General features: G+C 64.4%; 184 protein-coding genes, 1 tRNA gene and 3 rRNA genes (2 of these 188 cut by a window edge). 108 read left to right on the forward strand and 80 right to left on the reverse strand.

The window, feature by feature from the left end:
- From AB1Z25_RS22530 to AB1Z25_RS22555, 6 genes are all read left to right on the forward strand, one after another.
- A protein-coding gene (locus tag AB1Z25_RS22530; RefSeq protein WP_486636207.1) for an Lcl C-terminal domain-containing protein crosses the window boundary here: on the forward strand, positions 1-1,172 show its 3' portion. Its footprint begins 10 nt before the window's first position; only the last 1,172 of its 1,182 coding nucleotides appear in the window; the start codon falls outside the window, past its left edge; it ends in the stop codon at positions 1,170-1,172.
- A gap of 204 nt (positions 1,173-1,376) precedes the next feature.
- On the forward strand, positions 1,377-4,034 hold the full coding sequence (locus tag AB1Z25_RS22535) for a cytochrome c peroxidase (protein ID WP_486636208.1): 2,658 nt from the start codon (positions 1,377-1,379) through the stop codon (positions 4,032-4,034).
- Between the two features lie 189 nt (positions 4,035-4,223).
- On the forward strand, positions 4,224-4,847 hold the full coding sequence (locus AB1Z25_RS22540) for a hypothetical protein (protein ID WP_227105966.1): 624 nt from the start codon (positions 4,224-4,226) through the stop codon (positions 4,845-4,847).
- 117 nt (positions 4,848-4,964) lie between these two features.
- Positions 4,965-6,515, forward strand: coding sequence for a type III secretion system effector BopA family protein (locus AB1Z25_RS22545; protein WP_486636209.1), 1,551 nt, complete (start codon positions 4,965-4,967; stop codon positions 6,513-6,515).
- A 40-nt stretch (positions 6,516-6,555) separates the two neighbouring features.
- Positions 6,556-6,975 (forward strand): chaperone SicP, encoded by a 420-nt coding sequence (sicP, locus tag AB1Z25_RS22550; RefSeq protein ID WP_486636210.1) that lies wholly within the window; start codon positions 6,556-6,558, stop codon positions 6,973-6,975.
- A 30-nt stretch (positions 6,976-7,005) separates the two neighbouring features.
- The gene (locus tag AB1Z25_RS22555) at positions 7,006-7,203 is read left to right on the forward strand and encodes a hypothetical protein (RefSeq protein WP_253314785.1); all 198 of its coding nucleotides are present in this window, start codon (positions 7,006-7,008) and stop codon (positions 7,201-7,203) included.
- A 56-nt stretch (positions 7,204-7,259) separates the two neighbouring features.
- Here the strand turns inward: AB1Z25_RS22555 and AB1Z25_RS22560 are convergent, their stop codons facing one another.
- Complete coding sequence (locus tag AB1Z25_RS22560; protein WP_253314786.1) at positions 7,260-7,886, reverse strand: glutathione S-transferase family protein; 627 nt, start codon at positions 7,884-7,886, stop codon at positions 7,260-7,262.
- Between the two features lie 163 nt (positions 7,887-8,049).
- On the opposite strand from AB1Z25_RS22560, the gene AB1Z25_RS22565 reads away from it, so the two are divergent.
- Positions 8,050-8,125, forward strand: a tRNA-Ala gene (locus tag AB1Z25_RS22565).
- Positions 8,126-8,461: 336 nt separating this feature from the next.
- On the opposite strand, the gene AB1Z25_RS22570 is transcribed toward AB1Z25_RS22565, so the two are convergent.
- Positions 8,462-10,168 (reverse strand): amidase, encoded by a 1,707-nt coding sequence (locus AB1Z25_RS22570; protein WP_486636211.1) that lies wholly within the window; start codon positions 10,166-10,168, stop codon positions 8,462-8,464.
- A 172-nt stretch (positions 10,169-10,340) separates the two neighbouring features.
- A complete protein-coding gene (locus AB1Z25_RS22575; RefSeq protein ID WP_199225962.1) occupies positions 10,341-11,348 on the reverse strand; it encodes a LysR family transcriptional regulator in 1,008 nt (335 codons plus the stop codon).
- A 165-nt stretch (positions 11,349-11,513) separates the two neighbouring features.
- Here AB1Z25_RS22575 and aguA point away from each other — a divergent pair, with 165 nt between their 5' ends.
- Positions 11,514-12,650, forward strand: a complete 1,137-nt coding sequence (aguA, locus tag AB1Z25_RS22580) for an agmatine deiminase (RefSeq protein ID WP_486636212.1) — start codon at positions 11,514-11,516, stop codon at positions 12,648-12,650.
- A gap of 246 nt (positions 12,651-12,896) precedes the next feature.
- Here the strand turns inward: aguA and AB1Z25_RS22585 are convergent, their stop codons facing one another.
- Positions 12,897-13,850, reverse strand: a complete 954-nt coding sequence (locus AB1Z25_RS22585) for an amidohydrolase family protein (RefSeq protein WP_486636213.1) — start codon at positions 13,848-13,850, stop codon at positions 12,897-12,899.
- 122 nt (positions 13,851-13,972) lie between these two features.
- Here AB1Z25_RS22585 and AB1Z25_RS22590 point away from each other — a divergent pair, with 122 nt between their 5' ends.
- Positions 13,973-14,848 (forward strand): LysR family transcriptional regulator, encoded by an 876-nt coding sequence (locus tag AB1Z25_RS22590; RefSeq protein WP_235085488.1) that lies wholly within the window; start codon positions 13,973-13,975, stop codon positions 14,846-14,848.
- A gap of 104 nt (positions 14,849-14,952) precedes the next feature.
- On the opposite strand, the gene AB1Z25_RS22595 is transcribed toward AB1Z25_RS22590, so the two are convergent.
- The 3 genes from AB1Z25_RS22595 to AB1Z25_RS22605 form a co-directional block, all read right to left on the reverse strand.
- Positions 14,953-15,477 (reverse strand): GNAT family N-acetyltransferase, encoded by a 525-nt coding sequence (locus AB1Z25_RS22595; protein ID WP_486636214.1) that lies wholly within the window; start codon positions 15,475-15,477, stop codon positions 14,953-14,955.
- 103 nt (positions 15,478-15,580) lie between these two features.
- Entirely contained in the window at positions 15,581-16,585 is a 1,005-nt protein-coding gene (locus AB1Z25_RS22600; RefSeq protein ID WP_486636215.1) for a hypothetical protein, read from the reverse strand.
- Between the two features lie 76 nt (positions 16,586-16,661).
- Positions 16,662-17,486 (reverse strand): AraC family transcriptional regulator, encoded by an 825-nt coding sequence (locus tag AB1Z25_RS22605; protein ID WP_486636216.1) that lies wholly within the window; start codon positions 17,484-17,486, stop codon positions 16,662-16,664.
- A 136-nt stretch (positions 17,487-17,622) separates the two neighbouring features.
- Between AB1Z25_RS22605 and AB1Z25_RS22610 the strand changes: the two genes are divergently transcribed.
- Positions 17,623-18,822 carry an FAD-dependent oxidoreductase gene (locus AB1Z25_RS22610; RefSeq protein WP_486636217.1) on the forward strand — a complete coding sequence of 400 codons (1,200 nt, stop codon included), beginning with the start codon at positions 17,623-17,625 and terminating at the stop codon, positions 18,820-18,822.
- 36 nt (positions 18,823-18,858) lie between these two features.
- Here AB1Z25_RS22610 and AB1Z25_RS22615 read toward each other — a convergent pair whose 3' ends face one another.
- The 4 genes from AB1Z25_RS22615 to AB1Z25_RS22630 all read right to left on the reverse strand — a co-directional run bounded on the left by AB1Z25_RS22615 (position 18,859) and on the right by AB1Z25_RS22630 (position 22,509).
- Positions 18,859-20,532 (reverse strand): GMC oxidoreductase, encoded by a 1,674-nt coding sequence (locus tag AB1Z25_RS22615; protein WP_486636218.1) that lies wholly within the window; start codon positions 20,530-20,532, stop codon positions 18,859-18,861.
- 379 nt (positions 20,533-20,911) lie between these two features.
- Positions 20,912-21,418 (reverse strand): GNAT family N-acetyltransferase, encoded by a 507-nt coding sequence (locus AB1Z25_RS22620; protein WP_486636219.1) that lies wholly within the window; start codon positions 21,416-21,418, stop codon positions 20,912-20,914.
- Positions 21,419-21,478: 60 nt separating this feature from the next.
- The gene (locus AB1Z25_RS22625) at positions 21,479-21,736 is read right to left on the reverse strand and encodes a YjhX family toxin (RefSeq protein ID WP_107801397.1); all 258 of its coding nucleotides are present in this window, start codon (positions 21,734-21,736) and stop codon (positions 21,479-21,481) included.
- A 203-nt stretch (positions 21,737-21,939) separates the two neighbouring features.
- Positions 21,940-22,509, reverse strand: a complete 570-nt coding sequence (locus AB1Z25_RS22630) for a GNAT family N-acetyltransferase (RefSeq protein ID WP_486636220.1) — start codon at positions 22,507-22,509, stop codon at positions 21,940-21,942.
- 568 nt (positions 22,510-23,077) lie between these two features.
- Here AB1Z25_RS22630 and AB1Z25_RS22635 point away from each other — a divergent pair.
- Both AB1Z25_RS22635 and AB1Z25_RS22640 read left to right on the forward strand, forming a co-directional pair.
- Positions 23,078-24,742 (forward strand): YadA family autotransporter adhesin, encoded by a 1,665-nt coding sequence (locus tag AB1Z25_RS22635; protein WP_486636221.1) that lies wholly within the window; start codon positions 23,078-23,080, stop codon positions 24,740-24,742.
- A 43-nt stretch (positions 24,743-24,785) separates the two neighbouring features.
- Positions 24,786-25,214, forward strand: a complete 429-nt coding sequence (locus AB1Z25_RS22640; RefSeq protein WP_235085466.1) for an outer membrane protein assembly factor BamE — start codon at positions 24,786-24,788, stop codon at positions 25,212-25,214.
- A 141-nt stretch (positions 25,215-25,355) separates the two neighbouring features.
- On the opposite strand, the gene katG is transcribed toward AB1Z25_RS22640, so the two are convergent.
- The 5 genes from katG to AB1Z25_RS22665 all read right to left on the reverse strand — a co-directional run bounded on the left by katG (position 25,356) and on the right by AB1Z25_RS22665 (position 30,374).
- Complete coding sequence (katG, locus tag AB1Z25_RS22645; protein ID WP_486636222.1) at positions 25,356-27,566, reverse strand: catalase/peroxidase HPI; 2,211 nt, start codon at positions 27,564-27,566, stop codon at positions 25,356-25,358.
- A 407-nt stretch (positions 27,567-27,973) separates the two neighbouring features.
- Positions 27,974-28,522 carry a methylated-DNA--[protein]-cysteine S-methyltransferase gene (locus AB1Z25_RS22650; RefSeq protein WP_227105991.1) on the reverse strand — a complete coding sequence of 183 codons (549 nt, stop codon included), beginning with the start codon at positions 28,520-28,522 and terminating at the stop codon, positions 27,974-27,976.
- Between the two features lie 12 nt (positions 28,523-28,534).
- On the reverse strand, positions 28,535-28,768 hold the full coding sequence (locus AB1Z25_RS22655; protein ID WP_107801404.1) for a helix-turn-helix domain-containing protein: 234 nt from the start codon (positions 28,766-28,768) through the stop codon (positions 28,535-28,537).
- A 9-nt stretch (positions 28,769-28,777) separates the two neighbouring features.
- Positions 28,778-29,338 (reverse strand): DUF2975 domain-containing protein, encoded by a 561-nt coding sequence (locus AB1Z25_RS22660; protein ID WP_048415378.1) that lies wholly within the window; start codon positions 29,336-29,338, stop codon positions 28,778-28,780.
- Positions 29,339-29,948: 610 nt separating this feature from the next.
- The gene (locus tag AB1Z25_RS22665) at positions 29,949-30,374 is read right to left on the reverse strand and encodes an Lrp/AsnC family transcriptional regulator (RefSeq protein WP_486636223.1); all 426 of its coding nucleotides are present in this window, start codon (positions 30,372-30,374) and stop codon (positions 29,949-29,951) included.
- Between the two features lie 149 nt (positions 30,375-30,523).
- Between AB1Z25_RS22665 and AB1Z25_RS22670 the strand changes: the two genes are divergently transcribed.
- Entirely contained in the window at positions 30,524-32,125 is a 1,602-nt protein-coding gene (locus AB1Z25_RS22670) for a phytoene desaturase family protein (RefSeq protein ID WP_486636224.1), read from the forward strand.
- Positions 32,126-32,187: 62 nt separating this feature from the next.
- On the opposite strand, the gene AB1Z25_RS22675 is transcribed toward AB1Z25_RS22670, so the two are convergent.
- Positions 32,188-34,227, reverse strand: coding sequence for a TonB-dependent receptor (locus AB1Z25_RS22675; protein WP_486636225.1), 2,040 nt, complete (start codon positions 34,225-34,227; stop codon positions 32,188-32,190).
- Between the two features lie 240 nt (positions 34,228-34,467).
- Here AB1Z25_RS22675 and fes point away from each other — a divergent pair, with 240 nt between their 5' ends.
- On the forward strand, positions 34,468-35,805 hold the full coding sequence (gene fes, locus AB1Z25_RS22680; protein ID WP_486636226.1) for an enterochelin esterase: 1,338 nt from the start codon (positions 34,468-34,470) through the stop codon (positions 35,803-35,805).
- A gap of 29 nt (positions 35,806-35,834) precedes the next feature.
- On the opposite strand, the gene AB1Z25_RS22685 is transcribed toward fes, so the two are convergent.
- Genes AB1Z25_RS22685 through fepD form a run of 3 tightly spaced genes read right to left on the reverse strand, consistent with a single transcriptional unit; the run spans position 35,835 to position 38,739 of the window.
- A complete protein-coding gene (locus tag AB1Z25_RS22685; protein ID WP_227106000.1) occupies positions 35,835-36,665 on the reverse strand; it encodes an ABC transporter ATP-binding protein in 831 nt (276 codons plus the stop codon).
- Entirely contained in the window at positions 36,662-37,705 is a 1,044-nt protein-coding gene (gene fepG / locus AB1Z25_RS22690; protein WP_227106002.1) for an iron-enterobactin ABC transporter permease, read from the reverse strand. Before fepG ends, AB1Z25_RS22685 begins: the two co-directional genes overlap by 4 nt.
- A complete protein-coding gene (gene fepD, locus AB1Z25_RS22695; protein ID WP_107802099.1) occupies positions 37,702-38,739 on the reverse strand; it encodes a Fe(3+)-siderophore ABC transporter permease in 1,038 nt (345 codons plus the stop codon). Before fepD ends, fepG begins: the two co-directional genes overlap by 4 nt.
- A gap of 164 nt (positions 38,740-38,903) precedes the next feature.
- Between fepD and entS the strand changes: the two genes are divergently transcribed.
- Entirely contained in the window at positions 38,904-40,184 is a 1,281-nt protein-coding gene (entS, locus tag AB1Z25_RS22700) for an enterobactin transporter EntS (protein ID WP_107801410.1), read from the forward strand.
- Between the two features lie 1,131 nt (positions 40,185-41,315).
- Positions 41,316-41,765, forward strand: a complete 450-nt coding sequence (locus AB1Z25_RS22705) for a hypothetical protein (RefSeq protein ID WP_107801411.1) — start codon at positions 41,316-41,318, stop codon at positions 41,763-41,765.
- Between the two features lie 235 nt (positions 41,766-42,000).
- Here the strand turns inward: AB1Z25_RS22705 and AB1Z25_RS22710 are convergent, their stop codons facing one another.
- From AB1Z25_RS22710 to AB1Z25_RS22745, 8 genes are all read right to left on the reverse strand, one after another.
- On the reverse strand, positions 42,001-43,434 hold the full coding sequence (locus AB1Z25_RS22710) for a methyl-accepting chemotaxis protein (RefSeq protein ID WP_486636227.1): 1,434 nt from the start codon (positions 43,432-43,434) through the stop codon (positions 42,001-42,003).
- The gene (locus AB1Z25_RS22715) at positions 43,431-43,988 is read right to left on the reverse strand and encodes a PAS domain-containing protein (protein WP_107801413.1); all 558 of its coding nucleotides are present in this window, start codon (positions 43,986-43,988) and stop codon (positions 43,431-43,433) included. Before AB1Z25_RS22715 ends, AB1Z25_RS22710 begins: the two co-directional genes overlap by 4 nt.
- Before the next feature lie 249 nt (positions 43,989-44,237).
- Positions 44,238-46,079: a DUF3857 domain-containing transglutaminase family protein gene (locus AB1Z25_RS22720; RefSeq protein ID WP_486636228.1), complete on the reverse strand. Its 1,842-nt coding sequence runs from the start codon at positions 46,077-46,079 to the stop codon at positions 44,238-44,240.
- Between the two features lie 212 nt (positions 46,080-46,291).
- Positions 46,292-46,972, reverse strand: a complete 681-nt coding sequence (locus AB1Z25_RS22725; protein ID WP_107801415.1) for a Fe2+-dependent dioxygenase — start codon at positions 46,970-46,972, stop codon at positions 46,292-46,294.
- Between the two features lie 201 nt (positions 46,973-47,173).
- The gene (locus tag AB1Z25_RS22730) at positions 47,174-49,429 is read right to left on the reverse strand and encodes a TonB-dependent receptor (protein ID WP_486636229.1); all 2,256 of its coding nucleotides are present in this window, start codon (positions 49,427-49,429) and stop codon (positions 47,174-47,176) included.
- A 498-nt stretch (positions 49,430-49,927) separates the two neighbouring features.
- Positions 49,928-50,338, reverse strand: coding sequence for an ExbD/TolR family protein (locus tag AB1Z25_RS22735; protein WP_048415369.1), 411 nt, complete (start codon positions 50,336-50,338; stop codon positions 49,928-49,930).
- The gene (locus AB1Z25_RS22740) at positions 50,325-51,002 is read right to left on the reverse strand and encodes a MotA/TolQ/ExbB proton channel family protein (protein WP_107801417.1); all 678 of its coding nucleotides are present in this window, start codon (positions 51,000-51,002) and stop codon (positions 50,325-50,327) included. Before AB1Z25_RS22740 ends, AB1Z25_RS22735 begins: the two co-directional genes overlap by 14 nt.
- On the reverse strand, positions 50,999-51,706 hold the full coding sequence (locus AB1Z25_RS22745) for an energy transducer TonB (RefSeq protein WP_107801418.1): 708 nt from the start codon (positions 51,704-51,706) through the stop codon (positions 50,999-51,001). Before AB1Z25_RS22745 ends, AB1Z25_RS22740 begins: the two co-directional genes overlap by 4 nt.
- Before the next feature lie 225 nt (positions 51,707-51,931).
- On the opposite strand from AB1Z25_RS22745, the gene hslV reads away from it, so the two are divergent.
- Both hslV and hslU read left to right on the forward strand, forming a co-directional pair.
- Positions 51,932-52,507, forward strand: a complete 576-nt coding sequence (gene hslV / locus AB1Z25_RS22750) for an ATP-dependent protease subunit HslV (RefSeq protein ID WP_107801419.1) — start codon at positions 51,932-51,934, stop codon at positions 52,505-52,507.
- 56 nt (positions 52,508-52,563) lie between these two features.
- Complete coding sequence (gene hslU, locus AB1Z25_RS22755) at positions 52,564-53,907, forward strand: ATP-dependent protease ATPase subunit HslU (protein WP_486636230.1); 1,344 nt, start codon at positions 52,564-52,566, stop codon at positions 53,905-53,907.
- Between the two features lie 60 nt (positions 53,908-53,967).
- On the opposite strand, the gene AB1Z25_RS22760 is transcribed toward hslU, so the two are convergent.
- The gene (locus tag AB1Z25_RS22760) at positions 53,968-55,290 is read right to left on the reverse strand and encodes an MFS transporter (protein WP_486636231.1); all 1,323 of its coding nucleotides are present in this window, start codon (positions 55,288-55,290) and stop codon (positions 53,968-53,970) included.
- Between the two features lie 487 nt (positions 55,291-55,777).
- Between AB1Z25_RS22760 and AB1Z25_RS22765 the strand changes: the two genes are divergently transcribed.
- The 3 genes from AB1Z25_RS22765 (at position 55,778) to rrf (ending at position 60,744) form a co-directional block, all read left to right on the forward strand.
- A 16S ribosomal RNA gene (locus AB1Z25_RS22765) occupies positions 55,778-57,313 on the forward strand.
- A 304-nt stretch (positions 57,314-57,617) separates the two neighbouring features.
- A 23S ribosomal RNA gene (locus tag AB1Z25_RS22770) occupies positions 57,618-60,506 on the forward strand.
- A gap of 123 nt (positions 60,507-60,629) precedes the next feature.
- Positions 60,630-60,744: ribosomal RNA gene (gene rrf / locus AB1Z25_RS22775) — 5S ribosomal RNA — on the forward strand.
- The 16S, 23S and 5S rRNA genes sit together here, the layout of an rRNA operon.
- Before the next feature lie 104 nt (positions 60,745-60,848).
- Here the strand turns inward: rrf and AB1Z25_RS22780 are convergent.
- Together AB1Z25_RS22780 and AB1Z25_RS22785 are read right to left on the reverse strand one after the other, a co-directional pair.
- Positions 60,849-61,217 (reverse strand): hypothetical protein, encoded by a 369-nt coding sequence (locus AB1Z25_RS22780; RefSeq protein WP_253315574.1) that lies wholly within the window; start codon positions 61,215-61,217, stop codon positions 60,849-60,851.
- 257 nt (positions 61,218-61,474) lie between these two features.
- Entirely contained in the window at positions 61,475-61,822 is a 348-nt protein-coding gene (locus AB1Z25_RS22785) for a Mor transcription activator family protein (RefSeq protein WP_107801535.1), read from the reverse strand.
- Positions 61,823-62,053: 231 nt separating this feature from the next.
- Between AB1Z25_RS22785 and AB1Z25_RS22790 the strand changes: the two genes are divergently transcribed.
- From AB1Z25_RS22790 to AB1Z25_RS22840, 11 genes are all read left to right on the forward strand, one after another.
- A complete protein-coding gene (locus AB1Z25_RS22790) occupies positions 62,054-62,515 on the forward strand; it encodes a Gp37 family protein (RefSeq protein ID WP_158274406.1) in 462 nt (153 codons plus the stop codon).
- Complete coding sequence (locus AB1Z25_RS22795; protein ID WP_486636232.1) at positions 62,512-62,706, forward strand: hypothetical protein; 195 nt, start codon at positions 62,512-62,514, stop codon at positions 62,704-62,706. Before AB1Z25_RS22790 ends, AB1Z25_RS22795 begins: the two co-directional genes overlap by 4 nt.
- Before the next feature lie 2 nt (positions 62,707-62,708).
- Positions 62,709-64,145, forward strand: coding sequence for a phage tail sheath subtilisin-like domain-containing protein (locus tag AB1Z25_RS22800; RefSeq protein ID WP_486636233.1), 1,437 nt, complete (start codon positions 62,709-62,711; stop codon positions 64,143-64,145).
- Between the two features lie 2 nt (positions 64,146-64,147).
- The gene (locus AB1Z25_RS22805) at positions 64,148-64,672 is read left to right on the forward strand and encodes a phage major tail tube protein (protein WP_043592621.1); all 525 of its coding nucleotides are present in this window, start codon (positions 64,148-64,150) and stop codon (positions 64,670-64,672) included.
- 199 nt (positions 64,673-64,871) lie between these two features.
- On the forward strand, positions 64,872-65,126 hold the full coding sequence (locus AB1Z25_RS22810; RefSeq protein ID WP_107801531.1) for a phage tail assembly protein: 255 nt from the start codon (positions 64,872-64,874) through the stop codon (positions 65,124-65,126).
- 25 nt (positions 65,127-65,151) lie between these two features.
- The gene (locus tag AB1Z25_RS22815; RefSeq protein ID WP_191186169.1) at positions 65,152-65,280 is read left to right on the forward strand and encodes a GpE family phage tail protein; all 129 of its coding nucleotides are present in this window, start codon (positions 65,152-65,154) and stop codon (positions 65,278-65,280) included.
- A 124-nt stretch (positions 65,281-65,404) separates the two neighbouring features.
- Positions 65,405-68,134 (forward strand): hypothetical protein, encoded by a 2,730-nt coding sequence (locus tag AB1Z25_RS22820; RefSeq protein ID WP_486636234.1) that lies wholly within the window; start codon positions 65,405-65,407, stop codon positions 68,132-68,134.
- 191 nt (positions 68,135-68,325) lie between these two features.
- The gene (locus AB1Z25_RS22825; protein WP_227106019.1) at positions 68,326-69,237 is read left to right on the forward strand and encodes a phage tail protein; all 912 of its coding nucleotides are present in this window, start codon (positions 68,326-68,328) and stop codon (positions 69,235-69,237) included.
- Positions 69,238-69,241: 4 nt separating this feature from the next.
- Positions 69,242-69,457, forward strand: coding sequence for a tail protein X (locus AB1Z25_RS22830; RefSeq protein WP_107801528.1), 216 nt, complete (start codon positions 69,242-69,244; stop codon positions 69,455-69,457).
- Positions 69,454-70,518: a phage late control D family protein gene (locus tag AB1Z25_RS22835; protein WP_253315578.1), complete on the forward strand. Its 1,065-nt coding sequence runs from the start codon at positions 69,454-69,456 to the stop codon at positions 70,516-70,518. The genes AB1Z25_RS22830 and AB1Z25_RS22835 overlap by 4 nt, the downstream gene beginning before the upstream one ends.
- A complete protein-coding gene (locus tag AB1Z25_RS22840) occupies positions 70,515-71,168 on the forward strand; it encodes a phage baseplate assembly protein V (RefSeq protein ID WP_227106023.1) in 654 nt (217 codons plus the stop codon). The genes AB1Z25_RS22835 and AB1Z25_RS22840 overlap by 4 nt, the downstream gene beginning before the upstream one ends.
- A gap of 88 nt (positions 71,169-71,256) precedes the next feature.
- Here the strand turns inward: AB1Z25_RS22840 and AB1Z25_RS22845 are convergent, their stop codons facing one another.
- Entirely contained in the window at positions 71,257-71,595 is a 339-nt protein-coding gene (locus tag AB1Z25_RS22845; RefSeq protein WP_107801526.1) for a hypothetical protein, read from the reverse strand.
- A gap of 433 nt (positions 71,596-72,028) precedes the next feature.
- Between AB1Z25_RS22845 and AB1Z25_RS22850 the strand changes: the two genes are divergently transcribed.
- From AB1Z25_RS22850 to AB1Z25_RS22895, 10 genes are all read left to right on the forward strand, one after another.
- Positions 72,029-73,054 (forward strand): hypothetical protein, encoded by a 1,026-nt coding sequence (locus AB1Z25_RS22850; RefSeq protein ID WP_107801525.1) that lies wholly within the window; start codon positions 72,029-72,031, stop codon positions 73,052-73,054.
- A 10-nt stretch (positions 73,055-73,064) separates the two neighbouring features.
- Positions 73,065-75,053 (forward strand): hypothetical protein, encoded by a 1,989-nt coding sequence (locus tag AB1Z25_RS22855; RefSeq protein ID WP_235085440.1) that lies wholly within the window; start codon positions 73,065-73,067, stop codon positions 75,051-75,053.
- Between the two features lie 13 nt (positions 75,054-75,066).
- Complete coding sequence (locus AB1Z25_RS22860) at positions 75,067-76,128, forward strand: ferritin-like domain-containing protein (RefSeq protein WP_227106029.1); 1,062 nt, start codon at positions 75,067-75,069, stop codon at positions 76,126-76,128.
- 140 nt (positions 76,129-76,268) lie between these two features.
- A complete protein-coding gene (locus AB1Z25_RS22865; protein WP_486636235.1) occupies positions 76,269-77,501 on the forward strand; it encodes a 3-dehydroquinate synthase in 1,233 nt (410 codons plus the stop codon).
- Complete coding sequence (gene eboE / locus AB1Z25_RS22870; RefSeq protein ID WP_158274405.1) at positions 77,488-78,723, forward strand: metabolite traffic protein EboE; 1,236 nt, start codon at positions 77,488-77,490, stop codon at positions 78,721-78,723. Before AB1Z25_RS22865 ends, eboE begins: the two co-directional genes overlap by 14 nt.
- Positions 78,720-79,661, forward strand: coding sequence for a UbiA family prenyltransferase (locus AB1Z25_RS22875; RefSeq protein WP_227106030.1), 942 nt, complete (start codon positions 78,720-78,722; stop codon positions 79,659-79,661). The genes eboE and AB1Z25_RS22875 overlap by 4 nt, the downstream gene beginning before the upstream one ends.
- Positions 79,662-79,677: 16 nt before the next feature.
- Positions 79,678-80,376, forward strand: coding sequence for an EboA domain-containing protein (locus AB1Z25_RS22880; RefSeq protein WP_107801522.1), 699 nt, complete (start codon positions 79,678-79,680; stop codon positions 80,374-80,376).
- Positions 80,363-81,253 (forward strand): TatD family hydrolase, encoded by an 891-nt coding sequence (locus AB1Z25_RS22885; protein WP_199225975.1) that lies wholly within the window; start codon positions 80,363-80,365, stop codon positions 81,251-81,253. The genes AB1Z25_RS22880 and AB1Z25_RS22885 overlap by 14 nt, the downstream gene beginning before the upstream one ends.
- 4 nt (positions 81,254-81,257) lie before the next feature.
- A complete protein-coding gene (locus AB1Z25_RS22890) occupies positions 81,258-82,673 on the forward strand; it encodes an alkaline phosphatase family protein (RefSeq protein ID WP_107801520.1) in 1,416 nt (471 codons plus the stop codon).
- Positions 82,674-83,692: 1,019 nt separating this feature from the next.
- On the forward strand, positions 83,693-84,142 hold the full coding sequence (locus AB1Z25_RS22895; protein ID WP_227106031.1) for a hypothetical protein: 450 nt from the start codon (positions 83,693-83,695) through the stop codon (positions 84,140-84,142).
- A 553-nt stretch (positions 84,143-84,695) separates the two neighbouring features.
- On the opposite strand, the gene AB1Z25_RS22900 is transcribed toward AB1Z25_RS22895, so the two are convergent.
- The 3 genes from AB1Z25_RS22900 to AB1Z25_RS22910 form a co-directional block, all read right to left on the reverse strand.
- Positions 84,696-86,228, reverse strand: coding sequence for a catalase (locus AB1Z25_RS22900; RefSeq protein WP_486636236.1), 1,533 nt, complete (start codon positions 86,226-86,228; stop codon positions 84,696-84,698).
- 125 nt (positions 86,229-86,353) lie between these two features.
- Entirely contained in the window at positions 86,354-86,932 is a 579-nt protein-coding gene (locus AB1Z25_RS22905) for a TMEM175 family protein (protein WP_107801517.1), read from the reverse strand.
- A 145-nt stretch (positions 86,933-87,077) separates the two neighbouring features.
- The gene (locus tag AB1Z25_RS22910) at positions 87,078-88,070 is read right to left on the reverse strand and encodes a sensor histidine kinase (RefSeq protein ID WP_107801516.1); all 993 of its coding nucleotides are present in this window, start codon (positions 88,068-88,070) and stop codon (positions 87,078-87,080) included.
- Between the two features lie 159 nt (positions 88,071-88,229).
- Here AB1Z25_RS22910 and argH point away from each other — a divergent pair, with 159 nt between their 5' ends.
- From argH to AB1Z25_RS22925, 3 genes are all read left to right on the forward strand, one after another.
- Positions 88,230-89,615 (forward strand): argininosuccinate lyase, encoded by a 1,386-nt coding sequence (gene argH, locus AB1Z25_RS22915; protein ID WP_107801515.1) that lies wholly within the window; start codon positions 88,230-88,232, stop codon positions 89,613-89,615.
- 653 nt (positions 89,616-90,268) lie between these two features.
- Complete coding sequence (locus AB1Z25_RS22920; RefSeq protein ID WP_158274404.1) at positions 90,269-91,873, forward strand: EAL domain-containing protein; 1,605 nt, start codon at positions 90,269-90,271, stop codon at positions 91,871-91,873.
- A 120-nt stretch (positions 91,874-91,993) separates the two neighbouring features.
- Positions 91,994-92,761, forward strand: coding sequence for a DeoR/GlpR family DNA-binding transcription regulator (locus tag AB1Z25_RS22925; protein ID WP_019103455.1), 768 nt, complete (start codon positions 91,994-91,996; stop codon positions 92,759-92,761).
- Positions 92,762-92,927: 166 nt separating this feature from the next.
- Here AB1Z25_RS22925 and AB1Z25_RS22930 read toward each other — a convergent pair whose 3' ends face one another.
- Entirely contained in the window at positions 92,928-94,517 is a 1,590-nt protein-coding gene (locus AB1Z25_RS22930; RefSeq protein ID WP_486636237.1) for a GGDEF domain-containing protein, read from the reverse strand.
- 113 nt (positions 94,518-94,630) lie between these two features.
- Between AB1Z25_RS22930 and AB1Z25_RS22935 the strand changes: the two genes are divergently transcribed.
- A complete protein-coding gene (locus AB1Z25_RS22935) occupies positions 94,631-96,544 on the forward strand; it encodes a ribonuclease catalytic domain-containing protein (RefSeq protein ID WP_227106037.1) in 1,914 nt (637 codons plus the stop codon).
- Positions 96,545-96,753: 209 nt separating this feature from the next.
- Here AB1Z25_RS22935 and AB1Z25_RS22940 read toward each other — a convergent pair whose 3' ends face one another.
- The 3 genes from AB1Z25_RS22940 to edd form a co-directional block, all read right to left on the reverse strand.
- A complete protein-coding gene (locus AB1Z25_RS22940; RefSeq protein ID WP_107801512.1) occupies positions 96,754-97,575 on the reverse strand; it encodes an HDOD domain-containing protein in 822 nt (273 codons plus the stop codon).
- A 184-nt stretch (positions 97,576-97,759) separates the two neighbouring features.
- On the reverse strand, positions 97,760-98,386 hold the full coding sequence (locus AB1Z25_RS22945) for a bifunctional 4-hydroxy-2-oxoglutarate aldolase/2-dehydro-3-deoxy-phosphogluconate aldolase (RefSeq protein ID WP_048408066.1): 627 nt from the start codon (positions 98,384-98,386) through the stop codon (positions 97,760-97,762).
- 2 nt (positions 98,387-98,388) lie between these two features.
- Positions 98,389-100,239, reverse strand: a complete 1,851-nt coding sequence (gene edd / locus AB1Z25_RS22950; protein ID WP_486636238.1) for a phosphogluconate dehydratase — start codon at positions 100,237-100,239, stop codon at positions 98,389-98,391.
- A gap of 254 nt (positions 100,240-100,493) precedes the next feature.
- Between edd and zwf the strand changes: the two genes are divergently transcribed.
- From zwf to pgi, 5 genes are all read left to right on the forward strand, one after another.
- Complete coding sequence (gene zwf, locus AB1Z25_RS22955) at positions 100,494-101,972, forward strand: glucose-6-phosphate dehydrogenase (RefSeq protein WP_107801510.1); 1,479 nt, start codon at positions 100,494-100,496, stop codon at positions 101,970-101,972.
- 369 nt (positions 101,973-102,341) lie between these two features.
- Entirely contained in the window at positions 102,342-103,019 is a 678-nt protein-coding gene (pgl, locus tag AB1Z25_RS22960; protein WP_486636239.1) for a 6-phosphogluconolactonase, read from the forward strand.
- Positions 103,000-104,025, forward strand: a complete 1,026-nt coding sequence (locus AB1Z25_RS22965) for a glucokinase (RefSeq protein WP_227106040.1) — start codon at positions 103,000-103,002, stop codon at positions 104,023-104,025. Before pgl ends, AB1Z25_RS22965 begins: the two co-directional genes overlap by 20 nt.
- A gap of 4 nt (positions 104,026-104,029) precedes the next feature.
- Entirely contained in the window at positions 104,030-104,881 is an 852-nt protein-coding gene (gene hexR, locus AB1Z25_RS22970) for a transcriptional regulator HexR (protein ID WP_048415130.1), read from the forward strand.
- Between the two features lie 5 nt (positions 104,882-104,886).
- Entirely contained in the window at positions 104,887-106,545 is a 1,659-nt protein-coding gene (gene pgi / locus AB1Z25_RS22975; RefSeq protein WP_107801507.1) for a glucose-6-phosphate isomerase, read from the forward strand.
- Positions 106,546-106,739: 194 nt separating this feature from the next.
- On the opposite strand, the gene AB1Z25_RS22980 is transcribed toward pgi, so the two are convergent.
- From AB1Z25_RS22980 to AB1Z25_RS23005, 6 genes are all read right to left on the reverse strand, one after another.
- Entirely contained in the window at positions 106,740-107,417 is a 678-nt protein-coding gene (locus AB1Z25_RS22980) for an META and DUF4377 domain-containing protein (RefSeq protein ID WP_227106041.1), read from the reverse strand.
- Positions 107,418-107,482: 65 nt separating this feature from the next.
- Complete coding sequence (locus AB1Z25_RS22985; protein ID WP_227106042.1) at positions 107,483-108,157, reverse strand: META and DUF4377 domain-containing protein; 675 nt, start codon at positions 108,155-108,157, stop codon at positions 107,483-107,485.
- Positions 108,158-108,331: 174 nt separating this feature from the next.
- A complete protein-coding gene (locus AB1Z25_RS22990) occupies positions 108,332-109,708 on the reverse strand; it encodes an NAD(P)(+) transhydrogenase (Re/Si-specific) subunit beta (protein ID WP_486636240.1) in 1,377 nt (458 codons plus the stop codon).
- 9 nt (positions 109,709-109,717) lie between these two features.
- Entirely contained in the window at positions 109,718-110,014 is a 297-nt protein-coding gene (locus AB1Z25_RS22995) for a proton-translocating transhydrogenase family protein (protein WP_019101645.1), read from the reverse strand.
- 10 nt (positions 110,015-110,024) lie between these two features.
- Positions 110,025-111,146 carry a Re/Si-specific NAD(P)(+) transhydrogenase subunit alpha gene (locus tag AB1Z25_RS23000; protein ID WP_107801503.1) on the reverse strand — a complete coding sequence of 374 codons (1,122 nt, stop codon included), beginning with the start codon at positions 111,144-111,146 and terminating at the stop codon, positions 110,025-110,027.
- 463 nt (positions 111,147-111,609) lie between these two features.
- Entirely contained in the window at positions 111,610-112,335 is a 726-nt protein-coding gene (locus tag AB1Z25_RS23005) for a substrate-binding periplasmic protein (RefSeq protein WP_227106043.1), read from the reverse strand.
- A 327-nt stretch (positions 112,336-112,662) separates the two neighbouring features.
- Between AB1Z25_RS23005 and AB1Z25_RS23010 the strand changes: the two genes are divergently transcribed.
- Complete coding sequence (locus AB1Z25_RS23010; protein WP_486636241.1) at positions 112,663-113,598, forward strand: GlxA family transcriptional regulator; 936 nt, start codon at positions 112,663-112,665, stop codon at positions 113,596-113,598.
- Positions 113,599-113,606: 8 nt separating this feature from the next.
- Here AB1Z25_RS23010 and AB1Z25_RS23015 read toward each other — a convergent pair whose 3' ends face one another.
- From AB1Z25_RS23015 to AB1Z25_RS23040, 6 genes are all read right to left on the reverse strand, one after another.
- Complete coding sequence (locus AB1Z25_RS23015) at positions 113,607-114,077, reverse strand: thioesterase family protein (RefSeq protein WP_486636242.1); 471 nt, start codon at positions 114,075-114,077, stop codon at positions 113,607-113,609.
- Entirely contained in the window at positions 114,070-115,032 is a 963-nt protein-coding gene (locus AB1Z25_RS23020; protein WP_486636243.1) for an L-carnitine dehydrogenase, read from the reverse strand. Before AB1Z25_RS23020 ends, AB1Z25_RS23015 begins: the two co-directional genes overlap by 8 nt.
- 1 nt (position 115,033) lies before the next feature.
- Complete coding sequence (cdhC, locus tag AB1Z25_RS23025; protein ID WP_107801498.1) at positions 115,034-115,936, reverse strand: 3-dehydrocarnitine:acetyl-CoA trimethylamine transferase CdhC; 903 nt, start codon at positions 115,934-115,936, stop codon at positions 115,034-115,036.
- Positions 115,933-116,889 (reverse strand): choline ABC transporter substrate-binding protein, encoded by a 957-nt coding sequence (choX, locus tag AB1Z25_RS23030; RefSeq protein ID WP_486636244.1) that lies wholly within the window; start codon positions 116,887-116,889, stop codon positions 115,933-115,935. The genes cdhC and choX overlap by 4 nt, the downstream gene beginning before the upstream one ends.
- Positions 116,890-117,119: 230 nt before the next feature.
- Complete coding sequence (locus AB1Z25_RS23035) at positions 117,120-119,192, reverse strand: M60 family metallopeptidase (protein WP_486636245.1); 2,073 nt, start codon at positions 119,190-119,192, stop codon at positions 117,120-117,122.
- Positions 119,193-119,762: 570 nt separating this feature from the next.
- Positions 119,763-120,248 (reverse strand): putative pterin-binding protein, encoded by a 486-nt coding sequence (locus AB1Z25_RS23040; protein ID WP_107801495.1) that lies wholly within the window; start codon positions 120,246-120,248, stop codon positions 119,763-119,765.
- Between the two features lie 567 nt (positions 120,249-120,815).
- Between AB1Z25_RS23040 and AB1Z25_RS23045 the strand changes: the two genes are divergently transcribed.
- The 8 genes from AB1Z25_RS23045 to AB1Z25_RS23080 all read left to right on the forward strand — a co-directional run bounded on the left by AB1Z25_RS23045 (position 120,816) and on the right by AB1Z25_RS23080 (position 130,006).
- A complete protein-coding gene (locus AB1Z25_RS23045) occupies positions 120,816-122,006 on the forward strand; it encodes an MFS transporter (RefSeq protein WP_486636246.1) in 1,191 nt (396 codons plus the stop codon).
- Between the two features lie 29 nt (positions 122,007-122,035).
- Entirely contained in the window at positions 122,036-123,160 is a 1,125-nt protein-coding gene (locus tag AB1Z25_RS23050; protein WP_486636247.1) for a LuxE/PaaK family acyltransferase, read from the forward strand.
- A 1-nt stretch (position 123,161) separates the two neighbouring features.
- Positions 123,162-125,585 (forward strand): acyl-CoA reductase, encoded by a 2,424-nt coding sequence (locus AB1Z25_RS23055; protein WP_486636248.1) that lies wholly within the window; start codon positions 123,162-123,164, stop codon positions 125,583-125,585.
- Positions 125,582-126,856, forward strand: coding sequence for a phenylacetate--CoA ligase family protein (locus AB1Z25_RS23060; RefSeq protein ID WP_486636249.1), 1,275 nt, complete (start codon positions 125,582-125,584; stop codon positions 126,854-126,856). Before AB1Z25_RS23055 ends, AB1Z25_RS23060 begins: the two co-directional genes overlap by 4 nt.
- Positions 126,853-127,764, forward strand: a complete 912-nt coding sequence (locus tag AB1Z25_RS23065; RefSeq protein WP_486636250.1) for a GNAT family N-acetyltransferase — start codon at positions 126,853-126,855, stop codon at positions 127,762-127,764. The genes AB1Z25_RS23060 and AB1Z25_RS23065 overlap by 4 nt, the downstream gene beginning before the upstream one ends.
- A 298-nt stretch (positions 127,765-128,062) precedes the next feature.
- A complete protein-coding gene (locus tag AB1Z25_RS23070; RefSeq protein WP_486636251.1) occupies positions 128,063-128,443 on the forward strand; it encodes a hypothetical protein in 381 nt (126 codons plus the stop codon).
- A gap of 18 nt (positions 128,444-128,461) precedes the next feature.
- Positions 128,462-128,842 carry a hypothetical protein gene (locus AB1Z25_RS23075; RefSeq protein WP_486636252.1) on the forward strand — a complete coding sequence of 127 codons (381 nt, stop codon included), beginning with the start codon at positions 128,462-128,464 and terminating at the stop codon, positions 128,840-128,842.
- Positions 128,843-129,082: 240 nt separating this feature from the next.
- On the forward strand, positions 129,083-130,006 hold the full coding sequence (locus AB1Z25_RS23080) for a LysR family transcriptional regulator (RefSeq protein ID WP_486636253.1): 924 nt from the start codon (positions 129,083-129,085) through the stop codon (positions 130,004-130,006).
- 22 nt (positions 130,007-130,028) lie between these two features.
- Here AB1Z25_RS23080 and mnmE read toward each other — a convergent pair whose 3' ends face one another.
- The 5 genes from mnmE to rpmH all read right to left on the reverse strand — a co-directional run bounded on the left by mnmE (position 130,029) and on the right by rpmH (position 133,869).
- Positions 130,029-131,381, reverse strand: coding sequence for a tRNA uridine-5-carboxymethylaminomethyl(34) synthesis GTPase MnmE (gene mnmE / locus AB1Z25_RS23085; RefSeq protein WP_019102217.1), 1,353 nt, complete (start codon positions 131,379-131,381; stop codon positions 130,029-130,031).
- Between the two features lie 124 nt (positions 131,382-131,505).
- Positions 131,506-133,158 carry a membrane protein insertase YidC gene (gene yidC, locus AB1Z25_RS23090; RefSeq protein ID WP_227106074.1) on the reverse strand — a complete coding sequence of 551 codons (1,653 nt, stop codon included), beginning with the start codon at positions 133,156-133,158 and terminating at the stop codon, positions 131,506-131,508.
- A 21-nt stretch (positions 133,159-133,179) separates the two neighbouring features.
- Positions 133,180-133,389 (reverse strand): membrane protein insertion efficiency factor YidD, encoded by a 210-nt coding sequence (gene yidD / locus AB1Z25_RS23095; protein WP_107801093.1) that lies wholly within the window; start codon positions 133,387-133,389, stop codon positions 133,180-133,182.
- Positions 133,365-133,730: a ribonuclease P protein component gene (rnpA, locus tag AB1Z25_RS23100; protein ID WP_039753648.1), complete on the reverse strand. Its 366-nt coding sequence runs from the start codon at positions 133,728-133,730 to the stop codon at positions 133,365-133,367. Before rnpA ends, yidD begins: the two co-directional genes overlap by 25 nt.
- Before the next feature lie 4 nt (positions 133,731-133,734).
- Positions 133,735-133,869: a 50S ribosomal protein L34 gene (gene rpmH / locus AB1Z25_RS23105; protein ID WP_048408088.1), complete on the reverse strand. Its 135-nt coding sequence runs from the start codon at positions 133,867-133,869 to the stop codon at positions 133,735-133,737.
- A gap of 457 nt (positions 133,870-134,326) precedes the next feature.
- On the opposite strand from rpmH, the gene dnaA reads away from it, so the two are divergent.
- The 4 genes from dnaA (at position 134,327) to AB1Z25_RS23125 (ending at position 141,070) form a co-directional block, all read left to right on the forward strand.
- Positions 134,327-135,721, forward strand: coding sequence for a chromosomal replication initiator protein DnaA (gene dnaA / locus AB1Z25_RS23110; RefSeq protein WP_486636254.1), 1,395 nt, complete (start codon positions 134,327-134,329; stop codon positions 135,719-135,721).
- Between the two features lie 54 nt (positions 135,722-135,775).
- Entirely contained in the window at positions 135,776-136,885 is a 1,110-nt protein-coding gene (gene dnaN / locus AB1Z25_RS23115; protein ID WP_048408090.1) for a DNA polymerase III subunit beta, read from the forward strand.
- 149 nt (positions 136,886-137,034) lie between these two features.
- Entirely contained in the window at positions 137,035-139,425 is a 2,391-nt protein-coding gene (gyrB, locus tag AB1Z25_RS23120; protein ID WP_486636255.1) for a DNA topoisomerase (ATP-hydrolyzing) subunit B, read from the forward strand.
- Positions 139,426-139,762: 337 nt separating this feature from the next.
- A complete protein-coding gene (locus AB1Z25_RS23125; RefSeq protein WP_486636256.1) occupies positions 139,763-141,070 on the forward strand; it encodes a hypothetical protein in 1,308 nt (435 codons plus the stop codon).
- Between the two features lie 20 nt (positions 141,071-141,090).
- Here AB1Z25_RS23125 and AB1Z25_RS23130 read toward each other — a convergent pair whose 3' ends face one another.
- Genes AB1Z25_RS23130 through AB1Z25_RS23140 form a run of 3 tightly spaced genes read right to left on the reverse strand, consistent with a single transcriptional unit; the run spans position 141,091 to position 144,843 of the window.
- A complete protein-coding gene (locus AB1Z25_RS23130; protein WP_486636257.1) occupies positions 141,091-142,161 on the reverse strand; it encodes a hypothetical protein in 1,071 nt (356 codons plus the stop codon).
- A complete protein-coding gene (locus AB1Z25_RS23135; protein ID WP_486636258.1) occupies positions 142,154-142,810 on the reverse strand; it encodes a hypothetical protein in 657 nt (218 codons plus the stop codon). The genes AB1Z25_RS23130 and AB1Z25_RS23135 overlap by 8 nt, the downstream gene beginning before the upstream one ends.
- On the reverse strand, positions 142,807-144,843 hold the full coding sequence (locus AB1Z25_RS23140; protein ID WP_486636259.1) for a hypothetical protein: 2,037 nt from the start codon (positions 144,841-144,843) through the stop codon (positions 142,807-142,809). The genes AB1Z25_RS23135 and AB1Z25_RS23140 overlap by 4 nt, the downstream gene beginning before the upstream one ends.
- Positions 144,844-145,670: 827 nt before the next feature.
- Between AB1Z25_RS23140 and AB1Z25_RS23145 the strand changes: the two genes are divergently transcribed.
- The 8 genes from AB1Z25_RS23145 to AB1Z25_RS23180 all read left to right on the forward strand — a co-directional run bounded on the left by AB1Z25_RS23145 (position 145,671) and on the right by AB1Z25_RS23180 (position 156,614).
- Positions 145,671-146,078, forward strand: coding sequence for an HIT family protein (locus tag AB1Z25_RS23145; protein ID WP_486636260.1), 408 nt, complete (start codon positions 145,671-145,673; stop codon positions 146,076-146,078).
- Positions 146,075-147,139, forward strand: coding sequence for an HNH endonuclease (locus AB1Z25_RS23150; protein ID WP_486636261.1), 1,065 nt, complete (start codon positions 146,075-146,077; stop codon positions 147,137-147,139). Before AB1Z25_RS23145 ends, AB1Z25_RS23150 begins: the two co-directional genes overlap by 4 nt.
- 23 nt (positions 147,140-147,162) lie before the next feature.
- Positions 147,163-147,897 carry a hypothetical protein gene (locus AB1Z25_RS23155; protein ID WP_486636262.1) on the forward strand — a complete coding sequence of 245 codons (735 nt, stop codon included), beginning with the start codon at positions 147,163-147,165 and terminating at the stop codon, positions 147,895-147,897.
- A gap of 304 nt (positions 147,898-148,201) precedes the next feature.
- A complete protein-coding gene (locus AB1Z25_RS23160) occupies positions 148,202-151,045 on the forward strand; it encodes a type VI secretion system Vgr family protein (RefSeq protein WP_486636263.1) in 2,844 nt (947 codons plus the stop codon).
- A 5-nt stretch (positions 151,046-151,050) separates the two neighbouring features.
- Positions 151,051-152,283 carry a VRR-NUC domain-containing protein gene (locus AB1Z25_RS23165; protein ID WP_486636264.1) on the forward strand — a complete coding sequence of 411 codons (1,233 nt, stop codon included), beginning with the start codon at positions 151,051-151,053 and terminating at the stop codon, positions 152,281-152,283.
- Positions 152,284-152,305: 22 nt separating this feature from the next.
- A complete protein-coding gene (locus AB1Z25_RS23170; protein WP_486636265.1) occupies positions 152,306-153,499 on the forward strand; it encodes a type VI immunity family protein in 1,194 nt (397 codons plus the stop codon).
- 93 nt (positions 153,500-153,592) lie between these two features.
- The gene (locus AB1Z25_RS23175) at positions 153,593-156,007 is read left to right on the forward strand and encodes a type VI immunity family protein (protein ID WP_486636266.1); all 2,415 of its coding nucleotides are present in this window, start codon (positions 153,593-153,595) and stop codon (positions 156,005-156,007) included.
- A 130-nt stretch (positions 156,008-156,137) separates the two neighbouring features.
- Positions 156,138-156,614 (forward strand): hypothetical protein, encoded by a 477-nt coding sequence (locus AB1Z25_RS23180; protein ID WP_146176754.1) that lies wholly within the window; start codon positions 156,138-156,140, stop codon positions 156,612-156,614.
- A 61-nt stretch (positions 156,615-156,675) separates the two neighbouring features.
- Here the strand turns inward: AB1Z25_RS23180 and AB1Z25_RS23185 are convergent, their stop codons facing one another.
- From AB1Z25_RS23185 to AB1Z25_RS23195, 3 genes are all read right to left on the reverse strand, one after another.
- Complete coding sequence (locus AB1Z25_RS23185; protein WP_235085300.1) at positions 156,676-157,002, reverse strand: hypothetical protein; 327 nt, start codon at positions 157,000-157,002, stop codon at positions 156,676-156,678.
- A 583-nt stretch (positions 157,003-157,585) separates the two neighbouring features.
- Positions 157,586-158,749: a histidine decarboxylase gene (locus AB1Z25_RS23190; RefSeq protein ID WP_486636267.1), complete on the reverse strand. Its 1,164-nt coding sequence runs from the start codon at positions 158,747-158,749 to the stop codon at positions 157,586-157,588.
- Between the two features lie 304 nt (positions 158,750-159,053).
- Positions 159,054-159,350 (reverse strand): phosphopantetheine-binding protein, encoded by a 297-nt coding sequence (locus AB1Z25_RS23195; RefSeq protein WP_486636268.1) that lies wholly within the window; start codon positions 159,348-159,350, stop codon positions 159,054-159,056.
- A gap of 124 nt (positions 159,351-159,474) precedes the next feature.
- Between AB1Z25_RS23195 and AB1Z25_RS23200 the strand changes: the two genes are divergently transcribed.
- Entirely contained in the window at positions 159,475-163,857 is a 4,383-nt protein-coding gene (locus tag AB1Z25_RS23200) for an amino acid adenylation domain-containing protein (RefSeq protein WP_486636269.1), read from the forward strand.
- A gap of 463 nt (positions 163,858-164,320) precedes the next feature.
- Positions 164,321-165,637: a putative histamine N-monooxygenase gene (gene basC, locus AB1Z25_RS23205; protein WP_486636270.1), complete on the forward strand. Its 1,317-nt coding sequence runs from the start codon at positions 164,321-164,323 to the stop codon at positions 165,635-165,637.
- Positions 165,638-166,366: 729 nt separating this feature from the next.
- Here the strand turns inward: basC and AB1Z25_RS23210 are convergent.
- Positions 166,367-168,523, reverse strand: a complete 2,157-nt coding sequence (locus tag AB1Z25_RS23210; RefSeq protein ID WP_486636271.1) for a condensation domain-containing protein — start codon at positions 168,521-168,523, stop codon at positions 166,367-166,369.
- Positions 168,524-168,884: 361 nt separating this feature from the next.
- Here AB1Z25_RS23210 and AB1Z25_RS23215 point away from each other — a divergent pair, with 361 nt between their 5' ends.
- The 8 genes from AB1Z25_RS23215 to AB1Z25_RS23250 all read left to right on the forward strand — a co-directional run bounded on the left by AB1Z25_RS23215 (position 168,885) and on the right by AB1Z25_RS23250 (position 179,364).
- A complete protein-coding gene (locus AB1Z25_RS23215; RefSeq protein WP_486636272.1) occupies positions 168,885-169,454 on the forward strand; it encodes a sigma factor-like helix-turn-helix DNA-binding protein in 570 nt (189 codons plus the stop codon).
- On the forward strand, positions 169,451-171,250 hold the full coding sequence (locus tag AB1Z25_RS23220) for an ABC transporter ATP-binding protein (RefSeq protein WP_486636273.1): 1,800 nt from the start codon (positions 169,451-169,453) through the stop codon (positions 171,248-171,250). Before AB1Z25_RS23215 ends, AB1Z25_RS23220 begins: the two co-directional genes overlap by 4 nt.
- Positions 171,244-173,013: an ABC transporter ATP-binding protein gene (locus AB1Z25_RS23225; RefSeq protein ID WP_486636274.1), complete on the forward strand. Its 1,770-nt coding sequence runs from the start codon at positions 171,244-171,246 to the stop codon at positions 173,011-173,013. Before AB1Z25_RS23220 ends, AB1Z25_RS23225 begins: the two co-directional genes overlap by 7 nt.
- Positions 173,010-173,954 carry an ABC transporter permease gene (locus AB1Z25_RS23230; RefSeq protein ID WP_304502822.1) on the forward strand — a complete coding sequence of 315 codons (945 nt, stop codon included), beginning with the start codon at positions 173,010-173,012 and terminating at the stop codon, positions 173,952-173,954. The genes AB1Z25_RS23225 and AB1Z25_RS23230 overlap by 4 nt, the downstream gene beginning before the upstream one ends.
- Positions 173,951-174,901 (forward strand): iron chelate uptake ABC transporter family permease subunit, encoded by a 951-nt coding sequence (locus AB1Z25_RS23235; RefSeq protein ID WP_486636275.1) that lies wholly within the window; start codon positions 173,951-173,953, stop codon positions 174,899-174,901. Before AB1Z25_RS23230 ends, AB1Z25_RS23235 begins: the two co-directional genes overlap by 4 nt.
- Positions 174,898-175,680 (forward strand): iron ABC transporter ATP-binding protein, encoded by a 783-nt coding sequence (locus AB1Z25_RS23240; RefSeq protein ID WP_486636276.1) that lies wholly within the window; start codon positions 174,898-174,900, stop codon positions 175,678-175,680. The genes AB1Z25_RS23235 and AB1Z25_RS23240 overlap by 4 nt, the downstream gene beginning before the upstream one ends.
- Positions 175,677-176,669, forward strand: coding sequence for a siderophore ABC transporter substrate-binding protein (locus AB1Z25_RS23245; protein ID WP_486636277.1), 993 nt, complete (start codon positions 175,677-175,679; stop codon positions 176,667-176,669). The genes AB1Z25_RS23240 and AB1Z25_RS23245 overlap by 4 nt, the downstream gene beginning before the upstream one ends.
- A 460-nt stretch (positions 176,670-177,129) precedes the next feature.
- The gene (locus AB1Z25_RS23250; protein ID WP_486636278.1) at positions 177,130-179,364 is read left to right on the forward strand and encodes a TonB-dependent receptor; all 2,235 of its coding nucleotides are present in this window, start codon (positions 177,130-177,132) and stop codon (positions 179,362-179,364) included.
- An 89-nt stretch (positions 179,365-179,453) separates the two neighbouring features.
- Here the strand turns inward: AB1Z25_RS23250 and AB1Z25_RS23255 are convergent, their stop codons facing one another.
- Both AB1Z25_RS23255 and AB1Z25_RS23260 read right to left on the reverse strand, forming a co-directional pair.
- On the reverse strand, positions 179,454-179,768 hold the full coding sequence (locus AB1Z25_RS23255) for a hypothetical protein (RefSeq protein ID WP_107801069.1): 315 nt from the start codon (positions 179,766-179,768) through the stop codon (positions 179,454-179,456).
- A gap of 225 nt (positions 179,769-179,993) precedes the next feature.
- Positions 179,994-180,692 carry an NUDIX hydrolase gene (locus AB1Z25_RS23260; RefSeq protein ID WP_486636279.1) on the reverse strand — a complete coding sequence of 233 codons (699 nt, stop codon included), beginning with the start codon at positions 180,690-180,692 and terminating at the stop codon, positions 179,994-179,996.
- A 134-nt stretch (positions 180,693-180,826) separates the two neighbouring features.
- Here AB1Z25_RS23260 and AB1Z25_RS23265 point away from each other — a divergent pair, with 134 nt between their 5' ends.
- Both AB1Z25_RS23265 and AB1Z25_RS23270 read left to right on the forward strand, forming a co-directional pair.
- Positions 180,827-181,639: a ribose-phosphate pyrophosphokinase-like domain-containing protein gene (locus tag AB1Z25_RS23265; RefSeq protein ID WP_227106195.1), complete on the forward strand. Its 813-nt coding sequence runs from the start codon at positions 180,827-180,829 to the stop codon at positions 181,637-181,639.
- 28 nt (positions 181,640-181,667) lie between these two features.
- Positions 181,668-183,386 (forward strand): nicotinate phosphoribosyltransferase, encoded by a 1,719-nt coding sequence (locus tag AB1Z25_RS23270; RefSeq protein ID WP_486636280.1) that lies wholly within the window; start codon positions 181,668-181,670, stop codon positions 183,384-183,386.
- Between the two features lie 213 nt (positions 183,387-183,599).
- On the opposite strand, the gene AB1Z25_RS23275 is transcribed toward AB1Z25_RS23270, so the two are convergent.
- From AB1Z25_RS23275 to AB1Z25_RS23290, 4 genes are all read right to left on the reverse strand, one after another.
- Positions 183,600-184,592 carry a fimbrial protein gene (locus AB1Z25_RS23275; protein WP_486636281.1) on the reverse strand — a complete coding sequence of 331 codons (993 nt, stop codon included), beginning with the start codon at positions 184,590-184,592 and terminating at the stop codon, positions 183,600-183,602.
- A 33-nt stretch (positions 184,593-184,625) separates the two neighbouring features.
- Entirely contained in the window at positions 184,626-187,040 is a 2,415-nt protein-coding gene (locus AB1Z25_RS23280; RefSeq protein WP_486636282.1) for a fimbria/pilus outer membrane usher protein, read from the reverse strand.
- A 23-nt stretch (positions 187,041-187,063) separates the two neighbouring features.
- The gene (locus AB1Z25_RS23285; protein WP_486636283.1) at positions 187,064-187,795 is read right to left on the reverse strand and encodes a fimbrial biogenesis chaperone; all 732 of its coding nucleotides are present in this window, start codon (positions 187,793-187,795) and stop codon (positions 187,064-187,066) included.
- 64 nt (positions 187,796-187,859) lie between these two features.
- The gene (locus AB1Z25_RS23290) at positions 187,860-188,435 is read right to left on the reverse strand and encodes a fimbrial protein (RefSeq protein WP_486636284.1); all 576 of its coding nucleotides are present in this window, start codon (positions 188,433-188,435) and stop codon (positions 187,860-187,862) included.
- 424 nt (positions 188,436-188,859) lie between these two features.
- Between AB1Z25_RS23290 and AB1Z25_RS23295 the strand changes: the two genes are divergently transcribed.
- From AB1Z25_RS23295 to AB1Z25_RS23320, 6 genes are all read left to right on the forward strand, one after another.
- Positions 188,860-191,796 carry a type VI secretion system Vgr family protein gene (locus AB1Z25_RS23295; protein ID WP_486636285.1) on the forward strand — a complete coding sequence of 979 codons (2,937 nt, stop codon included), beginning with the start codon at positions 188,860-188,862 and terminating at the stop codon, positions 191,794-191,796.
- A 3-nt stretch (positions 191,797-191,799) separates the two neighbouring features.
- On the forward strand, positions 191,800-193,812 hold the full coding sequence (locus tag AB1Z25_RS23300) for a phospholipase D-like domain-containing protein (RefSeq protein ID WP_486636286.1): 2,013 nt from the start codon (positions 191,800-191,802) through the stop codon (positions 193,810-193,812).
- On the forward strand, positions 193,718-194,854 hold the full coding sequence (locus tag AB1Z25_RS23305; RefSeq protein WP_486636287.1) for an SEL1-like repeat protein: 1,137 nt from the start codon (positions 193,718-193,720) through the stop codon (positions 194,852-194,854). The genes AB1Z25_RS23300 and AB1Z25_RS23305 overlap by 95 nt, the downstream gene beginning before the upstream one ends.
- On the forward strand, positions 194,847-195,893 hold the full coding sequence (locus tag AB1Z25_RS23310) for an SEL1-like repeat protein (RefSeq protein ID WP_486636288.1): 1,047 nt from the start codon (positions 194,847-194,849) through the stop codon (positions 195,891-195,893). Before AB1Z25_RS23305 ends, AB1Z25_RS23310 begins: the two co-directional genes overlap by 8 nt.
- Positions 195,886-196,929 (forward strand): SEL1-like repeat protein, encoded by a 1,044-nt coding sequence (locus tag AB1Z25_RS23315; RefSeq protein WP_486636289.1) that lies wholly within the window; start codon positions 195,886-195,888, stop codon positions 196,927-196,929. The genes AB1Z25_RS23310 and AB1Z25_RS23315 overlap by 8 nt, the downstream gene beginning before the upstream one ends.
- A gap of 148 nt (positions 196,930-197,077) precedes the next feature.
- Complete coding sequence (locus AB1Z25_RS23320) at positions 197,078-197,872, forward strand: N-acetylmuramoyl-L-alanine amidase (protein WP_486636290.1); 795 nt, start codon at positions 197,078-197,080, stop codon at positions 197,870-197,872.
- 330 nt (positions 197,873-198,202) lie between these two features.
- On the opposite strand, the gene AB1Z25_RS23325 is transcribed toward AB1Z25_RS23320, so the two are convergent.
- Both AB1Z25_RS23325 and AB1Z25_RS23330 read right to left on the reverse strand, forming a co-directional pair.
- Positions 198,203-198,958, reverse strand: a complete 756-nt coding sequence (locus AB1Z25_RS23325) for a glycoside hydrolase family 16 protein (RefSeq protein ID WP_486636291.1) — start codon at positions 198,956-198,958, stop codon at positions 198,203-198,205.
- Between the two features lie 231 nt (positions 198,959-199,189).
- Positions 199,190-199,384 (reverse strand): hypothetical protein, encoded by a 195-nt coding sequence (locus tag AB1Z25_RS23330; RefSeq protein WP_486636292.1) that lies wholly within the window; start codon positions 199,382-199,384, stop codon positions 199,190-199,192.
- A gap of 109 nt (positions 199,385-199,493) precedes the next feature.
- Here AB1Z25_RS23330 and AB1Z25_RS23335 point away from each other — a divergent pair, with 109 nt between their 5' ends.
- From AB1Z25_RS23335 to AB1Z25_RS23405, 15 genes are all read left to right on the forward strand, one after another.
- Entirely contained in the window at positions 199,494-199,934 is a 441-nt protein-coding gene (locus AB1Z25_RS23335) for a MauE/DoxX family redox-associated membrane protein (protein ID WP_227106219.1), read from the forward strand.
- Positions 199,935-199,998: 64 nt separating this feature from the next.
- Positions 199,999-200,430: a carboxymuconolactone decarboxylase family protein gene (locus AB1Z25_RS23340; protein WP_019104277.1), complete on the forward strand. Its 432-nt coding sequence runs from the start codon at positions 199,999-200,001 to the stop codon at positions 200,428-200,430.
- Between the two features lie 111 nt (positions 200,431-200,541).
- Positions 200,542-202,284 (forward strand): class I adenylate-forming enzyme family protein, encoded by a 1,743-nt coding sequence (locus tag AB1Z25_RS23345; protein WP_486636293.1) that lies wholly within the window; start codon positions 200,542-200,544, stop codon positions 202,282-202,284.
- A 3-nt stretch (positions 202,285-202,287) separates the two neighbouring features.
- Positions 202,288-203,250: a 1,2-phenylacetyl-CoA epoxidase subunit PaaA gene (paaA, locus tag AB1Z25_RS23350; RefSeq protein ID WP_474455283.1), complete on the forward strand. Its 963-nt coding sequence runs from the start codon at positions 202,288-202,290 to the stop codon at positions 203,248-203,250.
- On the forward strand, positions 203,243-203,524 hold the full coding sequence (gene paaB, locus AB1Z25_RS23355; protein WP_019104274.1) for a 1,2-phenylacetyl-CoA epoxidase subunit PaaB: 282 nt from the start codon (positions 203,243-203,245) through the stop codon (positions 203,522-203,524). Before paaA ends, paaB begins: the two co-directional genes overlap by 8 nt.
- Positions 203,521-204,291 carry a 1,2-phenylacetyl-CoA epoxidase subunit PaaC gene (gene paaC / locus AB1Z25_RS23360; protein WP_253314708.1) on the forward strand — a complete coding sequence of 257 codons (771 nt, stop codon included), beginning with the start codon at positions 203,521-203,523 and terminating at the stop codon, positions 204,289-204,291. Before paaB ends, paaC begins: the two co-directional genes overlap by 4 nt.
- Positions 204,288-204,809 carry a 1,2-phenylacetyl-CoA epoxidase subunit PaaD gene (paaD, locus tag AB1Z25_RS23365; protein ID WP_227106221.1) on the forward strand — a complete coding sequence of 174 codons (522 nt, stop codon included), beginning with the start codon at positions 204,288-204,290 and terminating at the stop codon, positions 204,807-204,809. The genes paaC and paaD overlap by 4 nt, the downstream gene beginning before the upstream one ends.
- Before the next feature lie 10 nt (positions 204,810-204,819).
- Positions 204,820-205,887, forward strand: coding sequence for a 2Fe-2S iron-sulfur cluster-binding protein (locus AB1Z25_RS23370; RefSeq protein ID WP_486636294.1), 1,068 nt, complete (start codon positions 204,820-204,822; stop codon positions 205,885-205,887).
- 22 nt (positions 205,888-205,909) lie between these two features.
- Complete coding sequence (locus AB1Z25_RS23375; protein ID WP_235085234.1) at positions 205,910-207,091, forward strand: MFS transporter; 1,182 nt, start codon at positions 205,910-205,912, stop codon at positions 207,089-207,091.
- 76 nt (positions 207,092-207,167) lie between these two features.
- Positions 207,168-208,367: an iron-containing redox enzyme family protein gene (locus tag AB1Z25_RS23380; protein ID WP_199225966.1), complete on the forward strand. Its 1,200-nt coding sequence runs from the start codon at positions 207,168-207,170 to the stop codon at positions 208,365-208,367.
- Between the two features lie 114 nt (positions 208,368-208,481).
- The gene (locus AB1Z25_RS23385) at positions 208,482-211,247 is read left to right on the forward strand and encodes a 3-deoxy-7-phosphoheptulonate synthase (protein WP_486636295.1); all 2,766 of its coding nucleotides are present in this window, start codon (positions 208,482-208,484) and stop codon (positions 211,245-211,247) included.
- Positions 211,241-212,758 carry an anthranilate synthase component I family protein gene (locus AB1Z25_RS23390; RefSeq protein WP_107801435.1) on the forward strand — a complete coding sequence of 506 codons (1,518 nt, stop codon included), beginning with the start codon at positions 211,241-211,243 and terminating at the stop codon, positions 212,756-212,758. The genes AB1Z25_RS23385 and AB1Z25_RS23390 overlap by 7 nt, the downstream gene beginning before the upstream one ends.
- Complete coding sequence (locus AB1Z25_RS23395) at positions 212,749-213,357, forward strand: anthranilate synthase component II (RefSeq protein WP_486636296.1); 609 nt, start codon at positions 212,749-212,751, stop codon at positions 213,355-213,357. The genes AB1Z25_RS23390 and AB1Z25_RS23395 overlap by 10 nt, the downstream gene beginning before the upstream one ends.
- 47 nt (positions 213,358-213,404) lie before the next feature.
- Positions 213,405-213,833, forward strand: coding sequence for an acyl-CoA thioesterase (locus AB1Z25_RS23400; RefSeq protein ID WP_107801437.1), 429 nt, complete (start codon positions 213,405-213,407; stop codon positions 213,831-213,833).
- Positions 213,830-214,222 (forward strand): RidA family protein, encoded by a 393-nt coding sequence (locus AB1Z25_RS23405; RefSeq protein ID WP_474455289.1) that lies wholly within the window; start codon positions 213,830-213,832, stop codon positions 214,220-214,222. Before AB1Z25_RS23400 ends, AB1Z25_RS23405 begins: the two co-directional genes overlap by 4 nt.
- 97 nt (positions 214,223-214,319) lie before the next feature.
- Here AB1Z25_RS23405 and pdxR read toward each other — a convergent pair whose 3' ends face one another.
- Positions 214,320-215,777 carry a MocR-like pyridoxine biosynthesis transcription factor PdxR gene (gene pdxR / locus AB1Z25_RS23410; RefSeq protein WP_199225968.1) on the reverse strand — a complete coding sequence of 486 codons (1,458 nt, stop codon included), beginning with the start codon at positions 215,775-215,777 and terminating at the stop codon, positions 214,320-214,322.
- Positions 215,778-216,049: 272 nt separating this feature from the next.
- Between pdxR and AB1Z25_RS23415 the strand changes: the two genes are divergently transcribed.
- Entirely contained in the window at positions 216,050-216,670 is a 621-nt protein-coding gene (locus AB1Z25_RS23415; protein WP_486637357.1) for a VTT domain-containing protein, read from the forward strand.
- Between the two features lie 9 nt (positions 216,671-216,679).
- On the opposite strand, the gene AB1Z25_RS23420 is transcribed toward AB1Z25_RS23415, so the two are convergent.
- The 5 genes from AB1Z25_RS23420 to dsbD all read right to left on the reverse strand — a co-directional run bounded on the left by AB1Z25_RS23420 (position 216,680) and on the right by dsbD (position 224,018).
- Complete coding sequence (locus tag AB1Z25_RS23420; protein ID WP_486636297.1) at positions 216,680-216,877, reverse strand: hypothetical protein; 198 nt, start codon at positions 216,875-216,877, stop codon at positions 216,680-216,682.
- 21 nt (positions 216,878-216,898) lie between these two features.
- A complete protein-coding gene (locus tag AB1Z25_RS23425; protein WP_486636298.1) occupies positions 216,899-219,991 on the reverse strand; it encodes a hypothetical protein in 3,093 nt (1,030 codons plus the stop codon).
- A 600-nt stretch (positions 219,992-220,591) separates the two neighbouring features.
- Positions 220,592-221,341, reverse strand: a complete 750-nt coding sequence (dsbG, locus tag AB1Z25_RS23430) for a thiol:disulfide interchange protein DsbG (RefSeq protein ID WP_107801439.1) — start codon at positions 221,339-221,341, stop codon at positions 220,592-220,594.
- A 2-nt stretch (positions 221,342-221,343) separates the two neighbouring features.
- A complete protein-coding gene (locus tag AB1Z25_RS23435; protein ID WP_486636299.1) occupies positions 221,344-222,165 on the reverse strand; it encodes a TlpA family protein disulfide reductase in 822 nt (273 codons plus the stop codon).
- Between the two features lie 83 nt (positions 222,166-222,248).
- Positions 222,249-224,018 (reverse strand): protein-disulfide reductase DsbD, encoded by a 1,770-nt coding sequence (gene dsbD, locus AB1Z25_RS23440; protein WP_486636300.1) that lies wholly within the window; start codon positions 224,016-224,018, stop codon positions 222,249-222,251.
- A gap of 109 nt (positions 224,019-224,127) precedes the next feature.
- On the opposite strand from dsbD, the gene AB1Z25_RS23445 reads away from it, so the two are divergent.
- Both AB1Z25_RS23445 and AB1Z25_RS23450 read left to right on the forward strand, forming a co-directional pair.
- On the forward strand, positions 224,128-224,793 hold the full coding sequence (locus tag AB1Z25_RS23445) for a response regulator (protein WP_107801442.1): 666 nt from the start codon (positions 224,128-224,130) through the stop codon (positions 224,791-224,793).
- The gene (locus AB1Z25_RS23450; RefSeq protein ID WP_486636301.1) at positions 224,790-226,097 is read left to right on the forward strand and encodes an ATP-binding protein; all 1,308 of its coding nucleotides are present in this window, start codon (positions 224,790-224,792) and stop codon (positions 226,095-226,097) included. The genes AB1Z25_RS23445 and AB1Z25_RS23450 overlap by 4 nt, the downstream gene beginning before the upstream one ends.
- Positions 226,098-226,217: 120 nt before the next feature.
- Here AB1Z25_RS23450 and AB1Z25_RS23455 read toward each other — a convergent pair whose 3' ends face one another.
- The 3 genes from AB1Z25_RS23455 to AB1Z25_RS23465 form a co-directional block, all read right to left on the reverse strand.
- On the reverse strand, positions 226,218-227,315 hold the full coding sequence (locus tag AB1Z25_RS23455; RefSeq protein ID WP_107801444.1) for a ferritin-like domain-containing protein: 1,098 nt from the start codon (positions 227,313-227,315) through the stop codon (positions 226,218-226,220).
- Between the two features lie 49 nt (positions 227,316-227,364).
- The gene (locus AB1Z25_RS23460) at positions 227,365-229,320 is read right to left on the reverse strand and encodes a hypothetical protein (RefSeq protein WP_107801445.1); all 1,956 of its coding nucleotides are present in this window, start codon (positions 229,318-229,320) and stop codon (positions 227,365-227,367) included.
- Between the two features lie 190 nt (positions 229,321-229,510).
- On the reverse strand, positions 229,511-230,686 hold the 3' portion of the coding sequence (locus tag AB1Z25_RS23465; protein ID WP_486636302.1) for an FAD-binding oxidoreductase. The gene runs 429 nt beyond the window's last position; 1,176 of the gene's 1,605 nt are visible here — the last part of the coding sequence; its start codon lies beyond the right edge, outside the window — the gene reads right to left on this strand; its stop codon occupies positions 229,511-229,513.

Raw genomic sequence — 230,686 nt, forward strand, 5'->3', positions numbered from 1 at the left:
ATTTCCAGTTTCCCCTCCTTGTTGCGGCCTGCCTGGCGGTAGCCGCGTGTTCCGGCGGCCCCGCCACTCAGCCGGTGCGTACCGGCGTGTTTGTCGATAGCCCGGTAGCCGGCTTGGACTACGACAGCGGCAGCCACGCCGGTAAAACCACCGCCACCGGTGAATTCCACTATCTGGATGGCGAAACCGTCGCCTTTAGCATTGGCAAGTTGCAGTTGGGTCGCGGTCTGGGCGCACCCCATCTCAGCCCGCTGCAATTGGCCGGCAGGTCGGACGCGGCGGACCCTAAGGTGCTGCGTCAGGTACAACTGCTGTTGACCCTGGACCAGGACGGCAATCCCGACAATGGCATTCAGATCGCGGCGGAGACCGCCGCCCTCTTTAACCACAGCCAAAATCTGGAACAGGTTGGCGATCTGCAAACCTTGCTAGATCAGGCCGGCATTGCCCGCCGCCTGATCAGCGCTGATCGCGCCGCCTATCATTTCCAGCTCAGCCTGGCTGCTTTGCTCACTCAGCCTTCCACTCCGCGCTTCATCCCCTTGGCCGAAGCCGATGGCGTGCCGTTGGATGGGACCACGCAGCGCGCCGGCTGTGTGCAGGACAAGCAGACCGGCCTGATCTGGGAGGTGAAAGCTGAACAAGGCCTGCGCAGCCAGTTCCATAGCTACTACGCCAGCACCGGCGGCATCCTCCCGCGGCCGGCCCAATGCGAATCCGATCAGTCGGATTGCCTGGTCGCCACTTATGTCCAGTCTGTCAGACAGCAGAAGCTTTGTGGTTTCAACGATGAGACGGCGGGTGGTGATCGTGGCTGGAGGCTGCCAACAGAACGGGAGCTGAAGACGCTGTTGGATTGGAGCCAGCGGGACAAAGCCCTTGGTTTGCCGGCCTTGGATCGCTACGCATTTCCGGATGCGGCGGCCACCTTCTATTGGACCGACACTAGCTATTCAGAGGAGAGGACGGTGGTGGTTGCCTTCGATGATACTCACCGCAGCCTAGCCAGTATCAGTCTGGGCAAGGATCAAGCGGCAAGGGTGCGTCTGGTGCGAGGTCCCAAGCTGGCCGACGAGCCGCCGCCGCATGGCATGGCCAAGTCCACGCTGGGTTATGCCTCGGTTCGTTCCGAGAATCCCTCCCCCCTCCGCGGCTTGGGCCGTCCGCTCTGATTACTGGCTGTTCGCAATCCCTTTAATGCCGCGTCGCGAAAGACGCGGCATTCAGTCTCTCCTGATCTAGAACCACAAGCCCACCCTTGTGACCGCGAGTGAGCAAGGCGCGACTCCGGCTTGCCTATCCTCGACATGCTTCTTGTACGAACAACTCTACAAACGCATAATCTGCCGTTTTGAAAATAATTCTCAATTACAAAAATGCACTCGCGCCTTGCACTCTCCCTCATTCTGGCGGGCAGCCTGGCCGTGGCCGCCTGCTCCGGCGGCCCCGCCGCTCAGCCGGTCCGCACCGGCGTCTTTGTCGATAGCCCGGTAGCGGGCCTGGACTACGATAGCGGCAGCCATGCCGGCAAGACCACCGCCAACGGCGAATTCCGCTATCTGGACGGTGAAACCGTTGTCTTCCGTATCGGCCAGCTGGAACTGGGCCGCAGCCTGGGCGCGCCCCAGCTGACTCCGCTGCAACTGGCCGGCAGCCAGAACCCGGCGGATCCCAAAGTGCTGCGCCAAGTGCAGCTGCTGCTGACGCTGGACGAAGACGACAACCCCAACAACGGCATCCAGATCAGCGCCGACACCGCCGCCCGCTTCCGGCGCAGCATGCGCTTGGAACAGGCCGGCGATCTGCAAATCCTGCTGGACAGCGCCGGCATCGCCCGCAGCGTGGTGGCCGCGGACTACGCGGCCAGCCACTTCCGCCTGAGCCTGGCCGCGCTGCGCGAACAGCCGCCCGGCCCGCGCTTCACCGCACTGGCCGAAGCGGACGGCGCACCGCTGACCGACGCCGGCGAACGCGCCGGCTGCGTGAAAGACAAGCAGACCGGCCTGATCTGGGAAGTGAAATCCGTGCAAGGCCTGCGTAGCCAATTCCACAGCTATTACGCCAGCGCCAGCCGCAATCCGGAACGCCCGGCCCAATGCGAACCCGGTCAGGAAGACTGCCTGGCCGTCACCTACACCGAAGCCGTGAGCAAGCAAAAACTATGCGGCTTCGAAGACAGCGAAGAAGACATCGCCGCGGAACGCGGCTGGCGGCTGCCCACCGAGCGCGAACTGAAAACCCTGCTGGACTGGAGCCAGTACGACCGCTCGCGCGGCCTGCCGGCCATGGACCGCCACGTCTTCCCGGACGCCGAAGCCGCCTTCTACTGGACCGCCACCAGCCGCCGCGGCGAAGGTTCGCTGGCGGTGGCCTTCGACGACACCCACCGCACCCTGCCCAGCGTCAGCCTCAGCCTGGGCCAGCCGGCGCGGCTGCGCCTGGTGCGCGGCCCCAAACTGGCCGACGATCCCAATCCGGAACAAAATCAGACGAAGCCGCCGGCCTACATCCCGGTCAGCGCCGACGGCCAACTGGCCGCACCGGCCCAGGCCGCCTGCGTCGACGACAACCAGCATCCGGACGGCTGGCGCGACGTCATCCTGTGGCAGGCCCGGCCGCGGCCGGCCGGCGCGGCCAGCCTCAACCCGGCGCTGGCCGCGCTGCAACAGCAGCGGCTGTGCCAGCAGGACAACTGGCGGCTGCCCACGGTGGCCGAGGCCATCCGCTGGCTGCAACTGCAACAGGACCCGGACTATCCCGCCGCCAATACCGCCGCGCGGGTATGGGCGCGCGACGCCGGCGGCGAACTCTACGGCCTGGACCGCGACGGCGGGAAACAGAGTGCCGCCCGGCTCGCTGCTGAGGCCGAGCAGCCGCTGCTGGTCGCCCTCTCCATCCGTCCGGCCAAACCGCCGCTGCCGGATAGCGACGGCAAGGCGCCGGACGCCGCCCAGCTGGCGCAATGGCGGACCAGTTACAGCCAATACCAGCCCGGCGCGGAGCGCCAGGCGGCTTGGCCCGCGCCCACGCTGGACGCGTCGGCGCAAGCCGGCTTCCGAGATCTGGGCCTGCTGCCCGCGGCGCCGTTTCCGGCCGACAACCCCTATAGCGCCGCAAAAGTGGTGCTGGGCGACAAACTATTCCGCGATCCCCGGCTGTCCCGCAATAACCGCATCGCCTGTATCAGCTGCCACGCGCCGGAACACGGCTGGAGCGATCCGCGTCCGGTGTCCCAAGGCCACATCGGCCAATTGGGCGGCCGCAACGCCATGACCCTGCTCAACACCGCCTACGTCGGCGCGCTGTTCTGGGACGGCCGCGCCGCCAGCCTGGAAGAGCAAGCCAAGGGCCCGGTGGTCAACCCGCTGGAAATGCATCAGCCGCTGGGCCAGGCCGTGGCCAAGATCGCCGCCGCGCCGGAATATGCGCCGCTATTCGCCGCCGCCTACGGCGACAGCCGGGTGGATCTGGACCGCATGGCCAAGGCCATCGCCACCTTCGAGCGAACCCTGATCAGCCAGGACAGCGCCTTTGACCGCTTCCTCAAGGGCGAGCGCGCCGCGCTGGACGACCAGGCGCTGTGGGGCCTGCATCTGTTCCGCACCAAGGCGCGCTGCATCAACTGCCACAACAGCCCGCTGCTGTCCGACAACCAGTTCCACAACACCGGTCTCAACTACATCGGCCGCAATAAGGAAGACCTGGGCCGCGGCGGCGTCACCGGCTTGCGCGCCGATCTGGGCAAATTCCGCACCCCCACCCTGCGCGATCTGCTCTACACCGGCGACTACATGCACACCGGCGACATGCCGCTGGATGAAGACGGCGCCGGCGTGATCGAGTTCTACAACAGCGGCGGCAATCTGGTGGAAGTGGTGGGCGTGGAAAAATACACCCTGCCCAAGCCCTCGCCGCTGCTCAAGCCGCTGGGCCTCAGCGCCGCGGAAAAGCAGGCGCTGCACGCCTTCCTGCAAGCGTTGTCCGGCCCGCTGCGGCTGCAGCCGGCGAGCGAAGCTGAGCTGTTCCGGCGCTGAGAACCTGTTTACGATCTGCTGACGCGTCGTCAGCATGGCATTGAATCTCCATGGCCCGGCCTCGCCGCCGGGCCGCGTTCGCGCTGGAATCCACTGGCGCAAACGCCGTTTACGGTTTATTTCAAAATATCGCGGCATGACATGCGCGTGTTTTACAAGCGGAAACCGTGAACAACAAGGGGAGATGCGATGGCGTGGTCTTTGCAAAGAGCTTTCAATAACGCCGGGAACGGCGCCAACGCCGCCGGGGTGTGCGAGGCCGCGGTCTGCCTGTGGCTCAAGCACATCCAGGACCGTGTGGGCAAACGCAACTGGGGCAGCAGCGCCGGCGACTACCTGCCCACCACCCAACAGGCGGACGCGCTTTACCAGCAGTTCGACAACGGCGCCTATCTGTTCCGCTTCGCCTCCTACCTGGAGCGGCAGGTCTATCCCTCGGTGGCCGCCCACAATCGGGTGGGAGACGCCAATCACGCTGAAACCTTCGGCCTCACCTTCTGCCACTACTGCAACAACGCCCACGGCGCCAGCGCCCAAGCCTGGCAAGACATCATCGAAAATCGGATGGTGCGCGGCGACGCGCTGTTCCTCAACCTGATGCATAACGGTGGCGCTTCCGGCCACGCCGTCGGCGTCTACAAGGGCAGCGACTACATCTGGGTGTTCGATCCCAATAGCGGGCTCTATCGCGGCAATGTCAGCGCCGGCTGCTGCAGCGCGGCGGACTTGTTCCGCGCGGCGCAATACCTGGCCGGGCTGACTACCGGCTACTGGAACGAGACGGTTTACTACGGGCTGCATATGCGGGCCTGAGCCGAGCGCCGCGTAAGGCCGCGGCGCGCGGGCGGGTGAGCGAAATTTGATAGCAGGGAAACAGGGGTTTACTCACTATCGAAACCATTCGCTTCATCATCCCGCTCGTTTCAGCCCATGACCACACTCAATCTCAATACTTTCGTCCAGGCGGCTAGGCTTGGCGGCAGAGTCGTCGTCAATGAAAAGACGCCTGAACCCACGGTGACCGTCGCCAGCCAAGGCTTCAAGGGTCGGCTCTATGCCTGCCTGTCCCAACTACCGCTGCTGAAAAACCTGGAAGCCGTCAAAAGCTATAGCCAGCGCGTACAGGCTGAAAACCAAACTGCTCTGGGCGTCTTCATCAACACGCTGTCCCGGCGTTATGGCCAGGAAAGCGCCCAAGCGGCGCTGGACAGCATGGGCCGGCTCCAGGGCGCGCCGCTCAAGCAGCGGGTGGTGGAGCAACTGATTGCCGTGGCCGAACGCTTTCATGGCCAGGGCGACGCCAAGCCCTTGGCGCGGCAAGTCGTATTCCGCTCTTGGGAATGCAAGGGCATGGATCATCCCGGCCACGCCTCCGTCACCATCAAGAACAAAATCGATGTGAACGCCAATAAGCATGTGCAGGAGCACATCAGCTGGTGGCCGTTTAGCGACGCCCAGGGCGGGCAAATCGGCCGTCTGTTTGGCCAGCGGCAGGGAGGTTCCCTGGGCAGCTATCGGGAGGACAAGCAAGAAGAGGTTTCCAGCCGAACCGCGCAGAAACTCAGCGACGGCGAAGACGCGCGTCAGCAACTGGGTACCGCGGGTTATAAAGCCGCCAGCCAGGACCTGATGGCCAAAGCCCAGTACTACCCCCGCGCGGAACAAAAACGCACGCGGGACGGCGGCTGGGGCGTCAGCGCCCGCAAAGTCTATCTGCCGATGATGGGACGCAATAAAGAAGTGGCCGCCAGCGGCAAAACCGCCAAATTCGTATTGTTCGGCCTCAATGAAAAAGCCATCCTCCACGAGGCTCGCCACGTCAAGCAAGAAGCCGCCGAAGGCCGGATTGGCTATACCCTGGCCAGCACTGAGGAAAACTGTGCCTCCATGGCGCTGCGCATGCTACGCGCCGGCGGCGCGGAAAACTTCGTGCCGTTCAGTGCCAGCTGGGTCACCGAAGACCCCAACAAGGCCCATGCCTATGCCGAGCGCCTGCAAGCCAGGATGGACAGCCTCAACCGCCAGGTCGCCGACATCGGCGAGCGTTGCAGCGGCATGCTGCAACAGCCCGGCGTCAAAGCGGAATGGGACGTTTTCCTCAATCAGGGCCGCATGGGCGAACTCAAGAGAGAAATCAGCCAGCTCAAGCAGCAAATCAACAAGGAAAGAAGACCGGAAGCCCAAGCCGTGCAACGCCAAGCGTTGAAGGAGCGCAATGCTCAGCAAGTCTTTCGCATCGGCACCCACTTCGAACAATTGGCCGTCGGCAGAGCTGACGCCCTGGCGCTGGTCAAGGCCATGCGTGAAGGCGCCCCCAATATCGACGACGACGCGGCCGCCCTCACCCGTAAAACCGCCGGTCTGGTGGAGGCGTTGCACCACTATCTGGAGAGTCATCCCCAAGGCGCGGAGCAACTGAACCTGGCCGCCCACGCCATGATCAAACGCAGCGAAGAGCTGATAGGCCTCGCCATTCAATGAGCGCCACGAACCGTTGCCGGTCCGCTCACAAGGTATCTCCATGGACAAAAACGCAGAACTTCTAGACAGCCTGGGCCGCGCCATCGGCATGGAACTTACGCTGGATTCGCACGGGCAATGTTTCCTGTTGCTGGACCAGCGGTTGATGCTCTCTATTCGTAGCCTGCCCGACAGTCTCATCCTGTACGGCATGCTGGGTGAATTCAGCGCCAACGGCAGTGCCGGGTTCTGGCAACAAGCGCTGGCCCTTAATCTGACGCTGGCCGAGGCCGGCGAGGGCAGCTTGGGGTTTGACGACAGCACCGGAGCCGTCATGCTGGTCAAACACTTGCCCAGCGATACGCTATCGTCCCATGACTTCATCGAAGCCGTGGACCGATTCGCCGCTCGCTTGGAACAGCTGATCGCCTCGTTGGGAGAGATGGAAAGCTTCGATGCGCCCACCGGCTTGCGTTGCTGATTGAGGACGCCTACACCCGGGCTACTTCCCGTGGTTTCAAGCCTGCTCGGCCGCATCGCCCGCAACATCGCCAACGCGCAGCAGCGCGGCGTGTGGGTGGTCTTCTTCAACCTGCTGGACCGGGTGCTGACGCTGGGCCTTTGCAGCCTGGACGTGCTCGCCCATATTGATGGCCAGCGCGACTGCCTCCGGGCGCTGGAAGCGAAAAGCAAGGTGAGGAAGGTTTAAGTCAGTCTGAGAAGTAAAAAGCCCGGCGTTGCCGGGCTTTTTCAATGAGGCGTTGGTTAAGCCACGCCGATGCTTCCATGCGTCACAAACCCCGGCCGTTGAATCAGCCGCTGATAATAGGCGTGCGCATGCGGCAGTTCCGGCTTGTCGAAAGGCGTCAGCTGCCAGCGGTGGATGGACAGGCCGAGCACGATGTCGGCCAGGGTGAAATCGTCGCCGCAGATATAGGGCGTCTCCTGCGAAGCCAGCTGGCGATCCAGAATGGCCATATAGTGGCCCCATTGCTGGATGCTGGCCTGGATCCGCGCCGGGTCCTGGTGTTCCGGGCTGTGGCGGCTGAGGCCGTGGAAGGCGTAGCCCCAGGAGCCGTTCAGCTCGGTGGCCTGCCAGTCCATCCATTTTTCCACCTGGGCGCGGCTGCGCGGATCGGCGGGCAGCAAGTGGCTGGCCCGGCGCGAGTCGGCCAGGTAGCGGCAGATGGTGTTGGATTCCCACAGCACCAGGCCGTCGTCCACCACTGTCGGAATCAGCGCATTGGGGTTGAGCGCCAGGAATTCCGGGCTGCTGGCGGACTGGAAGCCGCGGCCCCAGTCTTCGCGTTGGTAGTCGATGCCGATTTCATGACAGGTCCACAGCACTTTGCGGACGTTGATGGAACTGGTGCGGCCCAGGATGCGCAGCATGGGAATCTCCGGCGAGGATGGATGGACCGGAGCAGTGTAGTCTCGCCGGGCGCGGGCATGCCATTTAAATGCTGGACTGTGGCGGGGATGCGCCAGCCTGACGCCGCGCCAGCGGCGGGCCTTGGCAAAGCCCAGCCGCTTGGCATATGATGGCGTTCACTTTGGGCCGATAGCTCAGCTGGGAGAGCGCTGCGTTCGCAATGCAGAGGTCGGGAGTTCGATCCTCCTTCGGTCCACCAATTCCCCCCTTCTTGTTTTTTCCTGCGGTGAAACTAGAGAGCATTTTTTGCAGCTGCTGCAAAGATAGGCGATCGGGCCTTACACGAGAGAGTTCGTAAGCATTGGCATTGGCCCGTGCACATAACACTGAACTGTGCATCACTATCCCAGCAAACTCGCCTAACGGCGGGTTTGTCGTTGCTATTGTGTGCTTATTCAGCTGAAGTCGTCGTCCAGCGCCACTACCTATGGATGCAGTTTCGGCCAGAGCGGGAATCCCCCTCAAGGCAAGCAATGATGGCTTCCAAGCCACTGCTACCGGCTGAACACCCGTCCTGGTCTGCCCTCGCCGGTGCTCATGGAGCTAGCGGTGGCGTGCGCGGCGGGATCATGCGCTTGTTGCCGGTGGCTTCAAATGCGGCGGCGAAGCGCAGCAGCGCGTTGTCATCATAGGCGCGCCCGGCAAAAGTCAGCCCCACCGGCATGCCGATATCAGCCATCACTCCCATCGGCACGGTAACAGTGGGGACGCCAAGATGGCGGATGGCGAGGTTGCCATTGGCTACCCAGACGCCGTTGCTCCAGGCGATGTCGGCTGAGCGCGGATTGACGTCCGCATCTGCGGGGCCGACGTCGGCCACGGTGGGGAACAGCACGGCGTCCAGCTTTAGCTCATCCATCCAGTCTTCCAGATCCAGCTTGCGGGTCTTTTCCAGGCCACGCAGACCATCCGGTACGCTTTCAATCCGGTCATAGGACTTGAGGCCCCGTTTGGCCATGTTGACGTACTCGTCCATGCCGGCGGCCAGGTCCCCTTCGCGGTTGGGCAAGGTGCCCGGATCGTGCGGGAAGATCTTCGGACCATCCGCGTCAGCCAGTTGCTTGAGCTTGGGGTCGCCGTTGGCGCGCAGGAACTCATCGAAGGCCCAACCGGACAGCTCCCACAGCTCGTCATTGAGGAACTCAGCTGAGACGATGCCGCGGTTGAATACGGTGGGCGCGCCGGGACGATCGCCTTCGCAGTTGGAAACCAGCGGAAAATCCACTTCGATGACTTCCGCTCCGGCGGCTTCCAGCGCCTGACGCGCCGCTTCCCAGAGATCGATCACCGATGCGCGGGTATGGATGCGCTGTCCGGTCGGGCCGCCGATGCCAGGCGTCTCGCTGGTGCCGGCCAGTTCGTCCTTGTTGATGTACATGCGTGGTATGCCAAAGCGCTTGCCTTTGAGTGTGTCGGGCTGAGCCAGCAGGCCGGAATAGGAATCTGGCCGGACCGCCGAGGCTTTGGGAATCTCCACCCAGGGCTGCAGGCGCCATAGGTCGCCACGGCTGATCGGGTCGTCCGCGACGATGACGTCGAGCACTTCGAGCAAGTCCGCCATGGTGCGGGCGTACGGCACGACAACGTCCATGGTCGGCGTCAATGGCCAGTTGCCGCGTACCGAGATGACCCCGCGGGACGGCGTATAGGCGCACAGACCATTGTTCGAGGCCGGGCCGCGGCCGCTTGACCAGGTCTCCTCGGCCATGCCGAAGGCGGCGAAGCTGGCGGCCGTTGCGGTGCCGGCGCCATTGGAAGAGCCGGAGGCGAACGGCGCCGTCAGGTAGTTGGCGTTATAGGGGCTTTCGGCACGGCCGTAGCAGCCGCGCTGCATGCCGCCATTGGCCATTGGCGGCATATTGGTCTTGCCCAGGCAGATGGCGCCGGCTGCGCGCAGGCGCGCGATGGTGAAGGCATCGTGTTGGGCTAGCAGATCCTTGAACGCCGGGCTGCCTGAAGCGGCGGTCAGCCCCTGCACCAGATAGCTGTCCTTGGCGGTATAGGGGACGCCGTCCAGCGGGCTCAGCGTTTCACCACGGGCGCGACGGGCATCGGATGCCTCGGCTTCCTTGATCGCGTCCGGATTACGCACCACCACCGCATTGAGCCTGGTCTCGGTCGCGGGGCCATCGTAGGCCTCTATCCGCGCCAGATAGGCCTTGACCAGTTCAACCGCAGTCGAACGCCCGGATTCGAGCGCTGCGCGCAGCTCGGCAATGGATAGCTCGGTAACCTCGATCATGCTACTACCTCCACTAAGAAGACGGATTTCATTCCCATCGTGGTGACTGTTTCCTGCAGGCGCAGGCGGGTCATGCCGCACGGCAGCCGGCGCACGCATGGGCTGTTCTGCAATATGGCGGCTAATCTACAAGAGATAGCGTTATGCGGGAAAATGATTCATTTTGATGCACTTATTCATGCGGCGAATACCGGGGCAGTGCCGCATCATCGGATTCGATGAGGCTGCGCATCAAATCGCGCAGCCAGTGCAGCGCAGGATTACTATCCTGTACAGGGTGCCAGATGCAGTTAAGGTGGTAGCCTGGCAACTCTTCCGGCAATGCAACCATCTTCAACGGCCAGTAGCCCGCCATCATCGCCGCTACTTTCTTAGGCAGGATAAACAAATGATCGGTGTTGCTGACGATGGCGGCTGCAGCCATATAGCTTTGGCTGTGCACCGAAATCTTGCGTTGCAAGCCGCGCTCGGCAAGAAAACCATCCATTGGCGATCCCAGATTGCCCAGCGGCGCGTGGAAGACATGCGGCAAGGCAATCAGATCCGATAGTGTCAGCCTATCATTCTGGAGCGGGTGATCATGGCGCAAGATGCCGATCAGCGGCTCGTTCAGCCAGGTTTCCCGGCATAGATAGCTGGGGATGGACATGTATTCGTCAAAACCCAGCAGGAAGTCGATTTCACCGTCGGCCAGCGCCAGTTCCGGAATGTCTTCCCTCAGGATGGTGATGTCGATATGAACGTTGGACGCTTCCTCCGCCAGTTTTTTCACCAGAGGCGGAATCAGCACGCACTCTACATAATCCGTGGTGCACAGGGTGAAGCGGCGCGCCGATGTTGCCGGGTCAAAGGCCTCCGGCTGGCTGAAATGGCTTTGCAGCAGGCTGAGCGCCTGATGGACGCCCTGTTGCAGATAGAGTGCTTTTTGCGTCGGCAGCATGCCATGCGGCGAGCGCACCAGCAGCGGGTCGTCGAAGAATGTCCGTAAGCGGTTGAGCGAGTGGCTCATCGCCGGCTGGCTGACAAACAGTTTCTCTGCCGCCCGTGTGACACTGCGCAGGCTGATCAGGGCATCCAGTGCCAGCAGCAGGTTCAGGTCCAGTTGATGCAGCTTCACACCATTCACCGTATTTATGAAAGTATTCGTATTGTTCATTTGCTGAATAGTTTGGCTCTCCATAGACTACGCCTGTCAATCACTTCGTCGTTCATTGCAGAGGAAATCTGCAGTTCCAGAACGCTGATCCGCCCGGCGAATGTGTATTGGTCGAGCCCCCGCATCGCGCAGATCGGGAGACGTGCCGAGTCTGTCATCCGCAAATGCACGATCTATTGAATACTTCTGATGGCATTTATCAAGTCGATGGTGATCAAAATGAACAATAAAACGCACAATGGCCTACCTGCCGCCGACGGTTTTCACATGCCGGCCGAGTGGGCGGAGCATCAGGCGGTATGGATGATCTGGCCGCAGCGCCCGGATAACTGGCGCCATGCCGGACGCGAGGCGCAACAGGCCTTTGCTGCCATCGCCAAAGCCATTTCGGCGGCCACGCCTGTGTTCATGGCCGTGCCAGAACCGTTCATGTCGCAGGCGCGCGCAGTCATGCCGTCTGAAGTCACCCTGGTTGCAATGAATAGCGATGACTGCTGGATGCGCGACAGCGGACCGACCATGGTGATCGATCCGGCGGGCCATCTGCGTGGCGTGGACTGGCAGTTCAATGCCTGGGGCGGCTTCAATGGCGGGCTGTACCATCCTTGGGATCAGGATAGTGAAGTTGCGGGCCAGGTGTTGGCCCACCATGGCTTTGATCGCTACCTAGCCCCGCTGGTGCTGGAAGGAGGCTCGATTCATGTCGATGGTGAAGGTACGCTGCTCACCACCGCGGAATGTCTGCTCAATCCCAATCGCAATCCGGATTTGTCCAAAGCCCAGATTGAGGCTCTGCTTGCCGAGCACCTGGACGTGACGCACTTCATCTGGCTGCCAGAAGGCGTGTTTATGGATGAAACCGACGGTCACATCGACAATATGTGCTGCTTTGCCCGTCCAGGGGAGGTTGTGCTGCACTGGGTCGACGATGAACAGGATCCGCAGTATCCGCGTTCGCAGGCCGCCTACGAAGTGCTGTCGAAAGCGCGCGACGCCAAGGGCCGCCAGCTCAAGATCCACAAGATGCTGGCCCCGGGCCCCTTGTTCTATGAGCAGGATGAAACGGTTGGAGTGGTGGCTAGCGGGCAGGCCGTGCCGCGTGAGGTTGGCGAACGCATGGCCGCGTCTTATGTCAATTTCCTGATCAGCAACGGACAGATTATTTTCCCGCTGCTGGATGAGCGTACCGATGCCGCGGCCGCCAGCCGCTTGCAGGAGATCTTCCCGGAGTACCGAATTGTCGGCGTTCCGGCGCGCGAGGTACTGCTTGGTGGCGGCAATATCCACTGCATCACCCAGCAGATTCCGGCGGGCAAGGCTAGCTGAGGCGCTATCGTACACGGCGGGTGAATGCCCGCCGTTTCTGTCCGCCATGAGCCTAGCTTGGGCAGTGTGCGATCAACTTATGGTTCCCAAGTGCGGCCAGCCGATACTTCCGGTTTCACGTTTCTGGCCTTTCTAAACTCTCCCGCCGCCATTTCGTTTTCTTCCCGCCACATCCCTTGAATGCATTGCTCGGCAGGCTGCGTTGATGTGCCGCGCTGTGCTAGGCCCCGGCCCGTTTCATCAGGCTTAGCCGCTCATTCTGGCCAGCCGTGGGAACAGGGCCAGGGCGTTGTTGCGCCTGATCGCGGCATGTTCTTGCGGAGACAGCCCGGTGTAGGCATCCAGCTGGGCGGTGAATGAGGCCCCGACGGCTGCCGGCGCATAGGGATAGTCGCTGCCGTACAGGATGTGGCCGACGCTGGCGAAGGCGGTCAGGCTGGGAAGGGCCACCGGACCTGAGGTCAGCGCGGTGTCGAAATAGAAGCGCTGGAACAGGCGCAGCAAGTCTTCGGTCGCCGGGACATCATGGCGTACGCCTGGAGCCAGTTCGGCGAAGCGATGGGAGGCGTACGGCAGAAAACCGCCGGCATGGGACAGAATGATGTTCACGTCCGGATGGCGTGCCAGCGTGCCGTTCAGCACCATCTGCACCGCGGTGCGGGTGGTGTCGAAGGGGTAGTCCACCAGCGGTCCGGGCATGCCGGCGATGGCGTCGATGCCGGGTTTGCCCGGGTGGATGAACACGGTGGCGCGCCGCCGGTTGAGTTCGGCCCAAACCGGCTCGAATGCCGGATCGCCCAGATATTGACCGTGATAGTTGCTGAGCAGCACCACGCCGTCCGCTTTCAGCGCGTCAAAGGCAAATTCGATCTCCCGCAGCGAACCTTCTATGTCCGGCAGCGGCACGGTGGCGAAGTTGCCGAAGCGATCTGGGCGCTGCTCCACCAAGCCGGCGGTGTATTCATTGACGCGGCGGGCCATGTCCAGCTTGGCTTGGCCGGACCAGCCTTGCACGCCGGGGGCGGTCAGCGATAGCAGGCCGGTGGCGATGCCCTGGCTGTCCATGAAGTCGATGGCGCTTTGCGGGCTCCACGCCGGGCTTTTCCAGCCGGAAGGGTCGCCGCCGTGAGCGGGCAAGGCTTCAGCCCAGAACGGGGGGACGACATGTTGGTGAACATCGATGCGTTGACTGATCGTCATTATTTTTCTCCTGATGATGACGTCGCGAAGCGGCGTCTGCTGCAAAGCGTAGGCGTGCTTGAAAAATCACTCCAATAGATTAAATTTCGGTATTGATCATTTTGAATGATGAATAAGACCCGATGGAGCTACGTCATTTACGCTATTTCCTGGCGGTGGCCGACGAGGGCCATTTCGGCCGCGCCGCCGAGAAGCTGCACATCGTCCAGCCCGCCTTGAGCGCCCAAATCCGCTCGCTGGAAGAGGAGCTGGGCGTGACCTTGTTTGTACGCAGCACGCGCAAGGTGGAGCTGTCCGATGCCGGACGGATCCTGTTGATCGAGGCGAGGCGGACGGTGGAGCAGGCCGAGCGCGCCAAGAGCGTGATGCGCCGCGCCGCGCGCGGCGAAACAGGAGTGGTGAGGATAGGTTTTGTCGGCAATGCCGTCGCGGCGGGCCGGCTGTCGGATGATTTGCTGGCATTCCACGCCGCCTGGCCGGATGTGGCGGTGGAGTTGCATGAAATGGCCTCGGCGGCGCAGATGGAGGCGATTCTCGCCGGGCGGCTGGATGTCGGCTATTGCCCGCAATTGGGCCGTCCGCTTCCCGCCGGCTTGCAGGCGAGGCCGGCGGGAAGCTGGCATTGGGAGGTGGCGATGGGGGCGCGGCATCCCCTGGCCGCGCGCCGCTCATTGCGCGTGTCTGATTTGCTGGAGCAGCCGTTTATCGTTTACGCCGGCGATGGTGACGAGGGGCAATTGCCGATGCTGTGCCAGCTATTGGGCGGCGAACCCCGCATCGCTTATAAAGTGGGGAGCACGATGTCGGTTCTGGCCTTGGCCGCTGCCGGCCTGGGCTTGGCCTTGGTGCCCACGCCGCTGCGCAAGCTGGCGCTGCCCAATCTGGTTTATCGCAGGCTGGCGGAACGCTCGCCACTGGTATCGGAATTGGCGGCGATCAGCCGGGCTGGCGACGAGTGGGGCGCGGTGCGGCGCTATCTGGACCTGCTGGATGGCTGAGGATGTGCGATGCAGCGCGCCTGGCCTTGTCCTTTGCAATCACTGATCCCTGGGCAAGCCGGCTCACGGAGGCTGGGGCCGGCCGCCACGCAGATCGTGCATCGTCACACGTCGCGTCCCAAGAGCTGGCAGGGCCAGCCGTCAATGTCCAGGGCGGCAATTCGCTCGTAGCCGCAGGATTCATAAAAGCGCACCAAGGCGCCGGAGCCGCCGCCATAGCAATCGACCCGCATGCGTTTCACGCCCGCCAGCCTGGCCTGATCCTCCGCGAAAGCCATCAAGCGCCGGCCAATGCCGCGTGCGCTGGAGTGGCGCGAGGCGACCAGCAAGCGCACATATATTTCCGGTGCCGTCGCGGCCGGAACATAGGGCATGGCCTCGCCCAGCACCAAGGCCGCGCGGATAGGGCCGCCGCGCTGTTCCGCTACCCAGGCGCCGGGCAGCGAGCAGGCTTCGACCACCCTCGTCACTTGTCGCGGCTGGCTGGACCAAGGCTCCGCCCCCCATTGTCCCGGATTTTGTATTTCGGCAAACCAGGCGATGATTTCATCGAAAATGCTCAACACCGCGGGGGCATCGGCGGCGCTGGCGCGCCGGATGATCAAGCTGTCTGACTCTGTGTTCGCCATGTGAAATCTTCCACTCATTACTCGTCTAGAGGGTGCGGCCTATCCGCCTTGCATCCCATGGTTCGCGGCCAGGGGCTGGGTCATTTTACTCGATTGACATCCTTCAGGCCGGTGGCGGTTCCAATTTGTCCAGCAGGAAGCGACCGCGCGCGGCGATGGATGGACAGGCGTCTGCGGCCAGTTGCCGTACCAGGCGCAATGGGGCTTGGCCGGTTTTTTCCCAGTCGCGGATCAGCATTTCGCCGGCAACCCGTCTGACGATGGGAGAGCGGTCCTCGGCCGCTTGCCACGCCATGTCCGGGAAGGCAGCCTGGATGCTGAGCGCGCGGGTGCCATGTATCGGCTTGAGGTGCTTCTGGACCCTGCGTATATCCGTCCATTCCCATTCGCGGCCAGCCAGCCAGGTCATTCTGCCCTCCAGTAGGCAGCGATAGGCCTTGGCGCGCAAGGAGGGCTGGATGGCCCGCTTGGCGATGTCCTGCAAATACGCATCCAGCGTGTCCTTGCGGCCAAGTTGCGCCAGCACGGCGACCATGGGGCCGGAGGGGCTGGCTATCAAGCTGTCCTTGAGCGCGCGCTTCACTTCGTCCTGCGCGGAGATGGCCATCAGCGTTTCCTGTTCCGTGGCCTCCAGGCGCCCCCAGGATGTCCAGTTAGGCAGGAGCGCGCACAAGGCCGCGGCGACGTGTTGCGGCGCGGTATGGCTGGCGATGTCCGGCAGGGCTTCGCGCGCCGCGGCTCGGACTTGCGGCACCCAATCGTTCAGCCGGCGCAGGGCGAGGGCGAAGAAGAAAGCGTTGGGCGCGCCGTGCTTCAGCGCGCGCAGCGTTTTTTCCCGCAGGTAGCCGTCTTCGCTGCACAGGTCCAGCCAGGTCGGCCCCGGCTTTTGCCGGAACAACAGCGTCCATTTGCTGGGCGCGGCGAGCTGCCATGCCCGGTAGCGTTCCCAAGACAGAAAGCGCTCCCAGTGCTCCAGGTTTTTCAAGGGCAGGGCGGCCGTCGCGGCCGCCAGGGGCGCCATATCGGGTTCGCGGCCAGCGCGGACCAATTGGACGAACTGCCGGATCGCGGCGAAAAGATTGGTTTCATGAATGTGTTGTTGCGACATCTGAATTTCCCACTCCAAAGCGTTATTGAGCGCCAGCGCCTCGCCGGCATGGTTAGCGTGCCCAAACCCCAATCCGCTAGGCTGGCCCTTGCCGCGCGAAAAACCGCGCCGGCGAATCGCCGAAAGCGCGTCGGAACATCGCGATGAAGTTGCTGGGCGAGGCATAGCCCAAGTCGTCGGCCACCACGGCCACGGCGACGCCGCGCGCCAGCATTTCCATGCCGCGTATCAGCAGCGCTTGTTGCCGCCATTGTCCAAAACTCATGCCGGTCTGCGCCTGAATGTGGCGGCGCAGGGTGCGCGGCGACATCGCCGCCGCGTCCGCGCAGTCGGCCAGCGTGTGTTTGCCGGCCGGCTCGGTTAGCAGGCGGCGGGCTAGCTCCGCGATGCGCGGATGCTCCGGTATCGGCAGGCAGAGCGCCTGCTGCGGCGCTTGCCGCAACTCGTCCAGCAGCACTGCGGCGATGCGTTCCTGCTCCGGCCGCCATTGCGCGTAATCCGTCCAGGTCACCGCGCGGCGCACCGCGGCGCGCATCAGTTCGGTGATCGCCAGCACCTGCGGCTGCGGATTCAGCGTCCGGCTCCAGTCCGGGCTCAGCAGCAGGCTCCAGCCGGTCAGTGCGCCGCTGACGCGCACCCGGTGCGGGACGCCGGGCGGAATCCAGCCGGCGCGGTGCGGCGGCAGGACCCAGGCGCCGCGCGGGGTGCGGATCTGGATCAGGCCGGTTTCCACGCATAGCAGCTGTCCGCGCGCATGGCTGTGCCAGTCGTATTCGCGGCTGCCCAGCTGGTAATCGCTGTCTTCCCGGTCGTTGCCGGGGACGGCGATCAGCGGCGGGCCGCCGGTCCATTCGCTGAGGTCCGGCGCGTCTTCCGGCGGCGTGACGTCGATCTTGGCCATTTTTCACCATTTGTTGGCAAAACAGCGTTATAGCAGCTTTGGCGGAGGCGCGCACAATCGTCGGCAAGGGTCGGGATGGCCGCCGGCGCGGCGGCGGTCCTGACCGGGTTTCCTCCTGATGAGCAAAGGACAAGCTATGCAATCTCTACGCATTGGCATCGTCGGCGCCGGCCTGGGCGGGCTGTGCCTGGCCCAGGGCCTGGCGCGCGCCGGCGTCGCCGCCACGCTGTTTGAACGTGACCAGGCCGCCGACAGCCGCTGGCAGGGTTATCGGCTGCGCATCGACGGCGATGGTCAGCAGGCCTTGCGGCAGGTCTTGACGCCGCGGTTGTTCGAGTTGTTCCGGCAAAGCTGTTCGCTGGGCGGCGACGATTGTTTCGTCGATCCGCAACTGCGCGCCTGGTCGGAACGCAAGCCGGCGCACTGGCGGCCGTCGGCGCAGGACGAGGACGCGGCGGAGCGCGATCTCAGCGCCAACCGCCAGACGCTGCGGGAAATCCTGAGCAGCGGCCTGGAGGACCGGATTCGCTGGGGGCACGCGCTGCGCGGTTTCAGGGAGACGTCCGGCGGCTTCTTGCTGGATTTCCAGGACCGGCCTGAGTTCGAGATGGATGTGCTGATTGCCGCGGACGGGGTGGCGTCGACGGTGCGCCGGCAGTTGGCGCCGGACGGAGATCCGGCGGACGAGGGCGCGGTGGTGCTTTACGGCCTTACGCCGCGGGACGCGCTGCCGTCCGAGGCGTTGACGCCGGAGTTGGGTCAGGGCGTGTGCGTGGTGTTCGGCGACGGTCTGACTGCGGTCATCGAGGCGATGCGTTTTCGCGCGCCCTTGCCGGAGTTGGCGCGGCGGCTGGCGCCGGAGGCGGCGCTGAGCCCGATGCCGGATTACTGGTATTGGGCCTGCGTGGCGCGGGCCGAGGATTTGGGCGGGGCTTTGCCGGCGGAGCGTTTGAGCGGCGATGCGCTGCGGGCGAGGGTGTTGCGGGCGACGCGCGGCTGGCACCCGCGTTTGCAGGCCGTTTTCGTCCATGGCGATCCGCAGTGCCTGGGCGCGCGCGCCATCCGCATGGCGGCCGAGGTGCCGGCCTGGCGGTGCGAGCGGGTGGCCTTGCTGGGCGACGCGGCGCACGCGATGAGCCCGGCCGGCGGGCTGGGCGCCAATACCGCGCTCTGCGACGGCGCGGAACTGGCGCGGGCTTTGGCGCCGACGGGCACGGCGGCCGAGGCGGCGGCGGCGCTGCGCGTTTGGGAGTGGGACATGCGGCGTCGAGCCGAGCGCGCGCTGCGGGCCTCGCGCGAGGGCAGCGCGCGCTTGCTGCAAAGAATGGCCTTGTGAGACGCGGCCGCCGCCATGGCTTGGCGGCGGCGGGCCTTACTTGCCGTTTTTGATGATGTGCTCGATATTGCGCTCGGCCAACGCTGAGATGGTCAAGGAGGGATTGACCGCGCCGGCGCTGCCGGGGAGCAGCGCGCCGTCCATCACGTACAGGCCGGGATGGCCGATGACGCGGCCCCAGGCGTCGGTGGCCTTGCCTATCACCGCGCCGCCCAGCGGATGCGCGGTCCAGTTCATGCCGGTGACGCCGGCTATGATTCCTGGAAAGCCCGGGACGGTGCGGGTGGCCGCGGCGATTTTATCGTTCACCGTCTTGGCCGCGGCCACGCTGTCGCGGTTGCCGTTCTTCGGCCAGTTCAGCTCCACGCGGTCGGTGGTCGGGTTATAGCTGAAATGCCCGCGATTGCTTTGATCGAAGGCCATGCCCAGCGAACCGATCACCGTGGTCAGGTCCAGCGGCAAGCCCGGCACGTACCAGTTTTCCAGGGTGAGCGGCAGCCCGCTGTTCGAGTCGTGGATGCGGGAGGCGCTGGGCGTGCCTTGGGTGGCCAGCGATATCGTGCTGAAGCTGCGCGTGACGATGGTGTCGCCGTTGCTGCCCCAGCCTTGGCCTATGTGTTCGTTGAGATTGCGCAAAGTGCCCTGCGCCCGCGCCTTGACCAGCAGTTCCGAGCTGCCGATGGAGCCGGCGGCGAGAAAGAGCCGGTCGCAGTTGAGCCGGTAGCGGTCCAGTTGCCGGCCGTCGGGCGCGCGTTTGACCACGTCGACCTCGTAGCGGCTGCCGTCCCAGGCGATGCTGAGCACCTCGTGGCCGGGATAGATCGCGGCTCGGCCGGTGGCCTGCGCCTGGGCCAGGTAGTTCTGGTTGAGGTCGAATTTGGCGCCGTTGGAGTTGCCGTGGTTGGACAAGCCCATGGTGGCGGAGGGCCAGGATTGCGTGCGCAGTTCTTGGCGGATCACGTCCCAGTTGAAGATGGAGTCGTTGGCCGTGGTGGTGTAGCCGGCCTTGCGCACCTGGGCGTCCCAGACGCGGGAATGGTGGAAGGGGATGCTGTTGTAGATGTCCGTCGGCATGGCGTCCAAGCGCAGCATTTGCCGGACTCTGGGGTAGTAGGTCTGGTTCATTTCCGCATAGCTGACCCAATGGCCGAACAGGGCTTCGAAATAACGCTGTTCCGGCTGAATCATCACCCCGGTGAACACCACCGATCCGCCGCCGACGCAGGCGCCGTGCCAGACGTTCATATTCGGGTAATCGGTTGAATCCAGCACTCCGCCGAAGGAGTCGAAAGACTTTTCCACGCCTATCAGCATCTTGGCCTGGCTGCGATGCCAGAACGCGCGTCCGTCCGGGAAGGTGTCGTTGGAGAAGATGTCGCGTTTCGGGCCCTTGGGCCAGCGGTGACCGCGTTCCAGCACCGTGACCTGCTGACCGGCCAGGGCTAGACGCAGCGCTGAGATGGCGCCGCCAAAGCCGGAGCCTATCACCAGATTGGGGGTGTAGGCGGGCGGACGCGGCACGGGCTGGAACAGTTCGGGAATCAGCCGCTGGTATTTGGCCAGCTGGAAAGCGCTTGAGCCGAGGAAGGCGGAGGCGGGCGCCGGCAGCATCAGGCCGGCGGCGCCCGCGCTCGCGCCCAGCAAGAGCTGGCGTCGGTTCAGCTGCGCGGCGAGCGGGGAGGAGTGTTCATTGTCCGGGAGGTAAGCCATGGAATCGCCCTTTCTTGTGGAAGAGCCTATTCAAAGCCCGCTGTGCGTCGTGAGGCGTTGCACGGCGAGTCGCGCTTCTCACTCCGCCGTTTTCATCTTGTCTCGCCCTTGCTCGCTAGGTTTTGACCGGGCTCTAAGCAGCCATTTCGGCTAAACAATTTGCTTATTAAGTAAGCGGGTAGATTCTTGTCTAGCCATGAGAGTGGGCGATACTGTCATTTATGACAATTATTTAATTGACATTAAATCATTTTTGAAACAATTAAGTTGATAATAAGCCATCAAGCCGCAGTGTCGGGCTTGGTTTCAGAACCCTGCGGCGGGCGCGGTCCCAGCCAGCCCGGCCGCCGCAGCGGCGCGGACCGGCTCGCCAAACCGTTTAGGCCGTGGCTTCAAACGCCGGAGGGTAGCTGACGCTGCCGGAAGGCAGCGGCGCGCCCAAGCTCTGCGCCATGAAGTATTCGGCCGGCACGCCCGGCAAAATCAGGCCTGGCCGCGTTTGGAAGCCGAAGCGCGCGTAGTAGCCGGGATCGCCCAACACCACGCAGCCCGACGCGCCCAGCTCGCGCAGCGCGGCCAGCGCCTGTTTCATCAGCAGGCTGCCTATGCCCTGGCCCTGTCGCTCCGGATGCACGGACAGCGGGCCGATGCCGTGCCAGCCGGCGGTGCCGGAGGAGACGAGCACCGGCGAGGCGGCGATGTGGCCCAGCAGACGTTCGCCGTCCAGCGCCACGATGGAAAGCGTGAGCTGGCCGCTGCGGCGCAGCGCGTTGACGATGAAGTGCTCGGTGTGGCTGGAGTGTTCTTCGGCGAGGAAGGCGGCCCGGGTCAGTTCGAAAATGGCGTCGATGTCGCGGTCTTGTTCGTTTCTCAGCATGAGAGTCATAGCGTTCTCCTGGCGCGCCAGCGCGGCCGCCGCTTTTGCGCGGCTGCGCGGCGGCGGTGGTCATTGGTTGTCGAGTTGGCCGCGCACGGCGCGCAGGCCGGCCTTATTGATTTGGTAAGGCTGGCCGTTCTTGGAGCTGATCAGGCGTTTGGTCCTGAGCTTCTGGAACACGAGCAGGGTGCAGTCGGACAGCAGATACCCTTCACGGGTATAGCATTCCACGGTGAAGATACGGCCCGCGTCGTCGCGCAGGTGCGCGATGCGGCCGCCTTTGGCCAGGACGTGCAACGTCCTTTGCTCCGGCTTGGAGATATTCATATTGGATGATCGTTCGGCAATCAAATGCGAAAACGGGCAGCCGCCGCGATGCGGGCGCTACCAGCTCAGGGGCATTTTGATAACGGCCAGCCGGGAAACCGGGCGGCGTTATCGGATTGCTGCAATCTCCAACATGCAAAGCCTTTGCGAGGATAAAGAAGGGCGCTCATCAAGATGAGCAGGTCAAAATTCTAAGCGGATAGCTAAGTAAAATCAACAGTCTGTGCGCTCAGCGCCAATTCCAGCTGACAATCGAAAGGCTCCAGCGCCAGTTGCGGCGCGTACAGCCAGCGAGCGGGCGCGCAGCCGCAGGCTTCGTAGAAGTCTACGGTTTCAACGGCGGAGTGCGAGGAGATGTAGAGCGTGTCCGCGCCCAGCGCCCGGCCGGCGGCGGCTGCCGCCGCCAGCAACGCCCGCCCCAGCCCTCGGCCGCGCCAGCGGCGGTCCACTTGCAGTTCTTTCAATTGCCGGTAGCCGCCGTCCGGGCCCAGCGCTTGCGGGTCGATGGCGGCGAAGCCGGCCAGGCCGCCGTCCATGTCCAGCGCCAACACCGCGCCGTCGGCGGCGATGCGCGCCAGTTCCCGCGTCAGCTCGCGTCGTTCCGCCGGGGACCAGTCGTCGATGAAGGGCTCGGCCACGCACTGCCGGCCATCGGCTCCAGCGCGATAGACCAGATCAACATCCTGACGGCGCTGGAAGGCGTCCAGCCAGTTGGCGGGGATGTCGCGCGGGCTCAGCCGGCGGATGGGCGGTGCAGACGGGCGGATGGACATGGCGCGGATGAGGGTGGCAAGAACGGAATTATCTCAGAAGCTGTTCAAAGTCCGCTGCGCTTTGTGAGACGCGGCGCGGCGCGCGCGCTGGGGCCGGATGGTTTTGGCGCCGGCTCCGGAAACGCGGCGTGTAAGCCGCTGATATTCTATTTGAATTTTATCTATCAATTATGCGTATTGATAGATAAAACGAATTAATCGATTCAATTATTTCAATTTTCACAGATATTAACAGAATGTTAGGATTCATAAAAATCAAAGGCATAGCGTAGACCAGCCGCGCCGAATAAGGGTTTGCAAGAGCTTGCCCTGTTCGAGCGCGGCGTGTCGCGAGCGGAGTGCCTGAATGCAGCGACAAGCCAGCGCCGCCGGCGGAGCCGCGTCGCGCCCCTGGACCGAACCGCGGCCGGCCATGGGTTTTCGGCGGGAATGCGCGTCTTCGCGTTTATCCCGCCTTAAGCCTGGAGCCGGCGGCGGGCTTGCCTGCAAAGACTTGCCTTACGTGAATTCCATCAATCTGAAGAATGTGGTCTGTGAAATGAGTAATAAAGCATCTGAAGCAAAGCGTTTGTCCTCGCCCTCCCTGGCCTTGAGCGCATTGAGCCTGGCCGTGGCCTGTTCCTGGTCCGCCTTGGCGAGCGCCGACACGATCTCCAGCGTCGGCAGCAATAATGTTTACGGCGCGGGTTCGGTGGACCCGGCGGTGGCGAGCAACAGCAATAACTCCATCTATGGCGTGGGCGCCGGCAGCAATATGAACGGCACCAACAACTCGGCCTTTGGCGCCGCTGCCGGCGTGAATGTGACGGGGAGTTACAACTCCTCGATCGGTCAGAACGCGGGCACCAATGTGCAGGGCAACAATAACGCTTTCATGGGCAACGACTCCGGCTACAACGTGACCGGCGACGCCAACGTGGGCACCGGCATCAACACCATCCGCAACGTCACCGGCACCGGCAACACCGGCAGCGGGGCCAATGCGGCCCAAGACATCCAGGGCGATTTCAACGCCGGCCTGGGCAACAACTCCAACCGCAACGTCACCGGCAGCTACAACACCAGCAGCGGCACCTTCTCCGGCTGGAACATCAAGGGCAGCAACAATACCGCCAACGGCGCGAATGCCGGCAGCAATGTCACGGGGGACAACAATACCGCGGTGGGCAGCTATGCCGGGCGCGGCGTGACCGGCAGCGGCAATTTCGCCGCCGGCAACCAGGCCGGCCAGAATGTGTCCGGCAGCAATAATGTGGCCATCGGCAATCATGCCGGCTCCAACACCAATGCCAGCAATGCGGTGGCGGTGGGCGACAATGCCGCCGCCAACGCCAACAATGCGCTGGCGCTGGGCAGCAACGCCCAGGCCAGCAACGTCAACGACGTCGCCTTGGGCGCCAACAGCCGGACCGCGGCGGCCAATCCCACCGCCAGCGGCGTGGTGGACGGCGTAACCTACAGCTACGCCGGCGCGGCCCCTTCCAGCGTGGTGAGCGTGGGCAGCGCGGGCAATGAGCGTCAAATCAGCAATGTCGCCGCCGGCCGGGTGAGCGGGACCAGCACCGACGCGGTGAACGGCAGCCAGCTGAACGCGACCAACCAGGCGGTGCAGCGGGTGAGCGCCAAGGTGGACAACGCCGGCGCCGGAACCGCGGCGGCCTTGGGCGGCGGCGCGTCCTACAACGCTCAGACCGGCGCGGTGAACGGTCCGAACTACACCGTTTACGGCAATACCGTGAACAATGTCGGCGATGCGATCGACCGGCTGCAGAAAAGCGGGCCGGTGCAGTATTCCGATCCCAGCGGCCGGACGACGACGACAAGCGCCGGCAACGACGTCACCCTAGTGGGCGGGGACGGCGGCAGGCCGGTGACCATCCACAATGTGGCGGCGGGCGCGCAGGGCACGGACGCGGTGAACGTGGACCAGCTGAATGCGGCCAACTTCAACAATCAGCAGCAATTCAAGCAGCTCAGGTCCGATCTGTCCGATACGCGCCGCGACGCGCTGGGCGCGGCGGCCGGCGCGATGGCGATGGCCGGCCTGCCGCAGGCATTCCTGCCCGGCAAGAGCATGTTGGCCGTGGCCACGGCTACCACCGGCGGCGAGTCCGCCATCGCGGTGGGCTTGTCCTCGCTGTCCGACAACGGCCGCTGGGTGGTGAAGTTCTCCGGCTCCACCAATACCCGCGGTCAGGGCGGCGCCAGCCTGGGCGCGGGCTTTCAGTGGTAAGCGGCAGGCAAGATCAATCAGCTGATAGTGAATGAGATAGATGATGAAACAAGCGATATTCGGCGGCGCTTTCCGCTGCCTGCTGCTGGCGGCCGCCGGCGCGGCTTTGATGGGTTGCGGCAGCAGCCGCCTGAGCAAGATCACCGACGACGGCCATCTGGCCGAACAGGCCAGTCCGGTCTGGCCCGGCATTGAAGACAACCGCTGGCAGCCGGAAGGCAGCGTGCCCAATCCGGACAATCTGGCCAAGGTGCAGCCGGGCCTGAGCAAGGAACAGGTTTACGGCCTGATCGGCCGCCCGCATTTCGCCGAAGGGATGATCGATGTGCGGGAGTGGGATTATGTGCTGAACCTGAGCCCCAAGGACGGCGGGCAAGCCCGGGCTTGTCAGTACAAGCTGCTGTTCGACAAGCGGATGAAGCTGGCTTCGGTGATCTGGCGGCAGGAAGCCTGCGCCAAGATCGCATCCTAAAGTCGGATCCGACGCCGGAACCACGAAACGAAGCGCCTTGACCGGCGTTTCGTTTTTTTTTTGCGCACAGTCCTTGCTGAGCGCGGCGCAAAAAAACGCGCGGCCCAGAGGCCGCGCGTTGTTTGCAGGAACGAACCGCGCTTATTTCAGATCGAAGCGGTCCAGATTCATCACCTTGTTCCAGGCGGCGACGAAGTCGCGGACAAACTTCTGCTGCGCATCGTTTTGAGCGTAGACCTCGGCCAGCGCCCGCAGCTGCGAGTTGGAGCCGAACACCAGGTCCACCCGGCTGCCGGTCCACTTGAGCGCGCCGGTTTTGCGGTCGCGGCCTTCGTACAGCTCATTGGCGCTGGAAGCCGGCTGCCAGGCCACGTTCATATCGAGCAGGTTGACGAAGAAGTCGTTGCTCAATACGCCCGGACGAGCGGTGAACACGCCGTGCGGCGCCTGATCCGCATTGGCGCCCAGCACGCGCAGGCCGCCCACCAGCACGGTCATTTCCGGCGCGCTCAGCGTCAGCAGCTGGGCTTTGTCCACCAGCAGCGCCTCCGCGGGCAAGGAATAAGCCTGTTTCTGATAATTGCGGAAACCGTCCGCCTGCGGCTCCAGCACGCTGAAGGATTCCACGTCGGTCTGTTCCTGGCTGGCGTCGGTCCGGCCCGGCGCAAACGGCACGCTGACCTTGTGGCCGCCGGCCTGGGCGGCCGCTTCCACCGCCGCGCCGCCGGCCAGTACGATCAGGTCGGCCAGCGACACTTGCTTGCCGCCGCTCTGCGCGGCGTTGAAGTCCTGGCGGATGGCCTCCAGCGCTTTCAGCACGCGGGCCAATTGCGCCGGCTGGTTCACCGCCCAGTCTTTTTGCGGGGCCAGGCGGATGCGGGCGCCGTTGGCGCCGCCGCGCTTGTCCGATCCGCGGAAGCTGGAGGCGGAGGCCCAGGCGGTGGCCACCAGTTCGCTGACCGACAGGCCGGAGGCCAACACCTTGGCCTTGAGCGCGGCGATGTCCGCGTCGTTGATCAGCGGTTGACAGGCCGCCGGCAGCGGGTCTTGCCAGATCAGGTCTTCGGCCGGCACTTCCGGCCCCAGGTAGCGGGCCTTGGGCCCCATATCGCGGTGGGTCAGCTTGAACCAGGCGCGGGCGAAGGCGTCGGCGAAGGCGGCCGGGTTTTGATGGAAGCGGCGGGCGATGGGCTCGTAGATCGGGTCGAAGCGCAGCGACAGATCGGCGGTGGTCATCATCGGCGGGTGTTTCTTCGCCGGGTTGTGAGCGTCCGGGATCAGGTGTTCCGGTTTGACGTTCTTGGCCACCCACTGATGGGCGCCGGCCGGGCTCTTGGTCAGCTCCCAGTCGTAGCCGAACAAGGTGTCGAAATAGCCGTTGTCCCACTGCGTCGGATTGGGTTTCCACGCGCCCTCGATGCCGCTGGTGGTGGTGTGTTCGCCCTTGCCGTCGCCCAAGCGGTTGATCCAGCCCAGGCCTTGCGCTTCCAGCGGCGCGGCCTCCGGCTCCGGGCCCACCAAGGCCGGATCGCCGGCGCCGTGGGCTTTGCCGAAGGTATGGCCGCCGGCCACCAGGGCCACGGTTTCTTCATCGTTCATCGCCATGCGGGCGAAGGTTTCGCGCACGTCGCGGCCGGAAGCCAGCGGATCCGGATTGCCGTCCGGGCCTTCCGGGTTCACGTAGATCAAGCCCATCTGCACCGCAGCCAGCGGGTTGTCCAGCTGGCGGTCGCCGGAGTAGCGGCTGTTGGCCTCGGCGCTGGTGGCCAGCCATTTGGTTTCCGCGCCCCAGTAAACGTCTTCTTCCGGCTGCCAGATGTCCTGACGGCCGCCGCCGAAACCAAAGGTTTTGAAGCCCATGGATTCCAGCGCCACGTTGCCGGCCAGGATCATCAGGTCGGCCCAGGAAATCTGCTTGCCGTATTTTTGCTTGATCGGCCACAGCAGACGGCGCGCCTTGTCCAGGTTGCCGTTGTCCGGCCAGCTGTTGAGCGGAGCGAAGCGCTGATTGCCGGTGCCGGCGCCGCCGCGGCCGTCGGCGGTGCGGTAGGTGCCGGCGTCGTGCCAGGCCATGCGGATGAACAGGCCGCCGTAATGGCCCCAGTCGGCCGGCCACCAGTCCTGAGAGGTGGTCATCAGCGCCTTGAGGTCGTTTTTCAGCGTGGGGTAGTCCAGCTGTTGGAAGGCGGCGGGGTAGTCGAAGTCCGGGTCCAGCGGATTGGAGGCCGGGGCGTGCTGGTGCAGGATGTTGAGGTTGAGCTGGTTGGGCCACCAGTCGCGGTTGGATTGGGCGTTGACCACGGCCGGATTGCCGGTGGCGTGATGGAACGGGCACTTGGACGCGCTGCTCATGACAGACTCCTTAGGTCAAGGTGTTCAATGACTTGCTGGGATCAGCTTAGTGAAGCTTGCCGCGGGAAGCCATTGAGCAATTTCAATCAGCTCTATGGCTTCCGTCAATCAATCATGCTTTGGCGATAGTTAGTTCATTGGGCGCGCCGCATAGTTCCTGGGCTTGGGAATTAAGGCGCGGCTTCAACGCCCTTGTCTACAATCCCGCGGAAGTACAGCGGACCATGAGCAGGCTCTCCGAGCCTGTTTAAAGTCTCGCGAGCAAGGGCGAGACAAGGCGAAAACAGCTGAGGAAGCGGAATGTACGCGTGGTACATGAGCATTTCGAAGGTGTTTTCAACGTCGAATCGCTGAAGCGCAGCAGACTTTGAACAGGTTCTAAGGGTGTGAAAGGCGTGGGCGGATGGTTAGAGGACGCGCTCGCGCTCATGCGCCAGGAGCCAGGCCTTGCGCTCCAGCCCCCCGCCGTAGCCGGTGAGCGCGCCGTCTTTGCCCAGCACGCGGTGGCAGGGGACGATGATGGAGAGGCGGTTGGCGCCGTTGGCGGCGGCCACGGCGCGGACGGATTGCGGGCGGCCCAGCCTTGCGGCCTGTTCCTGATAGCTGCGGGTGCGGCCGTAGGGCACGCTCAGCAGCAATCGCCAGACCGCCTGCTGGAAGGCGGTGCCGGGCAGGTGCAGCGCCACGTCGAAATCGCGGCGCGAGCCGGCGAAGTACTCGCCGATCTCGCGTTCGGCCTGGCGCAATAGCGGGCTGTCGCCGTCGGCGATCTCGGCGGACAGCAGGCGGCGCAGCGCCGCCAGCTCCGCGTCCACGATGGGCCGGTCGGTGAACTCCAGCAGGCACAGGCCATCCTGGCTGGCGCAGGCGATCATGGCGCCGAGCGGGGTGTCGAAGCGGCGCAAGAGCAGCGGCCCGGCCTGGCGGGCGGCATGGACGTGAATCGCTTGGGGCATGGTTAAGCCGGCTTACTCGCCGTTGCCGGCCGCGTCCGGCTCGGCCGGCACCAGCTGCAGCAAGTCGCCCGGCTGGCAGTCCAGATACAGACAGATCGCCTCCAGGGTGGAGAGCCGGAAGCCCTTGACCTTGCCTTGCTTCAGCAGCGACAGGTTTTGCTCGGTGATGCCGATGGCCTGGGCCAGGTCCTTGGATTTGACCTTGCGCTGGACGAGCAGCATGTCCAGATGGATTTTGATGGGCATGTGTCGCTTTCAGATGAATTGCTTATTTTCGCACGCCAGCGCAATGCCTTCTCGCTGAATGCGCGCAATGATCATGACCACCGCGGCAATGAACAGGCTTTCCAGGTTTTCGGTGTGGAAGCTGACGGCGATCAGCCGCTGTCCCTCCGGCCGCATCATGGTCAGCCAGGCGCTGATCATCGGTTGGGAGACGAGGTCCGCCAGCACCCAGAGCGCCACGCTGGAACCCACCTTGGATAATAAGGACGCGGAGCGTTCCGTAAAGTATTCCCTGCGCGCATAGAGCTTGAACAAGCGGTGCAAGGCATACAGGCCTTGGGCCAGGATCAGCAGCGGGATGCAAGACAGGACCGCGCCGCCGGCGCGTTGCCACAGCGGCAAGCTAGGGAGATCGAACTCGCTTGAGCCGTAAAACCCTCTGACGGTGTCAACCGTGACGGTCAAGCCGGCGTCGATGATGGACTTGGGAAAGAGCCAGAACAGGATGTCCAGCAGCAGCATGGCGCCAATGCCCAAGACGGTGATGTAGGCCATGGCGGCGCAATAGCGGCTCAATCGCGTGGAGTTCATGAGGGTTCCTTGTGACGGGTTGGAAAGACAATGAGGCCGGAATTACTAAAGTATCGCAAAACAATTATTTTTTATTGTAAAACGATCATTTTTTGCTGTGCAAGTTTGATTTGCATGCTGTTGCGGCAAGCACACGGCTCGGGCCCGCCGCCGTGCGGCGCGCGGTGAGCCCTCAAGCCTGGCTGGGCGCGGCTTTTGGATTGTTTGGAGGCGTGTTGCGTAGAAGATACATATGGAACGACAAATTATTATCGTTTAACAATAATTAGTTTATGTAATACAGTCATCGTCTTTTGCGCGGAGGCGGACCGCCCTCGCGCGCTGTCTCAAACCCTGCCCAGCGTGTTTAGGCGCCGGAGCAAAGAAAGAGCCTGGACGATGAGCGATGCAAATCAAGCGAGCGGCGCGCCGGAGCCCCCGCCTGGGCGGGCGGCCGCATGGCCGGCGCCGGCCCGTGTTTAAGACCTTGGGCCGCGGCCGGCGCGCGCGCCTGCTGTGCGTCTTGCTGGTGTGGGGGCTGGCGGCCTGCAGAGGAGAGGGCGCCGGCTTGAGAGCGGCGATGTCGCGGCCGTTTCAGGCCTTGACCGCGCTGGCGCGCGGTCCGGCGGGTTCAGCGGTCTATCCGCGTGGTCATCAGGATGGCGGTGCTGGTGCGCTCCACGCCGTCCAGCGCGCCGATGCGGTCGATCAGCCCGTCCAGCTCGGCCACGCCGGCGGCCTCCACGCCGGCGATGAAGTCGTAGACGCCGCTGACCGAGTGCAGGGTGCGGACCTGGGGCAGCCGGCGCAAGGCGCTTTCAATCGACGGGCTCAGCCGCGGCTCGGCGGCGATCATCACCAGCGCGCGCACTTGGGCGGCGTCGTGGGCGGCGCTGGTGCGCACGCTGTAGCCCAGGATCACGCCGCCGCGCTCCAGTCTTTCGATGCGGCTTTGCACCGTGGTGCGGGACAGGCCCAGCCGGCGCGCCAGTTCCGCGGTGGGCGCGCGGGCGTTTTCGCGCAGCAGCGCGAGCAATTGCTGATCGGTGGCGTCCATGGCGGCTCCGTGCGGGGTGGGCGATTTGGCGCTATGCCGGACTTTTCGTCAATCCGATCAATAATATCCGACAGTTCGTCGCTATGCGCGCTGCAATTTGCCGAACTTGATTCGAGAATGAGGCTTCCCCTGAGACGAGGAGCGAAGCGATGCGGGATGCGATCATTGTGGGCGGCGGCCACAACGGCCTGGTGTGCGCCCATTACCTGGCGCGGGCCGGGCTGAAGGTGACAGTGCTGGAACGGCGCGGCGTGGTGGGCGGCGCGGCAGTGACCGAGGAATTCCATCCCGGCTTCCGCAACTCGGTGGCCGCCTACACGGTGTCGCTGCTCAATCCCAAGGTGAGCCGCGACATGGAGCTGGCGCGTCACGGCCTGAAGGTGGTGGAGCGGCCCTTGTCCAACTTCCTGCCGCTGGACGACGGGGGCTATCTGAAAGTGGGGCCGGGCCGCACCGCGGCCGAAGTGGCGCGTTTTTCGCACCGCGACGCCGAGCGGTTGGACGATTACGCGCGGCATCTGGACGCCGCCGCCGAGCTGCTGCGCGAGCTGGTGCTGCAAACGCCGCCCAATGCGGTGGCGGGCGGCTGGCTGAACGCCTTGCCGGAGCTGCTCAAGGCCGGCCGGCTGGGGCGGCGGCTGGGCAAGCTGGAACGGGCGCAGCAACGCGAATTGCTGGACCTGTTCACCAAGTCCGCCGGCGATTATCTGGACGGCTGGTTCGACAGCGATCCGATCAAGGCGGTTTACGGCTTCGACAGCGTGGTGGGCAACTACGCCAGCCCGTACGCGCCGGGTTCGGCCTATGTCCTGCTGCACCATGTGTTCGGCGAGGTCAACGGCCGCAAAGGCGCGTGGGGCCACGCGCTGGGCGGCATGGGCGCCATCACCCAGGCCATGGCCCGCTCGGCGCGCGAGCGCGGCGCGGAGATCCGCATCGACAGCGCGGTGCGCGAAGTGCTGCTGGACAAGGGCCGGGCGGTGGGCGTGGTGACGGACCGCGGCGAGCGGCTGGACGCGCGCGTGGTGGTGTCCAATCTCAATCCGCGGCTGCTCTATACCCAGTTGCTGGACCCGGCGGCGCTGCCGGCGGATTTCCTGCGTAGGATGCAGAGCTGGCGCTGCGGCTCCGGCACCTTCCGCATGAACGTGGCCCTGTCCGAGCTGCCGGATTTCAGCTGTCTGCCGGGCAAGGCGCAGGCGGAGCACCACGGCAGCGGCATCATCATCGCGCCCAGCCTGGCCTATATGGAGCGCGCTTATCACGACGCGCGCGAACGCGGCTGGTCCGGCCGGCCCATCGTGGAAGTGCTGATCCCGTCCACGCTGGACCCGTCCTTGGCGCCGCCGGGCCAACACGTGGCCAGCCTGTTTTGCCAGCACGTGGCGCCGCAATTGCCGGACGGCGCCAGCTGGGACGATCACCGCGAAGAAGTGGCGGACCTGATGATAGACACCGTCGCCCGCTACGCGCCCAATTTCAAGGGCGCGGTGCTGGGGCGGCAGATCATGAGCCCGCTGGATCTGGAGCGCACCTTCGGCCTGGTGGGCGGCGACATTTTCCACGGCGCGCTGGGCCTGGATCAGCTGTTCTCGGCGCGGCCCATGCTGGGTCACGCCGATTACCGCGGCCCCATTCCCGGCCTGTACACCTGCGGCGCCGGCGCTCACCCCGGCGGCGGCGTCACCGGCGCGCCCGGCCACAACGCGGCGCGCGAGGTGCTGCGCGATCTGGGGCGCCGCATGGCCTGAGCGCCAGGCAAAAAAAAAGCCCGCGGCGCGAGCCGACGGGCCAAAGGGCTATCAAGAGGGAATCAGTAGAAGCGGTAATCCAGGGTCAGGCCGACGGTGCGCGGCGCGCCGACCACGCCCAGATTGTTGCCGCGCGCCGGCAGCTGCGCGTACAGCACGCCCTGGTTGCCCAGATTGTTGATGTAGCCGCGCACCGTCCAGGCGGCGCTTTCGTAGCCGGCGTTGAGGTTGGCCACGGTGTAGTCGCCGGCGGTGCGGCTGCGTTCATTGTTGATGTCGGAGTAGTAAGACCCCACGCGGTTCAGGCTGCCGCCGACGAACAGGCCGTGATCCAGCCGCTGTTTGAAGCCCAGGTTCACCGTCAGATGGGGCGCGTAGTTGAATTGATTGCCCTGGATGCCGGGGTTGGCGGCGTCGCTCTGAGTCACCTTGGTGTTCAGCAGACCCAGGCCGGCGCTCAGCGTCAGCCGCGGCGTGGCCCGCGCCTTGGTTTCCAGCTCTAGGCCGTAGCTTTCGCCCTTGGGAATATTGGTGAAGCGCGAGCCCAGGATGGCCTGGTAGCCGGTGTACTGGTTGAAGAAGGCGTTGACGTTGAGGCTGAGACGCTGCTCCAGGAAGCTGGAGCGGCTGCTGGCCTCGTAGGCGGTGACTTCTTCCTTGTTGTAGGTGTAGTACTCGTTGTTGTTGTCCAGGCCGGAGCCGCCGGCGTTGTAGCCTTTGCGCACCGAGAAGCCCAGCGTGGTGTCCGGGCTGTATTTGTAGCTGAGGCCGGCCTTGGGCAGGAACAGCGTTTCGCCGATATCGAAGTCGGCGCGGGCCTGCTTGGGCATGCCCGGCTGCAGCGTGGTGTTGCGGCGCTGCGTCTCCCGCTCCACGCGGCTGCCCAGATTGAGGCTCCAGCGTTCGTTCAGCGCCAGCGTGGCCTCGCCGTAGACGGCCAGGGTTTTCAGCTTGTCCTTGGCCGCCACGCGCGGCGCCGCGTTCATGTCCTGATCCCTATCGTAGTAATACGCGCCCACCACGCCGCTGAGCGCGCCGTTTTGCGGCGCATAGCTCAGCCGCGCCTCGGCGGTATTGCTCTTCTCATCCAGCCGCATGCGGAAATCGCTGCTGTCCACGAAGGCGCTGACGTTGTCGGCGTGGCCCAGCAACAACTGGGCGCTCCAGGCGTCGTTGAACTGGTATTGCAGATCGGTGCTGACGGTGTTGTTGAAGGAGTCCTGATAACGCGCCTCGGTGGACAGGCGGTGGTATTGGTAATCGAAGTAATTGCCGTCCACATAGTTCAGGTATTCGCCCTTGTTCTTGCGGTGCGACACCGTCAGCTTGGCGCTGAAGCCGGGCAGGGCGCCGGGCTTCCACAGCAGTTTGCCGCGCGCGCTGCTGTGCTTGAGGTCGGACGGGTCCCACGGCGTGTTGCCGCCCGGATAATTGACGTAGCTGTGGCCGTTCAGGCCTTCGGCGGCGATGCGGAAGGCCAGCTCCTCGGTGATCGGCCCGGACACCATGCCGGCCAGCGTGGCCTTGCCGTTCTTGTTTTCGTAGCCGGCACGCAGCGCGCCCTCCCAATCGAAGCTGGGGTCCTTGGTGTTGATCACCACGGCGCCGGCCAGCGTATTGCGGCCCTGAGTGGTGGACTGCGGGCCGCGCAGCACTTCTATCTGTTCCACGTCCCAGGGGCTGGCGTCCACGTAACGCTGGCCGTTCCAGCTTTCCGGCATGCCGTCCACCGTGGTGCTGACCCGCGGGCGGGAGCCGGAAACCAGGGTGTTGTAGCCGGTGCCGGGGCCGGTGCCTTCCACGCCGCGGATATTGACGATGCCGGCGCCGTTGCTGCTGGCGTTGGGCGTGGCGGCCACGCTGTCGTACACCGATTTGTCGCCGCCGTGATCCATGTCGCGGATCACCGTCACCGCGGTGCTGGTGTCCTTCAGCGAGCGTTTGAGCTTTTCACCGGTGACGGTGACCGTAGGCAGCGCGGTTTGCTGGTCCTGAGCGTCGGGCGCCGCCAGCGCCGCGTGCGAGAGCGTCAGGCCGCCGATGCCGGCCAGCGCCAGCCGGGCGGACAGGGCAAGGGGAAGGCGTTTCAGATTGTGTTCCATCGTGCTGCGATTCCTGTTTTTTTTGTGCGTGACTCGAGATCGGCGCGCTTCTGAAGTTCGGCGGCGTCGTCTGGCTGGCGAGGAATCGTTGGCTACTGCGGCGAGGGGAACGAGGAGCGCGGACGGCCCTTGCGGGTCGTTGCGATCACCAGGGGCAAATGATAGTATTTCTCATTCGCATTATGCAAATAAGGTGCGAACATTCTTGCTCAAGCACCGCGGAAAACGCCAGGAAACAAGATGCAGACAATGGAAGAAACGGCGTGGAATCAACACGCTGCGCGCAGTGCGGCTTGCTTGCAACACCCCGAGGCGGGCCAGCCGGCCTGGTGGGAGCGTCTGGCCACCGTGGGCGCGCCGCTCACCGAACGCCTGCCGGACGGCAGCGTATGCGTGACCTTCCTCTGGCGGGACCCCAACGGACCCGCCGCCCGTTCTCCGCTGGCCCGCGTCTACGTGGACGTCAATTCCGTCACCGATCACCATCGCGCCCAGCCGCAGTCGCTGGCGCGGCTGGGCGACACCGACGTCTGGTGGTGGCAGACCGAGCTGCCGGCCAACTGGCGCGGCAGCTACGCCTATATTCCGGTCACCGCCGAGCAGGCCCCGCCGGCGCCGGACGCCGACGCGCGCGCCAGCCGGCTGCGCCACCGCCAATGGTGGCTGGACATCATGAGCCGGGCGGCGGCGGACCCGCTCAACCCCCGCGCCGGCTATGTCAGCAGCTGGGGCGCGCCCTTGTCCGCGCTGCACCTGGACGCGGCGCCGGACCAGCATGCCTGGCAAGCCTGGGATCTGCGCCGCCAGGGCGCGGACCCGGCGCGGCTGAGCGTGATCCAGTGGGACAGCGCGCGGCTGGGCAAGACGCGCAGGGTCTGGCTGTACCAAACCGGCGCGCTGCTGGCCAAGGAGCGCGGCGAGCGGCCGCTGGCCATTTTGCTGGACGGCCAGCATTGGGCCGAGCGCATGCCGGTGTTCGCCGCGCTGGACGCGGACACCCGGCGCGGCCGGCTGCCGCCGGCGGTTTATCTCTTGGTGGACGTTATCGACAACCGGCATCGGGAGCAGGACCTGCCCTGCAACGCCGATTTCTGGCTGGCGCTGCAACAGGAACTGCTGCCGCAGGCGGAGCGCGTCGCGCCGTTCTGCGCGCGGCCGGAACGCACGGTGGTGGCGGGGCAGAGCTACGGCGGCCTGGCGGCGATGTTCGCCGGCCTGCGCTGGCCGGAGCGCTTCGGCTGCGTGCTCAGCCAGTCCGGCTCCTTCTGGTGGCCTTACGTGGAACTGCACGAACGCGCCCGCGCCGTCAGCGAACGACGGCTGCCCGGCAGCCGCGGCCGGCTGACGGAACAACTGGAGGCCGGCGAACTGCCGCCGGGACGGCTGCGGGTTTATCAGGAAGTGGGCAGCCGCGAAGAAGTGATGCTGGACGTCAACGCCAGCCAGCGCGCGGCGCTGGAGCGCGCTGGCCATTGCGTGCGCTACCAGGCGTTCGAAGGCGGCCACGACTGGCTGTGCTGGCGCGGCGGCCTGCTGGACGGACTGGCCTGGCTGTGGCGGGAGCCGGCGGAAGGTTGAGCCGGCGGGAGGGGGCTGAACTCCGGTTCTCAAGCCCCGCGCGGAATCACCATCGGCGTATGGCTGACCGGATCGTCGATGATTAGGCAGCGCAGGCCGAACACCTGTTCGATCAAATCCGCGGTGACGATGTCGCGCGGCGCGCCCTCGGCCACGATGCGGCCGTCGCGCATCGCGATCAGATGGCTGGCGTAGCGACAGGCGTGGTTGATGTCGTGCAGCACCGCCACCAGTGTGCGGCCGCCGTCGCGGTTCAAGCGGCGGAACAACTCCAACAGCTCGATCTGATGCGCGATGTCCAGATAGGTGGTCGGCTCGTCCAGCAGCAGCAGCGGCGTTTGCTGCGCCAGCGCCATCGCCACCCACACCCGCTGGCGCTGGCCGCCGGACAATTCGTCCACCAGCCGGTCCGCCAGCGCGTCGGTGCCGGTGGCCGCCAGCGCCAGGCTCACCGCCTCCTCATCCTCCCGGCTCCATTGCCGCAACAGGCTCTGATGCGGGTAGCGCCCGCGCGCCACCAGGTCCGCCACGGCGATGCCGTCCGGCGCCACCGCGCTTTGCGGCAGCAAGCCCAGCTGCCGCGCCACCGTCTTGGCCGGGAAACTGTGGATGTCGCGGCCGTCCAGGCACACCTGGCCGGACAGCGGCTTCAACAGCCGGCTCAGGCTGCGCAGCAAGGTGGATTTGCCGCAGCCGTTGGGGCCGATGATCACGCTGAAGGAGCCGTCGGGGATCCGCACGTCCAACTGCTCGCAAATGGTGCGCTGGCGGTAGCCCAGCCGCAGGCGCTCGCCGCGCAGCCGCGGCAGGTCCGCGCCGGCCGCCGGCGCGGCGTCCAGTTTCAAATTCAGGGAAGTCACGGTTTTCGGGCTCCGGTTTGACGCAGCAACAGCCACAGCAGATACAGGCCGCCAATGCAGATGGTGACGACGCCCACCGGCAGCTGACGAGGATAGAAGAACTGCTGGGCGCCGTAATCCGCGGCCAGCAGCAAGAGCGCGCCGGTCCAGGCCGCGGTCAGCGGGCTGGTGGCCTGGGTGCGGCGCAGGCGCAGCGCGATTTGCGGCGCGGCCAGCGCGATGAAGGAAATCGGCCCGGCCGCGGCGGTGGCGGAAGCGATCAGCGCCACCCCCAGGCCCATCAGCCACAGCCGGGTGCGTTCCGCCGGCACGCCCAGCGCGCTGGCGCAGTCGTCGCCCATCTCCAGCAGGCGCATGCGCCGTTGCAGCGTCAGCGCCGCCGCCATCGCCAGCAGGCAGCACAGCGCGGAGGGCAGGCCCTTGTTCCAGGTCATGCCGTTGAGCGTGCCCGCCCCCCAGGTGGCCGCGCTCATCGCCGCCTCCAGGCTGGCGTTGATCAGCAGCCAGTGATTGAGCGCGCTCAGCATGGCGCTGACGGCGATGCCGACGATGATTAGGCGGAAGCCGTGCGCGCCTTGCCGCCAGGCCAGCAGATACACCAGGCCGGCGGACAGCAGGCCGCCGGCCAGCGCGCCGCCGGCGATCTGGAAATGGCCGCCGTTGAACAGGGTGATCACCACCAGCGCGCCGGTATAGGCGCCGGTGTTGAAGCCCACCACGTCCGGGCTGCCCAGCGGGTTGCGGATCAAGGACTGGAAAATCGCGCCGCTCATGCCCAGCGCCGCGCCCACCACCAAGGCCATCAATACCCGCGGCAGCCGCCATTGCTGCACCACCGCCACCTCCAGCCGGCCGCCCTGGCCCTGCAAGGCCTGCCACACTTGTTCCAGGCTCATGGGCAAGGCGCCGGCGCGCAAGCTCATCGCCGCCAGCGCCGCGCAGGCGGCGGCCAACAGCAAACAGGTCCACAGCCCGCCCAGCGCCAGCCGGCCGTTGCAGCGGCCGTCCGGGCTGCCCCAGCTCAACACCGCCGGCTTCACGAGCGGCCTCCGGGCGCGGCGTGGCGGCGCGCCAGCCAGATCAAGGCCGGCGCGCCGATGAAGGCGGTGACGATGGAGACCCGCAGCTCGCCCGGCGTCAGCAGGCGGCCGACGATGTCCGAGCTCAACAGCAGAATGGGGGCCAGCAGCAAGGTGAAGGGCAGGGTCCAGCGCAGATCGGCGCCGCCCAGCCAGCGGGCCAGATGGGGAATCATCAGGCCGATGAAGGCGATGGGGCCGGCCACGGCGGTGCTGGCGCCGCACAGCAGGGTGATGGCCAGCACCGCGCCGGCCTGGATCAGCAGCGGCCGGCCGCCCAGGCTCACCGCCAGATCGCTGCCCATGCCCAAAGTGTTCAAGGGCCGCGCCAGCAGCAGCGCCAGCAGGCCGCCAGCGGCGATGACCGGAGCCACCAGCGCCACCGGGGTCATGCTGCGCACGTCCAGCGTGCCGGCGTTCCAGTAGCGCAGCTGATTGAAGGCCAGCGGGTCCAGCAGGGTGATGGCGGTGGACAAGCCCATCAGCACCGCGCTGACGGCCACGCCGGCCAGCACGAAGCGCAGCGGGTCCATGCGGCGCCCGCGCGCGCCCACCGCGTACACCAGCAAGGTGGCGCCCAGCGCTCCGGCGGCGGCGCAGCCCAGATAGCCCAGCTGGCTGTCCACGCCCCAGGCCGCCACGCCCAGCACCATGGCGAAGCTGGCGCCGGCGTTGACGCCCAGCACGCCGGGGTCCGCCAGCGGATTGCGCGACAGCGCCTGGATCAGCGCGCCGGACAGGCCCAGCGCCGCGCCGGCCAGCAGGCCCAGCAGGGTGCGGGGCAAGCGGCCTTGCAGCACGATCACGCTGTCCGGATCGCCGCCGCCGTGCAGCAGGCTGCGCCATACGACGGAGGCCGGAATCGATTTGGCGCCCAGCATCAGGCTTAACAGGGCAATGGCCGCCAGCGCGGCCAGGCAGCACAGCAACAGAGTCAGGCGGCGGCTTGGCGGCGCCGTGGGCGCGAGCAGGGCCGAGGCGGGACGGATTGACATGATCAAATGCAAATGATTCCTAATACAGACTGCTGATGTTACCATGCGGCATCCATAACGGAACACCATCTTGCCGGGCGCGCGCGGGAAGCAAACCACGCCGTCCGCCGGGCGCGCCGGCGCATGCCAAGCGGCCTCCACCCCTGTCGAGATAAAACTTTGTCATGAAAAAGTCGCCTATCTTCGTTGATTTCAGCCTGCTCAGGCTCAACCCGCATTTCCGCTCCATCTTCATCGCCCGCATGATCTCGGTGTTCGCCTTCGGCATCCTGATGGTGGCGGTGCCGGTGCAAATCCACCAGCTCACCGGCTCCACGCTGCAAGTGGGCGCGGCGATGGCGCTGGACGGCGTCGGCATGTTCGCCGGCCTGATGTGCGGCGGCGTGCTGGCGGACCGCATGGACCGCCGCCGGCTGATCCTGCTGGGCCGCTCGCTGTGCGGTCTGGGCTTTCTGGCGCTGGCGCTCAACGGCTTCATGACCAATCCCTCGGTGCTGGCGCTCTACGTGGTGTCGGCCTGGGACGGTTTTTTCAGCGGCATCGGCATCACCTCGCTGATGGCGTCCATCCCGGTGCTGGTCGGCCGTGAAAACCTGCCGGCCGCCGGCGCGCTGAGCATGCTGACCATGCGCATCGGCGGCGTGCTGTCGCCCTTGTTGGGCGGTTTGATCATCGCCGCCGTCGGGGTCAACTGGAACTATCTGCTGGCCGGCGTCGGCACCCTGGCCACCCTGATCCCGCTGACGCGTTTGCCGTCCTTGAAGCCGCAGGGCGGGGAGCCGGCGCACCCGCTGCGTTCCTTGCTGGAGGGTTTCCAGTTCCTGTGGCAGAACAAGGTGGTGGGCGCGGTGGTGGCGGTGGGCACGCTGCAAACCCTGCTCAGCGCGGTGCGGGTGTTGTATCCCTCGCTGGCGGAGGACGGTTACGGCGGCGGCGCTTTCGAGGTGGGCCTGATGTATTCGGCGGTGCCGCTGGGCGCGATGATAGGCGCGTTCACCAGCGGTTGGGTGGGCGGTTTGAGCCGCCCCGGCGCGGTGATGTTGAGCTGCGTGCTGGCTTCGTCGCTGAGCATCGCCTCCTTGGGTCTGGTCCATCATCTGGCTTACGGCCTGCTGGCCTTGGCCTTGCTGGGTTATTTCGGTTCCATCGCGTCCTTGTTGCAGTTCACCTTGGTGCAGGGCAATACGCCGGATCATTTGCTGGGCCGGGTGAACAGCCTGTGGAACGCGCAGGATGTGGTGGGCGACGGTCTGGGCGCTTTGGGGCTGGGCGCGTTGGCGCGGGCTTTGGCGCCGTTGACGGCGGTGGGCTGGTTCGGCGCGGCGGCCGCGGCGGCCAGCCTGGCGATGTGCGGGGCTTTTGGGTCTTTGCGGCGTTTGGCCGGCGGCGCGGCCGCCGAGGCGGAGGCGGCCGGGGGGGCGGCGCGGCAGGGGGCGGGGTCTTAGAGTCTGTTTACGATCTGCTGCGCGTCGGCGATACGGCGTTGAAAACGCCTTCGAAATGCTCATGTACCGTATGTACATTCCGCTTTCTCAGCCGTTTTCGCCTTGTCTCGCTCTAGCTCGCGAGATCGTAAACACACTCTTAGCTGTTAGGGTTTGTTGGCGCGGATGTTGTTGCAGGGCGGAAACCTCGGTTGGGGTTTTCGCCCTTTTTGCATTTGTTGTGGGGGCGGGGGCTTCCTTCCGGAACCTGTTAGGAGAGGTAAGCCATCTGTAGGTGAAATGAGGGTTTTGAATCCGCTGCGCGGATGATGGTTTTGATTGCCGGGGCTGCCCGGCAGGCAGGAAGGGGAATTTGCTCGGCCAAATTCCCTCTCACTGAGCGAATCAAAGATTCGCACGTAGACACCCCAAAGGCCGCCCTGCAAGCCTGGCCTGCGGCTTCCCGCCGGGTCCCGTCAGGCCCGAGGCGCGGCTGAACTCTCTACGTGCGAATCTCTGATTCGCTCAGTGATGGCGCGCTAACGTCGCGCTGCTCGAACAAGCAGCCGCTTAAAACCTCGGGCCTGCCACCCGACGGCAGGCTTGAAGGGACCTGGGGCGCGTCGGATACATGCTTTCTTTTAGGAAACAAGACTTATCCACAGATAAGAGCAATGGGCCAAGTTACCCACAAGAATGGCCCACTTCGCTAAACCACCCCTCTTCATTCAAAAAAGACCACCTCGTGTAGCGCCCAGGTGTCCCCTCGCGACGCTACGCTTGCCTCGCTCGGTTAGCGCGGAAAGCGGCACCAAAATCATTATCCGCGCAGCGGATTCAAAGCCAGATCACTCAACAAGTCAGCCACGCACAATCAAAGCAACCACCCCACCTTGACCCCAAGCGCCCCCTCGGCAACAATCCCCCCGTTGCCGCCCACATGCGGCACACGGGATTGGCGTCCCGTTCGTGTGTATCACCAGCCTACGCAGCATACTGCGCGGGCTGCTTTACCATGGCCGCGCCATTTGGCAGGCGCATGGTGGACGATAAGTCGGCACTGACAACGATTTGATTGATTTAGACGCCAATCCTGTTCCCTCTTAACTTGGGATCAGGTGCTTCATCTTGTGTCATTACAGGAGAAACACCATGCAACAGCCTCAAAACTTTCCCCCGCGCCGCCGCTACAAACTGAACGCCCTGGAACAACAGAGCGCACTGCTGCCCTTCGTCCGCTTCTGCCCCGGCCGCACCTACCCGCATTACTGGCAAATGCCTACGCCCAGCAAGGATCTCCTCGCCGACCACGCCTACGGCCGCGAATGCGCGGCTCACCTGTTGCAATGGCTGAAGGACAATCGGGAATACGTCGGTAAAGGCCTGCTCAGCCGCGTGGCGCGCGACATCGATTTTGACGACCGCGCCGGCCGCGGCCAGTGGATGGGTTTCTTCAACTATCTGGAAATCATGATGCTGCTGGGCGCCGACCGGGTCCGGGTTTACCGCCATGTCGATAGCCAGCACCAGATCTACCTGGCGCTGGGACAGCGCTTCAGCCTGGAAGCGCGCTTCCGCCGCATCCGCCTGCGAAACCGCTAAGCGTCTTGCGGTGGGTATCGCTGCGCTCCACCCACCCTACGGCGGATGGTTTGGTCGGGGGTATTTGTAGGGCGGGTGGAGCCGCTAGGCGATACCCACCGACACCGTTTGCCGCCGAGCCGGCGCACGCAAAAAAGCGGGGCAGCCCAAAGTGGCCCCGCTTGATTCCTGCTTGCTTGAATGTCCGCCGAGGCTCCAATGCTTCATGCCGATGTGGCAGACACTGTCGCGCGGCTTACTGGCCGTGCTTCTCCTCGCCCAGCTTGTCCAGATAGCGCAGGATGCGGCCGCTGTCCTGCTCCAGCTTCTGCATCCGCTCGACGATCTCCTGCTCGTCCAGCGGGCCTTCCTGGCCAAACACCGCCAGCGCGGCGCCGATGTGCTGGCTGGCCTGCTGCTCGGTGGCCGCCAGCTCGCTCCAGGAGCGGGTCTGGCCAAAAGACTGCTGGCCTTGCAGTTGCAGCCAGCCTTGCAGCTCGCTGCCCTGCTCCAGCGGCTTGGCCTCCTCTATCGAGTGATAGGCGGTCTGCTTGAAGATCACGTGGCCCACCTTTTGCAGGCTGAGCTGGGATTTGTCGTGCACGCGGTTCACCTGCGCCATCACTTGCTGCGACTGCTCCACCTGGCTGCTGAAGCGCTGGCGGAAGGTTTCCACCGAGTCCTTGACCTGGCTGGCCACATTGCCGGCGGCGCTGGCCTGGGTCTGCATATTGCCGATGCGCAGCGACAGGTTTTCCAGCACGTCCTGCACATTGTTGGCGGTGCTCTTGCTGCGTTCGGCCAGCTTGCGCACTTCATCGGCCACCACGGCGAAGCCGCGGCCGGTTTCGCCGGCGCGGGCGGCTTCAATGGCGGCGTTCAGCGCCAGCAGATTGGTTTGATCGGCGATGGCGGAGATGTCGGCCAGCGAGGTTTCTATGCCCTGCCATTCCTGGGCCAGCGCGGTGCTGGCGGTGTCCATGCTGCTGACGCTGTCGGCGATGGTGTCCAGGTGGCCGGACAGGTGCTGGGCGGTTTCCAGGCTGACGCGCGCGCCGTCCGCGGTGTCCTGGGTGATGGCGGCTACGTCGGCCATGGCCTGGCTGATGTCTTCCAGATCGCTCTGATTGCTGGCCAGGTCCTTGCGCAGATGCGGGTTGTTGAGCGCGGCCAGCTGCGAGGACAGGCGGTTGCGGCGGATGTAGCCGTCGTTGTCGGCCATGGTCTGGATCGCGCGGTTGACGCTGCCCAGCGAGCTGGCCAGGATGCCCGGCAGGCCCTGGCTCAGCGGGCGGCGGCTGTAGTCGCCGGCGCTGATGGCCTTGAAGCAGGTGTTGATTTCCTTGAAATAGGTTTCGATCAGGTCGAGGAAATCGTTGAGCTGCCAGGCGAGCTTGCCCACTTCGCCCAGGTTGCGGGTGCCGGTGGCGCGGTGGTGCAGTTCGCCGGAGCTGGCGTAGCCCAGTTGTTCATGCAGGGTGTTGAGCAGACCGAAGATGCGGCCACTGTGGCGCCACAGCAGCAGGGACAGGGCGATGGAGACGGCCAGCAGCAGCGCGTCCACGATGTGGCCGACGATTTCCGGGAACAGGAAGCCGTCCAGCAGCGAGAAGGCGACCAGCAGGTTGAAGCTGATGATGCACCAGCCCAGCTGGGTGCGCAGGAAGGGCGGTTTTTTGTCGTGGTTCATGCGGCGACTCCCGGCGCTTGCAGCACCTGGGCGTTGAGGGACAGGATGAAGTCCTGATAGCTGACGCCTTTTTCCGCCAGCACTTGCAGCAGCCAGGCCACGGAGGCGTCAGGCGCGGTGGCCTTGTTGTGGCTGGCTTCGATCTGGCGCATCTGGGCGTAGACGGGTTCTATGGCCTTGATCGCTTCCTGGCTGGGCGGCCGGCGCACGGAGTAATAGCCTTGCAGTTGGCCGCGCAGATCGTAGTCCGGGGTGACGTTGGCCAGCACCCAGTAGTAGTCGCCGTTTTTGCTGTGGTTTTTCACCACGGCGAAGAATTCCTGGCCCTGTTGCAGGGTTTTCCACATCAGCCGGTAGGCGCCGCGCGGCATGTCGGGATGGCGGATCAGATTATGCGGTTTGCCCAGCAGTTCGTGCTCGGCGTAGCCGGCGATGCGCATGAACACGCGGTTGGCGTAGGTGATGTGGCCGGTGGGGTCGGTCTTGGTGATGATCAGTTCATGAGGAGCGAGCCGGATTTCCTTGCTGGCCGGGCCGGCGGCGGGGTGCGTCATGGTCTGTTTCTCTCTTATTTGTCGATTGCATAACCTCTAAATGTTCATTTTCGGCCACTGGCCCAGTAGGGGCAAGCGTTTATTTATTTGTACTGCCCATGCTTGACAGGGTGCTGCTTAAATTGCTTCTTAATAATCCAGTTCTTACAAAAACAAAAGGATGCCTTCGGCATCCTTTGCGGCGCGGGTGGGCAGGGCGTCAGAGCCGGTTCAACATCTTGGGGCGCGTCGCTGGCATGGAAGCGGTTTTCAGAGTTTGACGATCTGGCGGATCTGGGACACGCAGGCGCGGGCATCGTCTATCAGCTTGGCGAATTCCGGGCTGTTGATCTCGGCGTGGCTGAGCCAGCGCACCTTATTGCTGATCCGGTACTGGACGCGGATGCCGGCCGGGGTTTGCTGCTGCTTGGCGTTCACCTCGTACCAGGGGGAGCTGACCTTGCACTCGAAGGCCGGCTGGATGGCCTTGGCGCCCTTGAGCAGCACGTCGGACTGCATGGCGCTGGCGTCGCCCAGGTAGACGTCGGCCAGGTTGCCGTTGCGCTTGTAGCTGTCGAAGCTGTCCCACACGCCCTTGAAGTGGGAGTCGTAGAGAAACAGGCCGGAGATCTTCTCCAGCATGCGCGGGTCGCGCACGCTCATGCGCAACGGGTAGACGGACGGCACCATGAAGGAGGTCTTGTCGCGCTGGACCTTGCAGCCTTCCGGCTGATTGCTCAGCCGGTTGCACAGGCTTTGGTCGGTGGCGCTGATGCCCTGGTAGCGGTCTTGCAGAATGGTGTCGATCAGGGTGGAGTTGCCTAGTTCGATATCGGCGCGGACGTCGGCGCTGCCGTCGGCCTGCAGCGCGTTTTCGCGTTTGATGTTCAGATCGGTGCGCGCCGGCTCCATCGGCACCTGGGTCTGGCTGACCACGCCGTCCTTGCCGATGATGAAGGCCCAGCGGTCTTGCAGGTCAGACATGATGCGGCCGGGCTGGAAAAAGGGGTTGGTCGGGTCCAGCCACCAGGTCTGGCCGGCGATGTCGGCGCGGACGATCATGTGGTTGGGCGCGCCGATGCCGGGCAGTAGCAGCGGCGGGGCGAACTTGCCGCGGTAGATCAGCGCCGGCTCGGCGGCGACGCCGGAGCGGCGCAGCATGGCGGTCAGCAGGGTGGAGAGGTCTTTGCAGTCGCCGTAGCCGTGCTTTTCGATTTCCGCCAGCGTGAACGGCACCAGGCCGCGTTCCGCCAGACGGGTGTCGTTGAGGTAGCGGTAGTTGCGGTTGATGTGCTGCATGAAGGCAGCCGCCTGCTCCGCGGCCGGCTTGCCCTGGTTGGCGGCCACCACGGCGGCGGCGGCCGGCGGCAGCGGCGCGGCCAGGATTTCGTTGTAGCGGCGGGCGTGAGCGCCGAAGTGGTCTTGCGGCTGGTCCGAGGTGGCGATCACCAGCTGCGGCCATTCGCGCAGCGCGCTGTTGTTCCATTCGTTGATGTAGTTGAGGTAGCGCGGCCGGCGCAGCGAGACCTTGACGCGTTTGCGGTCCGCGCTGGCGTCCACCGCGTAATCGTCCAGCATCATGCCGCGCCAGATCAGCGGACGCGTGGACTGGATGTCGAAGTTGAAGCTGTCTTCGCGCGCTTTTTGCGGGCCCAGGTCCAGTTGGTAGCGCAGCTGGCGCACCAAGGGCTGCGCCACGCTGTGGGTCTTGATGCGGTAGGACACGGTGCTGCCCACCGACAATTCCGGGAAGGCCATCCAGGTTTGCATGTCGCGGCTGACGCCGGCGTCCGGATTGGGCGCGGCGCGGGTTTCGATCTGGGATTTGCCCAGTTTGATCACTTTGCCGTTGGGCTGGATCACTTCGGCCTGTTCCACCCGCAGGCGGTCTTCGGCCGGGTAGGTGAAGTCGATGCGGGACAGCTGTTCGCGGCCGGAGGGGTGCAGGATGGTGAATTGCTTGCTGGTGACGCAGTCCAGGCTGTTGTCTTTATTGTGCTGGCAGCTGACGGCGGTTTTGACCGCCAGCGGCGCTTCGCTGACCGGTTGCAGCGCGGCGGCGCTGAAGCTGCTGTAGAGGCCGGCGGCCAGCCCGAGAGTGAGTGTACGCATAGTGGAATCGAAAAGTGTGATGTTGCGGTGATGATTATACGGCGCGAGGGCGGAGAAAACGCGCATCCGGCGTCCGCGCCGCCGGATGGGGTCAAGCGTTCCATATTCGCATATTAGCGCTTGCGAATGTGTGTGCTTTTTGTGTCGCTGTTGAGCCTGTCCGCGATCCCGCGCGCAAGTGCGGGACAAGATGGCGGATGGTCAACGGGCGTTCACGGCGCGGCCCACATCCGCAGCAGGTTATGGTAGTTGGCGGTCAGCGCCACCAGGGCTTCGTTGTCGCCCAATTGCTGGCGCAGGCTGGAGATCGCCGCGTCCATGTCGAACAGCAGCCGGCGCTTGCCGTCGTCGCCGATCATGCTTTGCACCCAGAAGAAGGAAGCCAGCCGCGCGCCGGCGGTGACCGGTTCCACCCGGTGCAGGCTGGTGGACGGATAGAGCACCATGTCGCCGGCGTCCAGCTTGACGCTATGGCTGCCGTAAGTGTCTTCAATCACCAGTTCGCCGCCTTCGTATTCGTCCGGGCGGCTGAAGAACAGGGTGCAGGATACGTCGGTGCGCACCCAGCCGTTGTCGAAGGGGTGGCGGCGCACGGCGTTGTCCACGTGGTTGCCGAAGTCCATGCCGGCCTGGTAGCAGTTGAACAGCGGCGGGAAGATTTTGGCCGGCAGCGCGGCGGAGAAGAACAGGCCGTTGCGTTGCAGCGCGCCTTCCACCATGGCCTGCAGTTGTTGGGCTTCCGGCAGTTGCTGCGGCAGCTGCAGATTGCGTTTGACCTGGGCGGACTGGCTGCCGGCGGTGATGCGGCCGTCCGCCCAGTCGGCGCGGGCCAGCAGTTCGCGGCCCAGCGCCAGTTCTTCGGCGCTCAGCACCGCGGGGATGTGCAATAACATGGGGTCTCCGTAATGGGGCCAAGCCCCCGGCGAACCGGGGGCCGGAGCCGGCTTGCAAGCGGTTTACGATCTGCTGCGCGCCGGTAGGGACATTGTGCGATGAGCGCCGGCTTCGAAGCGCTCATGCGCCATCGGCGCAGGCCGCTTTCTCAGCCGCTTGCGCCTGGTCTCGTTCTGGCTCGCGAGATCGTAATCACCTGCTTAGTACTTGAAGCTGACCGTCAGTTGCGCTTCGCGCGGGGTGCCCAGCGTGGCGTGCGCCGGGTAGCCGCCGTCGAAGTAGGTCTTGTTGGCCAGGTTGTTCACATTCAGCTGCACCTTGTACTTGCGGGTCTCGTAAGCCAGCATCGCGTTGGCCACGGTGTAGGCCGGCAGGTAGTTGGTGTTGGCTTCATGCGCGTAGCGCTTGCCCACATGGGTCAGGCCGAAACCGCCGATCACTTCTTCGGTGAACTTGTAGGTGGTCCACAGGTTGGCGGTGACCTTGGGCGTGTAACGCGGCATATTGCCTTCGGTGCCGGAGGCGCCCAAGGCCGGCGGCGCGGCCTTGTCGATGCGGGATTTCATCAGGGTGAGGCCGGCGAAGACGTCCCAGCGTTCGCTCAGCCGCCCGGCACCCTCCACTTCCACGCCGTCGGTGTGGCGCTTGCCGGACAGCAGCACGGTGTTCTGGTCCAGCGGATCGGTGTTGCGTTCGTTGGTCTTCTCGATGCGGAACAGCGCCGCGCGCAGGCTGGCGTCGCCTTCGAACAGATCCCACTTGGCGCCCAGTTCGATATTGCGGTTCTTTTCCGGATCCACCTTGGCGGTGGCCTTGTCCAGCGCATAGGCTTCGCCCGACGGGTTGAACGAGGTGCCGTAGCTCAGATAGTAGGACTGGGCGGTGCTGGGCTGCCAGATCAGGCCGCCGCGCCAGCTCCACACATTGTCGGTGCGGCTGACGTCGTAGCTGCTGCTGGGGTCTTGATTGACGGAGCCGTCGCGCTTGCCGGCGCGGATCTTGTAGTCGCCGCTGAAGCGGTCGAAGCGCGCGCCCACCACGGCCTTCCATTGCGGGTTCAGCTCCAGCGTGTCCATCGCGTACAGGCCGATATTGCTGGCGTCGAACTGGGTGTTGCTGCTGCGGTAGCGGCTGAGGTCGGTGGGCGATCCCGGATTGGGATTGTCCCGGTCGGTGGGAGCAACTAGGCCAAGCGTGGCGTAGCGGTTGGTGTCGGATTTTTCCTTGCTCAGCTCCAAGCCGGCCAGCAGCGTATGGCGCACGCTGCCGGTATCGAACTTGCTGACCAGATCGGTCTGGTTGTTCCACGACCAATCGATGCCGTCGCGCATCGGCTTGCTGCGGCACATCGCGGAGTTGGGGTCGACGACTTGGCCGCTAACCGCGTCGCCGCAAACATAGCGTCCGGTCCAGGTTCCGCCTTGGTTGGCTGGTTTATTCAGTTGTTTTGATGGATTGCGCGGCGCGGTCGGCGACACATCGCGCCAGAAGCGGTTGAAACGCAATTGGTTGCTCAGCACCAAGTCGTCGCTGAAGCGGTGGGTGAGCTTGGCGGTGAGGATGTCGGTCTGGGTTTTCTCGAAGTCGCTGTTCAGGCCGTAGAAGCGGTCGCGCGGCACGTCGATGGGCTGCTGGGTGTTGGCGTTGAACGGGATGCCGTAGTCCGGAACATTGTCTTCCTTCTGGTGGAAGTAGGACAGCACCAGGGTGGTGGGTTCGCCCAGGCCGAAGGCCAGGGACGGCGCGACGCCGAAGCGCTGGTTCTTCACCGGGCCTCGGTCGCTGCCGTCGTCGGTGGCCATCAGGTTGACGCGCATCGCGGCGCTGTCGCTGAACGCCTGGTTGATGTCGAAGGTGGAGCGAGTGAAGCGATTGCTGCCGACGCTCATTTCACCCGCCACCAGAGAGCCGGCGAACGGCGTCTTGCTGGCCTGGTTGACCACGCCGCCGGTGGAGCCGCGGCCAAACAGCATGGAGCTGGCGCCCTTCAGCACTTCCACTTTTTCCAGGTTGAAGGTGTCGCGGTTGTACTGGCCGATGTCGCGCATGCCGTCCAGATAGGTGTCGGTGAAGGCGGAAAAACCGCGAATCACCACCTGGTCGCCGGTACGGCCGCCTTCGCCGGCGGCGAAGGTGATGCCGGGCACGTTGCGCAGCGCGTCCTTCAAATTGGAGACGGCCTGGTCTTCCAGCAATTGCTTGCTGAGCACGGTGACTGATTGCGGGATGTCCTTCAGCTTCTGGTTCAGCTTGCCGATGGCGCTGGATTCGGTCTTCAGGCTGCCGCGCACCGGCGTTTCGCCTTCCACGCGCACGGTTTCCAGTTTGGTGGGCGCGTCGGCGGCCAGGGCCAGTCCGGGGGAGAGGGCGGCGGCGAGCATGCCGGCGCCGATTTTCGCGGGCAACTTGCGCGCGACGATGCCGCTGCCGCGGCTTGGGGTGGGCAGATGTTCCATCAGGGTTCTCATTTTGTTTGTGTCGTTATAATCGCCGGCCGGCTAAGGCCGGCTCTGCTCTTCTTTGCCTGACTGCGCGCTTCTCCGGCCTGGTCCGGGCAAGGAGCGGACGAAGGCCCTCCTGGTCTGCGCGGCGGCAGTCCGTGGAGTGGGTGGAGAGGGATGAGGAACCGGCGCGAAATAGCGGCTGGATAAGCGGCTGCGCGCTGGCGGGTATGGGACGCGGATCTCGCGTCTACTGCGGCTCAGGCTCTTAGAACCTGTTTACGATCTGCTGCGCGTCGGCGACACAGCGTTAAAAACGGTTTCGAAATGCTCATGTACCACGCGTACATTCCGCTTTCTCAGCCACAACGCCTTGTCTCGCCTTAGCTCGCGAGATCGTAAACACGTTCTTAGGGGCCGGCTGGCAGAGTCCTCAAGCAAACCAATGGCGTGGGCTTGCGTGACGGCTCTGCGCGAGCGGCCGGCGGGCGCCGGCCTGCTCGCAGGCGGTCTTTACGGCGCTTCGGTGGCGAAGCCGATCTTGCTGATGCCGCCTTGTTGGGCGCTGGCCAGGGTTTTGGCCACGGTTTCGTAACGCACGCTCTTGTCGGCGAACAAGTGCAGCTCCACTTGCGGGTTGTCGCGGGCGGCGGCGGCGAAACGGGCGTCCAGCTCGCCTTCCGGCACTTTGACGTCGTTCCAGAACACCGCGCCGGCGGCGTCTATGGCCAGGCGGATTTCCTTGGGCTGGCTCTGCTGCGCGGCGGCGCTGGCCTGCGGCAGATCCAGCTTGACGGTATTGGTCAGCAGCGGGGTGGTGATGATGAACACCACCAGCAGCACCAACATCACATCCACCAGCGGGGTGGTGTTGATGTCGGCCATCGGGGCGGAGCCGCCCTTGTCGAAACTACCGAAGGCCATCGATCTCTCCGGACTGAGTCAGCAGCTGGGCGTGCAGATCGTGGGCGAAGTAGTCCATGTCCTGAGCCATGATGCGCTGCATGCGGGTCAGGGCGTTGTAGGCCAGCACCGCGGGGATGGCGGCGGCCAGGCCGGCGGCGGTGGCCACCAGGGCCTCGCCGATGGGGCCGGCCACCGCGGCGATGGTGACCTGGCCGGCCGCGCCGATGTTCACCAGCGCGTGGTAAATGCCCCATACCGTGCCGAACAGGCCGATGAAGGGCGCGGTGGAGCCCACCGAGGCCAGCACGGTCATGCCGGTTTCCTGCTTGCCGTTTTCCTGGGCCAGGCCCTTGCGGATGGCGCGGGTCAGGAATTCGTCCAGATCGCAGCTCTGGCCCAGCGGGCGCTCAGCCTGGCTGCGGTAGTGGCGCAGCGCGGCCAGGCCCTGGCGGGTGAGGTTGGCGAAGGGCGCGCGGGAATCCTGCAGCTGGGTTTCCGCCTGTTTCCAGTTGGGGGCGTCCCACAGCGCGGCCTCGGCCTGCTTGTTGGCGCGGCGGATATGCCAGGTGCTGACGCCGCGAACCAGGATCAGGTACCAGGTCAGCACCGACATCAGGACCAGGATCATGAACACCGCGACCAGCACGGCGTCCCCTTGTTGGAATACAGTCATTAGATTCATGATTTGGCAGACTTCAAAGAAAATTCAACGGGAACGATAAAGGTGTAGGCGATGGCTTCATTGCCGCGTTTGGCCGGGGTGAAGGTCCATTTCTTCACCGCCGCCAGGGCGGCGCGGTCCAAGCGCGGGAAGCCGCTGGTGTTGGCCAGCGCCACGTCCAGCGGCTGGCCTTGGGCGGATACGTGCACCCGCAGCTGCACGGTGCCGGTTTCGCCTTCCTCGATGGACAGCGCCGGGTAGGCCGGCTTGGGATTGTTCAGATAGCCGCCCCGGTACATCGGCTCGGTGATCGAGGGCTTGGCGTCGGCGGACTGGCCGCGCGAGCTGCCGCCCTCGGCGGAGCTGGTGGCCGCGCTGGGCTTGCTTTCCGCCGCGGGGGCGGCGGTGGGCACGCTGATGGCCTTGGCGCTGGGCGCGGCCGGCGTGGGCGTGGCCATTACCTTGGGTTTGACCGGAGTCGGCTTCGGCGTCGGGGTGGGCTTGACCTGCGGCGTCGGCTTTTTCTCGGGCTTGGGCTGCTGCTTGGGCGCAGCCGGCGCGGCGGCCTTGCTGGGCGCGGCCAGGCTGATCATTTCCATGCTGGCGACGCGCGGCAGCGTGATCGGCGCCTGCATCGCCACTGCGCCGCCCATCAGCACGAAGACCAGGGCATGCAGGCCCACGGTGCTGGAGAGCGCCGAGTATTGAAGAATTCGCTGGTTCATGACGGTGATGATAATACAAACTATTCTCATTATCCAAGCTGGAAAACGCGTATATCCTCACGTCATTGATATGGGTAAATAAATGACGGGAAAAGGATTTTGCCAAGCGTCGCGTCCGCCGGCGCGCCGGAGCGGCCCGGCGCTTGCAATCCATGGTTTTGCCTGCATATTTTGCAGCATTGGCCACGGCGGAGTGCCGGTGGCGACATTATTGGAATACAAAACATGCAACAGTTCGACGGAACCACCATCGTGTCCATTCGCCGCGGCAATCGCGTGGCGCTGGGCGGGGATGGCCAGGTCACCCTGGGCAACATCGTGATCAAGGCCTCGGCGCGCAAGGTGCGCAAGCTGCACGGCGGCAAGGTGCTGGCGGGCTTTGCCGGCGGCACCGCCGACGCCTTTACCCTGATCGAGCGTTTTGAAGCCAAGCTGCAAAAACATCAGGGCAATCTGCTGGTGTCGGCGGTGGAACTGGCCAAGGACTGGCGCACCGACCGCATGCTGCGCCGGCTGGAGGCGATGCTGATCGTCGCCGACAAGAACAGCACCCTGATCATCACCGGCAACGGCGACGTGCTGGAACCGGAGCAAGGCATCGCCGCCATCGGCTCCGGCGGCGCCTACGCCCAGTCCGCGGCGCGCGCGCTGTTTGAAAACACCGATCTGGCGCCGGAAGTGGTAGTGAAGAAATCGCTGGAGATCGCCGGCGACATCTGCATCTACACCAACCACAACCATGTGATCGAGCTGCTGGACGACGCAGAAGAGCCGGAAGGCAAAGAGCCGGCAGCCAACTGAGCCGCCCGATTCAAGAATCAAATCGCCGGGAGCGCCGCTTCCGGCTGGAGAACGTCATGACGCAAATGACCCCGCAGGAAATCGTCCACGAGCTGGACCAACACATCATCGGCCAGAACGCCGCCAAGCGCGCGGTGGCGGTGGCCTTGCGCAACCGCTGGCGCCGTCAGCAGGTGGCCGAGCCGCTGCGCAGCGAAATCACCCCCAAGAACATCCTGATGATAGGCCCCACCGGCGTGGGCAAGACCGAGATCGCCCGCCGCCTGGCCAAGCTGTCCGGCGCGCCCTTCATCAAGATAGAAGCCACCAAGTTCACCGAGGTGGGCTATGTCGGCCGCGATGTGGACACCATCATCCGCGACCTGGTGGAAGTGGCGATCAAGGACACCCGCGACGCCGCCATCAAGCGCAACCGTCCGCGCGCGGAAGATGCGGCCGAAGACCGCATCCTGGACGTGCTGCTGCCGCGCCCGCGCCAGCAGGCCGGTTTCTTCGGCGGCGAGCCGGAAGCGGAGGCCAAGCCGGAAGACGGCTCCACCCGCCAGAAATTCCGCAAGATGCTGCGCGAAGGCGCGCTGGACGATAAAGAGATCGAAATCGAAATCGCCGCGCCGGCGGCGCAGATGAATGTGATGGCCCCGCCGGGGATGGAGGATTTCGCCAGCCAGCTGCAAGGCATGTTCCAGGGCATGGGCTCCGGCAAGAAACAGACGGCCAAGATGAAGGTGACGGAGGCGCGCAAGCAGTTGATCGACGAGGAAGCCGCCAAGCTGGTCAACGACGAGGAACTGCGCGCCGAAGCGCTGAAGAACGTCGAGCAGAACGGCATCGTGTTCCTGGACGAGATCGACAAGGTCACCAGCCGCAGCGAAGGCCAGGGCGGCGCCGACGTCTCGCGCGCCGGCGTGCAGCGCGACCTGCTGCCGCTGGTGGAAGGCACCACTGTGTCCACCAAGTACGGCATGGTCAAGACCGACCACATCCTGTTCATCGCCTCCGGCGCCTTCCAGCTGTCCAAGCCGTCGGACCTGATCCCGGAACTGCAAGGCCGTCTGCCCATCCGCGTTGAACTCTCCTCGCTGACCGTGGACGACTTCAAGGCCATCCTCACCAGCACCAACGCCTGCCTGACCCGTCAGTACCAGGCGTTGATGGCCACCGAGGGCGTGGAACTGGAGTTTGCCGAATCCGGCATCCAGCGTCTGGCCGAGATCGCCTGGCGGGTCAACGAAAAAACCGAGAACATCGGCGCGCGCCGTCTCTACACCGTGATGGAAAAGCTGCTGGAAGAAGTGGCGTTCGACGCCAAGGCCGGCCGCTGCGAGATCGACGCCGCCTATGTCGACAGCAAGCTGGAGCAGGTGGCCGAGCGAGAAGATCTGGCGCGTTACGTGCTCTGATCCACTCCTTATATATTGAAACGCGAACGGCGGCCGATGGCCGCCGTTTTTGCATCCGCCTCAGCGCGTCTCACAGGCCGGCTTGGCGGCGGCTGGCATGGCCGCCAAATCGCGGAACGCCTCCGGGTGATGCCGCCAATACCAATCCTTCACCTCCTCGTGGTCCAGCTCCAGGAAAGCCTTCAAGCCCGGCAACAGCAGCATGGGCAGCACGGTGGCCAAATGCAGCAACGCGAAGATCAGATAAACCCGGTCCAGCGGCAGCACATGCAGCAGCGCTCCGGCCAGCGCCGGCCCCAGCATCGAGCCTATCTTCACCAGCATCACATTGATGGCGGAAAAGCGCGCGCGGTAATTCTCCGGCACCGCCAGCGTGCGGTGGGTCTGGCCGATCAGCTGGTTCAGCGCGAACATCAGCCCCATCACCGCGAAACAGGCCAGGATCAGCCAAGGGTTGTCGCTGAGCGCCACCACCAGCATCAATACACCGCAGACCAGCATGCCGAGGGTGCGCGCCTGGTAACGGCTGAAGCGGCGCAGCAGCACATGGGTGAACCATAGCGAACCCAGCAGCATGCCGGCGCTGATCGCCGCCTCGCAACCGCCCAGCCAGGCGGCGGACAAACCCAGCGCATGCAGCTTGACCGGCAGCAAGGTGGTCACCAGCGGCATGAAGGCCACCAGGGTGATGAATACCGCCAAGGTCCAATAGCGTTCCAGCGGAATGCGCCAGCGCGCGTACAAGCCGCTGCAGATATCTTCCAGCCAGGGGCTGCGGACGGCGCCTGCCGCGCGCGGCGGCACGCGCACATATAAGGAGGCCGCGGCGGCCACCACCAGCAAGAAGGCATAGGCCAGCAGGGTCAGGGTGGGCGAGGTCGCCGCCATCAGGCCGCCGCCCAAGACCGGGCCGATCAGATTGCCCGCCGACTGCGAGCTTTTCTGCAAGGACAGCGCATCGCCCAGTCTGGCCGCCGGCACCATCTCGGCGGCGATGCTCAGCATGGACGGCAGCACGATGGACCAGGCCAGCATGGCCAGCGACTCCACCGCAATCACCCAGCCGATGCGATACCAGCCCATGGCCGCCATCAGCGCCAACAGCAGGGCGCTCAACATCGCCAACAGCATGCCGCCGCCTATCAGCCGGTTCTTGGGCAGGCGGTCGCCCAAGGGCGCGGTCAGCGGCAGCGACAGCAACATCACCAGCGCGGTGATCGAGCCGAACCACGCCATATCGCGCGCGCCGCCGGATTGCACCACCCACCAGCTGATGGCGACGTAACCGGCGCCCATCGCCAGCCCGCTCAGCACGTCGCTCAGCATCAAGGCGTAAAACGGCGCGGGCAGGCCCTCCAATCGTTGACGCAAGGTTTGCTGCATGAGGAGGGCTCCTGGGCGGTGGGGATGCGCTTAGCTTAACAATTAATGACTAAGGCATAAAGTCTGCGTCGAATAATTTGCCGAAAAGCGGGTTTTTCGGAAAAAATGGGGAAAATCTGCCCGCTTTCGCAGCTTATCTGCCGACGACAACAAGCTGGGAAGCCTTGTTTTCCGGCTTGCCCAAAAGTTCTTGTAAAATCCTTTATGGAGAATATTCATTTAAATCATTGACTTAGGTTGTGATATCTTAAAAATCCTCTCTTTTTTCAAAATAGGTGTTGACGGAGCGGGGGCTGTAACGTATATTTCACCTCCTCAGCAGACAACGCAGCGGCGGAAACGAAACGCAGCGACCTGCACCGATCTTTAACAGAACGAATAACCGATAGGTGTAAGTGCTCGGTCGATGACCAAACACTTGCACTGCAAGACGAGAAATGTCTCGATGTTTCTTTGATCTTGCGTGCCAGAAAATTTGCTTGGAATTGAACTGAAGAGTTTGATCCTGGCTCAGATTGAACGCTGGCGGCATGCTTTACACATGCAAGTCGAACGGTAACAGGGTGCTTGCACCGCTGACGAGTGGCGAACGGGTGAGTAATGCATCGGAATGTACCGTGTAATGGGGGATAGCTCGGCGAAAGCCGGATTAATACCGCATACGCCCTGAGGGGGAAAGTGGGGGACCGAAAGGCCTCACGTTATACGAGCAGCCGATGTCTGATTAGCTAGTTGGTGAGGTAAAGGCTCACCAAGGCGTCGATCAGTAGCGGGTCTGAGAGGATGATCCGCCACACTGGGACTGAGACACGGCCCAGACTCCTACGGGAGGCAGCAGTGGGGAATTTTGGACAATGGGCGCAAGCCTGATCCAGCCATGCCGCGTGTCTGAAGAAGGCCTTCGGGTTGTAAAGGACTTTTGTCCGGGAGCAAATCCTAGTGGTTAATAACCGCTGGGTCTGAGAGTACCGGAAGAATAAGCACCGGCTAACTACGTGCCAGCAGCCGCGGTAATACGTAGGGTGCAAGCGTTAATCGGAATTACTGGGCGTAAAGCGTGCGCAGGCGGTTGTGCAAGTCTGATGTGAAAGCCCCGGGCTTAACCTGGGAACGGCATTGGAGACTGCACGACTAGAGTGCGTCAGAGGGGGGTAGAATTCCGCGTGTAGCAGTGAAATGCGTAGAGATGCGGAGGAATACCGATGGCGAAGGCAGCCCCCTGGGATGACACTGACGCTCATGCACGAAAGCGTGGGGAGCAAACAGGATTAGATACCCTGGTAGTCCACGCCCTAAACGATGTCAACTAGCTGTTGGGGGTTTGAATCCTTGGTAGCGTAGCTAACGCGAGAAGTTGACCGCCTGGGGAGTACGGCCGCAAGGTTAAAACTCAAAGGAATTGACGGGGACCCGCACAAGCGGTGGATGATGTGGATTAATTCGATGCAACGCGAAAAACCTTACCTGGTCTTGACATGTAACGAACGCCGCAGAGATGTGGCGGTGCCCGAAAGGGAGCGTTAACACAGGTGCTGCATGGCTGTCGTCAGCTCGTGTCGTGAGATGTTGGGTTAAGTCCCGCAACGAGCGCAACCCTTGCCATTAGTTGCCATCATTAAGTTGGGCACTCTAATGGGACTGCCGGTGACAAACCGGAGGAAGGTGGGGATGACGTCAAGTCCTCATGGCCCTTATGACCAGGGCTTCACACGTCATACAATGGTCGGTACAGAGGGTCGCGAAGCCGCGAGGTGGAGCCAATCTCATAAAACCGATCGTAGTCCGGATCGCACTCTGCAACTCGAGTGCGTGAAGTCGGAATCGCTAGTAATCGCAGATCAGCATGCTGCGGTGAATACGTTCCCGGGTCTTGTACACACCGCCCGTCACACCATGGGAGTGAGTTTCACCAGAAGTGGGTAGGCTAACCGTAAGGAGGCCGCTTACCACGGTGGGATTCATGACTGGGGTGAAGTCGTAACAAGGTAGCCGTAGGGGAACCTGCGGCTGGATCACCTCCTTTCTAGAGAAGGTTGTTGATCGAGTACTTACAGCCTATCGGTTATTCGCGAGTTTGAGTCTCGCGATCAGAGTGCTTGGATGAGTACTGTGATCGCGTTGTTTGAACGCACTGATCTTTAACAAACTGAAGAAGCCGAATATATAAAGACGGCGAGAAGGAAACGTAGAGTTAACTCTTTACGTGGACGGATCGTCATCTTGGGTATTTGATTGTATCTAGGCTACGTCGCCATATCAAAAGGGGCGGTGTAGTCGTCGCACAAACACACTTGTTGTTTTGGTGATCTAGGTTACTGAAATGATAGGGTCAAGCGACTAAGTGCATCTGGTGGATGCCTTGGCGATCATAGGCGAAGAAGGACGTGTAAGCCTGCGAAAAGCGCGGGGGAGCTGGCAATAGAGCTTTGATCCCGCGATGTCCGAATGGGGAAACCCCTCCGCAAGGAGATCCCAGACTGAATCCATAGGTCTGAGGAGGCGAACGCAGCGAACTGAAACATCTAAGTAGCTGCAGGAAAAGAAATCAACCGAGATTCCGTTAGTAGTGGCGAGCGAACGCGGAAGAGCCTGTACGTGTTATGGATTGTGTTAGTGGAAGGTTCATGGAAAGGACCGCCATAGTGGGTGATAGCCCCGTACACGAAAACGCATTCCAAGGACTAGGCGTACGATAAGTAGGGCGGGACACGAGAAATCCTGTCTGAAGATGGGGGGACCATCCTCCAAGGCTAAATACTCATGATCGACCGATAGTGAACCAGTACCGTGAGGGAAAGGCGAAAAGAACCCCGGGAGGGGAGTGAAATAGAACCTGAAACCGGATGCATACAAACAGTGGGAGCGGACTTGTTCCGTGACTGCGTACCTTTTGTATAATGGGTCAGCGACTTACGTTCAGTAGCGAGCTTAACCGAATAGGGGAGGCGTAGGGAAACCGAGTCCGAATAGGGCGATTTAGTTGCTGGGCGTAGACCCGAAACCGAGTGATCTATCCATGGCCAGGATGAAGGTGCGGTAACACGCACTGGAGGTCCGAACCCACTAGTGTTGCAAAACTAGGGGATGAGCTGTGGATAGGGGTGAAAGGCTAAACAAACTCGGAGATAGCTGGTTCTCCCCGAAAACTATTTAGGTAGTGCCTCATGTATCACTTCCGGGGGTAAAGCACTGTTATGGCTAGGGGGTCATTGCGATTTACCAAACCATGGCAAACTCTGAATACCGGAAAGTGCGAGCATGGGAGACAGACGGTGGGTGCTAACGTCCATCGTCAAGAGGGAAACAACCCAGACCGCCAGCTAAGGTCCCAAATGATCAGTTAAGTGGTAAACGAGGTGGGAAGGCATAGACAGCCAGGATGTTGGCTTAGAAGCAGCCATCATTTAAAGAAAGCGTAATAGCTCACTGGTCGAGTCGTCCTGCGCGGAAGATGTAACGGGGCTCAAACTGATAACCGAAGCTGCGGATTTGCACGTAAGTGCAGATGGTAGGGGAGCGTTCTGTAGGTCTGTGAAGGTGTCTCGTAAGGGATGCTGGAGATATCAGAAGTGCGAATGCTGACATGAGTAGCGATAAAGCGGGTGAAAAGCCCGCTCGCCGAAAGCCCAAGGTTTCCTACGCAACGTTCATCGGCGTAGGGTGAGTCGGCCCCTAAGGCGAGGCTGAAAAGCGTAGTCGATGGGAAACGGGTTAAAATTCCCGTACTTTTATGCAGTGCGATGTGGGGACGGAGAAGGTTAGGTCATCAGACTGTTGGAATAGTCTGTTTAAGCCGGTAGGCTGGGGTGGTAGGCAAATCCGCCGCCCCTTAAGGCCGAGACGTGATGACGAGGGTCTACGGACCTGAAGTGACTGATACCACGCTTCCAGGAAAAGCCACTAAGCTTCAGCTGCATAAGAACCGTACCGCAAACCGACACAGGTGGGCAGGATGAGAATTCTAAGGCGCTTGAGAGAACTCAGGAGAAGGAACTCGGCAAATTGATACCGTAACTTCGGGAGAAGGTATGCCTCTTAGAGTGAATCCCCTGCGGGAGGAGCTTTGAGAGGTCGCAGAGAATCGGTGGCTGCGACTGTTTAACAAAAACACAGCACTGTGCCAACACGAAAGTGGACGTATACGGTGTGACGCCTGCCCGGTGCTGGAAGGTTAAGTGATGGGGTGCAAGCTCTTGATCGAAGCCCCAGTAAACGGCGGCCGTAACTATAACGGTCCTAAGGTAGCGAAATTCCTTGTCGGGTAAGTTCCGACCCGCACGAATGGCGTAACGATGGCCACACTGTCTCCTCCTGAGACTCAGCGAAGTTGAAGTGTTTGTGAAGATGCAATCTCCCCGCTGCTAGACGGAAAGACCCCGTGAACCTTTACTGTAGCTTTGCATTGGACTTTGAACAGACTTGTGTAGGATAGGTGGGAGGCTATGAAGTGGGAACGCTAGTTCTCATGGAGCCGTCCTTGAAATACCACCCTGGTGTGTTTGAGGTTCTAACCTTGGTCCGTGATCCGGATTGGGGACAGTGCATGGTAGGCAGTTTGACTGGGGCGGTCTCCTCCCAAAGTGTAACGGAGGAGTTCGAAGGTTACCTAGGTACGGTCGGAAATCGTGCTGATAGTGCAATGGCAAAAGGTAGCTTAACTGCGAGACCGACAAGTCGAGCAGGTGCGAAAGCAGGACATAGTGATCCGGTGGTTCTGAATGGAAGGGCCATCGCTCAACGGATAAAAGGTACTCCGGGGATAACAGGCTGATACCGCCCAAGAGTTCACATCGACGGCGGTGTTTGGCACCTCGATGTCGGCTCATCACATCCTGGGGCTGTAGCCGGTCCCAAGGGTATGGCTGTTCGCCATTTAAAGTGGTACGTGAGCTGGGTTCAAAACGTCGTGAGACAGTTTGGTCCCTATCTGCAGTGGGCGTTGGAAGTTTGACGGGGGCTGCTCCTAGTACGAGAGGACCGGAGTGGACGCACCTCTGGTGTACCGGTTGTGACGCCAGTCGCATTGCCGGGTAGCTAAGTGCGGAAGAGATAACCGCTGAAAGCATCTAAGCGGGAAACTCGCCTGAAGATGAGACTTCCCTGAGGGCTTGACCCTCCTGAAGAGTCGTTCGAGACCAGGACGTTGATAGGTCGGGTGTGGAAGCGCTGTGAGGCGTTAAGCTAACCGATACTAATTGCTCGTGAGGCTTGATCCTATCATTTGAGTGGCTTGGGAAACCGAGTGACGAGATAGTGGTTGTGCGACACAATTGAATACCGAATATATGTGGGTTGATCGAGTATCGACCTAGGCTTCTTCAAGTTTGTACCAGTTTATGTCTGGTGGCCATAGCGAGGTGGTCCCACGCCTTCCCATCCCGAACAGGACCGTGAAACGCCTTAGCGCCGATGATAGTGTGGCATTCGCCATGTGAAAGTAGGACACCGCCAGACGCCCCATTGCAAAGCCCAGCTCACACGAGCTGGGCTTTATGCATTGTGCTGTTGAACGGCGACACGGAAGCCTCCCCTAAGGGAGGCTTTGTTATGTCCGGCCGTCAGTAATAGCTGACCACTAGTTGGCCGCGCGGCTTGTCTTTGGGCGTGAGGATATTGAAGCTGCGCAGCTTGTCGCTGCGATCCAGGTCGTAGCCTTTGGCGGCGACCTGGCTGCTGGCTAGGGCGTCGGCGTTGGCGCGCACCGGCAGGTTCTCGCCGTTGGCCGCGAGGGCCTGGATATGGACCGGCGCCTTGCATTTGCCGACTTCCAGCCGGCTGGGGCCGTTGACGCGGCTGGGCGCGTCGAGCGCCAACGGGCATTGGGCTTCGACGATGCGGCCGCTGAAGGTGATGACCCCGCCGTCGGCGTGAGCAAAAGACGACAGCAACAGGAAAGCCATGGCGGCGAGAGGCGCTGGATGTGTCATGTGGATACCCCGTTTGATCTAGTGACGTTGCGCTCAGCGGTCTGTGGCCGCTGTGGTGGTGTGGCCTTCTAGGTATAGGCGGTATCCGGATTGATTCCAGGAAAAAATTAATATATTAAAACTATATTTAATAGAAAATTACTATAAATGTTTTAAATCAAGCCTTTATTGGATTGAGTTTGTTTAAAGTCTGAGTCAGAAAAGCCGCTCTCCGGTTTTGGAGGAGCGGCTTTTTTCATGGGCGCGGCGGGGCGTGCTCAGCCGGTCTGCCCGGCGCGTTGCTCCAGCTCCCTTTGGCGTTCCGTCTTGATGATTTTGTAGATCCATTGCAGCGATACGCCGTAGCGACGCGCCAGTTCGGCGTGGTTGCCGCCGGTGAATTCGCCGTAGATCTGCTGGTCGCGCAGAGAGGACTGATAGGACAAGCCGATGGGGAAGTAGATGTTCTGTCCGCCCCAGTGTTTGGCCATGCGTTCGGCGATTTCCTGCCCCAGTTGCTCCGCTTGTTGTTGTTCGGTGTTGGCGAGCTGTTTCAGCGTCATGGCTACGTGCTGGGCCAGGTCGACGAGCAGTTCCGGTCCTTTGCTGCGAAAGCGTGCTTGCATGGCGTTGTCCTTTGGCGGCGGTATCGATGACGGCCATTATCGCCGTCTTCGCGCGCGCGGCCCGGATGACGGCTGTCAGCGCCGGCGCGGTCCGGCTTTCTGTAAAGAGGGTTAAAAGACCGCAATGGGGACGATGGCGCATCCTTGCCCTCGTTCGATGGCCAGGCGTCGTCGGCAACCGTCCTTGCGAGTGATCTCGCCTTTCTTCCCACGATGTCCAGGAGCCCGCCCGTGGCCAGCACTTCCCAAATCGTTGACGCGCTGTTGGCGCGTTTGCGCGGCGTTTTGCCGTCATTGAGCGTCGAGCATTGCGCCGCGCCGGCCGATTACCGGCTTGAACATCCGCAAGGCGCGCTCTTGTTGAGCTATCGAGGCAGCCAATTCGCCTTGCCGCGCGATGTGGCCGGCGTCTGCCAGCTGCGTACGCTGCAGTTGGAGCTGACGCTGCTGCTGCGGCGCGCCGGCGCGCAAGTCAACGATACGGAAGCGCTGGACGCGGCGCGGCGCGCCTGCCTGGGATTCTCCGCGCCGGATTGCCGACCCGCCTGTCTGTCGAGCGAAACCTTTTTGGGCTTCAGCGACGGCATCGCCCGTTACGCCATTTCGCTGGCCGCCGACACCTTGCAGGTGGCGGAGGCGGCCCCGGGGCATGAGCCTGTGTTAACCGCAGTCACTAAGGAGGAGCAAGCATGAAGTATTTGTATTCCGGGCCGATCAGCGGCGTCACTTTGGCCGACGGCCAGGAAATCATGTTGTTTCCCGGCGCCGAGGTGGAGATGCCGGAACAGCACGATTACACCCGCGTGCTGTTGGCCTTGCAGCATCTGAGCCCGTTGCCGCAAGCGGCGGCATCGACGTCCCCTAGCGCTGAACAAGGAGCTTGAGCATGGCAGCCAATTATCTGCATGGCGTGGAAACCATTGAAGTGGAACGCGGCGCGCGCCCGGTGCGCACCGTCAAATCGGCGGTGATCGGCCTGATCGGCACCGCGCCGCTGGCGCCGGAAGCGGCCAATACCCCGGTGTTGTGCCTGTCGGAAAAAGACGGGGCGGCCTTTGGCCCGCAGCTGGCCGGCTTCACCATTCCGCAAGCGCTGAACGCGATCTACGATCACGGCGCCGGCACCGTGGTGGTGATCAATGTGCTGGACCCGGCGCTGCACAAGAGCTCGGTCGCCGGCGAGGCCATGACGCTGGACGCGGCCACCGGCCAGGGCAAGACCGCCAAGGCGGCGCTCTTGAACGTGACGGTGAAGAGCGCCGACGGCGCCACCGCCTACGTGGCCGGCACTGACTACCTGCTGGACGCGGTCAACGGCAAGATCACCCGCCTGAAGGACGGCGCCATCGCCGCCGGCGCCGGCCTGAAAGTCAGCTATGACTACGCCGACCCGGCCAAGGTCACCGCCGCCGACATCATCGGCGCGGTCAACGCCGCCGGCAACCGCACCGGCCTGAAGGCGCTGCAAGACACCTATAACCGTTTCGGCTTCTTCGCCAAGCTGTTGATCGCGCCGGGCTTCTGCACTCAGAACTCGGTGGCCAGCGCGATGGCGGCCATGGCCGACAAGCTGGACGCCATCGCCTATGTCGACGCGCCCATCGGCACCAGCTTCGCCCAGGCGCAAGCGGGCCGCGGCCCGGCCGGCGGCATCAACTTCAACACCTCCAGCGACCGCGTTCGCCTGTGCTATCCGCACGTCAAGGTGTTCGACCCGGCCACCAACGACACCCGTCTGGAGCCGCTGTCGGCCCGCGCCGCCGGCCTGCGCGCCAAGGTGGACAACGACAAGGGCTTCTGGTGGTCCAGTTCCAACCAGGAGCTGGCCGGCGTCATCGGCGTGGAGCGCCAGCTGACCGCGATGATTGACGATCCGCAGTCCGAGGTGAACCTGCTGAACGAGCAGGGCATCACCACGGTGTTCTCCAGCTTTGGTTCGGGTTTCCGCCTGTGGGGCAACCGCACCGCCGCCTGGCCCACCGTCAGCCATATGCGCAACTTCGAGAACGTGCGCCGCACCGGCGACGTGATCAATGAGTCGATCCGCTATTTCAGCCAGCAGTTCATCGACATGCCGCTGAACCAGGCCACCATCGACGCGCTGGTGGAGTCGGTGAACGGCTACGGCCGCAAGCTGATCGGCGACGGCGCGCTGCTGGGCTTCAAGGCCTGGTTCGACGTGGCGCGCAATCCGGAGACCGAGCTGGCCGCCGGCCATCTGCTGATCAGCTACAAGTACACGGTGCCGCCGCCGCTGGAACGTCTGACCTTTGAGACCGAGATCACCTCGGAATACCTGTTGAGCCTGAAGGGAGGCAATTGATCATGGCAGGCAAGATTGAAATCAACCGCATCACCAACGCCAACATCTACATCAACGGCAACTCGCTGTTGGGCCGCGCCGAGGAGATCAAGCTGCCGGACGTGTCCGCCATCATGCAGGAGCACAAGGCCTTGGGCATGGTAGGCAAGATCGAGCTGCCGGCCGGCTTCGACAAGCTGGAAGGCGAGATCAAGTGGAACTCCTTGTACAAGGACGTGGCCAAGATCATCGCCAATCCGTTCCAGGCGGTGCAATTGCAGGCCCGCTCCAGCATCGAGACCTACGGCGCGCAGGGCCGCTTGCAGCAGGTCAGCCTGGTGACCTTCCTGACCGTGATGTTCAAGAAGAACCCGCTGGGCACCTACAAGCAGCATGAAAACGCCGATTTCAGCTCTTCCTTCTCCGCCACCTACATCAAGCAGGTCGTGGACGGCGAGGACGTGCTGGAGCTGGACTACCTGGCCAACATCTTCCGGGTGGGCGGCAACGACATGCTGGAACTGTACCGTCGCAATATCGGCGGTTGATGGAGGGCCGGCCGCCGGCCGGCTTGTTTCTCTCTTTCCGCGCGGACGAGGCTGGACCCGGCTTGGCTGGGTCCGCCGGAGCCGCGGGGAGGCGACCGGCGGCTTCAAGCCTTTCCCTAAAGGGCTTTAACAGACCCGACGGGCCGTAAACCGGACAATGAAGCTCATCAACCACGCAGCCCGCGACCAAGGAGCTCACATGAAGATCAAACTCAAATACCCGTTCACCAACGCCGCCGGCGAACGTCTGGACAGCCTGGACATCAGCCGCCTGAAGCGCGCGGATCTCAAAGCCGCCAGTCATCACAGCCAGGACGACGCGGACCAGGAGGATTTCCTGTTCGCGCGCATGACCGGCCTGACGCTGGAAGATATCGACCAGCTCGACATCGCCGACAGCCGCGCGCTGGCGGACTGCTTTCGCGACATGGTGGGCGTCTCCGACGACGCTTAAGGAATTCGACGAAGCGCTGCTGACCGTGCTGGGCCTGCCGCCGTCGGAAATCGACGCGCTGGCGATGGACGACTACTGGTTTTGGTGCGAGGTGGCGGAGCGAGAGATCCAGCGCCGTCACGAGCGCGAACAGCAGTGGCTGGATCGAGACTGATTTTTCCTGCGCCGCGCGTCCGCGCGGTCCGGGGCCGGCCCGTCCGTCAGGACGCCCGCCGGCCCCACCCGGAGCCGCCGGAGCTGGTTTGGCGGCCTTCCCCTCATACTCACAGGCTAACACCATGGTAAGCGAGTTTTTCATCGGTCTTAAGGTGGGAGCGACGCTGTCCGGGGTCTTCGACAACGCCTTCCGTTCCGCCCGCGCCTCCTTGGACGAACTGGGCAAGACCAGCTTGCGCCTGCGCGACCGCCAGCGCGAGCTGAGCGACAGCGTGGAGCGTTCCCGCAAGGCCTTCGCCGCGCTGGATCTGCCGCAGCTGGAACGGGATCACCGCAAGCTGGAATTGACGCTGGACCGCTTGCGCCGGCGTCACGACGCCTGGCTGGACAGCGTCAAGCGCGGGCAGGGCGTCAAGCTCGCCCTGCCCGGCGTGTCCCAGGTCAGCGAGATGGTGGCCAAGTGCCGCGTCGAGCTGCAGGCCTCGGTGAAGGTCAAGGCGGTGATCGAAGTGGAACAGCGGGTGCTGGAAAGCCAGGAGCGGCAAAAAGACGCCACCTGCAATCCGCGCCCGCCGACCGTGCCCAAGCGCCCGACCCCGCGCGGGGACGGCGGCGACAAGTCCAAGGACGCGCCGCCCGATCTCGAATCCACCCTTCAGCGTCTGCGCACGCCCGGCATCCAGCGATGGATAGGCGTGGCCGACGCTGTTCAGCTGTCCTCGCGCTGGCTGTCCGACGCCGCCGGCAAAACCCACGAAGTCTTGTCCAAAGGCCTGGGCAATAAGGCCTTGCGCTATGTGCACGGCAAGCTCAATCCCTTGCTGGGCGGCAAGCTGCCTAGCGTGGACGCCATGTTGGGCGCGCTGGAAAGCACCCGCGACGCCGGCGACACCGTCGCCAAGGGCGCGGCCAGAGTGGGCCAGGCGCTGCGCCGCTACGCCGACACCCCGGGCAGCGTGCTGGCCAAGATCGCCGCCGCCAGTGAGACGCTGCTGAAAGAAGACGGCGCCAAGGCGGCCCAGCCGGGCAAGGCGGGAGGCGCGGCGGCCAAAGGCAAGGCCGGCGGCGGCAAGATCCGTTCCGCCATTCGTCTATTGCAAGGCCTGCCGGCGCCGGACGCCACGCCCCTGATCGAATTCAACGACAAGGTGGGCAGCATCAGCCGCGATGTGGCCAAGGCGGCCGGCACCGTGCACAAGACCTTGTCGCAAGGCATGGGCAACAAGGCGCTGCGCTATGTGCACGGCAAGCTCAACCCCTTGCTGGGCGGCAAGCTGCCCAGCGTGGAAAGCCTGCTCGGCTCGGTGAAAGAGCTGGAGGACGGCGCGACCAAGGCCGGCGAGATCAGCGACAAGGTGGGCAAATCGCTGCGCCGTTACCAGGACACCAAGGGCGGCTTGCTGAGCAAGCTCTGGGCCGCCGGCAGCGAATGGTTCAAGGAAGACAAGCCGGGCGCCACTCAGAGCGAGACGGACAAACCCGGAAGCAGCCAGAGCCAGACGGACAAGCCCGGCGGCTGCATGGAGGCCAAGCCCGAGAACTGCTGCTGTTGCTGCCAGCCGGCCACGCGCGACATCGACAAGCCCGGCGACGGCATGGACCCGGATCGGGACGAACGTCGCAAGAAAGAGAAAAAGGACGGCCGGCGCGAGCGCGGCCGCAAAGAGCGGCGACCCAGGCCCAAGCCGCGTCCCAAGCCCAGCCCGAAACGGAGGCCAAGCCCGCAGCCGAGACCGAGCCCCAGACGGAGCCCGCGTCCGCGGCGGCTGCCCAAGGGCCGCGGCCTGCCAGGCGGCATCGGCGAAGCCTTCCGTCGCGGCGCGGTGCTGGCCAAGGCCGGAATCAAAGGCTTGGGCAATGCGCTGAAGCAGGTGCCCGGCATGCTGCGTAGCGGTGCGCAGAAAACCGGGGACTGGCTCAAGAGCCTGCCGGGCAAGGCCAAGGCCGGCGCGCAGAGCGCGGCCAGGGCGGCGGGTTCGGTGGCCAGCCGCGTCGGAGCGGGGCTGAAGCGCCTGCCCGGGCTGGCGCGCGGCGGCATCGGCGGCGCGGCCAAGCTGGCCAAGGCGGCGGCCCAGCGCGCGGCGCCCTTGTTGAAGGCCGGCGCCGGCGTGGCCAAGGCCGGGTTCGGCATCGGCAAGGAAGTGTTCAAGCGCACCGGCGGCTTGCTCAAGGCCGGCGTCGCCGGTTCGGTGATCACGGCGTTGGAGGCCGGCCAGGAGGCGTGGAACGTCAGCAAGTCCAATCGCAGCCAGACCGAGAAGAACAAGGAGTACTGGAAGATAGGCGGCAAGGCCGGCGGCTCCATCGGCGGCGCGGCGATGGGCGCGGCCATAGGCAGCATGATTCTGCCCGGCGTCGGCACCTTGGTGGGCGGCGTCATCGGTCACTTCGCCGGCAAGTACGCCGGGGAATGGGCCGGCGGCAAGGTGGGCCAGGCCATTCACGGCGCGCCCATGCCCGGCAAGGCCAAGCAGCCGCCCGCCGCGCCGCCTGCCGCCGCCCAGCCGCCGTCGCGGCCGCCCAAGGTGGACTTCGGCGCGTCGGCGGGCAAGCGCGGCGGGGTCGGCGCGGAAGTGACGGCCAGCGTCTCGGTGTCCGCCCAGGCGGAAGTGCGCGCCCGGCAGCTGCAAGGCCTGCAACAGGGCGGCGCGGCGGCCAAGTCGCCGGGCAAGAGCGCCGGCGGCGGCATGAACGTCACCTTCGCGCCGCACATCACCGTCACCGCCAGCGCGGCGGCCACGGTCAAGCAGCAGGTGCAACAGGCGGTGCAGCTGTCCTACGTCGAGTTCGAACGCCTGATGCGGCGCTACGAGGCGGACAGGCAACGGCGCAGTTACAGCGCCCGCGCTTGAGAACCGGCGTGCGATTCAGCTGCGCTGCGTGAGACGTGGCACGGTGAGTACACCTTCGAAATGCTCATGTCCCTCTCGACCATTTCGTGTCTCGCTCTTGCTCGCAGCATCGTACCCGGGCTTTCTAAAAGCCGCGGAGCCTGGCGCGCTCGCGCGCCGGGTTCTCTTTCCACCCATTCGGAGGGCAACCCATGTACGCGGTACTGGGCAATATCGAGTTTGATCTGATCAGTTATTTCGACGGCCTGGAACAGCGCAGCGGCAGCGACTTCGCCGAACACGGCCGCATCGGCGGCAAGCCGGTGCTGCAATTCGTCGGCGACAAGCTGGACGAAATCCGCATCGACCTGGTGCTGCACGCCGCCTACTGCCAGCCGGACGAGGAGCTGCAAAAGCTGCAGGCGGCGCGCCTGCAGCACCAGGCCTTGGCCTTGGTGTTGGGCAACGGCGACTACAAAGGCCGCTTCGTCATCGCCGAACTGCAGAGCACCGGTCGCCAGACCGACCGCAGCGGCAGCCTGTTGGCGGTGGAGGCCCAGCTCAGCCTGCGCGAGTACGGCGGCGACGCGCCGCCCAAGCCCAAGCCGGCGCTGGCCAAGGCCGCCGCCAGCCTGCCCGCGGGCAAGCTCAAGCTGCCGGCCGGGTTGGAGCGCTTCAAGGCCGACATCGCCGGCCTGGCCAAGACCGTGGCCCAGGTCAAAAGCGTGGTGGGCAAGGTCAAGACCGTGATCAACACCGCGCGCGAACTGCGTCAGCTGGCCGGCCGAGACCCGGCCGCGGCGCTGGAAAAGCTGCCCGGCCTGCTCAAGGAGGTGCAGGCGCTGGCTCCCGGGCTGCAAGTCAGCGGCGAGCAGATGGCCAAGTTCGAGCAATACAGCAAGCTGGCCGGCGACGCGGTGCGCGTGGGCCAGAGCCTGCAGCAGGCCAAGCTCAATATGACGGCGATGGGCCGGCTGCTGGCCGGCACCCAGGCCGGCCAGGTGCTGGACAAGCTGGCCGCCTGCGAAGAAATCAACGGCCGCTCCGAGGTGGCCTTGCGCGAACTGGCCGAGCCGCTGGCCGGCCTGGCCGCCAAGGCCGCGGTGCGGCGCATCCTGAGGTGAAGCCATGTTCCTGAATCATGTGACTCAAGAAAACGAACGCTGGGACCAGATCGCCTGGCGTTATTACGGCGACGTCGGCCAGATGGCGCAGCTGATCGCCAACAACGCCCACATTCCCATAGGCGAAACCCTGCCCGCCGGCCTGATCCTGGCCGTTCCGGTGCTGGAGGCCGCGGACAGCGAGGCGCTGGAGCAACTGCCGCCGTGGAGGCGCTCATGAGCGACAGCCGCGCGCAAGAGGTGCCGACGCCGGCCTTCGAACTCAGCTACAACGGCAAATCCATTACCGCCGACATCGCTCGCCACGCGCTCAGCGTCAGCTATACCGATCACCTGAGCGGCGAATCCGACGAGTTGGACGTGGAATTGGAAGACGTGGACGGCCGCTGGCTGGACGGCTGGTATCCGGACAAGGGCGCCACGCTGGCGCTCAAACTGGGCTATCGCGGCGCGGCGCTGGTGGCGGCGGGCAGCTTCGACATTGACGAAGTGGAATACCGTTCGCCGCCGTCCACCGTGCGCATCCGCGCGCTGGCCACCGGCGTGCAGCACCCGCTGCGCACCAAGAACGGCCGCGCCTATGAGCAGATCACGCTGCAAGCGCTGGCCCAGCGCATCGCCAAGCGCCACCGGATGAAGCTGCAGGGCAAGATCGAGACGGTGAACATAGACCGGCTGACCCAGTACCACGAAACCGATCTGCAATTCCTGCAACGGGTGGCGGACCAGCACGGCTACGTCTGCAAGGTGATGGACAACAACCGCAAGCTGGTGTTTTGGAAGCGCAGCGACCTGATGCGGAGCGCCAGCGTGCGCCGCTACACCCCGGCTCAGCTGATGGCCTGGCAGGCCCAGGACCAGCTCAGCAAGGTGCCGGCCCAGGTGGACGTCAGCTATCACGACCCGGCCAAGCGCGCGCTGCGCACCGCCAGCGTGCGCGCCGACGCCAAGGCGCCGGGCGGCAAGGCCAGCAGCGCGGACACCGTCAAGCTCACCCGCAAGGCCGCCGGCAAGCGCCAGGCCGAACAGATGGCGGCGGCGGAGCTGGAGCGCCGCCAACTGGACCGCACCCGCATGTCCATCACCGTGGACGGCTCGCCGCAGCTGGCCGCCGGCAGCAATATCGATCTGGACGGCTTCGGCAAATTGTCCGGCCGCTACCAGATCCAGCGCGCCAGCCACCGCATCAGCCGCCAGGACGGCTATGTGTGCGAGCTGGAATTGAAACGGGTGAGCGCCGGCGCCGCCCAAAACCCGCAAAAAGAGAGGAGCAAGCCATGATGGACGTACCCCTGCCGGAAGCGCTGGCCACCCTCAAGTTCGGCAGCGTCTCCGCCGTGGACGCCAATACCCAGCGCGTCCGCGTGCGGCTGCCGGAGTTGGGGCGTCTGCGCACCGCCTGGCTGCCGGTGCTCAGCCGCAAGAGCGGCCGCGACAAGGACTACTGGCTGCCGGACATCGGCGAGCAGGTGGCGGTGCTGCTGGACGCGCGCGGCGAGGACGGCGTGGTGTTGGGCGCCATTTTCTCCGCCGCCGACGCGGTGCCGGTGGCCAGCGTCGATAAATGGCATCGCCGCTTCGCCGACGGCGCGACGCTGGAATACGACCGCGCCGCGCATCAGCTCACCGTCAGCGGCGGGGTGCAAAAAGTGGTGGTGGAGGCCGGGGCGGAAATCGTCCTCAAGGCGGGGGCCAAGGTCAGCATAGACGCGCCGGCCACCGAGATCAGCGGCACCTTGCTGGTCAAGGGTCTGCTCACCTATCAGGGCGGCCTGAACGGTTCCGGCGGCAGCGGCGCCAGCTTCTCCGGCAACATCAGCCAGAGCGGCGGCAGCTTCAACAACGCCGGCGGCGACGTGGTGGCCAGCGGCAAGAGCCTGGCCGGCCATGTGCATCCGGCGCCGGGCGGCATGACGGGCGGGCCGGTGTAGGCGCGGCGCTTTAGCTGGGCCGCGGCGTCAACAAGCCAGCCCCGACGGATCTCTCCGTCGGGGCTGGCTTGCGTGTTGAATCAATCCCTTAGAGCAAGCGGTTCAACTCGCTGGCCGCATTCAGCTGCATCGCATGCAGCGGTTCCAGCATGAAGGCGAGGTGCTGGTCTTGCGTTCCGCCGTCTGCGCTCTGCCACAGCAGTTGCAAGGCCGCGCCCAGGCTGCTGTTGGCGGCGTCCAGTTCCAACAGGTGGCGGCTGGCGATCTGGCGTATGGATTGGCGGCAGCGGCTCAACTCGTCTATCACCGCGTCCAGCACGCCCAATTCCGTATGTTGCTGACGCAGCGCCTGCAATTGGGCGATGGCCTGCCCCAGCTGACGCGTGGCTTGGCCTTCGGCGGCGGAGGGGAGGGAGGAGAGGGCCATGATGAGGTTTCCAATTGATGTCGGCGCAGCCTGTCCGGGACCGATCGGAAGCGGGCAAGTCCATGGCGGGGCGGCTGCCGGCCTGCGCGGGCCGCGTTCCCGGCGTCGGGAAAGCCGGCGCGTCGTGGATTGTCGTCCAGCGCCGAGCTTGGGGTCAAGGCCGGGAAGAGGACTGTCGCGCCCGCGTCGTTTTAGTCCGCATTTCACATTTTCCTTTGCGACTGATCCGCCGCCGGCTATAACCACACTTACAAGTCATGATAAAAGCATGTGTTTTTATGTGTGTTAATACTAAGTGACTATACGTAGTGCGCTGCATCAGGGAGGGCGGGTCAGCCGCCCGTGAAGCGGCGCCGTCCGTAGCGCGTCGGGCAGGAAGCGGCGGCCAAGGGGGCGGATGGCACCGGGGGTTCCAATACAAGGAGCACGATCGATGTCATTGCAACAGTCTGTCACCGCCAGCGCGCGCTGGGGGTGGCTGCTTCTGGCCTGCGTCGCCGCCGGCGCCCAGGCCGCCGACATGCCGGAGGCCTCCGCGGCCGCCGCGCTCAAGGCCTTGAAAAGCACGCCGGCTGGGCGTCACAGCTACTACACCGGCGGCGTGCACAACACCGTAGGCTGTCTGTTGCCGGGCAGTTGCGTCTATCCGCGCAAGCCCGGCGAACCCAGCGATCCGCTGTTCCCCGAGTGGTGGGTCAGCGATTGGACCATGTATCGCATCTTCAATCAGGCGGCGATCCAGCAATACCCGCCGCCGTACGCCTCGCCGCCGGCCGGCATGAGCGAGGGTCAGGACTACGAAAAGTCCTACGGCGCCAGCTACTACGACGCCAGCTATGTGCCGGCGGACGGCGACGGCCGCGGCGCGATGATGGAACACTATGAAAAACGCTGCCTGCCCATCTTCCCCGGCAGCAACCAGTACAGCTGCTCCTTCGTGTCCTTGGGCAACAAGGCTTATTTCCTGCGCTACGCGGACCGGCCCAAGGGCACGCCGCAGTGCTGCCAGTTCTCCTTGGACAATCACCCGCCGCGCCGCGACTTCATCAAGCATCTGCCGTACAACGCCGAGCAGAGCACGCACCTGAACGGCAGCGTCCAGGCGTACTCGCGGATAGTGCAGCCGGGCAGCATCCTGTTCGGCTACGCCTTCTACAAGCAAGCGACCCGCGACGGCGGCAAGGGCGCGCCGTACCGGCACCCGCAGTCCTTCTTCTTCTCTGGCGATCCCGGCTCTCCGCCGGACGCGCCCATGGTCAGCCAGAACTACAGCAACTTCCGCGCGCAGAAGCCGGATCCGAAACGGACCTGGCTCAAAGTGGCCGAGATGTGCCCGGCCAAACCGGAATGGTGCTGCCTGTTCGCCACCGATTGCCCGGACAAGGGCAAGACCGACGCGCCGGCGGCCGACAAGGCCAACGCTCAACCCGACCCGAGTTGGGCCACTTTGCAGCCGTAAAGGAACCGCCATGAGTTATCTCGACTCTCCCCGCATTCACTTTTCCGGCTACTTCCAGTCGGACGTGTCCACCGTCAACAACAATGTCTGTTATTACGATTCCGACGCTTTCAAGGAGGAATACCAGCAGTTGTCCACGACCGGCGGCGACGGCGGTTGGAACCCGCAGGGCACCGCCATTTTCCGCTTCGTCAGCTGCAGCGTCACCGGCGCCAGCCTCAACGGCAAGCCGGTCACCAGCAGCGCGCAGGACCCCATCATCGGCATGGCGATGGAAAACGCCGATTGCCGCGCGCCGGGCAAAATGGCGGACCTGGACCCGCAGCAGCAAATGGTGTCCCAGATCTGGGCCTTGCAAGTGCGGCTGACCGACAATGTCGAGCGCGCGTTGTTCATCGGCGACATGCTGCCGGTGGGCTTCATGAATCTGTGGCAGCGCCAGCAGCAGGGCATCCGCTCGGACCAACTGCTGGCCGCCAACTACCAGTCCATCCTGGAAAACGTGCAATGGCACGGGCACAGCCACTCGCCGGTGCTGGAGGCGCTGCGCAAGGCCAGCCAGCACGGACTGCTGGCCATCGAGTTCAATCTGTTCGGCTACGGCCGCGACCCGTCCATTCCCCGCTATACCCAGGGCCATATCGTCGGCACCATCGGTCCTTACCACGACCGCGAACCCCGGCACTTCGTCATGGGCCGGCAAATGACCGCGCAGCTGGACCCCAACCCCAATGAATATCCGATGGTGCCCTCCGGCGGCGTCTACAGCTTCCAGTGCCAGAACCACCCGGAGCGCCAGACGCTGACCGCGGACTTCGGCAACGCGCTGCCCATCGTCGACGCCAGCGGCGCCTTCGTCGACATGGGCACCTTGACGCTTGGGGTGTTGAAACAGCCGGCGCATGCGCCGATCAGCGGCAATCTGCCCAAGGACCAGGTCATCGTGCTGGGCCAGGTGGCCTACGACCCGCCGCAGCCGGGCGCGGCGGCCAGCGACGAGCCGTCCGAGTGGTATCGCCAGACCGCGGCGATCCAGGACTTCGATTACTCGGCCATCCCCGGCGCCAGGCAGGCGCTGGAAGCTTGCCCTGTGTTGCTGCTGGCGCCGTCCGGCGGTGTGTTCCAGGTGCTGGTGCAGGAGTCCATCGACGGTCTCTATGTGCGTTCCGACGAACACGTGCTGCGGCTGAACGCCGGCCAGCAGCTGCCGGTCAGCTTCTTCGCCAGCCGCTACGGCAAGCCGCTGTCCGCGCAGGTGAACGTGGAACTGCTGCCCAACGGCGCCACCCTGATGGGCGGCGGCCAACCGTTGCCGCCGTCGCCGCCGCACAACAAACCGGTGCTGCCGCCCAGGATCAGCGTGCCGGCGGACGCGGTGCACTATCCGGCCTGTTTCCACACCAACGACAATGGCCACGGCCGCGCGGAGATAGGCGCGATTCCGGCCGGACCGGGCAATCCGCGCGGCTATATCGACGGCCAGTTGTACGGCATCGGCTACCAGCTGCAGCATCAGCCGCAGGGCTATGTCAGCAATTACTGGAACTTTGTCAGCGTACTGGCCTTCAACCGCGTGCCGGTGCCGGAACACCCCACCTGGTACGACGATATCCGGCCCATCTTCGTCCAGTACGGCAACCTCTATCCCATCATGAGCAAATACGTGGTGGACCTGGGCGATTACGACTCCGTGGTGCGCCATGTGGACATCCTCAAACTGGCGTTCGCCCTGCCGATGAGCGACCCCAATCACATGCCGGTGACGCGCGACCTGTCCGAAGACAAACGCGCCATCATCCTCAAGTGGCTGAAGCAGACCGACGCTCAGGGCAAACCGCTCAAGGGCGCGCCGCCGGCCAAGGCCGCCGTCCTGCCCGCGCCGCAAGCGGTGGACACCGACGCGGTGGCGGTGAGCCTCGACGCCTTGCAAGTTGCCGGCAAGACCGCGGTGGTGATGCAACGCCAGGCGCAGCGCAAAGCCGCGCCGTCCAAGGATTGAGGGAGAACAGGCCATGATTCGCTTGCAACGCAGCATCATCCACGGCATCCGCGCCGCCAAGACCGCGGCCGAACTGCACTACTACCTGCAAAACGCGGTGGAACTGGAGCACGCCACCATCCCGCCCTATCTGACCGCGATGTTTTCGCTGAAGCCGGGCTACAACGAGGAAATCCGCCAGCTGATCCACAGCATCGTGATGCAGGAAATGCTGCACATGTGCATCGCGGGCAATATTCTGATCTCCATCGGCGGCCACCCGCAGATCAACAAGCCGCCGTTCATCCCCAAGTATCCGGGGCCCTTGCCGATGTCCATCGGCGGCGATGACTTCATCGTGGGCATCGAGCCCTTTTCCAAGGAGTTGGTGTTCAACACCTTCATGGTGATCGAGGAGCCGGAAGACCCGGTGCCGGTGGAAACGCCCAAGCTCGCCGCCGAGGACGAGCCGGACTACGCCACCATCGGCGAGTTCTACGACGCGATCAAAAAGAAGATCAAGGAACTGGGCGACGGCATCTTCATTCCGGCCACCGTGCCCAAGCAGGTGCTGGGCTGGTTTTCGCCGGAGCGGCTGTTCCCCATCAAGGACATCGCCAGCGCCCTGCACGCCATCAACATCATCATCGTTGAAGGCGAGGGCACCAGCACCAATCCGAACCAATCGCCGGGCAACCCGGCGCACTACTACAAGTTCGGCGAAATCTACTACGGCCGCCGCATCGTCAGCACCCCGGACGGCGGCTACGCCTACGCCGGCGCGGAAGTGCCCTACGACCCGGCCGGGGTCTACCCCATGGTGTCCAATCCGCAGGATTACGACTACCAGGACAACACCCAGGCCAAGGTGAGGGTGGAGGCCTACGCCTACAGCTACAGCAGCCTGCTCAACGCCCTGCACCAGGCTTTCAACGGCGAGCCCAAGCGCATCGACACCGCCATCGGCCTGATGTACGACCTCAAGGTGCAGGCGGTCAGCCTGATGGAGACCCCGGTGGCGCCGGGCAGCGCGCAGACGGCCGGGCCCAGCTATCGCTACGTCAACACGCAAGGAGGCATGGACACCAGCGATTAAACGCGTCGGCGGAGGAGTAGCGCCCAAGCGGTCCGGTTAGCGCCGGACCGCGTTTGCCGTCTCTTCCGCCTCGTCGGCGCGCCGCGCGAGGATGTCGCGGCGCGCGGCGGATCATGAACCGGTTTTCTAGGAGCACAGCCATGCCACTGTCAGCCAGCAAGCCAGGCCTCAGCGACGCCGCGGGCGGCCGCAGCGCCGGGGCCATGACCATGCAGCGTTTCAGCGTGCCGTTCGAATACCCGGTGTATTTCGGGCGCGGCCTGCTGAGCGACCCCGGCAACCCGCTGTTGCGGCAAGCCATCTGTCGGCGGGAGCCGGAACGGCGGCACCGCTTCGTGGCGCTCATCGACCAAGAAGTGGCCGCCGCCCACCCGCAGCTGCCGGCCGCGTTCGAACGCTACGCCCGGCGTCACCGCGCCGCGCTGGAACTGGCCGCGCCGCCGCGTCTGGCCCAGGGGGGCGAGGCGTGCAAGAACGAGCCGGAGCAGCTGCTCGCGCTGCAAAGCTGGCTGCAGCAATGCCATGTGGACCGCCACAGCTGCCTGGTCATCGTCGGCGGCGGCGCGCTGCTGGACATGGCCGGTTTCGCCGCGGCCACCACACACCGCGGCGTGCGCGTGGTGCGCATGCCCACCACCGTGCTGGCGCAGAACGACTCCGGCGTCGGCGTCAAAACCGCGGTCAACGCCTTCGGCGCCAAGAACTTCCTCGGCGCCTTCGCCCCGCCGTTCGCCGTGCTCAACGACTACGACTTCATCGCCAGCCTGCCGCGCCGCGACCGCATCGCCGGCATCGCCGAGGCGGTGAAAGTGGCGGCGATACGCGACCGCGCCTTCTTCGACTGGCTGGACGCCAACGCCGAAGCGCTGGCCGCCGGCGACGACGAAGCGATGCAATGGATGATACGGCGCTGCGCCGAACTGCACCTGAACCACATCGGCCAGGGCGGCGACCCCTTCGAGTTCGGCAGCGCCCGGCCGCTGGACTTCGGCCACTGGGCCGCGCACAAGCTGGAAGCGCTGAGCGGCTACGCGCTGCGCCACGGCGAGGCGGTGGCGATAGGCCTGGCGCTGGACTGCCGCTACGCGGTGCTGACCGGCCTGTTGCGCGAAGCCGCCCAGCTCAGCCTGCACCGGCTGCTGCTGCGGCTGGGCTTTGCGCTGTGGCACCCGGCGCTGGACTGGTGCGACGGCGAGCGCCGCCAGGTGCTGGCCGGGCTGGATGAGTTCCGCGAACACCTTGGCGGCGATCTGACCATCACCCTGCTGCAGCGTCTGGGGCAGGGGGTGGAAGTGCACGCCATCGACGCGGATCGGATGAACGCGGCCATAGACTGGCTGCGCGACAGGAGCGATGACCATGTTGCTGCTTGACCCCCAACAACGGCCGGACAGCGTGTCGGCCCCCCATTTGCCCGCGGTCCACATGAGCTACTGCAGCAACATCCATCCAGGCGAAAGCTGGCAGGAATTGCGCGCTCAACTGGGCTTCCACCTGCCGCGCATCAAGGCGCGGGTGGCGCCGGACCGGCCGTTCGGCCTTGGCCTGCGGCTGTCCGCGCTGGCGGCGCGGCAACTGGAAGAGCCGCCGGCGCAGGCGGAATTCCGCGATTTTCTGGCCGAGCACCAATGCTATGTGTTCACCCTCAACGGCTTCCCCTTCGGCGCCTTCCACCGCCAGGCGGTGAAGGACGGCGTCTATCTGCCGGACTGGCGCGACCCGCAGCGGCTGATCTACAGCAACCGGCTGGCCCAGCTGCTGGCGGATCTGCTGCCGGCGGAACTGGAATACGGCAGCGTCAGCACCGTGCCCGGCGGCTACCGCCAGCACCTAAGCGGCGACGGCAGCGGCGCGCTGTGGATCGCCACCCATCTGCTGGAGCACGCCGCCTTCCTGCACCGGCTGCGGCAGGACAGCGGCCGCCGCATCGTGCTGGCGCTGGAACCGGAACCGGATTGCCTGCTGGCCACCAGCGAAGACGCAGTCGCCTTCTTCGAACTGCACCTCCTGAGCCGGGCCGCGCTCAACCAGGTGGCCAAATGGTGCGGCGTCAAACGCGAGGAGGCCGAAGCCATCGTGCGCCGCCACCTGGGCGTATGCCTGGACGCCTGCCACGCCGCGGTGGAGTACGAACAGCCGGAAGACGCGGTGGCGCGACTGGACCAGGCCGGCATCGCCATCGCCAAGCTGCAGCTCAGCGCCGGCCTGCGCGTGACCCGGCCGGACCGGATGGCGGCCGAGGCGCTGCGCGCCTTCGCCGAAGACACCTATCTGCACCAAGTGGTGGCGCGGCGCGGCAGCGAGCTGTGGCGTTATCCGGACCTGCCGGCGGCGCTGGCGGCGTTGCCGCGGCAGCCGGCCGACGAATGGCGCATCCACTTCCACGTGCCCATCTGCCACGCCGCGCTGGGGCCGTTCGCCAGCACCCAGGATTTTCTGTCGCGGCTGCTGGCGCTGCAACGCCAGCGCCCGCTGAGCGGACATCTGGAAGTGGAAACCTATAGCTGGGGCGTGTTGCCGCCGGCCCACCGCCAGGGCGACCTGGGCGAGGCGATCTGCCGGGAACTGCAATGGGCGGAGGGCCAGCTGCGATGAGCGGACAGCCCGCGCTGCCCATACCCAAGACCAGCGCCCGGCGGCGGCTGTCGCGGCGGCATGCGCGCCAGACCCGCCGGCGCGTGGCCGGGGTCTGGTCGCTGGCGCTGCGGCTGGGCCGGGTGTCCAACCTGCCCACGGTGTGGAGCAACGTCCTCGTCGGCGCCGCGCTGTCCGGCCACGTCGCGGCCGGCGGCCCGCTCGCCTTGCTGCTGTTGTCGCTGTCGCTGATCTATGTGGCCGGCATGTATCTGAACGACGTCTGCGACCGCCACATCGACGCGCGCGAACGGCCGGAACGGCCGATACCCGCCGGGCTGGCGTCGGCCCGGCTGGTGCTGCTGGCCGGCTCGGCGCAGTTGGCCGTCGGCGTCGCCCTGCTGGCGGCGCTGGGCCTGTCCGCCTTGCTGGCCGGCCTGTGTCTGGCCGCCACCGTGGTGCTTTACGACCTCTGGCACAAGGGCAACCCCTTGAGCCCGCTGCTGATGGGCCTGTGCCGGATGCAGGTCTATCTGATCAGCGGCCTGGCGCTCGGCGCCGGCGCGCTGTCCGGCCCGCTGCTGCTGGCGGCGCTGGCGCTGCTGGCTTACCTGATCGCGCTGACTTACGTGGCCAAGCAGGAAGGCCGCGCCGGCCTGGGCCGCTTGGCGCCGCTGCTGGGCCTGGCCGCGCCGCCGCTCTACCTGCTCAGCCAACCGTTCCAGCCCTGGGCGTTGCCCTTCCTGCTGCTCAGCCTGGGCTGGAGCGCGCATTGCCTGCGGCTGGCCCGGCCCGGACCCGGCCGCGACATGCCGCGCGCCGTCGGCGGCCTGATTGCCGGCATCGCCCTGGCGGACGCCTTGTTCATCGCCGCCGCGGGCCTGCCGCAGTGGGCGGCGCTGGCGGTCCTGGCCGCCTGGCTGACCCGGAGCTGGCAACGCCGGGTGCCGGGCACTTGAACGGAGAATCTGCGCGATGGAAACGCAAACCATGCTGGCGGACCAACTGCACGCCAGCCTGCTGGACGCGGCGGACCGCCACAACGCCGCCCAGGCGCTGGTGTGGCTGGAGTCCTGTCGCCGCCTGACCGCCGCCGTGCCGGAGCCCGCCGCCGCGCGCCGGCTGTTCAGCGTGGCCAACCGGCAACTGGCGGCGCTGACCCTGTTGCCCAAGGGCGCGATCAAGGCCTTGCAGGCCCAGCATGTGCTGGCCGCCGAAGCCTGGTCGCCCGGCGACGCCGGCCGCGCGCTGCTGCTGCTGCGCGCCCTGGCCGCCGGCGCCGGCGCGGCGCTGGCCTTCGATCTGTATCGCGGCGGCGACAGCCTGGAACAGCAGGCGGTGGTCAAGGCGCTGATCCTGCTGCCCAGGCCGGAAGACTGGCTGGCGCTGGCCACCGACGCCAGCCGCAGCCACGTGGCCGGCGTGTTCCAGGCGCTGGCCTGCGACAACGCCTACCCGGCGCAACAGTTTCCCGATCTCAATTTCAACCAGCTGGTGCTCAAGGCGCTGTTCACCGGCGCGCCGGCGCGGCATATCGCCGGCCTGGAGCGGCGCTGGAGCCCGGAGCTGGAACAGATGGTGGCCGCTTACGCCAGCGAGCGCCGCGCCGCCGGCCGCAGCGTGTCCGACGACGTCGTTTTCCTACTGCAAGGACTGCATCATGAAAATGTTTGATCCGCACATCCACATGACCTCCCGCACCACCGACGATTACCAGGCGATGAGCCGGGCCGGCATCAGCGTGGTGGTGGAGCCGGCGTTCTGGATGGGCCAGCCGCGGCGGCACGTCGGCAGCTTCGACGATTATTTCCTGTCGCTGCTGGGCTGGGAGCGCTTCCGCGCCGCGCAATTCGGCATCCGCCACTTCTGCACCCTGGGCCTCAACCCCAAGGAAACCAACAACCCGGACGTGGCCGACGGCGTGATGGCGCTGCTGGAGCGTTATCTGGACAAGGACGGCGTGGTGGCGGTGGGGGAAATCGGCTTCGACGACGAAACCGAGGCCGAGGAGCGCTACTTCGCCCGCCAGCTGGAACTGGCGATACAGTTCGACCTGCCGGCGCTGGTCCACACCCCGCACCGCGACAAAAAGGCCGGCACCCTGCGCAGCCTGGCCCTGGTGCGCGACAGCGGCATCGCGCCGGAACGGGTGCTGATCGACCACAACACAGAAGAAACCCTGCCGCTGGTGCTGGACTCTGGCTGCTGGGCCGGCCACTCCATCTATCCCAACACCAAGATGGACGAACCGAGGATGGTGGCGCTGGTGCGCCAGTACGGCAGCGAACGCATCATCATCAACAGCGCGGCCGACTGGGGCGTCAGCGACCCGCTGAAAGTGCCCAAGACCGTGGAGGCGATGCGCGCCGCCGGCATCGCCGAGCGCGACATCGAAACCATAGTCTGGCGCAATCCGCTGGACTTCTTCGCCCAGAGCGGCCGTCTGGACATCGAAGAAGCCAACAGCCCGCTGGCGGTGGACCAGCGCCGGCTGTACCAGGGCAACTCCGTGCTGCGCGGCCAAAATCCGCAGGTGGACATCGTGGACTGACATCATGCAACGCACCCTCGTTCTCAACGTGGTGGGCCTGACGCCGCAGCTGCTGCGGCACGCGCCGCACCTGAGCCGGCTGGCGGAGCGCGGCGCGCAGCGCCCGATCACCGCGGTGACGCCGGCGCTGACCTGCCCGGCGCAGGCCACCTATCTGACCGGTCAGCTGCCGCAGGCGCACGGTTGCGTCGCCAACGGCTGGTATTCGCGCGAACTGGCGGAGCCGCTGTTCTGGAAGCAGAACAACGCCTTGATCCAGGGCGAGAAACTCTGGCACGAGGCCCGGCGCCTGCACGCCGGCTTCAGCTGCGCGCAGTTGTTCTGGTGGTACAACATGTACGCCGACGTGGACTGGAGCGTGACCCCGCGGCCCATCTACAAGGCCGACGGCCGCAAGCTCCCGGACTTTTACTGCAACCCGCCGGAACTGCACGCGGAACTGCGCCAGAAGCTGGGCGATTTCCCGTTATTCCACTTTTGGGGGCCGGCGGCGGACATCCGCTCCAGCCGCTGGATCGCGGACTGCGCCTTGCATCTGTACCGCTCGCGCCAGCCCACGCTGACCCTGGTTTACTTGCCGCATCTGGATTACTGCCTGCAAAGGCTGGGGCCGGACCATACGGAGGTGGCGGCGGAGGTGGCGGCGGTGGATCAGTTGTGCGGCGAACTGATCGAGCAGGCGGAGCGCGACGGCAGCCGCGTCATCGCGCTGTCCGAGTACGGGGTCACGCCGGTCAGCAACGATATCGCGATCAACCGCATCCTGCGCATGGCCGGCTGGCTCAAGGTGCGGGAGGAGCAGGGCGAGGACAAGCTGGATTGCGGCGCGTCGGCGGCCTTTGCGCTGGCGGACCATCAGATCGCTCATGTCTATGTGCGTCAGCCGGAGCTGGTGCCGGAGGTGAAGGCCTTGTTGCTGGAGCTGGACGGGGTGGAGATGGTGTTGGATCAGGCCGGCAAGCGTTTGCTGGGGCTGGATCATCCGCGCTCCGGCGAGCTGGTGGCGGTGAGCCGGCCGGATCGCTGGTTCAGTTATTACTATTGGCTGGACGACGCGCACGCGCCGGACTTCGCCCGCACGGTGGATATTCACCGCAAGCCGGGTTACGACCCGGTGGAGTTGTTTCTGGACCCGACCTTGAACTGGCCGAAGTTGAGCATTGGCTGGACTTTGCTCAAGCGCAAGCTGGGCATGCGCAGTTTGTTGGAGGTGATTCCGCTGGACCCGTCCTTGGTGCGGGGTTCGCATGGCCGTCCCACCTTGAACCCGGAGCACGGGCCGTTGATGATCAGTTCCTTACCGGACAGTTTGCCGCCGGGGTCGGTGCCGGCGACGGCGGTGCGGGACATCATCATGGATCATATGTTTGGGGAGGTGGAGACGCGGCTGGCGTATGGGGCGCATGGGGTGATGGAGTAGGGGTTTTGGTTTATTCCGGTGCGACGCTTATTGACTGGTTCTCCTTTGATTAGGGTTGTGATGGGTGATGGTTTTTCTGTTGAATCCGCTGCGCGGATAATGTTTTGGGTGCCGCTTTCCGCGCGGCGAACGGGGAGGGGGCGGGCCGCCGCCCCCTTCCAGCCCCCCTCGTCCCCCAGGACGCGAAACCCCGAAGAAAAAGGGGCCTGCAAGGCGCGGCTGAACTCGCGATTTGCTAGCGTCAAATCGCTCAAACAAAGCAGCCGCTTAAAACCTTGCAGACCCCTTTTTCTCCGGCGCGCCCCGAGGGGACACCTGGGCGCTACATGAGGTGGTCTTTTTTTGAAAAGAAAGAGTGATTTAGCTTTGCTGGCTAGTTCTGTGGATAACTATCCAGTTTGACCCTGCCTGTGGGTATCTAAGACAAATCAAGAAGAAAGCACGTCTCCGACGCACCCCAGATCCCTTCAAGCCTGCCGTCGGGTGGCGGGCCCGAGGTTTTAAGCGGCTGCTTGTTCGAGCAGCGCGACGTTAGCGCGCTGCGAGTTCAGCCGCGCCTCGGGCCTGACGGGTCCCGGCGGGAAGCCGTAGGCCAGGCTTGCAGGGTGGCCTTTAGGAGTGGAGAGGATATTTGGCCAAGCAAATATCCTCTCCCTGCTCGCCGGGCAGCCCCGGCAATGAAAATCATCATCCGCGCAGCGGATACAAAACCCACACACCGAGCCACACCAACCACCCTACCTTGACCCCGCCCGCCCCCTCGGCAACAATCCCCCCGTTGCCGCCAAAACAAGCGGCACACGGGATTGGCGTCCCGTTTCCGAAGTCGACAAGCCAACGCAGCATGCTGCGTTGGCTGCTTTATCCATGGCAAGGCCGTTTTGGCAGGCGCATGGTGGGAGAGCGCTATGCGCTCGCCGGCAAGACTTCGGACCGGTACGCCAATCCTGCCACGCGCCTGCCTCACCTCAGCCTCACCCGGCAGGTGGTTTATCTTGTGTCACAGCAGGAGAAACACCATGCAACATTCTCAAAACTTCCCCCGTCGTCGTCGCTACAAACTGCACTCGCTGGAACAGCAGGAAGCCTTGCTTCCCTTTGTTCGCTTCTGCCCCGGCCGCACCTATCGGCATTACTGGCAAATGCCCACGCCCCGTAAGGATTACCCCGCCGACAGCGCCTATGGCCGCGAATGCGCGGCCCACCTGCTGCAATGGATGAAGGACAACCGCGAATATGTCGGCAAGGGCCTGCTCAGCCGCGTGGCGCGCGACATCGATTTTGACGACCGCGACGGACGCGGCCAGTGGATGGGTTTCTTCAACTATCTGGAAATCATGATGCTGCTGGGCGCCGACCGGGTCCGGGTTTACCGCCATGTCGATAGCCAGCACCAGATCTACCTGGCGCTGGGACAGCGCTTCAGCCTGGAAGCGCGCTTCCGCCGCATCCGCCTGCGAAACCGCTAAGCACCTTGCGGTGGGTATCGCTACGCTCCACCCACCCTACGGCGGATGGTTTGTCGGGGTATTTGTAGGGTGGGTGGAGCCGATAGGCGATACCCACCAAACCCCGCCGCCAAGACCCAAGCATCGGTTCCATCGCGTTTCCGTGTGGGTATCGCTACGCTCCACCCACCCTACGGTGGATGGGCTTGTAGGGTGGGTGGGGCCGAAAGGCGATACCCACCAAACCCCGCCGCCAAGACCCAAGCATCGATTCCATCGCGTTTCCGCGTGGGTATCGCTGCGCTCCACCCACCCTACGGCGGATGGTCTTGTAGGGTGGGTGGAGCCGCAGGCGATACCCACCAAACCCCGCCGCCAAGACCCAAGCATCGGTTCCATCGCGTTTCCGCGTGGGTATCGCTACGCTCCACCCACCCTATGGTGGGCGGTCTTGTAGGGTGGGTGGAGCCGCAGGCGATACCCACCAAACCCCGCCGACACCGCTGCCACGGTGCGGCGCGCACGCAAAAACGGGGCGGCCCTGGGCCGCCCCGCTTCACTCATGCGGCCGAGCTTATTCCTGCAACAGCGCCGCCCTGCGCTCAATCCCCTTCACCTCCACCTTCAAGGCCTTGGTCAGACGCTCGCCGTACTGGCGGTCCGCCTTGTAGAAGTGCGACAGCATGATGTCGCGGGTCTCGACATTGCGCACCTTGGCCAGATCCCCGGACAGATTGCGGATCAGGTCCGCCTGGTCCTGCGCGCTCAGCGAGCGATAGAACTCGCCGGCCTGCTGGAAATTCAGCGTCTTGGCGATGGCCTCCTGCTGGGTGTTGCCCTGCAAGGGCAGGCGGCTGTGCTTGAACTGCGGGTCCTGCGGCTTGGGAGCCAACCGGCTGGGCTCGTAATTGACGCTGCCCTGGCGGCCGGAGGCGTTTTGCGCGCCGTCCTGATTATTGTTCACCACCTCCACCCGCGGGCGGTTCACCGGCAGCGCCTGGAAATTGGTGCCGACGCGGTGCATCTGGGTGTCCAGATAGGAGAACAGCCGGCCTTGCAGCAAACGGTCTTCCGAGGCCTCGATGCCCGGCACCAAGTTGGCCGGCGACATCGCCACTTGCTCGGTGGCTTCGAAGAAGTTGGCCGGCACCTGATTCAGCGTCATGGTGCCCACCTTGCGCTCCGCCACGCCGGTCCACACCTTGGTGGGGTCCAGCGGGTTGAAGGCGAAGCGGTTCATGTCCTCTGGCTGGATCAGCTGCACGTACAAGTCCCAGGACGGGTAGCGTTTCTGTTCGATGCTTTGCAGCAGGTCCGCGGTGGCGTGGCCGACCGATTGGCCTTGCACCTTGGGCAGTTCGTCCGGGCGCAGATTGCGTTCGCCCTGATGCGATTTCCAGGTGAACTTGGCGTATTGGTAGCGGCCGTCCGCGGCCACCAGCTTCAGCGCGTGCACGCTGCTGCCGTTCATTTCGCGGTAATTGGCCGGGGTGCCGTAGTTGGAGTACACCCGGGTCAGCATATGGGTGGATTCCGGCAAATGGGAGAAGAAGTCGAAGACGCGGTTGGGGTCTTGCTCATTGCTGACCGGGTCCGGCTTCAGCGAATGCACCATGTCCGGAAACTTGATCGCGTCGCGGATGAAGAACACCGGCAGGTTGTTGCCCACCAGGTCCCAGTTGCCTTGCGCGGTGTAGAACTTGGTGGCGAAGCCGCGCGGGTCGCGGTCGGTTTCCGGCGCGCCGCGGCTGCCGATCACGGTGGAGAAGCGCACGAACACCGGCGTTTTTTCGCCCTTGCGGAATACCAGGGCGCGGCTGACGTCCTGCAAGCCTTCGCTGGCGACGAAGACGCCGCCAGCGCCCACGCCGCGCGCATGCACCACGCGTTCCGGGATGCGCTCGCGGTCAAAGCGCTGCAGCTTTTGCAGCAGTTGAATGTCTTGCAGCAGGGTGGGGCCGTTGGGGCCGGCGGTCTGGCTGTTCTGGTTGTCGCCCACCGGCGCGCCGTTGTCCTGGGTCAGGTTGGCGGCTTGGCTCAGAGCGGCGCTACAAGCCAGCGCCAGGGTGAAAAGCTTGCGGTTCACGGAAAAGGTCAGAACTGACATTGGCACTCCCATAAATTATTAGAACATTTACTAAGGGAGCGGCCATTATCGGAAGTGACGATAGTTTTGTTAAATCTTAAATTACAATTTGTTTGATAGTGTTTATTAATGGAACGAAGACGGCTTCATTTCTCCGCCAGCAGTCGTTCTATGCGACGGTCCGGCACCAGCCAGATCAGGGCCATCAGCACATACATCGCCGCGGACAGCCATTCCCAGTAAAAGGCGGCGGCGATGCCGATCAGATAGCACAGCGGGGAGATCTTGCCCTTGATGTCCTTGCCCAAGGCCTCGGACAGCCGGGTGCGGTTGCCGGGCAGGCACAGCAGCGATTGCTGCATCAGCCACCAGGCCAGCGCGCACATTAGCAACACCACGCCGTACAGGGCCAGCGGCAGCGGGGCGAAGTGGTTTTCCCCCATCCAGCCGGTGACGAAGGGAATCAGCGACAGCCAGAACAGCAGGTGCAGATTGGCCCACAGCACGCGGCCGTCCACGCGCTGGATGGCGTGGTAGAAGTGGTGGTGGTTGTTCCAGTACAGGCCCACGTAGAGGAAGCTGAGCACGTAACTGAGAAAGACCGGCCAACGGTCTTGCAGCGCCGTCCAGCTGGTGTTGTGCGGCACTTTCAGTTCCAGCACCATGATGGTGATGATGATGGCGAGCACGCCGTCGCTGAAGGCTTCCAGCCGGTTCTTTCCCATGATGTCCCTATCAGCTGTTTCAAGTAGATGATGGGGGCAGTATAGACGGCTTTCAGAGCGTGTTTACGATCGGGCGAGCAAGGGCGGGACAAGGCGTACTCACCGCGCAACGCTCCGCGACGCGCAGCAGATCGTCAACAGGTTCTTAGCCCGGCCGCTGGGCTGGCGCCGGGCGATAAGGCAGGCGGATGCGGGTGATGAAGCGTTCACCGTCCAGCCGAGCGCTGAGCGAGGCCTCGGCGTCGAAATACAGCTCCAGCCGCTCGGCCAGATTGTCCAGCGCCATGTGGTGGCCGGGCGCGGCCGCTGCCGGCTCCGGATTGACCGGATTGCTCAGCGTCAGCTCCAGCTGTTGTTCTAGCTGGCGCGCCTGGATGCGGATTTCGCCGCCGTCGGCCAGCCGTTCTATGCCGTGGAACACCGCGTTTTCCGCCAGCGGCTGCAGGATCAGCGGCGGCAGCGCCGCGTCCAGCGGGGCTTGCACGTCCCAGCTCACTTGCAGGCGCGCGCCCAGCCGTTCGGCCTCGATCGCCAGATACATCGCCGCCAGTTCGATTTCGCGGCCCAGCGTGGATTGCCGCGCCGGATCGCCCAGCTGGGCGCGGAACAGATCGGCCAGGTTTTCCAGCACCATTTCCGCCTTGTCCGGCTGCTTGCCGATCAGCGCGATGGCGGCGTTGAGGCTGTTGAACAGGAAATGCGGGCGGATGCGCGCCTGCAGCGCGATCAGCCGCGCCTCCGACAGCGCCGGGGACAAGGCGCGCGCGCGCAGATTGAGGTAATGCTGCATCAGCCCGCCCACCGCGCCGGCCAGCAGCACCTGGCCCCAGGGCATGGGCGCCAGCGGGTTGAGCAGACGGCCGCAGAAGGCGAAGGACAGCAGGCAGATGGCGGCGGCGCTCAGCGTCACGCGCCGGCCGCGGTAGAGGCGGCGGCCCAGCAAGGCCAGCAGGCCCAGGCTCAGCAAGGCGCCGGGCACCAGCAGGCTGGACAGGCGCAGCAGCCGCCAGGGCAGCGGCTCGCCGCCGTCGTCCAGCAACAGGCCGCCCAGCAGGAACAGGCCGAGCAGCAGCAAGGCGCGCAGCAGCACGCCCAGGTTGCGGTAGTCGGGCAGGTCGGACGGGGGCGGTAGCGGCATGAGGGCGCGGCCGGAAATAGGATAGCCGCATCATAGCAAGGAAAACCCGCACTGGCCGAAGGCGCTCGCCGCTGGCATAGTAGGGGATTCCCGGCGGCGCCGCGCGCCCCCGGAGTTTCGCCAAGTTTTTCGTCCGCAGCCATCGTAGAAAGCATCGCCATGCAAGATCAACACGCCTGGTCCGGCCGTTTCTCGGAGCCGGTATCCGAACTCGTCAAGAAATACACCGCTTCGGTGGATTTCGACCGACGACTGGCCGAATTCGACATCGAGGGCTCGCTGGCCCACGCCGCCATGTTGCAGCGCGCCGGCGTTCTGTCCGCCGAAGACCTGGCAGCGATCCGACGAGGCATGGGCGAAGTGCTGGACGATATCCGCGCCGGCCGCTTCGAGTGGAGCGTGGATCTGGAAGACGTGCACATGAACGTGGAGCGCCGGCTGACCGACAAGATCGGCGACGCCGGCAAGCGCCTGCACACCGGCCGCAGCCGCAACGACCAGGTGGCCACCGACATCCGCCTGTGGCTGCGCGCGCAGATCGACGCCATCGTCGGCCTGATCGGCGAGTTGCAGCACAGCCTGCTGGACCTGGCGGAACAGCACGCCGAAACCGTGCTGCCCGGCTTCACCCATTTGCAGGTGGCGCAGCCGGTGACCTTTGGCCACCACATGCTGGCCTATGTGGAAATGCTGGCGCGCGACGCCGAACGCATGAGCGACTGTCGCAAGCGCGTCAACCGCCTGCCCTTGGGCGCGGCGGCGCTGGCCGGCACCACCTTCCCGATCGACCGCCATTACACCGCCCAGCTGCTGGGCTTCGACGATGTTTGCCACAACTCGCTGGACGCGGTGTCCGACCGCGATTTCGCGATTGAATTCACCGCCGCCGCCAGCCTGGTGATGGTGCATCTGTCGCGGTTGTCCGAGGAGCTGATCCTGTGGATGAGCCCGCGCGTCGGCTTCATCGACATCGCCGACCGCTTCTGCACCGGCAGTTCCATCATGCCGCAGAAGAAGAACCCGGACGTGCCGGAGCTGGTGCGCGGCAAGTCCGGCCGCGTGGTGGGCCATCTGATCGCGCTGGTGACGCTGATGAAGGCGCAGCCGCTGGCTTACAACAAGGACAACCAGGAGGACAAGGAGCCGCTGTTCGACACCGCGGACACCTTGATCGACACCCTGCGCATCTACGCCGACATGATGCGCGGCGTCACCGTCAAGCCGGAGGCGATGCGCGCGGCGGTGCTGCAAGGCTTCGCCACCGCTACCGATCTGGCCGACTACCTGGTGAAGAAGGGCGTGCCCTTCCGCGACAGCCACGAGGTGGTGGCGCTGACGGTGCGCCACGCCGAGCAGCAGGGCGTGGACATCGCCGACCTGTCGCTGGCCAAGCTGCGCGAGTTCTCGCCCTTGATCGATGAGGACGTGTTCGCGGTGCTGAGCCCGGAAGGCAGTCTGGCGCAGCGCGACCACGTGGGCGGCACCGCGCCGCGCCAGGTGCGCTTGCAGATCGAGCGCCATCGTCAACGCCTGCAGCCGCGTTAAGCCCCTTAGAACCTGTTCAAGGTCGGCTGCGCTTCCTGAGATGCGGCGCGCTGAGCGCCGCTCCGTCTCGCTCTTGCCCGCAAGCCTTTGAATAGGCCTTTGATGGCCGTCAGGCCGCGCCCCGCCATCCCGGCGGCGCGCGGCCTGTTCTTGTTTGGGGGCCTGCCGATTGCGGCAATTTATATCAAACAACAGTCAATCAAAGACATTTTATTAAATAAATCTTTCTAATTAGCTTTTCTGTCTCCGGCTAAACCGTTATCTTTAGCGCCAGACTTGCGGGAGCTTCGAAAAATCGCGACGGCGGCCGACACGCCGCGCGGCTGGTTTTCCAAATTTCTCCAAGAACGTGTTTACGATCCAGCGAGCCAGAGCGAGACCAGGCGTTGCGGTTGAGAAAGCGGAATGCACACGTAGTGCATGAGTGTTTCGAAGCGCTGCTCACCGTGTCGCGTCTCATGACGCGCGGCAGATCGTAAACAGGTTCCAAGGGACGGCGCGGCAACGCCCGCCTATCCCTCATCCTGGCAGTCCCCGTCTATCCATGCTGTTCTCGCCAGCGCCAGCCGTGCCGCGGATTGGCGCGCGCCGCCATGGCCGGACGCGGGGCCGCTTCTTGTCATTACAGTCACTCAGTCACGCCGGGGAACAATGTGTTTTGTCGCCATCGCTTCCGTCACCTGATCAGCCGAGGCAATCAATTCCGCGGCAGCCTCAACGCCGCGGAATGGGCCTTGGTCTTGCTGGTGGCCGTGTTGCCGGCGGTGATAGGCCTGCCCCTGACCTGGAACCGCTACCAGCTGGACGTGCAGGCGCAGCTGCAAAGCGCGGCGGGGCGCGCGGTCAATTCGGTGGACCGGGTGTTCAGCCAGGTGGACCGCTCATTGCGGGAGGCCGCGCCGTTGGCCGGCCAGCCCTGCCCGCAGGCGCGCGGCAAGCTGGTGTCGCTGGCGGCCTTCGATCCCTATATCCGCTCGCTGGGGCTGATGGACGGCCGCCGCCTGTACTGCACCTCGGTGCTGGGCGCGCAGTACTCGGATCTGCCCTTCACCCCGTCGGCGCCGCAGCAGCTGATCTACCGTCTGGACTCCGGCCCCTTGTACCCCAAGCGGCCCTTCCTGATGCGCACCTTGCTGGGGGAGCGGGGGCAGGCCGTCGTCGCCAGCGTGGAACTGGCCTATTTCAGCCCTCTGCTGCCCTGGCAGGCCGACGACGGCCACAGCGGTTCGCTGCTGGTGTTGAATCACAAGGAGGCGGTGCAGTCCACATTGCCGGGCGCCGCCGAGGTGCCGGCCAGCGCGGTGCTGCGGGTGATCGCGGCCTCGGAGCGCTTTCCGCTGGCGGTGCACAGCTGGGTGGACGCCGACTACCTGTGGCGCGGCGCGTCGGCGCGCCTGCTGCGCGCCCTGCTCTTGTTGCTGCCGGTGGGCGTGGTCGGCGCGGTCCTGCTGCTGGGTTATCTGCGCAAGCGCGGCTCGGTCAGCGGGGAAATCCTGCTGGCCTTGCGCAATCAGGAGTTCCTGCCTTACTACCAGCCGGTGTTCGACGCCTGCGGCCGCCGCTGCATGGGGGTGGAGGTGTTGCTGCGCTGGCAGCATCCGCGTCAGGGGCTGACGCCGCCGGATCTGTTCATCCCGGTGGCGGAGGCCTCCGGCATGATCATCCAGATCACCCGCTATCTGATGCGGCGGGTGGCCGCCGACATGGCGTCGCTGCCCTTGCCCGATCGCTTTTTCGTGGCGCTGAATCTGTCGCCCAGCCATCTGCAGCACGCGCAACTAGTGGAGGACTGTCAGGCGTTTTTGCGACACTTCCCGAAGACGCCGCCGCGGCTGGTGCTGGAAGTGACCGAGCGCGAGCCCATCCGGGTGACGCCGCAAAGCCAGCAGGTGATGGCCGCGCTGCGGCGGATGCGGGTGCAGATCGCCATCGACGACTTCGGCACCGGCCACAGCAGTCTGGCCGAGCTCAACCGCATTCACGCCGATCATCTGAAGATAGACCGGGTGTTCGTGGCGGCGATAGGCAGCGACTCCATCGCCAACCGCATCCTGGAGATGATCATCGATCTGGCCAAGCAGCTGCGCATCTCCATGGTGGCCGAGGGCGTGGAAACCGAACAGCAGCGCGCTTATCTGCAGCAAAGCGGAGTGCATTATCTGCAAGGCTATCTGCTGGCCCGGCCGATGCCGCTGGAACAGCTGCGCGATTTTCTGTGGGGGCGTCCGCCGCTGGCGGAGGGCCAGCCGGTCTCCTGAGCAAAAAATACGCAATAAACGAACACTATTGGCCGATATCAAGCCGGAATAGTGGTTCTGTTTGCCGCTGACCCGCAAAATATGTTACTAAAGTGACGTGATTTTCGATTCCGAATAGTTATGAGCCGCTCACCCCGTCACGACAAGATTCTGCAGCTGGTCCGCGAAAACGGCTTCATGCCGATCGAAGAGTTGGCCAGACTGCTCGATGTCACCCCGCAAACCATTCGCCGCGATATCAACCAGCTGTGCGAGGCCAATCTGTTGCGCCGCTACCACGGCGGCGCCGCCCTGGGCAGCAGCGTGGAGAATGAGGACTATTTCGCGCGCAAAGGAAAATTCCAGAGCGAAAAAGCGCATATCGCGGACATGATCGCCAGCAGCATTCCCGATCACGCCTCGCTGTTCATGAGCATAGGCACCACCATAGAGGCGGTGGCCCAGGCGCTGACCAGCACGCACAAGGGTTTGCGGGTGATCACCAACAACATCCACGTCGCCTCCATCATGTCCACCAATCCGGATTTCACGGTGATGATCACCTCCGGCACGGTGCGCGCGTCCGACGGCGGCATCACCGGCGTGGCCACGCTGGACTTCATCAACCAGTTCAAGGTGGATTACGCCATCATCGGCGTGTCCGGCATCGAGCCGGACGGCTCGCTGCTGGACTTCGATTACCGCGAAGTGCGGGTGGCGCAGGCGATGATGTCCAACGCCCGTCACCGCTACCTGGCGGCGGACCACAGCAAGTTCGGCCGCAACGCCCTGGTGCGCATGGGACACATCAGCGAGTTCCACACCGTGTTCACCGACGCGCTGCCGCCGGAGCCGGTGACCAAGCTGCTGGAAGAGCAGGGCGTGCGCCTGGTGCTGACCGAGGCCTGAGACGCTTTCAAAGCCTGCCGCGCTTCGGCGGTGTTAACAGGCTTTGAGCACGCGGATCGTCAACAGGCGTCCTGGATGCGGCGCTGAGCGCCGCGCCCGAAAAAAAGCCCGGAACCTCTCGGTGGTCCGGGCTTTTTCGCGTCCGGGCGGGGTCCGGCGGCGGGGCTCAGTCCTGCATGATCTCCACCCGGTTGCGGCCGTTGGCCTTGGCCCGGTACAGCATTTCGTCGGCCTGGCGCACCAGCTCGGTGCTGCTGGCGGCGGTGTCCAGCGAGCTGATGCCCACGCTGAAGGTCTGGCGGAAGTCGCCGTCCGGCGCGCGCTGCTCTATCTGGCTGAAGTCCTGGCGCAGCTGGTCCATCAGCTCGCGCGCCTGCGTCTGATGGGTGCCGGGCAGCACGATGGCGAACTCCTCGCCGCCGTAGCGGCCCACCAGATCGCTGCTGCGCAGCCGTTCCTTGAGGAAGCGCGCCAGATTGATCAGCAGCTCGTCGCCGGCCGGATGGCCGTGGCTGTCGTTGATGGTCTTGAAGAAGTCCAGGTCCAGCATCGCCAGCGACAGCGGCCGCTGATCGCGGCGCGCGCGCTGGATGCCGTACTCCAGCTGGCCGTGCAGATGGGAGTGGTTGAGCAGGCCGGTGAGGCTGTCGTTGATGATGTAGGAACGCAGCTTGCGGTAGCGGCGCGCGCGGTTGATCACGGTGACGATCAACTCCTCCGGCGCCACCGGCTTGGTCAGGAAGCCGTCTATGCCCAGGGTCAGCGCGTCCAGCTGCACCGCCTGGCGTTTTTCCACCGACAGGAACACCACCGGGATGCCGTCCAGCAGCCGCTGCTGGCGGATCACCTTGGCCAGCTCCATGCCGCTGCACTGCGGCATGTACATGTCCATCAGGATCAGGTCGGGGCGGAACTGCTCTATCATGTCCAGCACCCGTTCCGGCTGGGTCTCCTCGCGGGTTTCCACCCCCTGGGCGTTGAGCACGCTGGAGTAGAGCCCGGCCAGCGATTCCATGTCCTCCACGATCAGCACGCGCAAGGGCTCGCGCTTCTCGCCCAGGTCGCTGAAGCTCAGCTGGTCAATCAGCTGATGCGCTTGCAGCGGCCAGTCCAGCAGGCTGCCGGCGCCGGCGCGCACCGCCGCCAGCCGCGCCTGGAAATCGTGCAGCGGCGAGGTCAGGATCAGCGGACAGATGCTGCTGATGGTGGGGGCCAGCAAAAGAATGGGGTCGTTGGCGGCGAACTCGGTGAAAGCCACCACCGCTTCCGGCGCCTTGTCCTGCAGCGCCTGGGCCAGTTTGGCCGCCTGCTGGATCACCTTGGCGTGGATGCCGTAGCAGGACAGCTGCTGGATCAGCGGCGTGGCGTCCACGTCTTGCGGCAGCCATAGATAGAGGGTGACCAGGCCGCCGCCCAGCAGGGTGTCGTAGTCGATCTCCGGCAGGCCGTCCTTGCGCTCCATCATGCCCAGCTGGCTGACCAGGCCCAGGTGGTGGCGCAGGCGGTTGTAGCGCTCGCTTTCCGACGGCGCGGTCTGCGGTTGCTGGATCCAGCCTTGCAGCAGCCGCGACAGGGTCTGGATTTCCCCGGTGATTTCGTTGAGGTCCTGCTCGCGCACCATGTCCTCCAGCCGCAGGATCAGCGACAGCAGGTGGGCGGCCAGCGGCCGCTCCCAGCGGGTGACGAGCAGGTGGCCGATGCGATCGATTTCCTGTGCCAGATGCACACGTTGTTTGAAAGCCTGATGTTGCGACATGATCAAGTATTCCCCGGTGGACCCGGTCGTCCAATATTCAAGTTCTGAAGCCGCGCCTGAGGCGCGCTGTTATAATCCGCCGTTGGATTGCAACGGCCTGGCAAAAATTTTTAATGAACGTTTTTTACGAAGAGAGCGGCGGCTTTAAGGTCGGCAGCATCGTTTCGCGCAATGACGCTAGTCTGCAAGTGGATACCCAGCATGGCAAGCGCGCCAAGATCAAGGCGGCGAATGTTTTTCTGGAGTTTAGCTCCGCATTGGGCGATTTTCTGCCCATGGTAGAGCAACTTGCCGCGGATATTGACCTGGATTTCCTGTGGGAATGCTGCCCGGACGACGAGTTCGGCTATGAGGCGCTGGCGGCCGATTACTGGGGCCGCGCGCCGTCGGCGGCCGAGGCCGCCGCCATCGTGTCGCGGCTGTACGGCGCGCCGATGTATTTCTACAAAAAAGGCAAGGGCCGCTACAAGAAGGCGCCGGAAGACGCGCTGAAGGCGGCGTTGGCCGGGCTGGAGCGCAAGAAGCGCGAGCAGGAGCAGATCGACCAGTGGGTGGCGGAGCTGAAAGCCGGCCAGCTGCCGGAGGCGATCCGCGGCCAACTGATGACCTTGTTGTGGAAACCCGACAAGAACACGCTGGAGTTCAAGGCCTTCGACCAGGCCTCGCGCGAGCTGAGCCTGCCGCCGCTGCGGCTGGCGGACAAGGTGGGCGGCATCTCTTCGGTGCCGGACTACCTGATGGCCGGCTTCATGCTGGAGTTCTTCCCCAAGGGCCGCGGCTTCGGCAAGTACGAACTGCCCACGCTGCCGGAAGAGCTGCCGCTGTCGCCGGTGCGCGCCTTCTCCATCGACGACGCCAACACCACCGAGATCGACGATGCCTTGTCGGTGCAGGACCTGCCCAACGGCAACAAGCGCGTCGGCATCCACATCGCCGCGCCGTCGCTGGGCATAGAGATAGGCTCGCCGCTGGAAAAGCTGCTGCTGTCCCGGCTGTCCACCGTGTATTTCCCCGGCGACAAGATCACCATGCTGCCGGACGATCTGGTGGAGATGTTCACCCTCAAGGAAGGGCACGACTGCCCGGCGCTCAGCCTCTACGTGGAGGTGACGCCTGAGTTCGAGCCGGTGGCCTACGAGAACCGCATCGAGAAGGTGCATATCGCCGCCAACCTGCGCCACGCCGCGCTGGAGCAGTTCTTCAACGAAGAGACGCTGGCTTGCGATCCGGGCGTGGACTATCCGTTCAAGCAGGAACTGATCTGGTTCTGGCAGTTCGCCGAGGCGCTGGAGAAGCGCCGCGGCAAATACGACCCGACCCGGCCGGTGCAGATGGATTACAACTTCGACGTGGTCGACGGCAAGGTGCTGATCACCTTGCGCAAGCGCGGCGCGCCGATGGACAAGCTGGTGTCCGAACTGATGATTCTGGCCAACAGCGAGTGGGGCCGGATGCTGGCCGAGGCCGACATCCCCGGCATGTACCGCGCGCAAAGCATGGGCAAGGTGAGGATGACCACGCGGCCCGAGCCGCACACCGGCTTGGGCGTGGCTCAATACGCGTGGGCCACGTCGCCGCTGCGCCGCGCCACCGACTTCATCAACCAGCGCCAGCTGATGTCCATGATCCGCGGCGAGAAGCCGCAGTTCGAGCAGGGCGACGCGATGCTGTTCGCCATCCTGCGCGATTTCGACACCACCTACTCCGCCTACCTGGGCTTCCAGGACCGGATGGAGCATTTCTGGTGCCTGCGCTGGTTCAGCCAGGAGGGGGTGTCCGATCCCACCGCCGCCTTCATCAAGGAAGACCTGGTGCGCATCGACGGCCTGCCGATGCGGGTGCGCATCCCGGGCCTGCCGGAGCTGGCGCGCGGCGACCGCATCCAGCTGTCGGTGATCCGCATCGACGAGCTGATGCAGGAGATCGAGCTGCGCTGCGTCGGGGTGCTCGGCCATGTCGACGCCGCCGAGGACGAGGCGTCGGAAGCCGAGACGGAGACGGGCGAAGCGGACGGCCAGGCCGGTTGAGTCCGCAATGCGAAACGTGCGAAAAGGCGGCTTGGGCCGCCTTTTTTGCGTCCGGCTGGACGGTGCTTAGAGCCTGTTCAAGATTTCGCGAGCTAAGGCGAGGCAAGGCGAAAACAGCTGAGAAAGCGGAATGTACGCGTGGTACATGAGCATTTCGAAGCTGTTTTCAACGCCGGATCGCCGATGCGCAGCAGACATTGAATAGGTTCTTAGAACATTTCATCCAGCGCGGTGCACGCCTCGCGCAACTCCGGCAGCGCCGCGGCCAGGTCCTCGCGCTTCAAGCCGGCGCGCTCCATCACGCTGACCGGCAGGGTGGCCAGCATGTCCTCCTCGCTCATATCGTGATTGAAGCCGGAGGTCATGAAGGACGCCAGGCCGATCAGCAGCGCGAACGGCGACACTTCCTCGTTCAGCAGATCGTGCTGGTTGAAGATGGCTTCCTGGATTTCGTCCGGAAAATTCCAGCGCCGCGCCAGCTCGGCGCCCACCTCGGTCAGATCCATGCCCAGCAGCATGCGCTCGGTGGCCACCCGGTCGGCGCCGCCGGCGACGATGCGGTCTATCTGCAAAGCCTGTTCCGGCACCGCCACATAGAGCACCAGTTCGCCGATATTGGACAGCAGGCCGCAGGTATAGCCCAGCTGCGGGTCCAGCCGGGCCAGCTTGGCCAGCCGTTTGGCGGCGTTGGCCATCGCGAAGCTGCGCTGCCAGAACGCCTTCATGTCGAAGCCCTGGATGCCCAGCGTGGCGCCGGTGACGCCGGAGGCGATCACCAGCACCCTGAGGTTGTCGAAGCCGAGCAGGATGATGGCGTCGTCCAGAGAGCCCACGCGCCGGCTGCCGCCGAAGCGCGCGGTATTGGCCAGCCGCAGCACGCGCGCGGTCAGCACCTGGTCATGTCCCACCTTGTCGGTAATTTCATCGATGTTCACGTCGGTGCGGTGAAAACTGGCCACCAGCTCCTGGACCACTTTGGGCACCATGGGCAGTTTGCCCGACGCTTTTTCAAATATTTCCGCCACTTGCATAGGGGTCTCCAATAGGTGAGCCGTCGCCGGCGCGGGCGTGGGCCGGCAGGCGATGAAGTCCTGCTTCTTGAGCTTAGGCAATTGGCGGGGGAAAGGAAGGACAAAACCGGACAGGGGCGGGCCGGCGGCGGGCGGCCCGCCAAAAAAAACAGGGCCGGGAGGCCCTGTAAAGAAGCAACGTCGTTTAATTCCTGTGCAGCTGGCTCGCTTCCAAGGCCAGCTGGGTGATGCGGTCCCAATCGCGGTTGGCGATGGCGTCGTCCGGAGTCAGCCAGCTGCCGCCCACGGCCAGCACATTGGGCAGCGCCAGGTATTCCGGCGCTTTCTTGATGTCGATGCCGCCGGTGGGGCAGAAGCGCAGATCGGAGAACGGGCTGGCCAGCGATTTGAGCAGCTTGACGCCGCCCACGGCCTCGGCCGGGAACAGCTTCTGGATGGTGAAGCCCTCGTCCTGGGCGCGCATCGCCTCGGACGGGGTGGCGATGCCGGGAATCAGCGTCAGATTGGCGGCGCGGGCGGCGGCGCCCAGCTCCGGGGTGAAGCCGGGGCTGACGCCGAACTGCGCGCCGGCGTCGATGGCGGCTTCCACGTGGGCGCGGGTGCGCAGCGTGCCGGCGCCGACGATGGCGCCCGGTACTTCGTCGCGCATGCGGCGCATCGCCGCCAGCGCGGCCTTGGTGCGCAGCGTCACTTCCAGCACGCGCACGCCGCCGGCCACCAGCGCCTGGGCCAGCTCAACGGCCACGGCCGCGTCGTTGACGATGATCACCGGAACAACCGGGCCTTGGCGCAGCAGGGTCAATGCGTCCATATTCATTTTCTCCAAGAAGCGGGGTGGAAGTCGGGATGGCGGAAGCTGGTGGCGCCGGCTTCGGCGTGGTCGGCCACCGAACGGAACACCGCGAACAAGTCCCGTCCCATGCCAAAATCATTATGTGTCAGATCAGCCTGCGCCGGTTCGCGCGCGGCCCATTCGGCCTCGTCCACCAGCACGGTCAACTCGCCGCTATTGGCGTCCAGCCGCACCGGGTCGCCGTCGCGCACCTTGCTGATCGGTCCGCCGGACAGGGCTTCCGGCGAGACGTGGATGGCGGCCGGCACCTTGCCGGAGGCGCCGGACATGCGGCCGTCGGTGACCAGGGCCACCTTGAAGCCGCGCTCTTGCAAGATGCTCAAGGCCGGGGTCAGTTTGTGCAGTTCCGGCATGCCGTTGGCGCGCGGGCCCTGGAAGCGGATCACCGCGATGAAGTCTTTTTCCAGCTCGCCGCGCTTGAACGCCGCCAGCATGTCGTTCTGGTCGTGGAAGATCAGCGCCGGCGCTTCCACCACCCGGTGTTCCGGCTTGACCGCGGACACCTTGATCACCGCGCGGCCCAGCTTGCCGGACAGCAGCTTGAGGCCGCCGTCGGCGGAGAAGGGGTCGGCGGCGGTGCGCAGCACGCTGTCGTCGCCGCTGTCGGCGGGCGCGTCCCGCCATTTGAGTTCGCCCTGATCCAGCCACGGTTCCTGCGCGTAGCGAGACAGGCCGCGGCCGGCCACGGTGCCCACGTCCTCGTGCAGCAGGCCGGCGGACAGCAGTTCGCGGATCACGAAGCCCATGCCGCCGGCGGCGTGGAAGTGGTTCACGTCGGCCTTGCCGTTGGGGTAGGCGCGGACCAAGAGCGGCACCACGGCGGAGAGCTCGTCGAAATCGTCCCAGTTCACATCGATGCCGGCGGCGCGGGCGATGGCGACGATGTGCATGGTGTGGTTGGTGGAGCCGCCGGTGGCCAGCAGGCCGACGATGGCGTTGACGATGGACTTCTCGTCTATCATCTCGCCCACCGGGGTGAAGGCCTTGCCCTGGGCAGCGATCTTGGCCGCCTGCTTGGCGGCGGCGCGGGTCAGCGCCTCGCGCAGCGGGGTGCCCGGGTTGACGAAGGCGGCGCCGGGCAGGTGCAGGCCCATGATCTCCATCAGCATCTGATTGGAGTTGGCGGTGCCGTAGAAGGTACAGGTGCCGGGACCGTGGTAGGACTGGCATTCGGATTCCAGCAGCGCGTCGCGGCCCACCTTGCCTTCGGCGTACAACTGGCGCACCTTGGCTTTTTCATCGTTGGCGATGCCGGTGGTCATCGGACCGGCGGGAACGAACACCGCCGGCAGGTGGCCGAAGGACAGCGCGCCTATCAGCAGGCCGGGCACGATCTTGTCGCACACGCCCAGATACAGCGCGGCGTCGAACATCTGGTGGGACAGCGCCACCGCGGTGCTCATCGCGATGATGTCGCGGGAGAACAGGGACAGCTCCATGCCCGGCTGGCCCTGGGTCACGCCGTCGCACATCGCCGGCACGCCGCCGGCGAACTGGGCGGTGGCGCCGGCCGCCAGCGCCGCCTCCTTCAGCTGCGCCGGATAGGTTTCCAGCGGCTGGTGGGCGGACAGCATGTCGTTATAGGAAGAGACGATGGCCAGATTGGGGCGGTGCTCTTCCTTTAGATGTATCTTGATGCCGTCGGGCATGGCGGCGAAGGCGTGGGCCAGATTGGTACACGACAATTGCGAGCGCTCCACCCTTCCCTGATGGGCTGCTGCGCGCAAGCGGTCCAGGTAGGCGGCGCGCGTTGCCCGGCTCCGGTTGACGATGCGCTCGGTAACGGCGGACAGGGTGGAATGCAAGGCCATGATGACGTTCCGTGTTGAAGTGGGTTGATAGTAGTTTTACTACACTCAAAATGCAAGACGCGCTCCAGCGCCGTCCCGCCATGATACGCCCGGCGGCGCGAGGCAACACCCGCCAGTGCTGCGATTGGGAGAATTGTTTGCTTTGGGGCAAAAGGTGTTGCAAAAGCGGCCTGCGTCAGTGAGATGACATGGACAAGGTAAAAGCTGGTGGTAATATAACTACATCTACAAACGTCTCGAGATGGAAGATCAGGATGGATACCCGTACTACGCCAACCCCGGCCTTCGATATGGTCTTGTTCGGCGGCGCCGGCGATCTGGTGATGCGCAAGCTGCTGCCCTCCTTGTATCAGGCGCACGCCGCCGGCCTGCTCAATCAGCAGGGCCGCATCCTGGCGCTGGGCCGCAAGGACTTGAGCCGCGACGACTACCTGGCCTTTGTCGAGAAGAACTCGCGCCAGCACGTCAAAGCCCATTTCGACGCCGCCGCCTGGGACAGCTTCTGTGCGCGGATCGAATACCTGAAAGTGGACGCCTCGCAGCCGCGGGATTTCCCGGCGCTGGCGGACAAGCTCAAGGGCGACGACGACCGCGTGGTGGTCTGTTATCTGGCCACCGCGCCCAATCTGTTCGCCGGCATCTGCGAGAACCTGGCGGCGGTGGGCCTCAATAGCGGCAATGTGCGCGTGGTGCTGGAAAAGCCGCTGGGCACCGACCTGGATTCCTCCAACGAGATCAATGACGACGTGGCGCGCTTCTTCAAGGAAGAGCAGCTGTACCGGATCGACCACTACCTGGGCAAGGAGTCGGTGCAGAACCTGATGGCGATCCGCTTCGCCAATGCGCTGTTCGAGCCGCTGTGGCGGCGCGAATGGATACACGATGTGCAGATCACCATCTCCGAAGATCTGGGCGTGGGCAGCCGCGGCGATTTCTACGACGGCACCGGCGCGCTGCGCGACATGGTGCAGAACCACCTGTTGCAACTGCTGTGCATCGTGGCGATGGAGCCGCCGGCCAATATGGAAGCCGACGCGGTGCGCGACGAAAAGCTCAAGGTGTTGAAGGCGCTGCGCCCGTTCAGCGAACAGGACGTGGCGGCCAAGACCGTGCGCGGCCAGTACAAGGCCGGCGCCGTCGGCGGCCAGCCGGTGGTCGGCTATCTGAACGAGCAAGGCATCCCCGCCGACAGCCAGACTGAAACCTTCGTCGCGCTCAAGGCCGAGATCGACAACTGGCGCTGGGCCGGCGTGCCTTTCTTCCTGCGCACCGGCAAGCGGATGCAGGAGCGGGTCGCCGAGATCGTCATCAACTTCCGCGACGTGCCGCACCAGCTGTTCAACGGCCCGATGAGCGGCAGCCACACCGCCAACCGGCTGGTGATCCGCCTGCAGCCGGAAGAAAGCATCCGCCTGTACTTCCTGGCCAAGGAGCCGGGCGACAATATGCGCCTGCAACCGGCCTACCTCGACCTGGACTTCTATAAAGCCTTCAAAGTGCGCCGCGCCGACGCCTACGAACGCCTGCTGCTGGACGTGATCCGCGGCAAGCTGGCGCTGTTCATGCGCCGCGACGAGCTGATCGAGGCCTGGCGCTGGGTGGAGCCCATCATGGACAGCTGGAGCCGCAGCAGCAATCTGCCGCCCAAGCAGTACACCGCCGGCACCTGGGGCCCGGCGGCGTCCAGCGCTTTACTATCACGCGATGGGATAGGCTGGCACGAGGAATGCTGATCCATCTGCTGCGCGTCTCGATCTCGAATGCTGCGATGCTCGCCGTACCATTGTACGGCTGCGCGTCTCGCTTCGACCTCGGGCCGCTCGCGACGATGGCTGCTCCATGCTGACCGTTTGCTGCGCGTCCCGATCTCGAATGCTGCGGTGCTCGCCGTACTACCGTACGGCTGCGCGTCTCGCTTCGACCTCGAGGCGCTCGCGACGATGGCTGTCCCATGCTGACCGTTTGTGGCGCGTCTCGATCTCGAATGCCGCGGTGCTCGCTGTACTACCGTACGGCTGCGCGTCTCGCTTCGACCTCGAGGCGCTCGCGACGATGACCGCACCAGTGTTTGACCTTAACTTCTTACCCGCGGAGCGCCGCTGATGAACTGCGTAGAATTCTCCGATAGCGAGCAACAGTCCACCGCGCTGGCCAATAGCGTGGCCTCGCGGCTGTCCGCCGCCATCGCCAGCCAGGGCGCCGCCGTGCTGGCGGTGTCCGGCGGCAAATCGCCAATCCCCTTCTTCCATATGCTCAGCACCATGGCGATAGACTGGTCCAAGGTGACCGTCACCCTGGTGGACGAGCGTTTTGTGCCGGACAGCCACCCGGACAGCAACGCCGCGCTGGTGCGCGTCCACTTGCTGCGCGACCGCGCCGTGGAGGCGCGCTTCCTGCCCCTGGTCGGCGACGCCGCGGACATCGACGCCGACGTGGCGCGCGCCAACGCCGCTTTCGTTCCGCCCACCGTCGCCATCCTGGGCATGGGCGAGGACGGTCACACCGCTTCGCTATTCCCCGGCGCCGACGAGCTGGCGGCCGGCCTGGACCCGGCGTCCGCCGCCGCCTTCCTGGCGGTGACGCCCAAGACCGCGCCGCACCGCCGGGTGTCGATGAGTTACGCCGCGCTCTTGCGCGCCGGCTGCCTGATCCTGTCCATCCAGGGCGACAAGAAGCGGCAGGTGCTGGACGCCGCCGCCCAGGGCGTCAGCGACGCGCTGCCGATCAGCCATTTCCTGGTCCAGAACAAGGTGGAGCTGGATGTCTACTGGTCTGCCTGAGCAATGGCCGCGGCTGCTGGCCGACATCGGCGGCAGCAACGCCCGCTTCGCGCTGGAGACCGCGCCCGGCGTGATCGAGGACATCGAGGTGCTGCCCTGCGCCGGCCATCCCACGCTGCTGGACGCGGTGCGCGCCTATCTGGACCTGGCCGGCGCGCGCGCGGTCGCCCACGCGGCTTTCGGCATCGCCAACCCGGTGCTGGGCGACTGGGTGCAGATGACCAATCACCATTGGGCCTTCTCCATCGAGGCCACGCGCCAGGCGCTGGGCCTGACCACGCTGTTGGTGATCAACGATTTCACCGCGCTGGCGCTGGCCCTGCCGCATCTGCCGGCGAGCGAACTGCTGCAAATCGGCGGCGGCGAGGCGGAAGCCGGCGCGCCGCTGGCGCTGATCGGCCCCGGCACCGGCCTGGGCGTGTCGGCGCTGATTCCCTATCCGGGCGGCCATGCGCCCTTGTCCGGCGAGGGCGGCCACGTCGGCTTCGCCCCCTTCGACGAGCGCGAGGCCGACATCTGGCTTTACGCGATGCGGCGCTTCGGACACGTGTCCGCCGAGCGTCTGTTGTCCGGCTCAGGCATCCCCTTGATTTATCAGGCCTTGTGCGAGCGGGCCGGCGAAACGGCCGCGGCGCTGGACCCGGCCGAGGTCACCGCGCGCGGTCTGTCCGGTGCCTGTCCGCACTGCCGCGAAACCCTGGAAGTGTTCTGCGGCATGCTGGGCGGCGCGGCGGCGAATCTGGCCCTGAATCTCGGCGCCCGTGGCGGCGTGTATCTAGGTGGTGGTATCGTGCCGCGTCTACGCGGTTTTTTTGAACAATCACCATTCCGCCGCCGCTTCGAGGATAAGGGACGGATGTCCGGCTATCTGGCCGCGATTCCGGTCTATCTGATCGTCAGCTCCTACCCGGCTCTGCCGGGCGTGGCCGCCCATCTGGCGGCCGAACTGGCGAGTGCCCGCGCCCGACTCCGGGCGCATCCTGACGACGGCGCGGCAGGAGAGTAAATACATGCTTGAACGTATCAGGAGCCAATTGGAGATCCTGTCCTCGGCCGAGCGCAAAGTGGCCGAGCTGGTGCTGGAACAGCCTTACACCGTGATCCAGGCGGCGGTGGCCGACATCGCCAAGAACGCCGGCGTCAGCCAGCCCACCGTGATCCGCTTTTGCCGCACCGTGGGCTGTTCCGGCCTGCCGGACTTCAAACTGAAGCTGGCCGGCAGCCTGGTCACCGGCGTGCCCTATGTGCATTCCAGCGTGCGCCCGGAAGATCCGACTTCGGAAATCGTCGCCAAGGTGTTCGACAACACCGTGTCCGCGCTGCTCAAGTGCCGCAACGACGTTAATCCGCAATCGATAGAATCCGCGGTCCGCTTGTTGACCGACGCGCGCCGCATCGAATTCTACGGCCTGGGCAACTCCGGCATCATCGCCGCGGACGCCCAGCACAAATTCTTCCGCTTCGGCATTCCCACCGTCGCCTATTCCGACACCCACATCCAGATGATGGCGGCCTCGGTGCTGGGCCCGGGCGACGTGCTGGTGGCGATCTCCAGCTCCGGCCGCACGCTGGAATTGCTGGAGGCCGTGGACGTGGCGCTGTCCGCCGGCGCCAGCGTGGTGGCGCTGACCACCAGCGGTTCGCCGCTGGCGCGCCGCTCCACCGTGGCCTTGATCGCCGACACGCTGGAAGACAATGAAACCTACAGCCCGATGATTTCGCGCATCGTGCACCTGGTGCAGATCGACATCCTGGCGGTGAGCGTGGCGCTCAAGCGCGGGCCGGGCCTGATCAGCCAGCTGGAAAAAACCAAGCACAGCCTGAAGAACCGAAGGCTGGACAACAAAACCGAAGAGGATTGACCATCATGAGCGAACTGACCGAACTACCGGCCTGGCAGGCACTATGGGACCATTTTGCCGAGGCCAAGCACCAGCACATGCGCGATTTGTTCGTCTCCGATCCGGAGCGGGCGGAGCGCTATGCGCTGGAGGTGGGCGGCCTGTTCCTCGATTACTCCAAAAACCGCATTACCGACGACACCCTGAAAGGCCTGATGCAGCTGGCGCGCGAAGCCGGGCTGCCGGCCAAGATCAAGGCCATGTTCAAGGGCGAGAAGCTCAACAGCACCGAAAACCGCGCGGTGCTGCACGTGGCCTTGCGCAACCGCACCAATTCGCCCATCCACGTGGACGGCGAAGACGTGATGCCCAAGGTCAATTCGGTGCTGGAGCGCATGGGCAAGTTCGCCCACGCGGTGCGCTCCGGCGAATGGCTGGGCTATACCAATCAGCCCATCACCGACATCGTCAACATCGGCATCGGCGGCTCGGACCTGGGCCCGCTGATGGTCTGTAGCGCGCTCAAACCCTTCGGCCACCCGCGGCTGAACATGCACTTCGTCTCCAATGTGGACGGCGCCCAGCTCAAGGAAACGCTGAAAAAGGTCCATTCCGAGACCACGCTGTTCGTGGTGGAGTCCAAGACCTTCACCACCCAGGAGACGCTGACCAACGCGCTGACCGCGCGCGACTGGTTCTTGCAGCGCTCGCGCGATGAAAGCGCGGTGGCCAAGCACTTCGTCGCGGTGTCCACCAACCAGAAGGCGGTGGCGGACTTCGGCATCGACCCGTCGAATATGTTCGAATTCTGGGACTGGGTGGGCGGCCGCTACAGCCTGTGGTCGGCCATCGGCCTGCCCATCATGCTCTACCTGGGCGAGGAGAACTTCACCGAACTCCTCAACGGCGCCCACATCATGGACCAGCATTTCAGAAACGCGCCGTTCGAGCAGAACATGCCGGTGCTGCTGGCCATGATAGGCGTCTGGTACATCAACTACTACGGCGGCGGCAGCCATGTGATCGCGCCCTACGATCAATACCTGCACCGTCTGCCGGCCTTCATCCAGCAACTGGACATGGAGTCCAACGGCAAGCAGGTGATGCTGGACGGCCAGCCGGTGAATTTCGAAACCGCGCCCATCATCTGGGGCGAGACCGGCATCAACGGCCAGCACGCCTTCTTCCAGCTTTTGCACCAGGGCACCCATATCTCGCCGATCGATCTGATCGCCTCGGTGCAGAACTGCTCCAGCCTGCCCGGCCACCATGAAATCCTGCTGGCCAACGTCTTCGCCCAGGCCGAGGCCTTCATGCGCGGCAAGACCGCGGACGAGGTGCGCGCGGAGCTGGCGGAGCAGGGCCTCAAGGGCGAGGCGCTGGAAGCGCTGGTGCCGCACAAGGTGTTCGGCGGCAACCGCCCCACCAACACCCTGCTGATGAGCCGCTTGAACCCGCGCAATCTGGGCTCGCTGATCGCGCTGTACGAGCACAAGATCTTCGTTCAGGGCGTGATCTGGCACATCAACAGCTTCGACCAGTGGGGCGTGGAATTGGGCAAGCAATTGGCCAAGACCATACACGCGGAACTGACCGGCAAGCTCAAGCACGCCGAGCACGACAGCTCCACCCGCCGTTTGATCGAGCTGTACCGCCAGGTCAACGCCGACGACTGCAAGTGCTGAGCCGGACGGCGGACCAATGAAAACGCGAGGCCGAGGCCTCGCGTTTTGTTTGGATCACGCCATCGTTGTGCACGGTCTGCCGCGCGGCGGCGATACGGCGTTGAAAACAGCCTCGAAATGCTCATGCGCCCTGTGTGCGCTCCGCTTTCTCCGCCGCAACGCCCGGTCTTGCTCGCGAGCTCGTGAATGGGCTGTTATTTCTTAACGACTTCCTGCTCCACCACCATGTCCAGCACCCAGCGGAGGGACGAAGCGTCGGCCGGCGGGTTCGCCACCTTGAATTCCTTCAGGCGCAGACGGTAGGCGATGCCCGGCTCCGGCTTGAAGCCCTCGATCTCGCCGTAGTGCAGCTGCCACGGCTGATCCTTGCTTTCGCGGATCTGCAGGCATTGCATCGGCGCCACGCCGGTGCAGGGCTTGCGCTCGGCGGCCACGTAGACGAAGCGGGTGACGCCGCCTTCCAGCGAGGGCTGGCGGTCAAAGCTCAGCGTCTTGTCGCCGGCCTGCAGGGTCAGCTTGTCGCCGGCCAGCTTGACCGCGGGCTTGGCGCCCAGGAAGGCGGCCAGCGCGCGGTCGCGCTCCATCGCCTCCGGCGGACACATCATCAAGGTGCTGGCCAATTGCTTGCTGACCAGCTTGCCGCCTTCCAGCGACACCGGGCCGAACATGCCGTTGCAGCCGGCGCGGGCGGACACGCCGCCGTCCTTGAAGCTGAGGGTGATCGGGTGTTCGGCGGCGTCCTGCTTCCATTGGCCGGCCAGTGCCTCCAGTTTGATATCCGCTTGAGCGTCCATTTTGGCTCCGGTTTGCGGGGTGGCGCAGGCGCTCAGGGCGGCTGCGGTCAGTGCGGCGAGCAAAAGCGATTTTTTCATTATCGATGTTCCGTGGTTAAGGGCAGGGACGGGCTGCGGTTGGAGCGCCCGCCGTTCTCAAGAGTTCAGCGCAGCTTGCTGACTTCCTCGCTGTAAACGATGCGGTCCAGCGTCCAGCGCGAGCCGGCATCGGCCTGCTCCGCCGGTTTCAGCTTGATGTAATAGCTGACGCCGGGCTTGGGGTGGAAGCCGGCGATTTCGCCTTGCAGCGGCCGCCAGCTCTGTTCCGCGCGTTCGCGCACCTGCAGGCAGTCGCGCGCGGCTTCGCCGTTGCGGCAGGCCTGGCGTTCCGGCGCCACGTACAGGTATTGCAGCTTGGCCGGCTGCGCCGCCGGATCGGCGTCCGGGGTCAGGCGCACGAAGCGGTATTCGGCGCGCTCCGATTTCAGCACCAGTTTTTGCGCGCGGCCGTCCGGCAAGACGCGGAAGGGGCTGGAGAGGAAGGCGACGAAGTGCTGCTCCATCTCCATCAGCGGCGGCCGGCAGGCCATGCGGGTGGTGGCCACCTGCGGCTTGCCCTGGGCGTCCAGGGTGCGGACGAAGCGGTTGCAGCCGGCGAAGCCGGTCATCTTGCCCGGGTGGAAAGCCAGGGTGGGCGCCGTTTGGCCCACCGGCGCGGGTTCCACCATCCGCCATTCGGTTCCCTGCAGATTGGGCATGGCCAGCGCCGGCAGCGGCAAGGCCAGCGCGCCCAGCCACAGCGCCGCCAGGCGCCGGGCGGAGAAGCCAGTATTTTGCATTGCCATACTCCATGTATAAACAAAAACTAATATTTGTTTACAATACACCGGGCGGGCGCCGCTTGTGAAGCGCGGCGGGGCGGAAAAGCGGGGATAGAAATAGATGGAAACAAAAAACCGCCCAAGCTTAAAACATTGGGCGGTTTTGAAATGCCGGAGGCATGGGGCGGAGCCTTACAGCTGCTCCACTCCCCTGAGCAGCTCCTCCACCACCTTCTTGGCGTCGCCGAACACCATCATGGTCTTGTCCATATAGAACAGCTCATTGTCCAGACCGGCGTAGCCGGCGTTCATCGAGCGCTTGACCACGATCACGCTGCGCGATTTGTGCGCGTCCAGGATGGGCATGCCGTAGATCGGGCTGGTCTTGTCCTTCTGCGCGGCCGGGTTGACCACGTCGTTGGCGCCTATCACCAGCACCACGTCGGTGTTGGAGAAGTCGGAGTTGATCTCCTCCATCTCCTGCACCTGTTCGTAGGGCACTTCGGCTTCGGCCAGCAGCACATTCATATGGCCCGGCATCCGGCCCGCCACCGGGTGGATGGCGTAGCGCACGTTGACGCCTTTCTGATGCAGGATTTCGGCGAACTCCTGCAAGGCGTGCTGGGCGCGGGACACCGCCAGGCCGTAGCCGGGCACGATGATCACGCTGTCGGCGTTGGCCATCAGGAAGGCCGCGTCCTCGGCGGAGCCGGACTTGTGGTTCTTGGGCCCGCCGTCGCCGGCGCCGCCGCCCGCGGCCGCCTCGGCGCCGAAGCCGCCCAGCAGCACCGCGACGATGGAGCGGTTCATCGCCTTGCACATGATGTAGGACAGAATCGCGCCGGAGGCGCCGACGCAGGCGCCGGCGATGATCAGCACCGGATTGTTCAGCGTGAAGCCGATGCCGGCGGCCGCCCAGCCGGAGTAGGAGTTGAGCATGGACACCACCACCGGCATGTCGGCGCCGCCGATCGGAATGATCAGCGTCACGCCCAAGGCCAGCGCGATGGCGAGCATGGTCAGGAAGGCGGCCTGGCTGTCGCTGAGGAAATAGACCACGCCGAAGCCGACCATGGCGACGGCCAGCAGCAGATTAAGCAGGTGTTGGCCTTTGAAGTTCACGGCCTTGGAGCCGAAGCGGCCGGACAGCTTGCCGTAGGCGATCACCGAGGCGGTGAAGGTGATCGCGCCGATGAAGGCGCCGATGAACAGCTCCACCTTTTGCACCTGGGTGTGCTCCACGCCGCTGTGGAAGATGGCCGCCACCGCGATCAGCACCGCGGACAGACCCACCAGCGAGTGCATCGCCGCCACCAGTTCCGGCATGCCGGTCATCTGCACGGTCTTGGCCTTCCACGCGCCGATGGCGCCGCCGGCGACGATGGCGGAGGCGATCAGCGCCAGCACCGGCTTGTCCATGATCAGCAGCGTGGTGGCCACGGCGATGAGCATGCCTATCATGCCGTAGAGGTTGCCGCGCAAGGCGGAGGCGGGGCTGGACAGGCCCTTGAGCGCCAGGATGAACAGCACCGCGGCTACGAGATAAAGAATTGCGGACAGGTTTTCCATCGTGGTCCCTTATTTCTTCTTTTTCTTGAACATGTCCAGCATCCTCTGGGTGACCAGGAAGCCACCGAAGATATTGATGCTGGCGAGGAAGATGCCGATGGTGCCCAACACCGAGGTGAGGGTGATTTCGGAACCGTTGATGTCCACCACCTGCAGCATGGCGCCGACGATGATGATGCCGGAAATGGCGTTGGTCACCGCCATCAGCGGGGTGTGCAGCGCCGGGGTGACGTTCCAGACCACGTGGTAGCCGACGAAGACGGCCAGCACGAAGACGGTGAGGCTGGTGATGAAAGGATCGACCATCTTGTTCTCCTTAATCGGCGGCGGGGAAGCGGACCTGGCCGGCGTGGGTCACCAGCGTGGCGGACAGGATCTCGTCTTCCAGATTGAGGTTCAGGCCTTCCGGCGTCAGCAGCAGGCCGAGGAAGGTCAGCAAGTTCTTGGCGTACAGGCTGGAGGCGTCCGCCGCCAGCAGGCCGGGCAGATTGGTCTGGCCGACGACGGTGACGCCGTTGTCCAGGCGCACGGTCTCGCCGGGCCGGGTCAGCGCGCAGTTGCCGCCGGTTTCCGCCGCCAGGTCCACGATCACCGAACCGGGCTTCATCTCCGCCACCACATCGGCCGACAGCAGCTTGGGCGCCGGCTTGCCGGGGATCAGCGCGGTGGTGATCACGATGTCCGCCGCCTTGGCGTGCTTGGCCACCAGTTCGCCCTGGCGCTGGCGGTAGCTCTCGGACATTTCCTTGGCGTAGACGCCGCTATTGGCCATTTTTTCTTCCTCGCTCATCGGCACCTCGATGAACTTGGCGCCCAGCGACTCCACCTGCTCCTTGGTGGCCGGCCGCACGTCGAAGGCCTCCACCACCGCGCCCAGGCGCTTGCCGGTGGCGATGGCCTGCAGGCCGGCCACGCCCACGCCCAGGATCAGCAGCCGCGCCGGCTTCACCGTGCCGGCCGCGGTCATCAGCATGGGCATGAAGCGCGGATAGTGCTGGGTGGCCAGCAGCACCGCGCGGTAGCCGGCGATATTGTTCTGGCTGGAGAGCACGTCCATGCTCTGCGCGCGGGTGCTGCGCGGCAAGAGCTCCAGCGCGAAGGCGGAGACGCGCTTGGCGGCCAACGCCGGCAGGCTGTGGTTGTGATAGGGGTTGAGCTGGCCGATCAGCGCCGCGCCGTCCTTCAGCGCGGCGATGCCGTCCTCGTCCAGCGGGCGCACCGTCAGCACGATGTCGGCCTGGGCCAGCGCCGCGGCGCGGTCCGCCGCGATGGCGGCTCCGGCTTCCTGATAGGCCGCGTCCGGCTGCGCGGCCGCGAGGCCGGCGCCGCTTTCCACCGTGACGGCGTGGCCGCCGGCGACGAGCTTCTTCACCGTGTCCGGCGTAGCGGCCACGCGGTGTTCACCGGCCAGCCTCTCGGCTGGGATAGCGATATGCATGGTCTTCCTTTCCTGCGATTAGATAACAAAGTTTCCAGATAGCGAACGCCCGTGCGGCGCAAAATCGAACGAGCGTTTGAATTCAATTAAAGGCATGCGGGATTTTTCCGCGCAACACTTATATTGCCGACCGTATACCGTCGGACAATTTCGACAGTGAAAGGGCCGGATGCTAGCAAAACCCTACAGCAGCGATGTGACGTGAATCAGACAGAGGCCAGTCAGCGGCTGTTGGAGCGGGAATGCGGAAGAAAGACGGCGAAGCGGCCGTTGGCGGGCAGGCGGAACAAGGCGCGGAGGCGGGTGCGGCCGGTCGACGCGCATATGCTGCCGGCAAGGCTTATGCAGGACACTAGCGTTGATGGCGCGGCTTGTAAAGCTGCGACAAGCGCCAGTTGCCAGCCGGCGCGCGCGGCCGCGGCGGCGCGCGCCGGCTGTTGCGCGCGCGCGACGGCGGGGCCGGCTAGGAGGCCGGCCGCTGGGCTTCCGCCAGCAGCCGCGCCACGGTGCCGTCCTGCAGCATGGAGCGCATCGCCAGCGAGATGCGGCGCTTGTACGGGGAGCGCGGAGACAGGCCGATGCGGCGCGGCTCCGGCGAATACAGCAGCAGCGGCGCGCGTCTCACGTGCTGGCGGAATTCGGCTTCGGCGGCCAGCTCGGCGGTTTGGCGCTCGTCGGCGATCAAGGCGTCGATGCGGCCGGCCTTGAGCTTGCGGAAGTTGGAGTCCAGCGACGGGGCCGGCTCGCGCCGCAGGCGCAGATCGCCGTCGAACTCGTCCTGATAGCGGACGCCTTCCACCACGCCGATCAAAAAGGGATAGAGCTGACGATAGCTGCGCAGCGGCCGCGGGTCGTCGGCGCGCTGGTACAGGGCCAGCCGGCTGCCGCTGGCGAAGGCGGGTTCGATGAAGTCGATGAATTCGCGGCGGGAGGCGGTGTTCTTCACGCCGATCACCACATCGGCCTTGCCCTGGCGCAGGTATTGGAGGCAGCGCGCCAGCGGGCAGGGCAGGAAGACCAGCCGCAGCTTAGCGCGCCTGGCCACCTCCCGCATCAGCTCGGTGTACGGGCCTTGCGGCACGCCATGGGCGTCCATGGTCTTCCAGGGCGGGAACAGATTGTAGGCGAAGACCAGTGTCGGCTCCGCCGCCGCGCACTGCATGCCTGCCAGCAGGCAGACCAGAGCCAAAAGAGACTTGAGTTTCACAATGATGAACAGGTGCGAACGGGCGTCGGCGGCCCCGCGCTGCCGACTGCGGCCAGTGGGTCATTATCGGACGGCCTGGCGCGGCGCGGGCGGAAAAATTCACCGTTCCGAAAAAAACCATGGAAACAATATGGTATTGGAAATGTCCGCATCGGCAACCTGTCCCATTGGCTGGCGCGGCGCGGACCGGCGTGGATCGCCGCGCGTCGGCTTGCCGTTTTCAGTGGATGAACGGTAGGCTGTTGATTGTAAACATGTTTAACGAAGGCGCGCCATGGGTTTCATCATTGCCGCGGACAAGGGCTGAGCATGCGGGATTTCAGCTTTGTGCTGCTGCCCGAGTTTTCCATGCTGGGTTTGCTGGCGGCCACCGAGCCCTTGCGCGTGGCCAACCGCTTTCACGGCGGCGCCTATCGCTGGCGGCTGCTGAGCGCCGATGGCCGGCCGGTGGTCGCCAGCAACGGCATGTCCTTGGCGGCGCATGGCGCCTGGGGCGAGTCGGAGGCGGCCGACGCGGTGCTGGTGGTGGCCGGCTTTCATCCGCTGCGCCACGGCGGCGCCGGCCTGCTGGCCTGGCTGCGCGCTCAGGACGCCGCCGGCCGGGTGCTGGGCGGCATCGACACCGGCTGTTTCATCCTGGCCGAGGCCGGACTGTTCCGGCAGCAGCGGCTGACCCTGCACTGGGAGGCGCTGCCGGCGTTCCGCGAGCGCTATCCCTTGCTCAATGCCACGCAGGAGCTTTACGAACTGGGGCCGCGGCGCATCAGTTCCGCCGGCGGCACCGCCTCCATCGACATGATGCTGGCCCTGATGGCGCGCAGCCATGGCCATGATCTGGCGGTGCAGGTTTCGGAGCAATTCGTGCTGGGGCGCATCCGCGCCCAGAGCGATCATCAACGGCTGGAACTGGGCGCGCGTTACGGCGTGCACAGCCGCAAGCTGATCCAGGCCCTGACCCTGATGGAAAAACATATGGACGCGCCGCTGGACAGCGCGGCCCTGGCGGCCGGGGCGGGGGTGACGGCGCGCCAGCTGCAACGCTTGTTCCGCGCCCAGTTGGGCGCGGCGCCTAATGTCTTTTATCTGGGCCTGCGCCTGGAACACGGCCGGCGCTTGCTGCGCCAGAGCGGGCTCAACGTCACCCAGGTCAGCGCGGCGTGCGGCTTCGAGTCCGCCAGCTACTTCGCGCGCGCTTATCGTCGCCGCTTCGGCTGCGCGCCGGGGACGGAGCGGCGCGAGGCGTGAGCCGCTTCTCAGCGCATCTCGATGCGGCGGCCGCAATCCTCGGGCCAGGGCAGGCCGGCTTGCCGCCGCGACAGCGCGTCCAGGCTGTGCCGCACCGGCGCGGAGAACGGCGTGCTCCGGCCCAGCCCGGGGTCCACATTGAGCAGCATCAGCTCGCAGCCGGCCGCGGCGTCGGCCTCCTCGTCGCGATGCAGGCTCAGATAGAGCCGCAGCCGCTTGGCGTCGTGCTCCAGCAGCCGCCCCTCCACCCTCAGCTCGGCTTGTTGGCGGATTTCGCGCAGATAGCGCAGATGCAGCTCCGCCGTGTACAGGGTGTGGCCGCCGCGCTCGCGCGCCGCGGCGTCCATGCCGATGCGCTCCATCAGCGCGTCCACCGCGTGGCTGAACACCAGCAGGTAATAGGCGTCGCGGACATGACCGTTGTAGTCCAGCCATTCCGGCCGCGTTTGCGCGCGGAGCAGGACGAGGCGCTTATTCATGCGCGGCCAGCCCATGCTTGCGCTTGGCGGCCGCCACCGCTTCCATGATTCCAATCAGGCAGTCGTCGCGATAGCGTTCCAGATCGGCGATGGAGCGTTGGCCCAGCTGGCGCGCGCAACCGTCCACCACCCGGTCTATCAGCGCCTCGCTCAAGTCCGGGGCCGGCAGCCGGGTCCAGGGCAGTTGCAGCGCCGGGCCGAACTGGCTCAGAAAGTGGCGCATGCCGGCTTCGCCGCCGGCCAGGGCGTAAGTCTGGAAGGTGCCCATGAAGGCCCAGCGCAGGCCGGCGCCGAAGCGGATGGCGTCGTCGATTTCGCCGGTGGTGGCCACGCCGTCGTTGACCAGGTGCAGCGCTTCCCGCCACAGGGCCTCCAGCAGCCGGTCGGCGATGAAGCCGGGCACCTCGTGACGCACGCGCAGCGGCCGCATGCCCAGCGCCGTATAGACGCGCTCGGCGGCGTCCAGCGCCTGCGGCGCGGTGTCGCGCCCGCCCAGCACCTCGACCAGCGGCAGCAGATAGACCGGATTGAAGGGGTGGCCCACCACGCAGCGCGCCGGACGGCGGACATCCTGGTAAAACTCGGAAGGCAGCAGGCCGGAGGTGGAAGAGGCGATGATGACCGTCTCCGGCGCGGCCGCGTCGGCGCGGCGATGCAGCTCCCGTTTCAGCGCCAGCGTTTCCGGCGCGCTTTCCTGGATGAAGTCGGCGGCGGCGGCGCAGTCTTCCAGCCGGGAGACGAAGCGCAGCCGCTCGGGCGCGGCGCCGGCGGCCAGGCCGCGGCGTTCCAGCGCCGGCCAGGCGCGCTCCACTTGGGCGCGCAGACGCGCTTCGGCCTGCGGCGCGGGGTCCCAGGTCAGCACGTCGCGGCCGGCCGCCAGCGCGCGGCAGGCCCAGCCGCCGCCGATGACGCCGGCGCCCAGCAGGCCCAGGGTGGCGATGTCGGTACGGTGCATCTCAATCTCCTTTTACGCCACGCGGCGGCAGGCCCAGGCGGATCCGGCCTTCCGCCGGCGTCAGCACCCGCGCGCCCATCAGGTCCAGCAATCGCCGCGCCTGTTCCACCAGCGCGCCGTTGCTGGCGTACACCCCTTTGGCCAGATACAGATTGTCTTCCAGCCCCACCCGGACATGGCCGCCCAGCAAGGCCGCTTGCGCCACCATGGGCATTTGCAGCCGGCCGATGCCGAAGGCCGCCCACTGCGCGCCCGGCGGCAGGCTGTCCACCATGGCCTTCATCGTGGTGGTGTCGGCCGGCGCGCCCCAGGGGATGCCCAGGCAGAGCTGGAACAGCGGCGGCGCGTCCAGCAGCCCCTCGCTCAATAATTGTTTGGCGAAGCGCAGGTGGCCGGTGTCGAACACTTCCAGCTCCGGCTTGACGCCCAGTTGCTGAATGCGCCGCGCGCCGTCGCGCAGCTGCCCGGGCGTGGCCACGTAGAGGAAGTCGCCGTCGCCGAAGTTGAGCGTGCCGCAGTCCAGGGTGCAGATTTCCGGGCGCAGTTCCTCCACGTGCAGCAGGCGCTCCAGGCCGCCGACCAGGTCCGTGCCCGGCCCCAGCGGCAGCGGCCGCTCGCCGGGGCCGATCTCCACGTCGCCGCCCATTCCGGCGGTCAGGTTCAGAATCATGTCCACGCCGGACGCGCGGATGCGGTCCACCAGCTCCCGATACAGCGCCGGCTCGCGGCTGCCCTTGCCGGTGAGCGGGTCGCGCACATGGCAGTGCACCACGGTGGCGCCGGCGCGGGCCGCCTCCACCGCGGCGGCGGCGATCTGCTTGGGCGTGACCGGTATCGCCGGGTGCTTGCCCACGGTGTCGCCGGCGCCGGTGACGGCGCAGCTCAGCACGATGTCCCGGTTCATGGCCCGTTCCCTTCGCCTTGGCGCAGATAGGCCTGGACTGCGGGCAGGCCGGGTTTGCCGTCAAAGGAGGAGACGCCGTCCAGCCAGCGTTCCAGCGGCTGAGGGTTGGCTTGCAGCCATTGGCGCGCGGCGCGCGCGGGCGGGACCCGCTTGAGGATGGCGTTCATCACCTGGTTTTCCATGTCCAGGCTGAAGCGCAGCTGACTGATCAGCTTCCCGGCGTTGGGACAGCGCTGCATGAAGCCGTTGGCCACCACGGTATAGACCTTGGAGCCGCCGTATTCGGCGCCGAAGACCTGGTCGCCGCCGGCCAGATAGCTTAGCCGCATCAGGTAGTTCATCGGATGCGGCTCCCAGGCGAGGAACACCACCATGCGTTTTTGCCGGATGGCGCGGGATACCGCGGCCAGCATGCCGCTTTCGCTGGACTCCACCAGGGTGAAGCCTTTCAGGCCGAAATCGTTGTTGGCGATCATCCGCTTGATGATGGCGTTGCCCTGGCTGCCGGATTCTATGCCGTAGATCTTGCCGTCCAGCTGTTTGCGAAAGCGCGCGATGTCGGCGAAGGTGCGCAGGCCCTGCTCCGCAAGCTGGCTGGGCACCGCCAGCGTGTATTTGGCGCCGCTCAGATTGGGCTCGGGCAGCACTTGCAGCGCCTTGGCCTGTAGAAAGGGCGTGATGGCCGGCGTTTGCGACGGCACCCAGTAGCCCAGATACACGTCGATCTGCTGGTTCTTGAGCCCGGTGAAGGCGATGGGCTCCGAGGCGAGCTGGGTGCTGGGCTGGTAGCCCAAGCCTTGCAGCACGGCGGAGGCCAGGCCGGTGGTGGCCGCGATATCGGTCCAGCCGATGTCGGCGAAGCGTATCTTGCGACAGCTTCCCGGCTCCGCGGCCCAGGCCTGAGCGGCCAGCGCGCCGCACAGCAGCGCCAGCCAGGGGGTGGAGAGTTTCATGTCGGCTTCTCCCGCAAGCGGTTCCGTCGCCGACGGGCAGCGCCGGGCCGCTGAGTTGGAAGGCATGGCCGTGGCCATGTCGACGCCGCGGACTCGGAGGGAGCCGGAGCGCAAGGACCAATCTAGGCGGGCGGCGCCGAATAGTAGCGCACGGGAGCGACCAATGCCGTCACCCGGGCGACCGGGCCGGCCTCGACGAGGGAGGCCGGCGCCGGTTGCGGAACCCGGGTTTACGGGGTCAGGTACTGGCTGCCGTCATAGGAGCCGACGAAGGTCCAATTGCTGTTGCTGACGCCGGTGGTGGGAAAGTAGCCGTAGTTCGCGTTCTTCAGCACGAAGTAGTCGCGCGTGGAGCGATAGGGGTTGTCGTAGACATAGACGTCCCCCACCGTGCCGGTTCGGCTGTCGCTCCAGCTGTTCAGGCGGCTCTTGCGCTGCGCGGTCAATATCGCCAGATCGTAGGACTGGGTGGCGGACAGCGGGGCGCCGTTATAGCTGTCCAGGAACTGCCAGCCGGCGTTGCTGCCGCCTTCGGTCGGGAAATAGCCGTAGCTGGCGGTTTTCAGCTGGAAGTAGTCGCGGGTGTTGCGGTAGGGGTTGTCGTAGACGTAGACGTCGCCCGGCGTGCCCGCGCGGCTCTCGCTCCATTTTTGCAGCGCGCCCTTGTTGTAGGCGGCCAGAATCATCGCGTCGTAGCCTTGCGCGCCGGGGCGGCGCAGTTGGATGGCGCTGCCCAGCGTCATCTGGGTGACGCCGTCGCTGACGGTGACGCGTATCGGCGCGTACGCGCCTTGCAGCGCCTGAGGGGGCGCGGTCAGCGTCGCCGTCGCGCCATTACCGGGGGATCCGCCGAAACCGGTCGGCACCTGCCACTGGTAACGCAGGGTCTTGCCGCCGGCGTTGACGACCCGTGCCTCCACGTTGAACGTGCCGCCGGCGTTGACAGCGGCCGGCAGCGACACGCGTCCGGCCAGGCCCTGCTGTTCCAGCGGATAGCGATAGAGCAGGTTTTCGTCGCGGTTCAGCCAGATCGGCTGCGACAGGACGGGCAGGCTGCTCACGGTTTGCCGGGTGCTCGAGTTGGCCTTCAAGCCCCATTTGTCGAAGAACGGGGTCAGATTCTGGCCGGCGACGCGGCTGGTTTCGATGATGAAGCGCTGGCGCTTGTCCTCGTCGCTGGCGGGCAGCTCGGCGAAGGGCATGCTGCGGTAGCGCTGTCCCAGCCGGCTGTAGAAATCCTTGCCGAAAGCCAGGTCCAGCTGCCAGAACATCGCCGCGCGCACGAACAAGTCCGTTTGCGCCTCGTAAGACGGCTGCGCCTGGTTCAGGTGCTGGCGCACCAGGTCCCATTTGCCGCCGGTTTCCAGCCGCGAACGCTGGCCCAAGGCGCGCTGCACATAGAGCGAGGTCAGGTTCACCGTCACCTCGGTCTGGTCGTTCCAGGTCATCGCCGGCATCTGGTAGTGATGACCCAGCTCATGCCAGGGGCCCCAACCGTCCTGCTGCAGCAATTTGGAGTTGGCCACCGAGCCGGCGCCGCCGACATTGGTGCCCAGCCAGTAATTGCTGGCCGACATATAGCCGCCGCTGCTGTCCGGCTTGGTGACGAACTGGTATTGGAACGGCGTTGCCGCGTGCGGGTAGGGGTTGCCGGCGGCCAGGCCGTATTGTTCCTCGGCCAGGGTGACGATGCGATCCCACAGCGTCATGGCGGCGGCCGGATCGTCCACTTGCTGGCGCAGGATGGGCAGCGGCATGGTCACGATCATGCGCTTGCCCACCAGCTCCGCGTAGGGCTCGGCCGACAGGCGGTTCAGCATGGCGTTCCAGTCCGCGCTGCTGTGCTGACCCAGCACGAAACGCGGTATTTCGCGGCCGCCGCTTTGCAGCGTGGCCACGATCTTGCCGCTGCCGGGCTGGCTGCGCGGCGCGAAATAGATCACGCCGTCGTTCTGCGCGGTGATCTGATTGAGGCCGGGGCGCAGCTGGACCACCTGATTGGACGGCATGGCGCTGTTGGCGTTGGCGATAGGCACCAGCCACAGCTCCGGGGGCAGATTGGGCGGCGTGCCCTGATAGGCGATATTGACGCTCAGCGCTTCGCCCTTGCGGGCCCAATAGCCGGTGGACTGGGTGGGATGGGTGAGGAAGCCGCGGCGGTGCGCCAGCAGCCATTCCCCCGGATCGCCGCGCTGTTCCAGCGTCAGCTGGCGCGGCGCGCCGGCGAAGGCGGACAGAGAGGGCAGGCTGGCGGCCATTGCGGCGCCAAGCCACAGACAGGAACTGAGCTTAAATGCGTGCATATTTCTCTTATTCCATCAGGCCATGCCGGACTGCTGCGGGCGCAGGGCACGGCCTGTCCAGTTGCGGGTTGCGCCCTGGCTCCCGCCGGCATGAAGGGCGGGAGCCTACCCACTGGAGTCCGCTTCTTATTCCAAAGTTCTTATTTTATTCAGGTAAATATTTACTTGGGACTAACTGGATTTATTCAGAGCATTGACATTTTTAGTCGAGAATTCGGCTAAAAGCGGCTCATAAAAACCGCTCTCGCGGCTGAGGCCAATCGGCGCAACGCGGCATCAGCGCTTGGCTAGCGGCTTAAGAGCCGCTAACAAAACTCAGTTTTACGGCTGAGGCAAGGCGCGCCGACGCAGACAGTACTTGAGTACGGCAAGTCGGCGCAACGCAGCATCAGGGGTTTTGTTAGCGGGTCTAAGAACCTGTTCACGATCTGCTGCGCTGCGGCGATACGGCGTTAAAAACAAGCTCAAAATGCTCATGTACCCCTCGTACATTCCGCTTTTTCGCTCGTTTTTGCCTTGTCTCGCTCTTGCTCGCGAGATCGTGAACAGGCTCTAAGCGCTACGCCGCGCTCAACGCACCACCAGCGCCTTCACCCGCCAGGCCAGCTTGGCGTCGATGTCGGCGGTTTGCAGTTCGCGGAAGTCGTTGAGCGGATACATCATCCACTGGCTGAAGCCCATCTCCTCCAGCGGCCGGCCATTGATGCGCAGCGCCAGGATGGGCTGATAGCGGCTTTGGTCGCCGGGCGGAATCACCACCTTGTACTGGTCTTCTGTGACCACTTCCACCGGCCGCCCGGTCGCGCCCACGGCGCGCAGAATGGCGGAGAGCGTGGGGCCGGTAAAGGCCGACTTCGGCGTCCAGGTGGTCTTGGTCTGGATGGTGCGCTGCTGCAGGCGCTCCAGATCGGCCTTGCTGAAGTGGTATTCGCCGGCGCGGGTCTGATTGGACACCTTGATCTGGCCGGTGACCACCAGCGCCGGCGGCGCGCCGGCCAGCGCAAGCGCGGCGCAGAACATGGACAGGAAGGCGGCAAAGGGCAGGACGGATCTCATGGGGATGGGCTCCTGAAGGCATGGGGGATGTCAGTGAAGATGACATTTTAACCATGGGAATCCATTGTCATGCTTGTTGCAAAGCAATGGAAACGAGCTCTTTGCGGGCTGGCCGCTGGCATGAGGCGACGCGGTTTAAATTCTGATTTGGAAAATCATCATTAAATCCATTGGTGGTTTTGATTGGAATCGTTCCTCCAAATATTAATTGACTTGCCATTTGCATATTATTTTATGTTATGGTTTATTTGTATAAATATCCGTCGCCAAACTTGGATATTAATATATTTACTCTAGGATAACTGTCCAATAGGGCAGTCAATTCAATTCGCAAGCCTGTCTATAATCTCGCCCCTTCTAAGTACGCCGATGTCATTCTTCGGCGCTGCTTGATCACCGAAACAAATGCCGCGCAGTTCACTTTTCCGCGTCGTTTTTTATTGTCGGTTTTAAATGGTCCGTGTTTTTTATAGGGCCGCCATTAAATTACCTAGATATTTTATGAGTCAAAACTCAATTCAATCCCTGCTGCCTATTTCCCGGGGCCGGGCGTTAGGCTTTTGCCTATTGCTGGCCGCTTTTGAACTGCTGACGTATATCGGCAGCGATATGGTGATGCCGGCCATGTTGCAAGTCGTCGCAGACTTGAACGCCGACGCCCGCCACGTGCCCACCGCGCTCAACGCCTATCTGCTGGGCGGGGTGGCCCTGCAATGGCTGATTGGCCCATTGTCAGACCGTTACGGCCGCAAACCGCTGCTGGTGGCCGGCGCCGTCGGCTTCGCCCTAGCCTGTCTCGCCGCCGTCGGCAGCCGCGACATCGAGCTGTTCAATCTGCTGCGCTTCATCCAGGGCCTGTCGCTGGGCTTCGTGATGGTGGTCAGCTATCCGGCGCTGCAAGAAGCGTTTCCGGAAAAAGACGCGGTGCGCCTGATGGCCTTGCTGGCCAATATCGCGCTGCTGTCGCCGCTGGTCGGCCCGCTGCTGGGCAGCTTGTTGCTGGGCCTGCTGCCCTGGCGCGGCCTGTTCGCGCTGATCGGCGCGCTGGCGGCGCTGGTGGCCGTCGGCCTGTGGCGCTGGATGCCGGAAACCCTGGGCGCGGAGCGTCGCGACGGCAGCCGGCTGGCGGCAAGCCCGCTGCGCCTGGGCCGCAGCGCGCGCCAGTACGCGGCACTGCTGCGCAACGCCCCCTTCATGCAGGGCAGCGTGGCGCTGGGCCTGCTGTCCATTCCGCTGGTGGGCTGGATCGGCCTGTCGCCCTTGCTGCTGATGCGCGGCCTGGGCCTGTCCGGCATTGAATACGGCCTGTGGCAGCTGCCGGTGTTCGGCGGCCTGATCGCCGGCAATCTGACCTTGAACCGGCTGGCGGCGCGCCTGGAGCTGGAGCGGGTGCTGCGGCTGGCGCTGCTGCCCTTGTTCGGCGGCCTGGCGGCGATGCTGGCGCTGACCTGGTCCAGCGGCGCGCTGCCGGCGCTGGCGGCGGGCCTGACGCTGTACGCCTTCGGCCTGGGCCTGGGCCACGCCACCCTGTACCGCTTCACCCTCTACGCCAGCGACAGCGGCAAGGGCGCGGTGGCGGCGATGCTGGGCATGATCTCCACCGCCTTGCTCGGCCTGGGTTGCAGCGCGCTGGCCTGGCTGGGCGCAGGCACCGGCCTGCAAGCCTTCGCCGGCTGGGCCGCGCTGGGCGCCGGCCTGGCGGCCTGGCCGCTGTGGCGCTTGCTCAAGCAGCGCGCTTACGCGCTGCAAGCGGCTTGAATCCCCTTCCTCATTCCCGGAGCTCCACCATGCTGAACCATGTCGACGCGCTGTGCGCGCTGGAACACCCTTATCGCGCCGATGCCGACGGCGACTGCCTGTTCGACGCCGCCATGCGCGAGCTGAGCCATTACCACTGTGAACACACGCCCGGCTACCGCCATTGGCTGCAGGCCAACGGCCTGGACGCCGCCGCGCTGGACGGTCTGGACGATTGGTCGCGGCTGCCGCCGCTGTTCGCCAACTACTTCAAGCGCCAACTGGTGGTGAGCGCCGCCGGCCAGGACGCGCTGGAGCTGACCTCCTCCGGCACCACCGGCCAGAAAAGTCGCATGCGTTACGACGCGCGCAGCCTGGGCGCGGCGCAAAGCATGGTGGACCGCATCTTCCGGCATTACGGCTGGGACACGCCGCAACAGCCGTGCAACTACCTGCTGCTCAGCTACGAGCCGGCCGGCGCCATCACCCTGGGCACCGCCTACACCGACCAATTCCTGTGCAAGTACGCGCCGGTGAACCAGGCCTGTTACGCCTTGCGCCACAACGGCCACGGCAATGAGTTCGACCCCTTCGGCGTGATCCGCGCCTTGCAGGACTTCGCCGAACAAGGCTTGCCGGTGCGCATGCTGGGCTTCCCCGCCTTCCTGTGGTTCGCGCTGGAACGGATGCGGGAACTGGGCCTGCCGCCGCTGCAACTGCACCCGGAATCGCTGGTGTTCCTGGGCGGCGGCTGGAAAACCCACGCCGACCGCGCCATCCCCAAGGCCGAGCTGTACCGGCGGCTGGGCGAGCAACTGGGCATTCCGGACGCGCGCTGCCGCGACGGCTACGGCGCGGTGGAGCACCCGGTGCCTTACGTGGAATGCGAACGCCACCGCTTCCACCTGCCCAGCTACGCCCGCGCCGTGATCCGCGACACCGCCAGCCTGCGGCCGCAGCCTTACGGCGCGGCCGGCTTCCTCAACCTGCTGTCGCCCTACATCACCTCCAGCCCGGCCCACAGCATCGTGATGGGCGATCTGGCCGTGCTGCATCCGGCCGAGAGCTGCGGCTGCGGCCTGGCCACCGACTGGTTCGAACTGCTGGGCCGCGCCGGCACCAGCAAGAGCCGCAGCTGCGCGGTGGCCGCCTCCGAATTGATCAAGGAATCCTGATATGTATCTATTGAACGGAACACTGAACGCCGCCGCGGACGCCGCCGCCGCGCTGGCGCAATTGCAAGCCGGCCTGCCGGCCGCGCTGGCCCGGCCGCCGGCCTTGGACGCGGTGCTGGATTGCGCCGAGCGCTTCGCCGCCGCGCTGCCGGCACGGGCGGAGGCCCTGGGCCTGGATGCCGCCGCCGTCGACGCGCTGCAAGGCTTTTGCCGGCGCGAGGTGCTGGAAGCCAAGGTGCGCCGCGAGCTGGGCGAACAGGCCTTCTCGCTGCGCCGCTTCGACTACCGTCAGCCGCGCTTCGAAAGCTGGCGGCCGCTGGGCCTGGTGGCCCACATCACCCCGGCCAACGCGCCGCTGCTGCCCTTCATGGCGGTACTGGAAAGCCTGCTGGCCGGCAACGTCAACTGGCTGCGCCCCAGCGGCAGCGACCAAGGCCGCAGCGCGCGGCTGCTGGCCGATTTTCTGAGCCACGACGCCGCCGGCGATCTGGCCGCCCACGTGGCGGTGCTGCCGCTGGCCACCGACCAACTGGCCGGCCTGCTGGCCCGCGCCGACGCCGTGTCCGCCTGGGGCGGCGACGCCGCGCTGGAAGCGATCCGCCGCCAAGTGCCGGCCGGCTGCCGCTGGATACCCTGGGGCCACCGCATCAGCTTCGCCTACCTGGACCCGGCCGCGGCGACGGAGGCCGATTACGACGCGCTGGCCGACGACATCTGCCGTTTCGACCAGCAAGCCTGCTCCAGCCCGCAATGCCTGCTGGTGGACAGCGCGGACGAAGCCGTCTTGCGCGGCGCGGCCCAGGCCATGGCCGCCGCGCTGGCGCGGCGCGCGCCGGCCTGGCCGGCCTTGCAGCCGGACGTGCAGGAAGCCGCGGAAATCTCCAGCCAGCTGGCCATGTTGCGGCTGGACCAGTCTTTCGCCGGCGTGGCCGGCGCGGTGGAGCAGGGCGAGGGCTGGCGCGTGGCCTGGGCGCAGCGCCAGGAACTGGCGGCCTCGCCGCTGTTCCGCACCCTGCAACTGCGGCCGGCGCCGCGCGCGCGGCTGGTGGAACTGCTGCTGCCCTGGCGCACCCATTTGCAAAGCTGCGGCCTGATCGCCGCGCCGGAACAGCTGCCGGCGCTCAGCCGCCTGCTGCTGGACGCCGGCGTCGGCCGGCTGTGCCCGGCGGGAGCGATGCACGACGGCTACGCCGGCGAGCCGCACGACGGCGTTTACGCGCTGAGCCGGCTGACGCGGCGGGTGTCGGTCAGCCTGCGCGACGGCCAACTGCCCGGCCATGCGACGCTGGACGCCTTGCCGCCGCCGCCGGCCGGTCTGGACGCGCTGCCGGTGATGGACAAAACGGCCTTCCAGCAAGCCGAGATGGGGCCGGCCGCCCAGCTGTTCTTCCGCAGCGGCGGCAGCAGCGGCGAACCCAAACTGGCCGGCTTCAGCTACCGCGACTACCACCGCCAGATGCAGGCGGCGGCGGACGGCCTGCTCGCCGCCGGCCTGGACCCGGCGCATGACCGGGTGATGAATCTGCTCTACGGCGGCAACCTCTACGGCGGCATGCTCAGCTTCTTCACCATCCTGGACAAGCTGGGCGTGCCGCAATACCCGATGGGCGGCCCGGTGGACGACGACTTCAGCCAGATCGCCCACTTCATCGTGTCCCAAGGCGTCAACACCCTGGTGGGGATGCCGGGCACCTTGCAGCGCCTGTTCGAATGCGAGGAAACCGCGCTGCGCGCCTACGGCGGCGTGCGCAAGCTGTTCTGCGGCGGCGAACACATCAGCGACGGCCAGCGCCAGTTCCTGGCCGGCTTCGGCGTGGAGCTGATCCGCTCCGCGATGTACGGATCGGTGGACGCCGGCCCGCTGGGCCACGCCTGCGGCCACGGCCGCGACGGCGAGTTCCATCTGTTGGCCGATATCCAGTGGCTGGAAATCCTGGAGCAGGACAGCGACCGCCCGGCCGCGCCCGGCGCCGTCGGCCGCCTGGCCTTCACCTCGCTGGCGCGAGAAGGCCAAAGCGTGCGGCGCTACGACCTGGGCGATCTGGGCCGCTGGCTGCCCGGCCGCTGCGGCTGCGGCCTGCCGGCGCCGCGCTTCCAGCTCACCGGCCGCCACGGCGCGCTGCTGCGCGCCGGCACCATCTTCGTCAACCCGGAAGCGCTGTCCGCGCCGCTGGGCCTGGCTTTGCAATGGCTGGTGGACCACGCCGCCAGCGGCGGCGACCGCATCCGGGTGCTGGCCGACGGCGACGCCGCGCAGGTGCGCGCCCGCCTGCTGCAACACCCGATGCTGAACGAGGTGGTCAGCGGCGGCCTGCTGCAACTGGACGTCATCGCCACCCCGGCCGGCCAGTTCCAGCGCCATCCGCAAAGCGGCAAGACCCCGCTGGTGTTTGACCTGCGCCGCAACACGGAGCCGGCGCGATGAAGGCCGCCACGGAGGCCGGGCTGCGCCGGCTGGTGGAACACGCCCGCGCTCACTCGCCGTTTTTCAGCGCGCTGTACCGCGAACTGCCAGAGGACTGGACGCTGAGCGATCTGCCGCTGATCGAGCCGGCGGACTACTGGCGCCAATGCCAGCCGCTGGAAAACTGGCCGGTGCTGAGCGGCCCGCTGGCGGACGGCCATGTGTTCAAGACCGGCGGCTCCACCAGCGAGGGCAAATTGTCGGTGTTCCGCCGGGACGAATGGCAGGCCTTCGTGCGCGCCTTCGGCCAGGGCCTGGGCCGGCAACTGCTGCCCGGCGACCGCGTCGCCAACCTGTTCTTCGCCGGCGATCTCTACACCAGCCTGCTGTTCATCCATGGCGCGCTGTCGCACTCGCCGGCGCCGGTGGTGGAGTTTCCCTTCACCTGCAATGTCGAGGACGCGGTGCTGGCCGACGCCATCGACACGCTGGACATCAATGTGCTGGCCGGCGTGCCGGTGCAACTGGTGCGCTTCGCCAGCTGGCTGCAACAGGCAGGCCGCGCGCTGCCCGGCGTGCGCTGCCTGCTTTACGGCGGCGAAAGCCTGTTCGCCGAGCAACTGGCCCTGCTGGGCCGGATGTTTCCCAATGCCCGCATCGGCTCCATCGGCTGCGCCAGCGTGGACGCCGGCCTGATCGGCGCCGCCGGGCCGGATTGCGCCCAGGGCGAACACCGCGTGTTCGACGCCGACACCATCGTCGAAATCATCGACGAGGCCAGCGGCCTGCCGATCACGGAGCCGGACCGCAAGGGCCTGCTGGTGGTCAGCAATCTGCAACGGCGGCTGATGCCGGTGATCCGCTATCCCACCGGCGATCTGGCCTGCTGGCGCGAGCCGGCCGGGCGGCCGGAACGCAAGTTCGCGCTGCAAGGGCGCGCCAGCCGCGGCCACCGCGTGCGCGTCTGCACGCTGTCCTTGTTCCCGGACGAACTGGACCCGCTGCTGCGGGGGCAGGACGGCGTGCTGGCCTGGCAGCTGCTGGTGGGCCGCCGCGACGGCGTCGACACCCTCAGCCTGCGGGTGGCCAGCGAATACGCGCCGGCCCCGGCGGCGGAGCCGCTGCGCGAACGGCTGCTGGCCGCGCAACCGGCCCTGGCCGAACTCTGCCGCCAGGGCCTGCTGCGGCTGGACGTCGCTTATTGCGCGCCGGAGGCCATGCTCACCCATCCGCGTTCCGGCAAGCTGATGCGCGTGGTGGACCAGCGCGCTTACGACGAGGTGGCGGCATGAGCATCGCCATCCGCGATTTCCAGGCGGACGACGCCGCCGGCGTCAGCGCCTTGTTCCGCGCCATCTACGGCGAACACTACGTCTATCCCGACGTGTATCTGCCGTCTATGATCCGCCGCCACAACGCCGCCGGTCGCTGGCATTCCGCCGTCGCCGTGAGCGGCGGCCGGGTGCTGGGCCACGCCGCGCTGTGGCGCGACCCGCATTGTCCGGGCAGCGCCGAGCTGGCGCTCAACGTGGTGCATCCGGACGCCCGCGGCCAGGGCCTGGCCACCGCGCTGGGCCGCCATCTGCGCGCCCAAGGCGTCGCCCTGGGCCTGAGCATGCTCACCATCAAGCAAGTGTCGTCCCACGGCCAGAGCCAGCGCCTGGCCAAGACCCTGGGCTTCCACACCACCGGCCTGCTGCTGGACTACGTGGCCTCGCCGTTTGGCCAGCCGCAGCCGGAAAGCATCGTGCTGGGCTGCCTGCCGCTGCAAAGCCGGCCGATCCCGGCGCTGAACTGGCCGGCGGCGTGGCGGGAATGGCTGACGCCGCTGACCCGCGCCTTCGGCAGCGCGCCGCCGCCGGCGCAGGGGCCGGCCGGCGGACTCAGCATCGCCAGCCACGGCCGGCGGCTGGAAGTGGGGCTGGAGGACGTCAGCGGCGGCCGGCTGCGGGAAGTGGCGGCGCTGCCGGCCGGGCGGCTGGTCTACGTCAGGCTGGCGTTGGGGCCGGACGCCCCGCGCGCGGCGGACGCCTTGCAACAGGCCGGCTTCGTCTGCGGCGGCCTGGTGCCCGGCCCGGACGGCAGCTGGCAGGCGTTGCTGCTGCGCGGACACGGCCGGCAGGAACTGGCGCTGAGCTGCCCCTTGGCCAATCGTCTGCATCAGTTGAGCCGGCAGGTGGCGGCGGCGGTTGCCGCCTGAGGCCCGTGTCTCCCCTGCGCCTTGACGGCCTCTGCCAGCCTGTTTAGGCTTGGTCCCGCGCTGCGCTCAATCACGCCGCGTCGGGCTGGCAAGCCTATAAATTACTAGACCGCAGACAAGTCGTGTCCGCCTTTGGCACTGCTGCGTCTGCTGCCACGCCGTACCCATTCGGGACGGGCCGTGGCAGGGAGTCCTCTGGACTGCCGGTCGTTGGTCTAGTAAGCCGGTCTTGCCACCTTGTCATGTGCCTGTCCCAGCCTCGCCTGGGCGGGTTTCCAAAGCTGACATGGAGACCGTGATGACCTTTTCCACCTTTCCCCCCGCAATGCCCCCTCCCGCCTGTCCCCATGGCGCAGGAGAACGCCCCGAGCCCGCCGCCGCGCCGGTGATGGAGCAACTGCGTTCCTGCGCTCAGCGCTTGCCCGCCGCCGTCGGCAATGTGCTGCTGCTGGGCGATCTGGGCCGCCAACTGAACGATTGCTATATCGAGCTGGACTCCGCCCTGTTGAGCGGGGTGATGGATATGCGCGCCGCCCACACCGGGCTGTTGGCGCTGCTGACCTTGCTGGAACGCCGCGACGAGCCCTTGCTATTCAGCAGCGAGGAGGCGCTGGCCTTGCTGGAGCCGATACAGCAGCGTTTGCAACGCGGTCTGGAGCACGTCAACGGCGTGCTGTGACGCTTGGATAGGGAGGGCATGGCCATGATGAAGCTGCTGATCCAACACAATGAGGCGCTCAAAGGCGCGGCGCGTTTAATTGTCGATTACGAGATGCGCCTGGGAGTGATTGCGCTGAAGGACACCAACCCGCTCCATCCGGACAACACCGCGGCCGTTCAGCGGCAGATCAAGCGGGCGCTGGCGGATTTTTATTATTGGAGCCGATGGCAGGGCAAGCACGAGCCGGCCCGCGCCGCCTTATTGGCGATGTGGGCGTCCGGGAAATGGAGCAGCCGCGATCTCTGCGCGCAGCGATGTTATCTCTTGGCGGGCTTCCGCAACGTAACTACCGCCCGCCTGGCGCTGGTGGGCGCGCCGATACCGGGCCCTGACGTGGTCCAAACGGCGGGGCCTTAAAAGCGGTTCAACCATCCCGCTGAAGCGCAGCGGACTTTGAACAGGTTCTGAGGCCTGCGGTGGGTGACGATCTGGGGGATTCGATGGCGGCCAAAACCCGGCGTCAGCGGCTTGCGCTTGAGTTTTATCGGCAAAGCCGGGATGGCCGTTCCATGATGAAGGGCGTGAACTTCAAACGCGCAAGCGTTGAAAGTTATTGGTGTAAAATGAATTAATAAAGCCAATCAATTCCACTTCGTCATGAATATCTCCCTTCGCCACCTGCGCGCCTTTTCGGCCGTTGCCGAAGCCGAAAGCTTCACCGCCGCGGCCCGCCAGCTGTTTCTGACGCAATCCACGCTGACCAAGACCATACGCGAGCTGGAGCAGGAGATCGGGCTGACGCTGTTTGAGCGCACCACCCGCAAAGTGGCGCTCACCACGCAGGGCAACGCCTTCCTGCCGGTGGCCCGCCGGCTGCTGAACGACTTTGAACTGCTGCTGTCGGATCTGCGCGAAAAATCCGCCGGCAGCAGCGGCAGCGTCTACGTGGCCAGCGGCATGGCTTTTGCGTCCAGCGTGCTGCCGGAGGTGCTCAAACGGCTGAGAAGAGATTACCCGTGCATCCATGTGCGTCTGCTGGACGACACCAGCGGCGGCGTGGTGCGCCGCATCGAATCGGGCGAGGTGGACATCGGCATCGGCTCCTATGTGGGCGCGGCCGGAGACAAGATTGACAAGCGCCAGCTGCTGTCCGCCCGGCTGGGTCTGATGTTTCCGCCGGGCTTCGAGCCGCCGGCGGGGCCGCTCAACTGCCAATCCCTGCGGCAATGGCCCTTGCTGCAGGACGAAAGCGACACCAGCATCATGTCCGCGCTGGAGCGCAGCCATCCCGAGCTCTGGCAGCAGGTGGCCAGCAAGATCACCGTCACCAATCTGGACATGCAGTTCTGCCTGATCCGAGCCGGGGTGGGCGCTTGCGTGTTGTCCGCGCTGGCGGCCTCCCATCCGTCGGCGCGGGATCTGCCCTACCGCTTGTTTGAGTCGGCCGAGCTACAGCGGGACGTCCACGTGTTCACCCGGCGCGGCGTGCCGCTGTCGCCGGCCGCCTTCACCTTTTTGCAGGTGCTGGACGAGGTGTTGCCGACGATAGCCTTCCACTCCGGGGTGACGCTGGCGGCCTAGCGGCGGCGCGGGAGGGGAGGGCTTACTTGCCGATGCAGAAGCGGCTGAAAATCACCCCCAGCAGATCGTCGGCGCTGAATTCGCCGGTGATCTCGGACAGCGCGTTCTGCGCCATGCGCAATTCCTCGGCGAAGATTTCCACTTGTTCCCAATCCGCGTGGGCCAGTTCCAGGTGTTCGGCGGCGCGGCGGATGGCGTCCAGGTGGCGCTGGCGCGCCAGGAACACGCCTTCGCCGCCGCCGCTGTAACCTATCATCTCCAGCAGCTTGGCCTTGAGCAGCTCCACACCGGCGTGGGTGCGCGCGGACAGGCGCACCAGCGGGTGGCCGTCTTCATCGGCCAGGCCCGGCGCTTCGCCGGACAGGTCCACCTTGTTGAACACGTGCACGCGCGGCAGCGCCGCCGGCAGCCGTTGCAGGATGGCCTGCACCTCGCCGGTGAGGCCGTCGCGGCTGTCCGCCAGCACCAGGGCCAGGTCCGCGCGCTCCACCGCCTGCCAGGTGCGTTCTATGCCTATCTTCTCCACCACGTCGTCGGTGTCGCGCAGGCCGGCGGTGTCGATGATGTGCACCGGCACGCCGTCGATGACGATCTCCTCGCGCACGGTGTCGCGGGTGGTGCCGGCGATGTCCGTCACGATGGCGATGTCGTCGCCGGCCAGCGCGTTCATCAGGCTGGATTTGCCGACATTGGGCTGGCCCACCAGCACCACGTGCATGCCCTCGCGCAGGATGGCGCCTTGCTTGGCGGTGGCCTGCACCTGCACCAGCCGGCCGCGCAGCCGTTCAAGCTTGCCCAGCGCGTCCGCCTGTTTGAGGAAGTCGATCTCCTCCTCCGGGAAGTCCAGCGTCGCCTCCACCAGCATGCGCAGGGTGATCAGCTCGTCCACCAGCACGTGGATTTCCTTGGAGAAGGCGCCCTTCAGCGATTTGAGCGCGCTCTTGGCCGCGGTTTCGCTGCTGGCGTCGATCAAGTCCGCCACGCTTTCCGCCTGGGCCAGGTCCAGCTTGTCGTTGAGGAAGGCGCGCTTGGTGAATTCGCCCGGCTCCGCCAGCCGCGCGCCCAGCTCCACGCAGCGCGCCAGCAGCATTTTCAGCACCACCGGCCCGCCGTGGCCTTGCAGCTCGATCACGTCCTCGCCGGTGAAGCTGTTGGGGCCGGGGAAGTAGAGCAGCAGGCCGTTGTCCAGCGGCTGGCCGTGGGCGTCGACGAAATCGGTGTACAGCGCATAGCGCGGCTTGGGCGTTTTGCCGCCGCTGACGGCGGCGGCGAAGGGCAGCAAATCCTTGCCGGACACGCGGATCACGCCGACGCCGCCGCGGCCGGGTGCGGTGGCGATGGCGCAGATGGTGGCGGGGGTGTAGCTAAGGCTCATGGGCATTCCTTGGAATCTGGGCCGCGGCCCCCGCGCGGCGGGGCGTCGTGGCGAGTACGCTTCAATTATCCAGCAAAAAACCCGGCCATGCGGCCGGGTTTGGGGTTCAGAGCGCGCGGGGCAATCAGGATTGCAGCGCGGCCTTGCTTTTCTTCTCTATGCTCTTGTTGATCTGCCACTGCTGGGCCATCGACAAGATGTTGTTGACCACGTAGTACAGCACCAGGCCGGACGGGAAGAAGAAGAACATCACCGAGAAGGCCACCGGCATGATCTTCATCATCTTGGCCTGCATCGGGTCCGCCGGCGGCGGGTTCAGGAAGGTCTGCAGGAACATGGTGGCCGCCATGATCACCGGCAGCACATAGAACGGGTCCGGGCGGGCCAAGTCGGTGTACCACAGGATCCACGGCGCCTGACGCAGCTCAACCGAAGCCAGCAGCGCCCAGTACAGGCCGATGAACACCGGGATCTGGATCAGCATGGGCAGGCAGCCGCCCAGCGGATTCACCTTCTCGGACTTGTACATCTCCATCACCGCTTGCTGGAACTTCATGCGGTCGTCGCCGTACTGCTCCTTCATGCGCTCAAGACGCGGCGCCAGCGCCTTCATCTTGGCCATGGAGCGGTAGGACGCGGCGGTCAGCGGGTAGAAGATGGCCTTGACGGTCAGGGTCAGCAGCACAATGGCCCAGCCCCAGTTCTGCACCAGCAGGTGCAGCTTGGTCAGCAGCCAGAACAGCGGGGAGGCGAAGATGTGGAAGATGCCGAAGTCCTTGGCGTATTCCATGCCGTCCGCCAGCTTGCTGATCACATCGTACTCTTCCGGACCGGCGAACAGCGGCACGGACACGCTCAGGCTCTGGCCCGGGGCGATGGTGGCGTAATCCACCAGCGCGGCGGCGGAGTTCAGGCCGTTGCTCTGCTTCAGCTCAAAGCGGCAGGACTTGTCGTCCTTGCACACGCTGGCGCCGTCCAGCGGCTTCAGGATCCACGCGGACATGAAGTAGTGCTGGATCATCGCCACCCAGCCGTCGCTGCCGGTCTTGGCGTAATCGCCCTTGCCCTTGGCCAGATCGTCGAAGCTCACCTTCTGGAATTTGTTTTCCGAGGTGTACACCGCCGGGCCGGTGAAGGTGTGGGCCAGGCGGCCTTCGCCTTCCGGCGTTTGGCTGTCGCGCAGCAGGCGGTAGTAAGCGGTGGCGGCCAGCGGGGCGGCGCCGCCGTTGGCGATGTCGTAACGCACGCCGATCTTGTAGCTGCCCTTGGTGAAGGTGTAGATCTTGCTTACCTTCACGCCGTTGGCTTCCGGCGCGGTCAGCTTCACTTCCAGCTTGTCGCCGGAGAGCTCGTAGCTGGTTTTTTCCGCGGTGAACACGGTTTTGTGGGTGGGCAGCGCCGGGTTGCTGGCGGCCACCAGGCCGGTTTGCGCCACATAGACGCGGCCGTTCCGGTCCGTCAGCAGATCAAGCGGCTTTTTGCTGTCCACGGCGGAATCGTGCTTCAACAGCGTCAGCTGGCGCAGATCGCCGCCCACGGTGTCGATTTCCGCTTTCAGCACATCGGTGTTCACCGTGATGCGCTGGCCGGAAGTCAGCTTGTTGGAATCCACCGGCTGGGCGTTGTGGGACGCGCTGTTGGCGGCCTGCTGCTGCGTGGCGGCCTGTTTTTGCGCGGCCACCTGCTGCGGCGTCGGCTTGGGCGCGAAAAACTCCTGCCAACCTAGCAGGATGCCCAGGGACAGCATGATGAAGATTATGAGGCGCTTGGAATCCATCTCTCGATACCGGATTTAAGTTCAGGGAACTGGGTCGTAGCCGCTGCCGCCCCAGGGGTGGCAACGTCCGATGCGTCTGGCGGCCAGCCAGCCGCCCTTGAGTGCGCCGTGCTTTTTCATGGCCTCGATCGCGTAGCTGGAACAGGTGGGCTGGAAGCGGCAACGCGGTGCCAGCCACGGGCTGATAGCCAGCTGGTAAAAACGGATCAGGAGGATGAAGAGGCGCGACATCGTGCCAGTTTAGCAAACAGAGAAGACAAAGCCGTGATCACTTCAGTTCGCTCGGCGCGCGTAAAAGGCACCTTGGCGCGGACCACGAAGTCCATGTCCGGCAGCGTTTGCCGGTTCAGGCGGAACCACTCGCGCACCGTGCGCTTGATGTAATTGCGGCGCACGGCCCGCTTGTGGACCTTGCGGCCCACCACCAGGCCCAGCCGCGCGTGCCCCAATTCATTGGGCCGGGCCGATACCTGGAACGTGGCGTTGCTGCGCGACATCCGCAAACTAAAAACGGATGAGAACTCATCCGTTTTTAATAGCCGGTGCGCACGGCGAAAGCGGTAAGCCGACAAAGGCTTATACGGCCAGACGCTTGCGGCCTTTGGAACGACGGGCTGCGATCACTGCGCGGCCGCCGCGGGTCTTCATGCGGACCAGAAAGCCGTGGGTGCGTTTACGACGGGTATTGGAGGGCTGGTAAGTACGCTTCATGATTGGAATTCCTGTTTCGAAACGGAAATAAACGCGTGATTTGACAGGATAAACGCCGGTTTGTCAATGAGGAATTTTCTAAGCACCTGTGGATAACTTTGAGAAAAACCGTTAGAATGCCAAGGCTTACCGTTCCGAGTCCGCTGCGCAATTATTGAACGCGCGCCGGGGCGGAACGCCAACCCAGAGAAGCACTGCCAAAATTCAGCCCCACCCACTGGAGCAACGCGCGCCCGCGCAAGCGCGGCGCGTGCCGGATCCAGGAATTTTGCCAGCGGTTCTCGGGGGCCGCCCCGTCCATGTCTGGCCCGCCTTGCGGCCCGGCGATGCGCGGAACGCGGCCCTTGAATCATGCCGAACACACGTCGTCCGCCCCAAGCGCGGGGCGCGGCGGCTTCTCCCGCCGCTTGGCCTTAAAGCCGACAGCGGGTTTTTCGCTTTTACTTGCGTATATGTAATGACCGAACTGGATCAATTTTGGCCTGGCTGCCTGGCCCGCCTGGAGGCCGAACTGTCTTCGCAACAGTTCAATACCTGGATCAAGCCGCTATCGGCCGAAACCACGGAAGAGGGCATCGCGCTGTTTGCGCCCAACCGATTCATCATGCAGTTCATCAAGGACCGCTTCCTGGCGCGTATTGAAGAACTGGCGGTGGAGCTGGTGGGCGAGTGCCTGGTGGAACTGCGCCTGGGCGCGCCCGCCGGCCGTCCGGCCGCCACGCCCGCGGTGATGCCGGCCAAAGCCAAGCCCGCGCCCAGCGTGCCGACGCCCAGCGCGCCGTCCCAGGCCAAGCAGGCCGCGGTCAAAGCCATTGGCGGCAGCCACGAAAGCACCCGGCTCAACCCCTCGTTCACCTTCGACACCCTGGTGACCGGTAAGGGCAACCAGCTGGCGCGCGCCGCGGCCATGCAGATTGCGGAAAACCCGGGTGACCAAGCCTACAACCCGCTATTTGTTTACGGCGGCGTGGGCCTGGGTAAGACCCACTTGATCCAGGCCATCGGCAACCACGTGTTCCAAAAGAACCCGCAAGCCAAGATCCGCTACATCCACGCCGAACGCTATGTGGCCGACATCATGCGCGCCTACCAGCACAAGGCCTTTGACGAATTCAAGCGCTACTACCACTCGCTGGACCTGCTGCTGATCGACGATATTCAGTTCTTCGCCGGCAAGAACCGCACCCAGGAGGAATTCTTCTACGCCTTCAACGCGCTGATCGAGGGCGGCAAGCAGGTCATCATGACCTGCGACAGCTACCCCAAGCAGATAGAAGGCATGGAAGAGCGGCTGATCTCCCGTTTCTCCTGGGGCCTGACCGTGGAAATCCAGCCGCCGGAGCTGGAAATGCGCGTGGCCATTCTGATGAAAAAGGCCGAGGCGGACAGCATCAAGCTGGACCACAACGTGGCCTTCTTCATTGCCCAGAACGTGCGCTCCAACGTGCGCGAACTGGAAGGCGCGCTCAAACGCGTGGTGGCTTACGCCCGCTTCACCAATCAGAACATCTCGCTGGAACTGGTCAAGGAAGCGCTCAAGGACATCCTGGCCGCCGGCAACCGCCAGGTGACCGTGGACGCCATCCAGAAAACCGTGGCCGAGTACTACAAGATCAAGCTGTCCGACATGCACAGCAAAAAGCGCAGCCGCGACATCGCCCGGCCGCGCCAGGTGGCGATGGCGCTGGCCAAGGAACTGACCCAGCTGTCCCTGCCCAATATCGGCGACGCCTTTGGCGGCCGCGACCACACCACCGTGCTGCACGCGTGCAAGACCATTGCCGAAATGCGCGGCAACGACGCCGATATCGCCCACGATTACGACACGCTGCTGGCCATGCTGCGTAACTAAGACCATGAAGCCTAACTTGAACCGACTCACAAACACCCAACGGGAGCCCGCCCCATGCTGATCCTGCAAGCCGAACGCGATGCCCTGCTCAAGCCACTGCTGGCAGTCACCGGCATTGTCGAGCGTCGTCACACCCTGCCCATCCTGTCCAATGTGCTGATAGAGAAAAAGGGCGGACAAGTGGGCTTCCTGGCCACGGACCTGGAAATCCAGATCACCACCGCCAGCAGCGACGAATTGCCGGGCGAAGACTTCCGCCTGACCACCTCCGCCAAGAAGCTGCAGGACATCCTGCGCGCCATCCCGGGCAACGCAACCGTGACCCTGGAACAACTGGACGGCGGCCGCCTGACCCTGAAAGCCGGCAAGAGCCGCTTCAACCTGCAAACCCTGCCGGCAGACGACTTCCCGCTGTTGTCCGTGGGCAGCGCCAGCGACTCCAGCTTCAGCCTGAGCCAGCGCGAACTCAAGCGCCTGATCTCCCAGGTGCAATACGCGATGGCGGTGCAGGACATCCGCTACTACCTGAACGGCCTGCTGATGCAGACCGACGGCAACCAGGTGCGCCTGGTGGCCACCGACGGCCACCGCCTGGCCTTTGCCAGCGCGGACGTGGAAGCCAACCTGCCCAAGTCCGAAGTGATCCTGCCGCGCAAGACCATCATCGAACTGTACAAGCTGCTGCAGGACATCGACGACCCGATCAATATCGAAGTGCTGGCCAACCAGGTGCGCTTCAGCTTCGGCTCCACCGTCATCATCAGCAAAGTGGTGGACGGCAAGTTCCCGGACTACAACCGCGTCATCCCGCTGGACAACGACAAGATCTTCTTGATTGAACGTCTGGAATTCCTGCACGCCTTGCAGCGCGCCGCCATTCTGGCCAACGAGAAATTCCGCGGCGTGCGCCTGGTGCTCAAGCCCGGCTCCATGTCCATTCTCTGCACCAATAGCGAGCAGGAAGAAGCGGAAGAAGAACTGGAAATCGCCTACCAGGGCGGCGAGCTGGAAATCGGCTTCAACATCAACTACCTGATGGACGTGCTGACCAACCTGCCGGCGGACACCCTGCAACTGGCCTTTGGCGATTCCAACCGCAGCACCCTGGTGACCATACCGGACGTCAGCAACTTCAAATACATCGTCATGCCCATGCGGATTTGACGTCGGCCGCCACCCGGCAGCCCGCCGGCGGCGGAGGCCCCGCCCCCGCCCCGGCAAACGGATTTTCAGATTGACCGGCAGAGGCCGGCCGCGCGGCGCCAGGAGTCACTCCCGGCCCGCCCGGCCCCTCTCCATACAGAAAGCAGCAGATGAGCGAACAGGAATACGGCGCGGATAGCATCAAAGTCCTCAAAGGATTGGATGCGGTACGCAAACGCCCCGGCATGTATATTGGCGACACCTCGGACGGCACCGGCTTGCACCACATGGTGTTTGAAGTGCTGGACAACGCCATTGACGAAGCGCTGGCCGGCCATGCCGACACCATCAAGGTCATCATCAACCCCGACAACTCCATCACCGTGGAAGACAACGGCCGGGGCATCCCCACCGACATCCACCCGGAAGAAGGGCGATCGGCGGCGGAAGTGATCATGACCATCCTGCACGCCGGCGGCAAATTCGACAGCAACAGCTACAAGATCTCCGGCGGCCTGCACGGCGTGGGCGTCTCCGTTGTGAACGCGCTGTCCGACTGGCTGCGTCTGAAAATCTGGCGCGACGGTAAAGTCCATGAAATGGAATTCCGCCGCGGCGACGCCGTGGCCCCGCTCACCGTGACCGGCCACACCAATCACCGCGGCACGGAAGTGACCTTCCGCGCCAGCGAAGAAACCTTTGGCCTGGTGGAGTTCCACTTCGACATCCTGGCCAAGCGCATCCGCGAACTGTCCTTCCTGAACCAGGGCGTGGGCATCAACCTGATAGACAAGCGCAGCGGCAAGGAAGAAAGCTTCGCCTTCTCCGGCGGCGTGGCGGGCTTCGTGGAATACATGAACCGCAACAAGAACGTGCTGCACCCCAAGGTGTTTTACGGCCTGGGCGAAAAAGACGGCATGACCGTGGAAGTGGCGATGCAGTGGAACGACTCCTACCAGGAAAGCGTCCAGTGCTTCACCAACAACATCCCCCAGCGCGACGGCGGCACCCATATGACCGCGCTGCGTCAGGTGATGACCCGCACGCTGAACCAGTACATTGAAGAGAGCGAAGTGGCCAAAAAGGCCAAGGTGGACACCACCGGCGACGACATGCGCGAAGGCCTGACCTGCGTGCTGTCCGTCAAACTGCCGGACCCCAAGTTCTCCAGCCAGACCAAGGACAAACTGGTCTCCAGCGAAATTGGCCCGGTGGTCAATGAAGTGATCAGCGAAGCGCTGAAAACCTATCTGCTGGAACACCCCAACGACGCCAAGATCATCTGCGGCAAGATCGTGGAAGCCGCCCGCGCCCGCGAAGCCGCGCGCAAGGCCCGCGAAATCACCCGCCGCAAAGGCATCATGGACGGCCTGGGCCTGCCCGGCAAACTGGCGGACTGCCAGGAAAAAGACCCCACCCAGTGCGAACTGTACCTGGTGGAGGGTGACTCCGCCGGCGGCTCCGCCAAACAAGGCCGCGACCGCAAATTCCAGGCCATCCTGCCGCTGAAGGGCAAGATCCTGAACGTGGAACGCGCCCGCTTCGACAAAATGCTGCAAAGCCAGGAAGTGGCCACCCTGATCACCGCCATGGGCTGCGGCATTGGCAAGGACGAGTACAACCCGGACAAGCTGCGCTACCACCGCATCATCATCATGACCGATGCCGACGTGGACGGCGCCCACATCCGCACCCTGCTGCTCACCTTCTTCTACCGCCAAATGAGCGAACTGGTGGAGCGCGGCCACATCTACATCGCCCAACCGCCGCTGTACAAGGCCAAAGTGGGCAAGCAAGAGCGCTACCTCAAGGACGACTCCGAGCTCAACCAGTTCCTGCTGCAACTGGCGCTGGAAAAGGCCGAACTGATCCCGGCGGAAGGCGCCGCCGCGCTGTCCGGCGACACACTGGGCGAGATTGCCCGCCAGTTCCTGCTGACCCGCTCCGTGATTGAACGCGAAAGCCGCGTAATCGATCCGCTGGTGCTGGAAGCCATGCTCAAGACCGGCTCGCTGTCCCTCAGCAGCCAGCAAGAAGCGGACGCCGCGCTGGCCAAACTGAGCGCGCTGCTGCCGGTGGAAGCCATTGAACTGGAACTGCTGCGCGATGAAAAGAACGACGGCCACCTGATCAAGATCATCCGCAAACTGCACGGCAACGTGATGGTGACGGTGATGGACCAGGACTTCCTGGAATCCGGCGACTACGCGGAAATGAAGAAAACCGGCGACATGCTCAGCGGCCTGCTGCGCGAAGGCGCCCACGTCAAACGCGGCGAAACCGTGAAACCGGTGGCGGAGTTTGGCGAAGCGCTGGACTGGCTGCTGGCGGAAGTGAAGAAGGGCATGAACATCCAGCGCTATAAAGGCCTGGGCGAGATGAACCCGGAACAGCTGTGGGAAACCACGATGGACCCCACCGTGCGCCGCCTGCTGAAGGTGCGCATTGAAGACGTGATGAGCGCGGACGACGTGTTCACCACCCTGATGGGCGACGAAGTGGAACCGCGCCGGAACTTCATCGAGGGTAATGCCTTGATTGCGCGGAATATTGATGTGTAAGGATGTAGGGTGACACTCAAAGTGAAATTTGTGTCAGGTTAGTGAAAAAGTGCTGATACAGATAATGAAAAACCCACCGGAGACGGTGGGTTTTTTCACGATGGATCAAACTGCTACTTTTCCGAAGTGGACGGTCTTACGAAAAGTGCCAAATGGTAGCTTCTGGATTGAAAGCTACCAATAAGCTATCTAGGAAATCAGGGGGTTCATGTTGAAGAGAAGGCGTTAGGTTCCTGTTTACCTAATGGCGCAGGCGCGGCATACTAACTGGTTATGCTGCCTCTTCGCATACATGGACTACCGTCGTCAAGAAGCCCTTCCTTCCCTTGGAGTAAAAATGGATTTCGCACCACAGATTGATGCGGAGGACATCGATCATTACGTGTCGTTCGAATCGTGGACTCGTAAACGAAAGATTGTCTCGATCGGCACAAATGCCGGCGCAGAAAAGCTACCCTTCCAAGGATGGCATCATTTTAAGGAGGCCTTTGCTCCCGAGGTCGTCGCTAGGGCTGTCAACGAATGCGGGCGCCCTGTTCATGCCTGTATCGATCCGTTTGGTGGTTCTGGGACGACGGCATTGGCTTGTCAGTTTTTAGGCGTCGCCCCGACTACTATTGAGGTGAACCCTTATCTTGCAGACTTGATTGAAGCGAAACTGCATTCTTACGATGCGGATGACTTAGCATTAGATCTCAGTCGCATTGTTAAGGCAACGTCTAGGTGTTCTGGTTCGCTCTCGAGGTTTTCCGGTTGCCCACTCTCTTTCATCGAAGCTGAAGGACTTGAGCGATGGGTGTTTAATGCTGTCATCGCAGAGCGCCTCTCCTGTTATCTTGATGCGATAGAGGCTCTGGTGCGACCACATCACCAGCGTTTTTTCCGAACCATACTCGGCGGTATGCTGATTGAAGTCAGTAACGTTCTGGTTAACGGAAAGGGACGCCGTTATAGAGGAAGCTGGAAAGTGCGTGAGGTTTCCCCTCTCAGAGTGGATCAACTTTTCCAAAGTCGGGCGCAAGGGGCCATTGCTGAAGTCCATCAGTACCGGTTTCGGCGTCATAGTGGATATACACTTCTTCGTGGGGATTGTCTTGCGCAAATTCCACATGCAGCATTTGCTGATCTGGCGATTTTTTCACCGCCATACCCAAATTCCTTCGACTATACCGATGTATATAATGTTGAGCTGTGGATGCTTGGATATTTGCATAGCTCGGAAAGTAATCGAGCGCTACGCACTGCGACCCTTTGTTCCCATGTTCAAATAAAACGTGACTTTGCTGCACCACCGGAGGGTTCAAATAAATTGGACTTGGCTCTAAAAAAGTTACGAAATGTTAGATCAGACCTTTGGTCTCCATGGATTCCGGATATGATCGGAGGATACTTTCATGATATGCACAGTGTGCTCAATAAGTTACATGAAAGGCTTAATGACCGTGGTGAGGTATGGTCTGTAGTTGGCGATAGCCGTTATTCTGATATTAGAATTCCTGTTGCGTCCATCTTGGCAGATTTGGCCCCCTCTCTTGGATATCGTGTTTTAAAGCTAGAGCCGTTCCGTTCAATGCGTGTGTCTGCTCAGCAAGGTGGTCGGCGCGAGCTTGATGAAACGCTGCTTGTTCTTCAGAAAATTTCTTAGCTAGAAACTATATTCTCCAACTATCGAAGGCTTTCAGCATTTTCGATTCTGGCTTTTTTTGCGGTTGAGTGCACCGGCCATGCCCAAAGAGCAACCTCCAATTTTTTGGCTCGATCTACTTCGTGGGCCACTGCCTCAATGATATCGGGATGTTTTCTCATGTCATAGCAACACAACGCGGCCATACGGCATGAGTGATCCTTCCTATATTCATTGGCTTGGTCTATACCGTCGGTGATTGCGGTACGATTTGTAGCCTCCGGTACTTTACTTCCTGTATGAGTAAAACTCTTTACGACTTTTAGTTCGAGTATGGCATGATGAGTCCACTTTGAACTATCAAGTGGATCTTGTTCATCAAGTCGAAAGTCATATCGGCCCATCACAGAAGTACCCTCTTGCCGGACATAAACTGGCCCAAATGCGAGTTGGCCAGTCAAGGCATTATACAAAATTTTCTGTATGCTTTTTTCTGCTTCGCCAACGGGGATAGATTTAGCTTGATTTTGCCAGAGGTCACGAGCCGACTCAGATGCTGTTGGTGTTTTTAGGAGTTGTTTGTGGAGAACGTCCATTAACTCTTTCAGATACACTAATGTCAGCTTTGTAGAATCGAGTGATAGGTCTTGGCATTTATCCGGATCGCTTAATCCGAAGGGGTACACCCGCATAATGCTATCATCGTAAGCGGCATCATAGTAGATTGCAGGGGCAGTGCCAACTTTCAGATAATCAGTAATGTATGTGAATCGTTGTTGGTCCGTTCCTTCTGGCAATTTGATACCGACTCCCCTAGCTAACCGCGCAGCTCCGAACCAGATATACCCCTCCAGAGCCGCCTGTCCTCGATCAAACATAGGTTGATTGTTCAAGGCTATATCTGTGATATTTGGAACTTTATCCAGTACAAAAATAGCTGGTTCTGTATGCTGTATAGTCACACTTAGTTTACGACGTTTCTGGATAATTTTGGCAGCTGCATGACAAAATTGGGAAAACAGAGGGGCATCTTGGTTGTAGCCTGAGCCGACATAAGCACTTGTTGTCGCGATAAGGTCCGAGTCAGCCCAGCCAGGAATTGCTTTAGACATGGCTCAACCTCCGGGCAAGATGATCAACATAGATTTCCATTAGCTCAGCCGGTTTCATTTCTCTACCTGAAATATGTGTGATCCTCCGAAGCACATCCGCAGTTGGTGTCAGTTGATCCAGTTTTAACCATTCCCCGAGGTCAATCACGTTTCCAGAATCTATATTCGGATCGCTGTATGTCGCATCTTTAGTAAGAGCAATGTCTTGCACTGACTCACTAAGACGACTTGAAGCTTGAACAACTTCATCCAGAAATAACAGTATGTCAGCTTCTTCTTCAATCATGCTCATGGCAGAGAGAACGCGATCGGCAAATATGCGATTAAGTTCAAATTGGGCTTGTAGCTGTCCTTGGTCAACGCGAGGAGTCAACTTCGTAACTACAAGCATTCCCATGCCAACAAGACGCTCTAGATCGAGTTGTAGAGTTGGGAAATATGGTTGGCGTTCTGTTTTGAGGAGTGCTGTATCAAACGGTTTGACTCGCCATGCAGGCGCCAAAACGTTTGCAAGGTACCAGATTGTATGAAGTAGGTTAGCGGCAACCGGACGAATGCCTGTGCGATCTAAGGCATCGAAGATGCCTACGACTATTATTTGTCGACGTCTTGCATCTACGAAGCTAGCGTGAGTGAGTGGCGCACTCATGCCTGTTCCGCCTGATCAATGATGTTGAGCCACTCCTGTCGATACTTACTGGCCTCAGCTTTTGCTGCTGCTGTTGGTACAGCAACGTCCATAAGATTGAGTAGCCTTTTCTCGCGATCATGAAATGGCACTCCCAGCTTGATCAAACGTGGCAAGAGACGTCCATCAACAAGATTTGAGGCAATCACCATGCGGTTAGGGGAAAGAGGGGCTCCGAACCGGGATAATATGTCTGCCGCTCGCTCGACAAATACAGCATCAAGAGATGATTCAGGTGCATCTATGATCAGTGATCCACCTGAATTTTCTCCGGCAACTTCAATTAATGCCATTCGAAATGCTAAGTCAATGAACTCTCGCTGGCTTTCGGAAACGGCTCCAGGGCCATCTCGGCGCTGAGCTTGCTGAAAGTCGGTTCCGGACATGTCGAGATCAAATGAGGCAGTTTCTATTTTTTGAAGCTGTCCAATGCTTCGCGCTCGCGGAGACCACTTTAGGCTAACCTTCTCAAATAAAAATCCTTCGGCATATTTTTCGAACGCTTCCTTGATCGCTTCTGCTTTTTCTTGTACCAAGAGATTTAACTGTGCAGTTGCTTTGTTTAATTCATTCGCTTCGTGCTCTAATCTTCTGCGATCATCAGCAATTTGCTCTTTAATTACGGAGAGTTCTTCTTTTGCTTGGGCCTGCTTTTCTTCCTCTGTGGGCAGTGAGGCAATAAGGCTATTTAACGTTCGTTGCCGGTCCTCGATTTCATCTGTCAGTGTAATTAGGCGAAGATTTACTTGCTTATGTTTTGCGGATGAAATTCGCAGATCTGACTGTAATGCTTCAATTCTTACTTTATGGGTACCAAGCTTGTCTCGGAGAGTATGGATTCTGATTTTGTCTGCAAAGACTATATTTTCCGATTTGGTAGTTTGCGTTGTAGCACCACATAGGACGCAATTTAATTCTTCTGAGCGCTGATGAATAAGTTTAGCAAACTCATCATTTTCAGAGGAGCATACAGCACATCTGCCATCTGCCATTAGTAATGATAAAAGGTATTTAGTAGTTTCAGCTTTATCTGGAAATTGGCTATATACGATACGAAGCCTGCTATCTTCAAGCTCTTCCTCCAAACGACTTGCATGATCTTCCGATGTCAATAGATCCCGTCTAAGAGAGCGTCTCTGTTCGTCAAGTGAGTCTAGCTGTTCTAGAAGGTCAGTTTTGGTATTCAAATCGCCCTCAAGCAATGGAGTCAGCGACCGGATATGAGCTCTAATATCTTCAGCACCATCTTGTTTGACCTCATCTTGAGACACTCGTTGTTGCAGACGAAATAGTGATGAATTCAGGTTGCGCACTTCGCTATCAAGTTGTAGAACCTTACGTTCAAGCACATATAAAAATTGAGACTGTTCGGGGGTGAGGAACAACATACGAAATGCGTGGCGCTGGGCTGATGGATCCCAAACCAGTGAGCGACGATCTTCAAAGTAAAAAACCATTTGACGAAGGAATAATAGCCAGTCACCAAAAGTTGATAGTCCACTATGACGTAGAATTTCTTTCTGAAAACCATCTTCATTATTTTGAAGTGCCGGGTGCCCATCAACAAGAAGTGACTCTAAATCTAAATTATTTAAACGTCGTGTAATGCTTAATTTTGTTTTGCCAAGAAAAACCTCTAACACGGCCTTGGCATTTTTTGCACGATCATTAACTCTATTTGCAAATAAACTCTTTTGTTTTGCGCTCATCTTAGATGATTCAAGAGATGCTCCGCCAAGTTCATTTGCATCTAATGTGCTACGAGAAAGTTCGTATCCCCCAGATAGCATGCGATAGAGAAGGGTTACTAAAGTAGTTTTCCCAATGCCATTTGTTCCAACAATTAAAGTGAGCCCATTTTTAAATTCTAGATGTAAGCCAGGTACATCCGGAGTGCCCGGATATAGACCGTAATTTATTACATCAAGTTTATTGAAGATCGGAAAACGAATAGGAGTCTGGAGCGATTCGCTCTGTGTGCTGGATCCATTCATGGTTAACCGATTATTCCTTCCTTATTCGGAATCAAGATCAAAAAAGTAGCGTCTTCCGAACTGAGACAACAAAATACACTTGTTGATTCGTATCGGTTCGTTTGCTTTTTCTATCCATAATTATTTTCAAGAGATGTCTGCAGAACTGACGTTGTGTTACTTAGCTTGAACTTCAGGGTTTAGCTGTATAAGGTAAATATGATATGCCATCATGATTTTTGGTTAGATTGGACTATTTTTTCTGTTTTTGCAACTTTTTCAATGTGGAAACTAACAAAATTTGTATCTATATCAACCTTGGCCCTGAGGGGCCATAGGTGGCGAGGGTAGTGAACTGTCCCGACCCCTGTAGACAATCCAGCCTTATGTATCCGAAAGCAGTCATCCGTTATTGAAGTGGCGAATGTTTGCTCCGGCCGAAAAGCAGTCATCGAGGTCAAGGTAGTCGGTAGTGACTGGTTTTCGGTTAAGGCGACAGTCAGCAAATCAATGCGTAATGGTCTATTTACACCAAGATCTGGACACGCTCCATTTAAGGCACCGGCTTGGGCCGGGATGGCCCCCTGGACTTGGATGATGTCGTCAATCAGCTGGTCCAGCCGGTGACTGTCGTGGTGGTGGGGCGTGGTGATCTGGTCGGCCACGCCACCGGATTTGGCCGAACTGTGTTTGTTGCAGATTGGTACCTATGGACTGTGAAATCTACGGTGATGGAGTTCTTGCTTACCCGGTTCTTAATCAGGCAAACCATGTCCAATGCCTTGATCTGTGCCATCTGTTTTATAGGCAAGTGACATATAATCGCAACAACTTCACAATCCAGCTGAATGATTCAGCCTAATCGCACTGTCATGTCCACTTGCCCCTTCTGCATGCTGTCTCCGGACCGCCACCTGCTCGCAAATCACTATGGTGTGGTGATCCTAGACGGCTTTCCCGTTTCCCCTGGCCACACACTGATCATCCCGCGCCGGCACATTGCCTCATTCTTTGAGCTGGAGCCTGCAGAGCGGGAAGGGCTGATGGTGTTGCTGGATCAGACTCGCCTGCAGTTGCAGGGGGAACTTAAGCTGGATGGTTTCAATATTGGTATCAACGATGGCGCGGCAGCGGGGCAGACGGTACCGCATTTGCACATCCACCTGATCCCACGTTTTGCTGGGGACCGGGAGGACCCGCGTGGCGGGGTGCGTTGGATTATTCCTGAAAAGGCCGACTACTGGTCGCCGCGATGATGGGGGCGCCTTCCGCGCAGGAGCAAATTGCTTTCATCCTGAAGCTTCAGCGCTTGTTTAGTGAGGGCGAGTTTAGCGCCACGTACAAGTTTGCCTTGCTGTTGACCCTGGCCGAGCTGGCGGTGGAGTACGGGGACGACAGTGGTGTGGCCTTGAGTTTGCCAATGGCCAAGGTGGGGGAGAAGTTTGCCGAGCTGTATTGGCGGCAAGTGCCGCCGTATTCCTCTGGCTTGGTGGACACGGTGGGTGAGACGCTGCATCAGAATAAGGGCTCGGTGGTGGCGATCATGCGGCCTTTGCGGCAACTGCATGCCTTGAGCCATGGCCAGTGGTCACAAGTGCGGGCTTTGTCGGTTTGGCCGGCTTGCCTAAGGGCTATCTGCCAAACGGTACGAGATATGCCCTTGAAGCATTTGCAGATGCTGGGGGGCCAGTTGGATCCTTTCCTTTATACCTATCCATGCCCACCTGACCGGGTGGTGTTGAATGCCGGAGTGGCATTCAATCTGCGTCGTTATCAAGAGCTGGTGCAGCAACTGGCTAAGGCCGGTTGGTTGGAGCATGTGCGTAGTAATAAGCTGAACCGGGTGATTCTGGGGATGCGGGATGATCTGGAAACCTTCATGTTCGGCTCTGCCCGCGCTGATTTGAGCGAGGTGGCCAAGGTGCTGGGCCCTTTGCAGCAACAGCGCTGTTTCTATTGCCAGCAGCCCATCAAGGGCAAGGCGCAGGTGGATCACTTCATTCCCTGGTCTCGCTACCCGCGGGACACCGCGCATAACTTTGTGTTAGCGCATGCTGCCTGCAACCGTAGCAAGCGAGACATGTTGGCGGCCAAGCCACATTTGGAACGCTGGCTGGCACATCTTTCTAGGCATGGCGATGAGCAAGGTGTGCTATTAGCACAGTTGGGCTTTGTCTCAGACCAGAGGTGTTCGCTTAGTGTGGCGGAGTGGGCGTATCAGAATGGTGATGATATTAGTGCCGTCTCTTGGTGTGAGGGTACAAGCTTAGAACGTATTGATTCCAGTTTTGTTGGGTTATTTGCCGTTACTTCTTGATGTGATTTCAAAGGAGGGGTGCGATGAGTTCGTTCTCTAGCAAGTCGTCGGGTTACCTGAGGCGGGGAAGGGAGATTGGGCGAGATAAAGCTCGATTGGTACTTCAGCTTTGTGAGTTCTTGGTTAAAATTTTTGGAGTGGCAATCACCTTTTTAGGTGTATGCGCCTGGATAGCAGGGAAGGCTTTCTTTAGTGGTTATTGGGCGGCAGTCGGTAATGGTGGGCCACTTTCTTCATCATCAATTCAGGAGATTGCATTCTTTGGTTTTGCTGCGGCCATCCGCAATTGGTTTTATGCTATTTTCGTGATTGCTTGTTTTGGTGCTTTAGCATGGGTGCTTGGTATCGGTTTACATAAGAAAGCTAAGAAGCCAAGTGATAGGTCCGTTCGCGTGAGGGCATGGTTTTCGGAAAGATTTTCATACGACCAAGATAATAAATACCTATCTTTTTTTATTATTTGGGTTGCGGCTGTTTTGTATGGTTTTGTGGTATTTCCTTTGGCTGGGTGGGTTGTTGCAGCAAATGATGCAGGGAAGGAAAATTTTGAAGAAATTGCATGTCATCGGCTAAAGAGCAATGATTTTCCCACTGCGATATCTATGAGTGAAGGCGGGCAGCTACAGGGCTGGGTCTTGGATAGGTCGGAAAAATTTATGATGTTGGTAGATAGAAATTTTGTATACACCATCTCACTGGGTGAGAAGGCCCGCATGGTAGAAAAAACCGCGCTTAAACTCACCTGCAAGAAGCTCTGAAATTTACTGGGTAGCCCTTCTTCTTTCAGGGAGGGATACAAGAGGAAGCCAGCGCAGCGGGAGCCGCAGCGTTTCCACATCCCGCTGCACCCATCGCCAGTGCGTGCGACCCGCCGCCCCGCCGCATCCCGCGCCAGCCCTCCAAGCCACCTCGCACTCCCCCAACACCTACACCTGTCCTTTAGTCCAAGAGAACGCACTTCCAGACCACGCCAGCTTGTGACTGTCTTCCTAACTTCATAAAATTTCAGGCTTATTTTCAATGTCATACCGCCGCTTGGCGGTGTTTTCGTTTGGAATGCCGATGGACCTGAATGCACTGTTGGCCAGCTTTGCTTCCGCCTTTGGCCAAGACAACCGGATGTTGACCTTGCAGCTTGGAGAGGGGCAGTTTGCCGCCGAACAGCTGTTGCCGCTCAGCCTGGAGGGCGAGGAGGGGGTTTCCCTGCCTTATCGCTATACGCTGACCTGCCTGTCGCCGGATGGCAATATCCCGCTGAAGACGCTGTTGGGCCAGCCGGCCCGCATTGGCATTCAGGGCGCGGAGGGGGGCGAGGTGATCCGTTGCGGCGTGGTTAGCCAGGCCAGTTTGGCGGGGTCGGACGGCGGCTTTGCCCGCTATCAACTGGTCGTGGAAGCGCCGTTCGCCTTGCTGCGCCATCGCAGGACTTCCCGTGTATTCCAAGACCTGTCCGTGCCGGACATCGTCAAACACATCCTCAGCGAACATCAGCAAGCCAACCCCATCTTCGCCCGCGTGCAAACGCTGGCCTTGCAGCTCAAGCCGGCCGCGCCGCGCAGTTATGCGCTGCAATACCGCGAGAGTGATTACGATTTCATCATCCGCCTGTTGCATGAAGAGGGTTACGCCTGGTGTTTCCGCCACTTGGAGGCGGACGGGCCGCGGGTGGAGCTTGCCATCTTTGACGATGCCCACGCCTTGCCGGCTTCTCCGCTGCAGCGGGTGCGCTTCCACCGCAGCGACGCCACCGAGGAAGAGGACGGCCTGACGGGCTGGGAAGCCGCGCGCCAGATTGTCCCCGGCGCCAGCGCGCTGGCCAGTTACGATTACAAACCGGTGCTCACCCAGCAAGGCCGGGAAACCAGCCGGGTGGAGCAGGGCCAGTTTGGTCAGGCCTTGCAAAGCAGCCTGGGCCATTACGATGCGCCGGGCCTGTATTACGCCGGGGATGAGGAGCAGCTGGGCCGCTACGCCGTACTGCGGCAGCAGGCTAACGATTTGCAGGCCAAGACCTTCAGCGGCAGCGGCGCGGTGCGCGGTCTGTTGCCGGGTGAGTGGTTCCGCCTGGACGACCACCCTGCGCATGAGGACGACGCGGAGGAGAAACGCCAGTTTGTTGTCACCGGTCAGCGCTTCCTGGCGCGCAACAATCTGCCGCGGGATCTGGCGCAGCACTTGGGCACGGAGGCGGACGCCACGCCGTTCAGCGCCGCCATCCAGGCCCAGCGCCGTGGCATTCCGCTGACGCCGGCTTATGCCGGCACCGCTCACGCCAAACCCACCAGCCTGGGCGTGCAAACCGCCACCGTGGTGGGGCCGGCCAGCGGCGATGCCGGGGCGGAGAGCCCCGGAGAAGTGCATACCGACGAGCACGGCCGCATCAAGATTCAGTTCCATTGGCAGCGTCCGGAAGAGCATCCCGGCATTGGCGCGGGCATGGACGACAAATCCTCCTGCTGGGTGCGGGTGGCGATGCCGTCCGCCGGCGCCGGCTGGGGCCATCAGTTCCTGCCGCGCATCGGTCAGGAAGTGCTGGTGGACTTTATCGAAGGCGATATGGATCGCCCGGTGGTCAAGGCCGTGGTCTACAACGGCAGCCATCCCGCGCCGGACTTCAGCGGAGCAGGCAGCCTGCCGGCCAATAAGACGCTGTCCGGCATCAAGTCAAAAGAGCATCAGGGCGGCGGCTATAACGAGCTGTTGTTCGACGACACCTCCGGCGAAGTACGCGCCAAGCTGTCCAGCGAGGCGGGCAAGACCCAGCTCAACCAAGGCTTCCTCACCCACCCGCGCAGCAATGGCCAGGCTCAGCCGCGCGGCGAAGGTTTTGAGTTGCGGACGGACCAGCACGGCGCCATCCGCGCCGCCCACGGCCTGTTGCTGTCCACGGAGGCGCAAGGCGGCGGCGCGGGCAAGCAGCTGGCGCGGGAACAGGCCAACAGCCAGCTACAAGCGGCGGTGGCCTTGAGTCAGGCGCTGGCCGAAACCGCCGCCACGCAGCAGGCCGACACCATGGAAACCGGGCCGGACGGCATTGGCGACGACAACGCCAGCAGCGGCAAACGGGAACAAGGCCATGTGCTGCACCAGTTGCAGGCGCTGGAGGCCTGGGAGGCCGGCAGCAATACCGATCCAGACAGCAAAACCGCCAAAGAACAGGCTGGCCAGCAAGCCTTGCTGGTGTTGTCCGCGCCGGCCGGCATTGCCAGCCTGTCCGGGCAAAGCCAGACCCTGGCCGCGGAAATCCATCTCAATCTGGTGGCGCAGCGCGACGCTAATCAAAGCAGCGGCCGGCGCTGGATTCATAACGTCGGCAAGCACATCAGCCTGTTCGTGGCCGGCGTGGCGGATCAGGTGGCGATGAAATGGATAGCCGCCAAGGGCAAGATTCAGTTGCAGGCGCAAAGCGACAGCATTGAGCTGACGGCGGACAAGGACGTCACCATCACCTCCTGCAAGGAACGCATCACCATTGCGGCCAAGGACGAGATTCTGCTGACCAGCGGCGGCGGCTATATCCGCCTCAAAGGCGGGGATATCGAAGTGCACTGCCCGGGCACGGTCAGCATCAAGGGCAGCAGCCATGTATTGAGCGGGCCGGCCAGCCTGAACTACAGAATGCCCACCTTCGGCCAAGTCTACAGTGGCCGTTTCCAGTTGCAGGACCAGAAAACCGGCGCGCCGCTGGTTGGCCGGGCTTACTCCATTCAGCAGGCCGGCGGCCGTACTCTCAGCGGGTATAGCGATAAGGATGGCTGGACGCTGACCGCCATGAGCCGGCAGCCGGAAGGCATGAAGTTGCAGGTATTGGAGCCCGCGCCGGCCAAAACCGAGACATTGCACTTGGCCGGCGGCGGCCAGCACGAGTTGGAACTCGAGATGCGCAATGACGCCCCGCAAGGATGATCCGCATGACCTCTACCCAAATAGTCGGTAACGGCCTTACGCGGCTGGAAGAAGATCAGCAGTATGCCAAGCTGCCCTCTGAGAAAAACAAGCTCTATCTGCAACCCAAGGCCGAGGCCGCGGTTAGAGTGCCCGATGTTCGCATTGGGGTCAGCAAGCTGGGAAAGAACTTCACCATCCATGCGCGGCAAGCGGTGATGAGCGCAGAAATCCGCGCTGATGAGATGCGGTATGAATACCTGTGGTACTACAAGGCGGAAGTCAGTTTCGATATGCCTTCAAGTAGTAGAGGGGTGCCAAAGCCTTTTCTTAGTACTACGGAAGGCCGCAAGCCCAACCGCCGCCACTCGTTAACCCCTTTTCCTAAAGGCCTGCGCAAGAATTTCTTGCGTCGTCCAGACCTGATCATTGTGAAGGACAAGGCGGTACGCTGGCCCGGAAGAGCGACAAAGGATCATGATGGCGTTCCGCATGGGGACAATCTGTACCGGGTGGTCGAGATCAAGTTTCCGGGCGACAGTTTGCACAGGGAGCAAGCTGAGGCTTATCAACAGATAGCGGGAGGTTTGGATCGTTTTACGCTATTACATGTGATCCCGCCGGGTGAGAAGCGGAGGCAGACCGAGCCGGTGAAGAAGCCGGCGCCCGTGTTCGCGCCCAGGGCGGATGGCATACCGCGTGGCGAGAACCGGCGGGTGCCGGTGTATGGCCCCAAGCCTTTGCCTGATCCCGCCTTTTATGAAGAGTGGCTGGATGACGCCAAGCAGTTGGTGCATAGCTTGGCGGAAGACGGCAAGGCATTGGCCAAAAACTTACGTCAGGCCGTTGGCCAGCTTTCGGCCAAGGTGCAGGCGGAGCTGAAGCAGCATGCGCCCTGGTTGTTCACCGCCGGCCACTGGCTGCAAGACAAGGCCAACGATACCTGGCACTTCGTCAATGAGCAGGGGCAGCGTATTGCCAGTTGGACCAGTGCGCAATTACGCGCGGCCTGGGCGGAAATTCAGCGCGTGACCGATCTGACCCTGGAAACCTTGCGCCAGATAGACTGGACTCAAGTGTTGTTGGACATTGGCAAGGGCTTGCTTGCCGTCGCGGTGGTTATCGCCGGGGTGGTGGTGGTGTTCGTATTGGGAGGTTGGCTGGTGGCGGCATTGGCCGCGCTGGTGGAAATGGGGGCGGCCGCCTGGGCCGCGGTTGCAGTCATGTTGGGCGGTGGCGCCATGGCCGCCGCTTCTTGATGGCAGGATGGATGAAGCAAAGATGAGTGCACAAGAATATCAACGCATGCAGGCCTATGCCCGTATTGCCAAGCAAGTGGATTTTATTGAAGGGGTAACTCCAGAGGGGGTGGTGTTGGTCAGGCTGGGGCTGATTTGCACCGTGTACTTCCGCAATGGCGGGCAGCGGGATATGGGCTACAAGGTATTAGGTTGCTTCGACCGTTTTGTCGAGCAGTTTGGCGAGCATCTACAAGGCCAGTTTCATAGCCTAAGTGGCCGCAGTTTTACCAGCCTGCGGAAAGACAGCATTGTGAAGGCTAGGGTGAAGCTCCAAGAAATGATAGAGGAAGGGGCGATGTTTTCTTGGGATTTACAAAGTGAAAAAACGGCGGAGGTGGCGGCTGAATACCATATCGAGACGCTAACTAGCAATATTGACCATGATCCTGAGTGGCTGTCCTATTTGAAGATCACATTGCCATGGCAGTTGTTGGAAGAGCCGGATGGTGAGCAGCGATTCAAGGACTGGGTACGTTACTTGTGCGAAACGCTGGATGTGGACCAAGGCTACGCTGGCTTGGCCTGCAATCTCCCCTATGACTACCATCAGTTTCAGCCTTATGAGTTCCAGATGGCACAGAGATATAGCGGCCTAATGGTGGACCCGGCTCCACATTTGGATAAGGCGGCTTTAGAGGATGGCATCAAAGGCGTCAACTGGCTGACGCTGCTGGGTCCTCGCTATATCGAGCAGCTGGGAGGTATGGCCGCACTCAAGCAGCAACTTCAGTTACCCGATGTCAGCGTGCAGGAAACCGATAACGGCAGATTGATGGTTCAGGCGGGCGTGTTGCCGGATGTCGGCGCACCGGAAGATGGCCATCCGCCGGCCTATGTGGCGGTGAACCGGGTGCTCAAGCGGGTGCGGGTGCCTCATCCGGATCAACTTCATACCTGCATGGACGATGCGGAGGGCTTCACCAAGGCCAATACCTTGGCGTGGTATGCGCGTTTTGACGATGCGATACCGGCGGCCAGCGTGCCGCCGCAGGCGCCAGCCGGTGGTTTGCGCTGCGAAGCCGGGCTGCCCTGCCCGGAAAGCGGGATCTGGTGGACACCGGCGAAAGACAGCTCGCATCAACGTTTTGAGAAAGGGGACCTCATGCCGGATTTCCCTGGATCCAGTTATGGCAGCACGATCTGGTATCGAGAACCGGCCCCCGACGCAAGATGAGTGCAGAGATGTGGGGCGTGCTGGCGGGGGCTTTGGGTAAGCGCTAATCCAACCATTGGAGATCGTATTGTGGGAGATGTCCGGATAGAAACAGTGGCGCAGCTACAAGCTCATCTTAAGCAGTTGTTGAGCCTGGACGATGACAGCTTTACTGCTACTGGAACGCAGACGATTTGTTTTGTTGACATGCCTGTAAAAAAATTATTGGCGCTCTTCAAGGACAGGCAAGGCCCGCTGGGATGGGAGAAAGTAGGAATGGAATGGGCCTACTCTAATAAAGAGCGCAATGTAAGCTTTTATATCAGGGGGGTTGGGTCTAACTCGTTGCTTATTTCCACTGTTATGACGCTACATAACAAATATCTAACGCGATTTGGTGGTGGCGTAGTGGATGAAAATATAAATGAGCAGCAACTAAGGTATCTGAACGCCTATGGCCGTATTCTCAATCAGGCGGATTACATTGATGGCGTAAGCCCGGAAGGCGAGGTGCTGGTTAAACTGGGGTTGATTTGCACCGTGTATTTCCGCAATGGCGGGCAGCGGGATGTCGGTTACAAAGTTTTGGGCTGTTTTGACCGCTTTGTCGAACAGTTCGGCCCGCACCTAAAAGGGCAGTTTCATGACTTTAGTGGAAGAGGGTTCACCTCTCTGCGCAAAGCCAGTATCACGAAAGCTAAAGAAAAACTGTCCGGATTAGTAGACGATGGGGCCATGTTTTTCTGGATTCTGCAAAGCGAAAAAAATGGTGAGTTGCCCGCTGAGTACGCCATCAAGGCGATGACCTGCAATATTGATCATGACTCCGAGTGGTTGTCCTATCTGAAAATCACATTGCCATGGCAGTTGCTGGAAGAGCCGGATGGCGAGCAACAGTTCAAGGACTGGGTGCGTTATCTGTGCGAAACCTTGGATGTGGACCAGGGCTATGCGGGTCTGGCCTGCAATCTGCCCTATGACCGACATCAGTATCAGCCCTATGAATTTCAGATGGCACAACGATACAGTGGCCTGATGGTAGATTCTGGGCCCCACATGGATTTAGCTGAGTTGGAAGACGGCATCAAAGGCGTCAACTGGCTGACGTTGCTGGGCCCTCGTTATATCGAACAGCTGGGAGGCATGGCCGTGCTCAAGCAGCAGCTTCAGTTGCCCGATGTCAGCGTGCAGGAAACCGATAACGGCAGATTGATGATTCAGGCAGGCGTGTTGCCGGATGTCGGCGTTCAGGAATACGGCCATCCGCCGGCCTATGTGGCGGTGAACCGGGTGCTCAAATCGATCCGCGTGCCAAACCCCGATCAGTTGCATAGCTGCATGGACGATGCGGAGGGTTTCACCAAGGCCAATACCTTGGCGTGGTATGCGCGTTTTGACGATGCGACTCCGGTGGCAAGCCTGTCTCCTTCCGCGCCGGCCGGTGAGTTGTGGCGTAAAGCTGGGCAGGCCAGCCCGATTCCATCAAACCAAATGATGAGAGATGCCCAAGCACCCTCGCACAAGCAAGCCTATGCCCGTATTGCCAAGCAAGTGGACTTCATTGAAGGGGTAACCCCTGAAGGCCAGGTGCTGGTCCGGCTGGGGCTGATGTGCACCGTGTACTTCCGCAAGGGCGGGCAGCGGGACATCGGCTACAAGGTGCTCGGCTGCTTCGACCGTTTTACTGAGCAGTTTGGCGAGCATCTGCAAGGACAGTTTCATAGCTTGAGTGGACGTAGCTTCACGAGCCTCCGCAAAGGCAGTATCAAGAAGGCCAAAGAGAAGCTCCAGGAACGCGTGGATGATGGGGGGCCATTTTCTTGGGATTTGCAAAGCGAGAAGAATGGCGAACGGGCTGCCGAATACTCCATCCAGGCAATGACGGCACACCCCGAAAGCGATCCTTATGGCGTGTTGTCTTACGTCAAAATCGTGCTGCCATGGCAGTTGCTGGAAACCCCTGACGGCGAGCAGCGGTTCAAGGACTGGGTTCGTTATTTGTGCGAGACGCTGGATATTGACCATGGTTATGCCGGGCTCGCTTGCACGCTTCCCTATGATCGCCATCAGTTTCAGCCTTATGAGTTCCAGATGGCGCAGCGTTATAGCGGACTGATGGTGGATTCCGCCCCCCACATGGACCTGACTGAGTTGAGAGATGGCATCAAAGGCGTCAACTGGCTGACGTTGCTGGGTCCTCGCTATATCGAGCAGCTGGGCGGCATGGCCGTGCTCAAGCAGCAGCTTCAGTTGCCCGATGTCAGCGTGCAGGAAACCGATAACGGCAGATTGATGGTTCAAGCTGGCGTGTTGCCGGATGTCGGCGCTCAGGAAGACGGCCATCCGCCAGCCTATGTGGCGGTGAACCGGGTGCTCAAGCGGGTGCGGGTGCCTCATCCGGATCAACTGCATACCTGCATGGACGATGCGGAGGGCTTCACCAAGGCCAATACCTTGGCGTGGTATGCGCGTTTTGACGATGCGACGCCGGTGCTCAGCCCACCCTCTCACGCGCCGGCCGGTGCTTGAGCGGCGAGGCCGGGCTTCCCTAGATCAAGTTATGGCAGCACACTGTCTGGTATCGGCAGCGCGAGTAGCGGTGATCATTAGGCTTAGCTTGTAGGCGCAGTATTAATACGAAAAATGCGAAAGACAGTAAATGAATGCACGAGTGGATTTGAATAATCAGGATGTCACCTGGGAGACAAAAGAGCTTGTTGCGGACCCGGCTCGCTTGCTGGCGAGAATGCGGAGCGCGGGTTTGCCCTTGCAGGATGGCGTTGCCGGGGAGGTGGAGGGCGAGTCCGACGGCAGCAAGATCACGGCTTTGGTGGCGGTCAGCGCGGACCGTTTGGCGGCGATTGTCGCGTCGCCAAGCGGCTTGGTATACCGGCTGGAGCCGGAGATTATTGAGCAGGAGTGGTGGTCGTTTGCCGCTCGGTATTACTACATCGTGACGGGCAATCTGGCGGATCGGCAATTGCTGGCCGAACATGCCGGCGTTGAGCTCAGCGCCGTCAAGGGTAAAACGATTTCCAGGAAGAAGCTGGCCGAGCCTTCCGGACTGACTCTGGACCAGTTGTTGGATCAGGCATGCCCGGAACTGGCGCAGCGGCAAGAATCGTTATTTGATTGATGGTTTTGGCTGTAACAGCATAGTCGGCAACGCCGCAGCGCCCGCTGCGGCGTTTTCACATCTACATCACTTCGGATATCTGCGTGAAGCCGGTCAGCAGTTCCTGGCGGATAGGTTCCAGCAGGGCGGCGATCTGTTCGCAATGAATTTGCCTGTCTTCTGGGCAGGCCAACAGCAGTGTCATGATTGCGTGCAGGCTTTGGTTGGCGGAGTGGATATGGACAATGCCCCGGATCAGGCCTTCATCGGCGAGGAGGTAGTACTTCTCCAGGTTTTGGGCGAGTGCGTAGAGGGTGTCCTGGTCGGCAGTGGCGAGACGCAGCAGTTTGATCTGCTCGTGCATGTTCTGCAGCAAGGACTGTTCCCGTTTGACGGCCGGGGCGTTCATATCCGTCCCTCCATGATGACCGGGGTGATACGGCGGTGGGGCTGACGGTAGATATTCAATATATTCACTATGGCCTCCACAAACATTTGCTTAAGGAAGCCTGCGCGGCACGCACGGAAGGCGTGGGCAGGCACATGACAAAGTGGGAGGACCGGATATCCAACGGCAGCCCCGGAGGGCTCAATGCCATGCGCCCGCCCGGTGGTGGCAGACGCAACGGCACATAACGAATCGCGGCCAGGCGATTTGCTACGGGATACCAAAACGGGCCTCCCAGCCCATGGCTGCGTTATTTGGCGCAGCGCATGGGCAGAGTAAGGGGGGCAAGGCCCAGCGTCAAGGCGGCGGCGGGCCGGGGTGGGGATTACAGCAGAAAGCCGCCCTTTACGGGCGGCTTTTGGCGTTGCAGCGCCGCGGCGCGGCGGTCATACGCCGGTTCTAAGAAGGCGTTTACGATCTTGCGAGCTAGAGCGAGACAGGGCGTTGCGGCTAAGAAAGCGGAATGTAGCTCCGGTACATGAGCATTTCGGAGCAGTGCTCACCGTGTCACGTCTCACGACGCGCAGCAGATCGTCAATAGGTTCTAAGCCGCGTTCATGGCGGCGCCGGCCTGGGCCGTCACGGCGCCCAGGTCCTGGATGATGTCGTCAATCAGGCGGTCCAGCCGCTGGCTGTCGTGGTGGTGGGGCGTGGTGATCAGGTGGGCCGCGCCGCCGGATCTGGCCAGGCCGTGTTTGTTGCATACCGGTTCAGACGGGCTGGGGAAGACCACGGTGATGGAGTTCTTGCAGCGCCAGGCCTGGATGCCGGCGGACTGGAAACGGTCTATCGCGTATTGGGCCATGTCCAGGCAATGGCGCACTTTGCGGCGCCATTCCGCCAGCGGCCGGCTCTTGATGGCCGCCCACAACATCATGGGTGTGTGACCGTTGCGGGAGCCGCTGATGGTTTGGTCGTTGGCGGAGATGTAGTCGATTTCCACGGAGATGCGCGACACATTGCTGCGTTTGGCCAGCACGATGCCGCACGGCATGGGCGACCCTATCATCTTGTGGCCGGACACGCTGATGGAGTCGATACCGTCGGCGAAGGAGTAAGGCTGCGGGCTGTCGACAAAGGGCAGGATCATGCCGCTGAGCGCGGCGTCCGCGTGCAGGTAGTAGTCCCGCCGCGGGATGCCGGCCTCAGCCAGCTTGTGCTGGATGACGCCGATGTCGTCCACGGCGCCTTTCATGGTGGTGCCGACGTTGACGAAGACGATGGGATGGCGCTCCTGGTCTTGCTGGATTTTGGCCACCAGGTCGTCGTAGTCGATTTCGCCGCTGGGCAGGGAATCCACCGCGCGGGATTTGATGCGCAGCAGCTTGATGATCTTGGCCACGGAGTAGTGGCTGTCCTTGGAGTAGTACAGGGTGGCGTCCGGGAACAGTTCGCGGGCGAGGTAGCAGCCGAACATATTGCCTTCGGTGCCGCCGTTGGTCACGTAGCCCCAGCTTTGGTCAAAGGGGATGTGGAACAGTTCGGCGAAGAAGTGCATGACTTCGCGTTCGAAGTCGAAGGAATTCAGCAGGTAGTTGCTGCTTTCGTTCCAGTCGCCGCAGTTGTTGATGGAGAAGCGCAGGAAGCGGTGCAAGGGGGCGTAGTCGAAGTCGGCTGACTCTGGATAAGCGAGATTGAAATATTGGTGTTGCAAGCAGTACTGCCAAAAAGATTCGATACGGTTTTGGTCAAGTTGGGACAGCGACATGGGTGACTCCGTGATTTCTCAGAACCTGTTCACGATCCGCTGCGCGGCGACGGGATAGTTTAGACAGGGCGTTGAGAACGCTTTGAGAACGCTTTCGAAATGCTCACGCACTCTGCGCGCATTCCGCTTTCTCGGCTGTTCTCGCCTTGTCTTGGCTTGTCTTGCAAGCAAGATCGTGAATGGGTCCTTGGTGGGTGGGTATTGCTGGTGTTCTTCCTTGTTGGCTGGGCGTGGGTTGGCGCCCAGTTTTGTCTGTTTTTTTAAGGTTTTAGGGCCGGTTCTGCGCGCCGGCCGCGGCCATGCTTCAAGCGTCCGTTTGCCGGGCGTCCAGCAGCGCTTCCCAGCCCGCCAGGGTGGGGGTGCGGCTCAGTTCTTCCGTGCGCACGGGGATGCCGCGGGCGTTGAGTTCCGCGGCCAGCGTCATCAGGCGCAGGGAATCCAGGCCGTAATACATCAGGTTTTCCGTGGGGTTCAGTTCCCCGTCTTCCGCCAGCAGCTGCCGCAGCCGGCCATGCAGCCATTGGCGCGGGTTGGCGGCTTTTGCTTGAGGCGCGCCGCCGGCTTGCGGCGGGGTGGTGCTGATTGCTTTTTCATTCGTCATGACGATTTCACCTGGATCATTGCATCACGCTAAAAATGTAAATTATAATCATTCGCATTTAGAGATGCCATATGGAGATGGAAGAAATGCAAGAAATCCATTTGTCAATTTTCATGGGTGCGCAATGAGAGAGCTGACTTCAATGCAGGCGGCCTGCTGGATGGGCCGGGGCGATCATTCCGATCTGGGTGGCGTCTCTGCGCATTTGTATGCGGAGTTCGACGGCCAGGCCATTGAGCTGCCGCGTTTGGTGGCCGCGCTGGCCCGGCTGGGCCGCGAGCACGCCATGCTGCGCGCCTGCGTAACGGCGGACGGCATGCAGGCGCTGGCGGCGGCGGACAAAGCGCCCCATCTGGAGGTGGAGGATTTCACCGCCTTGGAGGGCGAGGCGCTGGCGCAGCGCCTGGAAGCCAAGCGCCAGCAGTGGACTCATCAGCGGCTTGACCTGGCAACCGGTCAAGCCGTTCGTTTTTCCATCAGCCTGTTTGGCGCGGGCGATAGCCGGCTGCATGTGGACGCGGACATGATCGCCGTGGACCCGTCCAGCTTCCGCGTGCTGATGGAGGATTTGGCGCTGTTTTACGAATCCCAGGACGCGGAGACGCCGCCCACGCCGTCCTTCTTTGAGTGGTGCGACCGGGCGCGGGACGAGCCCTGGCTCAAGGCGGCCCGGGAGCGGGACCGCGATTGGTGGCGCGCGCAGTTGGCCGATATCGCGCCGGCGCCGTCCTTGCCGCGCCGGGAGGGGCCGGCGGGCGCGGCGTCCAGCCAGCGCTTGTGCGCCTGGCTGGCGCCGGAGCAGCGCCAGGCTTTGCGGCGGCTGGCCAAGGCGCAACGGCTGACGCTGTCCGGCCTGATGTTGGGCGTGTTCGCCCAGGCTTTGGGCGCGGCCACCGGGGACCGGCGCTTCCGGCTGAATGTGCCGGTGTTCTGGCGGCCGCCGCTGCTGGAGGGCGCGGAGCGCATCATCGGGGAGTTCGCCAATCTGGTGTTGCTGGATGTGGATTTGGACGCGGCGCCGACTTTGGGCGCGCTGTGCCGAAACCTGGCCTCGCAGTTGCTGGAGCGCGCCGGCCATTGCGCTTATCCGGGCGTGAACCTGATGCGGGATCTGTCCCGCCATCATCGTTCGCCGCAGATCGCGCCGGTGGTGTTCACCGCGGCGCTGGACATGCCGGGCGGGGAGCTGTTCTCGGAGCGGGTGCGGCGCGCCTTCGGCGCGATGAACTGGGTGATTTCGCAGGGGCCGCAGGTGGCCTTGGACGCGCAGATCGTCAGCGCGGACGGCGGGGTGTTGATCAATTGGGACATCCGCCTGGACGCCTTGCCGCAAGACTGGATCACGCAGCTGTTCAACGATTTCGTGGCCCTGGCCACCGCCGTGGCGGCGGACCCAGCCGCGCTGGAGCGCCCGCTGGCGCAGCCGGAGGCGGAAACGCCGCTGTCGGTGTTGCAGCAGGCGTATCTATTAGGCCGCACCGCGCAACTGCCGCTGGGCGGGGTGGCGATGCAGGAGTTCCGCGAATACCACGGGACGATGGACCCGGCGCTGCTGCGCGCCCGGCTGGGCGAGATGGTGCGGCGTCACGATTGCCTGCGCACGGTGATAGACGTTGCGCGCTTGCGGCAGCGGGTCCGCGCGCAGCCGCGGGTGAATCTGCGGGAGGTGGATTTGCGCGCCTTGTTGCCGGCGGCGGCCCAGGAGCGGGTGGCGGCGGCGCGCGAGGATTACGCCCACGCGCTGTTTGATCTGGAGCACGCGCCTTGGGAGCTGACGTTGTTCCTGCTGCCGGACGACAGCTTGACGGTGTTTGCGCGTTTCGATGCCTTGATTGTCGATGGACGCTCCATCGCCGCGCTGATGCTGGAGCTGTTCCAGGGCGTGGCGGAGCCGAGCAGGCCGGCCGCCGCCGCGGCGGCCGAGGCGTCCGCGGAAGCCCGCAAGGCGGACGCGCTGTATTGGAAAAACAAGTTGGCCGATTGCGGCGGCGCGCCGCGGCTGCCTTGGCGCAAGCCCTTGGATCAATTGGGCGTGGCGCGCTATGAGCGGCAAAGCCTGACGGTGAGCGCGGAGCGTTTCGAGCGGCTGGGCAAGCTGGGCAATGGGCAGCGCTTTTTCAAGAACACCACGGTGATGGCGCTGGTGTTGGAGGTGTTGTCGCACTGGCTGGACGAGGGCGGCTTGTGCGTGGCGGTGCCGGTGGCGCCGCTGCCGTCCGGCGGCTTCTCCAACCGTTCCAGCTTCATCGCGGTCACGTGGCCGGCGGGGCTGGACAGCCTGGCCGAGCGCGGCCGCCGCTTGCAGGCGGACGTGATGGAGGGCTTGCAGCACCTGGCCTTCTCCGGCGTGGACCTGGCGCGGATGTTGTTTGAAAGCCATGGCCCCGGCCCGGCGCTGCCGGTGGTGGTGACCAATGGCTTGTCGTGGCCGACGGCGGCGGACGGCGCCATGCGCCAGATCGGCGGGCTGACCCAGACGCCGCAGGTGGCGATGGATCTGCGTTTTTCCGCGCGGGCGGACGGCGCGCTGGTGTTTGACATCGATTACGCCCGCGACGCGCTGGAACCGGCCCTGGTGAGCGCGGTGCTGTGCGCGCTGGAGCGGGCCATCGAGCAGGTGACGGACAGCGGCGTGTTCGAGGCTTCGGCCGGCCGGGTGCTGGATTACGGCCATTACCGGCTGAACAGCGTGGAGGCCGAGGCGCGGCGCGAGAATTTCCTCGGCCGCATCGCCGCCCATATCTTCGACCCGGACAACGCCCGGGTGGCGCTGATCAGCGGTCAGCGGCGGATACGCTACGGCGAGCTGGGCGAGGCGGTGTCCCGAGCGATAGCGGCGCTGAAGGCGCGCGGCGTCAGCGCCGGCCAGGTGGTGGCGGTGTGCCTGCCGCGCAGCCCGGAACACACCATCGTCACCCTGGCGTGCGCCTTCAGCGGCGTGGTGTGGGTGCCGATAGACGCGGCGTCCCCGGAGGAGCGGCTGCGTTATTTGCTGGACAACTGCCGGCCGGACCTGGTGGTGGCGGCCCAGCCGCTGCCGACGGAGCATGCGCGGGCCACGCCGGAGCAATTGCTGGCCGAGGCCGCGCCGCTGGCCGCGCGCGGCGGCTGGCAGGCGCTGTCCCTGAGCGAGACGCCGGCGTATTACCTGTACACCTCGGGCACCACCGGCAAGCCCAAGTGCGTGGTGTTGTGCAACCGGGCCACGGCCAATGTCATCGGGGCCACGCTGGAGCATTGGCAGGTGACGCAGCGCGATGTGTGCCTGTCGGTGACGCCGCTGCACCACGATATGTCGGTGTTCGATGTGCTGGGCAGTCTGACTGCCGGCGCCACGCTGGTGTTGCCGGAGGCGGGCGAGGAGAAGGACGCGGTGCGCTGGAACCAGCTGGTGGACGAGCACGGCGTCACGCTGTGGTGCACGGTGCCGGCCATGCTGGAAATGTTGCTGTCTTGCCGGCGGGACGGCGGGCTGCACAGCCTGCGGCTGGTGGCCCAGGGCGGGGATTACATCAAGCCGTCCATCATCGCGGATTTGCGCGCTGCTCTGCCGGCGGCGCGGCTGCTGTCCTTGGGCGGGCCGACGGAAACCACGATCTGGAGCATCTGGCACGACATCGTCGCGGAGGACAGCGCCAAGGTGCCCTATGGCCGGCCGCTGCCCGGCAACCGCTATTGGCTGCTGAACGAACGCGGCGAGCATTGCCCGGCCGGCGTGGCCGGACGCATTCACACCGCCGGCGTCAATCTGGCGCTGGGCTATCTGGAAAACGGCGAGCTGACCCAGCACGACTTCGTCACGGTGCGCGACGAGGCCGGCCAGCAGGCGCGCGCCTTCCGCACTAGCGACTGCGGCCGTTACCGGCCGGACGGGGTGATGATGTTTGACAGCCGGGTCAACGGCTACGTCAAGGTGCGCGGGGTGCGGGTATCGCTGCCGGACATCGAGATGGAGCTGATCAAGCATCCGGCGCTGGCCCATGTGCTGGTGGTGGATGTGGGCGACGAGCGGCAGGGGGAGTTGGGCATCGGCGCGCTCTACGTGGCCAAGCCCGGCGCGGAGGCGAGCGCGGCGGATCTGCGCGAGCACGCGCGCCGCGTCCTGCCGCAATCCCATGTGCCCACGCGTTTCTTACAGGTGGCGCAACTGCCCTTGTCGCAAAACGGCAAGCCGGACCGCCGCGGCGCGCGCGCGCTGTTGCAGGCGCCGGCCCAGGAGCGTGCCGTGCCACCCGCGCCCGCTGTCGCCGTTGTCGAGGCTCCGGTCGCGGCGACGCGGCACCGGCGCCCGGTGCTGGACATTTACCTGGGCGTGCTGGGGCGTTCCTATCAGGAGCTGGCCGACGAGCTGCTGGACTTCAGCAGCATGGGCTTGCTGCCCCAGCATCTGAAAGCCATTGCGGCGCGCCTGCGGGAAACCTTCGCCGTCGAGCTGTCGCCCGGTCAGCTGCTGCGTTGCCGCAATGTGGCGGATGTGGAGCGTTTGCTGGCGGCTGGCCAGCCTTAAGGGCTTGTTCACGATTTTTTAAGGGCAGGCAATGCCAAGGCATTGAATCCGCTGCGCGGATGATGGTTTGCATTGCCGGGGCTGCCCGGCGGGCAGGAAGGGGAATTTGCTCGGCCAAATTCCCCTTCACCCCAAAGGCCGCCCTGCAAGCCTGGCCTGCGGCTTCCCGCCGGGTCCCGTCAGGCCCGAGGCGCGGCTGAACTCGCACCGCGCTAACGTCGCGGTGCTCGAACAAGCAGCCGCTTAAAACCTCGGGCCTGCCACCCGACGGCAGGCTTGAAGGGAGTTGGGGCGCGTCGGGCACGTGGTTTTCTTCGCGCCGAGCAAGCTGAGTCCCGCTGGACTTGGTAGTGCAAAAGATCGTGGACAAGTTCTAAACACTTTTACCCCGGGGCGGCCATCCCGCCCCGGGGACAACCGATAGAACCTTTGATAGAACCTTGGGAGTTTTTCGCATATGGAAATGGCGAACGTAGATGTTGCCGGCGTCGGCATCGGGCCGTTCAATCTGGGCTTGGCGGCCTTGTTGTCGCGTCACTCGGATATCAAAGGGGTGTTTCTGGAGCGCAAGCCGGCGTTTCGCTGGCATGAGGGTTTGCTGTTGCCGGGCACCACGCTGCAAGTGCCGTTCCTGGCCGATCTGGTCACGTTGGCGGACCCCACGCATCCGCTCAGCTATCTGAACTATCTGCACCAGCATGACCGCCTTTACCAGTTCTACTACTACGACAACACCCTGGTGCCGCGCATCGAATACGACGACTACTGCCGCTGGGCCGCGCAGCAGTTGCCGGCCTGCCGCTTTGGCGAGGAGGTGCGGGACGTGACTTACGACGCGGGCGCGGGGCGTTTCGTGGTGGACAGCGAGTCGGCGTCGGGCGGGATGCGCCGCTACGCCGGCCGCGATCTGGTGGTAGGCGTGGGCACTTCGCCGTGGCTGCCGGCGTGGGCGCGCGCCAGCCGCCACCCGCGGGTGATCCATTCCGCCCAGTTCATCCCCAATCAGCAGGCTTTGTCGCAATGCCGGCGCGTCACTGTGATCGGCTCCGGCCAGAGCGCGGCGGAGTGCGTGCTGGCGCTGTTCCGCGAGCTGAGCCCGGAGCAGGCGGCGGCCGGGGCGTCCATCCAGTGGATCACGCGCGCGCCGGGCTTTCACCCGATGGAGTTTTCCAAGCTGGGGCAGGAGTGCTTCACCCCGGCTTATATGCAGTACTTCCACAGCATCCCGCGCGAGAAGCGCCGCGAGGTGGTGGCCGGCCAGGGCCTGCTGTACAAGGGCATCAGCTTCTCCACCATCGGCGATATCTTCGATCTGCTCTACGAGCGTTCGATAGGCGGCCGCGAGCCGGGCCTGAAGCTGTATTCCAATTGCGATGTGGAGGCGCTGGAGGAGCAGGGCGCGGACGGCGCGCTGCGCATGACTTGCCATCACCGGCAGCTGGGCCAGCGTTGCCAGCTGGAGACGGACGCCATCGTCGCGGCCACCGGCTACGCCCACGCCTGGCCGCAGTGGTTTGAGCGCTTGAAGGAGACGGTGCTGGAGGTGGACGCGCAGGGCGATTGCATCGTGGAGGAGGATTTCACCGCCCGCCGCCGCGATCAGGGGCCGGGCCGGGTGTTTGTGCAGAACGCGGAGATTTTCCAGCACGGGGTGGGCTCGCCTGACCTGGGCATAGGCCCGATCCGCAACGCGGCCATCATCAATCAGTTGCTGGGCCAGCCGCGTTATCGCCTGCCGCAGCGTTCGGCGTTCCAGCATTATGGGCTGCCGCAGGGCTAGGTTCTAAACCGGCCGGTGGGTATCGCCTGCGGCTCCACCCACCCTACGGTGGTTGCTCGTCGCGGTAGGGGGGGCGCAGCGATACCCACGCGGACCGGGGCTTGGGGCGCATCGGGTACGCGGTTGCCTGAGCGCTAGAGTCGTTTCAAAACACGGAACAAAGATTGTGAACAGGCTGCGCTGTTGGTGGGTATCGCCTGCGGCTCCACCCACCCTACGAAGGCTGCTTGTCGCGGTAGGGTGGGTGGAGCGCAGCGATACCCACGCGGATCGGGGCCGGGGCGCGTCGGGTACGCGGTTGCCTGAGCGCTAGAGTCGTTTCAAAGCACGGAACAAAGGTTGCGAATAGGCTGAGCTGTTGGTGGGTATCGCCTGCGGCTCCACCCACCCTACGAAGGTTGCTTGTCGCGGTAGGGTGGGTGGAGCGCAGCGATACCCACGCGGACCGGGGCCTGGGGCGCGTCGGGTGCGGGGTTGCCTGTGTGCTAGCGGAATTTCAAAACACGGAACAAAGATTGTGGACAGGCTGCGCTGTTGGTGGGTATCGCCTGCGGCTCCACCCACCCTATGAAGGCTGCTTGTCGCGGTAGGGTGGGTGGAGCGCAGCGATACCCACGCGGATCGGGTTCTGAGACTGAATGAAATGGACGCCCCCGCTCTCGTTTGAGGGCGGGGGCGTCAGGCTTTGCGCGCCGTTTCTCCGACGCGCAGCGGACCGTAAACGACGGCTTAGCCCAGCAGCTCTTCCAGCCTCCGTTCGCTGGCGTCGCCCGCGCTCAAGAGCGCGAACAAGCGGTGCAGCGTGGCGCAGATGGCCTCTAGCTGGGCGGCGGAGTAGCGTTCCGCGCGGTAGGTGATGACCAGGCGCAGCGAGCCGTCGTGCGCGTCTTCCATGATCTCGAACTGCAGGCCGAACATGGATTCGCTCTTGTCCGGGTCGATCTGGCGGTAGCGGATCTCGCCGCCGTCCGGGGCCGGCAGCGCGCCGTTGAGCGCGTTGTTGGCGTGGACCTGGACGTAGACGTCGAACAGCAGGCCGTCCGCCGGCGTCATGCCCAGCGCGTTTTGCACCAGTTCCAGCGGAATGTCGGCGTAGGCCATGGAGTCGTTGATGGTCAGGGTCACGTCCTTGAGCAGGTTGCCCAGCGATTGCCCGCGGTCGAAGCGCACCCGGTGCGCCACCATGGTGGTGAAGTAGCCGACGGTGTCGAAATACGCCGCGTCGGTGCGGCCGGAGGACGAGGTACCGATCACGATTTCCGGCAGATCGCCCAGCTTATGCAGGGCCAGCGCGATGGCGGTGTAGACCACGCTGAACAGCGAGGAATCGTGACGCTTGGCGAAGGCGGTGATCGCTTCCTGCGTGCCCGGCTCGGGCTTGAACTCCAGCCATTTGGCCTTGAAGCCGGCGGCCTGGTCGGGCGCGGCGGCCGGCGCGGCCGGGTCCGGCAGGCGCAGGCCCGGCGTGGCGCCGCGCAGCATGGCGGTCCAGTAGTCCATGTGGCGCGGGTTGACGCCCTGGCTCTGTTGTTCCAGCGCGAAGGCGTGGAAGGAGGGCGCCGGGGCGGCCCATTGCGGCGCCTTGCCGGCGGCGCGGGCGCGGTAGGCCAGCGCCAGCTCGTCCATCATCACATTGAGCGACCATTCGTCGATCGCCATGTGATGCACCAGGAAGGACAGGGTCTGGCGGCCGGTGGCCGGGTGGCGCAAGAAGCGTATCCGCAGCGGCAGTTCCCGGCTCAGGTCGAAGCGGTGGGCGGCTTCGTCCGCCAGCGTCAGCCCCTCGCTCTCCGCGCTGCTCCAGAACCACTTGTAGCCGCCGATTTCCGTCAGCGGCACGATGCGCTGGAGCGCGGCACCGTCTTCTTGATGGAAGGTGGCGCGCAGGCTGGCGTGGCGTTCCAGCAAGTCTGTGAAGGCCAGGCGGAACAGGTTTTCGTCCACCGGATCGAGGAAGTCCAGCGCGAAGGGCAGGTTGAAGATGGTGCCGAAGTCGTAGGCGGCGTAGGCGCGCCACAGCGAGGCTTGCGCCAGCGCCAGCGGCGCTTGCCGCACTTCGGCGGACGGCGCGGCCTGACGGCGTTGTTCGATGACGGTGGCGCGCGCGGCCAGCGCGGCGGCGGTGGGCGCTTCAAAGAAGTCGTTGAAGCGGATCTGGATGCCGTGCTTGCTTTGCAGCGTGCCGATGATGCGGGTGGCCAGCAGGGAATGGCCGCCGAAATCGAAGAAGTTGTCGTCCGGCTTCATGCCGGGCTCGGCCAGCACCGCGCGCAGTTCGCTCAGGATGACGGCGGCGATCGCGTCCTGGCCGTCGGCGGCGGGCTGGGCGGCCGCCGGCGGGCGGTAGCCGGTTTCGCCGGCCTGCAAGGGCAGCGGCGTCAGCGTCAGCGGGCGGCGGGCGGCATCCAGTTGCCGATAGCCCTGGGCCAGCGCGTCCGCCAGGGCCTTGAAGGGCTGGGCCGGCTCCAGGATGGGGTGCAGGCTCAGCGCCAGCACGGCGCTGTGTTCGGTGTGGACGATCAGGGCCTGGAACGGCGGCTGCGTCTCCGCGTCCCAGGGCGCCGCGCGCAGCGCGAGCAGGCGCTCGGTTAGCTGGGCTTCGCTCATGCGCGGGAAGGCGATGCAAGGGTGCCAGCCGTCCACATGGGATTTGCGCAGATCGCCGTCGTCGCTGAACTGGTAGCGGGCGTTCAGCTCCGGCCGGGCCTGGATCAGCTGTTGCAGCGCCAGGGTCAGCAGGGCGAGGTCCGTTTGCTCGTCCAGCCGCCAGGCGTCGACAAGGCGGTTCAGGCGTTCCGGGTGTTGCTGCTGCAATAGCCAGCATTGTTCTTCGTGAAGGCTCAGGGGCAGGCGCTGCGACGGGATGTCGGGGTGGGGGTGCGACAAGAGTGGTCTCCTTCTGAAATTCAACAGCCAATAATCGTTGCGGGCGGCGACGGGAGGCCTTTGACGGTCGCCAGTCAACAGGACGCGTCGTCGGGGGATGACGGCCCTGGGAATGCGTGCGGCGGGTTCTTGCGATGAGATGTCTACGGCATGGCAGGCGCGGGATTCCGGCCGTGTCAGTCATGGCCCCATCGGGCTGAGGGGGCGCTTATGCGTCATGCCCGGCGGCCGTAAACTGGCTTTTCGGCATAATTCATGCAAAGGACATTGGTTGATTACGTCTTGTATGACGTATTGACAATGTCGGTGATAATAATAAAAATGATTATCATTTGCAAATACAAGTGAAAAGGAGAGGGGCGTGGACAATGGCCCGATCACTTTTCAGTCGCAATTGCGGAGCTTGTACCTGGATCACCACGGCTGGCTGTGCGGCTTGTTGCAGCGCAAGTTGGGCAATCCGAACGATGCGACGGAGCTGGCTCACGACATTTACCTGCACCTCATCCAGAAAGGCCGGCTTCCGCCGGCGGACGAATCGCGCTGCCATTTGGCGCAGATCGCCAAAGGCAAGGTGATCGATCTGCTGCGCCGCCGCCGGCTGGAGGCCCGTTATCTGGAAAGCCAGGCCTTGCAGCCGGAGCCGCGCGCGCAGTCGGAAGAGGCGCGCGCGCTGGTGAAGGAGGAGATCAAGGGCGTGGACCTGGCGCTGATGGGCAAGTCGTTCAAGGTGCGCCAGGCCCTGCTCTTGTCCCGGCTCAACGGCATGAGCTACGGCGATATCGCCGCGGAGCTGCAGGTGTCGGTGTCGTCGGTGGAGAAATACGTCGCGCTCGGCCTGCAGGCTTGCCGCCGCAGCGTGGAGGCCGGCCTGGGGCAGGGTGGCTGCAAGCCGCATTCATTAATTCGTGTCGTAGAGGAGTTGTCATGAGTGTTGAGGAAGAGGTTTTGGGAGAGGCGGCCGCGGCCGGGCCTATCGCCCGCGTGTTGGCGCCGATACGCGGCCGGCTGATCGCCGCCGGCTTGCTGGCGGGTTTGGGGTCCATGCTGAGCCTGGCGCCGCTGGCCGGCGTCGCCCATATCGCGCAGCTGGCGCTGGGCCAGGGCGCGGCCGCCTTGGGCGGCGATGTCTTGTGGCGGGTGGTGAGCCTGAGCCTGCTTTGCCTGTTCGCCGGCATGACGCTGATCCTGGCCGGCGACGTGGTGGCCCATCTGGCGGACAACCGCATCACCGGCCTGTTGCGTCTGGCCATCACCCGCCGGCTGGCCAAGGTGCCGCTGGGCTGGTTCACCAGCCGCGCCTCGGGCGAGGTCAAGCAGGCGATGCACGACGATATCGGCACCCTGCACAGCCTGACCGCCCATTTCTACACCACGCTGGGGCGCAGCGCGGGCGCGGTGCTGGCGTCCATTGCGTATCTGTTCGCGATGGACTGGCGCATGGCCATCGCCTCGCTGCTGCCGTTTCCGCTGTTCTTCCTGTTCTTCGCGCGGGCGCACAAGGCCAGCGCGGCCAATATGGAGAGCTTTGGCGCCGGCATGGCGCGCATCAACAACGCGGTGGTGGAGTTCGTCAACGGCATTCCGGTGGTCAAGGCCTTTGGCGCGCAGCACAAGGCGCACGGCAGCTACCGCGCGGCGATAGACGCCTTCGCCAGCGCCTTCACCGATTTCACCCGGCCGCTGGTCAGCGCGATGGCCAACGCCAACGCCATCATCGCGCCGGTGTCGGTGCTGGGCGTGGTGCTGGCTTTCGGCGCGCTGATGGTGGGCCTGGGCTGGATCGCCCCGGTGGACGTGTTGCCCTTCGCCCTGGTGGCGCCGGGGCTGAGCTCGCCGCTGTTGATGCTGAGCTACATCACTCATGATTTGAACCACGCCACCGGCGCGGCCCAGCGCGTGCACGCGCTGCTGCAAACCCCGGTGCTGGAAACCGCCGCCGGCGCGGCGCGGCCGGTCGACGCCGAAATCCGCGTGGAAGGGCTGAGCTACGGCTATGCCGAGCAGGAGCCGGTGCTGTCCGGCATCGATTTCACGCTGGCCCCGGGCACGGTGACGGCCATCGTCGGCCCCTCCGGCGCCGGCAAGTCCACGCTGGCGCGGCTGCTGCTGCGTTTCTTCGACCCCAGCGCCGGGCGCATCACCCTGGGCGGCGTGGATCTGCGGCAGCTGGACAGCGCGGAGCTGTATCGGCGCATCGGCTTTGTGCTGCAGGACGTGCGCCTGATCCACGCCAGCGTGCGCGACAACATCGCGCTGGGCCGGCCTTCCGCCAACCAGGCGGAAATCGAGGAAGCCGCGCGCATGGCCAATATCCATGATCGCATTCTCGAACTGCCGCGCGGCTACGACGCGGTGATCGGCGAGGACGTGCAGTTCTCCGGCGGCGAGGCCCAGCGGCTGAGCATCGCCCGCGCGGTGTTGCTGGACCCGCCGGTGCTGGTGCTGGACGAGGCGACGGCGGCGGCCGACGCGGAAAACGAGGTCAAGCTGCAGCAGGCGCTGTCCGCCTTCGCCCGCGGCCGCACCCTGGTAGTGATTGCGCACCGGCTGGACACGGTGATGCAGGCGGACCAGATCCTGGTGGTGGACAAGGGCCGGCTGATCGAGCGCGGCCGGCACCATGAGTTGCTGGAACAGGGCGGCTGCTACGCGCGGCTGTGGGCGCAGGGTCATTACGGCAAGGCCGGAGAAGCAGAACAGGAAGGATTGGTGCCGCAATGTTGAAGACTTTTATTCGGCTGCTGGGGGAGGACGCGGCCAAATTGCGCCGTTACGCGTGGCTGGCGCTGACCTACAGCCTGCTGTGCGGCGTGACCATCGTGATGTTGGCGCCGGTGCTCAGCCATCTGCTGGCCGGCGAGGCGCGCGCGGCCGGCGCGTGGCTGGCGGCGCAGGCATTGGGCGTGGCGCTGTGCTGGGGCTTGCGGCGCAAGGTGGAGAAAGCCGGCATCGCGGTCGGCATCGCCGTGCTGCAAGGCGGACGCCATCGTTTGGCCGAGCATGTGGGCAGCCTGCCGGTGGGCTGGTTCAGCGCCGGCAACACCGCCCGGCTCAATCACATCGCCACCCAGGGCATGATGGAAATGGCCCAACTGCCGGCCCATGTGTTCACCCCGTTGTTTGTCGGCGTGGTGACGCCGGTGGTGGTGCTGGGCGCGCTGTTCGCCGTCAATCCGCTGATGGGCTGGGTGGGGCTGGCCAGCCTGCCTTGCCTGCTGCTGGTGTTTGGGCTGACCGCGCGGCTGAGCCAGCGCGCGGACCAGGCCTATCAGCAGCACGCCGGCCAGAGCAGCCAGCGCATGGTGGAGTTCGCGCAAGCGCAATCGGTGCTGCGCGCCTTCAACGGCGAAAGCGGCGGCACGCGTTTCCTGGAGCAGGCCATCGCCCAGCAGCAGCGCTCCGGCCGGCGCCTGATCCGGCTGTCGGCCTTGTCCTCGGTGCTCAACGTCTGGGCGGTGCAGGCCAGTTTCGCCGCGCTGCTGCTGGTGGCCGCGCTGTGGCTGAGCGACCATGCCGGCCTGGGCCTGACCCCGGCCACGGTGATTCCGGCGCTGGTGGCGCTGATGCTGATGAGCCGCTTCATCGACCCGCTGCTGGACGTGGCCGGCTATAGCGAGGTGCTGCGCGGCGCGCGCGGCCAGCTGCAGGCGGTGGCCAAGCTGTTCGAGGTGGAACCCATGGCCGAGCCGGTCCGTTCCGGCGAACCGGCGGACGCCTCGGTGGAGTTGAACCGGGTGGGCTTCCGCTACGGGCCGGAACAGGTGCAAGTGCTGAGCGAGCTCAGCCTGCGGATAGCGCCGGGCAGCATGACGGCGCTGGTGGGCGCGTCCGGTTCCGGCAAAACCACGGTGTTGCGCCTGATCGCCCGCTTCTTCGACGTGGACCAGGGCGAGGTGAAAGTGGGCGGCGTGGATGTCCGCGACCTGTCCAGCGAACGGCTGGCCGGCCAGATCAGCCAGATCTTCCAGGACGCTTATCTGTTCCAGGGCAGCATCGGCGACAACATCCGCATCGGCAAGCCGGACGCCAGCGACGCCGAAGTGCTGGCGGCGGCCAGGCTGGCCGGGGTGGAGGAAATCATCGAGCGCCTGCCGCAGGGCCTGGACACGCCGGTGGGCGAGGGCGGCGCGCGCTTGTCCGGCGGCGAGCGCCAGCGCATTTCCATTGCGAGGGCGCTGATCAAGGATGCGCCCATCCTGTTGGTGGACGAGGCCACGGCGGCGCTGGACACCGAGAACCAGGCCGCCATCGCCGAGGCGCTGGCCCGGCTGCGCGGCAAGCGCACCCTGATCGTCATCGCCCACCAGCTGTCCACGGTGGAGATGGCGGACCAGATCGTGGTGCTGGAGGACGGCAAGGTGCGCGAGCAAGGCAGCCACGCCGAGCTGAGCGCGCGCGCCGGCCTTTACGCCCACTTCCTGGAGCAGCGCAGAAGCGCCAAGGGCTGGCGCATCACCGCGGCGCCGGCCGCAGAGGCCCTGTCTTGAAACGACTCGCCTTGCCGCTGCTGCTCTTGGCCTGCAGCGGCTTGTCCCTGATGGTGGGGGCCAAACAGATGGCCTGGACCGGGCCGCTGGCCCTGTCCGACGACAGCTGGCTGACCCTCACCGCCAGCCGGTTGCCGCGCTTGGCGGCGTTGCTGCTGGTGGGGGTGGGGCTGTCGGTGTGCGGGGTGATTTTGCAGCAGATCGTGCGCAACCGCTTTGTGGAGCCGGCCACCTCCGGCGGGCTGGACGCGGCCAAGCTGGGCATCCTGGTGGGGCTGAGCCTGGTCCCGGAGGCCGGCAACCTGGGGCGGATGTTGTTCGCGCTGGCTTTCTGTTTTGTCTCCAGCCTGGTCTTCATCGCCATCATCCGCCGCATCCAGTTCAAGAACACCGTGCTGGTGCCGGTGATAGGGCTGATGTACGGCAGCGTGCTCAGCGCCGTGGCCGAATTCTACGCCTACCGCCACAACATCCTGCAAAGCATGCAGGGCTGGCTGCTGGGCGATTTTTCCAAGATCGTCGAAGGCAATTACGAGATCGTCTACCTGATCCTGCCCATCGTCGCGCTGGCGTATTGCTACGCCCACCGCTTCACCGTGCTGGGCATGGGCGAGGAGATGGCGGCCAGCCTGGGCCTGAGCTACGCGGCCACCGCGGCGCTGGGCTTGGTGCTGGTGGCGGTGACGGTGGCCGCCACCGTCATCACCGTGGGCGCCATTCCCTTTGTCGGCCTGGTCATTCCCAATCTGGTGGCGCTGCGCTGGGGCGAGAACCTGCAGCGCACGCTGCCCATCGTCGCCGCCTGCGGCGCCTTGTTGATGTTGGTCTGCGACATCATAGGCCGCTTGCTGATCTACCCGTTTGAAGTGCCCATCGGCCTGACCGCGGGCAGCGTGGGCGGCGTCTTGTTCCTGATGATGATTCTATGGAAGCACAAATGAGGGACGCCCTGATCCGCCGCGGCGTCTGGGCGCTGGCGGCGGCGCTGGCGCTGGCGTTTCTGCTGCTGGGCTCCGGCCTGGATTTCGATTACGTGATTCCCAACCGCCTGATCCGCCTGGCGGCGATGGGGGTGGCCGGCGTCTGCATCGCCGTGTCCGCGCTGACCTTCCAGACGTTGACCGGCAACCGCATCCTGACCCCGGCCATCATGGGCTACGAGGCGATTTACCTATTGCTGCAGGCGCTGCTGGTATTGCTGCTGGGCGCGCAAAGCCTGGCGCTGCTGGGCCGCCACGGCAACGCGCTGCTGTCCATCGCGGTGATGCTGGCCTATTCCTGGGCCTTGCACCGCGCGCTGTTCCGCAAGGAGCGCAACGATCTCTACCTGCTGCTGCTGAGCGGCCTGGTGCTGACCATGGTGCTGGGCACTTTCACCCAGTTCATCCAGCTCAAGACCAGCCCCGGCGAGTTCGCCATCCTGCAGGGCTTCAGCTACGCCTCCTTCAACCGGGTTCAGCCCGGGGCGCTGCTGTTCGCCGCGCTGCTGACCGCGGCCGCGGCCTGGACGGTATGCCGGCGGCTGGCGGTGCTGGACGTGCTGCTGCTGGGGCGCGAGCAGGCCATTTCCCTGGGCGTGGATTACCCCGGCAATGTGCGCATGCAACTGGCGCTGATCGCGGTGCTGGCGGCGGTGTCCACCAGCCTGGTGGGGCCCACCGCCTTCATGGGCGTCTTCGTCGCCAATATCACTTACGCGCTGGCGCGCACCTTCCGGCACCGGGTCACGCTGCCGCTGGCCTGCGCCGTCGCCATCGCCATCTTTATTGCTGCCCAACTCCTGGTGGAGCAGCTGTTCAATTACAAAACCACCGTCAGCATCCTGGTCAACCTGGTATGCGGCGCCTATTTCCTGGCGCTGATGGTGCGCAGCAGAGGACATGCATGATCACGCTTGAGCGCGTCTACAAAGCCTACGGCGACAAACAGGTGCTGCGCGACGTCAATCTCAGTTTTCCCTCCCGGCAAGTCACCTCGCTGATCGGCCCCAACGGCGCCGGCAAGAGCACGCTGCTGATGTCCATCGCCCGGCTGTTGAAGCCCTGCGCCGGCCGCATCCTGATGGACGGCGAGGAGATAGAGCGGATTCCGCTGCGCAGCTACGCCAAGCGCGTGGCCACCTTGCGCCAGCACCCCAATATCGGCCTGCGCCTGACGGTGGAGGAACTGGTGGGGTTCGGCCGCTTCCCTTACAGCCAGGGCCTGCTGAGCCGGGACGACCGCCGCGCGGTGGACGAGGCGCTGGCCTTCCTGGGCCTGCAGCCGCTGCGCGCCCGCTATCTGGACGAGCTCAGCGGCGGCCAGCGGCAGATGGCTTTTCTGGCGATGAGCATCGCCCAGCAGTCCGACTACCTGCTGCTGGACGAGCCGCTCAACAATCTGGACATGAAGCACGCGGTGCACATCATGCAGGCGATACGCCGGCTGAGCGAGGAACAAGGCCGCACCGTGATCCTGGTGGTGCATGACATCAATTTCGCCGCCAATTACTCGGACCACATCGTCGCGATGAAGGCGGGCGCGGTGCATGGCTGCGGCCCGGTGGCCGAGGTGGTCACCCAGGCGCGGCTGCGCGATCTCTACGGCCTGGCCGTGGACATCCTGCCCAGCGAGCGCGGCTTCGTCTGCAATTACTTCAATCCCTCACCCTCTGGAGAAACCGTATGAGCATTCATAAGCAGCCGCGCGCGCGCGCGGCCCTGCTGGCGCTGGCCGTGGCCGGCGGCTTGCTGGGCTGCGACGCCCGACAGGCCGCGCCGGAAGCGGCCGCCGCCGCGCCGGCGGCCCAGGCCGCCTACGCCCCTGTCACCGTCAAGCATGAGCTGGGCACCACCCAGATCAAGAAGCGGCCGGAGCGGGTGGTGGCCTTCGACATGAGCGAGCTGGACGCGCTGGACCAACTGGGCGCGCCGGTGGCGGGCATCTCCAAGGACTATGTGGCCGGCTTCCTGAAGAAGTACGAACAGGACCCCAAGGTGGTGGACGTGGGCACCACCATCCAGCCCAATCTGGAACGGCTGCACGCGCTCAAGCCGGACCTGATCCTGATCTCGCCGCTGCAGGCGCAAAGCTATCCGGAATTGAGCCGCATCGCGCCGACGCTGCATTACGACATCGACCTCAACAACCGGCCCGGCCATACCCTGGACACGGCCAAGGAGCATTTGCTGACCCTGGGCCGGATTTTGGGCAAGGAAGCGCTGGCGCGCGAGAAAGCCGGCGAGATCGACGCCAAGATCAAGCAGGTGCGCGAGGTGACCGCCGGCCGCCCGGAAAAGGCGCTGATCGTGCTGCACAACAACGGCGCTTTCACCTCCTACGGCGTGCGCTCGCGCTACGGCTACATCTTCGACACCCTGGGCGTGAAGCCGGCCAGCAATGAGACCAATAGCGGCCTGCACGGCCAGCCCATCTCCAATGAATTCATCCAGCAGGCGGACCCGGACATCTTGTACGTGATAGACCGCACCGCGGTGATGGAGCGGCGGCCGGCCCTGAATCTGAAAACCCTGGACAACCCGCTGTTGCGGCAGACCAAGGCCTGGCGCAATGGCAAGGTGATCTTCGCCGACGCCGAAACCTGGTATCTGTGCACCGCCAGCCTGAGTTGCCTGAACCGGATTGGGGATGAGGTGATCAAGGGCTATCGCAGCTGAAGGCCGGTTTACGATCTTTGCTGCCGTGTTTTGAAATCCAGCGCGGTACACGGAAAACCGCGCAGCCGATGTGTCCCGGCCCTTCAAGAGATTTCCGCGTGGGTATCGCTGCGCTCCTCCCACCCTACTGATGACGAGCAAGCCTGTGTAGGGTGGGAGGAGCCGTAGGCGATACCCACCAGCGGCCTCTATGTTCACCAAGGTAGCTCTTGAAACCAGTTTTCATGATCTGCTGCGCGTCGTGAGGCGCGCGTTCAAAATGCTCCTACCCCTTGCGCATTCCGCTTTCTCAACGGTTTTTGCTCTTGCTCGCGAGACGTTGAACAAGCGCTAAGCCGGGTGCGAGTTGACTTGACGATGTGCTATCAAAAATGATTTTCATTTCTATTTGAGGGTTTCGCACTTTGCTTCGGAATACATAGTGAAGTGAAACAATCTCCTCACGTAGAAAGGAATCTGGATGTTGAGTCAGAAACGGTCGGCCTCCCCCATATCAACTACACGCCGACTCGCGCCGCAATCCGCCTTCCCCCTGAATACGCTGCGCGCCGCCACCCATCTGGCCCTGATGGTGGGCTTTGGCGGCACCGGCCTGAGCTTGGCGCCGGCGGCGCTGGCGGCGGACAATGCGCCGGCCCAGGCCAGCAACGGCGCGCCGGAACGGCTGGCGCCGGTGGTGGTGCAAGGCCGCCGCGTCTACGCCGGCGGCCAGCTGGCCACCGATAGCCGGGTGGGCGTGCTGGGCAATCTGGACGTGATGGACACGCCGTTCAGCACCATCAGCTACACCGAGGACTATGTGGCCAACCAGCAGGCGCGCGAGATAGGCGCGCTGATCGGCGCCGCCGATCCCTCGGTTCACGTGGCCAGCAAGGGCACCATCCTCGAGAAATTCAATATCCGCGGCTTCCCCACCTCGGCCAACGACATCACCTTCAACGGCCTGATCGGCATGGCGCCCAATCTGCGCGGCTCCACCGAGATGGCGGCGCGGGTGGAAGTGCTGAAAGGGCCGTCCACCCTGCTCAACGGCATGCCGCCGGAAGGCAGCCTGGGCGGCAGCGTCAACATCGTGCCCAAGCGCGCGGGCAACACGCCGCTGACCTCGGTCACCGCGACTTATGAATCCGACAATATGCCCGGCGTGCATGTGGATGCGGGCCGGCGCTTTGGCGACAGGCAGCAGTGGGGCGTGCGCTTCAACGGCGTTTACCGCAACGGCGACACCGCGGTGGACAAGCAGAAACAGGGCATGAACCTGGCCGCGCTGGGCCTGGACTGGCGCGGAGAGCGCGCCCGCGTCTCGCTGGACCTTTACCGACAGCGCGAAAAGATGGACGGCATCAATTACTTCGGCATCTTCTCCATCGCCCCGGGCGTGACCCAGGTGCCCACGCCCAAGAAAGGCGATTACCAGTTTGCGCCGGATTGGGCCACCAATACCAACACCACCCAGGTGGCCTTGCTGCGCGGCGAATACGAGCTGAGCGAGGCGCTGACCCTGTACGGCGCCTATGGCCACCGCAAGGCGGACTTCGACGCCACCATCACGCGCGACCGCTTGCTCAATAACGCCGGCGACCTCAGCGTGAGCGCGTTCCGCCTGATGAACGAGGGCACGCAGAAATCCGGCGAGGCCGGCGTGCGCGGTCATTTCGACACCGGCAAGATTCAGCATAAGTGGTCGCTGGCGGCCACGCGCTTCACCTCGGAGCGCAGCTACCGGGATGGAATGGGCCCCACCTTCAACACCAATTACTATGCGCCGTCCTTCGGGTCCATGCCGGCGTTCCGGTATATGGGCAGGAGCGTTCAGGACAAGTTGGGCAGCATCGCCCTGGCGGATACGCTGTCCTTCATGGACGGCAAGGTGCAGTGGACGGTGGGCACGCGGCGTCAGAACGTGCAGAGCAGCAACTACGACGCCGCCGGCGCGCAAACCTCCAACTACGACCAAAGCCGTTGGTCCCCGGCCACCGCCTTGCTGGTCAAGCTTTCGGACCAGCTCTCGGTTTACGGCAACTACATCCAGGGCCTGAATCAGGGCGGCGTGGCGCCGGACACGGCCAAGAACGCCGGCGAAAGCCTGCAGCCGTATCAGACCGAGCAGTACGAACTGGGCGCCAAGCTGGATTGGGGCGGCCTCACCCATAGCCTGAGCCTGTTCCAGATTGCCCGGCCCAGCGCTTACACCAGCCCGGACAGCAATGTCTTCGGCGTGTACGGCGAACAGCGCAACCGCGGCCTGGAGTGGAGCTTCTGGGGCGAGGCCAGCCGCGGCCTGCGTCTGATGGGCGGCGCGTCCTACACCAGGGCCGAGCTGACCAAGGCGCTGGACCCGGCGCACCTGGGCAAGCAGGCCTCCGGCGTGCCCAAGGTGATGGCCAAGCTGGGCGTGGAATACGATATTGCCGCCCTGCCGGGCCTGACCGCCACCGGCAACGCCCAGTACGTGGGCGAGCGCTTCGTCCGCGACAACAACCAGCTGTCTTTGCCGTCCTACACCACGTTTGACCTGGGCGCCCGTTACACCACCAAGCTGGCCGCCAAGGAAATCACCTTGCGCGCCTCGGTGCAAAACGTCGCCAATCGCGCTTACTGGGTGGGTTCGTGGAGCGGCGGCGACGGTAGCGGCTTGTCCGGCGGCCTGGGCGCGCCGCGCACCTTCCTGTTGTCCGGCACCGTGTCGTTCTGAGCATCCGCTTCGCGGACTCTGAGCCTTGCCCTGCCGGTCATGCGGGGCGTTTGACCGACGCCGCGGCTTCCGCCGCGGCGTTGTCGTGTTTACATCACCTTGCAAATCAGCTTATGGGCGGCTTGCAACTCCTGCCGCACCGGCTCCAGCAGTGCCGCGATCTGCTCGCCGTTCAGCGTCTTGGTGTCCGGGCAGCTCAGCAGCAAGGACATCAGCGCTTGCAGGCTTTGGGTGGCGGAGTGAAAACGCAGCACGCTGCGGGTCAGGCCCTCGTCCACCTCCAGATAGCGGCGGTCCAGCTTGTGGCACAAGGCCTCCAGTTCCGGCCGGCCCTGGGCGTTGGCGCGCAGCTCTTGCAACAGGTCTTGCAGTTGCAGCAGGACCGGGGTGGCTTGGGCGTTCATGGCCGCTCCTCCCCGACAGTGACAAAACGGGGATGCCGCCGGTGCAAATTAAATATATTCATTATGAGCTCCACAAAGATCTGCTCTAAGAAACGCCTGCGCGGCGCGGAGGACGCGGGCAGGCTCATGGCCGCGCTGTCGGGCGCGGCGCATGGCAGCCTGAGTGGGGAAGGCGGGAGCGTCAAGACGACAGCCGGGCCGGCCTTGGAACAGACTCTTTAGGCCTTACCAGCGCGCGCGCTTGAACAGGCTGAGCCGGTTGATGCGGAACAGCCGCGCCGGACGCTGCTTGCCGCCGAGGAATTCTTCGGTGGCTTCCAGAATGGCGGCCTCGTCCGCGTATTCGCCGGGCTTGGCGTCCGCCACCTTGATGCCCAAGCGGGAGCGGAAAGTGCCGCGGGACACGGTCTCGCCAAAAATCTGCTCGTAAGTGCGTTGCAGCTGGGTGAGGGTGAACCGTTCGGGTAGCAGCCAGCAGGGCAGGGTGGAGTAGCTGGCCTTGTTGCGCACCCGCTGCACCGCTTCCCGCACTTGCTCCGCGTGGTCGAAGGCCAGCTCCGGCAGCTGGTCCACATCGTAAAAGTGGAAGACGCCGTCCCCGGCGTCCTGCAGTTGCTGCAGCGGGATCAGCGCCACGTGGGAGACGGCCACCGACCAGCCTCGCGGGTCGCGCCGCGGACCGGCGAAGGTGCGCAACTGTTCCAGATAGCGCGGCTCCAGCCCGGTCTTGTCGCGCAGCACGCGCATGGCGGTGGCTTCGCAGCTGTCGTCCTTATCCACATGCACATAGCCGCCGGGCAGCGCCAGCTGGTGTTGGCAGGGGGCGTGGCCGCGGCGGTGCAGCGCCACTTGCAGGCCGGCGGCGCCCAGAGTGAGCAGGACAATGTCCACGCTGACGGCGGGCGCGGGGCGCGAGGGGCTCATAGGAGGTCTCCGGTTTGGCTTTTCCAATATTTTCCGCCATATAGTTGCAAAACTCAACTAAGTTAATTTATACTGTGCGCATGTTAGTTGAAATTATCAACTAAGTAAGTCAACGCAGCGCAGGAGTCAGCATCATGTTCAAGATTTTCGCGGATTCGCAGCAAGGCGGCAGCCAGCCGCTGGCCTTTCAGAGCACGGTGTTTCCCGGTGGGGAAGTGCAGGTGTCGGTGGAAGTGGACGCGCCGGCGCAGGCCTTGCGCCTGCACGCCCATCTGCCGGACGCGCAAGCGGTGATGAGTTTGCTGATGCTGAGCGACGCGCTGCGTCGCGCTTACCCGGGCCGCCCGCTGGCCTTGCATCTGCCCTATGTGCCGTATGCGCGCCAGGACCGGGTGGCCAACCCGGGCGAGGCGCTGAGCGCCAAGGTGTTCTGCCAGTTGATCAATGCCCAGGGCTACAGCCGGGTGGTGATCCAGGACCCGCACAGCGATGTGGTGACCGCGCTGCTGGACCGGGTGGAAGTGGAAGACCCGCTGCCGGCGCTGCGCCGGGTGCTGGAGCGAGTGGGCCCGGCGGCGCTGGTGGCGCCGGACGCCGGCGCGCGCAAGCGGGTGTTGAAGCTGGCGCGGGAATTGGGCTGCGAGGCGGTGCTGGCGGACAAGGTGAGGGACACCCAAAGCGGCCGCATCAGCGGCACCCAGGTGGCCGGCCCTTTGCCGGCGCTGCCCTTGCTGGTGGTGGACGATATCTGCGACGGCGGCCGCACCTTCACCGAGCTGGCCAAGGCGCTGCGTGCTCGCCAGCGGGAACAAGGTCTGGACGCGCCGCTGTACCTGTATGTGACCCACGGTATTTTCAGCCATGGCCTGGAGCCGCTGCTGGAACATTACCAGCAGGTATTCAGCCGTAACGACTGGACGGCGGATGTCCGCTGCCAGCTGGTTTGACTCACTTAATTTAGATAGGGAATCCATCATGAACGCCCCCATCCACCCCCTGGCCCGTGAACTGAACCAACTGCAGCCGTTCAACCTGGCGGACTTCTACAAAACCGGCCATCCCTCCATGTATCCGGCTGCCACCACCAAGCTGGTGGCCAATTTCACCCCGCGTTCGGCCAAGTACGCGCCGGTGCTGCCGGAACTGTTCGACGACAAGGTGGTGTGGTTCGGCCTGCAGGGTTTCATCCAGCAATACCTGATCGATTTGTTCGACCAAGAATTCTTCCGCCAGCCGCGGGACAAGGCGGTGCGCAAATACCAGCGCCGCATGGATACGGCGCTGGGCGCCGGCGCGGTGCCGGCAGGCCGGCTGGAAGCGCTGCACGCGCTGGGTCATCTGCCGCTGGAAATCCGCTCCCTGCCGGAAGGCGCGCGGGTGGACATCAAGGTGCCGCCGGTGATCTTCAGCAACACGCATCCGGATTTCCCCTGGGTGGCCACCTATTTTGAAACCCTGTTCAGCTGCGAATCCTGGAAGCCGTCCACCGTGGCCACCATCGCGTTTGAATTCCGCAAGCTGCTGGATTACTTCGCCCGCCTCACCGGCAGCGCGCCGGAGTTCGTCAATTGGCAGGGCCATGATTTTTCCATGCGCGGCATGAGCGGGGTGCACGACGCCATGCGCTGCGGCGCCGGCCATCTGCTGTCCTTCACCGGCACCGACACCATTCCGGCGCTGGACTATCTGGAGGATTTCTACGACGCGGACGCGGAGCGGGAACTGGTGGGCGGCTCCATTCCGGCGTCGGAGCACAGCGTGATGGCGCTGCGCATCCTGCTGACGCTGCAGCGGCTGCGCCGCGATCCGGCCCACGCCGGGCTGGAGGAGGCGGCGCTGCGCCGGCTGGCGGAGCGTGAGGTGGTGCGGGAATTCGTCAGCCAGGACTATCCGTGGGGCATGGTGTCCATCGTCAGCGATACCTTTGATTTCTGGAATGTGGTCACGGTGATTGCCCGCGAATTGAAGGACGACATCCTGGCGCGAGGTCAGGACGCGCTGGGCAACGCCAAGGTGGTGTTCCGTCCGGACTCCGGCGATCCGGTGAAAATCCTCACCGGCTACCGCGACGAGGAACTGGTCCGTGTCGACGGCCAGCCGGCGCGGGACGCGGATGGCGCGTACACGGCGCTGGCCGACGGCCAGCGGGTGACGGAGGCGGAGCGCAAGGGCGCGGTGGAGTGCTTGTGGGAGATTTACGGCGGCACGGTCAGCGACGCCGGCTACCGGCTGCTGGACAGCCATGTGGGCCTGATCTACGGCGACTCCATCACCCTGCCGCGCGCCCGCGCCATCCTGCGCCGGCTGGCGGCCAAGGGCTTCGCCTCCGGCAATGTGGTGTTCGGCATCGGCAGCTTTGTCTACGGCATGAACTCGCGGGACACCTTCGGCTATGCGTTGAAGGCGATTTACGCGGAAGTGGATGGCGAGGCGGTGGATATCTACAAGGACCCGGCCACGGACGACGGCACCAAGAAATCCGCCAAGGGCCTGCTGCGGGTGGAGCGCGAGGGCGATCATTACGTGCTGCACCAGCAGCAGACGGCGGAGCAGGCGGAGGGTGGCGAATTGCGGCCGGTGTTCCGCGACGGCCGCTTGCTGGCGCGGCAATCGCTGGCGGAAATCCGGCAGCGGCTGATGGCTTCCTGGCAATGCCCGGAACCGGGCAGCATCCGCTGGGGCGTGGAGGACTGAGGCGCAGTAGGTTGTGAACGGACTCTAAGAACGTGTTTACGATCTCGCGAGCTAAGGCGAGACAAGGCGTTGCGGCTGAGAAAGCGGAATGTACGCGTGGTACATGAGCATTTCGAAGCCGTACTCACCGTGTAACGCTCCACGACGCGTAGCAGATCGTAAACAGGTTCTAAGGCCGGGCGTCATGCCTGGCCTTATTGCATTGTCGGGGACTCAATCAAAGCTCAGCTCCACGGTGGCGGCGGCATTGACCAGGCCGGGCCGGATGGCGGGGCCGCTGGCGGCGTAGCGCACCACCATGGGCTGCGCGTGCTGTTGTCTGGCCGCCAGGCTGGTGAACTCGGTGCCCAGCGTATAGGCGCCGGTTTCGCCCTGGCGTTGCAGCTCCAGCCCAATGCCCTGGGCGCTGCCAGGCCCGCCGGCGATGCTCAGCAGCGTGCCGGCGGCGCCGGGCGCGTTGGCGTCGCTCAATTTGGCGCTGACGCTGGTGCCGGGCGCGCAGTCCAGATCGATGTTGAACGGCTTATCGCCGGTCCGGCCGGCGCCGGCGAAGTCTCGGGTGCTGGCGTCGGGCAGGCGGACGGTTTGGCCGGCGTTTTTGAACGAGCAGCCTATCACCCTGATGGCGGGCTGATTGAAGGAGTAGGTGTAGAGGGGCTGTCCGTGATCGCCGCCTTTCTTGTTTTTGTAGTTGACGGCATGGCTTTCCGGATTGAGCCGACCGGAGGTCACCGGGCCGGTTGTGACCAGTTCGATCGTGTCGGTAATGGTGACGGTATCGTTCAAGGGCATGCCGCGTAGATTGGTGCGGCCATTGTTCAGACTTGTGGTGCTGAAGGTCTGAGATTTTCCGGAGTGGGTATTGTTGTTTATCCAGCGAATGCCGATGCCGGAAGTTTGGGTTTTTCTGACGCCGCTAAGCGATGAGCCGCCGTTGTCGGTGTTGCCATAGGACAAAAAGGCGTACCAGTTGTGTTGGCCGTTGGCGCTGCGCTTGTCGCATTTGACCGTGGTTTTCAGCACCTGCTTGGCGATCAGGTGTCCGGCGGGCGCCAGGTATGGAATTACCAAGGGATCGGGAAGCGCTGGAGTGATGGTTGATGAAACCACTTTGCAATCGGCATGGCTTGGGTGGCTGCAGCTTCCCAGCGTCAATAGCAAGACGAGGCAGGCCAGCAGCGGGCGGCGGGTAGGCGGCGTGTGCATTTGGGTATCCTTTTCTTTGATTAAGCGCGGCGCTTAGTGGCAGGGCAACTCTAGCCGCAGGTAATGACGCCCTGGCTTGGCGGGCGGCAGCTTATAGCGGGCGCTGCAGCCGCCGCCGCTCCATTTCACGGTCAGCAGGCCTTGCGGCTGCGTGAGCAAGAGCAGCGTCCGGCCTTGCGGGTCCACGATGCCCAAGGGCTGGCCGGCGTCGTCCTCCACGCTGGCGCCAAACGGCGCCGCGCTGCCGTCGCGGCGGCGCAGGCTGAATTGAACGCGCCGGCCGCTGCGCGCCTTGAACACGGCCTTCACCACCGCGCCGCGGCGCGGCACCACTTGCTTGACGCCGTCCTCCAGTTCCAGCGCCGCGCCCAGTTTGAGGCTGTCCAGGCTCAGGCTGTTGGCGCGATAAGGCTGGGCGTCGGCGCGCACGCTATAGCCGTTGCCGTTCAGGCCGGCGGCGCCGTCCACTTGTAGCAGGGCGAAGGTGTCGCCGACGGCGCGGCTGAGGTTGACGCCGCCGCCGTGGGCGACGATGGCGCCGCTGGCGCCCAGGTTGGCGGATTGATGGCCGCGGGCGGCGCTGTAGGCGGCGCTCAGCTGCGCGACATCGCCCTGATGGACGCCGCTGGCGTTCAGGCTGGTGTCGCCCTGGCTGTCGCGGCCCACGGAGACGGTGTAGCTGTCGGCCTCGCCCAACTGGCCGCTGAGGCTGGTGTGCAGGGCGTCGCGGCCAAGCTGGGCGCTGAGCTGGGGGGCGTGCCGCCCGCTGTCCAGCGGCAGGCTGAAGCCCAGCGTGATCTGGCTGTCGCCTTGGCCGCGGCTGTCGCGGCTCCGGCTGAGGCTGAGGTGGTAATTAAATTGTTTCCAGCGGTGGCTGTAAGCCAGGTTGAGGCTGTGGCTGGCGCCGGGCCGGCCCCAATCATTCTGCCGGCTGAGGCTGAGATAAAGGCTGCCGCGGCGGCCCTCGCGGCCCAGCGTCTGTTGGGCGCTGAGGTCCATCCGCGCGCGCGCACGGTGTTGGTTCGCGCGCTGGGCCAGGTCCGCCGCGTGATCGTTGAAGCTGCGATAGCCGGTGGTGGAGTAGCGGTAAGCGGCCAGGGTGAGCTGGGTCTGGGTCCGGGGCAGGGCCTTGTGGTACAGCAGGCGCAGGCTTTGCCCCTGGCTGCGGCGGCCTTGGGCGCGGCTGAGGGATTGGCTCAGGTCCAGCGACAGCGCGCCCAGCGGGGTGTTGGCGCCCAGGCCCAGCTTGATGGCCTGGAAGCGCGGCGAGAGCTGGAAGCCGGCGGCCACGGTGCCGTCGTCGCTGAGGCCGTAAACCAGCGCGCCGGCGGCCAGCGCGGGACGGGCCGCTTCGCCGCCCTGGTATTGGCCCAGCGCGGCGTGGTATTTCCAGCGGCCTTGGGCTTGCATCAGCGGCAGGCTGGAGAAGGCTTGATGGCTGACGCGGCGGCTGCCGTCGGCTTCGGTCACCGTGATTTCCAGTTCGCCGTTGGAGCCGGAGGGGGCGATGTCGCTGAACTCGAAGGGGCCGGGCGGCACGTCGGCGCGGTGCAGCACATAGCCGTTCTGACGCACTTCCACCGTGGCCTGGCTCCGCGCCTGGCCGCGGATCACCGGACGGTAGCCGCGCTCGCTGTCCGGCAACATGGCCTCGTCCTGGCTCAGTTGCGCGCCGCGGATGCGCGAGCTGTCGAACAGCATGGCGTCGGTGTATTGCTCGCCCAGCGCCAGCTGGCTGCGCAGCGCGGTGATGTCGCGCTGCAGCAGGGTGCGGTTACTGCGTATTTCTGTTGCTTGGCCGGTATTCCCGTTGAGGGTGGCGTCGTTGCGCAAGCGCCAGTCGCCCAGATTGAGCCCGTTTTGCAGGCCGAGATACCACTGGCGGCTGGCGCGGCCGTGCTGGCCCCGGCGGTATTGGCCGCTGAATTGGTAATTGGCGTAAGCGGCGTTGACGCCGGCGTCCCACAGCGAGGGGTCGACATAGCCGTCCGCGCGGCGCAGCAGATGGGCTTGCGGCACGGAAAGCTCAAGTTGCAGCCGGGTGGAGTCGTAGCGCGCTTGCGCGTGCTCCAGGCGTTGGGGCAGGTCCACGCAGGCCTCGTCGCCGGGGCCGGACGGCGGCAGTTTGACGCCCAGCTTGCGCAGCAGCGCGGCGTCCAGGCAGGGGCGCACTTTGCCGTCCCGTTCCTGGCGGAACAGGATGTCGCGGCGGTCGGCCAGCTGGCGGTTGAGCAGGATGTCCACGCGATAGCGGCCGGGCAGGATGTCGTTGCCGGCGCTCAGCACCGCTTTGAGGTCCGCCGCCTGTCCGTCCAGCTTCAGAAAACGGGTGTTGAAGACGGGCGCGTCCGCCGCCAGCGCCTGCGCGCAGGCGATCAGCCCGCAGGCGCAGGCCAGCGGGATCGCGGCGCTGCGGCGGGCAGGGGGCGTCAGCGGCTTGCTTCTCATCGCCTTGCGGTCCGGTGGCCGGCTCAGGGCTCCAGCCGGCGCGGCTGGGCGGGCGCCGCGCCTTGCAGCCGGACTTCAAAAGCCTGGCTGGCGCCAAAGTCGTTGATGATCTGGTAGCGCAAGCGCGCGTCGTTTGCGGCGTCGGCGGGCAGCGGCCATTGCTCGCCGGCGCCGGGCGCCAGCATCCGGGCGCGGCAGATCTCCTTGGATTTTCCGCCGGAGAGCAGGGTCAGGCCGGTCACGGTCACGTGGTAGCGGCTGGGGTTGTCCGCTTGCAGCCAGCTGCTGCCGCGCTCGCGCCGCAGCCGCCAACGCAGGCGTTCCGGCGCTTGTAGCGCGTCGCCGTCCAGGCCCGGCGGGCGGTAGAACACCTTGACGCGCTGGCGCACCGCCAGTTGCAGCACATTGCCTTGCCCGGCGGCTTGCGGGATTTCCTGCACATTGAGCCAGAAGGCGGTTTCCCGTTGATCGGTCGCGCCGGCGCCGGCGTAGAGGATGCGCAGCAATTGCTCCTGCCCGGCCGGCAGCCGCGTCAGCGGCGGGGTGATGGCGAAGGGCAGTTCGACCTTGTCGCCGTCCAGCGCTTCCAGCCAGGACTGCACCAGGATGTCCGCGCCGTGGTTGCGCACGGTGACGGCGGCTTCCGGATGCGCGCCGTCGAAAATGACGCGGGTGCCGTTGAGGCTGATGCCGGCGTTGGCGTAGGGCATGGCCAGCCAGGCCGCCAAGCCGGCGGCTTGCAGCAGGGTTTTCATGATGGGGGCCCTGAAAATAGACAACGGCGGGAAACCCGCCGCTGTGGGTGGAGGAGGCGAGGGCTTAGTCGTAGCTCAGTTCGAAGGGGAGGGCGGCGGTGACAGTGCCTGCGCTCATGCTGGCGCGCAAAGCGCTGGTGGTGACATAGACGGCGTCAAGATCAATGGTTTCCGAGGTATTGAGAGCCGCTTTGGTTCGAAAGACTCCTGTGCTCAGGTCCAGCGGAGTGCCGCCTTTATAGACGGCGATGCCCACGCCTTTAGCCCCACTGCTTGCGGTATTGGCTAAGGCTGTAGCGTTGCTCGCAAGTCTCGATCCAGGGAGTGCCGTGAATTTGGCTTCGACATTGCTCGCGCCGCTGCATTGAATCTTGATCTGAAAAGCCTGTTTCTCCAGTGGCGCTTTACCCAGATCGACGATTTTGTCCATGGTGATAGGGGACATGCTGACTGCGAGAACGGGCGCGATGGCCGTGCCGCTTCTGGTTGCGCCGGTACCATTATCTATTGTGCAGGTGGGGGCGGTGACGCTGCCGGTGAAATGGATGCTGCCCTTTTGGGTGACGGCGGCCTGAGACGCCAGCGGAAGCGCGGCGGCAAAGACGGCCGCCAGGGCCAGCAGGCTGTGTTTTGGTTTCATGGTGGTCTCCAGTGGTTGCGGCGCGCAGGTGCTTGGCCTGGGCCTTGAGTGGAGACGGCATGATAAAAACACATTCAATTCAGGTCTTTAGCCTGACTTTGAGCGCTTCTTACCTTTTCTTACCAAGCCATAACTTTTCTTGTTTGGACTTTTTGATGTCGGCAAACAAGGTTTAAGCCGCTCGTGGGGATTGATAAGAGTTTAAACCTGTCCTTTTGGACAGGTTTGTGAAAATGGCAATTCTATAGGATTGTCTGCTAAGTGCCGGTTATCTAAAATGTTTTGACTCAAATTTTGTCATCTCCACCCTCATTACGCCTCAAGGCCCCCATCCGCAGACCAGGTCGAAGCCCGTCGCCATGGGGGCTTTGCATAAGGCTGGTTTGGGGGTGTTTTGATTTTGGATAGTTCGAAGGACCGCCCCATGGACCTCAGCACCCTGCTCGCCAGCTTCGCCTCCGCCTTCAACCAGGACCAGCGCCTGCTCACCCTCAGCCTGGGCGACGGCAGCGTGGCGGCCGAGCAATTGCTGCCGCTGAGCTTGGCCGGCGAAGAAGGCGTGTCCCGGTCTTACGCCTACCAGCTGACCTGTTTGTCTCCGGACGGCAAGATTGAACTCAAGAGCCTGCTCGGCCTGCCGGCCCGGCTCGGCATCCTCGACGCCGCCGGCGCGGAGAGCCTGCGCTGCGGCGTGGTGTCCAAGGCCGAGTGCCTAGGCTCGGACGGCGGCTTCAGCCGTTATCAGCTGACCATTGAACCGCCGTTCGCGCTGCTGCGTCATCGCGTCAGTTCGCGGGTGTTCCAGGACCAGTCGGTGCCGGACATCGTCACGCAGATCCTGAGCGAGCATCAGCAGGCCAATCCGGTGTTCGCCCGCATCCAGGCCCAGGACTTCAAGACCGGCCCGGCGTCGCCGCGCAGCTACTGTCTGCAGTACCGCGAGAGCGATTACGACTTCATCGTGCGCCTGCTGCACGAAGAGGGTTACGCCTGGCGTTTCGATCACCTCGACGGCGACACACCACAAGTGCGCTTGGTCGCCTTCGACGACCCTTACAGCCTGCCGCCGGCTGGCGTCGAGCGGGTGCGCTTCCACCGCAGCGACGCCACCGAGGCCGAAGACGGCCTGACCGAGTGGAACGCCCAGCGCCAGATCGTGCCCGGCGCGGTGGCCTTGGCCAGCTTCGACTACCAGCCGGTGCAGACCCAGCACAGCGGCGACGACAGCCGCATCGACCAGGGCCAGAACGGCAAGGCCTTGCAATCCTCCTTGCACGACTACGACCCGCAATCGCTGTACTACGCCGGCGACGCCGACCAGCTCAGCCACTACGCCCAGCTGCGCCAGCAAGCGCATGACCTGAACGCCAAGCAATTCAGCGGCGGTGGCAGCGTGCGCGGCCTGGCCGCCGGCCAGTGGTTCCGCCTGGACGACCACCCGGCCCACGAGGGCGACAGCAGCGAACAGCGCGAATTCGTCGTTACCCGCCAAGCCTTAAGCGCGCGCAACAACCTGCCGGCGGATCTCAAAGCGCTGGCAAAAGCCGAGGACGCGCAACCGTTCCGCGCCGACTTCGACGCCCAGCGCCGCGGCGTGCCGCTGACCCCGGCCTACGCCCATACCGAACTGGCCAAGCCCAAGTCCCGCGGCGTGCAGACCGCCACCGTGGTCGGCCCGCAAGGAGAGGAAGTCCACACCGACCAGCACGGCCGCATCAAGGTGCAATTCCACTGGCAGCGGCCGGACGAACACCCGAGCATCGGCGCGGGGATGGACGACAAATCCTCCTGCTGGCTGCGGGTAGTCATGCCCAGCGCCGGCGCCGGCTGGGGCCACCAATTCATCCCGCGCATCGGCCAGGAAGTTTTGGTCGACTTCATCGAAGGCGATATCGACCGCCCTGTGATCACCGGCGTGCTCTACAACGGCAGCCACCCGCCGCCGGATTTCAGCGGCGCGGGCGCCTTGCCGGCGAATAAAACCCTGTCCGGCATCAAATCCAAAGAACACCAGGGCGGCCAATACAACGAACTGCTGTTCGACGATACCCCGGGCGAAGTCAGAGCCAAACTCAGCTCCGAACCCGGCAAAACCCAGCTCAACCAAGGCTTCCTTACCCAGCCGCGCAGCAACGGCAAGGCCGAACCGCGCGGCGACGGCTTCGAACTGCGCACCGACAACCACGGCGCCATCCGCGCCGGCCACGGCCTGCTGCTGTCCACCGAAGCGCAGAACGGCGCGTCCGGCAAACAGCTGGCGCGCGAACAGGCGCAAAGCCAGCTGGACGCGGCACTCAGCCTGAGCCAAAGCCTGGGCGACACCGCCAGCGGCCAGCAGGCCGATACCATGGAAACCGGGCCGGACAAGGTCAATCCGGACAATAGCAAGGCGGGAAAAGGGGATAAGGGGCATCTGCAGCACCAGGCTACGGCCTTGAAAGCCTGGGAGGCGGGCAGCAACACCGACAAGGACGGCAAGACCGCCAAGGAACAGACCGGCCGCCAGCCCTTGCTCATCCTGTCCGCGCCGGCCGGCATCGCCAGCCTGAGCCAGCAAAGCCAGACCGTGGCGGCGGGGACCAATCTGGACCTGGTGGCGCAGCGGGACAGCAACCAAACCTCGGGCCGGCGCTGGATCCACAATGTGGGTCAGCACATCAGCCTGTTCGTCACCGGCCTGCAAGACAAGATTTCGCTGAAGCTGATTGCGGCCAAGGGCAAGGTGCAGATGTTGGCGCAGAGCGACAGCGTCGAGGTCACCGCGGACAAGGACGTGACGGTGACTTCCTGCAAGGAAAGAATCACGGTGGCGGCCAAGCAGGAAATCCTGCTCAACGTCAGCGGCGGCGCTTACATCCGCATCGCCGGCGGCAATATCGAGCTGCATTGCCCCGGCAAGGTGTCGGTGAAGGGCGCCAGCCATCAGATGAGCGGGCCGGCGCAAATGACGGTCACGCATCCGGATTATCCGCAGAGCATTCCCAGGATGCCGTTGTCGCTGCGCCTGGATCAATCGCCGCAAGGCGGCAACAGCAGCTGGACCGGCATGCCCTATACCCTGCATGCCGACGGCGGCGAGGTGGAGCGCGGCATCATTGACGAAAGCGGCCACCTGGCGGTCAAACATGCGGTCACCACGCAAAAATACACGGTGGAGCTGGCCAACGGCGTCAAGTTCGATATCCCGGTGGCCAATGAGCTGAGCAAACCGGACAAGGGCGCGCTGGCCAACGCCGGCTTCCATAAAGTCGTGGCCGGCGGCGCGCCGCCGGACGGCCGCGTGGAGCCGGATGAGCATGCGCGCGCGCGCTACCACCGTTTGCTGAATGGCGAGGCCGACGCTTCGCCCGCAGGAGAGTAATAAATGAGCGCGAACACGATAGTCTCCCCGATCTGCGTCAAAGAGCCGCTGCGGGCCAATTTGACCCTGCCCTGGTTTTTGCAGACCAGCGAATACGCGCCCCATGAGGGCAGCTTCCAGCCCCTGGTCAACGGCGAGGAGGCGTTTGCCGCGGTGCATTACGCCATCGCCAAGGCCAAGAAAAACGTCAGCATTATCTGCTGGGGCTTTCAGCCGTCCATGTACTTCGTCCGCAAGGGCGCGGACATGGTGAAGTACGCGGACATCGCGGAAGCCGTGCCGGCGCAGATAGGCAAGCTGCTGGAGCACAAGGCCAAACAGGGCGTGCAGGTGCGGGTGCTGTGTTTCGCTTCAAAACCGCTCGGTTTGTACGTCAACAGCACCGGCGCCACGGTAGAGGAGTCGCAAACCCCGGGCCGCTGGAGTGTGGGGATCAAGGACAAGCCGGGCTATGAAACCCCGGAGCAGTATAAATACGATTCACAGTGGTATTCCTGGTATGACGAGGATCAGCCGGCGGCCGGCACCTCGGAAAAAACAGCACGGGATCAGCGGCGGTCGGACATCCCCAGCAAGCACCTGCATTTCCGCAGCCGCGGCTTTGGTCCTCGCACCCGCAACCATATCTTGGATCAGAGTTACGATGATGAAGGTCTGAAAACAAAGACCAGGGCCACCTTGGCTGCGGGCCCCAGCCATCACCAGAAAATGGTGTTGGTGGATTACGACGACGCGCAAGCCCATGTCGGTTTCGTCATGGGCCACAATATGTTGGACGAGTACTGGGACACCAATGCCCACGGCGCCAAGCCCAAAGCGCCCAATCTGGGCCGCAACGGCACGGTGGGGCCGCGCGAGGATTTTTCCAGCCTGATCACCGGCCCGGCGGTGGGCGATCTATTCCACAATTTCCGCCGCGCCTGGCGCGACGAAACCAAGGAAGACCTGCCGTTGCCCGGCTGCGGTTTCGGCAGTTACGCGCCGCGGGTGGATGGGCAGGCCAATAAGGCCGCCATGGTGCAGCTGCTGCGCACCCAGCCGGAATACAAGAAACAGGACATCAAGAAGCTGTATCTGAAGGCGGTCAACAACGTCACTTCCTACATCTTCATCGAAAACCAGTACTTCCGCTGGCCACCGCTGGCGGAAAAGATCAAGGACGCGGCCAAGGCGCAGAAGCAGGCCGGCCGCCCTTACCCTATCTATCTGTTCGTGATCACCAATACCAGCGACGCCGGCGTGGGCGCCGGCACGGTCAACACCTACCGGATGCTGGACAGCCTGGGACGCGCCGATACGATTCCCAGCGTGGCGCGTCAGGAACGGGCGGATGACGTCAAAGCCCGTTTGGGGCAGGCCAAGCAAGCGGAACGCGAGGCCAGCATCATCTATACCGCCAATGCGTTTAGTCCCAGTAAATTAAGGGAAAAGGCCCGCACGGAGCTGGAGGATGCCACTGCTCGGCGCAAGCAGGCGGAGGCCGCCTACGAGGCCGCGCAAAAGCCGGATGTTCCGGTGACTGAGGTTGAGCAGCCCGGCCTTAAAACCCATATTTGTTCGATCGTGGCGATGGACTCCGAAATCAAGCCGGCGGTTTACGCGCAGCGTTACAACCACGGTGTTGGCAAGACCGTGCCGACGCTGGTCACTCCCGCAGTGGGCTGGTCCGAGGTTTACATCCACGCCAAGCTGATGATCATCAACGATGCTTTTCTGACGCTGGGCTCGGCCAATATCAACACCCGCAGCATGCAGGTGGACAGCGAGTTGAACATTGCGCTGGACCGGCCGGAAATTTCCAAGCCGCTACGTCAGGAGTTGTGGGGGAGGCATACAAATCACCGCGGTGGGGCAAACCCTGCCCGGATGGATAAAGAGACTGATGCAAAGATGACTTATGAGAAATGGCGGAACATCTTGGATGAAAATAAATCGGCATTTAAAGATCAACGCCCTCCCGTCGCTCCTCTTCGTGAGTTCCTACGCACAGACCCAGCCCGGAGCAATAGTGACTAAGCCAGCTATTTTTACCCTGATTCTTACCCTGAGTCTGGCCGCCTGCGGCGGCGCCAAGGAGCGTTCCGTGCCTGATTTGAAAGAAGTCGAAGCCAAGCTGGCCTTCAACTGCGTGTATGAAAAAGACCATCTGCCGGCTTTGAACCCGGAGGCGGAACAGTTATACCGCTACGCCCGCTGGTTGCAGAAGAACCAGATCGAGAAGGAAGACCCGATGCGCTTCCCGGAGATGGAGCGTTATTACCGCATTGCCACGGCTCACGGCCATTACAAGGCCAATCTGGACCTGCGCGACATGATAGGGCGAGGCACGGCGCGCAGCGACGATCCGGTCAAGGAAACGCTGGACCTGACCCAGGAACTGATAGACCGCGGCATTCCCGGCGGCTACTACGATATGGGGCGCTATCTGAAGGCCGGTTACGGCGTGAAGCAGGACGAGGAACTGGCCAACCGCTACTACCGCAAGGCGGCAGACTTGGGCAGCCCGGAAGCGCAGTATCTGGTAGGGGATAAGCTGACCTATCTGGAGCCTGGCTCCATGCCATCCAACATTGGCTATAGCATGATGAAATGTGCGGGGGAGCAAGGACACGCGATTTCTGCGAAAGAGTATGCGGTTCATCTTAAAAACAAGAAGAAAAATGATGAAGCGATTGTATTCTTTCAGCTGGCAACCAAATGGGGGGATGCAACTGCTGCATTGAATTTAGGAGATGGTTTCGGCCCGAATACGGAAGAGAAGAAGCAGTGGAGTGATCTGGGGTTAAAACAGGACGATGAACGCCGGCAACGTTATCTAATCATTATGGGAGTGCTAAGCGACTACTCCTACGCCCACCCCAAGGTGCCGGAACTGGACGAGATCGTGCCGCTGCCGCCGGCCCCGCTGCCGGCCTGGGACGGCAAGCTCAAGTGGCTGGAGGCGTTCAAGGCCAATGTGCCGCCGGAAAAACCGTCGGAAGCCTTGATGAAGCAGCTGGCCGCGGCCAAGGGACTGGATCCTAAGACCGGGCGGCCGCTGAACGGCAAGCATGGTTAAAACGCTGTACGCCTTGTCGCTGTTGGGGGCTCTGGCCGCCTGCGGCGCCAAGGAGCGTTCCGTGCCTGATTTGAAAGCAGTCGAAGCCAAGCTGGCCTTCAACTGCGTATATGAGAAAGACCATTTGCCGGCCTTGGCCCCGGAAGCGGAGCAGTTATACCGCTACGCCCGCTGGTTGCAGAAGAACCAGATCGAGAAGGAAGACCCGCTGCGCTTCCCGGAGATGGAGCGTTATTACCGCATCGCCACGGCTCACGGCCATTACAAGGCCAATCTGGACTTGCGCGACATGATAGGGCGGGGCACGGCGCGCAGCGAGGACCCGGTCAAGGAAACGCTGGACCTGACCCAGGAACTGATAGACCGCGGCATTCCCGGCGGCTATTACGATATGGGGCGTTATCTGAAGGCCGGCTACGGCGTGAAACAGGACGAGGAGCTGGCCAACCGTTACTACCGCAAGGCGGCGGACCTGGGCAGCCCGGATGCACAGTATCTGGTGGGGGACAAGCTGACGGGGCTGACGATTGCGCAGCCAGGGCCGTTTGCTGTAGGGACTCAAATGCTCAAGTGTGCAGGAGAGCAGGGACATGGGAAGGCTGCTTCGGATTACGCATATCAACAACGCTTTGAACAAAACTTTATTGAGGCTGTTAAGTTTTTCCAACTGGCAACTAAAAGTGGAAATGAAGCAGCGGCTTTTAAGCTAGAAAAAGGTTTTGGTGCAATCACAGATGCTAACAAACAATGGAATGACTTGGGTCTGAAGCAGGATGATGAGCGTAGCCGTCGCTACAAAATCATTAGCGATGTTCTCAGCGACTACTCCTACGCCCATCCCAAGGTGCCGGAACTGGACGAGATCGTGCCGCTGCCGCCGGCCCCGCTGCCGGCCTGGGACGGCAAGTTGAAGTGGCTGGAAGCGTTCAAGGCCAATGTGCCGCCGGAAAAACCGTCGGAAGCCTTGATAAGCCAACTGGCCGCGGCCAAGGGCCTGGACCCTAAGACCGGACGGCCGCTGAACGGCAAGCATGGTTAAAACGCTGTACGCCTTGTCGCTGTTGGGGGCTCTGGCCGCCTGCGGCGCCAAGGAGCGTTCCGTGCCGGATTTGAAAGCAGTCGAAGCCAAGCTGGCCTTCAACTGCGCGTATGAGAAAGACCATCTGCCGGCTCTGACCCCGGAAGCGGAGCAGCTATACCGCTACGCCCGCTGGTTGCAGAAGAAGCAGATCGAGAAGGAAGACCCGCTGCGTTTCCCGGAGATGGAGCGTTATTACCGCATCGCCACGGCTCACGGCCATTACAAGGCCAATCTGGACTTGCGCGACATGATAGGGCGGGGCACGGCGCGCAGCGACGACCCGGTCAAGGAAACGCTGGACCTGACCCAGGAGCTGATAGACCGCGGCATTCCCGGCGGCTACTACGATATGGGGCGTTATCTGAAGGCCGGCTACGGCGTGAAGCAGGACGAGGAGCTGGCCAACCGCTACTACCGCAAGGCGGCGGACCTGGGCAGTCCGGAAGCGCAGTATCTGGTGGGAGACAAGCTGACGGGTTTGACGATCGCGCAGCCAGGGCCGTTTGCTGTAGGGACTCAAATGCTCAAGTGTGCTGGTGAGCAGGGGCATGGGATTGCTGCGAAGGAGTATGCAGTTCAAATGCAGGGAGAGAATAATTCAGAGGCAGTGAGGTTTTTCCAGCTGGCTGTGAAGAGTGGGAATGAAGCATCTGCGTTTAATTTGGAAAATGGTTTTGGTCCTATTACTGATGCTAACAAACAATGGAATGACTTGGGTCTGAAGCAGGATGATGAACGCCGTCGTCGTTACAAGATCATCGGCGATGTTCTCAGCGACTACTCCTACGCCCACCCCAAGGTGCTGGAACTGGACGAGATCGTGCCGCTACCGCCGGCCGCGCTGCCGGCCTGGGACGGCAAGCTCAAGTGGTTGGAGGCGTTCAAGGCCAATGTGCCGCCGGAAAAACCGTCGGAAGCCTTGATGAAGCAGCTGGCCGCGGCCAAGGGCCTGGACTCTAAGACCGGACGGCCGCCGGGCGGGGGGCGCGATTGACGCCGGTTTTGCAGCGGGTCGCGGCCCGTTCGCGCTGAACTGACGCCCGTCACCCCCGCCGAACCCCTGCGGCCGGGGGGACTCAGACTCTATGTGCCGGCTGTTTGGCCGGCCGCATCCCTTCCCATTCCCCTCCTGGAGATTCTTCATGACGCCCATCCTGTTCAATACCTATCGCTCGGTCCAAGGCTTCAACAAACGCATCCGTTTCCTGATCCTGCATTACACCGCGCTGGACTTCGCCGGTTCCATCAAGGCGCTGACCGGTTCCGGCCAGGTGAGCGCGCATTATCTGGCGCCGGACCCTTGCGACCCCAGCTATCAGCAGGCCGGCTTCAAGCAGATGAATCTGTTCAATCTGGTGGACGAGAACGACCGTGCCTGGCATGCCGGCGCCAGTGCCTGGGATGGCCGCAGCAATCTGAACGATTCATCCATCGGCGTGGAAATCGTCAATCTGGCGCGGGAGGACAAGGGCGGCATGGTGTTTCCGCCCTATCACCCGGAGCAGGTGGCGGCGGTGACGGAATTGGCGCGGAACATCCTGGCGCGCTATCCGGACATCAGCCCGGTGAACGTGCTGGGCCATTCCGACATCGCCGTGGGCCGCAAGAGCGATCCGGGGCCGATGTTCCCGTGGCGGGAGCTGCATCAGGCCGGGGTGGGCGCTTGGCCGGAGGCGGAGACGCAGCGCAAATACGCGCAGCGGTTCCAGCAGCAGGGCTTGCCCGGCCGGGAGAAGATGCTGGAGGCGTTCAAGCATTACGGCTACGAGACGGCGGCGGCGGACGGTGACGCCGGTTTCGTCAGCTTGGTGCGCGCCTTCCAGATGCATTTCCGCGCCGGCGATTACCGCGGGGTGATGGACGTGGAAACCGCGGCCATTCTGTTCGCCTTGTTGGAGCGTTATTGGCCTAAGCGTTTGGCCATGATCAAGCTTTGACGCGTCTTGTTCTCCGAGCGGCTAACAAACCCCTGATGCTGCGTTGCGCCGACTTGCCGTACTCAAGTACTGTAGCTTCGCAGAAACTTCGTTTTCTGCGTCGGCGCGCCTTGCCTCAGACGTGAAACTGAGTTTGTTAGCCGCTCTCAGCGCGAAACCCGGCCGCCAGGCCGGGTTTTTCATTGCCGCTCTCTTCGCGAAACGCCGCTGCGCGCTAAGAGCCGCTAACAAAACCGCACAGCGCACCTGAGCCAAGGCGCGCCGACGCAGGCAGTACAAGTCGTACGACAAGGAGGCGCGACGCAGGATCAGGGGTTTTGTTAGCGGGTCTTATTTGGCGGCGGCCGGGATGAAGGAGAACTCCTTAATCACGATTTCCACTTCCTTGCCGTCCTTGGGCGGCCGTCCCTGGAACTGCCATAGATTGATGTGGGGCGGCAGCGGCTGCTGCGGCACCAGGCGCGTGGGGTCCGCCGGGGCGAAGTTCCAGCGCGCCATTTCATACAGGTCGCCGTCCTGGTGGCCGTGCAGCGATTGGTAGAGCACCCGGCTGGCGTTCCAGTTGAAGCGGTGGGTGCTGTAGTCGCCGTTGAGATTCGGTTCAAAGGCGTAGGAGGTGGGCTTGGGGCCGGGCACGGCCGGGTAGACGGTGTAGTTGCCCATCGGGTTTTGCCGGTTGCCCCAACGGGCGAATTCGATGTCGATTTCATTGCTGGCGTCCGGGCCCACGTCCGGCGTCGGGTAGTTGAACAGGCCCAGCACGATGTTGTCGTCGAACAGGTCCGGCCGGCCTATCAGCTTGAACTGGTAGCGGCCAAAGCCCAGCCGCTGAGGCAGGTAGACCTCGGCGCTGCTCCACTTGCCGCCGCGTTGGGCGATCTTCAGGTGGAGCCGGCCCTGGGCGTCCACCCAGGCGTTGTTCTCGTCCCAGTCGTTGGGGCCGGGGCCGCTTTGGATCTGGTTGCGGACTTCCCAGACGTAGCCGGAGAAATTCAGGGTTTTGGCCTGGGCGGCGCCGGCCAGGGTCAGGCCGGCGGCGATGAGGGGGAGCAGGAAGCGGCGCATGGTGTGTGCCTTTAGATCCACGAACAAAACCCCTGATCCCGCGTCCGCCTTTTGGTCGTACGACGGGTGCTGTAGCTTCGCAGAAACTTCGTTTTCTGCGTCGGCGCGTCTTGGCTCAGCTTCTCCGCGAGGTGTTGTCGGCGGCTCTTCGTTGTGGGTAAGCCTGTCATTTAAGCGCGGCGGGGGCGGTGGGTAAAGGGTGTTTTTGCCGAGCCAGGCTGTCCGTCCGGACAGGCGGCGGCGCGGACGGGGTCATGCCCGCCGGGCGACGACGGGGTCATGTCCCCGCGGCGCGGGCGTCGGCGCGGCGCCGTTCCGCGCGATCTTGTCTCTATTGAATCTACTTTTCTTTTCAATGGTTTGCGCGGTTTGCCGCTTGGCGATCCGCGCGCCGTCTTTCCAGTTTCCAAATGCCTTCATGCGCTTTGTCATGGTCGGAAAATTCATTCTTGTCCCTTATGCGTATCGAGTATGTCCATTACAGTGCAATCCATATTGCATAACTTGGCGGCGCGCCGTCGCGAGTTGGCATCCATATCGATTGGGAGGTTTAGGCATGCAAAAGGAAAGCGCCTGGAAGGCGGTGTTGCTGTTGGCCCGGTTCGCGTTGGCGGCGGCGTTCTTGTCGGCGGTGGCGGATCGCTTCGGCTTCTGGGGCCATATGGGCGAACTGGGGGTGTCCTGGGGAACGATGGAAAACTTCTATCGCCATGTGGCCAAGCTGTGCCCGTGGGCGCCGGCCGGTCTGATTCCGGTTCTGGCCTGGGCGGTGAACGCGCTGGAGGCGGTGTTGGGCGTGACCCTGCTGCTGGGCGTGCAGTTGCGCGCCTCCGCCTGGATCAGCGCGGCGCTGCTGCTGGTGTTCGCCTTGAGCATGGCCGCGTTCCAGAGCCTGAAGCTGTCGCTGAATTTCAGCGTGCTCACCTGCGCTGCCTGCGCCGCGCTGGTGTACCTGGCCAGTTCGCTGGAAGCGGCGCCGGGCGCGCGCCGCGTCTGAAGTTTCCGGGCGCGGCCGGGCCGCGCCCGCTTCCTGTCCTTATCCAAATTTAGGAGTGTTGATCATGAGTAGCTTGCGTCTTGCTTATTACGAATTGTCCCCGGAACTGCTGCAGGGCTTCCGCCTGGTGAAGCAGGGCTTGGAAAAGAGCGTGCTGGGCCTGCCGCTGATCGAGCTGATCTATCTGCGCGTGTCCCAGATCAACGGTTGTTCCTTCTGCCTGAACATGCACACCAAGGCCCTGCGCGAGCGCGAGGAAAGCGACCGCCGTCTGGCGGAACTGGCCGGCTGGCGCGTCAGCGCCCAGTTCAGCGAGCGCGAGAAGGCCGCGCTGGAATGGGCGGAGGCGCTGACTTATGTGGTGGACAGCCACGCCGACGACGCCGCCTATCTGCCGCTGAAAGCGCATTTCAGCGACCAGGAGATCTCCGATCTGACCTTCGCCATTGCGCTGATGAACGGCATGAACCGGCTCGCCGTCGGCATGCGCCAGTAAGCGCCTGACCAGGGGTCCGCTCGCGAGAGCGCGAGCGGGCTCGCAGAAAGTCCCCCCACCCGCCTGGCCGCAAGCGGCGGGCTAAACCAACGCCAGCAGACACACACCGACATGGACCACCTGATTAAAAAGCAAGCCTGGGACGCGCTGTTCAACGATCCGGAACTGGGCGCCGGCAATTTCCTGTTCAAGGCCCACGCCGCCTACGGCGGCAGCCGGGAAGACTATCTGTTCCTGGAAAAGCCTTTTATCGGCCCGCGCGGCAACGCCTATCAGTCCTTTTCCCTGGACAGCCTGTTCCATCTGGTGAGCGATCTGGCGGCCTGGTACCGCCAGCAGGGCATCCAGGCGGGGCGGCATGTCTGCTTGTTCCTGGGCGACGGCATTCCGTCCTTCCTGCACTTCCTGGCGCTGGGCAGCCTGGGCTGCGTGCCGGTGCTGATCAACGGCCATCTGCGCGCCGACATCGCGGCGCTGTACGCGCAGCGCAACCGCTTCGACGTGTTCGTCTACGACAAGGAAACCGACGCGCGTTGGGACCTGGCCGGCGCGCTGCGCGGCCTTACCGCGCTGGACGCGGGCTTCAACGCCGGCGCGGCGGTGGCGCTGGCGCCGCTGCCGGCCTCCGGCTGGCCGGCGGCGGTGAAGGACGAGGACATCGTGATGGTGTGCCACAGCTCCGGCACCACCGGCATTCCCAAGGCGGTGCTGTTTGGCCACGCGCAGTTTTTCAACGGCAAGCGCGAGCGTCTGCGCGGCTTTGTCGAGCAAGACGAGGACAAGCTGGCCACCGCGATGCCGCCCACCCACGCGGCCGGCGTCAGCTATCTGATGACGGCCACCATGCTGCAATTGCCGGCGTTGGCGCTGGCGACGCAAACCGGCCAGGTGGCGGCCAATCTGATCGCCAGCTTCCAGCCCACCATCGTCACCGCGTTTTCCCAGACTTACGCCTCCTTCGCGGAACTGAACCTGCCGGACGGCTATTTCGACTCGGTGCGCCGTTATTACAACACCGGCGACACCGCGCACGAGGCGCATATCCGCCAACTGCTGCGCCTGGCGCCGCGGGGCCGCTTCACCGATATGTTCGGCGCGTCCGAGCTGGGCATGTCGCAGTTCTTCAAGGTGTCCACGCCGGAACAGGTGGCCAGCAAGCGCACCGTGGGCGCGGCCGCGTCCTACGCGCGCTGCGATGTGCTCACCCCGCAGGGCGAGTTGTTGCCGGACGGCCAGCCGGGCTATATCGGCGTGCGTTCCCCCACGGTGACGCCGGGCTATTACGGCCAGCCGCATCTGACCGCGCTGACCACGCTGAACGGCTACTGGTTGACCGGCGACATCGGCCTGCGCCTGGACAACGGCGAGTTCGTGCACCTGGACCGCATCGTGGACGCGGTGCCGACGCCGCTGGGCGAGCCGGCCTACACCTTGCTGCTGGAAGAGCATTTGCTGAGCCATGCGGATCTGTTCGACGTCAGCGTGATCGGCGTTTCGCGCGGGCCGATGCGCGAAGAAGCGGTGCTGGTGCTGGCGCGCGGCAAGGCCGGCGCGGCGCTGGACGCGGACGAGGTGCTGCGCCAGGCGCTGGACTGCTTCCCGTTCAAGGGCCGCGGCGCGCTGCCGGACTACACCGTGTGCGTGGGCGTGCTCGGCGACGATTACGCGCTGCCGGTGGGCTCCACCGGCAAGGTGCTCAAGCGCGTGGCGCGCGAGCAGTTCTGGAGCTGGCAGCGCGATTACGACGACGGCCTGCGCGAGGTGTTCAGCGCGCTGCGCTGGAACCAGTCCCTGGACCGCCAGCCGGAGGCGGCGGCGGAGCCGCAAAGCCTGCTGGATTACCTGAGGGGCTGACCGATGGCGACGACGGAGCACCTGGAAGCGCTGGAGCAGGCGTTTCAACAGCGGATAGACGACGGCGAAAAGATAGAGCCGCAGGACTGGATGCCGGAGGCCTACCGCCGCACCTTGCAGCGGCAGATGGCGCAGCACGCCCATTCCGAATACGTGGGCATGTTGCCGGAGGGCGCCTGGATCACCCGCGCGCCCAGCCTCAGCCGCAAATGCATCCTGCTGGCCAAGGTGCAGGACGAGGCCGGCCACGCCCAGTATCTGTACAGCGCGCTGGAGAGCCTGGGCCTGAGCCGGGAGCAGGCTTACGGGCAGCTGCTGGCCGGCGAGGCCAAGTATCTGAATATTTTCAATTATCCGGCCTTGAGCTGGGCGGACGTCGGCATGATCGGCTGGCTGACCGACGGCGCCGCCATCGTCAACCAAGTGCCCTTGTCGCGCTGTTCCTACGGCCCGTACGCCCGCGCCATGGTGCGCATCTGCCAGGAGGAGAGCTTCCACCACCGCCAGGGTTTCGATCTGGTGCGGCGGCTGGCGGAGGGCACGCCGGCGCAACGGCGGATGGCGCAGGACGCGCTCAACCGCTGGTGGTGGCCGACGGTGATGGTGTTCGGCCCGCCGGACGAGGATTCGGTGCACTCGCAACGCTCGATGCGCTGGGGCGTCAAGCTGTATTCCAACGACACCCTGCGCCAGAAGTTCGTCGATCAGACCGTGCCGCAAGTGCTGCACCTGGGCCTGACGGTGCCGGACCCGGATCTGCGTTTCAACCCGGACACCGGGCATTACGAGATCGGCCGCATCGACTGGGATGAATTCAACCGGGTGATCCGGGGCCAGGGCCTGTGCAACCGCGAGCGTCTCGCCAGCCGTCGCCGGTCCTGGGACGAGGGCGCCTGGGTGCGAGAAGCCGCCGCCTGCCACGCCGCCAAGCTGGCGGCGGGGCCGCAAGGAGAACGAGATGCATGAGTGGAAGCTGTGGGAAGTGTTCGCGCGCAGCCAGAACGGCGTGGCGCACCGCCACGTGGGCAGCGTGCAGGCCAGCGACGCGGCGATGGCGCTGCAGCACGCGCGCGATGTGTTCACCCGCCGCGGCGAGTTCGTCAGCCTGTGGCTGGTGGCCGCCGAAGATCTGGTGAGCAGCGGCGAGGTGGAGCGCGCGCCGTGGTTCGAGACCGCGGCGGACAAGGGCTTCCGCCACGCCACCTATTACGAGGTGCCAGAGGGAGTGCAACACCTGTGACCCTGCATCCGGAATTGAAAAACCTGCGCGCGGAATACCTGCTGCGCCTGGGCGACAACGCGCTGATCCTGTCGCAGCGCTTGTGCGAATGGTGCGGCCACGCGCCCACGCTGGAAGAAGACCTGGCGCTGAGCAATGTGGCGCTGGACCTGCTGGGCCAGGCGCGGCTGTGGCTGGACGCCGCCGGCCGCGGGCTGACGCCGGCGCAGAGCGAGGACGATCTGGCCTATGGCCGCGACGCCCAGGCCTTCCGCAACGTGTTGCTGGCGGAGCTGACCCGCGGCAATTTCGCCGACACCCAGATGCGCCAGTTCCTGTTCGACAGCTGGCATTGCCTGCTGCTGCGCGAGCTGTCGGATTCGGCGGACGCGGAAGTGGCCGCCATCGCCGCCAAGGCGCTGAAAGAGGCCACTTACCACCTGCGCCGCAGCAGCGGCTGGGTGGTGAGGCTGGGCGACGGCAGCCGGCAAAGCCGGGAATTCTGCCGGCTGGCGCTGGAACGCTGCTGGCATTACGTGGGCGAATTGTTCGAGATGGACGAACTGGAGCAGGCGATGCTGGCCCAGGGCGTGGGCTGCGATCTGGCCGCGCTGTACCCGGAATGGCTGGCCTACGTCAACGAAGTGCTGGCCGCGGCCACGCTGGAGCCGCCGCGCGCGGCGCCGGCGGTCAGCGGCGGCAAGCGCGGCGCGCACGGCGAGGCGCTGGTGGCCCTGCTGATGGAGATGCAGTTCCTGACCCGCGCCCATCCGGGAGCCGGCTGGTGAGCCGGGTGCACGGCCTGGAGGTGCAAAGCGGCACCGAGCGCGTCTGGGAATGGCTGGCCGGCATTCCGGACCCGGAGATGCCCTATGTCTCCATCGTGGACCTGGGCATCGTGCGCGACGTGCGCTGGGAGGACGACGCGCTGCGGGTGGTGGTGACGCCCACCTACAGCGGCTGCCCGGCCAAGGCGCAGATAGACAGCAATATCCGCCAGACCCTGCAAGACCGGGGCGTGGAGGCGGTGCGGCTGGAAACGCGGCTGCACCCGGCCTGGAGCACGGACTGGCTCAGCGAAAGCGGCCGGTCCAAGCTGCGCGCCGCCGGCATTGCCCCGCCCTTGCCGGCGGAGCCGGGTTGGCAGCGCTTGAGCTTCGTCGCCGTCGCCGCGCCGCGGGTGCCCTGTCCGCGCTGCGGTTCCGACGCCACCCGCCCGCAGGGCGAATTCGGCGGCACCGCCTGCAAATCGCTGTACCAGTGCGAGGCCTGCCGCAATCCGTTCGAGCACTTCAAGAGTTTATGAGGAAGCCGTCATGCCGCAGTTTTACCCTTTGCAGCTGACCGAGATCCAGCGCGACACGCCGGACAGTCTGCTGTTGACGCTGGAGCCGTCGGAAGAACACCGCGACCGCTTCCGCCACGAGCCGGGCCAGCATCTGACCCTGCGCGCCTGGCTGGACGGCGAGGAAGTGCGCCGCAGTTATTCGCTGTGCAACGCGCCGGACGCGCCCAAGCTGCAGCTGGCGATCAAGCGGGTGGCCGGCGGCCGCTTCTCGCAATGGGCGCACGCCAGCCTGGGGCCGGGCGCAATGCTGGAGGCCTTGCCGCCGTCCGGCCGCTTCGGCCTGCCGGCGGCGCCGGAAACGGCCCGCCATTACGCCGGTTTCGCCGCCGGCAGCGGCATCACCCCGGTCTTGTCCATCTTGCAGGCCACGCTGCTGCGCGAGCCGCTCAGCCGCTTCACCCTGGTCTATTGCAACCGCAACCTGGCCTCGCTGCAGTTTCGCGAAACGCTGGCGACGCTGAAGGACCGCTACCCGGCGCGTCTGTCCCTGATCTATCTGTTCAGCGCGGAAGAGCAGGACATCGAGCTGTTCAACGGCCGGCTGGACCGCGAGCGCTGCCTGGCGCTGCTGCGCGGCTGCCTGCCGGCGGCCTCCATCGACCACGCCTACGTCTGCGGCCCGGCCGGCATGATGGCGGCGGTGAGCCAGGCGCTGAGCGACAGCGGCCTGCCGCCGGAACGCGTCCGCAGCGAACACTACGCCGCGGCCCCGGCCGCCGGTCCGGCCCGCGCCGAGCGCGCGTTGGCGGACAGCCCGGAGCGGGTGCGGGTGACGGTGAGGATGGACGGCATGCAGCGCCAGGTGGAACTGGGCGCGCCGGTGGACAACCTTTTGGACGCGCTGCTGCAAGCCGGCGTCACGCCGCGCTATTCCTGCAAGGCCGGCGTTTGCGCCACCTGCCGCTGCCAGGTGCTGGCCGGCGAAGTAGACATGGAGGCGCCGCACGCATTGGCGCCCGAGGAGGTGGCCGCCGGCTATGTGCTCAGCTGCCGCAGCCGCCCGCTGACTTCAACACTGGCGCTGTCATTCGACTGATCCGCGCCTAAGGACACACATCATGACCTCTCAAAACGCCCTGTCCCGCTGGGCGCTGACCCTCTATTGCCTGGCCACCGGGTTTTCCGTGGCGGCGGTGGTCTACCACCAATCGATGACGCAGCTGATCGCCGTCTCTTTCGGCCTGTCCGCGGACTCGCTGTGGGGGCTGTCGGTGGCCACCCAGTTCGGCTACGGCGCCGGCCTGATCCTGGGCTTGCCGCTGGGCGACATGATCGCGCCGCGCCGGCTGATCCCCGCCACCATGCTGGCGCTGGGCGCGGTGCTGCTGCTGGTGGGCATCGCCCCGTCGCCTTGGCTGATGGTGCTGCTGTGCGGCCTGGCCGGCCTGCTGTCCATCGCTGGCCAGCTGTTGCTGGCCTACAGCGCCAAGGCGCTGGCGGCGGAGCAGCGCGGGCGGGTGGTGGGCAGCCTGCTCACGTCCTTGTTCGCCGGCCTGCTGCTGGCGCGGGTGCTGGCCGGCTGGGGCGGCGAGCACATCGGCTGGCGCGGCATCTATCTGACGGTGGGCGCCCTGACCTTCGTCATCGGCCTGGCGCTGCGCGGCTGCATCGGCGAGGTGCCGCTGGCCGGCCAGCTGCGCTACGGCCGCATGCTGAGCCAGCAGGGCGCTTTGTGGCTGAAGCTGCCGGAGCTGCGCCGGCTGGCGCTGGTGGCCGCCTGCTTCTTCGCCGCCTCCAACGGCATCTGGGCCAATCTGTCCTCGCTGACCCACGCCACCCTGAACTGGAACGCCGGTCAGACCGGCCTGCTGGCTTTCACTTCCATCGCCGCGCTGCGCGCGCCGTGGCTGGCGCAATGGCTGCAGCGCCGGCTGGACTGGCACGGCGTGATCGCGCTGCTGGGCGTCGGCATCGCCGCCACCTCGCTGGCCGGCGTCTGGCTGGGCAGCCAGGTGCTGATGATCGTGATCTTCCTGATGGTGACCGATCTGGGCGTGCGTTCGGTGCAGACCATCGCCCAGGGCCGGGTGCTGGGCATAGACCCCGCCGCCGCCTCGCGGCTGAACAGCCTGTTCATGACGGTTTTCTTCTTCGGCGCCGCGCTCGGTTCCTGGTTGGGCGGCGTCGCCATCCACCGGCTGGGCTGGGCCGGCATGTATCTGTTCCCGGCCGGCTGCGCCGCCGCCGGGCTGCTGTTCCTGAGCTGGCGCAACCCGGCGCTGCGCTTTGCCCGGGCCTGATTTCGCAACACCGCAACACCTGGACGCCGCGGCGCTTTCCGCGCCGCGAACCGCACACTTCGATTGGGAGATGGACATGGAAGCATTGTTGGAAAAAAGCGGCAGCAAGACCCCGTTGATCGCAGGCATGAGCCTGATCTGGGCCGATTGGCTGAAAGAAGAAGACCTGCAGGGCCTGGTGGAACACCCGCTGCTGCAAGCGCTGGAACGCAATGAGGCCAGCCTGGCCACCGTGCGCACCCTGCTGGTTCAGCACAGCCATTACTCGCGCCACTTCACCCGCTATCTGTGCGCGCTGATGGGCCAGCTGAGCGACCCGGCCGACGTGATGGCGCTGATGGAAAACATGCGCGAGGAAATGGGCGTGGACGGCGGCAGCGCCATCACCCACGCGGAAATGTTCCAGCGCACCTTGCGCGTGGTGGGCGCGGCGCCGGCCTCGCACGCGCCGCTGCCGCAGACCCTGGCGATGGTGGACACCATGATGGGCCACTGCCAGTCCTCGGACGCGCTGGCCGGCCTGGCCGCGATGTGCCTGGGCGCGGAAGCCATCGTGCCGCTGATCTACCGCCCCATCCTGCAAGCGCTGCAACACCACGGCTTCGGCGAGGACGCCACCGAGTTCTTCAGCCTGCACATCGAGGAAGACGAAGACCACGCGCTGACCATGCTGGCCATCATGCAGCGCCTGACCCTGGACCAGGACGCGCGCCGCGAGCAGGCCATCGCCGTGGGCCGCGAGCTGATCGCCCGCCGCGTGGCGATGTTCGACGCCATCTGGGCGCATTGCCAGGCGCAGCCGGCCGCCGCGCCCGCCGCGGCTCCGGCCGGCCATTTCTCCTCCGCCGATTTCTGGCGCGTGCCCAGCCAGTTGCAGGCCCAGTTGCCGGCGCGGCTGAGCCACGAGCAGGTGATGGCGGCCAGCCAGGGCGGCGACCAGGCCTTCTCCTCCGAGCGCAAGCACAAGGTGCACATCGTCGATCTGCCCAGCCGCACCATCAGCCTGACCATAGGCCGGCTGGAAGAGGGCGAGTCCACCCGCCTGCACCGCCACAACTACGAGACGGTGATCTACGTCACCCAGGGCCAGGGCTATTCCCGCATCGGCGACCGCCAGGTGCCGTGGCGCGCCGGCGACGCCATCTACGTGCCGGTCTGGGCCGAGCACCAGCACGTCAACACCGGCGCGGAGGAGTGCGTCTACCTGGCCTGCGAGAACGCGCCCTTGTTGCAGAACCTGGGCGGCATCGCGCTGCGCGAGGAACTGAGCGCCTGAAGCCCGGCCGCGTCTCCCGCCCCCCCGGGCGGCGCGGCCCGCCAGCCTTGCCCGGCGCAAGCGGCTCTTGCCGGGCGGGCTTTTCCCAATCAGCACCCGATAAACGAGATCACGATGCTGACACTATCCAAAGCCTGGAGCCCAAGCAGCTGGCAGGCGAAACCGCACACACAAATGCCCGATTACGACGACGGCGCCGCGCTGCATGCCGTGCTGTCGCGTCTGAGCGCCTATCCCAATCTGGTGCCTTCCGCCGAAATCCGCCGGCTGCGCGCCGCGCTGGCCGGCGTGGCGCGGGGCGAGGGCTTCGTCATCCAGGCCGGAGACTGCGCCGAGCGCTTCGCCGGCCTGCGGCCGGACGTGCTGGGCGGCCACTACCGCCTGCTGGAACGCATGGCCGCGGACCTGGGCCAGGCGCTGCAACGCCCGGTGCTGCGCATCGGCCGCATCGCCGGCCAGTACGCCAAGCCGCGCAGCCAGCCGCAGGAAGCGCTGGGCGGATTGAGCCTGCCCAGCTATCGCGGCGACATCGTCAACGGCGTGGAATTCGCCGCCGCCGCGCGCGCCCACGACCCGCAGCGGCTGGAATCCGCCTATTTCCACGCCGCCGCCAGCCTCAACTATCTGCGCGGCCTGGACCGCGAGGCCGCGCCGCGCGACAGCGGCTACTACGTCAGCCACGAAGCGCTGCTGCTGCCTTATGAACAGGCTCAGCTGCAGCAGGACGAGCGCGGCGACTGGTATTGCGGCTCCGGCCACTTCCTGTGGGTGGGCGAACGCACCCGCCAGCTGGACGGCGCGCATCTGGAATTCCTGCGCGGCGTGAACAATCCCGTCGGCGTCAAAGTGGGCCCCGGCATGGAGCGCGAGGAACTGCTGCGCCTGATCGACGCGCTGAACCCGGACAACGAGGCGGGCCGGCTGACCCTGATCACCCGCTTCGGCGCGGCGCAGATCCAGCGCCTGCCGGCGCTGCTGGACGCGGTGCGCGCGGAAGGCCGCCAAGTGCTGTGGCTGTGCGACCCGATGCACGGCAACGGCGTGCAAGCGGCCAACGGCGTGAAGACCCGGCGCTATGAAGACATCCTGACCGAGGTGGAGGCCTTCCTCGCCGCCCACCGCGAATGCGGCAGCCACGCCGGCGGCGTGCACCTGGAATTGAGCGCCCTGGACGTGACCGAATGCCTGGGCGGACCGGAGGCGCTGGCCGAGGAAGACCTGGGCCGCGCCTACCACAGCAGCTGCGACCCGCGGCTCAATCCGCGCCAGGCGCTGGCGCTGACAGACCGCTTGATCGCCGCGCTGACCCAGCCCTCCGGCGCGGCGGCGCGGCCGGCGCAGGACGTCGCCGCGCCGGAACCGCTGATCAATCTGGCCGAGCGCCTGGCCGCCAGCCGGCCGGACAGCGACCGGCTCTGCTTCGTCGGCCCCGGCTTCAGCCTCAGCTACCGCCAGCTCAACCGCGCGCTGCGCCGTCAGGCCGCCTGGCTGCAAACCGAAGGCGTGGCTGCCGGCGAGCGCGTGCTGATCGCGCTGGACGACGGCCCGGAGCTGGCGGTGGCCTTCTACGCCGCGCTGGCGGTGGGCGCGCTGCCGGTGGTGGCCAATCCGCGGCTGGACGCCGCCTCGCTCCACCATCTGCTGGCCGACGCCGCTCCGGCGCTGTGCCTGGGCCAGTCCTCGCAGATCGCGGTGTGGCCGGCCGCGGCCAAGCTGCGGCTGCTGGACGCCGGCGCTCATCTGGAATGGCTGGCCGGCGACAGCGCCGACGACGATTGGGACGATTTCGCGCGCCAGCCGGAAGACGCGCCGGCGCTGATCCAATACACCTCCGGCAGCACCGGCCAGGCCAAGGGCGTGGTGCATAGCGCCCGCTCCATGCTGGCGGTGTGCTCGCACTTCGCCGCCGGCCAGCTGCGGCTGGGCGCGGACGACGTGTTGTACTCGGTGCCCAAATCCTTCTTTGGCTACGGCATGGGCAACAGCTTGTTCTTCCCGCTGTATCTGGGCGCTTGCGGCGTGCTGGACGGCGCCTGGCCGTCGGCCGAACGCGTGGCCGGCGTGCTGTGCCAGTTCCGCCCCACCGTATTGTTCGCCGTGCCCACCCTGTACCGGCTGCTGCTGGAACACGGCCTGGAGCCGTCCGACGTGGCGATCCGGCTGGCCTTCTCCGCCGGCGCCCCGCTGTCCGCGCCTTTGGCGCGGCGCTGGCGTCAGCGTTTCGGCTTCGATCTGCACGACGGCATCGGCGCCACCGAAATGTGCCATGTGTTCGCCACCAGCTATCCGGACGCGCTGCGCGCCGGCAGCGTCGGCCGCATGTTGCCGGGCTGGGAGGCGCGCATCGTCGACGCCGACGGCCGGGACGCGCCGGCCGGCGAATGCGGGGTGCTGCTGGTCAAGGCGCCCAGCCGCGCGCTGGGCTACTGGCGGCGTCCGCAGGAAGAGCAGGAGCGTTTCCAGGACGGCTGGTATCGCACCGGCGACCTGTTCAGCCGCGACGAGCACGGCTATCTGAGCTTCCACGGCCGCGAGGACGACCGCTTCAAGGTGTTCGGCCGCTGGGTGGTGCCGGTGGAAATCGAAAACCTGCTGGCCGCGTTGCTGCCGGAACTGGGCGACGCCTACGTGGTGGCCGCGCCGGACCGCGACGGCGAAGCCCGCCCGGCGCTGATCCTGCGCGCCGGCGACGACAGCGAGGCGCTGGTGCGCCTGGTGCACGCCACGCTGGAAGCCCATCTGGAAAGCTATAAGCGCCCGGCGCTGGTGCTGGCGCTGGAGGAGATTCCGCTGAACAAGAACGGCAAGCCGGACCGGCGCGCGATGGCGCAGCTGGCCGCCCGAGAGCAGGCGGAGCGCAAGGAGGAAAAAGTATGCTGAGCGAAGAGGCCTTTCTGCGTTACGGCGACCACGGCTTCAGCCTGGCGCCGCTGTGGCGGACCCTGCCGCTGCCGGCGGGCGCGGACCCGCTGGCGCTGTACCAGGCGCTGGCCAACCAGGGCCAGGACTATCTGTTTGAAACCGGTCACTGGCGCGACGGCGCGTTTCAGCGCGCCTATTCGGTGATCGGCCTGCCCTGCCGTGAGCGGGTGGAGCTGGACGAGGGCCGGCTGCGCCACTGGCGCGACGGCCAGCTGCTGCGCGAACTGGAGTGCGCGGACCCGCTGGCGGAGCTGGCCAAGCTGCAACAAGGCTGGCGCGCGCCGCACTTCAGCGCCTTGCCGCCGTTTTCCGGCGGCCTGTTCGGCTATTTCGGCTTCGAAACCACTCGCCTGATCGAGCCGCGGTTGCGCCGCCAGCCGCGCAAGCCCTCCGGGCTGGCGCTGCCGGACGCCTTGCAATGGCTGAGCCTGGACTTGCTGGTGTTGGACCACCAGCAGGCCAGCGTCTACTGCATCGTCCACGAATCTACCGAGGCGGCCGGCTACGCCCGCGGCCAACAGCGCTTGCTGCGGTTGTGCGAGCAAACCCGCGCGCTGCTGGCGGAGCCGTCCGCGCCGCCGCCGGCTTTCGCCGCGGACGCGACGGCGGACCCCGCCTTGGATTACGCCTTTGCGCGCGAGGACTTCCAGCAGGCGGTGGGCCGGATCAAGGACTACATCGCCGCCGGCGACGTGATGCAGGTGGTGTTGTCCCAGCGCATGAGCCAGCCCTTCGCCGCCGACGCGCCCACCTTGTACCGGGCCTTGTCCGGCCTGGGCGAAACCCCCTACCGCTATCTGCTCAATCTGGGCGACGCCCAGATCGTCGGCGCCTCGCCGGAAATGCTGTTCCGCCAGCAAGACGAGCGGATCACCAGCCGGCCCATGGCCGGCACCCGCCGCCGCGGCGCGGACGCGGCGGAAGACCAGGACTTGCGCCGCGAACTGCTGGCCGATCCCAAGGAAATCGCCGAACACATGATGCTGGTGGACCTGGCGCGCAACGACCTGGGCCGGCTGGCCGAGCTGGGCAGCGTGCAAGTGGACGAACTGCTGACCGTGGAGCCCTTCTCCCACGTCATGCACATCGTTTCCACCGTGTCCGGCAAGCTGCCGCAACAGGCGCAGGCGCTGGACGTGCTCAAGAGCACCTTCCCGGCCGGCACCCTCAGCGGCGCGTCCAAGGTGCGGGCGCTGGAAGTGATCGCCGAGCTGGAGCCGCATTCGCGCGGCGTCTACGGCGGCTCCATCGGCTATATCGGCTGGCGCGGCAACGCCGATCAGGCCATCACCATACGCACCGGCGTGCTGCAAGACGGCCGGCTGCACGTGCAGGCCGGCGCCGGCGTGGTGCAGGACTCGCTGGCCGAGCGCGAATGGCAGGAAACCCTGGAAAAAAGCCGGTTGATGCTGCTGGCGGCCAAGCTGGCCGCGGCGGCGGCGCGGCAAGAGGAGGCGATATGCATTTGATGATCGATAACTACGATTCCTTCACCTACAACGTGGTGCAGTACCTGGGCATGCTGGGCGCCGACATCATGGTGAGGCGCAACGACGAGATCAGCCTGGAGGAGATGGAAGCGCTGCGGCCGCGCTCGCTGATCGTCTCGCCCGGACCCTGTTCGCCCGCCGAGGCCGGGGTGTCGCTGGCGGCGATCCGCCGCTTCGCCGGCTGCCTGCCCATCCTCGGCATCTGCCTGGGCCACCAGTGCATCGCCGCCGCCTTCGGCGCGCAAGTGCGCCGCGCCGACGAAGTGCTGCACGGCAAAGTGTCGCGCATCCATCACGACGGCGAGGGCCTGTTCGAAGGCCTGGCCGACGGCCTCAAGGTGGCGCGCTATCACTCGCTGGTGGCGGACGCGCTGCCGGAAGAGCTGGTCGCCACCGCCTGGGCGCTGCGCGCCGACGGCGGCCGGGGCGAGATCATGGCGCTGCGCCACCGCAGCCTGCCCATTCACGGCCTGCAATTCCATCCGGAATCGGTGCTGACCGAACAGGGGCTCAGCATGCTGGGCAATTATCTGCGGCTGGCGGAGCGCGCCGCGCAAGCGGAAACCGAAGCCGTCTGACCCACACAAGGGGCGGCGAGGGCCGCCCACGCCAAGAAAGCGACAAGATGCAAGACCCCCATTTTTCCAAGGCCTACCCGATACGCTTCTCCCACTGCGATCCGGCCGGCATCGTGTACTTCCCGCAATACCTGGTGCTGAGCAACTGGCTGGTGGAAGACTGGTTCACCGAAGGGCTGGGCATCAGCTTCGCCGACTTCATCGGCCCGCGCCGGCTGGGTCTGCCCATCGTCAAGCTGGACTGCGAATTCCTGCGCCCGTCCCGCCAGGGCGACCAACTGACGCTGCAGCTGCGCGTGGCGCGGCTGGGCGGCAGCTCGCTGACCCTGGACATCGAAGGCCACGCCAACGGCGAACTGCGGCTGCGCTGCCGCCAGGTGCTGGTGCACATCTCGCTGGACAGCGGCGCCGCCATCGACGCCCCGGCCGACGTGCGCGCCGCCTTGAGCGGCTTGCTGGAGGAGGCGGCGGCATGATGCAAATTCTGCAACCGCCGGAATGGGCGCGCCCGCGCGGCTACGCCAACGGAATCGCCGCGCGCGGCACCCTGGTGTTCACCTCCGGCCAACTGGGCTGGGACGCGGAAGAAAAGCTAGTGGGGCCGGGCTACGCCGAGCAGGCGATCCAGATCCTGAAGAACATCGTGGCGGTCCTGGCCGAGGCCGGCGCGCGGCCGGAGCACCTGGTGCGGCTGACCTGGTATGTGTCCGACCGTGAGGCTTATTTCGCCGAGGCCCGGGAAGTGGGCCGCGCCTACCGGGAGCTGATCGGCCATTTCCCGGTGATGAGCGCGTTCCAGGTGGCGTCCTTGATGGTGCCGGGCGCCAAGGTGCAGATCGAGGCGACGGCGGTGATTCCGGATTGAGGCTTGCTGGGCTGGACGGGGCCCTTGGGCGACGCCCGCCAAGCCCCGCCGTTTTCAACGCTGTATCGACGACGCGCGGCAGATCGTAAACAGGTTCTCAGCCGCCCGACGGCAAGGACCGGCCTTCCAGGCATAGGCGCAGATTCCGCGCCTGTTGCGCGGCCTGCTCCGGCGTGGCCACGTTGGCGAAGCCGAACAACAGCCCCTTGCCGCAATCCGCCTCCAGCGCCCGCGCCGACAGCGCGGCGATGCCGAAGCGCTCGCGCTTGGCGCGCTGTGCCAAGGCGATGTCGTCTTCCGAGCGATCCAGCCGCGCCAGCAAATGCAGGCCGCAGGCCGGCACGTCGAAACTCATCCGTTCGCCGAACGCCTGCCGCAGACTGGCGATCACCAGCTCGCGGCGCTGCGCGTAGGCGGAGCGCATCTTGCGCAGATGGCGGATGAAGTGGCCCTCCTGCATGAAATCCACCACCACCCCCTGATTCAACAGCGGGCAGCCGTCGTGCCAGGTGTGGCAGGCGGCGTTGAAGCGCGTCAGCAGGGGCTTGGGCACCACCAGATAGGCCAGGCGCAGCGCCGGGCTCAGCACCTTGCTGAAGCTGCCGACGTAGAGCACGTTGTCGTTGGCCCCCAGGCTGGCCAGCGCCGGCTGCGGCCGGCCGTCGTAGCGGTATTCGCTGTCGTAATCGTCTTCGATGATGAAGGCGTTGTTGTGCTCGGCCCAGGCCAGCAGCTCCAGACGCCGCACCAGGGACAGCGACACCCCCAGCGGGCTTTGATGCGCCGGGGTCACCAGCGCGAAACGGGCGTGCGGCGCCCTCTCCTTGGCGACGGCCACCTGCATGCCGTCCCGGTCCACCGGCACCGGCACCAGCTCCGCGCCCATTTCCGCCATCAGGTGGCGGCTGGGCGGGAAGCAGGGGTCTTCAATCCACACCTGGTCCAGCGGCCGCAGCAGGGTGCGGCCGATCAAATTCAGCGCGCCGCGGTAGCCGGCGGTGATGAATACCTGTTGCGGCGAGCAGTCCAGCCCGCGCGACAGGTGCAGATAGGCGGCGATGGCCTCGCGCAGCGGCCCGTAGCCGGCGGGTTGCGGGTAGGACAGAAAACGGTTTTGCAGCCGCAGCTGGCGGGTGTTCAGGCTGGCCCACAGCTTGCGCGGGAACAGGTCCAGCGCCGGCAAGCCCAGTTGATAGGGCAGGGGCTGCCAGTCGGAGGCGGAATCGAACAAGGACAGGCTGGCCGGGCGCGGCGCCGGCGCGTCCGCCGGGCGGGGCTGCTGCATGCGCACTTCCGCCAGCCGCGGCGACACCACGGTGCCGGCCTGGCCGCGCGCCTCCAGATAACCTTCGCCTATCAATAATTCGTAAGCCAATTCCACGGTATTGCGCGACACTTGCAGCTCGCCGGCCAGTGCGCGTATGGACGGCACCCGTTGTCCCGGCGTCAGGCTGCCCTGGCTGATGGCCTGGATGAAGCGTTGATACACTTGGCGGTACAGCGGCAGCGCGTCGTCCTGACTGGATAGCTCCGGGGCGGCAAGGCCGGCGCTCACGTCGGCGCTCCCGCGCGCGGACAGGGGGATAAGAAGGGGGCTTGCGGCAACTGAGGCATGGCGGCTTCCTGAAAGCGGTTTAGTTTGAAAGTCGATAGCCGTTGCAGAATCAATTCTGACATTTGCTGTCATCATTAAAAACAAAACAATATGCCTATGTCAAATTAAGATTCCGCGGCCGCGCCCTCAGACCGGGGAAACATCCGCCCGGCGCGGCGGTCAAGCATTAGACGCGACGAATTCATTGAGGCAAGGAGAGCAGTGTGTTGACCATGGGGTTTCTGAGCTGGTTGTTCGGCGATGAGAATCTGATGTCCCTGCTGGCGCAGAACTGGGCGCTGGGGGTGTGGATCGTGGCCGCCATCGTGTTTTGCGAAACCGGCCTGGTGGTCTTGCCCTTCCTGCCCGGCGACGGACTCCTGTTCGCCACCGGCGCCTTGCTGGGCGCGCAGGGCGTGTCGCCGTGGTGGCCGATGGGGCTGATCACGCTGGCGGCCATCCTGGGGGATTTGCTGAATTACAGCATCGGCCGTTCCGCCCTGGGGCAGACGCTGATCCGGCGCGGCTGGGTCAAGCCCCAGCATCTGGTCAAGACCCAGGCTTTTTTCGACCGCTACGGCGCGCCCACCATCACCATCGGCCGTTTTGTGCCCATCGTGCGCACGGTGGCGCCGTTTCTGGCCGGCTTGTCCGGCATGTGTCCGCGCCGCTTCGCCTGCTACAACGTGTTGGGCGCGGTGATCTGGTGCGGCGGGCTGGTGTCCATGGGCTACTGGCTGGGAGCGATTCCGTGGGTGCAGGACAATATGCTGTGGCTGGTGCTGGGCATGGTCGCGCTGCTCTTGCTGCCGCCCTTGTGGCAGTGGCGGCGCAGCCGCCGTCAGGCAGGCTGACAGACGGTTTCAACGTCCATTTCTATCCATTTCGCCGGCGCGCGGCAAGCTGTGAACAGCCTCCGAGAATGTCAGCGCCGCGCCAGGGACAGCGCGCCGGGTTGCCGCAGATGAGACGGTTCGCAAGAGCTGCGCCATGATCGCGGCGCAGCCGGCCTTGACGTCGAACGGCGCGGACTTAAGGCCCGCGCCGCCGGCGATGTTCATGGAATGATCTTGGGGCTTGCGTCAGAGAATGCGGGGTTTGCCATCGGCCGTTAGCGCTTCCGCCTGGCGGACTCGGGTCGCGCTGGCTGGGTTGGCTTTGGGCACTCTTGGCGCATTTTCCAGAGCATTGTTCACGCGGATTTCTTCATGCTCGTCTTTCAGCATGCCCAGGCGGGCGTGTAGCAAGTTGGTGTCCGCCGGTTCCATCTTGCGATTGAAGTCGCGCACCCATAATTCTTCCGCCCTGGCGCGCGCCGCCGCTTCCACCTGTTGTCTGGCGGCGGCTTCCGCCTGTTGGCGCGCGGCTTGCTCCGCCTGCTGGCGAGCCGCGCTGGCGGCCTGCTCGCGCGCGGCTCGTTCCGCTTGCTCCCGCGCAGCTTGCTCGGCCTGTTTGCGGGCCGCGGATTCAGCGTGTTCACGCGCGCGTCGCTCGGCCTGTTCTTGAGCGGCCTGCTCCGCCTGTTGTTTGGCGACGCGTTCCGCCTCTTGTCGGGCCGAAGTTTCGGCCTGCTTGCGCGCCAGCTCTTCCGCCACGGTCTTGGCCTGCTGTTTGACTTGCTGCTGCGCGGTTTCCGCCACCTGCCGCTCGGCTTCGCTGCCTGCGGCGGATTGAGCCTGCCTCAAGGATGGGATGTCGGCTGCGCTGGCGCCGGCTTCAGGGGCCGCTTGCGCGTGATTGGCGAAACTTTGTCCAATCTGGCTCATCTTTTCACGGAAAAAGCTGTCGCTCATCACATGGTCTACCAGTCGCCGGCTGGCCAGCTCAATGGCTTTGTGCTTGTTTACCTGGCCGCTGAAGTCCTTGGCTTCGTCCACCGCCTTGGCCACGATGCGTTGCGCGGCGTCGGATTGCAGACAGCGTTCCAGCGCGGCTTTCTCCGCGGCGGGGTGCTCCAGGTAGACGCCGCTGGCCAGTAGTTGCTTGGCTAATTGCTCCCTACCGGCGCGTGTCAGAGCGCTGAGCGCGGAATCCAGTTCGCGGCGGTGTTGTCCGCTGATGCGAGAGGCCTCGTTATGCACCGCATCCAGTGCTTTGGCGTTGGCCTTCAATTCTTGCTTCAGTGTTTTTTGGCCTGCTTTGTCCTGTTGGGACTGGAGCTGCGTCAACTGAGCTTGCTTGGCCTCAGTGTTGGCGTTATAGCCCTGTGCCAGTTGCCGAGCGTGCCCAAGAGCGATGTTCTGTTTGTCTTGGCTACTTGCGCGCAATTGCCCCGCTTGGCGTTCGAAGTCTGCGTGCAGGGCGGCGGCCAGTTCCAGGTGGATGGGTTTCAATTGATCGCGCATATAGCGAGGCACTTCAAGTCCGTAATGGCTGGCCACTTGCTGCAGCTGCGCCGACCGTTGTTGCTGCTGCTGTTGGAAGGCTTCGCGTTGAGCTTCGGCGGCGGCTTGTCGGCTTGCAAGTGCGAGGCCGCGTTCCTTGATGTTTTCCAATCGATCATTGATGGCGCTCAGGGTGAGCGCTTGGGCGGCCGGCATCTGACCGGCGCGCTCGCGCAGCATCTTGTCCAACTGTTTCTGGATCTTTGCGGTCAGCTTGGCCATGGTGGCGGGGCTGGCCTGGCTGTCTATGGTGTTGAGCAAGGATTTGAGCGCATCCAGCAGCTCCGGGTGAGCCTTTCCGTGCTCCAGCACGGACTGGTAGTAGCCAGTCAGCTTGCCCAGAGTGAGTTTGCCATTGTCGGGAGAGCGCAGCAGCTTGGCGGTTTTCTCGGCCACGGTTTGCCCATGGTCTTGGGCCAAGGCTTGCAGCAGTTGCAGATAGGCTTCGTTGAGTTCGACTCCAAGTTGACGGTCCCAAGCCTGGTTGTAATTCAGGCTGCGAAGCAATTGCTGATTCAATTCGAATTGGCCAAAGCTGTTTTTCCGGCTAATGGCCTCCAGTTGCCGTAATGGCGACTGGGTTTCCGCGTTGGCGATGATCTGTTGCAGTTTCTGGGCGCCGGAGGTTAAGGGGCGGGCCAGTTGCTGGGCGCGCGCTTGCTCGGTATCGCTTTGCTTGGGCGCGTCGGGCTCGAAGCTCATATCGTCCGGCATCAGGCGGTTGGCGCTCAGCACGTCCCGCAGCATGGACTGAAAGCGTTCGTTAATGGCGGGGTCTGCCAGCAACTCGGCGGTTTCCGGGGCGTCCAGCGATTCGAGCATGTGGAAAAAGCTTTTCCATTGCACAACCTTGTCTTGGAAAACGGTAGGTGTATCGAAGCCCCAGTCGCCTTTGCTGTCCTTGCTGAGATTGAGCAGATGATCCGCGCCGAATGCAACCGCTCCATGCTCGGGGTCAAATCCAAGTTGTTGGTGAAAGCGGGAGATGTCGACGAAGACCCCTTCTTTGGCGTCATTGTGTTGTGCTTGCGCAGAGGAGTAGCCAATCGTTTCCAAAGAGCCTGGCTTGGCGTGGGCGAGCAGACTTTGAATAAGTTCGGATTTCCCTTCCTTGGATTTCTTGATGGTTTTTTCAACGAGCTCGCCGGTTTTTTTGTCGCGAATTTGCAAGGTTTCCACCTGCTCGCGCCTGGCGGTCGTTTTGACTTCGAACTGGTTGAACTCTTTGGTGTCGACATTCATCAGGTGTTGTCCGCTCACCTGTTTTTTTTCAGCGGCGCTTTGCTTGGCGCGCAGCGGCTCGGATTCCGTCTTGCCCAGCTGTTGTTCCAAAAATTGCTTGTCGACCAGAAAGCTGCGAATCAGCGGGCTTTCCGCCCCCGCCATTTTGTACTTCATCAAATAGCCCAAGGCGCGGTGGGGCGTGCCGAAGCCTATCCATAACGCTTTGCCGCTGGCGTTCAGGCTGCCGTCTGGATTTTGGCCGACATCCTTGAAGTTGTCCCCGGTGGATTTGGCGTATACCGCCATATAGGCCCGGACATAGCCCGGATTGGCGGAGTCGTCCAGATTGGCGTAGGCGATGGAGGTATGTCCCACTGCGCTGTTCTTGGCATCCGCGGCTTTGAGCAGCTCGATTTCTTTTTGAGTATCCGCTCGCCAGCGTTGGCTGGCTGCGCCACCCGCCTGATTGTTGCGTGCCAGCAGTTGCTCCAGCGCTTTGGCTTTCTCTCCGGGGAGTTGGCCGGCGTTTTCATTCATATTCATCATGTAGGCCAGGCCTAGCGACATTTCTGCTTGCTGTATGCCCGTCAGTTTTTCCGCCACGCGGGATGAGTATTGCCGCCATTGGGGTTCGCTCAGTGTTTTGGCGCTTTCCGGCACCGTTTGTCGCAGCACGGGTTGAATAGTTTGTGCCGAGATGCCTCGCAGCCGGCTGACCAGGGGGCCGCTGGCAACTTGGAGCGGTGTCTGTTGAGAGGCCGTTGCCGTGTTCAGGGAGAAAGAGGTTCGGTTGGCGTGAATGGGGCTGGGCATGGCTTGATCCTTAAATTTGCATGCGGGAGGCAAGACTGAATTGAGGGCAGCGGATTGGCTGAGTGGCAGGCCGGGCGAGGGTGTTGCTATAAGGCCTGTTTACGGTCTCGCGAGCAAGGGCGAGACAAGGCGAAAACGGCTGAAAAAGCGGAGTGTACATACGGTACATGAGCATTTTGAAGACGTTTTCAACGCCGTATCGCCGATGCGTAGCAGATCGTAAACAGGTTCTAAGCAAGGTGGGGTGTTCGGCTTGGACGGGGCTAGCGCTGTTTGTTGGCGTAAAGATACCCGCCGGCGTTGCCGGCGGGCTTGCAAGTTTTGTTCAATTCAGCGGTGGCGAGAGCGAGGGGCTCAGCGCGGTCCGAGCAGCTGTTGCAGCGCGGCCGCCGCGGGCGCGCCCTGGATTTTTTGCAGCCGGCCCTGGGCGTCGCGGTAGAAGGAGGCTGGGGTGGCGAACACGCCGAAGCGCTCCATCAGCCGCTGGTTGACCGCCAGTTTGGCGCCGACGGCGGCCGGCGGCTTGGCCAGCGGCCGCACCGAATCGCCGGCTTCGTGGCGCGCCAGCGCGGCGGCCGGGTCCGGCGCGGCCAGGAGGGCGGCGGCCTTGGCCGGGCTGTCCTCGGCCAGCAGGCCCACCAGGATGTGGCGGATCTGGACCTTGCCGGCCTGGACCCAGGGCCGGGCGTCCCGCCAGAGCTGCCGGCAATACGGGCAGTTGGGATCGGTGAAGGTGTAGACCACGCGCGGGGCCCCGTCCTTGCCGTCGGCGATCCAGTGGCTGCTTTCCAACTGCCGCCACAGCGCGGCGCCGAACTGCCGGTCCAGCAGCTCGGGCTTCCATTTGTCGCCGCGGGCGTCGGTGACGTTGCCGACGATGGCCTGTCGGCCGTCCGGGGTCAGGTAGACGGCCTGCGGCCGGCCCAGGTAGAGCGCGGCGTAGCCGGTCAGGCCGGACGGGCCGGGAAAGCTGCTCAGGACTTCATAGCCCTGGGCTTCCAGCGCCTGAATGGGCGCCGGCCAGGCTTGGGGCGGCGCGGCGTGGGCGCTCAGGCTCAGCCAGAGCGCCAGCGGCGCCAGGCCGCGGATCAGCGGTGCGTTCATGTTTATTCCTTGGAAGCGGGCGTGCCGCCCAGCAATTGCAGCTTGCTGGCCAGAGTGGCTTCGGACAGTTCGCCCAGATGTATGGTTTGCAATTGGCCGCGGGCGTCGAAAAACAGCGTGGTGGGCAGCGCCGCCGAGCCGTACTCCCGGCCCAGGGCGCCGGCCGGGTCCAGCAGCACATGCCGGAGCCGAAGCGGCTGCTTGTGGAAGAACTCGCGCACCGCGACTTCGTCCTCGCCCTGGTTGGCGAAGACGAAGCGCACGTCGGTCCTTTGCCGCTGGGCGTCTTGCAGCAGCGGCATTTCCCGCAGGCAGGGCGGGCACCAGCTGGCCCAGAGATTGAGCACCATGGGCTTGCCGCCGGCCAGCGCCGGCAGCGAGGCCGGGGCGCCGTCCAGTTGCGGCAGCACGCGGGCGGACAGCGAGGCCTTGGTTCGCCCTTCTTGCAGCGCCGCGCCGCCGGCCCAGACCAGCGCGCCGCTCAGGATGGCGACGGCCAGCGGCCGGCGCAGCTCCGGCCGACGCCAGCCGCGCCACGCGGCCAGGGCGAGCGCGGCGGCGACGCCGGCCCAGGGCAGGAAGCCGCCGTCGCGCAGATCCAGCACCGCCAGCGGCCGCTGCGAGTACAGCGAAAACCAGTACAGGACGAAGCCGACGCGCGCGGCGACGAAGCCCCACAGCAGCATGTCGTTGAGGTGGGCCGCCACGCTGACGCGGCGGCCGCGGCCGGCGAGCAGGCCGGCGCCGTGGGCGGCGAGCCAGGCGGCGGCGATGATGGCCAGGCTGACCGGAATGGCCAGCGGGCCAAGGTTGAAAGCAAGCATGGTTCAGTCCTGTGCCGCGCGGAGCGGGGTGGCGGAGGCTATTTTTTTAAACGTTTGAATAGACTGGGTCCTTTCCAAAAGATTCAGCGGGCCCGCCGCGCCTGGCTCAGGCGTTCGAGAAAGGCGTCCGGGCCCAGCGCGCCGACGATGCGCTGGGCGCGGCGCTCCTGGCCGTCCGGGCCGATCAGCAACAGCGTGGGCGGTCCTATCACCTGGCGCGAGGCCAGCAGCGCGGCGCTATCCGGGCCGGATTCGGTCACGTCGGGCCGCAGCAGCGTCATGTCGGCCAGCGCTTGTCGCACGAGGGGATCGCCAAACACCTTGTGCTCGATTTCCTTGCAGGCCACGCACCAGTCGGCGTAGTAGTCCACCAGCGCCCAGCGGCCTTGGCGCGCGGCCTCGTCCAGGCCCTGTTGCAGCGCGCGGACATCGCGCACGGTGACGAAGCCGAGTTGTTCCATGTCGGTGGCGGGCGCGGCCGCGGAGGAGACGAAGGCGAGCGGCCGCAGCGGATCGCTTTGCCCGGCGGCCGCGCCGATCAGCATCGCCGCCGCCCACAGGCCCAGCAGCGCCGCCGCGCCGCGCAGCGTCCATTGGCCGGGGCTGGCGCGCCAGGGCCGGCTCAGCGTCAGCAGGCCGACGGCGACGGCGAACAGCCAGGCGCCCCACAAGGCCAGGCTGGCAGCCGGGGGCAGCACGCGGTCGAGGAACCAGATCGCCATGCCCAGCAGCAGGAAGCCGAACACCGCTTTGACCCGGTTCATCCACAGGCCGGGACGCGGCAGCAGTTTGGCCCCCAGCGCGCCCACCAGCAAGAGCGGCACGCCCATGCCCAGGCCCATGGCCAGCAAGGCCAGGCCGCCTTTGAGCACGTCGCCGCTGTCGCTGATGTAGAGCAGGGCGCCGGCCAGCGGCGCGGTCATGCAGGGGCCCACCAGCAAGGCGGACAGCACGCCCATCGCCGCCGCGCCGCCCAGGGTGCCGCCGCGCTGGCGCTGGCTGGCCATGGCCAGCCGGTCGCGCAGCACCGCCGGCAATTGCAGCTCGTAAACGCCGAACATGGCCAGCGCCAGCAGGATGAACAGCGCGGCGAACAGGCCCAGCGCCCACGGCGTTTGCAGCGCGGCCTGAAGATTGGCGCCCATGCTGGCGGCCAGCGCGCCCAGCGCCGCGTAGGTCAGCGCCATCGGCAGCACAAAGGCCAGCGCCAGGACCAGGCCGCGTCGCGGCGTGGCGCCGCTGCCGACGATCAGGCTGCTGAGAATGGGCACCATGGGCAGCACGCAGGGCGTGAAGGTCATCAGCAGGCCCAGGCCGAAGAAGGCCAGCAAGACCCAGCCGACGCCGGATTGCGCCAGCCGCGCCGCCAGCGCCTGGTCTTCGCCCAGGGCCGGCGCGGCGGGGGCCGTGCCGGCAAGCCCCGCCGTGGCGGTTTTAACGGCCTGGCCGCCGCCGGACAGTTCGACGACGCGATGTTGCGGCGGATAGCACAGCCCGGCTTCGGCGCAGCCCTGCCAGCTCAGCGCGAGGCGGCGCGCCTGGCCGGCCCGCACCAGCAGTTCCAGCCGCTGGTAATACACCTCGGATTCGCCAAAGAATTCATCATGGATGGTCTTGCCGGCCGGCATCGCCGGCGGCGGGACGCTGCCGGCGGGTTCGGCCGCGATCTTGATATTTTTGCGATACAAATAATAGCCGTCGCGGATGTCCCAGCGCAGGCGGACCTGGCCGTCGCCCAGCTCGCTGACGCTGAGGCGGAAGGCCTGTTCCGGCGGCAGAAAGCCGGTTTGCGCCTGGACGGCGGGCATCCAGAGGAAAAGCAGCAGCAACAGGCTGCGGAAAATAAGCGGCATTGCGGTCTCCATGGGGATGAGTGCCCACAGCCTGGGCGCCGGGGATTAAGCCGCCGTTAACAATGGGATAATCCGTTGCCGGCAAGCTGGCGGCGACAAGGAGGCGGGAATGCGGGTGTTATTGGTGGAAGACAATGAGTTGATCGCGCTGGGCATCGTCGCCGGGCTGCGCGCCCACGGTCTGACGGTGGACGCGGTGGGCAGCGCGGCCCAGGCCGAGGCGGCGCTGGCGACGCTGGACGCCGATTTGATGATTCTGGACCTGGGGCTGCCGGACGAGGACGGCATGCGCTTGCTGGCGCGCTTGCGCGCGCGCGGCGCGGCGTTGCCGGTGCTGGTGTTGACCGCGCGCGACGCGGTGGAAGACCGGGTGGCCGGCCTGCGCGCCGGCGCGGACGATTATCTGCTCAAGCCCTTTGATCTGGACGAACTGGTGGCGAGGCTGCACGCCTTGCGCCGGCGCGCCGCCGGGCGTTGCGTGGACGTGATCGAGGACGGCCCGCTGCGGCTGGATCCGATGCGCGGCGAAGTCTGGCTGCACGGCCGGCCGGTGGCGCTGGCGCGCCGCGAACTGGCGCTGTTGGCGGCCTTGATGCAGGCGCGGGAGCGGATTCTCAGCGCCGAGCAGTTAAAAGACCGGCTCTACGATTACAGCGAGGAAATCGAAAGCAACGCCCTGAACGTGCACATCCACCATTTGCGGCGCAAGCTGGGGCCTGCGGTGGTGGAGACGGTGCGCGGCCTGGGCTACCGCTACGGCAGGGCCGGCGAATGAGCTTGCGTCTGCGCCTGCTGTTATGGATAGGGGTGTCGCTGTGCCTGCTGTGGGGCGGCGTGGCGGCCTGGACGCTGCATGACCTGGACCGGCAGATGCGGCTGACGCTGGACCGGCGGCTGGCGATGTCGGCGCAGATGGTGGCCGGCCTGATGGAACAATTGCCGGCGCCGCCGCCGCGCGCCATGCCGCGTTTCGAGGGCATAGGCGCCGGCATCGCGTGCCAGATTGTTTCCGTGCGCGGCGAGGTGCTGGCGCGCACGCCGGGCGCGCCGGATACCCGCGCGGACCCGGCGCCGGGCTATGCCGAGCAAACCCTGCGCGGCGAGCGCTGGCGCAGCTATACGGTGGTGGCCAACGGCTTGCGGGTGACCACGGCGGACCGGCTGACCGAACGCGAGGCGATGTTGACGGATATCCGCTGGGCCGCCGCCGTGCCCTTCATCGCGGCCCTGGCCGGCAGCCTGGTGGCCTTGTGGCTGGGCGTGAGCCGGGGGCTGCGGCCGCTGGAGCGGTTGCGCCGCGCCTTGGCGCGCCGCGCGCCGGAAGCGCTGGAGCCGGTGGCCACTCAGGGTTTGCCGCGCGATGTGCTGCCGCTGGCGGACAGCCTGAATCAGCTCTTGCGGCGCGTTGGCGAAGCGCTGCAACGCGAGCGGCGTCTGACCAGCGACGCCGCCCATGAGCTGCGCACCCCGCTGACGGCGATCAAGACGCATCTGCAAGTGGCGCGCATCACCCAGGGGCCGGACGCGGCGCAGGCGCTGGCCCACGCCGCCGAGGGGGCGGAACGCTTGCAGAACACCCTGGGGCAGTTGCTGATGCTGGCGCGGCTGGAAGGGGCTTTCGACTGGGAGGAAGGCCCTCCGGCCTGCGCCGACGAGGTGGCGCGGCTGGCGATGCGCGACGCGGAGCCCGCGCCGCCGCGGCGCATTGTCTGCGCTCCGCTGCCGGAGGCCGCGCTGGCCTTGCCCCAGGCGCTGGCGGCCACCGCGCTGCGCAATCTGCTGGACAACGCCTTGCGGTATTCGCCGCCGGACGCGCCGGTGCGTTTGGAGGCCGCGCTGTGCGAGGAGGGCTTGCGCTTTGAAATCCGCGATCAGGGGCCGGGGCTGACGGCGGACCAGCGCGAACAGGCCGCGCAGCGCTTTTGGCGCGGGCGGCATGCCGGCGCCGGCAGCGGCCTGGGCCTGTCCATCGTCACCGCGATCGCCGGGCGCTTTGGCGGCCGTCTGGAACTGCTGGCCGGCGAGGAGGGCGGGCTATGCGCCGCCCTGACGCTGCCGGTGCTCAGAAGCTCTTCATAGCCTGCCGCGCTTCGCCGGACGCGGCGCGGCGAGCGCCCCTTTAAAAATGCGCATGCGCTCCTTGCGCATCCCGCTGTCTTTGCGGTTCCCGCCCTGGCGCGCTAGACATTGAACAGGCGCTCAGGACGACGAATGCCGGAGCATGAACGGCGGCGCGGCCACCACGTCCGGCACGCTGCTGTTGACCGGGTTCCGCATCACTTTTTGCGCCACCAGCTTCAGCTCGTACATGATGCCGATGGCGGCGTCCAACTCCCGCGGCTGGCCGTTGAAGGTGCGGTCCAGCGCGGCCAGCAGGTTCTGGTAGGCCTGGTAGAACTGGGCGCCGCTGACGGCCGCGCCGCTGCCCGCCGGATAGTCTGACAGCGCGGCGTTGGGCAGCAGATTGAACACCCCGGTTTCGTCCAGCGGCACCGGCTCGCCGGTATAGGACCAGCCGGAGGGGCTGGAGTCGTCGCGCACCAGGCGCTTGCCGTAGTAGATCTCGCCAAACTTGAAATAATGGGCGTAGCCGCCGCCGGCTTCTTCCTTGGGGTTGATCCAGTCGTCCTCCACCTGCACGCCTTCGCCCTGGCGCACAATGGTGTCTATCACCACGCGGGCGCTGGCCATGTCGTAGACCTTGCCGTCCGGACAGCCCGGCACCTCCTGCGGGAACCACTGGCTGACGTCCACCTGCTCGTCCAGCCGCGGCTGGGCGAAGCAGTCATGGCCGTGGTTTTCCAAATATTGCAGCCGCTCCAGGATGGCCTGGTAAAAGCGGCCGATGGAGTCGAAGCCGGGCTGGTTGTCGACCGAGGCCTGGGTCTCTCCGGGCAGGACGGCCTGGGTGTCCGGGCGTTCAATCTCCATGAACACTTCCTGAGCCTGCTGCCGGCTCAGCGCCTTGAGGGTGACGATCAGGCCGGTGTCCACGCACATCGGCAGCGGCCCCGGGTAGCTGAGCGCCCGGCCGTCTTCGATGACGCGCGGGTTGCCGCCGATGGCGATCAGGGTGTTGGCGGCCAGGGTCATGTGCAGCATTTCCTCCACCACCACGGATTGCACCAGCGCGCGCGCTTCCTGATTCTGGCCGGGCTTGATGGAGAACAGCGCGGTCAGATAAGTGGGAATGGTGGACAGCTCCAGCCGCACCGCGCCGGCCAGCATGGTCCGCACATCGTTGATGTGCTCGGCCTGAAGCAGTTCGGCCATCAGTTCTTGACGTATCTTCAGCATGGCTTGGTTTCCTGGCTTGGTTTCCTTGAAAGAGGGGCGGTCTGGGCGCTCAGGCGTCGTTGCCCTTGCGGCTCTTGCTCGTGCTCAGAGAGCCGCGGGTGGCGGCGATGTCGGCCTCGCTGGGAGCCGCGCTCTGGCGCAGCGGGCAGCGCTTGCCGTACATCAGCTGGCGGTCGAAGGTTTTGCCGGTGCGGTCTATCACGTTCTGGAAATAGTTGATCAGCATGCGCCGCTTGCTGGCGGACAGGTCGCGCGTCACCGGCATCTGGTCCGGGTCTTCGATGGGCTTGTCGAACACGAAGCGCATGATGAAGGCGCTGGCGTCGGCCACCGCTTGCTTGGAAAAGTCGAACAGACCCTGGCTCATCACCGGGTAGAGGTTGGCGTATTGCTGCAGGATGGGCTGCACGTCCTCCCAGCGCGGGTTGTCCAGGTCGATGTCCTGGCCCGGCTGCGGGAAGCTGCTGAAAACCACGACGGCGAAATTGTCGAAGGGCTGTTGCAGCGCCGGATCGGAGCCGGCCAGATTGTAGTTGATGGTGAACAGCTGGCCGTCCATGTATTCGCGCGGGGTGCCGAAGCTTTCCGGCCCGTGCAGGGTGACGGCGACTCGGCCGGCCTGATCGGTGACCGGTTCCGCCGGGCTGAAGCGGACGGCGGCGTTGGGCACGTTGTTGACCGGCAACAGCGCGCGCGGGGTGGTGCCCTGAGTCTTGTCGGTGGGGGTGTCGCCGTAGTCCAGCATGGGCGCGCCGGCCCAGAAGGCCAGCGCCGCGCCGGCCAGCGGCTGGCCGTAGCGCGCCGCGTAGAGATGGGTGTGCAGGTGGTTCTTGTCCGGGTGGTTGGGGTCCAGGCGGATGGCGAAGTCCTCGGCGCGGACCTCGTTGCCCAGCAGCGCTTCGCGCACGCAGACCACGGCGCGTCCCTCCGCGCCCACCGGCTGGACGATGGCCAGCGGCAAGGGCTGATTGGCCAGCCGCAGCTGCGCCTCGTTCAGCGGCACGGACTGGATGCCGGCCTGCTGGTCTTGCAGCGTCTGCGAGGTGTCCACGCCGGCGATGGCGGTGTAGTCGCCCGGCCCTATCTCCGCGTCCTGCGCCGTCCATTCATTGTGCAGGATCGCGTATTGCAGCGACGGCAGCGCCGTCACCTGATAACGGCTGTCCAGCGGCAGCGCGTTGCTCAGGTCCACTTGCAGGCTGGCGGTATCCTGATCCAGCCAGGAGGAGAAACAGCCGATGCCGTTCTGGCTGGCAAGATCGCTGCCCTGTTGCGTGGTGGGCATGAAGCGGCGGCCCAGGATGAAGGAGCGCGGCTGGCCGAGATAGGCCGGGCCGATGGCGCCGAGCACGGTGCCGTAGCCGAAGCCGGGGTCGCTGTAGGTGGTGCTGTAGCCGTAGGTGGTCAGCCGGATGGATAGCCGGTTCTGCTCGCTCAACTCGATCAGGCGGGCCAGCAGCGGGCTGTCGAAGCCGTCCAGATGCCACTGGATATTGGTGAGTACGGACTGAAAGACGGCGGAGGCGGCGCTGTCGCCCTGGCTGGCGGCGCGGGAGAACCACAGGTCGCGGAAAGGGTTGCTCTGGTAGTCGGCGGTCATCAGCGGCGTGCCGTCCGGCTTGAGCAAGGACACCGCCAGGCCGTAGATGCTGGAGGCCAGCTGCCAGTCCGGGTCCAGATCCACCATTTTGCCGGACGGCTTGCCGATGGCGTTGCCCACGCTGCAGGACAGCAGCGGGTCTTGCGCCGGATCGGTGATCAGAATGCCGCTGGGGCCGCGCAAGCTGCTCACCTGGCAGTTGGCGAAGCGCATGATGGCGGTGCCGGTGGGGTGCCACCAGCCGTTGTAGGTTTTGGTGCGCCCGTTGTCCCCCGCCTGCTGATATTCCTGAAAGCGCGGTTCGAAAGTGGCGTTGTCGTAATGGCGCGGATCGTTGTTGACGGTGGAGACGTCGGACTGGAACTGGCCGGAAAAGGCCAAGCGGGGGAACTGCAGATAGCTCATATGGGCTCCTTGCCGGCAGGAAAATCCGCTGACGGCTTTTGTAGGCGATTTAATTCCATGGGCATAGCGCGGGTATAGGCGGCGCTGGCCATAAGGGCAATGTTCTTTAGGCCAGGAGGGGGCCGGGCCGGGGGCCGGAGGGAAAGGACAGGAGGCCGGCGCGTGTCCCGCGCCGGCCGGAGCCGGGCGCTTATTCCGCGCCCAGCGACATCGCGTGATTGAAGACATTGCCCGGGTCGTATTTGCGCTTGATCGCCGTCAGCTCCGGATACAGCGCGCCGTAATACAGCTCGCCCCAGCTATAGCCGGGCGTGCCCGGCTGAGCGCCGTTCAGCATGTCCACGTCCGGGTAGTTGATGTAGCAGCCTTCGTAGGGCGAATCCGGCAAGGCCGCCGAGGCCGGGTAGGGCGTGCCGTTGAAGCCGTCGGCGGCGTAGACGGCGTCGAAGAACTCGCGCATCCAGCGCACATGCTTGGCGTCGTTGGCCGGGTCGGTCCAGTAGCTCTGGTATTGCAGCTTCATCACCGAGGCGCGCTGCGGCACCGCGGTCTGGTTGTCGGCCGGATCGAAGCCGTTGTTGCCGGTGCCGCGGCGGTTGATCGCGCCGCCGTAGGAGTCCACTTGCAGCAGCGATTGGGAGAAGTCCAGATCGTGGGGATGGGTGTTCAGATGCCGGTGGATCGCCTTGCACTCGGCCTGGCTGAAGTTCTGTTTCATATAGGCGGATTTGTACTTGCCGCGCTGATTGTTGCCGGAGCCGTTCAGCGTCTGGGTGGCGTACAGCCAGTCCATCGCCTGCGCGTGTTCCGGCAAGGGCGCGCTGTTTCTGGGCGGCGAGCGGTGCGGGATGTGGGGCAGATGGCCGCCGCCGGGCAGATAGGTGTTCAGCAATTGCGGCGAGGCCACTCGCGCGATGCGTTGGTAAAAATCATTGAACGGCGCGGTGTCGTTCAGCTTGCCGTCCCGGTCCGTGTACTGCACCACCAGCCCCAGTTTTTTGGCGCTGACATGGGTGAGTTTGAGCAGGCTGAACAGGCCGTAGCCTTCGGGTTCGCTGTCCGCCTCCCGCCAGTATTGGCCGTAGGTTTGCAACAAGTCGGTGAAGCGGCCCAGGTCTTTGAAATCGTTCCAGTCGAATTGCAGGAATTGCACGCCCACCTGTTGCGGCGCCGGCGGCAAGTCGTCGAAGTAATAGCTGGTGATCAGGCCGACATTGCCGCCGCCGGCGCCTTTGCACAGCTTGAGCAGGTCGGCGAATTCATTGTCGGCGCGGGTGTGGACCTTGCGCGCCTTGCCGCCGTCCGCCAGCAGAATGTCCACCGCGCTCAGCCAATCCACGGTCAGGCCTTGCAGCCGCGACAGCAG

This window comes from Chromobacterium sp. HL1 (assembly GCF_057418835.1).

Excerpts from the sequence above, each read along its gene's own strand:
- AB1Z25_RS22535 (WP_486636208.1), top strand. The coding sequence starts at position 1,377 with ATGCACTCGCGCCTTGCACTCTCCCTCATTCTGGCGGGCAGCCTGGCC.
- AB1Z25_RS22540 (WP_227105966.1), top strand. The coding sequence starts at position 4,224 with ATGGCGTGGTCTTTGCAAAGAGCTTTCAATAACGCCGGGAACGGCGCC.
- AB1Z25_RS22545 (WP_486636209.1), top strand. The coding sequence starts at position 4,965 with ATGACCACACTCAATCTCAATACTTTCGTCCAGGCGGCTAGGCTTGGC.
- sicP (WP_486636210.1), top strand. The coding sequence starts at position 6,556 with ATGGACAAAAACGCAGAACTTCTAGACAGCCTGGGCCGCGCCATCGGC.
- AB1Z25_RS22560 (WP_253314786.1), bottom strand. The coding sequence starts at position 7,886 with ATGCTGCGCATCCTGGGCCGCACCAGTTCCATCAACGTCCGCAAAGTG.
- AB1Z25_RS22570 (WP_486636211.1), bottom strand. The coding sequence starts at position 10,168 with ATGATCGAGGTTACCGAGCTATCCATTGCCGAGCTGCGCGCAGCGCTC.
- AB1Z25_RS22575 (WP_199225962.1), bottom strand. The coding sequence starts at position 11,348 with ATGGAGAGCCAAACTATTCAGCAAATGAACAATACGAATACTTTCATA.
- aguA (WP_486636212.1), top strand. The coding sequence starts at position 11,514 with ATGGCATTTATCAAGTCGATGGTGATCAAAATGAACAATAAAACGCAC.
- AB1Z25_RS22585 (WP_486636213.1), bottom strand. The coding sequence starts at position 13,850 with ATGACGATCAGTCAACGCATCGATGTTCACCAACATGTCGTCCCCCCG.
- AB1Z25_RS22590 (WP_235085488.1), top strand. The coding sequence starts at position 13,973 with ATGGAGCTACGTCATTTACGCTATTTCCTGGCGGTGGCCGACGAGGGC.
- AB1Z25_RS22595 (WP_486636214.1), bottom strand. The coding sequence starts at position 15,477 with ATGGCGAACACAGAGTCAGACAGCTTGATCATCCGGCGCGCCAGCGCC.
- AB1Z25_RS22600 (WP_486636215.1), bottom strand. The coding sequence starts at position 16,585 with ATGTCGCAACAACACATTCATGAAACCAATCTTTTCGCCGCGATCCGG.
- AB1Z25_RS22605 (WP_486636216.1), bottom strand. The coding sequence starts at position 17,486 with ATGGCCAAGATCGACGTCACGCCGCCGGAAGACGCGCCGGACCTCAGC.
- AB1Z25_RS22610 (WP_486636217.1), top strand. The coding sequence starts at position 17,623 with ATGCAATCTCTACGCATTGGCATCGTCGGCGCCGGCCTGGGCGGGCTG.
- AB1Z25_RS22615 (WP_486636218.1), bottom strand. The coding sequence starts at position 20,532 with ATGGCTTACCTCCCGGACAATGAACACTCCTCCCCGCTCGCCGCGCAG.
- AB1Z25_RS22620 (WP_486636219.1), bottom strand. The coding sequence starts at position 21,418 with ATGACTCTCATGCTGAGAAACGAACAAGACCGCGACATCGACGCCATT.
- AB1Z25_RS22625 (WP_107801397.1), bottom strand. The coding sequence starts at position 21,736 with ATGAATATCTCCAAGCCGGAGCAAAGGACGTTGCACGTCCTGGCCAAA.
- AB1Z25_RS22630 (WP_486636220.1), bottom strand. The coding sequence starts at position 22,509 with ATGTCCATCCGCCCGTCTGCACCGCCCATCCGCCGGCTGAGCCCGCGC.
- AB1Z25_RS22640 (WP_235085466.1), top strand. The coding sequence starts at position 24,786 with ATGAAACAAGCGATATTCGGCGGCGCTTTCCGCTGCCTGCTGCTGGCG.
- katG (WP_486636222.1), bottom strand. The coding sequence starts at position 27,566 with ATGAGCAGCGCGTCCAAGTGCCCGTTCCATCACGCCACCGGCAATCCG.
- AB1Z25_RS22650 (WP_227105991.1), bottom strand. The coding sequence starts at position 28,522 with ATGCCCCAAGCGATTCACGTCCATGCCGCCCGCCAGGCCGGGCCGCTG.
- AB1Z25_RS22655 (WP_107801404.1), bottom strand. The coding sequence starts at position 28,768 with ATGCCCATCAAAATCCATCTGGACATGCTGCTCGTCCAGCGCAAGGTC.
- AB1Z25_RS22660 (WP_048415378.1), bottom strand. The coding sequence starts at position 29,338 with ATGAACTCCACGCGATTGAGCCGCTATTGCGCCGCCATGGCCTACATC.
- AB1Z25_RS22665 (WP_486636223.1), bottom strand. The coding sequence starts at position 30,374 with ATGGACGCCACCGATCAGCAATTGCTCGCGCTGCTGCGCGAAAACGCC.
- AB1Z25_RS22670 (WP_486636224.1), top strand. The coding sequence starts at position 30,524 with ATGCGGGATGCGATCATTGTGGGCGGCGGCCACAACGGCCTGGTGTGC.
- AB1Z25_RS22675 (WP_486636225.1), bottom strand. The coding sequence starts at position 34,227 with ATGGAACACAATCTGAAACGCCTTCCCCTTGCCCTGTCCGCCCGGCTG.
- fes (WP_486636226.1), top strand. The coding sequence starts at position 34,468 with ATGCAGACAATGGAAGAAACGGCGTGGAATCAACACGCTGCGCGCAGT.
- fepD (WP_107802099.1), bottom strand. The coding sequence starts at position 38,739 with ATGTCAATCCGTCCCGCCTCGGCCCTGCTCGCGCCCACGGCGCCGCCA.
- entS (WP_107801410.1), top strand. The coding sequence starts at position 38,904 with ATGAAAAAGTCGCCTATCTTCGTTGATTTCAGCCTGCTCAGGCTCAAC.
- AB1Z25_RS22705 (WP_107801411.1), top strand. The coding sequence starts at position 41,316 with ATGCAACAGCCTCAAAACTTTCCCCCGCGCCGCCGCTACAAACTGAAC.
- AB1Z25_RS22710 (WP_486636227.1), bottom strand. The coding sequence starts at position 43,434 with ATGAACCACGACAAAAAACCGCCCTTCCTGCGCACCCAGCTGGGCTGG.
- AB1Z25_RS22715 (WP_107801413.1), bottom strand. The coding sequence starts at position 43,988 with ATGACGCACCCCGCCGCCGGCCCGGCCAGCAAGGAAATCCGGCTCGCT.
- AB1Z25_RS22720 (WP_486636228.1), bottom strand. The coding sequence starts at position 46,079 with ATGCGTACACTCACTCTCGGGCTGGCCGCCGGCCTCTACAGCAGCTTC.
- AB1Z25_RS22725 (WP_107801415.1), bottom strand. The coding sequence starts at position 46,972 with ATGTTATTGCACATCCCCGCGGTGCTGAGCGCCGAAGAACTGGCGCTG.
- AB1Z25_RS22730 (WP_486636229.1), bottom strand. The coding sequence starts at position 49,429 with ATGGAACATCTGCCCACCCCAAGCCGCGGCAGCGGCATCGTCGCGCGC.
- AB1Z25_RS22735 (WP_048415369.1), bottom strand. The coding sequence starts at position 50,338 with ATGGCCTTCGGTAGTTTCGACAAGGGCGGCTCCGCCCCGATGGCCGAC.
- AB1Z25_RS22740 (WP_107801417.1), bottom strand. The coding sequence starts at position 51,002 with ATGAATCTAATGACTGTATTCCAACAAGGGGACGCCGTGCTGGTCGCG.
- AB1Z25_RS22745 (WP_107801418.1), bottom strand. The coding sequence starts at position 51,706 with ATGAACCAGCGAATTCTTCAATACTCGGCGCTCTCCAGCACCGTGGGC.
- hslV (WP_107801419.1), top strand. The coding sequence starts at position 51,932 with ATGCAACAGTTCGACGGAACCACCATCGTGTCCATTCGCCGCGGCAAT.
- hslU (WP_486636230.1), top strand. The coding sequence starts at position 52,564 with ATGACGCAAATGACCCCGCAGGAAATCGTCCACGAGCTGGACCAACAC.
- AB1Z25_RS22760 (WP_486636231.1), bottom strand. The coding sequence starts at position 55,290 with ATGCAGCAAACCTTGCGTCAACGATTGGAGGGCCTGCCCGCGCCGTTT.
- AB1Z25_RS22780 (WP_253315574.1), bottom strand. The coding sequence starts at position 61,217 with ATGACACATCCAGCGCCTCTCGCCGCCATGGCTTTCCTGTTGCTGTCG.
- AB1Z25_RS22785 (WP_107801535.1), bottom strand. The coding sequence starts at position 61,822 with ATGCAAGCACGCTTTCGCAGCAAAGGACCGGAACTGCTCGTCGACCTG.
- AB1Z25_RS22795 (WP_486636232.1), top strand. The coding sequence starts at position 62,512 with ATGAAGTATTTGTATTCCGGGCCGATCAGCGGCGTCACTTTGGCCGAC.
- AB1Z25_RS22800 (WP_486636233.1), top strand. The coding sequence starts at position 62,709 with ATGGCAGCCAATTATCTGCATGGCGTGGAAACCATTGAAGTGGAACGC.
- AB1Z25_RS22805 (WP_043592621.1), top strand. The coding sequence starts at position 64,148 with ATGGCAGGCAAGATTGAAATCAACCGCATCACCAACGCCAACATCTAC.
- AB1Z25_RS22810 (WP_107801531.1), top strand. The coding sequence starts at position 64,872 with ATGAAGATCAAACTCAAATACCCGTTCACCAACGCCGCCGGCGAACGT.
- AB1Z25_RS22820 (WP_486636234.1), top strand. The coding sequence starts at position 65,405 with ATGGTAAGCGAGTTTTTCATCGGTCTTAAGGTGGGAGCGACGCTGTCC.
- AB1Z25_RS22825 (WP_227106019.1), top strand. The coding sequence starts at position 68,326 with ATGTACGCGGTACTGGGCAATATCGAGTTTGATCTGATCAGTTATTTC.
- AB1Z25_RS22830 (WP_107801528.1), top strand. The coding sequence starts at position 69,242 with ATGTTCCTGAATCATGTGACTCAAGAAAACGAACGCTGGGACCAGATC.
- AB1Z25_RS22835 (WP_253315578.1), top strand. The coding sequence starts at position 69,454 with ATGAGCGACAGCCGCGCGCAAGAGGTGCCGACGCCGGCCTTCGAACTC.
- AB1Z25_RS22840 (WP_227106023.1), top strand. The coding sequence starts at position 70,515 with ATGATGGACGTACCCCTGCCGGAAGCGCTGGCCACCCTCAAGTTCGGC.
- AB1Z25_RS22845 (WP_107801526.1), bottom strand. The coding sequence starts at position 71,595 with ATGGCCCTCTCCTCCCTCCCCTCCGCCGCCGAAGGCCAAGCCACGCGT.
- AB1Z25_RS22850 (WP_107801525.1), top strand. The coding sequence starts at position 72,029 with ATGTCATTGCAACAGTCTGTCACCGCCAGCGCGCGCTGGGGGTGGCTG.
- AB1Z25_RS22855 (WP_235085440.1), top strand. The coding sequence starts at position 73,065 with ATGAGTTATCTCGACTCTCCCCGCATTCACTTTTCCGGCTACTTCCAG.
- AB1Z25_RS22860 (WP_227106029.1), top strand. The coding sequence starts at position 75,067 with ATGATTCGCTTGCAACGCAGCATCATCCACGGCATCCGCGCCGCCAAG.
- AB1Z25_RS22865 (WP_486636235.1), top strand. The coding sequence starts at position 76,269 with ATGCCACTGTCAGCCAGCAAGCCAGGCCTCAGCGACGCCGCGGGCGGC.
- eboE (WP_158274405.1), top strand. The coding sequence starts at position 77,488 with ATGTTGCTGCTTGACCCCCAACAACGGCCGGACAGCGTGTCGGCCCCC.
- AB1Z25_RS22875 (WP_227106030.1), top strand. The coding sequence starts at position 78,720 with ATGAGCGGACAGCCCGCGCTGCCCATACCCAAGACCAGCGCCCGGCGG.
- AB1Z25_RS22880 (WP_107801522.1), top strand. The coding sequence starts at position 79,678 with ATGGAAACGCAAACCATGCTGGCGGACCAACTGCACGCCAGCCTGCTG.
- AB1Z25_RS22885 (WP_199225975.1), top strand. The coding sequence starts at position 80,363 with ATGAAAATGTTTGATCCGCACATCCACATGACCTCCCGCACCACCGAC.
- AB1Z25_RS22890 (WP_107801520.1), top strand. The coding sequence starts at position 81,258 with ATGCAACGCACCCTCGTTCTCAACGTGGTGGGCCTGACGCCGCAGCTG.
- AB1Z25_RS22895 (WP_227106031.1), top strand. The coding sequence starts at position 83,693 with ATGCAACATTCTCAAAACTTCCCCCGTCGTCGTCGCTACAAACTGCAC.
- AB1Z25_RS22900 (WP_486636236.1), bottom strand. The coding sequence starts at position 86,228 with ATGTCAGTTCTGACCTTTTCCGTGAACCGCAAGCTTTTCACCCTGGCG.
- AB1Z25_RS22905 (WP_107801517.1), bottom strand. The coding sequence starts at position 86,932 with ATGGGAAAGAACCGGCTGGAAGCCTTCAGCGACGGCGTGCTCGCCATC.
- AB1Z25_RS22910 (WP_107801516.1), bottom strand. The coding sequence starts at position 88,070 with ATGCCGCTACCGCCCCCGTCCGACCTGCCCGACTACCGCAACCTGGGC.
- argH (WP_107801515.1), top strand. The coding sequence starts at position 88,230 with ATGCAAGATCAACACGCCTGGTCCGGCCGTTTCTCGGAGCCGGTATCC.
- AB1Z25_RS22925 (WP_019103455.1), top strand. The coding sequence starts at position 91,994 with ATGAGCCGCTCACCCCGTCACGACAAGATTCTGCAGCTGGTCCGCGAA.
- AB1Z25_RS22930 (WP_486636237.1), bottom strand. The coding sequence starts at position 94,517 with ATGTCGCAACATCAGGCTTTCAAACAACGTGTGCATCTGGCACAGGAA.
- AB1Z25_RS22935 (WP_227106037.1), top strand. The coding sequence starts at position 94,631 with ATGAACGTTTTTTACGAAGAGAGCGGCGGCTTTAAGGTCGGCAGCATC.
- AB1Z25_RS22940 (WP_107801512.1), bottom strand. The coding sequence starts at position 97,575 with ATGCAAGTGGCGGAAATATTTGAAAAAGCGTCGGGCAAACTGCCCATG.
- AB1Z25_RS22945 (WP_048408066.1), bottom strand. The coding sequence starts at position 98,386 with ATGGACGCATTGACCCTGCTGCGCCAAGGCCCGGTTGTTCCGGTGATC.
- edd (WP_486636238.1), bottom strand. The coding sequence starts at position 100,239 with ATGGCCTTGCATTCCACCCTGTCCGCCGTTACCGAGCGCATCGTCAAC.
- zwf (WP_107801510.1), top strand. The coding sequence starts at position 100,494 with ATGGATACCCGTACTACGCCAACCCCGGCCTTCGATATGGTCTTGTTC.
- pgl (WP_486636239.1), top strand. The coding sequence starts at position 102,342 with ATGAACTGCGTAGAATTCTCCGATAGCGAGCAACAGTCCACCGCGCTG.
- AB1Z25_RS22965 (WP_227106040.1), top strand. The coding sequence starts at position 103,000 with ATGTCTACTGGTCTGCCTGAGCAATGGCCGCGGCTGCTGGCCGACATC.
- hexR (WP_048415130.1), top strand. The coding sequence starts at position 104,030 with ATGCTTGAACGTATCAGGAGCCAATTGGAGATCCTGTCCTCGGCCGAG.
- pgi (WP_107801507.1), top strand. The coding sequence starts at position 104,887 with ATGAGCGAACTGACCGAACTACCGGCCTGGCAGGCACTATGGGACCAT.
- AB1Z25_RS22980 (WP_227106041.1), bottom strand. The coding sequence starts at position 107,417 with ATGAAAAAATCGCTTTTGCTCGCCGCACTGACCGCAGCCGCCCTGAGC.
- AB1Z25_RS22985 (WP_227106042.1), bottom strand. The coding sequence starts at position 108,157 with ATGCAAAATACTGGCTTCTCCGCCCGGCGCCTGGCGGCGCTGTGGCTG.
- AB1Z25_RS22990 (WP_486636240.1), bottom strand. The coding sequence starts at position 109,708 with ATGGAAAACCTGTCCGCAATTCTTTATCTCGTAGCCGCGGTGCTGTTC.
- AB1Z25_RS22995 (WP_019101645.1), bottom strand. The coding sequence starts at position 110,014 with ATGGTCGATCCTTTCATCACCAGCCTCACCGTCTTCGTGCTGGCCGTC.
- AB1Z25_RS23000 (WP_107801503.1), bottom strand. The coding sequence starts at position 111,146 with ATGCATATCGCTATCCCAGCCGAGAGGCTGGCCGGTGAACACCGCGTG.
- AB1Z25_RS23010 (WP_486636241.1), top strand. The coding sequence starts at position 112,663 with ATGCGGGATTTCAGCTTTGTGCTGCTGCCCGAGTTTTCCATGCTGGGT.
- AB1Z25_RS23015 (WP_486636242.1), bottom strand. The coding sequence starts at position 114,077 with ATGAATAAGCGCCTCGTCCTGCTCCGCGCGCAAACGCGGCCGGAATGG.
- AB1Z25_RS23020 (WP_486636243.1), bottom strand. The coding sequence starts at position 115,032 with ATGCACCGTACCGACATCGCCACCCTGGGCCTGCTGGGCGCCGGCGTC.
- cdhC (WP_107801498.1), bottom strand. The coding sequence starts at position 115,936 with ATGAACCGGGACATCGTGCTGAGCTGCGCCGTCACCGGCGCCGGCGAC.
- choX (WP_486636244.1), bottom strand. The coding sequence starts at position 116,889 with ATGAAACTCTCCACCCCCTGGCTGGCGCTGCTGTGCGGCGCGCTGGCC.
- AB1Z25_RS23035 (WP_486636245.1), bottom strand. The coding sequence starts at position 119,192 with ATGCACGCATTTAAGCTCAGTTCCTGTCTGTGGCTTGGCGCCGCAATG.
- AB1Z25_RS23040 (WP_107801495.1), bottom strand. The coding sequence starts at position 120,248 with ATGAGATCCGTCCTGCCCTTTGCCGCCTTCCTGTCCATGTTCTGCGCC.
- AB1Z25_RS23050 (WP_486636247.1), top strand. The coding sequence starts at position 122,036 with ATGCTGAACCATGTCGACGCGCTGTGCGCGCTGGAACACCCTTATCGC.
- AB1Z25_RS23055 (WP_486636248.1), top strand. The coding sequence starts at position 123,162 with ATGTATCTATTGAACGGAACACTGAACGCCGCCGCGGACGCCGCCGCC.
- AB1Z25_RS23060 (WP_486636249.1), top strand. The coding sequence starts at position 125,582 with ATGAAGGCCGCCACGGAGGCCGGGCTGCGCCGGCTGGTGGAACACGCC.
- AB1Z25_RS23065 (WP_486636250.1), top strand. The coding sequence starts at position 126,853 with ATGAGCATCGCCATCCGCGATTTCCAGGCGGACGACGCCGCCGGCGTC.
- AB1Z25_RS23070 (WP_486636251.1), top strand. The coding sequence starts at position 128,063 with ATGACCTTTTCCACCTTTCCCCCCGCAATGCCCCCTCCCGCCTGTCCC.
- AB1Z25_RS23075 (WP_486636252.1), top strand. The coding sequence starts at position 128,462 with ATGGCCATGATGAAGCTGCTGATCCAACACAATGAGGCGCTCAAAGGC.
- AB1Z25_RS23080 (WP_486636253.1), top strand. The coding sequence starts at position 129,083 with ATGAATATCTCCCTTCGCCACCTGCGCGCCTTTTCGGCCGTTGCCGAA.
- mnmE (WP_019102217.1), bottom strand. The coding sequence starts at position 131,381 with ATGAGCCTTAGCTACACCCCCGCCACCATCTGCGCCATCGCCACCGCA.
- yidC (WP_227106074.1), bottom strand. The coding sequence starts at position 133,158 with ATGGATTCCAAGCGCCTCATAATCTTCATCATGCTGTCCCTGGGCATC.
- yidD (WP_107801093.1), bottom strand. The coding sequence starts at position 133,389 with ATGTCGCGCCTCTTCATCCTCCTGATCCGTTTTTACCAGCTGGCTATC.
- rpmH (WP_048408088.1), bottom strand. The coding sequence starts at position 133,869 with ATGAAGCGTACTTACCAGCCCTCCAATACCCGTCGTAAACGCACCCAC.
- dnaA (WP_486636254.1), top strand. The coding sequence starts at position 134,327 with ATGACCGAACTGGATCAATTTTGGCCTGGCTGCCTGGCCCGCCTGGAG.
- dnaN (WP_048408090.1), top strand. The coding sequence starts at position 135,776 with ATGCTGATCCTGCAAGCCGAACGCGATGCCCTGCTCAAGCCACTGCTG.
- gyrB (WP_486636255.1), top strand. The coding sequence starts at position 137,035 with ATGAGCGAACAGGAATACGGCGCGGATAGCATCAAAGTCCTCAAAGGA.
- AB1Z25_RS23125 (WP_486636256.1), top strand. The coding sequence starts at position 139,763 with ATGGATTTCGCACCACAGATTGATGCGGAGGACATCGATCATTACGTG.
- AB1Z25_RS23130 (WP_486636257.1), bottom strand. The coding sequence starts at position 142,161 with ATGTCTAAAGCAATTCCTGGCTGGGCTGACTCGGACCTTATCGCGACA.
- AB1Z25_RS23135 (WP_486636258.1), bottom strand. The coding sequence starts at position 142,810 with ATGAGTGCGCCACTCACTCACGCTAGCTTCGTAGATGCAAGACGTCGA.
- AB1Z25_RS23140 (WP_486636259.1), bottom strand. The coding sequence starts at position 144,843 with ATGAATGGATCCAGCACACAGAGCGAATCGCTCCAGACTCCTATTCGT.
- AB1Z25_RS23145 (WP_486636260.1), top strand. The coding sequence starts at position 145,671 with ATGATTCAGCCTAATCGCACTGTCATGTCCACTTGCCCCTTCTGCATG.
- AB1Z25_RS23150 (WP_486636261.1), top strand. The coding sequence starts at position 146,075 with ATGATGGGGGCGCCTTCCGCGCAGGAGCAAATTGCTTTCATCCTGAAG.
- AB1Z25_RS23155 (WP_486636262.1), top strand. The coding sequence starts at position 147,163 with ATGAGTTCGTTCTCTAGCAAGTCGTCGGGTTACCTGAGGCGGGGAAGG.
- AB1Z25_RS23160 (WP_486636263.1), top strand. The coding sequence starts at position 148,202 with ATGGACCTGAATGCACTGTTGGCCAGCTTTGCTTCCGCCTTTGGCCAA.
- AB1Z25_RS23165 (WP_486636264.1), top strand. The coding sequence starts at position 151,051 with ATGACCTCTACCCAAATAGTCGGTAACGGCCTTACGCGGCTGGAAGAA.
- AB1Z25_RS23170 (WP_486636265.1), top strand. The coding sequence starts at position 152,306 with ATGAGTGCACAAGAATATCAACGCATGCAGGCCTATGCCCGTATTGCC.
- AB1Z25_RS23180 (WP_146176754.1), top strand. The coding sequence starts at position 156,138 with ATGAATGCACGAGTGGATTTGAATAATCAGGATGTCACCTGGGAGACA.
- AB1Z25_RS23185 (WP_235085300.1), bottom strand. The coding sequence starts at position 157,002 with ATGAACGCCCCGGCCGTCAAACGGGAACAGTCCTTGCTGCAGAACATG.
- AB1Z25_RS23190 (WP_486636267.1), bottom strand. The coding sequence starts at position 158,749 with ATGTCGCTGTCCCAACTTGACCAAAACCGTATCGAATCTTTTTGGCAG.
- AB1Z25_RS23195 (WP_486636268.1), bottom strand. The coding sequence starts at position 159,350 with ATGACGAATGAAAAAGCAATCAGCACCACCCCGCCGCAAGCCGGCGGC.
- AB1Z25_RS23200 (WP_486636269.1), top strand. The coding sequence starts at position 159,475 with ATGAGAGAGCTGACTTCAATGCAGGCGGCCTGCTGGATGGGCCGGGGC.
- basC (WP_486636270.1), top strand. The coding sequence starts at position 164,321 with ATGGCGAACGTAGATGTTGCCGGCGTCGGCATCGGGCCGTTCAATCTG.
- AB1Z25_RS23220 (WP_486636273.1), top strand. The coding sequence starts at position 169,451 with ATGAGTGTTGAGGAAGAGGTTTTGGGAGAGGCGGCCGCGGCCGGGCCT.
- AB1Z25_RS23225 (WP_486636274.1), top strand. The coding sequence starts at position 171,244 with ATGTTGAAGACTTTTATTCGGCTGCTGGGGGAGGACGCGGCCAAATTG.
- AB1Z25_RS23235 (WP_486636275.1), top strand. The coding sequence starts at position 173,951 with ATGAGGGACGCCCTGATCCGCCGCGGCGTCTGGGCGCTGGCGGCGGCG.
- AB1Z25_RS23240 (WP_486636276.1), top strand. The coding sequence starts at position 174,898 with ATGATCACGCTTGAGCGCGTCTACAAAGCCTACGGCGACAAACAGGTG.
- AB1Z25_RS23245 (WP_486636277.1), top strand. The coding sequence starts at position 175,677 with ATGAGCATTCATAAGCAGCCGCGCGCGCGCGCGGCCCTGCTGGCGCTG.
- AB1Z25_RS23250 (WP_486636278.1), top strand. The coding sequence starts at position 177,130 with ATGTTGAGTCAGAAACGGTCGGCCTCCCCCATATCAACTACACGCCGA.
- AB1Z25_RS23255 (WP_107801069.1), bottom strand. The coding sequence starts at position 179,768 with ATGAACGCCCAAGCCACCCCGGTCCTGCTGCAACTGCAAGACCTGTTG.
- AB1Z25_RS23260 (WP_486636279.1), bottom strand. The coding sequence starts at position 180,692 with ATGAGCCCCTCGCGCCCCGCGCCCGCCGTCAGCGTGGACATTGTCCTG.
- AB1Z25_RS23265 (WP_227106195.1), top strand. The coding sequence starts at position 180,827 with ATGTTCAAGATTTTCGCGGATTCGCAGCAAGGCGGCAGCCAGCCGCTG.
- AB1Z25_RS23270 (WP_486636280.1), top strand. The coding sequence starts at position 181,668 with ATGAACGCCCCCATCCACCCCCTGGCCCGTGAACTGAACCAACTGCAG.
- AB1Z25_RS23275 (WP_486636281.1), bottom strand. The coding sequence starts at position 184,592 with ATGCACACGCCGCCTACCCGCCGCCCGCTGCTGGCCTGCCTCGTCTTG.
- AB1Z25_RS23280 (WP_486636282.1), bottom strand. The coding sequence starts at position 187,040 with ATGAGAAGCAAGCCGCTGACGCCCCCTGCCCGCCGCAGCGCCGCGATC.
- AB1Z25_RS23285 (WP_486636283.1), bottom strand. The coding sequence starts at position 187,795 with ATGAAAACCCTGCTGCAAGCCGCCGGCTTGGCGGCCTGGCTGGCCATG.
- AB1Z25_RS23290 (WP_486636284.1), bottom strand. The coding sequence starts at position 188,435 with ATGAAACCAAAACACAGCCTGCTGGCCCTGGCGGCCGTCTTTGCCGCC.
- AB1Z25_RS23295 (WP_486636285.1), top strand. The coding sequence starts at position 188,860 with ATGGACCTCAGCACCCTGCTCGCCAGCTTCGCCTCCGCCTTCAACCAG.
- AB1Z25_RS23300 (WP_486636286.1), top strand. The coding sequence starts at position 191,800 with ATGAGCGCGAACACGATAGTCTCCCCGATCTGCGTCAAAGAGCCGCTG.
- AB1Z25_RS23305 (WP_486636287.1), top strand. The coding sequence starts at position 193,718 with ATGAAAATAAATCGGCATTTAAAGATCAACGCCCTCCCGTCGCTCCTC.
- AB1Z25_RS23310 (WP_486636288.1), top strand. The coding sequence starts at position 194,847 with ATGGTTAAAACGCTGTACGCCTTGTCGCTGTTGGGGGCTCTGGCCGCC.
- AB1Z25_RS23315 (WP_486636289.1), top strand. The coding sequence starts at position 195,886 with ATGGTTAAAACGCTGTACGCCTTGTCGCTGTTGGGGGCTCTGGCCGCC.
- AB1Z25_RS23320 (WP_486636290.1), top strand. The coding sequence starts at position 197,078 with ATGACGCCCATCCTGTTCAATACCTATCGCTCGGTCCAAGGCTTCAAC.
- AB1Z25_RS23330 (WP_486636292.1), bottom strand. The coding sequence starts at position 199,384 with ATGAATTTTCCGACCATGACAAAGCGCATGAAGGCATTTGGAAACTGG.
- AB1Z25_RS23335 (WP_227106219.1), top strand. The coding sequence starts at position 199,494 with ATGCAAAAGGAAAGCGCCTGGAAGGCGGTGTTGCTGTTGGCCCGGTTC.
- AB1Z25_RS23340 (WP_019104277.1), top strand. The coding sequence starts at position 199,999 with ATGAGTAGCTTGCGTCTTGCTTATTACGAATTGTCCCCGGAACTGCTG.
- AB1Z25_RS23345 (WP_486636293.1), top strand. The coding sequence starts at position 200,542 with ATGGACCACCTGATTAAAAAGCAAGCCTGGGACGCGCTGTTCAACGAT.
- paaA (WP_474455283.1), top strand. The coding sequence starts at position 202,288 with ATGGCGACGACGGAGCACCTGGAAGCGCTGGAGCAGGCGTTTCAACAG.
- paaB (WP_019104274.1), top strand. The coding sequence starts at position 203,243 with ATGCATGAGTGGAAGCTGTGGGAAGTGTTCGCGCGCAGCCAGAACGGC.
- AB1Z25_RS23370 (WP_486636294.1), top strand. The coding sequence starts at position 204,820 with ATGCCGCAGTTTTACCCTTTGCAGCTGACCGAGATCCAGCGCGACACG.
- AB1Z25_RS23375 (WP_235085234.1), top strand. The coding sequence starts at position 205,910 with ATGACCTCTCAAAACGCCCTGTCCCGCTGGGCGCTGACCCTCTATTGC.
- AB1Z25_RS23380 (WP_199225966.1), top strand. The coding sequence starts at position 207,168 with ATGGAAGCATTGTTGGAAAAAAGCGGCAGCAAGACCCCGTTGATCGCA.
- AB1Z25_RS23385 (WP_486636295.1), top strand. The coding sequence starts at position 208,482 with ATGCTGACACTATCCAAAGCCTGGAGCCCAAGCAGCTGGCAGGCGAAA.
- AB1Z25_RS23390 (WP_107801435.1), top strand. The coding sequence starts at position 211,241 with ATGCTGAGCGAAGAGGCCTTTCTGCGTTACGGCGACCACGGCTTCAGC.
- AB1Z25_RS23395 (WP_486636296.1), top strand. The coding sequence starts at position 212,749 with ATGCATTTGATGATCGATAACTACGATTCCTTCACCTACAACGTGGTG.
- AB1Z25_RS23400 (WP_107801437.1), top strand. The coding sequence starts at position 213,405 with ATGCAAGACCCCCATTTTTCCAAGGCCTACCCGATACGCTTCTCCCAC.
- AB1Z25_RS23405 (WP_474455289.1), top strand. The coding sequence starts at position 213,830 with ATGATGCAAATTCTGCAACCGCCGGAATGGGCGCGCCCGCGCGGCTAC.
- AB1Z25_RS23415 (WP_486637357.1), top strand. The coding sequence starts at position 216,050 with ATGGGGTTTCTGAGCTGGTTGTTCGGCGATGAGAATCTGATGTCCCTG.
- AB1Z25_RS23420 (WP_486636297.1), bottom strand. The coding sequence starts at position 216,877 with ATGAACATCGCCGGCGGCGCGGGCCTTAAGTCCGCGCCGTTCGACGTC.
- AB1Z25_RS23425 (WP_486636298.1), bottom strand. The coding sequence starts at position 219,991 with ATGTCGCTAGGCCTGGCCTACATGATGAATATGAATGAAAACGCCGGC.
- dsbG (WP_107801439.1), bottom strand. The coding sequence starts at position 221,341 with ATGAACGCACCGCTGATCCGCGGCCTGGCGCCGCTGGCGCTCTGGCTG.
- AB1Z25_RS23435 (WP_486636299.1), bottom strand. The coding sequence starts at position 222,165 with ATGCTTGCTTTCAACCTTGGCCCGCTGGCCATTCCGGTCAGCCTGGCC.
- dsbD (WP_486636300.1), bottom strand. The coding sequence starts at position 224,018 with ATGCCGCTTATTTTCCGCAGCCTGTTGCTGCTGCTTTTCCTCTGGATG.
- AB1Z25_RS23445 (WP_107801442.1), top strand. The coding sequence starts at position 224,128 with ATGCGGGTGTTATTGGTGGAAGACAATGAGTTGATCGCGCTGGGCATC.
- AB1Z25_RS23450 (WP_486636301.1), top strand. The coding sequence starts at position 224,790 with ATGAGCTTGCGTCTGCGCCTGCTGTTATGGATAGGGGTGTCGCTGTGC.
- AB1Z25_RS23455 (WP_107801444.1), bottom strand. The coding sequence starts at position 227,315 with ATGCTGAAGATACGTCAAGAACTGATGGCCGAACTGCTTCAGGCCGAG.
- AB1Z25_RS23460 (WP_107801445.1), bottom strand. The coding sequence starts at position 229,320 with ATGAGCTATCTGCAGTTCCCCCGCTTGGCCTTTTCCGGCCAGTTCCAG.